At 74.1% G+C, this 189,059-nt stretch carries 159 protein-coding genes and 1 rRNA gene (1 of these 160 running past the window's edge); 107 read left to right on the forward strand and 53 right to left on the reverse strand.

Annotated elements, in window-relative coordinates:
- From AC1Q5D_RS02035 to AC1Q5D_RS02045, 3 genes are all read right to left on the reverse strand, one after another.
- A protein-coding gene (locus AC1Q5D_RS02035; RefSeq protein WP_481736890.1) for an anti-sigma factor crosses the window boundary here: on the reverse strand, window positions 1-335 show its 5' portion. Its footprint begins 211 nt before the window's first position; only the first 335 of its 546 coding nucleotides appear in the window; its start codon is at window positions 333-335; the stop codon falls past the left edge of the window.
- A gap of 66 nt (window positions 336-401) precedes the next feature.
- Complete coding sequence (locus AC1Q5D_RS02040) at window positions 402-890, reverse strand: tRNA (cytidine(34)-2'-O)-methyltransferase (RefSeq protein ID WP_481736891.1); 489 nt, start codon at window positions 888-890, stop codon at window positions 402-404.
- Window positions 891-943: 53 nt separating this feature from the next.
- Entirely contained in the window at window positions 944-1,873 is a 930-nt protein-coding gene (locus AC1Q5D_RS02045; protein WP_481736892.1) for a J domain-containing protein, read from the reverse strand.
- 368 nt (window positions 1,874-2,241) lie between these two features.
- Here AC1Q5D_RS02045 and AC1Q5D_RS02050 point away from each other — a divergent pair, with 368 nt between their 5' ends.
- Window positions 2,242-4,530: an HNH endonuclease signature motif containing protein gene (locus AC1Q5D_RS02050; RefSeq protein ID WP_481736893.1), complete on the forward strand. Its 2,289-nt coding sequence runs from the start codon at window positions 2,242-2,244 to the stop codon at window positions 4,528-4,530.
- Window positions 4,531-4,635: 105 nt separating this feature from the next.
- Here the strand turns inward: AC1Q5D_RS02050 and AC1Q5D_RS02055 are convergent, their stop codons facing one another.
- The gene (locus AC1Q5D_RS02055; protein WP_481736894.1) at window positions 4,636-5,391 is read right to left on the reverse strand and encodes a pyrimidine reductase family protein; all 756 of its coding nucleotides are present in this window, start codon (window positions 5,389-5,391) and stop codon (window positions 4,636-4,638) included.
- A gap of 9 nt (window positions 5,392-5,400) precedes the next feature.
- Entirely contained in the window at window positions 5,401-6,363 is a 963-nt protein-coding gene (folP, locus tag AC1Q5D_RS02060) for a dihydropteroate synthase (protein WP_481737054.1), read from the reverse strand.
- An 81-nt stretch (window positions 6,364-6,444) separates the two neighbouring features.
- On the opposite strand from folP, the gene AC1Q5D_RS02065 reads away from it, so the two are divergent.
- Genes AC1Q5D_RS02065 through AC1Q5D_RS02090 form a run of 6 tightly spaced genes read left to right on the forward strand, consistent with a single transcriptional unit; the run spans window position 6,445 to window position 12,262 of the window.
- Window positions 6,445-7,299 (forward strand): hypothetical protein, encoded by an 855-nt coding sequence (locus AC1Q5D_RS02065; RefSeq protein ID WP_481736895.1) that lies wholly within the window; start codon window positions 6,445-6,447, stop codon window positions 7,297-7,299.
- A gap of 54 nt (window positions 7,300-7,353) precedes the next feature.
- Entirely contained in the window at window positions 7,354-8,607 is a 1,254-nt protein-coding gene (locus AC1Q5D_RS02070) for a cysteine desulfurase family protein (RefSeq protein WP_481736896.1), read from the forward strand.
- Window positions 8,604-9,722: a tRNA 2-thiouridine(34) synthase MnmA gene (gene mnmA / locus AC1Q5D_RS02075; RefSeq protein WP_481736897.1), complete on the forward strand. Its 1,119-nt coding sequence runs from the start codon at window positions 8,604-8,606 to the stop codon at window positions 9,720-9,722. Before AC1Q5D_RS02070 ends, mnmA begins: the two co-directional genes overlap by 4 nt.
- Window positions 9,719-10,753: a CPBP family intramembrane glutamic endopeptidase gene (locus AC1Q5D_RS02080; protein ID WP_481736898.1), complete on the forward strand. Its 1,035-nt coding sequence runs from the start codon at window positions 9,719-9,721 to the stop codon at window positions 10,751-10,753. The genes mnmA and AC1Q5D_RS02080 overlap by 4 nt, the downstream gene beginning before the upstream one ends.
- Before the next feature lie 22 nt (window positions 10,754-10,775).
- Window positions 10,776-11,162, forward strand: a complete 387-nt coding sequence (locus tag AC1Q5D_RS02085; RefSeq protein ID WP_481736899.1) for a chorismate mutase — start codon at window positions 10,776-10,778, stop codon at window positions 11,160-11,162.
- 56 nt (window positions 11,163-11,218) lie between these two features.
- Complete coding sequence (locus AC1Q5D_RS02090) at window positions 11,219-12,262, forward strand: uroporphyrinogen decarboxylase/cobalamine-independent methonine synthase family protein (protein WP_481736900.1); 1,044 nt, start codon at window positions 11,219-11,221, stop codon at window positions 12,260-12,262.
- Between the two features lie 5 nt (window positions 12,263-12,267).
- On the opposite strand, the gene AC1Q5D_RS02095 is transcribed toward AC1Q5D_RS02090, so the two are convergent.
- From AC1Q5D_RS02095 to AC1Q5D_RS02115, 5 genes are read right to left on the reverse strand one after another with little or no spacing between them, the layout of a single operon-like run.
- Window positions 12,268-13,560, reverse strand: a complete 1,293-nt coding sequence (locus AC1Q5D_RS02095; protein WP_481736901.1) for a DUF58 domain-containing protein — start codon at window positions 13,558-13,560, stop codon at window positions 12,268-12,270.
- 6 nt (window positions 13,561-13,566) lie between these two features.
- Window positions 13,567-14,538 carry an AAA family ATPase gene (locus AC1Q5D_RS02100; protein WP_481736902.1) on the reverse strand — a complete coding sequence of 324 codons (972 nt, stop codon included), beginning with the start codon at window positions 14,536-14,538 and terminating at the stop codon, window positions 13,567-13,569.
- Complete coding sequence (locus tag AC1Q5D_RS02105; RefSeq protein WP_481736903.1) at window positions 14,535-15,710, reverse strand: DUF4350 domain-containing protein; 1,176 nt, start codon at window positions 15,708-15,710, stop codon at window positions 14,535-14,537. The genes AC1Q5D_RS02100 and AC1Q5D_RS02105 overlap by 4 nt, the downstream gene beginning before the upstream one ends.
- Window positions 15,707-16,381: a DUF4129 domain-containing protein gene (locus AC1Q5D_RS02110; RefSeq protein WP_481736904.1), complete on the reverse strand. Its 675-nt coding sequence runs from the start codon at window positions 16,379-16,381 to the stop codon at window positions 15,707-15,709. The genes AC1Q5D_RS02105 and AC1Q5D_RS02110 overlap by 4 nt, the downstream gene beginning before the upstream one ends.
- The gene (locus tag AC1Q5D_RS02115; RefSeq protein WP_481736905.1) at window positions 16,378-17,553 is read right to left on the reverse strand and encodes a DUF7847 domain-containing protein; all 1,176 of its coding nucleotides are present in this window, start codon (window positions 17,551-17,553) and stop codon (window positions 16,378-16,380) included. Before AC1Q5D_RS02115 ends, AC1Q5D_RS02110 begins: the two co-directional genes overlap by 4 nt.
- A 170-nt stretch (window positions 17,554-17,723) precedes the next feature.
- Between AC1Q5D_RS02115 and mtrA the strand changes: the two genes are divergently transcribed.
- From mtrA to secA, 7 genes are all read left to right on the forward strand, one after another.
- A complete protein-coding gene (gene mtrA / locus AC1Q5D_RS02120) occupies window positions 17,724-18,401 on the forward strand; it encodes an MtrAB system response regulator MtrA (protein ID WP_481736906.1) in 678 nt (225 codons plus the stop codon).
- A gap of 8 nt (window positions 18,402-18,409) precedes the next feature.
- On the forward strand, window positions 18,410-20,164 hold the full coding sequence (mtrB, locus tag AC1Q5D_RS02125; protein WP_481736907.1) for an MtrAB system histidine kinase MtrB: 1,755 nt from the start codon (window positions 18,410-18,412) through the stop codon (window positions 20,162-20,164).
- A complete protein-coding gene (locus AC1Q5D_RS02130) occupies window positions 20,157-21,872 on the forward strand; it encodes an LpqB family beta-propeller domain-containing protein (RefSeq protein WP_481736908.1) in 1,716 nt (571 codons plus the stop codon). Before mtrB ends, AC1Q5D_RS02130 begins: the two co-directional genes overlap by 8 nt.
- Before the next feature lie 63 nt (window positions 21,873-21,935).
- Window positions 21,936-22,868, forward strand: coding sequence for a ComF family protein (locus AC1Q5D_RS02135; protein WP_481736909.1), 933 nt, complete (start codon window positions 21,936-21,938; stop codon window positions 22,866-22,868).
- A gap of 127 nt (window positions 22,869-22,995) precedes the next feature.
- Entirely contained in the window at window positions 22,996-23,670 is a 675-nt protein-coding gene (gene hpf / locus AC1Q5D_RS02140) for a ribosome hibernation-promoting factor, HPF/YfiA family (protein ID WP_481736910.1), read from the forward strand.
- Window positions 23,671-23,688: 18 nt separating this feature from the next.
- Window positions 23,689-24,891 (forward strand): winged helix-turn-helix domain-containing protein, encoded by a 1,203-nt coding sequence (locus tag AC1Q5D_RS02145; protein WP_481736911.1) that lies wholly within the window; start codon window positions 23,689-23,691, stop codon window positions 24,889-24,891.
- 95 nt (window positions 24,892-24,986) lie between these two features.
- Entirely contained in the window at window positions 24,987-27,713 is a 2,727-nt protein-coding gene (secA, locus tag AC1Q5D_RS02150) for a preprotein translocase subunit SecA (RefSeq protein ID WP_481736912.1), read from the forward strand.
- Window positions 27,714-27,720: 7 nt separating this feature from the next.
- Here the strand turns inward: secA and AC1Q5D_RS02155 are convergent, their stop codons facing one another.
- Both AC1Q5D_RS02155 and AC1Q5D_RS02160 read right to left on the reverse strand, forming a co-directional pair.
- Complete coding sequence (locus tag AC1Q5D_RS02155) at window positions 27,721-28,140, reverse strand: Rv3235 family protein (RefSeq protein WP_481736913.1); 420 nt, start codon at window positions 28,138-28,140, stop codon at window positions 27,721-27,723.
- Between the two features lie 386 nt (window positions 28,141-28,526).
- Window positions 28,527-29,444: a LysM peptidoglycan-binding domain-containing protein gene (locus AC1Q5D_RS02160; protein WP_481736914.1), complete on the reverse strand. Its 918-nt coding sequence runs from the start codon at window positions 29,442-29,444 to the stop codon at window positions 28,527-28,529.
- A gap of 102 nt (window positions 29,445-29,546) precedes the next feature.
- Between AC1Q5D_RS02160 and AC1Q5D_RS02165 the strand changes: the two genes are divergently transcribed.
- The 5 genes from AC1Q5D_RS02165 to AC1Q5D_RS02185 all read left to right on the forward strand — a co-directional run bounded on the left by AC1Q5D_RS02165 (window position 29,547) and on the right by AC1Q5D_RS02185 (window position 38,482).
- Window positions 29,547-30,092: a hypothetical protein gene (locus tag AC1Q5D_RS02165; RefSeq protein ID WP_481736915.1), complete on the forward strand. Its 546-nt coding sequence runs from the start codon at window positions 29,547-29,549 to the stop codon at window positions 30,090-30,092.
- A 115-nt stretch (window positions 30,093-30,207) separates the two neighbouring features.
- Window positions 30,208-30,855: a CpaB family protein gene (locus AC1Q5D_RS02170; protein ID WP_481736916.1), complete on the forward strand. Its 648-nt coding sequence runs from the start codon at window positions 30,208-30,210 to the stop codon at window positions 30,853-30,855.
- Complete coding sequence (locus tag AC1Q5D_RS02175; RefSeq protein WP_481736917.1) at window positions 30,852-32,105, forward strand: CpaE/TadZ family protein; 1,254 nt, start codon at window positions 30,852-30,854, stop codon at window positions 32,103-32,105. Before AC1Q5D_RS02170 ends, AC1Q5D_RS02175 begins: the two co-directional genes overlap by 4 nt.
- An 88-nt stretch (window positions 32,106-32,193) precedes the next feature.
- Entirely contained in the window at window positions 32,194-37,011 is a 4,818-nt protein-coding gene (locus AC1Q5D_RS02180) for an NAD-glutamate dehydrogenase (protein WP_481736918.1), read from the forward strand.
- A gap of 1 nt (window position 37,012) precedes the next feature.
- Entirely contained in the window at window positions 37,013-38,482 is a 1,470-nt protein-coding gene (locus tag AC1Q5D_RS02185; RefSeq protein WP_481736919.1) for a sensor histidine kinase, read from the forward strand.
- Window positions 38,483-38,590: 108 nt separating this feature from the next.
- Here AC1Q5D_RS02185 and AC1Q5D_RS02190 read toward each other — a convergent pair whose 3' ends face one another.
- Window positions 38,591-40,132 carry a LysM peptidoglycan-binding domain-containing protein gene (locus AC1Q5D_RS02190; RefSeq protein ID WP_481736920.1) on the reverse strand — a complete coding sequence of 514 codons (1,542 nt, stop codon included), beginning with the start codon at window positions 40,130-40,132 and terminating at the stop codon, window positions 38,591-38,593.
- A 264-nt stretch (window positions 40,133-40,396) separates the two neighbouring features.
- On the opposite strand from AC1Q5D_RS02190, the gene AC1Q5D_RS02195 reads away from it, so the two are divergent.
- The gene (locus tag AC1Q5D_RS02195) at window positions 40,397-40,750 is read left to right on the forward strand and encodes an Rv2175c family DNA-binding protein (RefSeq protein ID WP_481736921.1); all 354 of its coding nucleotides are present in this window, start codon (window positions 40,397-40,399) and stop codon (window positions 40,748-40,750) included.
- A gap of 16 nt (window positions 40,751-40,766) precedes the next feature.
- On the opposite strand, the gene AC1Q5D_RS02200 is transcribed toward AC1Q5D_RS02195, so the two are convergent.
- Window positions 40,767-41,849, reverse strand: a complete 1,083-nt coding sequence (locus AC1Q5D_RS02200) for a polyprenyl synthetase family protein (RefSeq protein ID WP_481736922.1) — start codon at window positions 41,847-41,849, stop codon at window positions 40,767-40,769.
- A gap of 83 nt (window positions 41,850-41,932) precedes the next feature.
- Here AC1Q5D_RS02200 and dinB point away from each other — a divergent pair, with 83 nt between their 5' ends.
- The 25 genes from dinB (at window position 41,933) to nrdR (ending at window position 70,159) form a co-directional block, all read left to right on the forward strand.
- The gene (dinB, locus tag AC1Q5D_RS02205; RefSeq protein WP_481736923.1) at window positions 41,933-43,129 is read left to right on the forward strand and encodes a DNA polymerase IV; all 1,197 of its coding nucleotides are present in this window, start codon (window positions 41,933-41,935) and stop codon (window positions 43,127-43,129) included.
- Window positions 43,130-43,286: 157 nt separating this feature from the next.
- Window positions 43,287-43,652 (forward strand): DUF3040 domain-containing protein, encoded by a 366-nt coding sequence (locus tag AC1Q5D_RS02210; protein WP_481736924.1) that lies wholly within the window; start codon window positions 43,287-43,289, stop codon window positions 43,650-43,652.
- Between the two features lie 325 nt (window positions 43,653-43,977).
- Window positions 43,978-44,409 (forward strand): division/cell wall cluster transcriptional repressor MraZ, encoded by a 432-nt coding sequence (gene mraZ / locus AC1Q5D_RS02215; RefSeq protein WP_481736925.1) that lies wholly within the window; start codon window positions 43,978-43,980, stop codon window positions 44,407-44,409.
- 161 nt (window positions 44,410-44,570) lie between these two features.
- A complete protein-coding gene (rsmH, locus tag AC1Q5D_RS02220; RefSeq protein WP_481736926.1) occupies window positions 44,571-45,569 on the forward strand; it encodes a 16S rRNA (cytosine(1402)-N(4))-methyltransferase RsmH in 999 nt (332 codons plus the stop codon).
- Complete coding sequence (gene ftsL, locus AC1Q5D_RS02225; protein WP_481736927.1) at window positions 45,566-46,306, forward strand: cell division protein FtsL; 741 nt, start codon at window positions 45,566-45,568, stop codon at window positions 46,304-46,306. Before rsmH ends, ftsL begins: the two co-directional genes overlap by 4 nt.
- A gap of 60 nt (window positions 46,307-46,366) precedes the next feature.
- Window positions 46,367-48,205 carry a peptidoglycan D,D-transpeptidase FtsI family protein gene (locus AC1Q5D_RS02230; protein WP_481736928.1) on the forward strand — a complete coding sequence of 613 codons (1,839 nt, stop codon included), beginning with the start codon at window positions 46,367-46,369 and terminating at the stop codon, window positions 48,203-48,205.
- On the forward strand, window positions 48,202-49,791 hold the full coding sequence (locus AC1Q5D_RS02235) for a UDP-N-acetylmuramoyl-L-alanyl-D-glutamate--2,6-diaminopimelate ligase (protein WP_481736929.1): 1,590 nt from the start codon (window positions 48,202-48,204) through the stop codon (window positions 49,789-49,791). The genes AC1Q5D_RS02230 and AC1Q5D_RS02235 overlap by 4 nt, the downstream gene beginning before the upstream one ends.
- Window positions 49,788-51,233: a UDP-N-acetylmuramoyl-tripeptide--D-alanyl-D-alanine ligase gene (locus tag AC1Q5D_RS02240; RefSeq protein WP_481736930.1), complete on the forward strand. Its 1,446-nt coding sequence runs from the start codon at window positions 49,788-49,790 to the stop codon at window positions 51,231-51,233. Before AC1Q5D_RS02235 ends, AC1Q5D_RS02240 begins: the two co-directional genes overlap by 4 nt.
- Window positions 51,230-52,336: a phospho-N-acetylmuramoyl-pentapeptide-transferase gene (gene mraY / locus AC1Q5D_RS02245; protein ID WP_481736931.1), complete on the forward strand. Its 1,107-nt coding sequence runs from the start codon at window positions 51,230-51,232 to the stop codon at window positions 52,334-52,336. Before AC1Q5D_RS02240 ends, mraY begins: the two co-directional genes overlap by 4 nt.
- Window positions 52,318-53,883: a UDP-N-acetylmuramoyl-L-alanine--D-glutamate ligase gene (murD, locus tag AC1Q5D_RS02250; RefSeq protein ID WP_481736932.1), complete on the forward strand. Its 1,566-nt coding sequence runs from the start codon at window positions 52,318-52,320 to the stop codon at window positions 53,881-53,883. The genes mraY and murD overlap by 19 nt, the downstream gene beginning before the upstream one ends.
- Before the next feature lie 8 nt (window positions 53,884-53,891).
- Entirely contained in the window at window positions 53,892-55,115 is a 1,224-nt protein-coding gene (gene ftsW, locus AC1Q5D_RS02255) for a putative lipid II flippase FtsW (protein ID WP_481736933.1), read from the forward strand.
- Between the two features lie 11 nt (window positions 55,116-55,126).
- On the forward strand, window positions 55,127-56,242 hold the full coding sequence (gene murG, locus AC1Q5D_RS02260; protein WP_481736934.1) for an undecaprenyldiphospho-muramoylpentapeptide beta-N-acetylglucosaminyltransferase: 1,116 nt from the start codon (window positions 55,127-55,129) through the stop codon (window positions 56,240-56,242).
- Between the two features lie 4 nt (window positions 56,243-56,246).
- Window positions 56,247-57,641, forward strand: coding sequence for a UDP-N-acetylmuramate--L-alanine ligase (gene murC / locus AC1Q5D_RS02265; protein WP_481736935.1), 1,395 nt, complete (start codon window positions 56,247-56,249; stop codon window positions 57,639-57,641).
- Window positions 57,638-58,384, forward strand: coding sequence for a cell division protein FtsQ/DivIB (locus tag AC1Q5D_RS02270; RefSeq protein ID WP_481736936.1), 747 nt, complete (start codon window positions 57,638-57,640; stop codon window positions 58,382-58,384). The genes murC and AC1Q5D_RS02270 overlap by 4 nt, the downstream gene beginning before the upstream one ends.
- A 174-nt stretch (window positions 58,385-58,558) precedes the next feature.
- A complete protein-coding gene (gene ftsZ, locus AC1Q5D_RS02275) occupies window positions 58,559-59,815 on the forward strand; it encodes a cell division protein FtsZ (RefSeq protein WP_481736937.1) in 1,257 nt (418 codons plus the stop codon).
- A gap of 10 nt (window positions 59,816-59,825) precedes the next feature.
- Window positions 59,826-60,536: a purine nucleoside phosphorylase YfiH/LACC1 family protein gene (locus AC1Q5D_RS02280; RefSeq protein WP_481736938.1), complete on the forward strand. Its 711-nt coding sequence runs from the start codon at window positions 59,826-59,828 to the stop codon at window positions 60,534-60,536.
- On the forward strand, window positions 60,533-61,294 hold the full coding sequence (locus tag AC1Q5D_RS02285) for a YggS family pyridoxal phosphate-dependent enzyme (protein ID WP_481736939.1): 762 nt from the start codon (window positions 60,533-60,535) through the stop codon (window positions 61,292-61,294). Before AC1Q5D_RS02280 ends, AC1Q5D_RS02285 begins: the two co-directional genes overlap by 4 nt.
- Window positions 61,295-61,361: 67 nt before the next feature.
- Window positions 61,362-61,874, forward strand: a complete 513-nt coding sequence (locus AC1Q5D_RS02290; protein ID WP_481736940.1) for a cell division protein SepF — start codon at window positions 61,362-61,364, stop codon at window positions 61,872-61,874.
- 12 nt (window positions 61,875-61,886) lie between these two features.
- Window positions 61,887-62,177 carry a YggT family protein gene (locus tag AC1Q5D_RS02295; RefSeq protein WP_481736941.1) on the forward strand — a complete coding sequence of 97 codons (291 nt, stop codon included), beginning with the start codon at window positions 61,887-61,889 and terminating at the stop codon, window positions 62,175-62,177.
- 152 nt (window positions 62,178-62,329) lie between these two features.
- Window positions 62,330-63,067, forward strand: a complete 738-nt coding sequence (locus AC1Q5D_RS02300; RefSeq protein WP_481736942.1) for a DivIVA domain-containing protein — start codon at window positions 62,330-62,332, stop codon at window positions 63,065-63,067.
- 85 nt (window positions 63,068-63,152) lie between these two features.
- The gene (lspA, locus tag AC1Q5D_RS02305; RefSeq protein ID WP_481736943.1) at window positions 63,153-63,740 is read left to right on the forward strand and encodes a signal peptidase II; all 588 of its coding nucleotides are present in this window, start codon (window positions 63,153-63,155) and stop codon (window positions 63,738-63,740) included.
- Window positions 63,737-64,660, forward strand: a complete 924-nt coding sequence (locus tag AC1Q5D_RS02310; protein ID WP_481736944.1) for an RluA family pseudouridine synthase — start codon at window positions 63,737-63,739, stop codon at window positions 64,658-64,660. Before lspA ends, AC1Q5D_RS02310 begins: the two co-directional genes overlap by 4 nt.
- A gap of 48 nt (window positions 64,661-64,708) precedes the next feature.
- Window positions 64,709-68,269 carry a DNA polymerase III subunit alpha gene (dnaE, locus tag AC1Q5D_RS02315; RefSeq protein WP_481736945.1) on the forward strand — a complete coding sequence of 1,187 codons (3,561 nt, stop codon included), beginning with the start codon at window positions 64,709-64,711 and terminating at the stop codon, window positions 68,267-68,269.
- A 35-nt stretch (window positions 68,270-68,304) separates the two neighbouring features.
- The gene (gene hisD, locus AC1Q5D_RS02320; protein ID WP_481736946.1) at window positions 68,305-69,669 is read left to right on the forward strand and encodes a histidinol dehydrogenase; all 1,365 of its coding nucleotides are present in this window, start codon (window positions 68,305-68,307) and stop codon (window positions 69,667-69,669) included.
- 1 nt (window position 69,670) lies between these two features.
- Window positions 69,671-70,159 (forward strand): transcriptional regulator NrdR, encoded by a 489-nt coding sequence (nrdR, locus tag AC1Q5D_RS02325; protein WP_481736947.1) that lies wholly within the window; start codon window positions 69,671-69,673, stop codon window positions 70,157-70,159.
- 27 nt (window positions 70,160-70,186) lie between these two features.
- Here the strand turns inward: nrdR and ppgK are convergent, their stop codons facing one another.
- Together ppgK and map are read right to left on the reverse strand one after the other, a co-directional pair.
- Window positions 70,187-70,996, reverse strand: coding sequence for a polyphosphate--glucose phosphotransferase (gene ppgK, locus AC1Q5D_RS02330; protein WP_481736948.1), 810 nt, complete (start codon window positions 70,994-70,996; stop codon window positions 70,187-70,189).
- 22 nt (window positions 70,997-71,018) lie between these two features.
- Entirely contained in the window at window positions 71,019-71,894 is an 876-nt protein-coding gene (gene map / locus AC1Q5D_RS02335) for a type I methionyl aminopeptidase (protein WP_481736949.1), read from the reverse strand.
- Between the two features lie 75 nt (window positions 71,895-71,969).
- Between map and AC1Q5D_RS02340 the strand changes: the two genes are divergently transcribed.
- Window positions 71,970-72,149, forward strand: coding sequence for an SPOR domain-containing protein (locus AC1Q5D_RS02340; RefSeq protein ID WP_481736950.1), 180 nt, complete (start codon window positions 71,970-71,972; stop codon window positions 72,147-72,149).
- An 18-nt stretch (window positions 72,150-72,167) separates the two neighbouring features.
- Here AC1Q5D_RS02340 and panB read toward each other — a convergent pair whose 3' ends face one another.
- A complete protein-coding gene (gene panB / locus AC1Q5D_RS02345) occupies window positions 72,168-73,004 on the reverse strand; it encodes a 3-methyl-2-oxobutanoate hydroxymethyltransferase (protein ID WP_481736951.1) in 837 nt (278 codons plus the stop codon).
- A gap of 103 nt (window positions 73,005-73,107) precedes the next feature.
- Between panB and glnA (AC1Q5D_RS02350) the strand changes: the two genes are divergently transcribed.
- From glnA (AC1Q5D_RS02350) to AC1Q5D_RS02360, 3 genes are read left to right on the forward strand one after another with little or no spacing between them, the layout of a single operon-like run.
- Complete coding sequence (gene glnA / locus AC1Q5D_RS02350) at window positions 73,108-74,448, forward strand: type I glutamate--ammonia ligase (protein ID WP_481736952.1); 1,341 nt, start codon at window positions 73,108-73,110, stop codon at window positions 74,446-74,448.
- An 8-nt stretch (window positions 74,449-74,456) separates the two neighbouring features.
- Window positions 74,457-77,486: a bifunctional [glutamine synthetase] adenylyltransferase/[glutamine synthetase]-adenylyl-L-tyrosine phosphorylase gene (locus AC1Q5D_RS02355; protein WP_481736953.1), complete on the forward strand. Its 3,030-nt coding sequence runs from the start codon at window positions 74,457-74,459 to the stop codon at window positions 77,484-77,486.
- 15 nt (window positions 77,487-77,501) lie between these two features.
- Window positions 77,502-77,825: a cupin domain-containing protein gene (locus AC1Q5D_RS02360; protein WP_481736954.1), complete on the forward strand. Its 324-nt coding sequence runs from the start codon at window positions 77,502-77,504 to the stop codon at window positions 77,823-77,825.
- A gap of 68 nt (window positions 77,826-77,893) precedes the next feature.
- Here the strand turns inward: AC1Q5D_RS02360 and glnA (AC1Q5D_RS02365) are convergent, their stop codons facing one another.
- Complete coding sequence (gene glnA, locus AC1Q5D_RS02365; RefSeq protein WP_481736955.1) at window positions 77,894-79,318, reverse strand: type I glutamate--ammonia ligase; 1,425 nt, start codon at window positions 79,316-79,318, stop codon at window positions 77,894-77,896.
- A 208-nt stretch (window positions 79,319-79,526) separates the two neighbouring features.
- On the opposite strand from glnA (AC1Q5D_RS02365), the gene AC1Q5D_RS02370 reads away from it, so the two are divergent.
- Window positions 79,527-79,961, forward strand: coding sequence for an RDD family protein (locus AC1Q5D_RS02370; RefSeq protein ID WP_481736956.1), 435 nt, complete (start codon window positions 79,527-79,529; stop codon window positions 79,959-79,961).
- Between the two features lie 135 nt (window positions 79,962-80,096).
- On the opposite strand, the gene AC1Q5D_RS02375 is transcribed toward AC1Q5D_RS02370, so the two are convergent.
- From AC1Q5D_RS02375 to lipB, 3 genes are read right to left on the reverse strand one after another with little or no spacing between them, the layout of a single operon-like run.
- Window positions 80,097-80,858, reverse strand: coding sequence for a DUF4191 domain-containing protein (locus AC1Q5D_RS02375; RefSeq protein ID WP_481736957.1), 762 nt, complete (start codon window positions 80,856-80,858; stop codon window positions 80,097-80,099).
- Between the two features lie 28 nt (window positions 80,859-80,886).
- Window positions 80,887-81,894, reverse strand: coding sequence for a lipoyl synthase (lipA, locus tag AC1Q5D_RS02380; protein WP_481736958.1), 1,008 nt, complete (start codon window positions 81,892-81,894; stop codon window positions 80,887-80,889).
- Window positions 81,891-82,571, reverse strand: a complete 681-nt coding sequence (gene lipB / locus AC1Q5D_RS02385) for a lipoyl(octanoyl) transferase LipB (protein WP_481736959.1) — start codon at window positions 82,569-82,571, stop codon at window positions 81,891-81,893. Before lipB ends, lipA begins: the two co-directional genes overlap by 4 nt.
- 95 nt (window positions 82,572-82,666) lie before the next feature.
- Between lipB and AC1Q5D_RS02390 the strand changes: the two genes are divergently transcribed.
- Together AC1Q5D_RS02390 and AC1Q5D_RS02395 are read left to right on the forward strand one after the other, a co-directional pair.
- A complete protein-coding gene (locus AC1Q5D_RS02390) occupies window positions 82,667-84,259 on the forward strand; it encodes a serine/threonine-protein kinase (protein WP_481736960.1) in 1,593 nt (530 codons plus the stop codon).
- Entirely contained in the window at window positions 84,256-87,870 is a 3,615-nt protein-coding gene (locus AC1Q5D_RS02395) for a S41 family peptidase (protein WP_481736961.1), read from the forward strand. Before AC1Q5D_RS02390 ends, AC1Q5D_RS02395 begins: the two co-directional genes overlap by 4 nt.
- 92 nt (window positions 87,871-87,962) lie before the next feature.
- Here the strand turns inward: AC1Q5D_RS02395 and AC1Q5D_RS02400 are convergent, their stop codons facing one another.
- The 5 genes from AC1Q5D_RS02400 to AC1Q5D_RS02420 form a co-directional block, all read right to left on the reverse strand.
- Complete coding sequence (locus AC1Q5D_RS02400) at window positions 87,963-88,400, reverse strand: OsmC family protein (RefSeq protein WP_481736962.1); 438 nt, start codon at window positions 88,398-88,400, stop codon at window positions 87,963-87,965.
- Window positions 88,401-88,528: 128 nt separating this feature from the next.
- Window positions 88,529-88,879: a hypothetical protein gene (locus AC1Q5D_RS02405; RefSeq protein ID WP_481736963.1), complete on the reverse strand. Its 351-nt coding sequence runs from the start codon at window positions 88,877-88,879 to the stop codon at window positions 88,529-88,531.
- 155 nt (window positions 88,880-89,034) lie between these two features.
- Window positions 89,035-90,768 carry a 2-oxoglutarate dehydrogenase, E2 component, dihydrolipoamide succinyltransferase gene (sucB, locus tag AC1Q5D_RS02410; RefSeq protein WP_481736964.1) on the reverse strand — a complete coding sequence of 578 codons (1,734 nt, stop codon included), beginning with the start codon at window positions 90,766-90,768 and terminating at the stop codon, window positions 89,035-89,037.
- 149 nt (window positions 90,769-90,917) lie between these two features.
- A complete protein-coding gene (lpdA, locus tag AC1Q5D_RS02415; RefSeq protein ID WP_481736965.1) occupies window positions 90,918-92,297 on the reverse strand; it encodes a dihydrolipoyl dehydrogenase in 1,380 nt (459 codons plus the stop codon).
- Between the two features lie 225 nt (window positions 92,298-92,522).
- A complete protein-coding gene (locus AC1Q5D_RS02420) occupies window positions 92,523-94,034 on the reverse strand; it encodes a leucyl aminopeptidase (RefSeq protein ID WP_481736966.1) in 1,512 nt (503 codons plus the stop codon).
- 191 nt (window positions 94,035-94,225) lie between these two features.
- Here AC1Q5D_RS02420 and AC1Q5D_RS02425 point away from each other — a divergent pair, with 191 nt between their 5' ends.
- From AC1Q5D_RS02425 to AC1Q5D_RS02440, 4 genes are all read left to right on the forward strand, one after another.
- Window positions 94,226-95,158, forward strand: coding sequence for a proteasome assembly chaperone family protein (locus tag AC1Q5D_RS02425; RefSeq protein ID WP_481736967.1), 933 nt, complete (start codon window positions 94,226-94,228; stop codon window positions 95,156-95,158).
- Window positions 95,155-96,483: an MFS transporter gene (locus tag AC1Q5D_RS02430; protein WP_481736968.1), complete on the forward strand. Its 1,329-nt coding sequence runs from the start codon at window positions 95,155-95,157 to the stop codon at window positions 96,481-96,483. The genes AC1Q5D_RS02425 and AC1Q5D_RS02430 overlap by 4 nt, the downstream gene beginning before the upstream one ends.
- A 139-nt stretch (window positions 96,484-96,622) precedes the next feature.
- On the forward strand, window positions 96,623-97,810 hold the full coding sequence (locus AC1Q5D_RS02435; protein ID WP_481736969.1) for a DUF4192 family protein: 1,188 nt from the start codon (window positions 96,623-96,625) through the stop codon (window positions 97,808-97,810).
- Between the two features lie 217 nt (window positions 97,811-98,027).
- Window positions 98,028-99,323 carry an RNA polymerase sigma factor gene (locus AC1Q5D_RS02440; RefSeq protein ID WP_481736970.1) on the forward strand — a complete coding sequence of 432 codons (1,296 nt, stop codon included), beginning with the start codon at window positions 98,028-98,030 and terminating at the stop codon, window positions 99,321-99,323.
- A gap of 235 nt (window positions 99,324-99,558) precedes the next feature.
- On the opposite strand, the gene AC1Q5D_RS02445 is transcribed toward AC1Q5D_RS02440, so the two are convergent.
- The gene (locus tag AC1Q5D_RS02445; RefSeq protein WP_481736971.1) at window positions 99,559-99,819 is read right to left on the reverse strand and encodes a DUF7455 domain-containing protein; all 261 of its coding nucleotides are present in this window, start codon (window positions 99,817-99,819) and stop codon (window positions 99,559-99,561) included.
- Window positions 99,820-100,007: 188 nt separating this feature from the next.
- On the opposite strand from AC1Q5D_RS02445, the gene AC1Q5D_RS02450 reads away from it, so the two are divergent.
- Window positions 100,008-102,113 (forward strand): DNA gyrase/topoisomerase IV subunit B, encoded by a 2,106-nt coding sequence (locus AC1Q5D_RS02450; RefSeq protein WP_481736972.1) that lies wholly within the window; start codon window positions 100,008-100,010, stop codon window positions 102,111-102,113.
- A gap of 58 nt (window positions 102,114-102,171) precedes the next feature.
- Here the strand turns inward: AC1Q5D_RS02450 and AC1Q5D_RS02455 are convergent, their stop codons facing one another.
- Together AC1Q5D_RS02455 and AC1Q5D_RS02460 are read right to left on the reverse strand one after the other, a co-directional pair.
- The gene (locus tag AC1Q5D_RS02455; RefSeq protein ID WP_481736973.1) at window positions 102,172-103,212 is read right to left on the reverse strand and encodes a M56 family metallopeptidase; all 1,041 of its coding nucleotides are present in this window, start codon (window positions 103,210-103,212) and stop codon (window positions 102,172-102,174) included.
- A 19-nt stretch (window positions 103,213-103,231) separates the two neighbouring features.
- A complete protein-coding gene (locus tag AC1Q5D_RS02460; RefSeq protein WP_481736974.1) occupies window positions 103,232-103,603 on the reverse strand; it encodes a BlaI/MecI/CopY family transcriptional regulator in 372 nt (123 codons plus the stop codon).
- A 171-nt stretch (window positions 103,604-103,774) separates the two neighbouring features.
- Here AC1Q5D_RS02460 and AC1Q5D_RS02465 point away from each other — a divergent pair, with 171 nt between their 5' ends.
- From AC1Q5D_RS02465 to cydC, 3 genes are read left to right on the forward strand one after another with little or no spacing between them, the layout of a single operon-like run.
- Window positions 103,775-105,367 (forward strand): cytochrome ubiquinol oxidase subunit I, encoded by a 1,593-nt coding sequence (locus AC1Q5D_RS02465; RefSeq protein ID WP_481736975.1) that lies wholly within the window; start codon window positions 103,775-103,777, stop codon window positions 105,365-105,367.
- Between the two features lie 23 nt (window positions 105,368-105,390).
- Window positions 105,391-106,419 (forward strand): cytochrome d ubiquinol oxidase subunit II, encoded by a 1,029-nt coding sequence (gene cydB, locus AC1Q5D_RS02470; RefSeq protein ID WP_481736976.1) that lies wholly within the window; start codon window positions 105,391-105,393, stop codon window positions 106,417-106,419.
- The gene (gene cydC / locus AC1Q5D_RS02475) at window positions 106,419-109,946 is read left to right on the forward strand and encodes a thiol reductant ABC exporter subunit CydC (RefSeq protein WP_481736977.1); all 3,528 of its coding nucleotides are present in this window, start codon (window positions 106,419-106,421) and stop codon (window positions 109,944-109,946) included. The genes cydB and cydC overlap by 1 nt, the downstream gene beginning before the upstream one ends.
- Here cydC and AC1Q5D_RS02480 read toward each other — a convergent pair.
- Window positions 109,943-112,585, reverse strand: coding sequence for a DNA gyrase/topoisomerase IV subunit A (locus AC1Q5D_RS02480; protein ID WP_481736978.1), 2,643 nt, complete (start codon window positions 112,583-112,585; stop codon window positions 109,943-109,945). The genes cydC and AC1Q5D_RS02480 overlap by 4 nt on opposite strands.
- A 45-nt stretch (window positions 112,586-112,630) precedes the next feature.
- Between AC1Q5D_RS02480 and AC1Q5D_RS02485 the strand changes: the two genes are divergently transcribed.
- The 3 genes from AC1Q5D_RS02485 to AC1Q5D_RS02495 are packed head-to-tail and all read left to right on the forward strand — an operon-like array spanning window position 112,631 to window position 117,208.
- Complete coding sequence (locus AC1Q5D_RS02485) at window positions 112,631-115,324, forward strand: bifunctional acetate--CoA ligase family protein/GNAT family N-acetyltransferase (protein ID WP_481736979.1); 2,694 nt, start codon at window positions 112,631-112,633, stop codon at window positions 115,322-115,324.
- A gap of 22 nt (window positions 115,325-115,346) precedes the next feature.
- Window positions 115,347-116,009: a DUF5998 family protein gene (locus AC1Q5D_RS02490; protein ID WP_481736980.1), complete on the forward strand. Its 663-nt coding sequence runs from the start codon at window positions 115,347-115,349 to the stop codon at window positions 116,007-116,009.
- 41 nt (window positions 116,010-116,050) lie between these two features.
- Window positions 116,051-117,208 carry an alkaline phosphatase family protein gene (locus AC1Q5D_RS02495; protein WP_481736981.1) on the forward strand — a complete coding sequence of 386 codons (1,158 nt, stop codon included), beginning with the start codon at window positions 116,051-116,053 and terminating at the stop codon, window positions 117,206-117,208.
- 11 nt (window positions 117,209-117,219) lie between these two features.
- Here the strand turns inward: AC1Q5D_RS02495 and sepH are convergent, their stop codons facing one another.
- Complete coding sequence (gene sepH, locus AC1Q5D_RS02500) at window positions 117,220-118,377, reverse strand: septation protein SepH (protein WP_481736982.1); 1,158 nt, start codon at window positions 118,375-118,377, stop codon at window positions 117,220-117,222.
- 274 nt (window positions 118,378-118,651) lie between these two features.
- Here sepH and AC1Q5D_RS02505 point away from each other — a divergent pair, with 274 nt between their 5' ends.
- Window positions 118,652-118,951: a DUF4193 domain-containing protein gene (locus tag AC1Q5D_RS02505; protein WP_481736983.1), complete on the forward strand. Its 300-nt coding sequence runs from the start codon at window positions 118,652-118,654 to the stop codon at window positions 118,949-118,951.
- 106 nt (window positions 118,952-119,057) lie between these two features.
- Here AC1Q5D_RS02505 and AC1Q5D_RS02510 read toward each other — a convergent pair whose 3' ends face one another.
- The gene (locus tag AC1Q5D_RS02510) at window positions 119,058-119,537 is read right to left on the reverse strand and encodes a DUF3093 domain-containing protein (RefSeq protein WP_481736984.1); all 480 of its coding nucleotides are present in this window, start codon (window positions 119,535-119,537) and stop codon (window positions 119,058-119,060) included.
- A gap of 103 nt (window positions 119,538-119,640) precedes the next feature.
- On the opposite strand from AC1Q5D_RS02510, the gene dut reads away from it, so the two are divergent.
- From dut to AC1Q5D_RS02530, 4 genes are read left to right on the forward strand one after another with little or no spacing between them, the layout of a single operon-like run.
- On the forward strand, window positions 119,641-120,126 hold the full coding sequence (dut, locus tag AC1Q5D_RS02515) for a dUTP diphosphatase (protein ID WP_481736985.1): 486 nt from the start codon (window positions 119,641-119,643) through the stop codon (window positions 120,124-120,126).
- Window positions 120,127-120,164: 38 nt separating this feature from the next.
- On the forward strand, window positions 120,165-120,902 hold the full coding sequence (locus AC1Q5D_RS02520; RefSeq protein ID WP_481736986.1) for a DUF3710 domain-containing protein: 738 nt from the start codon (window positions 120,165-120,167) through the stop codon (window positions 120,900-120,902).
- Complete coding sequence (locus tag AC1Q5D_RS02525; protein WP_481736987.1) at window positions 120,895-121,278, forward strand: single stranded DNA-binding domain-containing protein; 384 nt, start codon at window positions 120,895-120,897, stop codon at window positions 121,276-121,278. Before AC1Q5D_RS02520 ends, AC1Q5D_RS02525 begins: the two co-directional genes overlap by 8 nt.
- Window positions 121,275-121,964, forward strand: a complete 690-nt coding sequence (locus tag AC1Q5D_RS02530; RefSeq protein ID WP_481736988.1) for a DUF3159 domain-containing protein — start codon at window positions 121,275-121,277, stop codon at window positions 121,962-121,964. Before AC1Q5D_RS02525 ends, AC1Q5D_RS02530 begins: the two co-directional genes overlap by 4 nt.
- 7 nt (window positions 121,965-121,971) lie before the next feature.
- Here AC1Q5D_RS02530 and AC1Q5D_RS02535 read toward each other — a convergent pair whose 3' ends face one another.
- Entirely contained in the window at window positions 121,972-122,637 is a 666-nt protein-coding gene (locus tag AC1Q5D_RS02535; protein ID WP_481736989.1) for a potassium channel family protein, read from the reverse strand.
- Window positions 122,634-123,320 carry a potassium channel family protein gene (locus tag AC1Q5D_RS02540; protein ID WP_481736990.1) on the reverse strand — a complete coding sequence of 229 codons (687 nt, stop codon included), beginning with the start codon at window positions 123,318-123,320 and terminating at the stop codon, window positions 122,634-122,636. Before AC1Q5D_RS02540 ends, AC1Q5D_RS02535 begins: the two co-directional genes overlap by 4 nt.
- Window positions 123,321-123,451: 131 nt before the next feature.
- On the opposite strand from AC1Q5D_RS02540, the gene AC1Q5D_RS02545 reads away from it, so the two are divergent.
- Together AC1Q5D_RS02545 and AC1Q5D_RS02550 are read left to right on the forward strand one after the other, a co-directional pair.
- Window positions 123,452-125,449, forward strand: a complete 1,998-nt coding sequence (locus AC1Q5D_RS02545; RefSeq protein WP_481736991.1) for an APC family permease — start codon at window positions 123,452-123,454, stop codon at window positions 125,447-125,449.
- Window positions 125,446-126,795 (forward strand): class I SAM-dependent RNA methyltransferase, encoded by a 1,350-nt coding sequence (locus AC1Q5D_RS02550; protein WP_481736992.1) that lies wholly within the window; start codon window positions 125,446-125,448, stop codon window positions 126,793-126,795. The genes AC1Q5D_RS02545 and AC1Q5D_RS02550 overlap by 4 nt, the downstream gene beginning before the upstream one ends.
- Window positions 126,796-126,824: 29 nt before the next feature.
- Here AC1Q5D_RS02550 and AC1Q5D_RS02555 read toward each other — a convergent pair whose 3' ends face one another.
- Window positions 126,825-127,307 (reverse strand): MarR family winged helix-turn-helix transcriptional regulator, encoded by a 483-nt coding sequence (locus AC1Q5D_RS02555; RefSeq protein WP_481736993.1) that lies wholly within the window; start codon window positions 127,305-127,307, stop codon window positions 126,825-126,827.
- A gap of 287 nt (window positions 127,308-127,594) precedes the next feature.
- Here AC1Q5D_RS02555 and acnA point away from each other — a divergent pair, with 287 nt between their 5' ends.
- The gene (acnA, locus tag AC1Q5D_RS02560; RefSeq protein WP_481736994.1) at window positions 127,595-130,300 is read left to right on the forward strand and encodes an aconitate hydratase AcnA; all 2,706 of its coding nucleotides are present in this window, start codon (window positions 127,595-127,597) and stop codon (window positions 130,298-130,300) included.
- 102 nt (window positions 130,301-130,402) lie between these two features.
- Here the strand turns inward: acnA and AC1Q5D_RS02565 are convergent, their stop codons facing one another.
- The 3 genes from AC1Q5D_RS02565 to AC1Q5D_RS02575 are packed head-to-tail and all read right to left on the reverse strand — an operon-like array spanning window position 130,403 to window position 133,123.
- Entirely contained in the window at window positions 130,403-131,329 is a 927-nt protein-coding gene (locus tag AC1Q5D_RS02565) for a MetQ/NlpA family ABC transporter substrate-binding protein (RefSeq protein ID WP_481736995.1), read from the reverse strand.
- A 34-nt stretch (window positions 131,330-131,363) separates the two neighbouring features.
- The gene (locus AC1Q5D_RS02570) at window positions 131,364-132,083 is read right to left on the reverse strand and encodes a methionine ABC transporter permease (RefSeq protein ID WP_481736996.1); all 720 of its coding nucleotides are present in this window, start codon (window positions 132,081-132,083) and stop codon (window positions 131,364-131,366) included.
- Window positions 132,074-133,123: a methionine ABC transporter ATP-binding protein gene (locus AC1Q5D_RS02575; RefSeq protein WP_481736997.1), complete on the reverse strand. Its 1,050-nt coding sequence runs from the start codon at window positions 133,121-133,123 to the stop codon at window positions 132,074-132,076. The genes AC1Q5D_RS02570 and AC1Q5D_RS02575 overlap by 10 nt, the downstream gene beginning before the upstream one ends.
- A 349-nt stretch (window positions 133,124-133,472) precedes the next feature.
- Here AC1Q5D_RS02575 and dxs point away from each other — a divergent pair, with 349 nt between their 5' ends.
- From dxs to AC1Q5D_RS02590, 3 genes are all read left to right on the forward strand, one after another.
- On the forward strand, window positions 133,473-135,521 hold the full coding sequence (dxs, locus tag AC1Q5D_RS02580; protein ID WP_481736998.1) for a 1-deoxy-D-xylulose-5-phosphate synthase: 2,049 nt from the start codon (window positions 133,473-133,475) through the stop codon (window positions 135,519-135,521).
- The gene (locus AC1Q5D_RS02585) at window positions 135,521-136,132 is read left to right on the forward strand and encodes a DUF402 domain-containing protein (RefSeq protein ID WP_481736999.1); all 612 of its coding nucleotides are present in this window, start codon (window positions 135,521-135,523) and stop codon (window positions 136,130-136,132) included. The genes dxs and AC1Q5D_RS02585 overlap by 1 nt, the downstream gene beginning before the upstream one ends.
- A gap of 82 nt (window positions 136,133-136,214) precedes the next feature.
- On the forward strand, window positions 136,215-136,790 hold the full coding sequence (locus AC1Q5D_RS02590) for a hypothetical protein (protein ID WP_481737000.1): 576 nt from the start codon (window positions 136,215-136,217) through the stop codon (window positions 136,788-136,790).
- Window positions 136,791-136,902: 112 nt separating this feature from the next.
- Here AC1Q5D_RS02590 and argG read toward each other — a convergent pair whose 3' ends face one another.
- Window positions 136,903-138,324 carry an argininosuccinate synthase gene (argG, locus tag AC1Q5D_RS02595; protein ID WP_481737001.1) on the reverse strand — a complete coding sequence of 474 codons (1,422 nt, stop codon included), beginning with the start codon at window positions 138,322-138,324 and terminating at the stop codon, window positions 136,903-136,905.
- Between the two features lie 122 nt (window positions 138,325-138,446).
- Between argG and AC1Q5D_RS02600 the strand changes: the two genes are divergently transcribed.
- The 5 genes from AC1Q5D_RS02600 to AC1Q5D_RS02620 all read left to right on the forward strand — a co-directional run bounded on the left by AC1Q5D_RS02600 (window position 138,447) and on the right by AC1Q5D_RS02620 (window position 143,656).
- A complete protein-coding gene (locus tag AC1Q5D_RS02600; RefSeq protein ID WP_481737002.1) occupies window positions 138,447-139,427 on the forward strand; it encodes an aldo/keto reductase in 981 nt (326 codons plus the stop codon).
- 34 nt (window positions 139,428-139,461) lie between these two features.
- Window positions 139,462-140,526 carry a nucleoside hydrolase gene (locus tag AC1Q5D_RS02605; RefSeq protein ID WP_481737003.1) on the forward strand — a complete coding sequence of 355 codons (1,065 nt, stop codon included), beginning with the start codon at window positions 139,462-139,464 and terminating at the stop codon, window positions 140,524-140,526.
- 72 nt (window positions 140,527-140,598) lie between these two features.
- Window positions 140,599-141,396: an ECF transporter S component gene (locus tag AC1Q5D_RS02610; protein ID WP_481737004.1), complete on the forward strand. Its 798-nt coding sequence runs from the start codon at window positions 140,599-140,601 to the stop codon at window positions 141,394-141,396.
- 11 nt (window positions 141,397-141,407) lie between these two features.
- Entirely contained in the window at window positions 141,408-142,184 is a 777-nt protein-coding gene (locus tag AC1Q5D_RS02615) for a CbiQ family ECF transporter T component (protein ID WP_481737005.1), read from the forward strand.
- Window positions 142,181-143,656 (forward strand): ATP-binding cassette domain-containing protein, encoded by a 1,476-nt coding sequence (locus AC1Q5D_RS02620; protein ID WP_481737006.1) that lies wholly within the window; start codon window positions 142,181-142,183, stop codon window positions 143,654-143,656. Before AC1Q5D_RS02615 ends, AC1Q5D_RS02620 begins: the two co-directional genes overlap by 4 nt.
- On the opposite strand, the gene AC1Q5D_RS02625 is transcribed toward AC1Q5D_RS02620, so the two are convergent.
- The 4 genes from AC1Q5D_RS02625 to lexA form a co-directional block, all read right to left on the reverse strand.
- A complete protein-coding gene (locus AC1Q5D_RS02625) occupies window positions 143,647-144,126 on the reverse strand; it encodes a Rieske (2Fe-2S) protein (protein ID WP_481737007.1) in 480 nt (159 codons plus the stop codon). The genes AC1Q5D_RS02620 and AC1Q5D_RS02625 overlap by 10 nt on opposite strands.
- A 45-nt stretch (window positions 144,127-144,171) precedes the next feature.
- Window positions 144,172-144,600: a QcrA and Rieske domain-containing protein gene (locus AC1Q5D_RS02630; RefSeq protein WP_481737008.1), complete on the reverse strand. Its 429-nt coding sequence runs from the start codon at window positions 144,598-144,600 to the stop codon at window positions 144,172-144,174.
- Between the two features lie 102 nt (window positions 144,601-144,702).
- The gene (locus AC1Q5D_RS02635; protein WP_481737009.1) at window positions 144,703-146,844 is read right to left on the reverse strand and encodes a 3-hydroxyacyl-CoA dehydrogenase NAD-binding domain-containing protein; all 2,142 of its coding nucleotides are present in this window, start codon (window positions 146,842-146,844) and stop codon (window positions 144,703-144,705) included.
- A 116-nt stretch (window positions 146,845-146,960) separates the two neighbouring features.
- Window positions 146,961-147,683 (reverse strand): transcriptional repressor LexA, encoded by a 723-nt coding sequence (lexA, locus tag AC1Q5D_RS02640; RefSeq protein WP_481737010.1) that lies wholly within the window; start codon window positions 147,681-147,683, stop codon window positions 146,961-146,963.
- A 269-nt stretch (window positions 147,684-147,952) separates the two neighbouring features.
- On the opposite strand from lexA, the gene AC1Q5D_RS02645 reads away from it, so the two are divergent.
- From AC1Q5D_RS02645 to AC1Q5D_RS02675, 7 genes are all read left to right on the forward strand, one after another.
- Entirely contained in the window at window positions 147,953-148,336 is a 384-nt protein-coding gene (locus tag AC1Q5D_RS02645) for a LysM peptidoglycan-binding domain-containing protein (RefSeq protein WP_481737011.1), read from the forward strand.
- 88 nt (window positions 148,337-148,424) lie between these two features.
- Window positions 148,425-149,540, forward strand: a complete 1,116-nt coding sequence (locus AC1Q5D_RS02650) for a histidinol-phosphate transaminase (RefSeq protein ID WP_481737012.1) — start codon at window positions 148,425-148,427, stop codon at window positions 149,538-149,540.
- A 41-nt stretch (window positions 149,541-149,581) separates the two neighbouring features.
- Window positions 149,582-150,202 carry an imidazoleglycerol-phosphate dehydratase HisB gene (hisB, locus tag AC1Q5D_RS02655; RefSeq protein ID WP_481737013.1) on the forward strand — a complete coding sequence of 207 codons (621 nt, stop codon included), beginning with the start codon at window positions 149,582-149,584 and terminating at the stop codon, window positions 150,200-150,202.
- Window positions 150,203-150,838, forward strand: coding sequence for an imidazole glycerol phosphate synthase subunit HisH (hisH, locus tag AC1Q5D_RS02660; protein ID WP_481737014.1), 636 nt, complete (start codon window positions 150,203-150,205; stop codon window positions 150,836-150,838).
- Complete coding sequence (locus tag AC1Q5D_RS02665; RefSeq protein WP_481737015.1) at window positions 150,838-150,987, forward strand: hypothetical protein; 150 nt, start codon at window positions 150,838-150,840, stop codon at window positions 150,985-150,987. The genes hisH and AC1Q5D_RS02665 overlap by 1 nt, the downstream gene beginning before the upstream one ends.
- A 34-nt stretch (window positions 150,988-151,021) precedes the next feature.
- The gene (gene priA / locus AC1Q5D_RS02670) at window positions 151,022-151,765 is read left to right on the forward strand and encodes a bifunctional 1-(5-phosphoribosyl)-5-((5-phosphoribosylamino)methylideneamino)imidazole-4-carboxamide isomerase/phosphoribosylanthranilate isomerase PriA (RefSeq protein ID WP_481737016.1); all 744 of its coding nucleotides are present in this window, start codon (window positions 151,022-151,024) and stop codon (window positions 151,763-151,765) included.
- Between the two features lie 14 nt (window positions 151,766-151,779).
- Window positions 151,780-152,658 carry an SseB family protein gene (locus AC1Q5D_RS02675; RefSeq protein ID WP_481737017.1) on the forward strand — a complete coding sequence of 293 codons (879 nt, stop codon included), beginning with the start codon at window positions 151,780-151,782 and terminating at the stop codon, window positions 152,656-152,658.
- A 109-nt stretch (window positions 152,659-152,767) separates the two neighbouring features.
- Here the strand turns inward: AC1Q5D_RS02675 and AC1Q5D_RS02680 are convergent, their stop codons facing one another.
- Window positions 152,768-153,130, reverse strand: coding sequence for a DUF1844 domain-containing protein (locus tag AC1Q5D_RS02680; protein ID WP_481737018.1), 363 nt, complete (start codon window positions 153,128-153,130; stop codon window positions 152,768-152,770).
- Between the two features lie 318 nt (window positions 153,131-153,448).
- On the opposite strand from AC1Q5D_RS02680, the gene infC reads away from it, so the two are divergent.
- The 6 genes from infC (at window position 153,449) to AC1Q5D_RS02710 (ending at window position 158,068) form a co-directional block, all read left to right on the forward strand.
- Window positions 153,449-154,456 carry a translation initiation factor IF-3 gene (infC, locus tag AC1Q5D_RS02685; protein ID WP_481737019.1) on the forward strand — a complete coding sequence of 336 codons (1,008 nt, stop codon included), beginning with the start codon at window positions 153,449-153,451 and terminating at the stop codon, window positions 154,454-154,456.
- Window positions 154,457-154,577: 121 nt separating this feature from the next.
- The gene (rpmI, locus tag AC1Q5D_RS02690) at window positions 154,578-154,772 is read left to right on the forward strand and encodes a 50S ribosomal protein L35 (protein ID WP_481737020.1); all 195 of its coding nucleotides are present in this window, start codon (window positions 154,578-154,580) and stop codon (window positions 154,770-154,772) included.
- 83 nt (window positions 154,773-154,855) lie between these two features.
- Complete coding sequence (rplT, locus tag AC1Q5D_RS02695; protein ID WP_481737021.1) at window positions 154,856-155,524, forward strand: 50S ribosomal protein L20, sunset domain variant; 669 nt, start codon at window positions 154,856-154,858, stop codon at window positions 155,522-155,524.
- Between the two features lie 100 nt (window positions 155,525-155,624).
- Window positions 155,625-156,551 carry a TrmH family RNA methyltransferase gene (locus AC1Q5D_RS02700; RefSeq protein ID WP_481737022.1) on the forward strand — a complete coding sequence of 309 codons (927 nt, stop codon included), beginning with the start codon at window positions 155,625-155,627 and terminating at the stop codon, window positions 156,549-156,551.
- A gap of 102 nt (window positions 156,552-156,653) precedes the next feature.
- A complete protein-coding gene (locus tag AC1Q5D_RS02705; protein ID WP_481737023.1) occupies window positions 156,654-157,619 on the forward strand; it encodes a cation diffusion facilitator family transporter in 966 nt (321 codons plus the stop codon).
- On the forward strand, window positions 157,616-158,068 hold the full coding sequence (locus AC1Q5D_RS02710) for a (deoxy)nucleoside triphosphate pyrophosphohydrolase (RefSeq protein ID WP_481737024.1): 453 nt from the start codon (window positions 157,616-157,618) through the stop codon (window positions 158,066-158,068). Before AC1Q5D_RS02705 ends, AC1Q5D_RS02710 begins: the two co-directional genes overlap by 4 nt.
- On the opposite strand, the gene AC1Q5D_RS02715 is transcribed toward AC1Q5D_RS02710, so the two are convergent.
- Entirely contained in the window at window positions 158,065-159,213 is a 1,149-nt protein-coding gene (locus tag AC1Q5D_RS02715; protein ID WP_481737025.1) for an Rv2578c family radical SAM protein, read from the reverse strand. The two genes, AC1Q5D_RS02710 and AC1Q5D_RS02715, sit on opposite strands and share 4 nt — an antisense overlap.
- 90 nt (window positions 159,214-159,303) lie before the next feature.
- On the reverse strand, window positions 159,304-159,732 hold the full coding sequence (locus AC1Q5D_RS02720; RefSeq protein ID WP_481737026.1) for an eCIS core domain-containing protein: 429 nt from the start codon (window positions 159,730-159,732) through the stop codon (window positions 159,304-159,306).
- A 216-nt stretch (window positions 159,733-159,948) separates the two neighbouring features.
- Between AC1Q5D_RS02720 and pheS the strand changes: the two genes are divergently transcribed.
- The 3 genes from pheS to AC1Q5D_RS02735 all read left to right on the forward strand — a co-directional run bounded on the left by pheS (window position 159,949) and on the right by AC1Q5D_RS02735 (window position 164,438).
- Window positions 159,949-161,037, forward strand: a complete 1,089-nt coding sequence (pheS, locus tag AC1Q5D_RS02725) for a phenylalanine--tRNA ligase subunit alpha (RefSeq protein ID WP_481737027.1) — start codon at window positions 159,949-159,951, stop codon at window positions 161,035-161,037.
- Window positions 161,038-161,040: 3 nt separating this feature from the next.
- The gene (gene pheT / locus AC1Q5D_RS02730) at window positions 161,041-163,584 is read left to right on the forward strand and encodes a phenylalanine--tRNA ligase subunit beta (RefSeq protein ID WP_481737028.1); all 2,544 of its coding nucleotides are present in this window, start codon (window positions 161,041-161,043) and stop codon (window positions 163,582-163,584) included.
- A 71-nt stretch (window positions 163,585-163,655) separates the two neighbouring features.
- Window positions 163,656-164,438: a 4'-phosphopantetheinyl transferase family protein gene (locus AC1Q5D_RS02735; protein WP_481737029.1), complete on the forward strand. Its 783-nt coding sequence runs from the start codon at window positions 163,656-163,658 to the stop codon at window positions 164,436-164,438.
- Here AC1Q5D_RS02735 and AC1Q5D_RS02740 read toward each other — a convergent pair.
- From AC1Q5D_RS02740 to AC1Q5D_RS02750, 3 genes are read right to left on the reverse strand one after another with little or no spacing between them, the layout of a single operon-like run.
- Window positions 164,435-165,835 carry a M1 family metallopeptidase gene (locus AC1Q5D_RS02740; protein ID WP_481737030.1) on the reverse strand — a complete coding sequence of 467 codons (1,401 nt, stop codon included), beginning with the start codon at window positions 165,833-165,835 and terminating at the stop codon, window positions 164,435-164,437. The two genes, AC1Q5D_RS02735 and AC1Q5D_RS02740, sit on opposite strands and share 4 nt — an antisense overlap.
- Window positions 165,832-169,695 (reverse strand): Pls/PosA family non-ribosomal peptide synthetase, encoded by a 3,864-nt coding sequence (locus tag AC1Q5D_RS02745; RefSeq protein WP_481737031.1) that lies wholly within the window; start codon window positions 169,693-169,695, stop codon window positions 165,832-165,834. Before AC1Q5D_RS02745 ends, AC1Q5D_RS02740 begins: the two co-directional genes overlap by 4 nt.
- Window positions 169,696-170,676 (reverse strand): quinone oxidoreductase family protein, encoded by a 981-nt coding sequence (locus AC1Q5D_RS02750; RefSeq protein ID WP_481737055.1) that lies wholly within the window; start codon window positions 170,674-170,676, stop codon window positions 169,696-169,698.
- Window positions 170,677-170,811: 135 nt separating this feature from the next.
- Here AC1Q5D_RS02750 and argC point away from each other — a divergent pair, with 135 nt between their 5' ends.
- From argC to AC1Q5D_RS02780, 6 genes are read left to right on the forward strand one after another with little or no spacing between them, the layout of a single operon-like run.
- The gene (gene argC / locus AC1Q5D_RS02755) at window positions 170,812-171,843 is read left to right on the forward strand and encodes an N-acetyl-gamma-glutamyl-phosphate reductase (protein WP_481737032.1); all 1,032 of its coding nucleotides are present in this window, start codon (window positions 170,812-170,814) and stop codon (window positions 171,841-171,843) included.
- Window positions 171,840-173,009, forward strand: a complete 1,170-nt coding sequence (gene argJ / locus AC1Q5D_RS02760; RefSeq protein ID WP_481737033.1) for a bifunctional glutamate N-acetyltransferase/amino-acid acetyltransferase ArgJ — start codon at window positions 171,840-171,842, stop codon at window positions 173,007-173,009. The genes argC and argJ overlap by 4 nt, the downstream gene beginning before the upstream one ends.
- 14 nt (window positions 173,010-173,023) lie before the next feature.
- Window positions 173,024-173,944: an acetylglutamate kinase gene (argB, locus tag AC1Q5D_RS02765; protein ID WP_481737034.1), complete on the forward strand. Its 921-nt coding sequence runs from the start codon at window positions 173,024-173,026 to the stop codon at window positions 173,942-173,944.
- A 14-nt stretch (window positions 173,945-173,958) separates the two neighbouring features.
- Window positions 173,959-175,212 (forward strand): acetylornithine transaminase, encoded by a 1,254-nt coding sequence (locus AC1Q5D_RS02770; RefSeq protein WP_481737056.1) that lies wholly within the window; start codon window positions 173,959-173,961, stop codon window positions 175,210-175,212.
- The gene (gene argF / locus AC1Q5D_RS02775) at window positions 175,209-176,174 is read left to right on the forward strand and encodes an ornithine carbamoyltransferase (RefSeq protein ID WP_481737035.1); all 966 of its coding nucleotides are present in this window, start codon (window positions 175,209-175,211) and stop codon (window positions 176,172-176,174) included. The genes AC1Q5D_RS02770 and argF overlap by 4 nt, the downstream gene beginning before the upstream one ends.
- Window positions 176,171-176,686, forward strand: a complete 516-nt coding sequence (locus tag AC1Q5D_RS02780) for an arginine repressor (RefSeq protein WP_481737036.1) — start codon at window positions 176,171-176,173, stop codon at window positions 176,684-176,686. The genes argF and AC1Q5D_RS02780 overlap by 4 nt, the downstream gene beginning before the upstream one ends.
- 12 nt (window positions 176,687-176,698) lie before the next feature.
- Here the strand turns inward: AC1Q5D_RS02780 and AC1Q5D_RS02785 are convergent, their stop codons facing one another.
- The gene (locus tag AC1Q5D_RS02785) at window positions 176,699-177,223 is read right to left on the reverse strand and encodes an O-acetyl-ADP-ribose deacetylase (protein ID WP_481737037.1); all 525 of its coding nucleotides are present in this window, start codon (window positions 177,221-177,223) and stop codon (window positions 176,699-176,701) included.
- Complete coding sequence (locus AC1Q5D_RS02790; protein WP_481737038.1) at window positions 177,224-177,640, reverse strand: ankyrin repeat domain-containing protein; 417 nt, start codon at window positions 177,638-177,640, stop codon at window positions 177,224-177,226.
- 115 nt (window positions 177,641-177,755) lie between these two features.
- On the opposite strand from AC1Q5D_RS02790, the gene argH reads away from it, so the two are divergent.
- Together argH and AC1Q5D_RS02800 are read left to right on the forward strand one after the other, a co-directional pair.
- The gene (gene argH / locus AC1Q5D_RS02795) at window positions 177,756-179,177 is read left to right on the forward strand and encodes an argininosuccinate lyase (protein WP_481737039.1); all 1,422 of its coding nucleotides are present in this window, start codon (window positions 177,756-177,758) and stop codon (window positions 179,175-179,177) included.
- 30 nt (window positions 179,178-179,207) lie between these two features.
- A complete protein-coding gene (locus tag AC1Q5D_RS02800) occupies window positions 179,208-179,828 on the forward strand; it encodes a DNA-3-methyladenine glycosylase (RefSeq protein ID WP_481737040.1) in 621 nt (206 codons plus the stop codon).
- 48 nt (window positions 179,829-179,876) lie between these two features.
- On the opposite strand, the gene AC1Q5D_RS02805 is transcribed toward AC1Q5D_RS02800, so the two are convergent.
- Window positions 179,877-180,644, reverse strand: coding sequence for a hypothetical protein (locus AC1Q5D_RS02805; RefSeq protein WP_481737041.1), 768 nt, complete (start codon window positions 180,642-180,644; stop codon window positions 179,877-179,879).
- Window positions 180,645-182,495 carry a gamma-glutamylcyclotransferase gene (locus AC1Q5D_RS02810; RefSeq protein WP_481737042.1) on the reverse strand — a complete coding sequence of 617 codons (1,851 nt, stop codon included), beginning with the start codon at window positions 182,493-182,495 and terminating at the stop codon, window positions 180,645-180,647. It lies immediately after the preceding gene.
- 140 nt (window positions 182,496-182,635) lie between these two features.
- Between AC1Q5D_RS02810 and AC1Q5D_RS02815 the strand changes: the two genes are divergently transcribed.
- From AC1Q5D_RS02815 to AC1Q5D_RS02830, 4 genes are all read left to right on the forward strand, one after another.
- Window positions 182,636-183,178 carry an adenine phosphoribosyltransferase gene (locus tag AC1Q5D_RS02815; RefSeq protein WP_481737043.1) on the forward strand — a complete coding sequence of 181 codons (543 nt, stop codon included), beginning with the start codon at window positions 182,636-182,638 and terminating at the stop codon, window positions 183,176-183,178.
- A 34-nt stretch (window positions 183,179-183,212) separates the two neighbouring features.
- Window positions 183,213-185,516, forward strand: a complete 2,304-nt coding sequence (locus tag AC1Q5D_RS02820; RefSeq protein WP_481737044.1) for a HelD family protein — start codon at window positions 183,213-183,215, stop codon at window positions 185,514-185,516.
- A 62-nt stretch (window positions 185,517-185,578) separates the two neighbouring features.
- A complete protein-coding gene (gene tyrS, locus AC1Q5D_RS02825; protein ID WP_481737045.1) occupies window positions 185,579-186,898 on the forward strand; it encodes a tyrosine--tRNA ligase in 1,320 nt (439 codons plus the stop codon).
- A 549-nt stretch (window positions 186,899-187,447) separates the two neighbouring features.
- Window positions 187,448-188,970 (forward strand): 16S ribosomal RNA (locus tag AC1Q5D_RS02830).
- Window positions 188,971-189,059 lie beyond the last annotated feature (89 nt).

Below are 189,059 nucleotides of genomic sequence, written 5' to 3' on the forward strand. Positions count from 1 at the left end.
TCGGGGGCGGGCGGCAGCCCCTCCAGCGTCACGGCGCCGGCGTCGGCCGACGGGGACACGGCGACCGTGGCGGTTCCGCCGTCGGCCAGCTCCGTCGTGCGTTCGGCGCGGTCGGCGGCGTCCTCGACCTTGCCGATGTCGTCGCTGGGCCAGAAGAGGGAGGCGAGCCCGATCACCGCGGCGAGGACGACGGCGGCGGCCACGGCCGGGATCAGCCAGCGGCGCCCGGTCGGCCGTGCCTGGCCCGGCGACTCCGCGGACGCGTCGCGGACGAGGTCGAGTCCGAAGTCGTCGTCGGCGCCGTCGTGCGGATCGGAATGGCGGTGGGGGCTCATGATCACTTCCTCGGGGTGCGGGCGCCTCCAGCGTACGGGAGGGGGCTGTGCGGCGGTTGTGTACGGTCAGGGGGCGGGCGGGGAGCCCTTCGGCGCCGAGCCGGCGAAGCCGTGCTGCCGCCAGGCTTCGAAGACCGCGATGGACGCGGAGTTGGCGAGGTTCAGGGAGCGGCGCCCGGCTTGCATGGGCAGGCGGACGCGGGCCGTGACGCGGGGGTCCGACTTCGCCTCGTCGGACAGCCCGACCGATTCGCGCCCGAACATCAGGACGTCCCCGGGTTCGTACGCGATGTCCGTGTAGAGGCTTTCGCCGTCGGACGTGAACGCGAACACCCGGGCGGGCATCAGCGCCGCCCAGGCGGCGTCGCGGTCGGGGTGGACGGTGACGACGGCGAGGTCGTGGTAGTCCAGGCCGGCGCGGCGCAGGTGGGCGTCGTCGAAGTTGAAGCCGAGCGGCTCGACCAGGTGCAGCTCCGCGCCGGTGATGGCGGCCAGGCGGATGGCGTTGCCCGTGTTGCCGGGGATCTCCGGGGAGTCGAACAGGATGCGGAACACGGAGACCATCCTAGTCGGCGTGGGGTCGGGGGATGGGGCGGCGCGCGCCCGGGTCAGTACATTCCGCCGAGCAGCCGCCCGAGCAGGGGGACGTCGACAATGTTCGGCGCGGGCCCGGTGCCCAGAAACAGCTTCAGCTCCCGGACCAGGTTGATGGCGTTGACGACGTTCACTGGCGCGGACGAGGACGGTTCGGCCCCGCGGGCGTAGTCGATCACCGGCTCGTGCAGGCTCCCGTCCGGGGAGTGGATCACGGTCCAGCCGGTCACGTTGACCTCCGGGAACAGGTCCTGCATGCCGCGGACGGCGGGGGCCAGCCGCGGGGGCTGGATGGGCTTGCCGTCGCGGCGCAGCACGTCCCCGTCCCACCGGTAGACGCCCTTGGGCAGCAGCATCGAGTCGACCAGGGCCAGCCGGTATCCCGCCAGCACGGCGTGGTCCAGGAAGCCGCGGTCGACGGGCGAGTGCAGGCCGTTGACGAGCCGGGCGGCCGGCAGGACGTCCAGGATGTGGCCGGCGATCAGTTGGACGGTCCTGGCTTCGCGCGCCAGCCGGGCCTGGGCCGTGAAGAGGCCGCGCTTGCGCGGGGCGCCATGGATCCGTTGCCCCGCCGTCGCCCGGTCCAGGACCGGCACCGAGCCCTCCTCGAAGGGCGGGATGTAGCGGGGAGGATCCGTCGCCCGGGGCCGGCGCTCGCCGGGGCGGACGCGGAAGTCCTCGGCGGAGGCACGGCGCGCGGTGGCCCCGTCGTCGTCCGACCTGCGGTAGGCGGAGGTGCCGCCGTAGCTGCGGTCGTAGGCGGCCCGCGCGGCGGGATCGGACAGGGTCTCGTACGCGAGGTGGACGAGACGGAAGCGCGAGGCGTCGCCGCCGTGGTCGGGGTGCGTGGCGCGCGCGGCGCGGCGGTACGCCGCCTTGATCTCGGCCGGGCCGGCGCTTCGTGGCACGCCGAGCACCTCGTAGTGGGTCTGCTCCTGCGCCACGTACGCCCTTCCTCGTGTTTGGTGTCCCGCCGAACGGTCGCTCCCCGGGACTGCTCCCCCCGCAGCGGCCCCGGGCCCGCGCCTGCCGGGACAGGGGCCGCACCCGGACTGCCCCCACCGGAATCAACGCGGGGGCGTGGACGCGCGTTCCCCGGGCCGCGCATTCGGCCCGGGCTCGGCTGGCGGGGTGCCGGTCAAGCCCACCGATCCTATCGCCGACGGCGGTCGCGGTGCTGGCGGCGGGAGCGCCGCCTGCCCCAGGTGTCCCGGTCCTCCGCACCCGAGAGACGTTGCTGTGTTCGATGGTAGTTATCCCCATTCGCAGTGGTGTTCCCAAAATGTCGGGGGGAACGGGGAGAATCGGAGGCATGGGACAGGGACACGAGGTCGTGCGGATCCAGGGCTGGGAGCTGGTGCGGTTGGGCTCCCCGGTCTCGGCCGAGGCACGGCTGGAGTGGGCCGAGGCCTTGCGCCGGTGGGCCCAGTCCGAGTTCAACGAGGCCCTGGTGGGAGTGCGGGCCGCGGGGGAGGAGCGGGCCGAGGAGCTGCTGGCCTCGGATGTGCTGCCGAGTGAGGGGATGGTCCGCTCCCGCGCGTCGGGCAAGGTCTTGACCTACGGCGGGGAGCAGTCGGCGGCCCAGGTCGTGGCGCAGGTGGTCCAGGTCTCCCCGGACAGCGCGATCAGGCTGATGCGCGAGGTGTGCGCGGCCCTCTCGGACTGCCCGGAGGTGAACGCCGAGCTGGCCGCGGGGCGGTTGGGGATCGGGCACGCCCAAACGATCATGGCCCACGTGCGCCGGATCGAGCCCCGGCCCGTGGTCGTGGATCCGGACGCGGGTCTGGACCCCGTGGAGGTCGAAGTGTCCAAGGCCGCGGCGGCCGCCCGGGAGGGCGCGGACGTGGCGGCGGCGCGGAACCGGCTGGGGCGGGCGCTGTTGGCCTTCGCGTCCGGGAAGGCGCCCGGGCAGACGGCCGGCAAGGCCCGGGAGTTGCTCGAGCGCTACGATCCCGAGTCCTTCGGCAAGCGCAAGGACAAGGCCGTCAAGGACCGGTTCATCGCGTTCAGCCCGGCAGGGAACGGGATGTCGCGGTTCGAGGGGCTGCTCGAGTCCGGCAAGGCTGCCGCGATCGCCCGCAAGCTCGACGCCCACGCCGAGGCGCTGCTGAAGCACCCCACGGATGAGGACGACGACCGCGGCGACCATGGCGAGGGCGCAAGTGAGACGGGCGCTGGCGACGGTCCGGCCGACGCCACGGGTTCCGGCCCCGGGACCGGCGGGACCGGCGGAGATGACGGGTGCACCGGCGGAGAGGCCGGGTGCGTGGAATCGCGGACGAAGGCGCAGATCCGGGTGGACGTATTCACGGACACGCTGCTGGCCGGGGCGCACGGTTCGGGGCTGGGTGGGATCCGGCCCGAGGTGCTGATCACGATCCCGTCCACCGTCCTGCCCGGCACCCCGGGCAACCACACGAGCCAAGGCCCCTATGCCGCGGACCCCCAGGCCGCCGACAGGGACCAGAGCGACAGTCCCTCCGACGGGGATCAGAGCGCCGGTCCCGCCGCCGGCGGCGCGGAGGGCGAGGGGTCGCGGGATTGGCTGCCGGCGGTGGAGCTGGTGCCCGGGGCGGCCTTGCCGCAGGTCGAGGGGTTCGGCGCCGTCGGAATGGACGAGGCGGCGGCGTTCATGGACGCGGCCTCCTGCTGGACCCGCATGGTGGTGGACCCGGTCCGGCAGGAGGTGCTGGCCATGGGCCGGCGCTCGTACCGGCCGAACCGGGCCCAGCGCCGGGCGGTGCGCCTGCGCCACCCGGTCTGTTCGAATCCGGGGTGCACGCGGCGGGCGGCCGAGCCGGACCATGCCGTCGAGTGGCAACACGGCGGCGCGACGGACCTGGCCAACCTCGAGGGCCTGTGCAAACGGTGCCACCGGCTGAAGTCCGTGGGCCTGCTCGAGACCGAGCTGCACCCCGACGGATCGGTCACGGTGACCACGATCCTGGGCACCAGCGCGACCGGGACCCCGGCCCCGCTGTGGGACACCGGTCCCGCGGAGGACCCTGCCGGACCGGGGAGGCCCTATCCGCGCGGTTCCGAGGACCTCCCCGGCGCCCGCTGTGAACCGCTCGAGCTGTCCCCAACCCTGGTCGAGGCCCTGATGCCCGAGCCGCCCGGGGAGGAGCCGGAGCCGTTCGCCGAGGGGCTGCCGCCCGACCCCGGGCCCGACCTGGAGTCCACGGCCGCGGCGTCCGACGCCTGGCTGGCACGCCTGCCCGTTGGCGCCGACGGACGCGTGGAGCCCCCGACCGACTGGGACGACGCGGACGATGCCCACGCCCTGCCGGGGACGGCGGTGCCGGGGGAGGAGCCGCCGCCGCGCGGGCTGTCGTTCGTGGAGGAGTGGGCGGCAGAGGCGGCCCTGTCCGAGGACTACGCTCCCGACTCGCCGCCCGCGGGGCCCGGTCGGGCACGGCGCGGGCGCGGCCGCAGGCGGCCGAGGCCCCCGCGTCTGGGGACCCGCGGCCCCCGTCCCAGCATCCCGCCGACGGCCGCGCCCAGCGGCAGCGGTCCCGCTGTCCGGGAGTCGGGGCGTCCGCGCCCGTGGACGGCCGTCGGGCAGGAACCGTACGACCCCAACGACATCCCGCCGTTCTGAACGGCCCCCGCCCACGGAGGAACGGCGAGGGGTGGCGGAGGGGCCTGGAGGGATGGCGGACCGGCGTGGCGTCCGGGCCCTCGGGGACAGTGGCGCGCGGCCGCGTCAGCCCCCGCTGGATCCGTTGCGGCGGTAGTCGAGGAAGAGCGCGCCCTCGGACTCGAGCAGGAGGTTGAGGCGCATCTGCCGCAGTTCGTGTTCGTGCTCGCCTGTGGCGATCCGGATCGAGTTCCCGCCCGCCAGCAGGGGGGAGACGGACAGGCACAGGGAATCGACCGCGTCGGCGTCCTGGAAGGTCGCGAACAAGGTGGGCCCGCCCTCCGAGTGGATGACCCGATGGCCGCGCTGGGCCAGTTCCCCGACCGCGGCGGCCGGTTCGACCACCGACTCGCCACACACCACGATGTCCGCATGGGGAGCCAGCGCCTCGCGCCGGCTCTCCGGCGCGTCCGCCGATGTCAGGAGGACCGGCCGGACGGGCGCCTTCCGGATGAAGGCGCCGCCGGGGTCGATGTCCAAGGCACCGGAGACCACGGCGACCCCCGGGTGCTCCGCCATCCGGTGCTCCCTCCGCCAGACCCGGTCCGCGTCTCCGACCAGGGGGCCGTCGTAGCCCTCTGCCCGGACGGTGCCGGCCCCGACCAGCACGACATCCGCGTGGCGCCGGAGCAGCATGAACAGGCGCTTGTCGGCCTCCGTGCCGAGGTCGCCCGAGACGCCGCCGTGCGTTGCGGCGCCGTCGGCCGTGGTGACGAAGTTGAACCTGACCCAGGGGCGGTCGCCCGACGGCGGCGCGTAGAGCCGCAGCAGGTCCTCGTCGTCGAGGTCCTCGGCGGCAGCGGGCAGCAGTTGGCGGATCACGTTCTCCTCCTAGGCCGGATCGGCGGGCAGGGCATCGACGGCCACCGCGGGGAGCGCGGTCCGTTCCGGGTGGGCGGGCGCGTTGACCTCGCCCATGTTGTGCTCCAGGCGTGCCGGCTCGCGCCAGCCCATGGCGGCCTCGAGCAGCCGCACGGCGGACCAGGCCTCGGGGACGTTGTGCATCCTGACGATCCGGGCCCCGTTCATGATGCACATCGTGGCCGCCGCCAGGGACCCGGCCGTGCGCTCGCGCTTGGGCAAGTCCAGGGTCTCGCCGATGAAGTCCTTGTTCGAGACCGCTGCCAGCGACGGGTAGCCCAGCGCCGCGATCTCGTCGAACCGCCGTGTCAGCTCCAGCGTGTGCAGCGTGTTCTTGTTCAGGTCGTGGCCCGGGTCGACGATGATCTTCTCCGCCGGGACGCCGAGGCCACGGGCCAGCCGCACGCGGTCGACCAGGTACTCGGCCACGTCCGCGACGACGTCGACGTACTGGGGCCGGGGGAACACGGTGCGGGGTGCCGCCCGCGAGTGCGTGACGACGAGGTGCACCCCGTGCCGTGCGACCACCCGCCCCAGCTCGGGGTCGCTCAATCCCGTCGTGTCGTTGACGACGTCGGCACCGGCCAGGATGGCGGCCTCGGCCACGTCGGGCAGGAACGTGTCCGCGGAAACGATCGCGTCGGTCCGCGCGCGCACCGCCTCGATCACGGGGACCACGCGCTCGGCCTCGGCCTCCCACGGGACGGCCGGCCCGGGCGCGAACGGAACCCCGCCGATGTCCAGCCAGTCCGCTCCGGCGTCGACCGCGCGCAGGCACGCGTCCACCGCGGCCTGGAACCCGTAGGTCGCCCCGCCGTCGTAGAAGCTGTCCGGCGTGCGGTTGATGATGGCCATGAGCAGGACCTGCCGCGAGAAGTCGACGGTGCGGTGCCCAAACCGGTGCACCGGATGCGACAGCTGGGGGAGGTACATGGTCACGGGGGACTCCTTCCGGCGGTATCACCATTCATACCAGTAACGCCCGTCCCGCCGGGGTGGCCGTAGGGTGGTGGCATGGCACTGCAATTCGCCGGGCCGGAGCCCGGCCGATGGATGACCGACGCCCTGGCCGGGCCGCTGTCCGACCCCGAGACCGCGCGGACCGCAGCCGGCCAGGTGCCGCCCGGGTTCGAGGCCTGCGCGCGCGTCTTCCACCCGGCCCTCGACCCCGAGGGACGGACCGTGCGGTGGGCCGACGCCGCCGCCGCACAGGGGACGCGCCTCCACGCCGAGGCCCAGTTCGCCTCCATCTCCGGCCTCGACGAATCCGGCATGCCGTGGCACGAGGACGCGTGGGAGGGCGACCCGCCGGACTCCCACGGCCTGCCGCAACCGGACCTGGCGGCCCTGGCCCGGATCCTCGCCGCACACACGGGCACCCCGGACCGGATCCACCTGGCCCTCTGGGACGGCTACGCCTTCATCCACGGAGGAGACGCCGTCGAGCTCCTCGGGGAGGCCGGCGCCGGCGACGCGGACGCCGAAGCGCTGCGCGAGCTCCGGGAGGAGGCCAAGAGGCCGGCCTTCGGCCCGGAGGTCCTGAACGCCGAGCGGCTGGGGCTCGGACCCTCCGGCCACCGCTCCTACTACGTGTTCTCCGGCACCAGCGAGGACCTGGCCCACCCCCTGTGGAAGCGGGGCGGCGCCTCCGAGGAGCGGCAGGCCCCGAACCTGGCGTGGCCCGCCGACCGCGCCTGGTTCCTGTCGACGGAGCTCTACGAGGACAGCACCCTCGTCGGCGGCAGCGCGGAACTCGTCCGCGCCATCACGGGCAGCCCGGACCTCGAGGCCCGCGCCGTGTCCCTGGAAGCCCGGCTGGACGCCGACGGCGACCGCATCAATCCGCGGCCCTCCCCTCCGGGCGCCTGACCGGCCGGAACACTGCCGGACCGGTCCGCGCCGCCGGCCGGTAGAATGGTGGAGATGCCCGCGAACACCCCCGTCTACGTGGACCACGCGGCGACCACGCCGATCGCGGCGCCCGCGCTCGACGCCCTGGTCCGCGAGCTGCCCCTGACCGGAAACCCGTCCTCGCTGCACGGGGCGGGCCGCCGTGCCCACCGCACCGTCGAGGAGGCCCGCGAGCGCCTCGCCGCCGCCGCGGGCGCCCACCCCACCGAGGTCGTCCTGACGTCCGGCGGCACCGAGGCGGACAACCTCGCCGTCAAGGGGCTCTACTGGGCCCGGACGGCGCAGGACCCCGCCCGCCGGCGCATCCTGGTCCCCGCCATCGAGCACCACGCCGTCCTCGACACGGTCGAGTGGCTCGCCGTCCACGAGGGCGCCGAGCCCGAGTGGCTGCCCGTCGACCCGACGGGCCGGCTCGACCCCGAGACCGTCCGCGCCGCCATCGAGCGGGACCCGGGCACCGTGGCGCTGGTCGCCTGCATGTGGGCCAACAACGAGGTCGGCACCGTCCAACCCGTGGCCAGGATCGCCGCCGTCGCGGCCGGGCACGGCATCCCCACCCACTCCGACGCCGTCCAGGCGTTCGGCGCGGTCCCCGTCGACTTCGCCGCCTCCGGCCTGGCGACCATGGCCGTCAGCGGGCACAAGCTCGGCGGGCCCGTCGGCATCGGCGCGCTGTTCGTGCGCCGCGACACGGCGCCCGTCCCCGTCCTGCACGGCGGGGGGCACGAGCGCGGGCTGCGCTCCGGCACCCTCAACGCCCCCGCCGCCGCGGCGTTCGCCGCGGCCGCCGAGGCCGCCGTCGCCCACCTGCCCGGGGAGGCGGCCCGCCTGGCGGGGCTGCGCGACGCGCTCGTCGCCGGGATCCGCGCGGCCGTCCCCGAGGCGCGCCTGTCCGGCCCCGAGCCCGGGGAGGACGACGGCGGCGCCCCCACGCGGCTGCCCGGCAACGCCCACTTCACGTTCCCGGGGTGCGAGGGCGACTCCCTGCTGTTCGTCCTGGACATGCTCGGCGTCCAGTCCTCGACGGGCTCCGCCTGCACGGCCGGGGTCCCGCGCCCCAGCCACGTCCTGCTCGCCATGGGCTACACGGAGGACGAGGCCCGCGGCGCCCAGCGCTTCACGCTCGGCCACCCGTCCACGGCCGCCGACGTCGAGGCCGTGGTCGCCGCCGTGCCCGAGGCCTACGCCCGCGCCCTGAAGGCGGGCATGGCCGGGCGGCCCACGTCCATCGGCACCGCATCCACATCAACGGAGGGAAGAGCATGAGGGTCCTGGCGGCCATGAGCGGCGGCGTCGATTCCGCCGTCGCGGCGGCGCGCGCCGTCGAGGCCGGGCACGACGTCGTCGGCGTCCACCTGGCGCTGAACCGCATGCCCGGCACGCTGCGCACCGGCAGCCGCGGCTGCTGCACCGTCGAGGACTCCAACGACGCCTGGCGCGCGTGCGACGTCCTCGGCATCCCGTACTACGTCTGGGACTTCTCCGAGCGGTTCAAGGAGGACGTCGTCGACGACTTCATCGCCGAGTACGAGGCCGGCCGCACCCCCAACCCGTGCATGCGCTGCAACGAGAAGATCAAGTTCGCGGCCCTGCTCGAGAAGGCCCTCGCCCTGGGCTTCGACGCGGTGTGCACGGGGCACTACGCGAAGGTGGTCGAGGACGCCGACGGCAACCGCGAGCTCCACCGCGCCGCCGACTGGGCCAAGGACCAGTCGTACGTGCTCGGCGTGCTGACCCACGAGCAGCTGCGCCACGCGATCTTCCCCCTCGCCGACACCCCCTCGAAGGCCGAGGTCCGGGCCGAGGCCGAACGGCGGGGCCTGTCCGTGGCCAACAAGCCGGACAGCCACGACATCTGCTTCATCCCCGACGGCGACACGCGCGGCTGGCTGGCCGAGCGGATCGACATGGAGGACGGGGCGATCGTGGACCACGAGGGCCGCGACGTCGGCACGCATCCGGGCGCCAACGCGTTCACGGTCGGCCAGCGCAAGGGACTGAAGATCGGCCATCCCGCCCCGGACGGCAAGCCGCGCTTCGTCCTGGAGATCCGACCCAAGGAGAACAAGGTCGTCGTCGGCCCCCGCGAACTGCTCGCCGTCGACCGGCTCACCGGCATCCGCACGAGCTGGGCCGGGGAGCCGCTGCCGGCCGCCATGGCGGGCGAGGACTTCCCGTGCACCGTCCAGGTCCGCGCCCACGCCGACCCCGTGCCGGCGACCGCCCGGGTGGCTGACGGCGGGCTCGTCGTCGACCTCGCCGAGCCGCTGCGCGGCGTGGCCCCGGGCCAGACCATGGTGCTCTACTCCGGCACGCGCGTGCTCGGCCAGGCCACGATCGACACGGCGCGCAGCCGCGACTGGGACCCCGCGTCCGTATGAGTGGGACGCGCCGCCGCACCGTCGCCGTCGGCGCGTTCATCCTCATCGCCTACGGGCTCGCCTGGCTCATCGCCCTGCCGCTGTGGCTCGGCGACGGCCTCGCCGACCCCTGGTTCCCGGCCTACGCGCTCGCGACCATGGCCACCCCGGCGGTGGCCGCGCTCGCCGTCACCCGCTGGGTCGAGCGTCCCGCGCGCGGCGCGGGGGAGTCCGACGGCGGCGCGTCCGACGCGGGGATGGCCGCCGGCGACCCCCGGGGCCGCGGCATCGCCCGCCGCCTCGGCCTGGTTCCGCTCCGTCCCTTCGGCCCGCTGGCGGCGTTCCTCGGCGCGGCCCTCCTGCTGCCGGTGCTGCTGGTCGTCGGCGGCCTGCTCATCGGCGCCCTGGCCGGCGTCTACCCGGCCGACTTCGCCGGGCTTTCCGCGTACCGCGCCGTGCTCGAGCGCCAGACCGCGCAGCTCGGCGTCGAGCTGCCGGCCATCCCGACGGCAGGGCTCATCGCCGCCCAGGCCCTCAACATCCTGCTGGGCGCCCTCGTCAACACGGTGCCGGCCCTGGGCGAGGAGCTGGGTTGGCGCGGCTGGCTGGTGCCCCGGCTGCGTCCCCTGGGGACCCTGCCGATGGTCCTGGTCTCCGGGGTGGCCTGGGGGCTCTGGCACGCGCCGCTGGTCCTGCTCGGCTACAACTACGGCCAGATTCCGGGGTGGCTCGCCCTGGCCGCCATGTGCGCGATGACCACGGTGTTCGGCGCCGTGTTCGCGTGGCTGCGCGAGGCCTCCGCCAGCGTCTGGCCGGCCGCGCTGGCGCACGGGGCGCTCAACGCGTGCGCCGGCCTGGCCCTGTTCTTCGCCGCGCCCGGCCCACTGCACCCGCTGCACGTCGCCCCCCTCGGCTGGACCGGCTGGATCCTGCCCGCCCTGCTCGCGGTGGCCCTCTACGCGGCGGGGCGCGGACTGCGCCGCAGTCCGGCGCCCCCCGGGGCCCGCCGCGGCCCCTCCGTAACAGACGGCGGGCACGGCCGCCTCCACTAGGGGCTTCAATAGACTGGTCGGCATGAGCGAGCCGAGCCAGCCCCCGACCGCGCCCGACTACGACCCCGAAGCCAGCTCGCTGTCGGGCCACGTGGACCCGGCCGTCATGGCGGAGCTGCTCTCCGTCCGCGGAAGCATCGACAACATCGACGCGACGCTGGTCTACCTGCTCGCCGAACGCTTCAAGTGCACCCAGCGCGTGGGCCACCTCAAGGCGGCCCACCGCCTGCCGCCCGCCGATCCGGGGCGCGAGGCGGCCCAGATCGAACGGCTGCGCCGCCTCGCCGAGGACGCCCAGCTGGACCCGGCGTTCGCCGAGAAGTTCCTGAACTTCATCATCAGCGAGGTCATCCGCCACCACCAGGCGATCTCCGAGACCCACACCGCGAACGGGGGCGAAGCGTCCTGACCGCCGCACCCTCCCGCCCCCGGGACGGGTCCGTCCGCGCCACGGCGCACGGGCCCATGCCGGGCACGGACCCCCTCGAGGCCACGCACGTGCTCCGCGGCGAGCTGGGCTCCCCGCACCTGCCCCCGCTCGCGCAGCTGCCCGCCCGTGGCGTCGGCTCCGACGCCCTCGGCCGCACGGCGGCCATGCTCGAGGAGCTGTACGTCGACGCGGTCCCGCACGGGTGGCGGCTCGCCGACCGGCCCGGCCGGGACCACCGCCGCGCCGCGTCCGCCCTCGCGACGGACCTGGGCGTCACGGCGGACGCCATTGGCGCCGAGGAGTCGCCCGGGACCGAACTGAAGCTCCAGCTGCGCGGGCCGTTGTCGCTGGCCGCGGGCCTCTGGCTGCGCAACGGGGAACGCGCCCTCTCCGACGCCGGCGCGCGCCGGGACCTCGCGGAGTCCCTCGCGGCCGGGGCCGCCCGGCACGTGGCCGATGCCCGCCGCGCCACCACGCTCGGGGACGTCACGGTCGCCGTGGAGGAGCCCGACCTGGCCGCCGTCCTGGCCGGACAGGTCCCCACCGCCAGCGGCTACCGCACGCTGCGCTCCGTGCCCCGGCACGAGGCGACCCAAGCGTGGCGCGCGCTCGCCGAGGCGCTCCGCGCGGCCGGGGCGGCCGCCGTCGTGCTCCTGCCGGGCACCGCGGCGCTGCCGGACCCCGCGGACGACGCGCGCGGCCGCCGCCCCGCCCGCGTCCCGGGGTGTGTGCGCGAGGTCTTCGACGACGCCGTCGCGGCCGGGTTCGACGGCGTGGGCGTGCCCACCGCCGCGCTCGACATCGCCGGCTGGGAGCGGTGCGCCGCCCTCGTCGAGCAGGACCGCCAGCTGTGGCTGGGGGTCCTCGAGTCCGACCGCGAGCCGCCCGGCACCGTCGCCGCCGTCGAATCGCTCCTGCGTCCCTGGCGCCAGCTCGGTCTGACCGGCGCCGACCTCGGGGCCCTGACCCTGCTGCCGCGCGACGGCTTCGACGACGCCGCCCCGGCCACGGCCCGCGCCGTGCTGGGCCGGCTCACGGACGCGGCCTCCGCCCTGAACGAGGTCCGCGCGGAGGCCTGAGCCCGCTACAGCCGCCCGGTCGCCTTCAGCCGGATGTACGTGTCCGCCAAGGCCGGCGGCAGCTCGAGCGGAGTCTCGTCGACGACCTCCACGCCCATCGAGCGCAGCTGCTCCTTGAGGGCGTCGCGGCGCTGCAGCGACCGCTCCGCGGCGGCCGCGCGGTAGACCGCGGCCGCGTCCGCCAGGTCGTGGCGGCGCGCGTCCAGGGCCGGATCCCGCACCGCGGCCAGCACGACCACGTGGCGGGCCGCCAGCTCCGGCAGGACCGGCAGCAGCCCCTCCTCCACGGCGCCCGAGTCCAGGGCCGTCAGCAGCACCACGAGCGAGCGCTGGCGGCTGATCGCGTGCACCTGCCCGGGCACCTTGGACCAGTCCGCCTCGATCAGCTCCGGCTCCAGCGCCGCCATCGACTCCACCAGGGAGGCCAGCAGGCTGCCCTTGGCCACGGACTCGACCCGCGCCCGCACGCGCCGGTCGAACGCGATGAAATCCACCCGGTCGCCGCCCCGCTCCGCCAGGACGGCCAGCAGCAGGGCGGCCTCCATGCCGGTGTCCAGGCGTGGCTCGTCGCCGATCCGGGCCGCCGACGTGCGCGAGGTGTCCAGGACGACGACCACGCGGCGGTCCCGCTCCGGCCGCCACGTGCGCACCACCGTATGCTGGCGGCGGGCCGTCGCCCGCCAGTCGATCGAGCGGACGTCGTCGCCGCGCACGTAGTCGCGCAGCGAGTCGAATTCCGTGCCGGCGCCGCGGACCTGGACCGCCGTGCGCCCGTCCAGTTCGCGCAGCCGCTGCAGTTTCGAGGGCAGGTGCCGCTTGGCGTGGAACGGGGGCAGCACGCGCACCACGCCCGGCGCGGGGCGGGTCAACTGGCGGTGCGCCAGACCCAGCGGCCCCGTGCTGCGCACCGTCGCGTGGTGCACGTGCACGGCCCCGCGCCGGCGGGGGACCAGCACCGTCCGGAACTCGCGCCGCTCGCCGGCCGGGACGTCGAGCCCGAACCGCGCGGTGCGGGCCCCGGCGGAGGGCTGCCAGCCCTCGCGGAGGCTGCCGCGGATCCGCCGCCCGGTGGGATTGCGGACCAGGAGCGCCGCCGTCGTCTCCTCGCCCAGCCGCACGGCGCGCGGCAGGCGCCGCTCGAGGACCAGCGGCCGCGGCGACGGCGCCGCCAGCGCGTCCCCCACGGCCAGCAGGGCCAGCACGCACGCCACGAGGGCCACCGTCCCGGCGGACGGGAACAGCACGACCGGCACCAGTCCGGCCGCGAACAGCCACGCGAAGCGCGGGGTCAGCGCCACGGCCGGCTACCGCGGGACCGGGACGGTCGCCAGGATCGACTGCAGCACGTGGTCCACGGACACCCCGTCCATCTGCGCCTCCGGCCGCAGGGCCACCCGGTGGCGCAGGCACGGCAGGGTGAGGACCTTGACGTCGTCGGGCGCCACGAAGTCCCGGCCGGAGAGCCATGCCCACGCCCGGGAGGCGTTCAGCAGCGCCGTCGCCCCGCGCGGCGAGACGCCCAGCTGGAAGCTCGGCGCCGCCCGCGTGGCCCGCACGATGTCGACGATGTAGCCGGCGACCTCGTCCGAGATCATCACGCGGGCCACGTCCGCCCGGGCCGCGGCCAGGTCCGCGGCCGTCGCCACGGCCCGCACGCCGGCCGCGCCCAGGTCCCGCGGGTCGAACCCGGCGCCGTGCCGGCGCAGGATCTCGATCTCGTCGTCCCGGGCCGGCAGGTCCAGCGTCAGCTTGAGCAGGAACCGGTCCAGCTGGGCCTCCGGCAGGGGGTAGGTGCCCTCGTACTCGACCGGGTTCTGGGTCGCGGCGACGATGAAGGGCTCGGGCAGCGGCCGGGTCACCCCGTCCGCGCTGACCTGGCGCTCCTCCATCGCCTCCAGCAGCGACGCCTGGGTCTTCGGCGGCGTGCGGTTGATCTCGTCCGCCAGCAGGATGTTCGTGAAGACCGGGCCCTCGCGGAAGCTGAACGACGCGGTGTTCTGGTCGTAGACGAGCGAGCCCGTCACGTCGCCGGGCATCAGGTCCGGCGTGAACTGGACCCGCTTCGTGTCCAGGTCCAGCGCGGCGGAGAGCGTGCGCACCAGCAGCGTCTTGGCGACGCCGGGCACGCCCTCGAGCAGCACGTGGCCGCGCGAGAGCAGCGCGATGAGCAGGCCGGTGACCGTGGGCTCCTGTCCGACGACGGCCTTCGCCACCTCGGCGCGGACGTTGAGCAGCGCCTGCCGCGCGGCGGTGGTCTCTGCGGTGTGCTGGTTCACGGGATTCCGATCTCCTTCTCGAGGGTGTGCAGGTCGTTGGCCCACGCGACGAGCGCGGCCTCCGTCCGGATCCCGGACGCGTCGAACATCCGCGCCAGCTCCCGCCCGGGCCGGGACGAGGAGCGGGCCAGGGTGGCCACGACGGCGGACGCCGAGGCGCCCGGGCCGAGGCGCAGGTGGGCGGCGATGCGGGACAGCGACGCCGACCGCAGGGCCGCGGCCGCGGCCGCCGTGTCGCCGGAGGCCTGGTAGAGCCGCGCACGCCCCTCCGCGGTTTCGGCGGCCGGCACGATGACGGGCAGCGGCTCGACGACGAGCGGGCCGTCCCGCCGGGCCCGCCACAGGACGGCGACGAGCCCGGTCAGCAGCGCCCACCCGACCGCCGGGCCGAACCAGTCCGGCAGCAGCTCCAGCGGCGAGCCGGGCACGGCGGACGGGACGAGGTCCGCCGTGGTCGGCTGGTACCACACCAGGGTCGGCTCCGCGCCGAGGGACCAGAGGGCCAGGGCGGGGTGGCCGGCGTCGAGCACGGACCCGTTGGCGAGCATCGCCGCGTTGCCCAGCACCGTCGTTGTGCCCTCCACGGCGTAGCCGTACGCCTGGCCTCCCGCCGTGCGGTAGGGGTAGCAGCCGGTCTCGGCGCGGTAGATGTGCCCGCCGGAGGCTGCGGTCGTCGCCTCCGCGGCGACCGGTGCCGGGCAGGCCGCGTCGAGGCGCGCTGGCGCGCCCTCGGGGGCGACGCCGGCGGGCCGGACGGCGTCCGTGAACGCGCGCAGCTGCGCGAAGCCGGGTTCCACGAGGACCGTGCGGCCACCCGTTCCGGCCAGGCGCTCCAACTGGCCGCTCCCGAGGATCGACGTCGGGTCGTGCAGCAGCAGCGTCGCCCGGCCGGCGCCGGCCGCGGCCACGGCGTCGTCCAGCCGCTCGGCGACGACGACGCGGACGCCCTGGCGCTCCAGGACGCGCACCACCGCCTGGGCGCCCTCCGGGGCGGGGTTCGCCGGCCCCAGCGGGCGGGAGTCGCGGTCGCCGGCCAGGGCCGTGACCGCCAGCGCCCCCAGCGCGACGGCGGCGGCGAGCCACACCCAGAAGCGGGACGCGCGCCAGCGCCGGCGGACGGCCCGGGAGGCCGGCTCCGCCGTCGCGACCGGCTGGACCCTTTCGGCCCTCACCGCGGCACCGCCCAACCGGCCGCGGCGGCTCCCTCGCCCGCGGGCGCCGCCGCAGCGAGTTCCGCGTCGAGTGCGGCCATCCGGCGCGCGTCGTCGCCCGAGGCCGCGTGGTGGCCGTAGTGGACCGCGTTGAAGAGCCTGGCCGCCGCGTCCAGGGCGTCGGCGTGGTCCGGGAACGCCGCCGCCAGCGCGTAGGCGGCCTCGAACGCGGTCCGGCCGGGCTGCTCGTCCAGGAGCGTACGCTCCTCCGCCGACCGGACGAGGGCGCGGAAGCGTCCGAGCGAGGCCTCCGCCCAGTCCCCGGCGGCCGCGGCGGCCTCGGCCCGGCGGCGGTAGTCCGCGGACGAGATGCCGGTCTCCAGCCCGACCGGGGGACGCTCGGGGGCGGGGTGGCGGCGGAGTAGCCGGCGGCGGGCCACCCAGGCGAGCGCGGCGGCCGCGGCCAGGCCAGCCAGGACCAGGACGGCCGTGCCCAGGTTCGGGTGGATGGCCTCCAACCCGGCCAGCCACTCGAGGAACGCGTCGCGCACGTCGCGCAGGAACGCCAGCACGGGGCTGGGCAGAGCCTGCGCGTACTCGCCGCGCGCCAGCTCGCGGGCCAGCTCGCCGCGGGCCTCGTCGGCGGACGGCTCGTAGGCGGACGCCGGCGGGGCGGCGGGGCGCGGGGTCACTGCGGCCGGTGCCCCGGCGCCGGGAGGCCGGGAATGCCGGTGTCCGCCCCGAAGTCGGCCTCGGACAGCAGGACGAGGTCGAAGCCCTCCCGCCGGATCCGCAGGTCCAGGTAGAGCAGGCCGGAGACGCAGCAGAAATAGGCGTACGCGATGCCCCCGATGAGCGCGGCGAACGCCGTCAGCCCCATGGACAGGTTCACCAGCAGGTGGGTGAGCCCCTCCGGGTCGGAGGGGTCGACGAGGCCCCCGGCGAGGCCCAGGGCGAAGGAGAGGGGCGTCGTCGCCACGTTCACCGCGAAGCCGACGATCACGTACGTCAGCAGCAGGATCCCGAAGACGCGCCACCAGCTGCCTCCGGTCAGGCGCCACGAGCGGCCGAGGCCGGCGAACGCGCCGACGCCCTCGGCGACCATGGCGTGCGCGGCCAGGGACAGGCGGACCACGAAGAACAGGGCGGCGATCCCGACCGCGGCCGTGCCGGCCAGGCCGAGGGTGACGCCGACGACGGCGTCGCCGGTGGCGATGGCCGCGATGACGATCACGACGTCGAGGACCAGGACGACCAGGGTCGCCGCGATCCAGAGCAGGCCCAGCCCCAGCAGTGCGCCGAGGCGGGGGCGGGCCAGGGCCAGCCCCTCGCCGAAGCGGGTGGGGCGGGCGACGGCGGCGCGCAGGACGGGCACCGTCACGGCGCCCTGGACGAAGGCCACGGCGGCCGAGGAGAGCAGCGTCGCACCCAAGACGCCCCCGACGAACAGCAGCAGCGACCCGCCGAACTCCTCCAGTTCGGGCTCCACGCCGGCCATGGCCTCGGGGGAGAAGAGGACCCCCATGAACGGCGCGCTGGCCAGGGCCATGACCACGCCGAGTGCGACCTGGACCAGCACGGACAGCCCGAGCGTGGCCCCGGCGTTGCGGCGGACTGTCTGGAAGCCGCCGTCGAGGAGCGCGCCGAGGCCGAGCGGGCGAAGCGGCACGGTGCCCGGCTTGCGCGGCGGAACGTAGCCGGCTCCGGGGCGTCCCGCCCCCGGCGGGCCCCAGCCGGCCTGCGGCGCGGGCTGGCCCGGGGCGGGCGGCTGCTGCCAGCCCTGCGGCGGCTGGTGCCACCCCCGGGACTGCGGCCCGGGCCACGTTTCCGATGGCGGATGCCAGCCGCCCGACGAATCGCTCATGGAACTCGTTCCCCCCTTGTCGTCCTGCTGGGTCCAGCCTATGCGGTCGGACCGCGAAACCGGGGCGTGGCATGGGCGCGGCCGGGCCGCGGGAGGCCGCCCGGAACGTATAGTGGTGGGGGAGGAGATTCGAAGGGGGTCCGGCCCCCGCGCGCCGTGAGAGGGGTTCCATGAAGGCACGCGTACTGGTGGTCGACGACGACGAGGCACTGGCCGAGATGATCGGCATTGTGCTGCGCAACGACGACTTCGAACCGGTGTTCGTCCACGACGGAGCCCAGGCCCTGGACATGTTCCGCACCGTGAAGCCGGATCTGGTCCTGCTGGACCTGATGCTGCCCGGCATGGACGGCATCGAGGTGTGCCGCCACATCCGGGCCGAGGCCGACGTGCCCATCGTGATGCTCACGGCGAAGTCCGACACCGCCGACGTGGTGCGCGGCCTCGAGTCCGGCGCCGACGACTACGTCCCCAAGCCCTTCAAGCCCGCCGAGCTGATCGCCCGCGTCCGGGCCCGGCTGCGTCCGGGGGAGAAGCACGCCCCCGAGACCCTCAAGGTCGCCGACCTGACCATCGACGTCGCCGGCCACTCCGTGAGCCGGGGCAACGAGAAGATCGCTTTGACCCCCCTCGAGTTCGACCTGCTGGTTGCCCTGGCCCGCAAGCCGTGGCAGGTGTTCAGCCGCGAACTGCTGCTCGAGCAGGTCTGGGGCTACCGCCACGCCGCCGACACGCGGCTGGTCAACGTGCACGTGCAGCGCCTGCGCTCGAAGGTTGAGCGCGACCCCGAGAACCCCGAGGTGGTCCTCACCGTCCGCGGTGTCGGCTACAAGGCGGGGCAGGGCTGAGCGGCACCATGTCCGGGCTGGGCGGAACCGGGGCCGCCCTCGCCGCACGCCTGCGGGGACCGGCCCGCACCGTGGTCCGCTGGTGGGAGCGCTTCTGGGGCCTCTGGCGGAGGTCGCTGCAGCTGCGCACCACCGTCACCACGATGGCGCTGTCCGCCATCGCGTTGGCGGCCACGGGCCTGTTCCTGTCGCAGCAGATCGCCGAGGGGCTGTTCGACGAGCGGTTCCGTCAGGTGGAGAGCGAATCCGTCCGCGGCCTCAACCAGGCCAAGTCCACGTTCGAGTCCGCCGCCACCACCGACCGCTCCAGCACCGTGGCCTTCGTCAACGACTCCCTCAAGCTGCTCCAGGGCGACGGCGCCACCGTCCAGCGCGACTTCGTGCTCACGCCCCTGCCCAGCTCCGAGAACATCTACGTCACCAACACGGCCAGCGGCGGGCTCACCACGAGCGTGATCCCGTCCGGGCTGTCCAACGCGGTCCGCGAGGGGACCGGCATCTACTGGCAGTCCATCGCCTACCCGAAGGTCGACGGCGACGTGCCCGGCCTCGCGTTCGGCACCCGCGTCTCGCTGCCGCCCGGCCGCGAGTACGGCCTCTACCTCGTCTACGACCTGTCCTCGGTCCAGCAGTCCCTCGACTTCATCCAGGGCGTCATGGGGCTGGGCGGACTCGTCCTGCTCGCCGTGATGGGCGCCATCGCGTGGTGGACCACCCGACTCGTGGTCAGGCCCGTGTCCCACGCCGCCCAGGCGTCCGAGCGGCTCGCCGAGGGCCACCTGCACGAGCGCATGACCGTCCGCGGCGAGGACGAGATCGCCCGGCTGGGCACGTCCTTCAACCGGATGGCCGCCAACCTCCAGGACCAGATCACGCAGCTGGCCACGCTGTCGCAGATGCAGCAGCGGTTCGTCTCCGACGTCTCCCACGAGCTGCGCACGCCCCTGACCACCGTCCGGATGGCCGCCGAGGTCCTCCACGACGCCCGTGAGGAGTTCGACCCCATCAACCGGCGCTCCGCCGAGCTGCTCTACAACCAGGTGGAGCGGTTCCAGAACCTGCTGAACGACCTGCTGGAGATCTCCCGCTTCGACGCCGGCGTCGCCGCCCTCGACGTCGAGGCGGCGGACCTCACCGCCGTCGTGCGCCGGGTCGTCGAGACCGCGGGCCCGCACGCGCGGACCGCCGGCATCGAGCTGCGCGTCCACGCGCCCGACGAGCCGTGCCGCGTCGACATGGACCCGCGGCGGATCGAGCGCGTCGTGCGCAACCTCGTGATGAACGCGGTCGAGCACGGCGAGGGCCGCCCCATCGACATCACCGTCGGCGGCGATGAGCACGCCGTCGCCGTCACCGTCCGCGACCACGGGATCGGCATGACGCCCCAGGACGCGGCCCGGGTCTTCGACAGGTTCTGGCGCGCCGACCCCGCGCGTGCGCGCACGACGGGCGGCAGCGGCCTGGGCCTGTCCATCGCGACCGAGGACACCCGCCTGCACGGCGGCTGGCTCCAGGCCTGGGGCGAAAAGGGCAACGGCGCGTGCTTCCGCCTGACCCTGCCCCGCCGGGCCGGGGAACCGTTGGGGGCCTCCCCGCTGCCGTTGGCGGGCTCCCGGGCGCTGCCCGCCGCCGGCGCCCCCGCGGCCCTGGACACCGCCGTCGCCCCGCCCCCGCAGGCCGCCCCGCCCCAGGACGCCGCGCCGGCCCCGGCGGCGGCGCAGGGAGGCGCCACCGACCCGGGGGAGGGGGACCGCGATGCGTAGCCGCACCCTGGCCCGCCGCCTCGCCCTGCTGCTGGCCGCGCTCCTGGTCCTCGCCGTCTCCGGTTGCGCCTCCCTGCCCATCGCCGGCCCCGTGGGCACGAGCGCCCCCGAGGCGTCCGGCGACAACGAGTTCGACTACGCCTTCAGCCCGCCGGGGCCCGAGGAGGGCGCGACGCCGCGGCAGATCATCGAGGGCTTCCTCCTGGCCGGGATCGCCCCGCAGGACGACTACAACACCGCCCGCGAATACCTGACCCCCGAATTGGCCCGCGAGTGGCAGGCGACCAGCCGCACGCTCGTCTACGACTCCGAGCCCAACGTCGTCGGCAACACCGGGGAGGGCCGCTACACCGTGGAGCTCGCGGTCACGGCATCCATCGACGGACACGGCATCATGAGCCGGAAGGGGGAACCGCAGACCGAGTCGATCCCGCTGACGCTCGAGCGGGTCGAGAACGAGTGGCGGATCGCCTCCGTGCCCGACGGCACGATCGTCGAGCAGGGCAACTTCGACGTCCTGTTCTCCGCCTACCCTTTGTACTTCTACGACTCCACGTACGCGTACGGGGTCCCGGACTACCGCTGGTACGCCAGCCGGCCCGGCCTGGCCGCCACCGTGGTCGAGTCGATGCTCGCCGGCCCCGCCCCGTACCTGCGCAACGCCGTGTTCAGCGCGTTCCCGGAGGGGGCCGGCCTGTCCCGCCCGGCCGTGCCCGTCGACGACCGGCACGCCACCGTGGACCTCGAGGAGTCCACGTTCATCGACGCCACGGAACTCGCCCGCCAGCGGATGCTGCAGCAGCTGCGCCTGACCCTGAACGGGGTCTCCGACATCGACACCGTCACCATGACCGTCAACCAGCGGCCCGTCAGCCTCGGCACCGTCTCGCCCGACTTCGAGCAGGCGCAGATCGACCCGGGCGTGCCCAACACGCAGATCGCCATCAACGAGGCGGACCAACTCGTGTACTACCAGGGCGACGGCGTCGTCCCCGTCGGCGGGGTGCCCGACGTGTCCCACCTGCGGCCCAGCGCCCCGGCGATGGCCCCCGGGGGCAACCGGCTCGCGTTCCTGAGCGGGAACCGGGGACGGCTCTTCGGCGTCGGGGAGCGGGGCGAGGTCACGCAGCTCGCCTCGGGCCGGGCCCTGACCCGTCCGAGCATCGACCTGCACGGATGGACGTGGACCGCCACCGGGGGCGGCAGCACCCGCATCGCCTCCATCCCCGCGGACGGGGCCGGCTTCGGAGACGCGCGCGAGGTCGACGCGGGGTGGATGGCGGACGCCAGGGTCGAGTCGCTGCGGATCTCGCGCGACGGCGCCCGCGCGGCCGTCGTGGCCCGGGTCGGGGACGAGGCCGGCCTCTACATCACCGGCGTCATCCGCGACAGCGACGGCACGCCCCGCGGCTTCACGGATCCGCTGCGCCTGCCCGCGACGGTGGACGTCGGCCAAGCCGACTGGGCCTCGTCGAGCGCCGTGATCGCCATGCGCCCCGACGACGCGATGCCCGTGCGGGCCGAACGGATCGGGCTCGACGGCTCCAGCGAGGTGTTCCAGCCGCTGTTGGGGATGACCGGCCTGTCCGCCGGTCCCGGCGAGGGGCACACGGTCTACGCCGAGACGCCGGAGGGCGTCTACTCCAGGGTCTCCAACCTGTGGCGCCTCCAGGAGGGGCACGCGCACGACCTTGCCTATCCCGGCTGACCGGTTGTCCACCGCCCGGGCGGCGCCCGCCCACCGGCCCATCCGATCAGGCAGGATCGGAGGATGAACGACGGCGGAGCGGCCCGGGACGGCAGCTCCCGGGACGGCGCGGCCCGGGCGGGCCGGCCCCCGGCGCGCACGGACCGGCGTCCCCGTGCCGCCGCCCTGGCCGACCGGTGGGTGCACGGAACGGCGGGCCGGGCCGCGGTCCGCGTGCTCGGCGCCGCCGCAGCGCTGCTCGCGCCGACCGACTGCGTGGCCTGCGGGACCCCCGACGCGGTCCTGTGCCCGGGCTGCCGCGCGGCCGTCCGCGCGTCGACCCTGCGCCCCTTCGCCGCCGAGGACGGCGCGGAGTCGCTGCCCCTGGCCGGACGGGGGGATTCGCCGCTGCCGGTCGTGGCGGCGGGCGTGTACCGCGGCGGGCTGGCGGCGGCGGTGCTCGCCTTCAAGGACCGGGGCCGGACCACGCTGGCGTCCGTCCTCGGGCCGGCGCTCGCCGGGGCGTTGCGGGCGGCCGCGGACCAGGTCGTCGCCGGTGCGGTGCCGGTCCCGGTGTCGGCTGGGCGCGCCGTGCCGCTGGTCTTCGTTCCGGTCCCCAGCCGTGGCGCGGCCCTGCGGCGGCGCGGCTATTCCCCGGTCGGGGTCCTGCTGGATTGGGTCGGGCGCCGGGGGCTGCTGCCGCCGGGGACGGAGGTGCTGCCCGCCCTGCGGCACGCCGGCGGCACCGCCGCCGGACCCCAGAAGGGCCGTGGCCGCCGCGCGCGCGGGGCCCTCCGTGGATCCCTGGCCCCGGCCGCCCCGGTCCCTGCAGGCGCGTTGTGCCTGGTCGTCGACGACGTCCTGACCACGGGCGCCACGCTCGCCGAGGCGCACCGGTGCCTCACGGCGGCGGGCGCCCGGGTCGCCGGAGCCGTCGTCGTCGCGGCGGCCCGCCCGCCGCACGACGCAGACGAATTCCGCCAGAGGAGAACGGGAAATCCGGGGGAGGGGGGTTGAATCCGCGGCCGGGCGGATTACGGTGGAGTATGGGCACCTCGCAAGAGGATCAGAACCCCATCTTCAGCGGCTGGAAGGAGGAGCTCCTTCGGCCGCTGTTGTGTCACCTGAGCAGTGGGAGGACACCATGGAGATGAAGATCACCGGACGCAACCTGGAGGTTTCGGACAGGTTCCGGGAGTACGCGGACGAGAAGGCCGCCAAGATCGAGCAACTCGCCTCGAAGATCCAGCGGCTGGATGTCAAGGTCACCAAGGAGCCCAACGCGCGCCAGACCGACACCCAGCTGACGGTGGAGATCAGCGTCGTGGGGCGCGGCCCCGCGATCCGGGCGGAGGCCAAGGCGGCGGACAAGTTTGCGGCGTTCGATATCGCCTTCTCCAAGCTCCTCGAGCGGCTGCGCCGGGCGCGCGACCGGCGCAAGGTCCACCATGGGCGCCAGACCCCGACCGCGGTCTTCCAGGCCACGTCGTCGCTGCCGCCGGCCGACGGGCACGTCCCCCTGCACGAGTCCGTGGCCGCCGCGGCCCCCGAGGAAGCCGCCGCAGCGGACGCCGAGAGCCCGGTCGAGATCCGCCGGAAGGTCTTCCCGGCGGCGTCGATGAGCGTCACGGACGCCGTCGACCGCATGGAGCTCGTCGGGCACCCGTTCTACCTGTTCGTGGACGAGTCCACGGGCAAGGCCTCCGTCGTCTACCGGCGCAAGGGCTGGTCGTACGGCATCATCTCGCTCGACGAGGAGTGTGACGGCGAAACCGTCGAGACCGTCGCCTACCGCGACAGCCAGCACGCGCCCGCCTAGGCCGCGTTGCCACCCCGCATGGCCCTGGAGCAGGCCCGGCGCACCGCGCTGGCCGCCCAGGGCCTCGCGGCGCCCCGGCCCGCGGGCCCGGCCGGGACCCGACGCCTCCGCGCCGCGTTCGAGCGGCTGCACCTGCTGCAGATCGACTCCGTGAACGTCCTGGCCCGCGCCCACTACCTGCCCCTGTACTCGCGGCTGGGCCCCTACGACCGCGCGGCCCTCGACGGGCTCGCCTCCCGGGCGCCGCGGCGCATGGTCGAGTACTGGGCCCACGAGGCCTGCTTCGTCCGGCCCGAGCTGTTCGACGACCTGCGCGTCTGGCAGCGGCGGCGGTGGGTCGGCGGGGGCGAGGCGGAGCGGCTGCTGGGCGGGGACGGCCCGGCCCCCGGCATCCTCGACCTGCTGGAGTCCTCCCGCCCCCTCACGGCCCGGCAGGTGCAGGAGCGGCTCGGACACGAGCCGGTCGCCGACCGCAGCGACTGGGGGTGGAACTGGTCGGCGACCAAGCGGACCCTCGAGGTGCTGTTCGAGCGGGGGCTCGTCGGCGTTGCCGGGCGGACCGCGCAGTTCGAGCGCCGGTACACGCCGGTCCGGCGCGTGCTGCCGGGCGGGGAGCCCGGCGAACCGCCCCCGCCGGAGGAGGCCCTGGACCGACTGGTCGCCGCTGCCGCCGAGGCCTTGGGCGTCGCGACCGTGGGCAGCCTCGCCGAGTACTTCCGGCTGCCCGTCCGGGACACGGCACGGTCCGCCGACCGGCTGGTCGCGGCCGGGACGCTCGCCCCCGTGGACGTCGAGGGGCTGGGAGGGCATCTGGTCCACCGGACGGCCACCCGGCCCCGCGCCGCCGTCGCCACGGCGCTGCTGGGACCGTTCGACCCGCTGGTCTTCGACCGGGCGCGCCTCGAGCGGCTGTTCGGGTTCCGCTACCGGCTCGAGATCTACACGCCGGCCGAGCGCCGGACCCACGGTTACTACGTGCTGCCCTTCCTGCTGCGCGGCCGGTTCGCCGCGCGCGTCGACCTCAAGGCGGACCGGTCCGGTTCCCGGCTCGTGGTCCGGGCGGCCCACGCCGAGCCCGCGGCTCCGGACGACGCGGCGGACGCCCTGGCCGCAGAGCTGCACCTGCTCGCCGGCTGGCTGGGCCTCGGCGACATCGCCGTCGAGTCCGGGGCCCGCTCCGGCGGGAACGGTTTCGCGGGGCGGCTGGCCGCGGCGGTGTGACCGTTCTCCCGGCCGGGAACCGCCCGCCGGGCCCGGACGTGACTCACGTAGACTGACACCGCCACAGACCACGAGCATCAGATCGGGAGCTCCACGTGCCCTCACTGCTAGAACGCGTCCTGCGCACCGGCGACAAGAAGATCCTCAAGCGCCTGCGCGGCTATGCCGACGCGGTGAACCTGCTCGAGGAGGAGTTCCGGGGGCTCTCGGACGCCGAGCTGAAGGCCGAGACCGCGACGCTGCGCGAGCGCCACGAGGCCGGCGAGGCCCTCGAGGCCCTCCTGCCGGAGGCGTTCGCCGCCGTGCGCGAGGCCGCCGACCGCACGCTCGGCATGCGGCACTTCGACGTCCAGGTCATGGGCGGGGCGGCCCTGCACCTCGGGAACATCGCTGAGATGAAGACCGGCGAGGGCAAGACGCTCGTGGCCACGCTTCCCGCGTACCTCAACGCCCTCACGGGCCGCGGCGTCCACGTCGTGACCACGAACGACTTCCTGGCCCAGTACCAGTCCGAACTCATGGGCCGCGTGTTCCGGTTCCTGGGCCTCGAGACGGGGTGCATCCTGGCCAACATGGACCCCGCCGCGCGGCGCCGGCAGTACGCCGCGGACATCACCTACGGCACGAACAACGAATTCGGGTTCGACTACCTGCGCGACAACATGGCGTGGTCCCGCGACGAGCTGGTGCAGCGCGGCCACTACTTCGCCATCGTCGACGAGGTCGACTCCATCCTCATCGACGAGGCCCGGACCCCCCTGATCATCTCGGGCCAGGCCAGCGGGGACGTCAACCGTTGGTACTCCGAGTTCGCGCGGCTCGTGCGGCGGCTCGAGCCCGGCGCCGACTACGAGGTCGACGAGAAGAAGCGCACCGTCGGGGTGCTCGAGTCCGGGATCGACAAGGTCGAGGACTACCTGGGCATCCACAACCTCTACGAGGCGTCCAACACGCCGCTGATCGGCTTCCTGAACAACGCCATCAAGGCCAAGGAGCTGTTCAAGAAGGACAAGGACTACGTCGTCATCAACGGCGAGGTGCTCATCGTCGACGAGCACACCGGCCGCACCCTCGCGGGCCGCCGCTACAACGAGGGCATGCACCAGGCGATCGAGGCCAAGGAAGGCGTCGAGATCAAGGCCGAGAACCAGACCATGGCCACGGTGACGCTGCAGAACTACTTCCGCCTGTACGAGAAGCTCTCCGGCATGACCGGCACCGCTCAGACCGAGGCCGCCGAGTTCATGGGGACCTACCAGCTCGGCGTCGTGGAGATCCCGACCAACAAGCCGATGCAGCGCAAGGACCAGTCGGACCTGATCTACAAGAACGAGATCGCCAAGTTCGACGCCGTCGTCGAGGACATCGTCGAGCGCCACGCGGCCGGCCAGCCCGTGCTCGTCGGCACCACCAGCGTCGAGAAGAGCGAGTACCTCTCCCGCAAGCTCGCGAAGGAGGGCGTCAGGCACGAGGTGCTCAACGCGAAGCAGCACGCGCGCGAGGCGGCCGTCGTCGCCCAGGCCGGCAAGAAGGGCGCCGTGACGGTCGCGACGAACATGGCGGGCCGCGGCACCGACATCATGCTCGGCGGCAACGTCGAGTTCCTGGCCGTCGCCGAGATGGAGCGGCGCGGATTGGACCCGCAGCGGGACTCCGAGGAGTACGAGCGCGTGTGGGACTCCGTGGTGGAGGCGGCGAAGAAGCAGGCGGCCGCCGAGGCCGACGAGGTCCGTGACCTCGGTGGCCTGTACGTCCTGGGCACGGAGCGCCACGAGTCCCGCCGCATCGACAACCAGCTCCGCGGCCGTTCGGGCCGCCAGGGCGATCCGGGGGAGTCCCGCTTCTACCTGTCGATGACGGACGAGCTGATGCGCCGCTTCAACGCGAACGCGGCCCAGCGGATCATGAACAACCCATCCATGCCGGACGACATGGCCCTCGAGTCCAAGCTGGTCTCGAAGGCCATTGAGACCGCGCAGGCGCAGGTCGAGGCGACCAACGCCGAACAGCGCAAGAACGTCCTGAAGTACGACGACGTGCTCAACCGGCAGCGCGAGGCCATCTACGGCGACCGGCGCCGGATCCTCGAGGGCGACGACCTCCATGAGAAGGTGCAGCACTTCCTGGAGGACGCCATCGGGGCGATGGTCGCCGAGGCGACCGGCGAGGGGCACGGCGACGACTGGAACCTCGACTCCCTCTGGGCGAACCTGAAGCAGCTCTACCCGGTGTCGCTGACCGTCGACGAGGTCATCGAGGAGGCGGGCGGCCGGGGCCGGCTCACCTCGGAGTTCCTCCGCGAGGAGCTGGTCTCCGACGCCCGGGTCCAGTACGAGGCCCGCGAGGAGCAGATCGGCTCGCCGAACATGCGCGAGCTCGAGCGCCGGGTGGTTCTGAGCGTCGTCGGACGGAAGTGGCAGGAACACCTCTACGAGATGGACTACCTCAAGGACGGCATCGGACTGCGGGCGATGGCCCAGCGCGATCCGCTGGTCGAGTACCAGCGCGAGGGCTACACCATGTTCCAGACGATGATGGAGTCCATCCGCGAGGAGAGCGTGGGACTGCTCTTCCACGTGAAGGTCGAGACACAGGCCGCGCCGGCCCCCGTGACCCTGCCCGGCGCCGTGGACGGGCGCTCGGCGACCCTGGCGCCCACGCTTTCGACGCCGGGCCTCGACGCCCCCGCGCGTCCTGCCCAGCTGCGCTACACGGCACCCACCGAGGACGGACACGCCAGCACGCGCACCGAGCGCACGGGCGAGGGCGAGGCCCAGGGCAACCGGGCCGAGCGCAGGGGCAAGAAGGCCAAGCGCCAGTAGCCCCGGCTCACCCGAGCTCCAGGGCGCACACGCGCCACTGCCCGCGGCGGCGCTCCACCCGGAGCGCCGCCGCGCGCACGCGTGCCCGACCCGCCAGAACGAGACTCACCTCGAACGCGCCCTCCCCGACGCGGCACGCGCGGGCGCGCCGGATCGCCGTGGTGCGGTAGGTGGCCAGGGCGGCACCGCCCAGCGCGGCGTGGGTCAGCTCGATGCGCCGGTGCAGCTTGTCGTACGTGTCCGGGTCCAGCCAGCGGGCCAGCTGGTGCACCGGCCTGACGCCGGCGAGCGCCTCGAACACCGCGAGTCCGACGGCGCCGCACACGCGCAGGGCGGCCGCCTGCTCCTCGCGTCCCCCGCGCCCGCGCCCGCCGTCGCCGGGCCCTGCGGATCCGCCTCCGGAGTCGCCGCGACCGGACCCGTCCACGGCCCGTCCCGGGACGTCGGTCCCGCCCCGGCCCCGTCGGCGCCCAGGTTCCGGTTCGGCGGGAAGCGCATGCCGCAGCAGGCCGGCGTCCGCGAAACGCCGGACACCCGGATTGGGCGGAGCCAGGGGGACCGCGGTCACCACCGTCCCCTCCGCGGCGGGGTCGCCGGTGGATCCCGCCCGTACGGCCGCCCCACTGGACTGGGCGTCCGTGCCCCTGGGCTCGGCGGCTCCCGCTCCTGGAGCCGGCGTGGCCCCCGCGGTTTCGGCCGGGGCGCCCTGGCCGTGGGACGCCGGCGTCGCGTGCTGTTCCATGGGTTCCTCCCCCTGGGGCGCGTGCCCCGATCGATGGGTCCGCTGCGCGGGCCCCTGCTGGTGCGAGCTGTTCACCGTGGTCCGGGCCGGACCAGAACGGTTCCGACGGCGAGGTGGTTCGGGTCCGGCCCGATGGCGGCCTTGTTGGCCGCGTACCAGCGCGGCCATTCCCGGGCGATGGCCGCCTCGGACGCGCCTGTGCCGAGGCTTCGCGCGGCCAGTCCCCAGAGAGTGTCGCCGTCCGCGACCACCACCTCCCGGTCCGTGGCCTCCCGGACCCCTCCGCCGAGGACACGGTCCATCGGGGCGGCCGGGCGCTCCGGCCGCCAGGCGGGCGTCGGCGCACCGCCCTCACGGGACGCCCCGGCCCCCGGTGCGGCGGCCACGGGGACGGCTGTCGTCGGGACGGCGCCGGGTCCCGGTCCGCCGGGGACGGCGTCAGGCGCTCCGGCCGCAGCCCGGCCGGCGCCGAGCCCCGGTCCGGGCCCTCCGGCTGGCCGCGCCGCCCGCCCGGCCCCGACGGTCGGCCAGTCGGGGAGTGGTGTCATGGCCTGTGGCGTGTCCGCGGGCCAGGCCGCAGGCGGAGCGGCTGCCACGGCGGGAAGTGGGCGCGACTGCTGCGCCGGCTCCGCCGTCGGCACGGGGGCGGCGAGCGCCGCGGGGGCCAGCGCGACCTGCGTCCCCACCACGGCCGCGGCCAGGCGCCGCATCGTCGCGGGACTCAGCCGGGCCACCCGGGCCGCCGCCGCGGTGCGTCCCGCGCGAGCCAGCAGGGCCGCGGCGAGAGCGCTCGCGGCCCCCAGGAGCCACCAGACCAACACCGCCAGGCCGACGAGGGCGAGACCGGCTCCCGCGGCCCGCTCGGTGTCCCAGCCCCCGGAGCCCGGGGCGGCGAGGGCGAGGCCGTTGCCGGCCAGGACCAGTCCGAGGGCCGCCGCCACGAGGACGCTCAGCGCGTCGTGGGACCGGCGTTGCGTGGGTGCCGTCATGCCAGGCTCCTTTTGATGCTGTTTGATGTCATTTGATGTCGTTCTTTGCAGCATGCTTGCACCTGGCGTCGGGCCTGTCTAGATCCCGTCTAGGCTGTGGGCATGAGATGGGACGCCCTGTTCGCGGACCTCGAGGCCCAACTGGCGGCCGAGGGGAGGCGCGACCGCATCGCCGAGATCCAGGAGATGGTTCGGGTCGAACGCGCGCAGGTGCCACTCGCCTCGCGGCTGGCCGGCCACGTCGGGGCGGACCTGGCGGTCACGCTCGCCGGCGGCCTGCGGCTGCACGGCGCCTTGCGCCACGTCGGCCGGGGTTGGATCTCGCTGGCCGCCGGCCCCGTCGAGTACGTCGTCCCTGATGCGGCGCTGCGGGCGGTCGAGGGGCCCGGGGCGAGGGCGACGCCGGAGCCGGCTGGCGCCGGTGCCGTGACGCTGCGTCAGGCGCTCCGCGCCCTCGCGCGGGACCGGGCCCGTGTCGTCGTGCACGGGACCGAGGGGCGCACGGCGTGTACGGGCACCCTCGACCAGGTGGGGGCCGACTACCTCCAGGTCGCGGCCCACGGCCGGGACGAGTACAGGCGCGCGGGCGCCGTCAGCGCCGTCGTCCTGGTGCCCCTCGCGGCGGTGGCGGCGGTCCAGCGCGACTGATCCGGTTTTCCACAATCCGCAGGTCATGGACTTGGCCCGGCGACGATTCCACCCATACTGTGGAATCCGCGCCGGAGCCGGTCCCGGCGACCGCGCGGGAGAACGGGGGACAACGGTGGCGGAAGCTGAACCGCGGGAGCTGCGCAGGCTGCGCAAGCCCGGCTGGAAGGACCCACGGCTGGTGGTCGGCGTGCTGCTGGTGCTGGCCTCCGTCACGGGGGTCGTCGCCCTCGTCGCCGGTCTCGACCGGACGGAGCCGGCGTACGTCGCCCGGGAGGACATCCCACTCGGAGCCGCCGTGACGGCCGACCGGCTTACCGCGGTCGACGTCCGGCTCGATGGCGTGGACGCCGGGTACCTCTCGCCCGAGGCCGGGGTGCGGGACGGCCTCAAGGCCAACACCCTGATCAAGGCGGGCGAGCTGGTGCCGCTCCGGGCGCTGGCCCCCATCGATGCCCCCAGCCGCAAGCCCGTCTCCCTCGAACTGCGGCAGGCCCTGCCGCAATCGGTCGCGGTCGGAGGCCGCGTCGACGTGTGGGCGGCGGCCCGCGAGGAGGGCGGCAACGCGTATGGCGAGCCGCGCCTGCTGCTGCCGGCGGCCGAGGTCTCGGCCCTGCGGCCGATCGACTCGGGCTTCGCCGGGACGACGGGCACCGTGCTTGAGGTCCTCGTCGAGGACGCGGCCCTGCCCGGCCTGCTGGGCGCCCTGGCCAACGAGTCGCGCCTGACCGTCGTCCACAACCCGAGCGGCGCGGCGCCGTGACGGTCGCCGTCGTGGTCTGGGGCGCCGCGGGGTCCCTCGTCGAGGACCTGGAACGGCTGCGGGGGGCCGTCACCGTCGTGCGCCAGTGCTCCGACCTGTCGGAGGTGTCCGCGCTCGCGGAGTCGGGCCTGGCCGACGCGGCCCTCCTGGCCGGGCCCCCGAACGACGTCGACGCCGCCTTCGCCGACGCGTTGCTGGCCCGCGGCATCGCCTGCGTCGTCCTGACGGGGGACGCCGGGGAGCTGGACCGGCTCGCGGCACTCGGCGTGGCCACCGAATCGCCGGACGCGGACGCCCGGGCGGTGTCCGACCTGCTCGAACTCGTCGCCGCAACCGGCCGCACCCGCGCCGTGGCGCCCCGGCCTCCGGCCGGGCCCGAGGGCGACGCGTCGCCCCCGGGACGCATCGTTGCGGTGTGGGGTCCCGCCGGGGCCCCGGGGCGGACCACGGTGGCCGTCAACCTCGCCGCCGAGTCCGCGCTCGCCGGCCGGCGGACCGTGCTCGTCGATGCGGACACCTACGGCGCGAGCGTCGCCGTCCACCTGGGCCTGCTCGACGAGTCGGCCGGGCTGGCCCACCTGTGCAGGCTCTCGGACCAGGGGCTCCTCGACGGGCCCGCCTTCGAGCGCGCCTGTCCGCCCGTCGCCGTCGCGGGCGCCCGGATGAGGATCGCGACCGGGCTGCCCCGCGCGCACCGGTGGCCCGAGGTGCGCGGGGAGGCGCTCGGGCGCGTCCTCCGCTTCGCCACGGCGCACGCGGACCTCGTCGTGGTGGACACGGCGACCCCGCTGGAGACCGACGAGGACCTGACCTTCGACACCTCCGCGCCGCAGCGCAACGCGGCCGCCCTGGCGGCCCTGCACTCGGCCGACGAGGTCCTCGCCGTCGGGGCGGCGGACAGCGTCGGCGTGCCGCGCCTGGTCCGCGCCGTCGAGGAGCTGGCCGAGGCGGTCCCGGAGGCCGCGGTCCGCGTCGTCCTGAACAAGGTGCGGGCCTCGGCAGTGGGGAGCTCGCCACGCCGGCAGCTGCGCGAGAGCTGGCAGCGCTTCGGCCCGGGACCGGCGCTGGACGCTTTCCTGCCGTGGGAGCCGGCCGCCGCCGACGCCGCGCTCCTCGCCGGCAGCGCCCTCGCCGAATCCGCGCCGGGCAGCGCCCTGCGCGCCGCGATCGCGGCCTTGGCGGGGCAGCGGATCGAGCGCCGCAGGGCCCCGTGGCGCGGACTCCGTGTGGCGGATGTGACGCAGTCGTGAGGCTTCGTTAGGCTGGGACGGGTTAGGCCGCAATGGAGCGGTCAATTCTCGTCACTGGAGGCGTACTTTGAAGTCGTCGGCGTCTGGCGTGTCGGAGCGATTCATCGCGGACACGCTCACCCCGTCATTTGTGGAGACCTACTACAGCCACCTCGCCCCCGAGGACGCTGCGGACTACGACCGGGAGACGCTGGAGCGGCGCGCCGCCGCACATTTAGCGGCCGGCTTCCGTCGCAGCCGGGGCGAGGCGGCCGTCGACGTCGTCGTCGACGGCGGAGCGACCGTGGTGTACGCGGTCACCGACGACATGCCCTTCCTCGTGGACTCCGTCACGGCGGAGATCGTGCGCCAGCGCCACGCCATCAGCCAGGTCATCCACCCGATTCTCATCGCCCGCCGCGCCGGCGACGGGGAGTTGACCGACCTCCAGGCCGTCCCGACCCACGCGCCCATCTCCAGCGGCGACACGGCCGCGCTGCCCAGCCTCGCCCGGTTCATCCAGGCCGACGGGCACACGGCCATCGAGTCCTGGATCGCGATCGAGATCGCCGGCACCGCCAGCGCCGAGCGCCAGGCGGAACTCGCCTCGGGCCTGCGGAAGGTCCTGGCCGACGTCCGCGTCGCCGTCGAGGACTGGCAGCCCATGCGCGAGAAGGCGCTGGACGTCGCCGAGCGGCTCGCGAACGTTGCCCACCCCGAGGGCATCCCCGACCTGCAGCCCGCGATGGAGCTGCTGCGCTGGCTCGATGACGGCAACTTCACCTTCCTCGGCTACCGCGAGTACGACCTGGCGACCGAGGGCGGCGAGGACGTCCTGCGGGTCCGCCCCGGCAGCGGACTGGGCCTGCTCCGCGGGGGCGACACCGGCGAGCCGCAGCGCCTGACGCCGTCCGGCCGCGCGAAGGCCCGCGAGCGCAGGGCCCTCGTGCTGACGAAGGCGAACTCCCGGTCCACGGTGCACCGCCCCGTCTATCTGGACTACATAGGGGTCAAGAGCTTCGACCCGCAGGGCAACGTCAACGGGGAGCGCCGCTTCATCGGGCTGTTCGCCTCCAGCGCGTACACCCGCTCGGTGCGCAGCATCCCGCTGTTGCGCGGCAAGGTCGACGCCGTGATGCACGCGTCCGGGTACGCCCCGGATTCGCACTCCGGCAAGGACCTCCTGAGCATCCTGGAGTCCTACCCGCGCGACGAGCTGTTCCAGATCGGCGCCGACGAGCTCCTGGAGACGGTCCTCAGCATCCAGCGCCTGCAGGAGCGCCGGCGCACCCGGCTCTTCCTGCGCGAGGACGTCTACGGGCGCTTCATGTCCGCCATGGTCTTCCTGCCCCGCGACCGGTACACGACCGCCGTCCGGCGCCGGATCGAGGACGAGCTCGACCGCGCGTTCAACCCGGAGTCCAAGGACTTCGTGGTCCACATGTCGGAGTCGGCGCTCGTCCGCCTGTTCTACCGAATCCGCCTGCCGCGCGGCGCCGGGGTCCCCGAGGTGGACCGCGCCGACCTGGAGCGGCGCCTCGTCGACGCCGTCCGCTCTTGGGCGGAGGGCATCGACCAGGTCGTCCACGAGCGGGTCGCCGGCGACGGCGCCGCCCAGGTCTCGCGGCTCTGGGGCGAGGCGTTCCCGCCCGCGTACCGGGTCGCGTTCGAGATCGAGGACGCGATGGAGGACATCGACCGGTTCTCCCTCTACGACGATCCGGGCTTCCGCGGTCCGGTCGTCCGCGTGGACGCGTCCGTGCCCGCCTCGGACGTCCGCGAGCAGCACGCGAGCGACGCCCGGCTGAAGCTGTACCTGACGGAGCCGGCCTCCCTGAGCAACATCCTCCCGGTCCTCGCGCACCTGGGTCTGGAGGTCGTCGACGAGCGCCCCTTCGCGATCACCCGCGGCGACGGCAAGGAATTCCACCTCTACGACCTCGGGCTGCGCTACCCGGCGGGGGTCGACCCGGAGGCCACCAGCGAGCTGCTGGCCGAGGCGTACCGGGCGGTCGCTCAGGGCCGGGCGGAGTCCGACGGCTTCAACCGGCTGATCCTCGCGGAGGGGCTGGACTGGACGCGCGTCTCGGTGCTGCGCGCCTACGCCAAGTACCTGCGGCAGATCGGGATCGGCAACTCGTACGGCTTCATCGGCGACGCGCTCCAGGCCAACGCCGCAGTGACCCGCGCGCTGCTGGCGCTCTTCGAGGGGACCTTCGACCCCCGGCTGAGCGCCGACCGGCGCGAAGCCGCGACGGCGGAGGCCCGCGAGGCGCTGGCCGCCGCGCTGGAGAACGTCCCCACGCTCGATGCGGACCGCTTGCTGCGCCGCTTCGCGAACGCGATCGAGGCGACGCTGCGCACGAACTACTTCCAGGGCGGGGAGCACCTGTCCTTCAAGATCGCCCCGACCGCCGTGGAGGGCGCCCCCTTCCCCCGTCCCAAGTACGAGATCTGGGTCCACTCGCCCCGGGTCGAGGGGACGCACCTGCGCTTCGGCGAGGTGGCCCGCGGCGGGCTCCGCTGGTCGGACCGCCGGGAGGACTTCCGGACCGAGGTCCTTGGCCTGGTCAAGGCGCAGATGGTCAAGAACGCGGTCATCGTGCCGACCGGCGCCAAGGGCGGCTTCTACGCCAAGCGGCTTCCCGACCCCGCCGTCGACCGCGGGGCGTGGATGGAGGAGGGCAAGGCGGCGTACCGGATCTTCATCCGGGCGCTGCTGGACATCACCGACAACCTGGTGGTCGACGGCGACGAGCAGCGCGTCGAGCCACCGCGCGACGTCGTGCGCCTCGACGGGGACGACACCTACCTCGTCGTGGCGGCGGACAAGGGCACCGCCAGCTTCTCCGACATCGCGAACGACATCTCCCTGGAGGTCGGCCACTGGCTCGGGGACGCGTTCGCGTCCGGCGGCTCCGTCGGCTACGACCACAAGGCCATGGGCATCACGGCCCGGGGGGCGTGGGAATCGGTCAAGCGGCACTTCATGGAGCTGGGCGTCGACTGCCAGAACCAGGACTTCACCGCGGTGGGCATCGGCGACATGAGCGGCGACGTCTTCGGCAACGGCATGCTGCGCTCGCGCCACACCCGCCTCGTGGCGGCCTTCGACCACCGGCACATCTTCCTCGACCCGGATCCGGACCCCGAGGCGTCCTTCGCGGAGCGCGAGCGCCTTTTCGGGCTGCCGCGCTCCAGCTGGGACGACTACGACCGTTCGCTCATCAGCGCCGGCGGCGGCATCCATCCGCGCAGCGCCAAGTCCGTGGAGATCTCGGGGCCGGTGCGCGAGGTGCTGGGCCTGCCCGAGGAGACCACGCGCCTGTCGCCGCCGGAGCTGCTGCGGGCGATCCTCACCGCGCCTGTCGACCTGCTCTACAACGGCGGCATCGGCACCTACGTCAAGTCGGCCGCCGAATCGCACGCCGACGTCGGGGACCGCGCGAACGACGCCATCCGGGTCGACGGCGGCCAGCTGCGCGCCCGCATCGTCGGCGAGGGCGGCAACCTGGGCATGACCCAGCTGGGCCGCATCGAGGCCGCGCTGGCCGGGACGATCCTCAACACGGACGCCATCGACAACTCCGCCGGCGTCGACTGCTCCGACCACGAGGTCAACATCAAGATCCTCGTCGACCGGATGGTGGCCGCGGGCCGGCTCGACGCCGCGGAGCGCACCGGCTTCCTGCATTCCATGACGGACGAGGTGGCCCGGCTGGTCCTGCAGACGAACATCGACCAGAACGTGATGCTGCTCGTCGACCGGCAGCGGCTCTCCGAGTGGAACCCGAGCTTCGAGCGGCTGATGCAGTGGCTCGAGGAGACCGCGGACCTGGACCGGGACCTCGAGTTCCTGCCCGGCACCGCCGAGCTCAAGAAGCGCGTCGAGGCCGGGGAGGCGCTCACCTCCCCGGAGTTGTCGGTGCTCGCGGCCTACGCCAAGATCCAGCTGGCCTCGGCGCTGGCGGACTCGGACCTCGCCGACGACCCCTACTTCGCGGGGACCCTCAGGGACTACTTCCCGTCCCAGATCGTCGAGCGGTTCGGCGACGACGTCCAGACCCACCCGCTGCGCCGGGAGATCATCTGCACGGTGGTCGCCAACGACATGGTCAACGTCGGCGGCATCACGTACGCGTTCCGCGTGATCGAGGAGACCGGGGCCAGCGAGGCCTCCGTCGCGCGGGCCTTCGTGGCCCTGCGCGAGATCTACGGGCTCGACGCCTACATGGCCGCCGTCAAGGACCTTCCCGCGGACTTCCCCACGGACCAGTGGGCGCGGATGCTGCTCGACATGCGCCGCCTGCTGGACCGCGCGACGCGCTGGTACGTCGGCAATGTCGACCGCCGCGCCGGAGTCCAGGCGGAGATCGACCGCTTCGGCCCCACGGTGCGCGGGCTGCGGGACGACCTCGCCTCCCTGCTGCGCGGCCAGGACCTCGAACGCGCGTCCGCCTGGTGCGAGGAGGCGCTGGAGCGGGGCACGCCGCGGCCTCTGGCCGAGAGGTGGTCGCAGCAGTTCGAGAGCTTCGCGCTGCTGGACGTGGTCAACACCGCGGAGAAGACCGGCCGCGACGCGCGCGAGGTCGCCGCGCAGTACTACACGGTCTTCGACCGCTACGGGATCGACGGGCTGCTCGAGCGCATCACCACGCTGCCGCGGCTGGACCGTTGGCAGGCCCTTGCCCGGGCCGCGATGCGCGACGACCTGTATGCGACCGCGGTCGAAATCACGCTCGCCGTCCTCGACTCCGGCGCCGATCCCGGGGATCCGGTGGCGGCCCTGGACGAGTGGGAGCGCGCCAACGAGGAGAGCCTCCAGCGCGCCCGGACCATGTTCAACGAGGTCAACCGCCTCGAGCGCGACGACATGGCGTCCCTGTCCGTGGCCCTGCGCCTGCTGCGGTCGATCGTGCGGCGGTAGCGTGGCGACATTCACCGACCCCGTCCGGGAGTTCGCGGACTTCCGGGCGGGGGACGAGGAGTGGCTGCACCTGCTCGTCGGGGACTGGCAGCTCGTCGCGGACCTGGCCTTCGCCGACGTCGTCCTGTGGCACCCGACGCAGGACGGCACGTACGTCGCGCTGGCGCACGTGCGGCCCTCGACGGCGCAGACCGTGTTCCAGACCGACTTCGTCGGCGAACGGATCCGGCGGGACCTCAAGCCGCTCGTCGAGGCGGCCTGGCGTTCGCAACGGATCGAGCGGGCCGACGAGGACCACTGGACCAACGAGTCCGCCATGCGCATCGAGGCGGTCCCCATGGTGCGCAACGGCAGGACCCTCGCGGTCCTGACGTGCCACACGGACCTCACCCGGTCCCGGGTCCAGTCCCGGCTCGAGCAGACCTACCGCCAGTGCGCGGACGACCTGCTCCGCATGGGCACCCAGGGCCTGTGGCCCGACTTCGCGACCCCCGCCGGCTCCCGGCGGGGCGCGCCGCGCGTCGGCGACGGACTGATCAGGCTCGACGCCCAGGGCACGGTCCGGTACGCGAGCCCCAACGGCGTCTCGGCGTACCGGCGGCTCGGCGGCGCCGACACCCTGGAGGGGCGGTCCCTCGCGGAGGTCACCACGGGGCTGCTCAGCCGGGGCCGCCGCATGGTCGACGAGACGCTGCCGCTCGTCGTCACCGGCAAGATGCCCTGGCGGACCGAGGTGGAGGCCGGGGGAGTGGTGCTCTCGCTGCGGGCCATTCCCCTGCGCGACGGAACCACCAGGTACGGCGCGCTGGTGCTGTGCCGCGACGTGACGGAGCTGCGCCGCCGCGAAAAGGAGCTCGTGTCCAAGGACGCGACCATCCGGGAGATCCACCACCGGGTCAAGAACAACCTCCAGACCGTGGCCTCGCTCCTGCGGATCCAGTCCCGGCGCATGCGCAGCGAGGAGGGGAGGCTCGGGCTCGAGCAGGCGATGCGGCGCGTCGCCACGATCGCCCTCGTGCACGAGACGCTGTCGCAGGGCCTGACCCAGAGCGTGGACTTCGACGAGCTGATTTCCCGCCAGTTCCGGCTCGCGGCCGAGGTCGCGTCGCCTGGCCAGGTGGTGCGCACGGAACTCGCGGGGTCGTTCGGGGACCTGCCGAGCGAGTTGGCCACGCCCCTGTCCCTGGTCGTCAACGAGCTCGTCTCCAACGCCGTCGAGCACGGCCTGGGCGAGCGGGACGGGACCGTCGAGCTCGGCGCCGAATGGCGCACCGCGGACGGCGGTGGGCGCCGGCTGCGCGTGACCGTGTCCGACGACGGCGCCGGCCTGCCGCCCGAGCCGCGCACCGAGGGGCTGGGCCTGCAGATCGTCCGGACGTTGGTCACCAGCGAGCTCTCCGGGACCATCGAGTGGCTGCCCCGCCCCGGTGGCGGCACCCGCGTGGTCCTCGACCTGCCCGTCGCCGGCTGAACGACGGCGCCGCGGGCGGAGCACCCGCCGGGCCCGCGCCCGCGGGGCCCGGAACGACGACGGGGCCGGGTCCGCACTGCGGACCCGGCCCCGTGGCGGTCTCGGGGTCTAGGCGAAGCGCGCCATGTGCGCCTTGACGGAGGCGACGTAGCGGCGCGTGTCCGGGTACATGCCGTTCCTCCGGACCGAACCCTGGCCCTGGTAGTAGGAGGCGATGGCCCCGTCGACGGTGTGGCTGCTGCTGCGCAGCGCGCGGATGATCGCGACGCCGGCCGTGGCGTTGTCGTACGGGTCCAGCAGGTTCAGTTCGCGCCCGACCAGCTGCGAGGCCCATTCGCCCGAGGACGGGATGACCTGCATGGCGCCGATCGCGTTGGCCGGGGACACGGCGGCCTGGTTGAACCCCGACTCCTGGTACGCGTGGGCCAGGGCCAGCGCCGGGTCGACGCCCATGGCGCGGGCCGTGGACGCGATGATCGACTGCATTTCAGAGCGGCCCGGGAGGTTCCGCGAGAGCAGCTCGTACTTGTTGTCGTTGGCCGAGCGGACGGTGTCGTCCGGGTACCGGTAGTGCAGGAACGAGTTCGGCACCAGCTGGGGGCGCGACGAGGACGTTGCGGAGACCGACGCGCCGCCGGAGAGCTTGAGCTTCTGGCCGGGGTGGATGGTGGAGCTTGCGGAGAGGCCGTTGGCCTTGAGGACGGTGCTGAGTCCGACGCCGTGGCGGGCCGCGATGGCGGAGACGGTGTCGCCGGCGCGGACGGTCACGGTCTTGGCCGAGGCGGAGGTGGCCCGCGCGGTCCCGGCGGAGCGTGCGGCGCTGGAGCCGGAGAGCTTGAGCTTCTGGCCGGGGCGGATGGTGTCGCTGGAGGAGAGGCCGTTGGCGCGCAGGACCTGGCCGACGGAGAGGCCGTGGCGGGCCGCGATGTGGGAGACGGTGTCGCCGGCGCGGACGGTCACGGTCTTGGCCGAGGCGGAGGTGGCCCGCGCGGTCCCGGCGGAGCGGGCCGTGCCGGCGGAGCGTGCGGCGCTGGAGCCGGAGAGCTTGAGCTTCTGGCCGGGGTGGATCGTGGAGCTTGCGGAGAGGCCGTTGGCCTTGAGGACGGTGCTGAGTCCGACGCCGTGGCGGGCCGCGATGGCGGAGACGGTGTCGCCGGCGCGGACGGTCACGGTCTTGGCCGAGGCGGAGGTGGCTCGCGCGTTCCCGGCGGAGCGGGCGGCGCTGGAGCCGGAGAGCTTGAGCTTCTGGCCGGGGCGGATGGTGGAGCTTGCGGAGAGGCCGTTGGCGCGCAGGACCTGGCCGACGGAGAGGCCGTGGCGGGCCGCGATGTGGGAGACGGTGTCGCCGGCGCGGACGGTCACGGTGCGGGGAGCGGCGGCGACGGTCACGTGGGAGGGGATCGCCGAGGCCACGAGGTGGGCGGCGATCCGCTGCTGGGCCGCGGCGACGTTGGCCTGGGTGGCGAGCTTGGGCGCGAGCCCGCTGGCGGGCGCGGCGGCCGGCGCGGCGGCGGCGGGGGCCGCCGTTCCGAGGCCGGTGAGGGCGATGGCTGGAATGGCGGCTGCGGCGACGGCGCCCGCGATGCGGGGGCGGGCGGCGGAGGGTGCCGAACCGAACGAACGCACGCGGTCTGGGCGATGCTGGGTCATGGTGGGATCCTCAATCGTTAGCCGGCAGCCACCCCCGGCCCGCGCCTCCGGGTACACGGTGCGCGGCGTTGGCGGCAACCGCAAGCCACCGGCGGCCGGACCAGGCAGGGTCCGCTGTTCCCCCTGTGACTTGTGTTGCAAGTGTGACTCGAGTGAATCTACACCATGCCTCCGTGACACAAAAACCCCTGCGACCGGGGCGGCACGGTGTTGGCCTCGTGTTTTCCTCGGGTTCCCCGTCGCGCGTGTGGCAGTCTGGTTCCCGTGAACACACTTGAAGAGCTCGTGGGCGAGTGGCTGACCCTTCCCGACCTGGCCGAAGCGCTGGACATCCCGCTGCGGCGTGCCCACGCCCTCGTGGACGAGGGTTCGCTGGTGGCCGTGCGCATCGGCGAGCGGAACGTCAGGGCCGTCCCGGCCGCGTTCGTGCGGGACGGCGCCGTCATCGACAGCCTCAAGGGGACCATCAGCGTCCTGCGCGACGCCGGCTTCGGGGACGAGGAGCTCGTGGCCTGGCTCTTCACGGCCGACGAGTCCCTTCCCGGAACGCCGATGGAGGCCCTGCGCGGAGGCCGGAAGACGGAAGTCCGCCGGCGGGCGCAGTCCCTGGCCTGGTAGCCCGCCGGTTGTCGGGCTAGGAGGAGCGCGAGATCGCCGCCGTCCCCAGGCCGTGGAGTGCGGACCGGACGTCGGCGGCGATCGGCAGGGCCTCCAGCGCGGCGAACCCCCGCGCGGACAGCTCCGCGATGGCCCTCTCCGTGGCCTCCAGCGCACCCGCCTCCCGGATCACGTCGCGCATTCGCGCGACCTCCGCGTCCGCGAGGTCGTCGGCCCCGAGGCGCTCCGCGATGAAGTCCCGGTCGCCAGGCCCGGACAGGCGCAGGGCGTGGGCGATGAGCTCGGTGCGCTTGCCCTCGCGCAGGTCGTCGCCGGCCGGCTTGCCCGTGGTCTCGGGGTCTCCGAACACGCCGAGGACGTCGTCGCGGAGCTGGAACGCCTCGCCCAGCGGAAGCGCGAACGCAGAGTAGCCGGCCAGCAGCTCCTCCCCGGCGCCGGCCAGCGCGCCCCCGAGCAGCAGCGGGTTCTCGACCGAGTACTTGGCCGACTTGAACCGCAACACGGTCCGGGCCCGTTCCACCGCGCCCTCGTCGCCATGGTCGAAGCCGGCGGACTCCTCCAACACGTCCAGGTACTGGCCCGCCATCACCTCCGTGCGCATGCGGTCGAACACGGCGCGGGCCCGGGGCCGCTCCGGGCGGATCGACGCGAAGACCCGCTCGCTGTAGGAGAGGGCCAGGTCGCCGGCCAGGATGGCGGCCGCCTCGCCGAAGCGGTCCCCGTCGCGCCGCCAGCCCCGCTCGGCGTGCAGGGCCGCGAAGCGGCGGTGGACGGCCGGCATTCCCCGGCGCGTGGCCGAGCGGTCGATGACGTCGTCGTGGACCAGCGCGGCCGCCTGGAACAGCTCCAGGGCGACCCCGGCGACGACGGCGGCGTCGTCGTCCGCGGAGCCGCCGGCGCCCCGGAACCCCCAGTGGGCGAACAGCGCGCGCATGCGCTTGCCGCCGCGGGTCAGGTCCCGCAGGCTCGCCACGAGCTCGACGGCGTGCGGCGAGATCCCGCGCACCTCCCCGGCCTGCCCGTCCAGGAACGCCGCAAGGCGCTCGTTGACGCGGTCGACGAAGTCCGGCGGGGACACCGGGGCGGGGTGGGGCGACATGGCCGTCCTTGGGTCGGGGGATGCGGTCCGGGCTTCCACTCTAGCCGCGCGGTCCACGGGCTCGCCGCCCTTAGGATGGAGCCATGAGTGTGGCGGGCGCTCCCCGGACGGTGCTCCATGTCGACATGGACGCCTTCTTCGTCTCCGTCGAGCTGCTCCGCCGGCCCGACCTGGCCGGGCGCCAGGTCATCGTCGGGCACCCGGGGGAGCGGTCCGTGGTCCTCTCCGCCTCCTACGAGTGCCGGTCGCTCGGAGTGCGCTCGGCCATGCCCATGTCCCAGGCGATGCGCCTGGCCCCGCGCGCCACCGTCCTCGAGCCGACCCAGGCGGACTACCGGCGCTACTCGGGACTCGTGATGGACATCTTCCGCGACACGACACCCCTGGTCGAGCAGGTCAGCGTCGACGAGGCCTTCCTCGACGTCACGGGGAGCCTGCGGCGGCTCGGCGAGCCCCTGGCCATCGGCACGATGCTCCGCCGCCGGGTCCGCGACGAGCTGGGCCTCCCCGCCAGCGTGGGGATCGCCCGGAACAAGTTCGTCGCGAAGCTGGCCTCGACCCACGCCAAGCCCGACGGCCTCCTGCTCATCGCCCCCGGCGACACCGAGGCGTTCCTCCATTCGCTGCCGGTCACCGCCCTCTGGGGCGTGGGGGCCAAGACGGCGGCCGTGCTGGCCCGGGCCGGGATCTCCCAGGTCGCCGAGCTGGCCCACACGCCGCCGGCGACGCTGGAGCGGCTCCTGGGGGCCCACGGCCTGCACCTGCATGCCCTGTCGTGGGGCCGGGACGAGCGGCCGGTGGAGCCCGTGCGGGAGGAGAAGAGCATCGGCGCCGAGGAGACGTTCGCCCGGGACACCTCGGACGCTGCCCTGCTCGAGCGGGAGCTGCTGCGCCTGGCGCACCGCGTCGCCGAGCGGCTGCGGTCGGCCGGGCGGTCGGCCGGCACCGTCGCGCTCAAGCTGCGCTACGCGGACTTCACGACGCTCTCCCGCAGCCGGCGCCTGCCCCAGCCGACCGATTCGGGCGCCGCCGTCGCCGCGGCCGCCGTCGGTCTCCTGCGCGGGCTCGGACCGCTCCGCCAGCCGGTGCGCCTGGTGGGCGTGCGCGGCGAACAGCTGTCCGCAGCCGCCGGGGGCCTGCAGCTGAGCATCGAGCGCAGCGACGCGAACTGGCGCGGAGCCGAGGAGGCCATGGACCGCGTCCGCACCCGTTTCCCGGGCGCGGCCGTGCGCCCTGCGACGCTCATGGAGCGCGGGGGAGACGACGCCGACGGCGGATGACGGCTCGACTACCAACCGGCCCGCCGGCAGGACTATCCTTGAGGGACAGCGACGGCGCCCGGCCGCCGGAACAAGCGCGGCGGTCCGGACGTTGTGAACTGGTAGTGGGGCGTGCGGACCGGCACAGGCCCCGGATCGAGGGAACGGGGGAAGGGACATGCCGCTTTCCGAACACGAACAGCGACTGCTCGAGCAGCTGGAGAAGCAGCTGCACGAGGACCACCGTTTCGCGTCGTCGATGAAGTCCAGCACCTCGCCGGGCGGTTGGTCCACGCGCAACATCGCCATTGGCGTGCTGGCCGGCGTCGTCGGCATCGTGGTGCTCCTGCTCGGGATCTCCAGCCAGCTGACCGTGGTCGGAGTCCTCGGCTTCGCCCTGATGTGCGCCGGCGTCTACATCGCCGTCTCCAAGGTCGGCCTCGGCCGCCTGGGCCGCGGAGGCCGGGGCGGGGAGCGCAAGAAGGGCTCCTTCATGGCCGACCTCGAATCGAAGTGGGACCAGCGCCGCCGCGACGAGCAGTAGCCGGGGCCGCGGGGAGGGGCGCGACCGGGCCCCCACTTTCCCCCACCGGAGCCCCGCGACGCCCCCCACGGGACAGGATCCGCCCTCCAGGCGGGTCCTTTCGTCGTTTAAGGCCCCACCGAGCCACCCCGGCGCCCCTCCGGCCCTCCACTTCCCCCCACCGCGCCACACGCCCGACGTGGCGCGGTTTTTCGCGCCCGAAGCCGACGCGCAGGAGGGTGTTTCGCGTTGACAGTGGGGGGAAGTGGAGTAAAGTGGGGGACAGCAGAGGGCAGTGGAGGCGAAGGGGTGAGGGCGGCTCCTCCGAACCGAGAAGGCGGTGCGCATGTTCCTGGGAACATACACACCGCGTCTCGATGAGAAGGGGCGGTTGATCCTCCCGGCCAAATTCCGCGAAGAACTGGCGAACGGGCTGGTGCTGACGCGGGGCCAGGAGCGGTGCGTCTACGTCTTCAGCCAGCGGGAGTTCGAACGGGTCCACGAGCAGTTGCGCGAGGCCCCGTTGTCCTCCCGGCAGGCGCGGGACTACATCCGCGTGTTCCTCTCGGGGGCCTCCGACGAGGTGCCCGACAAGCAGGGGCGGGTCACCATCCCGTCCCCGCTGCGGACGTACGCCGGACTGGACCGGGAGGTCACCGTCATCGGCGCGGGAACGCGGGCGGAAATCTGGGACACCGGGGCCTGGAACGCGTACCTGGAGGAGAAGGAAACCGCCTTCTCCGAAACCGACGAGGAGATCCTGCCGGGTCTCTTCTAGCGGCGGAAGCCGCAGGGTTTGGGCGAGCTCTCCAGCCGCCCGGCACGACCCTCCTGGCCCACCTTCCCCGGGGCCAGGCGGAGGGGTGCCGGAGCGGAGGGGGAGCTGGCCCCAACCCACGCAACGGACGCAAGCTGTGACACGCTGAAAGGGGAGCGGCGATGGGCCACCCGGACACACCGCGCAACCCCTGGGAGCGGCACGTCCCCGTGCTGCTCGAACGTTGCGTCGGGCTCATGCGACCGGCGATCCAGGCAGGGATCGCCGAGCGCGGACGGGCCGTCGTTGTCGACTGCACGCTCGGCATGGGCGGGCACTCCGAGGCGGTGCTGCGCGAGTTCCCCGAGGTCCACCTCGTCGGCCTCGACCGCGACCAGCAGGCGCTCGAGCTGGCCGGCCAGCGGCTGAAACCATACGCCGACCGCATCGACCTGGTCCACGCCACCTACGACGAGATCGCCGACGCTGTCGACGATCTCGGTCTGTCCGGGGCCGATGCGGTGCTCTTCGACCTGGGGGTCTCCTCCCTCCAGCTCGACGAGGCCGGACGCGGCTTCGCCTACTCCTACGACGCCCCGCTCGATATGCGCATGGACACCTCCGCCGGTCCCACGGCGGCCGACGTCGTCAACGGCTACCCCGAGGCCGAGCTCGTGCGCATCATCCGCGCGTACGGCGAGGAGAAGTTCGCCGGGCGCATCGCCTCCGCGATCGTCGCCGCCCGCACCGCGGCGCCGCTGCGCACCACGGGCGAGCTGGTCGAGGCCATCCGCTCCGTCGTGCCGGCCGCCGCCGCGCGGACGGGAGGCCACCCGGCCAAACGGACGTTCCAGGCCCTGCGTATCGAGGTCAACGGCGAGCTGGACGTCCTGGACCGCGCCGTGCCGGCCGCGATGGACTCCGTCGTCGTCGGCGGCCGCGTCGTCGCCATGAGCTACCACTCCCTGGAGGACAAGATCGTCAAGCGGCACTTCGCCGCGGCGTCGCGGTCCTCCGCGCCCCCCGGGTTCCCGGTCGAACTCGAGGAGCACAAGGCGCGCTTCCGCACCCTGGTCAAGGGCACGGAGAAGCCCACCGAGGCGGAATGCGCGGAGAACCCCAGGGCTGCGTCCGCGAAACTGCGGGCGGTCGAACGCACTCTCGAAAGGAGCCGAGCATGAGCAGCAGCAGGCCCGCGCGACCCCGCGTGCCCCGCGCGGCGGCCGCAGTCGACGGGGCGAACGCCCGCGTCCTCGCCCCGGCCCCGACCCCCCGGCCCGAGGCCGAGCCGCGGCGGCGCACCCCGCTCGCGGTCGTCCCGGCGGGTGCACGCCGGCCCCGCGTCCCGTTCGCCGTCTTCTGCTTCTCCGCCCTGCTCGCCGCCCTGGCCACGGTCCTGGTCCTGAACATCCAGGTCTCCACCGGCCAGTACGAACTCGTGCAGCTGCGCCAGCAGGAAACGGCCCTCGCCCAGGAGAACGAGGCGCTGACACAGCGCGCCCAATATCTCGAGGCTCCACAGATCCTGGCCTCCGAGGCGGCAGAATTGGGCATGGTCGTCCCGGGCTCCGTGGCCTCGATCGACCTCGACACCGGCAAGGTTTCGGGAACCGCCGGGGCGGCGACCAGCGAGGACGCCCCCAGCGCCCTCGTCGCACAGCCCGAGGCGCCGGCGGCGAAGCCGGCCGCGGCCGAGCAGAAGGCGGAGGCGCCCGAGGCCGACCGGCGGCAGGCCACCGCCTCCGGGGCCGGCCAGCAGCGCGCGGCGGAGGCCGGGCAGCCGGCGGGCGAACCGGCCGCCGGCGGGGGCCAGGCCTCCAACGCCGGCGGCGCGGCTGCCGGGCGGCCCGACTTCCAGGAGTCGGAGCTGAACGGCGGGACGATCCCGGCGCCCGAACAGCGGGCGGCCGGCGAGTAGACCGGACGGCCGGCGCCGTCCACCGCCCACCACCGAGACCGCGAGGCAAGGACAGGACGCATGGCGAGGAACAGCACGCAGTCGGCGGCGGCGCGCGGAGGCGCGGAGCCGCCCCGGCGACTCCGCGCGGGGCTCGTCATGCTCCTGGCGCTGCTGCTGGTCCTCGGGGGGCGGCTCTTCTACGTCCAGGGCCTCGACCCCGAGGCGGTCGCCCAGGAGGCGGTCGACAACCGCATCCGGGTCCAGACCGTCCTGCCCACCCGCGGCGACATCGTCGACTCCGAGGGCCGGACCCTGGCGACGACCGTCGAGCGGTTCGACCTGGTCATCAACCAGAAACTCGTCAAGGACGAGTTCAAGCGGCGCACGCCCGGCGGGGATCGGGAGACCGTCCGCATCGACCAGGCGGTCAAGCAGCTCGCGGGCGTGCTCGGACAGGACGAGGCCGAGGTCCGCGACGCGGTCCTGGGGAAGCCCGGTGCAGACAAGAAGGGCTACTCCGTGATCGCCTCCGGCGTGACGCCCGAGGTGAAAAAGGAGGCCGACAGGATCGGCATCCCGTGGCTGGCCAGCGAGCAGAAGATGGAGCGCAGCTACCCGCTGGGCCCCGTCGCCGGGCCCGTGCTCGGCTTCCTCAGCGCCGAGAACCTCGCCACGTCGGGGCTCGAGACCGGTGCGGAGGGCCTCGAGCTGGCGCACGAGGACAAGCTGCGCGGCACGCCCGGGAAGAAGACGTACGAGGTCGGCGCCGACGGCGTGCGCATCCCGATGGCCACCATGCAGGAGCAGGAGGCCGTCGACGGACGAAGCATCCGGCTGACCATCAACAGCGACATCCAGTGGGCCGCCCAGGAGGCGGTCAGGGCCAAGCAGGAGCAGTTCAACGCGCAGTGGGTCAACGCCGTCGTCATCGAGATGAAGACCGGCAAGATCCGCGCGCTGGCCGACTCCACGAGCGTCGACCCCAACCAGCCGGGCGAGACGCCCGCGGAGTTCCGCACCTCCACGACCGTGACGCAGGCGTTCGAGCCGGGTTCGACCGGCAAGCTCGCCACCTTCGCCGCGGCCCTGGAGGAGGGCGTCGTCGAGCCGACCGAGAAGTTCAAGGTCCCGCACTTCTACGAGGTCCAGAACGAGGTCATCAACGACTCCCTCGACCACGGGACGTACCCGATGACCGCGGCCGGCATCTTCGCGCGCTCCTACAACACGGGCACGGTCATGATCGGCGACCGCATGGACAACGGGACCCGCCACTCCTGGCTGGAGAAGTTCGGCATCGGCCAGCCCATCGACATCGGCCTGCCGCTGAACCAGGGCATCCTCGCCGATCCGGAGGCCTGGGACCGGCGCCAGCAGTTCACCACGATGTTCGGCCAGGGCTACACGCAGACCGCGCTGCACACGGCCAAGGTCTTCCAGGGGATCGGCAACCGCGGCCTCCAGGTGGAGCCGACCCTCATCGAGGCCTTCGTCGACGCCGACGGGACCGAGCGCCCGGTCGCGACGCCCGAGCCGAAGCGCGTCGTCTCCCGCGAGACCTCCGAGCAGATGCGGCGCATGATGGAGACCGTCGTCACCGACGGCACGGGCCAGGGGGCCGCGCTGGAGAGCTACCGCGTAGGCGGCAAGACCGGCACCGGACAGGCCGCGGGGCCCAACGGCGGATACGATGGGTACACCAGCTCCTTCGCCGGCATGGCCCCGATCGAGGACCCCCAGTACCTCGTCGTCGTGACCATGCACCGCCCCCAGGGCAACTGGAAAAGCTGGAGCGTCCTCGACACCTTCAAGCGGATCATGAGCCAGACCCTGAACACGTACAACGTCCCGCCCTCCAGCACCGAGCCGAACCCGTACAAGGTCTTCGTCGGCGAGAAGCAGAAGTACGCGTGGTGAGCAAGCCCTCGCCCCGCGACCTCGAGCGCGGCTTCCGTCCCCCCTCCGTGCCCGGGGCGCCCCTCGGCGCCCTGGTCGACGCCGCCGGGCCCGGTGCCCGGCTCGAGGGCGATCCGGCCGCGGCCGTCGGCGGCGTGGCCATGGACTCCCGGAGCGTCCTGCCCGGGGACCTGTACGCCGCCGTGCCCGGCGCGCGCAGCCACGGCGCCGACTTCGCCGCCCGGGCCGCGGCCGACGGCGCCGCCGCGCTGCTCAGCGACGACTCCGGCGCGGCGCGCTGCCGGGCCACCGGCCTGCCCGTGCTGCTCGTGCCCGACGTGCGCGCCGCCGTCGGGCCCCTCGCCGCGGCCGTCTACGGCACGGACCGGCGGATCCCCGAGCTGTTCGGCGTGACCGGGACCAACGGCAAGACGACGACGACGTACCTGGTCCGCTCGCTGCTGTCCGCGCTCGGGCGCACCAGCGGCCTGATCGGAACGATCGAGATCGCGGCCGGGGACGTCCCGGTGCCGAGCGTGCTGACGACCCCCGAGGCGCCCCAGCTGCACGGGCTGCTCGCGCGCATGCGCGACGCCGGCATCGGCGCGGCAGCCATGGAGGTCTCGTCCCACTCCATCGACTACCGGCGCATCGGCGGCCTCCGCTTCGGGACCGTCGGCTTCACCAACCTCACCCAGGACCACCTGGACCTCCACGGGACGATGGAGGAGTACTTCGCGACGAAGGCGCGGCTCTTCGCGGCCGGCCGCGCCGCCCGCGGCGTCGCGATCGCCGACGACGAGTGGGGGCGGCGGCTCGCCGCCGAGTCCGGCGTGCCGACGTGGACGCTGCGGACGACGGCGGAGCCCGGACCCGACGCGGACTGGCGCGTCGAGGACCTCGCCCCCGAGGGCCTGGGCCACCGGTTCACGCTCGCCGGCCCCGGCGGGGAGCGGCTGCGTGCGCGCATCGGCCTGCCGGGCCTCTTCAACGTCGCCAACGCCGCCCTGGCGACCGTCATGGTCCGCGCCTCGGGCGTGCCCGCCGACGCCCTGCAGCGTGCGCTGGACGCGGACGCCCTCACCGTGTCCGTCCCCGGCCGCATGCAGGTCGTCTCCACGCGGCCGGCCGCCGTCGTCGACTTCGCCCACAACCCGGACGCGCTCGCGCTGGCGCTCGACGCCGTCGCCCCGGCCACCGCGGCCGGCCGCACGATCGTCGTCTTCGGCGCCACGGGGGACCGGGACGCGACCAAGCGACCGGTCATGGGGGAGGTCGCCGCCCGACACGCCGACGTGGTCATCGTCACCGACGACGATCCGCACGGGGAGGAACCGGCGGGAATCCGGGCCTCGGTCCTGGCCGGCGCCCGCGCCGCCATCGCCGCCGGCGCCCGCGCCACCGACGCGCTGGAGTCGGCCCCGCGGGCCGCCGCCATCGCCCTGGCCGCCGGAATGGCCGGGCCCGAGGACACCATCCTCGTCGCCGGCCGGGGCCACGAAACCGTCCAGGAGATCGCCGGGGTCGACCACGCCCTCGACGACCGCGTGGAGCTCGCCCGCGCCCTCGCGGGCGCCGGACACGGAGTAGAGTCCATCAAGCCATGATTGAACTGAGCACAGCCGACATCGCAGCCATCACGGGCGGCCGGCCCACCGCGACAGCGGATCCCGGGGCCCGCATCGCCGGCGTCGCCACCGACTCCCGGGAGGCCGGCCCGGGGTGGCTCTTTGTCGCCAAACCCGGCGAGAAGACCGACGGGCACCTCCACATCGGCGACGCGCTGGGCGCGGGCGCCGTCCTCGCGCTGGCCGAGCGCGAGACGACCGACGCCTCCGGCGCGACGCACCCCGCGGTCATCGTCGACGACGCCGTCGAGGCCATGGGCCGGCTGGCGGCGCACGTGGTGCGGACGCTGCGGGCCGGGGGGCTGCGCGTCGTCGGCATCACCGGTTCCGCCGGCAAGACCACGACCAAGGACCTGCTCGCCGCGGTCCTCGCCACCGCGGGGCCCACGATCGCGCCCGTGGGCTCGTACAACGGCGAGGTCGGCGTCCCGCTGACCGTGTTCCGGGCGGACGCGTCCACCCGGTTCCTCGTCGTCGAGATGGGGGCCACGGGGATCGGCCACATCGACTACCTGGCCCGCATGGTGGAGCCCGAGGTCGGCGTCGTTCTCTGTGTCGGCAGCGCCCACGCCGGCGAGTTCGGCGGCGTGGAGAACATCGCCCGCGCCAAGGGCGAACTCGTCGAGGCCCTGCCCGCGAGCGGGACCGCGGTCCTGAACCTCGACGACCCGCGCGTCGCCGCGATGGCCGGGCGCACGGACGCGACCGTGCTCGGGTTCGGTACCGGCGGCGGCCCCGCCGTCGCCGCCGAGGGGCTCGAGACGGACGCCGCCGGCCACCCGCACCTGGTGCTCCGCTTCCCCGACGGCTCCCGGCACGAGGTCCGCAGCGGCCTCATCGGGCGCCACCACGCGGCCAACATCCTCGCCGCCGCGGCGGCCGCCTACGCGCTGGGCCTGGAGCCGGCGGCCATCGCGGCCACGCTCACCGGCCAGGGCCCGGCCAGCCGCTGGCGCATGGAGCGCACCGAACGCCCCGACGGGGTCAGCGTCATCAACGACGCCTACAACGCCAACCCCGAGTCCATGCGGGCGGCGCTGCGCACCCTCGCCGAGCTCGGGCTGCCCGGACCGGACGGGACCGCCCGCCGGACGTGGGCCGTGCTCGGGGAGATGCTCGAGCTCGGCGACGACTCGCTCGAGGAGCACGACACGCTCGGGCGCCTGGCCGTCCGGATGAACATCAAGAAGCTGCTCGTCGTCGGCCCCGGGGCCAAGCCGGCCTACAACGCCGCAGTGCTCGAGGGCAGCTGGGGCGAGGAGGCCGCGTACGCCGAGACCCCCGAGGAGGCCGAGCGCCTGCTGGCCGCCGGACTGCGCCCCGGGGACATCGTCCTGTTCAAGTCCTCCAACGGGGCCGGGCTGCGGCACCTGGGGGACCGGATCGCCCGTGCGGCCGCGGGAGAGGAGACCGCGCAGTGATCGCCCTGATCCTGGGCGCCGGCATGGCGCTCGTCATCACGCTCGCCGGCACGCCCGCGTTCATCCGGCTGCTGCGCGCACGCAGCTACGGCCAGTTCGTCCGCGACGACGGCCCCACGACGCACCACACCAAGCGCGGCACGCCCACCATGGGCGGCACCATGATCGTGCTCGCGGTGATCGTCGCGTACTTCGCCACCCACGGGATCGTCGGGCTGCTCTCCGACCGCGCCGCCGGCCCCACGGCCAGCGGGCTGATCCTGCTGTTCCTCATGGCGGGCATGGGACTGGTCGGGTTCCTCGACGACTTCATCAAGATCTCCAAGCAGCGCAGCCTCGGCCTGCGGGCCTGGCAGAAGATCGTGCTGCAGGCCGCCGTCGGCATCTCCTTCGCCGTGCTGGCCCTGCAGTTCCCCAACGCGCGGGGCCTGACGCCCGCCTCCACCAGCATCTCGTTCATCCGCGACACCGCCCTCGACCTCGCGTTCGCCGGCCCCATCGTCGGGGCGCTGCTGTTCGTCCTCTGGTCCAACCTGATCGTCACCGCCACGACGAACGGCGTGAACCTCACCGACGGCCTCGACGGGCTGGCCTCCGGCGCCGCGATCATGGTCTCCGGCGCGTACACGATCATGGGCATCTGGCAGTACAACCAGGCCTGCGGCTCCGCCCGGTCCATCGGCACGGTCTGCTACACGGTGCGCGACCCCATGGACCTGGCGCTGCTGGGCGCGATCCTCTCCGGCGCCCTCGTCGGGTTCCTGTGGTGGAACACGTCCCCGGCCCGGATCTTCATGGGCGACACCGGCTCGCTCGCGATCGGCGGCGCGATCGCCGGGTTCGCGATCCTCTCCCGCACCGAGCTGCTGCTCGTCGTGCTGGCCGGCCTGTTCGTGCTGATCTCGCTGTCCGTGATCATCCAGGTCGGGTTCTTCAAGCTCTCCGGCGGCAAGCGCGTGTTCCTCATGGCGCCCCTCCAGCACCACTTCGAACTCAAGGGCTGGGACGAGGTGACGGTCGTCGTGCGGTTCTGGATCATCGCCGGACTCTGCGTGGCCGCCGCGCTGGGCATCTTCTACGCCGAATGGGTGGTCGGCCTGTGAGTGCGCCCCTGGACGAACTGACCAGCTGGGACGCCGACTGGGCCGGGCTGCGCGTCGTCGTCGCCGGGCTGGGCCTGTCCGGCTTCTCCGCCGCCGACACGCTCGCCGAGCTCGGCGCCCGCGTGGTGCTCGTGGACGGCCGCGACACCGAGGAGAACCGCCAGCGCGCGGACACGCTGCGCATCGTCGGCGTCGCCGACGTGCTGCTCGGCGACGGGGCCGCCGACGCGCTGCCCGACGTCGACGGGTCCGCCCCGCAGCTCGTCGTCGCCTCGCCGGGCTGGAGCCCCCGGCAGCCCCTGCTCGCGGAGGCCGCCGCGCGCGGCGTGCCCGTCTGGGGCGACGTCGAACTCGCCTGGCGGGTGCGCGAGCGGGCCGGGCGCAAGACCGCCGAATGGCTGTGCATCACCGGGACCAACGGCAAGACGACCACCGTGGGCATGGCCGAGTCCATGCTCCGCGCGGCCGGGCTGCGCGCCATCGCCGCCGGGAACGTCGGGACCCCGATCCTGGACGCCGTCCGCGACCCGCAGGGCTACGACGCCATCGCCGTCGAGCTCTCCAGCTTCCAACTCCACTACACCCACACGGTCTCCCCGCTGGCGTCCGTCGTCCTCAACGTCGCGGAGGACCACGTCGACTGGCACGGTTCGCTCGCCGAGTACTACGCCGCGAAGGCGCGCATCTACGAGCGCACGCGCGTGGCCGCCGTGTACAACGCGGACCAGCGCGAAACCGAGCGCATGGTCGAGGAGGCCGACGTCGTGGAGGGCTGCCGGGCCATCGGGTTCACCACGAACGTCCCGGCGCGCAGCATGCTCGGCGTCGTCGAGGGGCTGCTCGTGGACCGGGCCTACATCGCGGAGCGGGCCACCTCGGCCGCCGAGCTCGCCGCCGTCGCCGACGTCGCGGAGGTCCCGGCGCGCCACACTGTGGCCAACGCCCTGGCGGCCGCCGCGCTCGTGCGGGCCTACGGGGTCGAGCCGGCCGCCGTGCGGCAGGGCCTGGCCGACTACGAGCCCGGCGGCCACCGCATCCAGGCCGTGGCCCGCCGCGACGACGTGCTGTGGATCAACGACTCCAAGGCCACCAACCCGCACGCGGCCGACGCGTCCCTGGCCGCGTTCTCCTCGGTCGTGTGGATCGCCGGGGGCCTGTCCAAGGGCGTCGACTACGGGGAGCTCGTCGCCGCGCACGCGCACCGGCTGCGCGCCGTGGTGCTCATCGGCACGGACAGCAGCGGGCTGCGCGAGGCAATGCGGCGACACGCGCCCGACGTGCCGGTGATCGAACCGGGGGTGCGGGACACTGGAGACGCAGCGGGCGCCGCAAGGGGCCCGGCCGTCATGGAGGGGGCCGTCGCCGCGGCCGGGGACGTGGCCCGGGCGGGGGACACCGTCCTCATGGCACCGGCCGCCGCCTCGATGGACCAGTTCGACTCCTACGCCGACCGCGGCAACGCCTTCATCGCGGCGGTCGCCCGCCGGATGGGCCAGGACCCCGCCGCCGAGACCACCACCGACCCGAACGCAGGCCAGCAGACCTAGGAGGCGCCGTGGCAGCCCCCACACGATCCCCCCGCGGTGGCACCGCGGCGGCCGGGGGCCGGCCACGCGGCCTGTCCAGGCTCTGGGCGCTCGTCGAGGGCGGGGGCCGCGGGACGACGTCCTACTACATGATCCTGGGCTCGTCCGTCGCGCTGACGCTCATCGGCCTGCTCATGGTCCTGTCCTCCTCGGCCGTGGAGGCCATTTCCAAGGAGACCTCGGGCTACGAGCTGTTCGCCAAGCAGGGCGTCTGGGCGCTGGCCGGATTCGCGCTCATGCTCGCGATGGCCCGGATGCCGGTGCGGCGGCTGCGGCGCCTGGCCTGGACGGGCTACGTGCTCGCCGTCGTGCTGCTGGCACTCGTCTTCACGCCCCTGGGCATCGAGGTCTACGGCAACCGCAACTGGATCGGCGTGGGCGGCTTCACCGCCCAGCCGTCCGAGGCGGCCAAGCTGGCCCTCGCCGTCTGGGCCGGGCACGTGCTCGCGACCAAGGCGCACCTGATGAACCGCACCTCCCACGTCATCGTGCCCGTGCTGTTCCCGCTCGGCTTCCTCGTCCTCGGCGCGGTCATGGCCGGCCGCGACCTCGGGACGGCGATCATCCTCGGCATGATCCTGGTCACCGCGCTCTTCCTCGCCGGTGCCCGGACCCGCCTCTTCGCCGTCGCCGCGGGCGCCGCCGCCATCGGCGCGGTCGCCATGATCGCGATCTCCGGAAACCGCATGACCCGCATCAGCGCGTGGCTGCGCCTGAACTGCGAGACCGAGCCCGGGGCCTGCTACCAGTCCACCCAGGGCCTGTACGCGCTCGCCTCGGGCGGCTGGTGGGGCGTCGGCCTGGGCCAGTCCCGCCAGAAATGGAACTACATCCCCGAGGCGGAGAACGACTTCATCTTCGCCATCATCGGCGAGGAGCTCGGGCTCCTCGGCACCACCGTGGTCGTCGCGCTGTTCGCCCTGCTCGCCGTCGCGATGTACCGGGTCGCCGCCCGCCACGACGACCGCTTCGTCCGCATCGCCACCGGCGGCATCATGGCCTGGGTGGTGGGCCAGGCCTTCATCAACATGGGCATGGTGACCGGACTGCTGCCCGTCGTCGGCGTCCCGCTCCCGTTCATCTCCTATGGCGGCTCCGCCCTGACCTTCACGCTCATGGCGGTCGGAGTCGTGCTGGGGTTCGCCCGCCAGGAAAACGTCCCCGACCAGGGCGCGGCCGCGCCCTCCGCGTAGAAGGAAACCCGATGACCCCAGGCCCCTCGATCGTGCTCGCCGGCGGAGGCACCACCGGCCACGTTGCCCCGCTGTTGGCCATGGCGGACGAGCTCGCCCGCCGGGTCCCCGGCGTCCGGCTCACCGCCGTCGGCACCGAGACCGGCCTGGAGACCCGGCTGGTCCCCGAGGCCGGGCTCCCGCTGCGCACGATCGGCCGGGTGCCCATGCCGCGGCGCCCGAACGCGGACCTCCTGCGCCTGCCGGGCCGCTTCGCGCGCGCCATCGGCGAAGCCGGCCGGATCCTCGACGAGGCCGGCGCCGACGCCGTCGTGGGGGTCGGCGGCTACGTCTGCACCCCCGTCTACCTGGCCGCCCGCCGCCGGCGCATCCCCGTCGTCGTCCACGAGGCCAACGCGCGCGCGGGGCTGGCCAACAAGGTGGGCGCGCGGTTCGCCGCGCGCGTCGCCACCGTCTTCGAGGGCACCGGGCTGCCCCGGGCCGAGGTCGTGGGCCTGCCGATGCGCCGCGGCATCGAGACCCTGGACCGCGCCGCGGCGCGGGCCGGCGCGCGTGCCGGGTTCGGCCTCGACCCCGACCTGCCCACGCTGGTCGTCACCGGGGGCTCCTCCGGGGCGGCGTCCATCAACGACACGGTCGCGGCGTGCGTGCCGGAGCTCGCGCGCGACGGCGGCGTCCAGGTCCTGCACGTCACCGGCCGGGGCAAGGCCGTCCTCGACGCCTCCGGCGTCCCGCTCGAGGCCCCGGGCTACCGGCAGGTCGAGTACGTCGACGGGATGGAGCGCGCGTACGCCGCGGCGGACCTCATCGTGGCCCGCTCCGGGGCCGGCACGGTCTGCGAACTCGCGGCCGTGGGGCTGCCCTCCATCCTCGTGCCGCTGCCCGTCGGCAACGGCGAGCAGCGCCGGAACGCCCAGCCGCTGGCCCGGGCCGGGGGAGCGGTGCTCGTGGACAACGCCGACTTCACGCCCGTCTGGTTCGCCGGTCACGTCCTGCCGCTGCTGCGCAACGCCCCGAAGCTCGCCCGGATGTCGGAGGCCGCCGCGCGGCTGGGCCACCCGGACGCGGCGGGCACCATGGCGCGGATGATCCTGTCCGCGGCGGGGCACGAGGGCGTGGGAAGCTAGGACCATGCACCAGATCCCCTCCCTGAGCAGCCTCGGCCGCGTCCACCTGCTGGGCATCGGCGGGGTCGGCGTCTCCGGCGTCGCCCGCCTCCTGCTGGCCCACGGGCTGGCCGTCTCCGGCACCGACGCCAAGGACCTGCCCGTCCTGCGCGAGCTCGCCGCGCTCGGCGCGCGCACCGCCGTCGGCTACGACGCCGCGAACCTGACCGACGCGGACACCGTCGTCGTCTCCTCCGTCATCCGGCCCGGCAACCCCGAGTACGACGAGGCCGTCCGGCGCGGGCTGCGGATCCTGCACCGGTCCGAGGCCCTCGCCGCCGCCATGGAGGGCCACCACGCGATCGCCGTCGCGGGCACGCACGGCAAGACGACGACGACGTCGCTGGCCGCCGTGATGCTCCGCCACGCCGGGGCCTCGCCGTCGTTCGCCGTCGGGGCCACCATCCCGCAGTTGGGCACCAACGCGGAACTGGGCTCCGGGCGCGTGTTCGTGGCCGAGGCGGACGAGTCCGACGCGTCGTTCCTCAACTACCGCCCGCATGCCGCGATCGTCACGAACGTCGAGGCCGACCACCTGGACCACTATGGGACGGCCGAGGCCGTCCACGACGCGTTCCGCCGCTTCGCCGCGCACCTGCCCGCCGACGGGCTGCTCGTGGCCTGCGCCGACGACCCCGGGGCCGCCGCCCTGGCCGCGCGCCTGCGCACCGAGCGGCCCGGCCTGCGGGTGCAGACCTACGGGTTCTCCGAGGGCGCCGACCGGCGCCTGACGGACGCGACCGAGACGGCCCGCGGCGCGGCCTGCACCCTGGAGTGGGGGAGCGGCGAGTCCGTCCGGCTGGAGCTCGCCGTGCCCGGGCGCCACAACCTGCTCAATGCGGCCGCCGCGTTCGGCGTCGGCCTGGACTGCGGGCTCGCCCCCGGGGACGCCGCCGCCGGCCTGGCCTCCTTCACGGGGGCGGCGCGCCGCTTCGAGTACCGCGGCGAGGCCGCCGGCGTGCGCGTGTACGACGACTACGCGCACCACCCGACCGAGGTGCTGGCCGCCCTGCGGGCCGCGCGCGGCGTCGCCGGGGACGGGCGCGTCCACGTCCTGTTCCAGCCGCACCTGTTCTCCCGCACCCGGGACTTCCACCGCGCCTTCGCCGACGCGCTCTCGCTGGCGGACACGGCGCTCGTCCTGGACGTCTACCCGGCCCGCGAGGAACCGATCCCCGGCGTGTCGAGCCGGCTGATCACTGACGCGCTGAACACCGCCGGCGGTCCCGCCGAGGCCGCCACGGCGCCGGCCGCCCTGGCCGCCGCGGCGACCGCGGGAGACATCGTCATGACCATCGGCGCCGGAGACGTCACGGCCCTGGGCGGGGACATCGTGGCCGCCCTGGGGGAGCGCGCGTGACCCAGACGGAGCCGCGCCACAACGTCGTCGAGCTGCCGGAGGCGCCCGCGCGGCGCACGCGCCGCCGCGTCCTGTGGTGGGCCGGGGGCGTCCTGGCCGCGATCGTCGTCCTGGTCTGCGTGCTGCTGTACTCGCCGCTGCTCGCCATCAAGACCATCGCCGTGGACGGCAACCGGCTGGCCCCGACCGCCGAGATCACCAGGTCCCTGCGCCCGCTGCTCGGGGTGCCGCTGCCGCAGGTCGGCCCGGCCCGGGTCGAGCGGCTGCTGGCGGACCAGCCGGCCATCGAGGCCGTCGTCGTCCAGGCGGAGACCCCCTCGACCCTGCACGTGCGCATCACCGAGCGCAACCCGGTCGCGGTCCTGAAGCGCGGCGGGACGTTCGCGCTCATCGACGGCGAGGGCCGCCGGCTGTCCACCCTCAAGAAGCGCGGCGACGCCAAGCTGCCACTGGTCGACGCCGCGGCCCTCGGGGGAGGGCAGGACGTCCTGGCCACCGTCACGGCCGTGCTGGACAGCCTGCCGCAGAGCGTCCTGTCCCGGCTGGAGAGCGCCGGGGCGAAGACCGTGGACTCCGTCGAGCTGAAGCTGACGGACGGGCGCAGCGTGCTGTGGGGCAACGCGGAGCGCAGCGCGGACAAGGCGGCCGTGCTCGAGGCCCTGCTCGGGGTCAAGCCGCCCGAGGGCCAGCCGGCACCGAAGACCATCGACGTGACGAGCCCCGACCAGCCCGTCACGCGGTGAGCGCCCGACGCAATGCGGCGACACGCGGCACCGGTCGTTGCATGGGTCCACGGCACCCAATAGCGTCATCACCAGTGGCAGTTACTTGACATAACACTAACCCTCAAGCTGAAGGTTAAGGTTAGTCGGTTGAAGCCTTCCAGACCCAGCAGCACATCGAACAAGGGACACAGCGTGGCAGCACCACAGAACTACCTGGCCGTCATCAAGGTCGTCGGCATCGGCGGCGGTGGCGTCAACGCCGTCAACCGGATGATCGAGGTCGGACTCCGCGGCGTGGAATTCATCGCGATCAACACCGACGCCCAGGCGCTGCTCATGAGCGACGCGGACGTCAAGCTCGATGTGGGCCGCGAGCTGACCCGCGGCCTCGGCGCCGGCGCGAACCCCGAGGTCGGCCGCCAGGCCGCCGAGGACCACGCCGAGGAGATCGAGGAGGTCCTGCGCGGGGCCGACATGGTCTTCGTGACCGCCGGCGAAGGAGGCGGCACCGGCACCGGCGGCGCGCCCGTCGTCGCCCGCATCGCCCGCTCGCTGGGGGCCCTGACCATCGGCGTCGTCACGCGCCCGTTCACGTTCGAGGGCCGGCGCCGCGCCAACTCCGCCGAGTCCGGCATCGACTCGCTGCGCGACGAGGTCGACACGCTGATCGTCATCCCGAACGACCGGCTGCTGTCCATCAGCGACCGCAACGTCTCCGTGCTCGACGCGTTCCGTTCCGCCGACCAGGTGCTGCTGTCCGGCGTCCAGGGCATCACCGACCTGATCACCACGCCAGGCCTGATCAACCTCGACTTCGCCGACGTGAAGTCCGTGATGCAGGGCGCCGGCTCGGCGCTCATGGGCATCGGATCGGCCCGCGGCGAGGACCGCGCCGTCAAGGCCGCCGAGCTGGCGATCGCGTCCCCGCTGCTGGAGGCCTCCATCGACGGCGCCCACGGCGTGCTGCTCTCCATCCAGGGCGGCTCGGACCTGGGGCTGTTCGAGATCAACGAGGCCGCGCGCCTGGTCCAGGAGGTCGCCCACCCGGAGGCCAACATCATCTTCGGCGCCGTGATCGACGACGCGCTGGGCGACGAGGCCCGCGTGACCGTGATCGCGGCCGGCTTCGACCAGGTCGACGTCACCTCCGCGCCCGCCGGCGGCCAGCAGTCCCGCCCGCAGGCCGCCCCCGCCCCGGCCGCCGTGCCGGGCACCGTCCCGGCGTCCGTGCCGGGCACGGTCCCGGCGGCGTCCGTCCCGGGCACCATGCCGCTCAAGCCCTCGCAGCAGGCCCCGCAGGCGTCCGCCTCGGCGCAGTCCGCGCCGGAGGCCGGCCAGCCCCGCCGCCAGGACGGGTTCGAGGAGCTGCCCGCCGTGGTCGAGCACGACGACCTCGGCGGCGGCGGCGGAAGCCACGACGACCTGGACGTCCCGGACTTCCTGAAGTAGGTCCGCGGCGGTGTTGACCCACGACGCGGCCGGGCTCGGCGTGCGGGTGGCCTTCACCGGCGTGGCCGAGGGGAACCTCGCGCTGCACGTCGGCGACGACCCCGCCGCCGTGGCCCGGCGGCGGGAGGCGCTCGAGGCGCGGCTCGGCGTCCCGGCCGGTGGGCTCAGGTTCATGGACCAGGTCCATTCGGCCACCGTCCACACGGTGGGCGGGGAGGACGACGGCGGCGCCCCGACCGCCGACGCCCTGGTGAGCCCCGATGGCCGCGAGGCCCTCGCCGTGATGGTCGCCGACTGCGTGCCCGTGGTGCTGGCCGCGCGGACACCCCGCGGCACCGCCACGGCCGTGGCCCACGCCGGCCGGCGAGGGCTCCTGGACGGGATCCTCGGGGCGACGCTGGACCGGCTCGAGGCCGCCGGCGGAACGGACGTGCGCGCCTGGATCGGTCCGGCCGTCTGCGGCGCGTGCTACGAGGTCCCGGAGGAGCTCGCCGCGGAGGCCGAGGCGCGGGTGCCGGGGATCCGGACCCGCACGCGCGCCGGCACGCCCGCGCTGGACCTCACCGGGGCCGCCGCGCGGCTGCTCGCCGACCGGGGCGCCGCCGTCGTGCCCTCCCCGGCCTGCACCCTCGAGGACCCGGACTACTACTCGCACCGCCGCGACCCCGCCTCCGGCCGGTTCGCGGGCGTGGTCCACCCGTGGACGGGGGACGCCGCATGAGCGCCCCGGACACCGGCAGGCGCGAGGACCTCGCCGTCCGGCTGGACGCCGTGCGCGCCCGCATCGAGGCCGCCACCGCGGCCGCGGGACGCGGCGACGCGCCCGAGCTGATCGTCGTCACGAAGTTCTTCCCCGCCTCCGACGTGGCCCTGCTGCACGGGCTCGGGGTCCGCGCCGTCGGCGAGAACCGCGACCAGGAGGCGGCCGCGAAGGCCGCCGACCTGGCCGGGCTGGACCTGGAGTGGCACTTCATCGGCCAGCTCCAGACGAACAAAGCCAAGTCCGTGGTCCGGTACGCCAGCCACGTCCACTCGGTCGACCGGCCGCAACTCGCCACGGCACTCGAGAAGGCCATGGTGCGCGAGGACGCCCGGCGCGCCGAGGCCGGCGACCCCGAGCGCCCCGCGCTGCGCTGCCTCGTGCAGGTCGACCTGCGGGACGACCCCGGTGCGGAGCCCGAGGCCGGGGTCGGCCGCGGCGGGACCGCCCCCGCGGACGTGCCCGCCCTCGCCGACGCCATCGCCGGCGCGTCGCGCCTGGAGCTGGCCGGTCTGATGGCCGTCGCCCCGCTCGGCGCGGACCCCGCCGCCGCGTTCGCCCGCCTCATGGACGTCGCCGCCCGGACGGCGGCCGCGCACCCCCGGGCCACCATGGTTTCCGCGGGCATGAGCGGGGACCTCGAGGCCGCCGTCGCCGCCGGCGCGACACACCTGCGTGTCGGTTCCGATGTGCTCGGTCCCCGTCCGGCGGTGCGGTAGCGTCGAAGTGGCGGAAGCCAGCGGACCCGTGGACCGGGCCGCGCACGAAACTCTGAAGGAGAAGACCATGGCTGGCGCACTGCGCAAGACAATGATCTACCTGGGTCTGGCCGACGGCGACGAGTACTACGAGGCCGAGACCTCCGAGGACGCCGCGGACAAGGACGTGCGCCGGCCCGAGCCTGCCCAGCAGGAGCGTCCGCAGCCCGCGGTCGTGCCGGACGAGCCGGAGACGGAGTACCGCGCGCCCGTCACCCCCATCAAGCGCGCGCCTTCTTCCAGGGACGAGGACTCTTCATTGCGGCAGATCACCACGGTGCACCCCCGCTCGTACAACGACGCCAAGACCATCGGCGAGAGCTTCCGCGACGGCATCCCGGTCATCATGAACGTGACGGACATGGGCGAGGGCGAGGCCAAGCGCCTCGTCGACTTCTCCGCCGGGCTCGCCTTCGGCCTGCACGGCAGCATCGAGCGGGTCACGAACAAGGTCTTCCTGCTCTCGCCGGCCTCCGTCGAGGTGCTGGGGGAGGACCGCAAGTCCTCCGAGGCCCAGACCTCCTTCTTCAACCAAAGCTAGGCCGCCACCCACGTGGAATTGCTCTGGGCACTCGTCCACATCGTCCTGACCGTCATCCAGGTCTTCCTGATGGTCAGGATCGTGTTCGACGTCGTGCAGATGTTCGCCCGGTCCTGGCGCCCGCGCGGCCTCGCGCTGATCGCCGCGAGCGCCACCTACCGGGTCACCGACCCGCCCATGCGCTGGATCCGCTCCAAGGTCAAGCCGGTCGACCTCGGTGGCGTCCGCCTCGACGTCGCGTTCCTCATCCTCTACTTCGCCGTCGTCATCGCGAAGATCATCGTCGAGGCCATCGCACGCTAGCCCGCCCGTGCGCGGACCGCGGTTCGTGCACGGAATCCAAAACGTTATAGTCTTGACGCAACGTGCGTGCCGCCTCCGGCGGGGCGCCGCGACCGGACCACCGCCCCGAACCGCGCGAGCGGACGGGGGAGAACCAATATCGAGGTGACCAGATGGCGCTCACGCCAGAAGATGTAGTCAACAAGCGCTTCCAGCCGACCAAGTTCCGCGAGGGCTACGACCAGGACGAGGTTGACGACTTCCTCGACGAGATCGTCGTCGAACTGCGCCGCCTCAACCAGGAGAACGAGGAGCTGCGCCGCCGCGTGGCCGAACTCCAGGGCGGGGACCCGGCCGACGCGGTGCCCGCACCCGTGGCCGCCGCACCCGCCACCGAGGCCGTTCCCACCGGCGGCGCCACCGCCAAGGCCGACGTCGAGAAGGACGCGGCGCAGGACGCCAAGGCCCCCGAGGCCGCCGTCGAGGAGAAGCCCGCCGAGGCCACCCCGGCTCCCGCCGCCGCGGCCCCCGCCGCTGCCGCTGCTCCTGCCGCTGCCGCCCCCGCCGCCGGCGGCGCGGGCCACTCCGGCACGGCCGAGTCCGCCGCCGGCGTGCTCGCCATGGCCCAGCGCCTGCACGACGAGTACGTCGGCGCCGGCGTCGAGCAGCGCGACAAGATCATCGCCGAGGCGCAGACCGAGGCCAAGGGCCTCGTCTCCGACGCCGAGGAGAAGAGCCGCAAGATCCTCTCCGCCCTCGAGCAGCAGAAGACCGTGCTCGAGCGCAAGGTGGACCAGCTGCGCGGCTTCGAGCGCGACTACCGCGCACGCCTGAAGACGTACATCGAGGGCCAGCTGCGCGACCTCGAGGCGAAGGGCTCCATGGAGGCGGAGACCGCAGGCAACGCCTAACCGCGCGGCGCCCGCGTTGGCGCCGCCATCCGCCGTCGGCGGCCGGGCCACCCGGCCGCCGACGGGCACGTTAAAGGGGAACACGATGCAGCAGCAGACTCCCGGGGCGCCCTCCGCGGCCTCGCGGCGCCGACTCGCCTGGCTGGCGGTCGCGGTCGCCGCCGTCGGCTACGGGCTGGACCAGCTGACGAAGTGGATCGTCGAGACCACCATGGAGCTCGGCGACAGCGTCCCGGTCATCCCGGGCCTGCTGCACTGGCAGTTCCACCTCAATCCGGGCGCCGCCTTCTCCATCGGCACGGACGTGACCTGGCTCTTCACGATCATCCAGGCCGGCGTGGTCCTCTACGTCGCGTACCTGTTGCGCAATGTCGCCTCGCGCGTCTGGGCGGTCTCCCTGGGCGCGCTGCTCGGGGGCGCCGCGGGCAACCTGACCGACCGGCTGTTCCGCGAGCCGGGCTTCGGGCTGGGCCACGTCGTCGACTTCATCGCCGTGCGCCACTTCGCGATCTTCAACGTCGCCGACTCCCTGGTCGTCTGTTCCATGGCCGTGATCTGCATCCTGATCTTCCGGGGCCTGCGCCTGGACGGGACGCGCGAGCGCGACGACGCCCGCGATTCCGCCAACGGCGATTCCGCCGGCGGCCCGGCGGCGGACGGGACGCGCCCTTGACCCGCCTGACGGCGGCGGAGGGGGACGCCGGGACCCGCCTCGACGCGTTCGTCGCCGCGGCCCTCGGCGTTCCCCGCGCGGCGGCCGCCGCCTGGTGCGCCGCGGGGCACGTGCGCGTCGGCGGGGCGGCCGCCGCGAAGTCCCGGCGGATCCGGCCCGGGGACGCCGTCGACGTCGACGCGCCCGAGACCGCCGACCCCCTCGAGGTAAGGAACGAACCCGTGGAAGACCTGCGCATCCTGGGCGAGGACCCCGACTACGTCGTCGTCGACAAGCCCGTCGGCGTCGCCGCGCACCCGTCCCCGGGCTGGGTGGGCCCCACCGTGGTCGGCGCCCTCGCGGCGGCCGGGTACCGGATCTCGACGTCGGGGGCGCCCGAGCGCCAGGGCATCGTGCACCGGCTCGACGTCGGCACGTCCGGCGCGATGGTGGTCGCCACCAGCGAGCGCGCGTACACGGCCCTGAAGCGGGCCTTCAAGGAGCGCACCCCGGAGAAGGTCTACCACGCCGTCGTCCAGGGGCTGCCGGATCCGCTGGAGGGCACCATCGACGCGCCCATCGGGCGCCATCCGGGCCACGACTGGAAGTTCGCCGTGCTCGAGGGCGGCCGCGACTCCGTGACCCACTACGAGACCCTCGAGGCCTTCGGCCGCGCCAGCCTCGTCGAGGTGCACCTGGAGACGGGCCGGACGCACCAGATCCGCGTCCACTTCGCGGCCCTGCGCCACCCGTGCGCCGGCGACCAGACGTACGGCGCGGACCCGCGCCTCGCGGCCGACCTGGGGCTGACCCGCCAGTGGCTGCACGCCCGCCGCCTGGGCTTCCCCCACCCGGTGAGCGGGGACTGGGTGGCGTACGAGAGCCCCTACCCGCGGGACCTGGAGCACGCGCTGGAGCTGCTGCGCGACGGCATGCCCTAGGCCGGGCACGTCCCGGACCCTCCCCGGCGGCGGGCCTAGAATGGAGCGGTGGCTGCCTCGACCGACTCCTTCGTCCACCTGCACGTGCACACCGAGTACTCGATGCTCGACGGGGCCGCGCGCCTCACCGACCTGTTCGCGGAGGCGGAGCGGCTCGGCATGACGGCCATGGCCACCACGGACCACGGCTACCTCTTCGGCGCGTTCGACTTCTGGAACAAGGCCACCCAGGCCGGGATCAAGCCGATCATCGGCGTGGAGGCCTACGTGGCCCCCGGCACGCACCGCACGGACAAGACCCGCGTGCGCTGGGGCGAGCAGGACCAGAAGCCCGACGACGTCTCCGGCGGCGGCGCGTACACGCACATGACGCTCCTCAGCTACAACAACCAGGGCATGCGCAACCTCTTCCGCGCGTCCTCGCTGGGGTCGCTGGACTCCGTGTTCGGCAAGTGGCCGCGCCTGGACCGGGAGCTCCTCGAGCAGTACGCCCCCGGCCTCATCGCGACCACGGGATGCCCGTCCGGGGAGATCCAGACCCGGCTGCGCCTGGGCCAGTACGACGAGGCCAAGCGCGCCGCGGGGGAGTACCAGGACCTGTTCGGCAAGGAGAACTACTTCTGCGAGCTCATGGACCACGGGCTCGACATCGAGCGGCGCGTCACGCAGGACCTGCTGCGGCTGTCCAAGGAGATGGACATCCCCCTCGTCGCGACCAACGACCTGCACTACACGCACGAGCACGACGCGAAGGCGCACGAGGCGCTGCTGGCGATCCAGTCCGGCTCCACCCTCCTGGAGCCCACCTACGACCAGGGCGGCTCCCGCTTCGCGTTCTCCGGGTCCGGCTACTACCTGAAGTCGCCGCAGGAGATGCGCCAGCTCTTCCGCGAGCTGCCCGAGGCGTGCGACAACACCCTGGCCATCGCGGAGCGCTGCGAGGTCTCCTTCAACACCGACGCGAACTTCATGCCGAAGTTCCCCTGCCCGCCCGGCGAGGACGAGACGTCGTGGCTGGTCAAGGAGGTCGACCGCGGCCTGCACTACCGCTACCCGGGCGGGATCCCCGACGACGTCCGCAAGCAGGCGGACTACGAGCTGGGCGTCATCACCCAGATGGGCTTCCCCGGCTACTTCCTGGTCGTCGCCGACTTCATCAACTGGTCCAAGGACCACGGGATCCGCGTGGGCCCCGGCCGCGGCTCCGGCGCCGGCTCGATGGTCGCGTACGCGCTGCGCATCACCGATCTGGACCCGCTGCGGCACGGCCTGATCTTCGAGCGCTTCCTCAACCCGGACCGCGTCTCCATGCCCGACTTCGACGTCGACTTCGACGACCGCCGCCGCCCGGAGGTCATCGAGTACGTGACCCGCAAGTACGGGGACGAGCGCGTGGCCATGATCGTCACGTACGGGACCATCAAGACCAAGCAGGCGCTCAAGGACTCCGCGCGCGTCATGGGCCACCCGTTCAGCATGGGGGAGACCCTCACCAAGGCGCTGCCGCCCGCCGTCATGGCCAAGGACATCCCGCTGGCCGACATCGAGAACCCGCAGGCCAAGCGGTACGGGGAGGCCGGGGAGTTCCGCGAGCTCGTCGCCAACGACCCCGAGGCCGCGAAGGTCTTCGAGACGGCCAAGGGCCTGGAGGGGCTGAAGCGCCAGTGGGGCGTCCACGCCGCCGGCGTGATCATGTCCTCGGAGCCGATCATCGACGTCGTGCCGATCATGCGCCGCTTCCAGGACGGGCAGGTCATCACGCAGTTCGACTACCCGACCTGCGAGGGCCTGGGCCTGATCAAGATGGACTTCCTGGGCCTGCGGAACCTGACGATCATCTCGGACGCCCTGGAGAACATCAAGGCCAACCGCGGCGTCGACCTGGACCTCGAGACGCTCGAGATCGACGACGCCGAGTCCTACAAGCTGCTCGCCCGTGGCGACACGCTCGGCGTGTTCCAGCTCGACGGCGGCCCCATGCGCTCGCTGCTGCGCCTGATGCGCCCGGACAACTTCGAGGACATCTCCGCCGTCATCGCCCTGTACCGGCCGGGCCCGATGGGCGCCAACTCGCACAACAACTACGCGCTGCGCAAGAACGGGCTCCAGGAGGTCACCCCGATCCACCCGGAGCTCGAGGAGCCGCTGCGGGAGATCCTGGACACGACGTACGGCCTGATCGTCTACCAGGAGCAGGTCATGGCCATCGCGCAGAAGGTCGCCGGGTTCACGCTCGGACAGGCCGACATCCTGCGCCGGGCCATGGGCAAGAAGAAGAAGTCGGAGCTGGACAAGCAGTACGCCGGCTTCCACCAGGGGATGGTGGACAGCGGGTTCTCCGAGGCCGCCATCAAGGCGCTCTGGGACATCCTGCTCCCGTTCTCTGACTACGCGTTCAACAAGGCCCACTCCGCCGCGTACGGGATGGTGTCCTACTGGACCGCCTACCTCAAGGCCCACTACCCGGCCGAGTACATGGCCGCGCTGCTGACCTCCGTCGGGGACGACAAGGACAAGTCGGCCATGTACCTCAACGAGTGCCGCCACATGGGCATCACGGTGCTGCCCCCGGACGTCAACGAGTCCGCGCTGAACTTCACGCCGGTCGGCGACGACATCCGCTTCGGCATGGGCGCGATCCGCAACGTCGGCTCCAACGCCGTGCACGCCGTCGTCGAGGCGCGGGGGGAGAAGGGCGCGTACACGTCCTTCGCGGACTTCCTGCAGAAGGTCCCGGCCGTGGTCTGCAACAAGCGCACCATCGAGTCCCTGATCAAGGCGGGCGCGTTCGACTCCATGGGCCAGCCGCGGCGGGCCCTGGCCATGGTGCACGAGGAGGCCGTGGACTCCGTCGTCGTCCTCAAGCGCAACGAGGCCGCGAACCAGTTCGACCTGTTCTCCGGGCTCGACGACGCCGACGCCGGGGCCGGGCTGTCCGTCACCGTGCCCGACCTGCCCGAGTGGGAAAAGAAGGACAAGCTCGCGTTCGAGCGCGAGATGCTGGGGCTCTACGTCTCCGACCACCCGCTGCAGGGGCTGGGCAGCCTGCTGGAGCAGCACGCCGACGCGCCGATCCCGCAGATCGTCTCCGAGGACGGGGCCGCCGACGGCCAGACCGTGAAGATCGCCGGCATGATCACGTCGCTGCAGCGGCGCATCGCCAAGAACAGCGGCAACCCCTACGCCCGCTGCGAGATCGAGGACCTCACCGGGTCCGTCGAGGTGATGTTCTTCGGCCAGGCGTACGGGCCCATCGCCTCCGTGCTCGCCGAGGACCTCATCGTCACCGTCAAGGGCCGGCTCCAGCGCCGCGACGACGGCGCCGTGTCGATCTCGGCCCAGGAGATGACGATCCCGGAGATCAGCGAGGACGGCCTCGCCGGCCCGGTGGTCATCAGCCTCCCGTCACACAAGGCGACCGAGGAGACCGTGGCCGCCATCGGCGACGTCCTGCGCGTCCACGGCGGCAACACCGAGGTGCGGATGAAGCTCGCCGGGACGCGGACGGTGCAGCTCATGCGGCTCGGGCCGGAGTTCCGCGTCAACCCGAACCCGGCGCTCTTCGGCGACCTGAAGGTCCTGCTCGGGCCCGCCTGCCTGGACGTGTAGCGCGGCGGCGCCCGGCGCCGTCGTAAGGTTAAGGGGTGACCTCCCAGCCCGCGGACAGCACCGCCTTCAACGACCTGCGCACCCTCGACCTGCGGGGGCGGCGGCTCGACCACGCCCTCCTGCGGGCCGAGCTGCCCCGCCCGGCCGCCACGGCGGAGACCGCGACGGCCGCCGTCGAGGGGATCATCCGCGCCGTCCGGGCGGACGGCTACGCGGCCCTCGCCGAGCTGGCCCTCCGGTTCGACGGCGTCGAGCAGACCCAGACGCGCGTGCCGCAGGAGGCGCTCGACGCCGCACTGGACGGCTTGGACCCGGCGGTGCGGGCGGGCCTGGAGGAGTCGATCGACCGCGCCCGGGCGTTCGCCGCCGACCAGATCCCGGCCGAGGCCACGACCGAGTTCGGGCACGGGGCCCGGGTCACGCAGCGCTGGGTGCCGGTGCGGCGCGTCGGGCTGTACGTGCCCGGCGGGCTGGCCGTCTACCCGAGCTCCGTGGTCATGAACGTGGTCCCCGCCCAGGCGGCCGGCGTGGCCTCCCTGGCGCTGGCGTCCCCGCCGCAGAAGGAGCACGGGGGCCTGCCGCACCCGACGATCCTCGCCGCCGCGAAGCTGCTCGGCATCACCGAGGTGCACGCCATGGGCGGCGCCCAGGCCATCGCGGCCCTCGCGTACGGCGTGCCCGCCACGGACGCCGCCGCGGCCCTCGAGCCGGTGGACGTCATCACCGGACCCGGGAACCTGTTCGTCGCCACGGCCAAGCGGCTCGTCAAAGGGGTCGTCGGCATCGACGCCGAGGCCGGCCCCACCGAGATCGCCATCCTCGCCGACTCCACCGCGGTCCCGTCCTACGTCGCCGCCGACATGGTCAGCCAGGCCGAGCACGACCCCCACGCGGCCGCCGTCCTCGTCACCGACTCGCCCGCCCTCGCGGGCGCCGTCCGCGCCGAGCTCGCGGCACAGGTCGCCGCGACCAAGCACAGCGCGCGCGTGGCCGAGGCACTGTCCGGGCCCCAGTCCGCCGTGATCCTGGTGGACACGCTCGACGACGGCATCCTGGTCTGCAACGCGTACGCGGCCGAGCACCTGGAGATCCACACAGCGGACGCGGCCGCCGTCGCGGGCCGGATCACCGCCGCCGGCGCCGTGTTCGTGGGCGCGCACAGCCCCGTCTCGCTCGGGGACTACTGCGCCGGGTCCAACCACGTCCTGCCCACCAGCGGCACGGCCGCGCACGCGTCGGGACTGAACGTGGCGACGTTCCTGAAGGCCATCCAGTTCATCGACTACCCGCGTGCCGCCCTCGAGGAGGTCGGGGGCCACGTCGTCGCCCTGGCCCGGGCCGAGGACCTGCCGGCCCACGCCGACGCCGTCCTGGCCCGCACCGCCGGGGAGCGGGCCTAGCATGCACTGCCCGTATTGCCGCAACGCGGACTCGCGAGTGGTCGACTCGCGGCTGGCCGACGACGGCTCCTCGATCCGGCGCCGGCGCCAGTGCTCCGCGTGCGGACGGCGGTTCAGCACGGTCGAGACCACGAGCCTGAGCGTCATCAAGCGCTCCGGCGTGGCCGAGCCGTTCAGCCGCGCGAAGGTGGTCAGCGGCGTGCGCAAGGCGTGCCAGGGGCGGCCGGTCACGGACGACGACCTCGCCGTGCTCGCCCAGGAGGTCGAGGAGGCCGTGCGCGCCTCCGGCGCCGCCGAAATCGATTCCCACCAGGTGGGGCTGGCGATCCTGGGGCCGCTGCAGAAGCTCGACCAGGTCGCGTACCTGCGCTTCGCCAGCGTCTACCAGGGGTTCGACTCGCTGGAGGACTTCGAGTCCGCCATTGAGAAGCTGCGCCGGGAGGCCCCGGCCGGTCCGGAGGGGCGCCAGCGCCCGCTCGGCGCCGAGTAGGCGCCGCGGCCCGGCCGGGCCCGGCCGCTAGGCGACGACGCCGAAGCGGACGCCCGCCTGGAGGGCGGCGCCGACGATGCCCGCGTTGTTCTTCAGCTGGGCCGGCACGATCGGCGTGCGCAGCCGCAGCCGCGGGAGGAAGTCCTCGCTGCGCTTGGAGATGCCCCCGCCGACGACGAACAGCGCGGGGGAGAAGAGGAACTCCACGTGGGAGAAGTAGCGCTGCAGGCGCTGCCCGTACTCCTCCCACCCCAGCTCCTCGCGCTCGCGCGCCGCGGCCGAGGCCTTCGTCTCCGCGTCGTGTCCGTCGAGCTCCAGGTGCCCGAGCTCCAGGTTCGGCACGAGCACCCCGTCGTGGACCAGGGCCGAGCCGATCCCGGTGCCCAGCGTGATCGTCAGGACCGAGCCCCGGGAGTCCCGGCCGGCGCCGTAGCGGGCCTCCGCCAGACCGGCCGCGTCGGCGTCGTTGATGACCTGGACGGGGCGGCCCAGCCGCTCCGTGAGCAGGGCGTCGACGTCCCGCTCGAGCCAGGACTTGTCCACGTTCGCGGCCGAGAGGGCCACGCCCTGGCGCACGATCCCGGGGTAGGTCACGCCCACGGGCGCGTCGGCCGGGGGAGCCTCCCCGCGCGGGCCGAGCTCGGCGACGATCTGTGCGATCGTCTCCGCGACCGCCTCCGGGGTCGACGGGCGCGGCGTGTCGATGCGGAAGCGGTCGCCGACCAGCTTGCCCTTCTTCAGGTCGACGATGCCGCCCTTGATGCCGGTCCCGCCGAAGTCGATGCCGATGGCGCTGCGCTTGGCCTTCTTCTGGGTCTTGGTCTCGTCCTGGGGCATGGCACTCCTTGGTGGCTGGAACCTAGGGCAGGGTGAGGATCTCGGCGCCGTCGTCGGTGACGAGCAGCGTGTGCTCGAACTGGGCGGTGCGGGTGCGGTCGCGGGTGACGGCCGTCCAGCCGTCGTCCCACAGGTCCCACTCGATGCCCCCCAGCGTCAGCATGGGCTCGATGGTGAACACCATGCCGGCCTCGATCTCGCGGCTGAAGGCCGGTGCGGCGTCGTAGTGCGGGATGACCAGGCCGGTGTGGAAGGCCTCGCCGACCCCGTGCCCGGTGAAGTCGCGGACGACGCCGTAACCGAAGCGCTTCGCGTAGGCGGAGATCGCCCGGCCGATGACGTTGATCTGGCGCCCGGGCATGACGGAGCGGATGGCGCGGTGCAGCGCCTCCCGGGTCCGCTCGACGAGCAGGCGGGACTCCTCGTCGACGTCGCCGGCCAGGAACGTGGCGTTGGTGTCCCCGTGGACGCCGCCGAGGAACGCGGTGATGTCGATGTTGACGATGTCCCCGTCCCGGATGACGGTGCTGTCCGGGATGCCGTGGCAGATGACCTCGTTGATCGAGGCGCACAGCGACTTCGTGAAGCCGCGGTAGCCCAGCGTGGACGGGTACGCGCCGTGGTCCAGCAGGAACTCGTGGCCGATCCGGTCCAGTTCGTCGGTGGTGGTGCCGGGGACGACGGCGGCGCCCACTTCCTGCAGCGCCCGGGCGGCGAGCCGGGACGCCGCCCGGATGCGCTCGATGGTCTCCGCGTCCTTGACCTCGGAGCCGGTGAACTTCGCGGGGGCTGGCTTGTCCACGTACTCCGGGCGGGGAATGGAGGCGGGCACGGGGCGCCGGGGGGACTGGGTTCCGGGGACGAGCGTGCCCAGCGGGGCGGTGGAGGTTCGGGGCATGACCCGATCCTATCCCCCGAGCCCCGGCCCGGGAGTAGGGTGGTGGGACCGTGCACCACCGATGCGAGGAGCGAAATGAGCGAGACCGCCAGCGGGGACTACTGGTTCAACGTCGTCACGAAGCAGGTGGAGGTCGGGGCGCAGTCCGACTGGTCGCAGTTGCTGGGGCCCTATCCGACGCGCGCCGAGGCGGAGCACGCCCTCGAGAAGGTCGAGCGCCGCAACGAGGCCTGGGAGGACCAGGACGAGGAGTAGCCGCCGGCGCGGCGGGCGCTAGAAGGAGTGCTCGCCGGCCGGGAACGCGCCGGTGAGCACGTCGTCGCGGTAGGTGCGGACGGCGTCGCCGATCGTGGAACGCAGGTCCGCGTACCGCTTGACGAAGCGCGGCAGCCGGCCCTCCCGCAGGCCCAGCATGTCCTGCCAGACGAGCACCTGCCCGGTGGTGGCGTTGCCCGCCCCGATGCCGATGGTCGGCACCTGCAGGGCTTGGTCGACCCGGGCCGCGACGTCGGCCGGGACCATTTCCATGAGCACGCAGAACGCCCCGGCCTCCTCGAGGGCCAGCGCGTCGGCCAGCACGGCGTCGGCGGCGTCGCCGCGGCCCTGGACCCGGTAGCCGCCCAGCGCGTGCTCGCTCTGCGGGGTGAATCCGACGTGCGCCATGACGGGAATGCCGGCGGCGACCAGGGCCCGCACGTGCGGGACGAAGTGCCGGCCGCCCTCCATCTTGACGGCGTGGACGCCGGCCTCCTTCATGAGCCGCACCGAGGAGGCGACGGCCTGCTCGGGCGAGGACTCGTAGGAGCCGAACGGCAGGTCGCACACGACCAGGGCCCGCCGCGCGCCGGCGGCCGTGGACTTGGCGAAGACGATCATCTCGTCGAGCGTGATCGGCAGGGTCGTCCCGTAGCCCATGACGTTGTTGGCCGCGGAGTCGCCCACGAGGAGGGTCTCGACGCCCGCCTCGTCGAAGACGCCGGCCAGCTGTGCGTCGTAGCACGTGAGCATGGCGAAGCGGCTCCCTTCCGCCTTGCACCGGGCCAGGTGCCCGATGCGGATGCGGGTGGGGGAGCCGGAACCGTAGGCGGGCGTGGTCGCGTCGGCGCTCATGGCCTCAGCCTACTTCACGCCGCGCTGCGGAATCGGCGGGTAGAGTGGGGCCGATGGCGGCCGCCGGGCGGGCCGCCGGAGCCACCCCGCCGGAAGGAGCCGCATGGACCGCCAGCAGGAGTTCGTCCTCAGGACGATCGAGGAACGGGACGTGCGTTTCGTGCGGCTGTGGTTCACGGACGTCGTCGGTTCCCTGAAGTCCGTGGCCCTGGCGCCGGCCGAGGTCGAGGGCGCGTTCGAGGAGGGCCTGGGCTTCGACGGCTCCTCGATCGAGGGCCTGTCCCGCATCTACGAGTCGGACATGCTCCTGCAGCCGGACCCGTCCACGTTCCAGATCCTGCCGTGGCGCGGCGAGCGGGAGCCGACGTCGCGCATGTTCTGCGACATCCTCACGCCCGACGGCGCCGCCTCCCCGGCCGACCCGCGCAGCGTCCTCAAGCGCCAGCTCGAGGTGGCCGCGGACATGGGCTTCACCTGCTACACGCACCCGGAGATCGAGTTCTACCTGCTGGAGTCCGAGCGGCTCGGGGCGTCCGGGGAGCCGCAGCCGGTCGACTACGGCGGCTATTTCGACCACGTTACCGGGGGCGTCGCCCAGGACTTCCGGCGCAAGGCAGTGACCATGCTCGAGGCCGTGGGCATCTCCGTGGAGTTCAGCCACCACGAGAACGGGCCCGGCCAGAACGAGATCGACCTGCGCTACGCCGACGCGCTGCAGACCGCGGACAACATCATGACCTTCCGCACCGTGGTCAAGGAGGTGGCGATCCAGCAGGGCATCTACGCCACGTTCATGCCCAAGCCGTTCTCCGAGCACCCCGGCTCCGGCATGCACACGCACTTCTCCCTGTTCGAGGGGGACACGAACGCGTTCTTCGAGGCGGGCCAGGAGTACCAGCTCTCGCGCACCGCCCGTCAGTTCATCGCCGGGATCCTCCGGCACGCGCCCGAGTTCACGGCCGTGACCAACCAGTTCGTGAACTCCTACAAGCGCCTCTGGGGCGGGGGAGAGGCGCCCAGCCACCTGTCGTGGGGCCACAACAACCGCTCCGCCCTGGTGCGCGTGCCGCTGTACAAGCCGAACAAGGGCCAGTCCGCGCGCGTCGAGTACCGGGGCGTGGACTCGGCCGCCAACCCGTACCTGGCCTACGCCGTCGTCCTCGGGGCGGGCCTCAAGGGCATCCAGGAGGGCTACGACCTGCCCCCGGGCGCCGAGGAGGACGTCTGGAGCCTGACCGCGGCGGAGCGGCGGGCCCTGGGCCACGACCCGCTGCCCGGAAGCCTCCACGACGCGGTGCGGATCATGGAGGAGTCCGACCTGGTCGCGGGGATCCTCGGCGAGCAGGTGTTCGAGAACTTCCTGCGCAACAAGCGCGACGAGTGGAACGCGTACCGGCAGAACGTCAGCCCGTTCGAGCTCAACCGGTACCTGGGCATCCTCTAGGGCCCCGCGTGATCGCCACCCGCCGCCTGCTCTCCGCCGGCTTCGACGACGTCGAGCGGGCCCGGCGGTTCCTGGCCGCGCCCGAGTTGGAGGGGGTCGACGGCGACGGGCTCGTCGCCGGCCTCGCCGCCGCGGCCGACCCCGACCTGGCCCTGCTCTCGCTGGTCCGCCTCGCCGAGCGCCACCCCGCGGTGCGGGACCTCGCGGGGCGCGGCCCGGAGGCCCTGCCGCTGTTCCGGCTCCTCGGCGCGTCCGAGGCGCTCGGCGACTTCCTGCTGCGCCACCCGGAGCACCTCGGGCTGCTGGAGCGGGCGGCGCCCGCCGACGCGGCCCCGGTGGCCGCAGCGGAGCTGCGCCGGGCCCTGCTCGCCTCCGTCGGCGCGGACCCGGACCTCGCCCGTCCCGTCGCCGCGGACCACGGCCCCGAGGCCGTCGCGTCCCTGCGGACCGCCTACCGGGCCCGGCTCGCCGACCTCGCCGTCCGCGACCTGTGCGCGCCGGACCCGGCGGCGGTCCTGCCCGCCGTCGCGGCCGAGCTCGCCGACCTCGCCGGCGCGGCCCTGGAGGCGGGACTCGCCGTCGCCCGCTCCGAGGCGGGGGAGCGGCACGGGGCCGACGCCGTCGCCCCCGTCCGGCTCGCCGTCATCGCCATGGGCAAGTGCGGCGCGCGCGAACTGAACTACATCTCCGACGTCGACGTCGTCTACGTCCACGCGGCCGACGACGGCACCGACCCCGACACGGCCGCCGCGGTCGCCGCCGACCTCGCTGCGGGCATCGCCCGCGCCCTGTCCTCGCCGGGCCGGGAGCCGGCGCTGTGGGAGGTGGACGCGAACCTGCGCCCCGAGGGCCGGGACGGCGCGCTGTCGCGCACGCTGGACTCCCACAGCGCCTACTACGCCAAATGGGCGCGGAGCTGGGAGTTCCAGGCGCTGCTGAAGGCGAGGTTCGCGGCCGGGGACGCGGAGCTGGGCCGCGCGTACGAGGAGGTGGTGGACCCGCTGGTCTGGGCGTCCTCGGAGCGCGAGGGCTTTGTGGACTCCGTGCAGGGGATGCGCCGGCGGGTCACCGAGAACATCCCCGCGCGGGAGCTGCCCCGGCAGCTGAAACTCGGGCCCGGGGGGCTGCGGGACGTGGAGTTCGCCGTGCAGCTGCTCCAGCTCGTCCACGGGCGGGCGGACCCGTCGCTGCGCGTGCGGGACACCGTCGGGGCCATCGCCGCGCTCAGCGACGCCGGGTACATCGGGCGCAAGGACGCCGCGGCGCTCGACGGCGCCTACCGGGACCTGCGCGTGCTCGAGCACCGCATCCAGCTCGTGCACCTGCGCCGCACCCACCTGATGCCGGAGAAGGAGGCGGAGCGGCGCGTCCTGGCCCGTGCCGCGGCCGGGCCCGGGGACCTGGCGGGGCGCACGGCGGAGTCGCTCGCCGAGCGCTGGCAGGCCACCAAGCGCGAGGTCGCCCGCCTGCACCAGCGCATCTTCTACCGCCCCCTGCTGGCGACGGCGGCCAACCTCAGTACGGACGAGGTGCGCCTGTCCCCGGAGGCCGCCCAGGCGCGGCTGAAGGCGCTGGGCTACCTGGACCCCAAGCAGGCCATGCGCCACATCGAGTCCCTCACCTCGGGAGTCAAGCGACGGGCCGCCCTGCAGCGGCAGCTGCTCCCCGTGTTGCTGGGCTGGCTGGCCGACGGCGTGGACCCGGACGCGGGGCTGGTCGGCTTCCGTCGCCTCAGCGAGGCGCTGGGGGAGTCGCCGTGGTTCCTGCGCATGCTCCGGGACTCGCCGGCGGGGGCGGAGCGGCTGTGCCACGTGCTCTCGGGCAGCCGCCTCGTGACGGACCTGTTGGAGGTCTCGCCGGAGTCCGCCGCGTGGCTGGGAACGGACAAGGAACTCGCCCCGCGCGGATTCGACGCGCTGTGGGCCGAGTCGGAGGCGAAGCTGCGGCGCCACGACGACCCGGCCGCGGCCATGCGCCTGATCCGGCTGAACCGGCGCCGGGAGATCCTGCGCACCGCCCTGGCCGACTCGGCCGGCCTGCTCGACGTCGACGGGATCGGCGCGGCCCTCTCCGACGCGGACCGGGCGACGGTCCTGGCCGCGCTGCGGGTCGCCGAGTACGCGGAGGGCGCCGGTGCCGGGCGGCTCACGGACGTGCTCGTGGTCGCCATGGGCCGCCAGGGCGGGCGGGAGATCGGCTACGGCTCCGACGCAGACGTCCTGTACGTGCACAAGCCCCGCGACGGGGCGGACCCGCAGGCCGCCCAGGAGCAGGCGCAGCGCATCGTCACGGCCCTCGCGAAGCTGCTCACCCAGCCCCTCGCGCCGGCCGTGCGCGCCGAGCCGAAGCTCGTCCTGGACGCCGACCTGCGCCCGGAAGGCAAGCGGGGACCGCTCGTGCGCAGCCTCGATTCGTTCCGCGAGTACTACGAGCGCTGGGTGGAGACCTGGGAGCGGCAGGCGCTGCTGCGGGCCGCGCCGATGGCTGGCAGCGACGCCCTGGCCGACGAGTTCATGGCGCTGGTCGACGGCGTGCGCTACGGGCGGGGCCTGACGGAGCGCGAGGCGGTCGACGTCCGGCGGATCAAGGCCCGGGTCGAGTCCGAGCGGCTGCCGCGGGGGGCGGACCCGGCCCGGCACGTCAAGCTCGGCCGCGGCGGCCTGAGCGACGTCGAGTGGCTGGTCCAGCTGCTGCAGCTGCGCCACGCCGGGGAGGTCGCGGGACTGCGGACCACCTCGACGCGCCCGGCGTTGCGCGCGCTGGCCGCGGCCGGCCTGCTGCCGGGGGAGGACGCGGAACTGCTGGACGAGGCGTGGACGTTCGCCACGCGCGTGCGCAGCGCCACGACGGCGTGCACCGGCCGCCCCTCGGACGTGTTGCCCGGACATTGGCGGGACCTGGAGGCCGTGGCGCGGTGGTGCGGGTATCCTGCCCACCACGGGGCGGTGCTCGAGGAGGACTACCGCCGGGCCGCGCGCCGCGCGCGGCAGGTGTTCGAGCGGCACTTCTACGGTGCCGCGGACCACGACTGGGAGTAGGGGGACACTATGCATGTGACCAAGGCCGAACTCGACGAGCTCGCCCGGCAGCACCTGGCGAAGGCCGAGGGGGACGCACACGGGCGCAGCGCCGCGGCCGTCCTGCACGACGGCCGGCTGCGCCACACCATCATCGCCATGCGGGCCGGGGGAGTGCTGGGCGACCACACGAAGCCCGAGTCCGCGACGCTGCTCGTCCTCCAGGGGGCCATCACCGTCCGGTGGGACGGCGGCGAACAGCGGGTCGAGCACGGCGGGCTGTTCGTGCTGCCCGACGCGCTGCACGGCGTCACCGCGGACGAACCGTCCGCGTTCGTGCTGACCACCGTGGCCGGGTAGCCGGGACGCACGCACGAGGGGAGGCCCACCGCGCGCGGTGGGCCTCCCCTCGTGGTCTGCGGCGTGGGCTAGCAGCCGTAGTAGAGCTCGAACTCGTACGGGTTCGGGCGCAGGGACAGCGGCTTGATCTCGTTCTCGCGCTTGAACTCGATCCAGGTGCGGATCAGGTCCTCGGTGAACACGTCGCCGGCGAGCAGGAACTCGTAGTCCTCCTCGAGGGCCAGCAGGGCCTCCTCGAGGGAGCCCGGGGCCTTCTGGATGTCCTTGGCCTCCTCGGCCGGCAGCTCGTAGAGGTCCTTGTCGATCGGCTCGGCCGGCTCGATGCGGTTGCGGATGCCGTCCAGGCCGGCCATCAGCTGGGCCGCGAACGCCAGGTACGGGTTGGCGGACGCGTCCGGCGCGCGGAACTCGATGCGCTTGGCCTTCGGGTTCGAGCCCGTGATCGGGATGCGGATGCCCGCCGAGCGGTTGCCCTGCGAGTACACCATGTTCACCGGGGCCTCGAAGCCCTTCACGAGGCGCTTGTAGGAGTTCACGGTGGGGTTCGTGAACGCCAGGACGGCGGAGGCGTGCTTGAGCAGGCCGCCGATGTACCAGCGGGCCGTGTCGGACAGGCCGGCGTAGCCCTTCTCGTCGTAGAACAGCGGCACGCCGTCCTGCCACAGCGACTGGTGGCAGTGCATGCCGGAGCCGTTGTCGCCGAAGATCGGCTTGGGCATGAACGTGGCGGACTTGCCCCAGGCGTCGGCGACGTTCTTGACGATGTACTTGAACTTCAGGATGTCGTCGGCCGAGTGCACCAGGGTGTTGAACTTGTAGTTGATCTCCGCCTGGCCGGCCGCGCCCACCTCGTGGTGGCTGCGCTCGACCTCGAGGCCGGCGGCGTCCAGCTCGAGGCAGATCGCGTCGCGCAGGTCGGCCTGCTTGTCGGTCGGGGAGACCGGGAAGTAGCCGCCCTTGAACGGGGTCTTGTAGCCCTGGTTGCCGCCCTCCTCCTTGCGGCCCGTGTTCCACGGGGCCTCGATGGAGTCGACCTTGTAGAAGGAGCCCTGCGGCTTCGACTCGTACTGGACGTTGTCGAAGATGAAGAACTCCGCCTCCGGGGCGAAGAACGCGGTGTCCGCGATGCCGGTGGACGCGAGGTAGGCCTCGGCGCGCTCGGCGACGCCGCGCGGGTCGCGGTGGTACGGGTCGCCCGTGCGCGGGTTGACGATGGAGAAGTTGAACGCCAGGGTCTTCTCGACGCGGAACGGGTCGATGAAGCCGGTCGTCACGTCCGGCAGCAGCTGCATGTCCGAGTCGGCGATGCCCTGGAAGCCGCGGATGGACGAGCCGTCGAAGAGCTGGCCGTTCTCGAAGAAGTCCGCATCGACGGTCTTGGCCGGGATGTTGAAGTGCTGCTGCACGCCCGGGAGGTCGGTGAATCGGATGTCGACGAACTTCACGTCTTCATCGGCGATGTACTTGAGGACTTCGTCCGAGTTCTTGAACATCTTCAGTTGCTCCTGAATGAGGTGGCGCCCGGCGCCAGCGTGGGCGTCCGGACCGGACGGCTTTCCGCCCGTTGTCGCCACCCAGCCTAGCCCCCGGGGGTTAACCGGCCGTCACGCAATTGTTTCCCCCGTGTAACACGGCCGATACCGGGAGTGGTCCCCGCCACGCCGGGCCGCCGACCGGCCGGGGCGCCGATACCCTAGAGGGGTGGAACGCAAGGATTTCGGCTCCTGGCTCGAGGGCCCGCCCCAACTCAACGGCCAGCAGTGGCCGGGCCAGCGGCTGGGGCGCCCCGCCGACGGCCCCGGCAGCATCGCACGGTTCGGCCGGCGCCTCGGGGCACTGGTCATCGACTGGGGCCTGGCCATGCTGGTCTCCGGCCTGTTCTTCGGCGGGGACGGCTTCGCGAACCTGGCCGTGTTCGCCGGCACGCAGCTGCTCTTCGTCGGGGTCACGGGGCACTCGATCGGCCACCGCGCCCTCGGCATGCAGGTCCAGGGCATGGACGGCCGGGCGGCGACGCCGCTCGCCGTCGCCCTCCGCACGGCCCTGCTCCTGCTCGTGGTCCCGCCGCTGTTGGCCGACGCGGACCAGCGCGGCCTGCACGACCGCGTGGCCAAGACCGTCCTCGTGCGCATCTAGCGGGGCCCGCCCGCGCCCTGCGCCGTCGACGGCGTCGACGGCGGAGCCGCCGCGGTCCGGAACGCCGACGCCGCCCCGGACGCCGGAGAGGCCCGGACCCCTCGGGGTCCGGGCCTCTTGCGTGGTCCGTGCGGCTTAGCGCCCGCGCATGGCGCGGCGGTCGGGGCGGGCCCGCATCGGGTCAATGCCCTTCGGGATCGGCGGCTTGGCGCTGCCGAGCGTGCTGATGCGCTTGTCGACCGCGTGCACCTCCTGGCGCGTGATGGCCTTGGGGAGCTTCTTCATCGTCTTCGCCACCTCGGCGAGGGGGGTCTGGCCCTCCTGGCTGCCCGCGTTGACGACGTGGATCGGCACGTTGGGCAGCACGCGGCCGAGCCGGCGGCGCTCGGCCTCGACCAGCTGCCGGACGCGGCCGGTCGGGCCCTCGGTGACGAGGACGACGCCCGGGCGGCCGATCGCCAGGAACACGAGGTCCTGCGTGCGCGGGCTGATCGCGACTGGCTGCTCCTTGAGGATCCAGCCGCGGCGCAGGACGCTCATGGCCGCGCCGGAGGCGCCCTGGCGGCCCTCCAGCTGTGCGAACGCCGCCTTCTCGGCCCGGCGGGACATGATGAAGACGGCGGCGAGGAGGCCCAGCGGGATCGCCACGAGCAGCATGGTGATCCAGTTGTTGACCAGGAGGCCCACGAGCAGGCCGACGGCCAGGACGCCCAGGAACGCCAGCAGCATCAGCCACACGACGCTGGGGTCGTGGCGGCGGGTCATCTGGAAGACCTGGCCGAGCTGCTTCAGCCGGCCGGGCTCCTTGGTGGCCTTCTCGGCCTTGGGCTTGCGGGAGAACAGGCCCCTCTTCGGGGATCCGGCGTCCTGCGCGGGGTTATCGGTGGTCTTGGCCATAGTGACTCCAGTCTACCGCCAGCGCCGGTCAGCGCGCCGCCTGCAGGAGGGTGGCCGCCTCCTGCCGGGTGCTGCCCGACTCCTCGATGTGCGACAGCTCCTCGGGGATCGTCAGGCCCTTCTTGCGCATGGCGCCGGCCCAGAGGCGGCCGGCGCGGTAGGAGGAGCGCACGAGCGGCCCGCTCATGACGCCCAGGAAGCCCAGCTCCTCGGCCTCCTCGGAGAGCTCGACGAACTCCTGCGGCTTGACCCAGCGCTCGACCGGGTGGTGCCGCTCCGTCGGGCGCAGGTACTGCGTGATGGTGAGCAGGTCGCAGCCGGCCTCGTGGAGGTCGCGCATCGCCTCGGAGATCTCCTCGCGGGTCTCGCCCATGCCCAGGATCAGGTTCGACTTGGTGATCATGCCCCGGTCGCGGCCGTGGGTGATCACGGCCAGGGAGCGCTCGTAGCGGAACGCCGGGCGGATCGACTTGAAGAGGCGCGGGACGGTCTCGACGTTGTGCGCGAAGACCTCGGGCGCGGAGTCGCAGATCGCGTCCAGGTACTCCGGCTTGCCGGAGAAGTCCGGGATCAGCAGCTCGACGCCGGTGCCGGGGTTCATCCGGTGGATCTGGCGGACGGTCTCCGCGTAGAGCCACGTGCCCTCGTCCTCCAGGTCGTCGCGGGCGACGCCGGTGACGGTCGCGTAGCGCAGGTCCATCTTCTTGACGCTCATCGCGACCTTGAACGGCTCGGCGCGGTCCAGTGCCGCGGGCTTGCCGGTGTCGATCTGGCAGAAGTCGCAGCGGCGGGTGCACTCGGAGCCGCCGATGAGGAACGTGGCCTCGCGGTCCTCCCAGCACTCGAAGATGTTGGGGCAGCCGGCCTCCTCGCAGACCGTGTGCAGGCCCTCCGTCTTGACCTGCTTCTTCAGCTCGACGTATTCGGGGCCGATGTTGACCTTGGCCTTGATCCAGTCGGGCTTGCGCTCGACGGGGGTGGCGGCGTTGCGCTGCTCGATGCGCAGCATGCGGCGTCCTTCGGGGGCGACGCTCATGACAGGACTCCTTCGGGTGCCTCGGTGGGGGCCTTGAGTGCGGGGGGGAGGATGGCCTCGAGTTCCGCCTGGACGCGGTCGACCACGTCGGCGGGGGTGACCGTGCGGCCGGACTCCAGGGAGATCGTGGTGACCCCGGCGTCGGTGATGCCGCAGGGGACGATCTGCTGGTACGGGGCCAGGTCGTGGGAGCAGTTCAGCGCGAACCCGTGCATGGTCACGCCGTGGTCCACGCGGATGCCGATGGCGGCGATCTTCCGGTCGGGCGCGAGTCCCTCGCCCTCGACCCAGACGCCGGAGCGGCCCTTGATCCGGGTGCCCTTGATGCCGTACTCGGCGACCACGCGGATCAGCACCTCCTCGAGGCGCTCCACGTAGTCGCGGATGCCGGCCCGGCTGACGAGCTCGACGATCGGGTAGCCCACGAGCTGGCCCGGCCCGTGCCAGGTCAGCTTGCCGCCCCGGTCGACGTCGATGACCGGCGTGCCGTCCTGCGGCAGGTCTTCGGGTTCGGTGCGCTTCCCGGCCGTGTAGACGGCCGCGTGCTCGAGGAGGAGCACCTCGGGGCCGCGGGATCCGGCCGCGACCTCCGCGTGAATGGTCCGCTGCAGCTCCCAGGCCTCCATGTAGTCCACGAAGTCCGGGGCGAGGCCCAGCCGTTGGAAGTTCAAGGTCATGCGTTCCAGCGTACGCCGCCGCCCCGCGAGGCCCGAAACCCGAGACCCTGTGGATAACCCCGGTTCCGCGGCGCCGCGTCCGGTAGAACGGTGGCATGGACTCCGCGCAGCCGCACGAATCCCCGGGCACCGGGGCGGACCCCGCCCTTCCGCGTGCGGCCGGGCTGCGCGTGGAGCGGCTGGTCGGCCGGGGCGGCACCGGCAGCGTGTACGTCGCCACCGACCTCGCGGCCGGCGGGCGCCTGGCCCTGAAGACCGGTGCCGGTGGCGGAGCGGAGCCGCTCGCGCGGGAGGTCGACGTGCTGCGCGCGATCGAGCACCCGCACCTGGTCAGGGTCCACGGCACGGTCGAGACGACGGCCGGTCCGGCCGTCGCGATGGACTTCCTGCCGGGCGGATCCCTCGCCGACGTCGTGGCCGCCCGCGGACCCATCCGGCTCGGGGAGTGCGTGACCGTGGTCGCCCCCATCGCGCAGGCGCTCGCCCACCTCCACTCCGCTGGGGCCGTGCACGGGGACGTCGCGCCGGGGAACATCCTCTTCTCGGCGTCCGGGCGGCCCCAGCTGGCGGACTTCGGGTTGGCCGGGCTCGTGGGCGACCCCGGGCCGGAGGGCGGAACGCCGGGGTTCCGCGCGCCGGAGCCGAACGACCCGCGCCGCCTCAACCCGGCGGGGGACGTGTTCTCCCTGGCGGCCGTGGCCTGGTTCGCCCTCACCGGGCGGACCCCCGCGCCCACGCGCGTGCGTCCGCCGCTCGGCACCCTCGTGGAGCGCATCCCCGACGACTTCGCCCGCCTCCTCGAGGAGTGCCTCGACGAGGACCCCTCCGCCCGTCCCGCGGCGGCCGACCTCGCGGTCCGGGTCTTCTGCGGGGCCGCGCCCGAACCGGTCTCCCTCGTCGAGTCCGTCCATCCCGACGCGCTGGAGGACATGGTGACCCGGACGGGGCCGGCGGCGGCCCGGGGCCCGCTGCGCCGCCTGGCCTCGGCCCTCCCCGGGCGCGGCCGGGCCTGGGCGGCGGGCGCCGCCGTCGTGCTGCTCGCGGCGACCGTGGCGGTGGGGGCGCGCCTCCTGGGGCAGGACGCGGCCGCGGTCCCGCCCGCGGCACCCGACGCCGGCGCCGGCACGGCCCCCGCGGCCGGCGACCCCGGCGGGACCCAGAGCCGCACGTCCGGCAGGGCCCCGGCCCCGGTGCCGTCCCCGGGAGCCACCGATCCGGGCGCCACCGAGCCGGGCCCAGAGGGCCCGTCGGGGTGGGGCGCCATCGCCGTTCCGGGGCAGCCGGCCCGGGCCGCCGTCGCCCTCGCCTCCCGGCGGGACGCGCTCCTGTCCGCCGCGGACCCGGCCGGGCTGGGGGCGGTGCACGCGCCCGGGGGAACGTCGGCCCGCGCCGACGCGCGGACCCTCGAGCGCCTGCGGGACGGCGGGATGCGCTACCGGGGGCTGGAGACGGAGCTCGGGGACGTGGAGGTGCGCTCGAGCGCCACCGGCCGGGCGGCCGTTGCCGCCACGAGCACCATCGCCCCCTACCGGGTCGTCGACGCCGCAGGGGAAACGGTCGAGACCGTCCGGGCGCCGACCGTCCAGCGCATCGTCCTGGAGCTGCGCCGCGTCGACGGCGAGTGGCGGATCGAGCGCGTGCGGGACGGCCGGGGCACCGCGGAGCCGCTCGGTAGGATCGGGGAATGACGTCCACGAGCTACCTGCGCCATCCCGCCCTGCACCACGACCTCCTCGCGTTCGTCGCCGAGGACGACGTCTGGCTCGCCCCCGTCGCCGGCGGACGGGCCTGGCGCCTCTCCGCCGCCGGACGGCCCATCAGCCACCCGCGGTTCTCGCCCGACGGGACGCACCTGGCGTGGACCACCGAGGTCGACGGCGGCATGGAGGCGGTCGCCGCCCGGGTCGACGGCGGCGGATACCGCCAGCTCACCCGATGGGGCCAGCCGAACACGCGGGTGCGCGGGTTCACGCCCGCCGGCGAGGTCGTCGTCGTCAGCGCCCACGGGCAGGGCGACACGCGGCTGACGTGGGCGCGCGCCGTTCCCCTGGACGGCGGCCCGGCGCGGCTGCTGCCCTACGGACCCGTGAACACGCTGGCCTGGGGCCAATCCGTCGGCGACGACCGGCCACTGGTGCTCGGCACCGCCCTCAGCCGCGAGCCCGCGCACTGGAAGCGCTACCGCGGCGGCACCGCCGGCAAGCTGTGGATCGACCGCGACGGCGGGGGAGGGTTCACGCGCCTCCTGCCCGACCTCGACACGAACCTGGCGGACCCCACCTGGGTCGGCCGCCGCATCGCGTTCCTCTCCGACCACGAGGGGTACGGCAACGTCTACTCGGTCGCGCCCGACGGCACGGACCTGCGCCGCCACACCGACCACGACCGTTTCTACGCCCGGCACCTGTCCTCGGACGGGGACCGGCTGGTGTACCAGCACGCGGGCGACCTCCTGCTGCTCGAGTCCCTCGAGGCGGAGCCCCGGCCCGTCCCCGTCACGCTGGCCTCCGCGGGGCAGGCCCGCCGCCCGCGCCGGCTGGACGCGTCAGCCCACCTGGCCGACACGGTGCCCGACGCGACGGGCGCCGCGAGCGTCGTCGAGACCCACGGGACGCTGCACCTCCTGCTCCACCGGCGGGGGCCCGCCCGCGCCATCGCCGCCGAGGCCGGCGTCCGCGCCCGGCTCGGCCGCCCGGTCGGGACCGACCGGGTCGCCTACCTGGCGGACCGCGGCGGGGAGGAGGCACTGTTCATCGCCCCCCTCGATGCCACTCCCGCCCCGCCCGCCGGCGGGGGCCCCGGCGCCGGGTCCGACGGCACGGCGCCCGACGGCGCGGAGCAGCCGGGAGCCGACGCCCCGGACCGCGGCACCGACCGGCCCCGGGGCGAGGGCCCCGCCGCCTCCGAAGCCGGGGGCCAGGACGACGGGGACGGGGAGGCCATCGTCCTGCCGCAGCCCGTCAGCGCGGCCCGGGTCACCGGCCCCGTGGAAGGCGGGGACGACCGGGGCGGCCGCCCCGGCGGCGCGACGCCCGGGGACTCCACGCCCGACGGCGGCGCCGCGGCAGGCGAGTCCGGCGACGGCACGGTCGACGGGGCCACGCCACCCACGGACGCGCCCGACACCGGCACGGCCGAGGGCGGCGACGCCACCGGCACGGTCCGCCGGGACCTGCCGGGTTCGGGGCGCGTCCGCAGCCTCGAGGCCAGCCCGGACGGAGCCTGGGTCGCGATCGGCACCGAATACGGCGAGGCCCACCTGTTGGAGACGGCCACCGGCCGGACCACCGACCTCGGACGGAGCCGCCACGGGGCCATCGACGGCTTCGCGTTCTCCCCGGACTCCGCGTGGGTGGCCTGGGCCGAACCCGTCGCGGCGTTCGCCGGGCGCACCCGCATCCTCCTGGCCCCGACCGCCGGTGGCGACGCCATCGAGGTGACCGACGGGCGCTTCGCCGACCACTCGCCGTCGTTCACGGCGGACGGCCTGCACCTGGCGTTCCTGTCCGAGCGCAGCTTCGATCCCGTCTACGACACGCACGGCTTCGACCTCGCGTTCCCCGCGTCGACCAAGCCCTTCCTGGTGCCGCTGGACTCCGAGACGCCCAGTCCGTTCGGTCCCGCCCCGTACCGGCCGGAGGACCCCTCCGGCACCGGGCCGGACCGCGACCCGAAGCAGGCGCCCGCCACCAGCGTGGATGCCGAGGGCATCGGGCAGCGGCTCGTCGCCGTGCCCGTCCCGCAGGGCCGCTACACGCGACTGACCGCGGTGCCCGGGGCGCTCCTGTGGCTCGCCGACGACTCGACGGGTGTCCTCGGCGACGGGCGCGCCCCCGACGAGCGGGAGCCCGCGTTGCGCCTCGAGCGCTTCGACCTCGCCGAGCGCGCCGCGCAGACCCTCGTCGACGCGCTCGCCGACTACCGGGCCAGCGGAGACGGGACCCGCCTCGTCTACCGGCACGAGGGCACCGTGCGCAGCGTTCCCGCCGACAAGAAGGTCGACGACGGCGACCCGGCCTCCCACGCCGTGGACCTGGACCGGATCCGCGTGGACCTCGACCCCGTCGCCGTCTGGGGCCAGGCGTTCGACGAGGCCTGGCGGCTGCAGCGGGACTTCTACTGGGACGCCGGGATGGCCGGCGTGGACTGGGAGGGCGTGCGCGCGGCGTACCGGCCGCTCGTCGGGAGGCTCGGCGGCCACGACGACCTCGTGGACCTGCTGTGGGAGATGCAGGGCGAGCTCGGCACCTCCCACGCCTACGTGACGCCCCGGCCCGTGGAGCCGGAGGCCGGGCGGCAGGGGCACCTGGGGGCCGACCTGGTCCTCCGGGACGGCCTGTGGCGGGTCGCGGCCGTCCTGCCCGGCGAATCGTCCGACCCGCAGGCCGCGTCCCCCCTGGCGGCGCCCGGCGCCGCCGTGCGCGAGGGCGACGCGATCCTGGCGGTCGACGGCGTCGCCGTCCCGCGCGCGGGCGGCCCCGAGGCGCTGCTGGGCGGCGCGGCCGGCCGCACGGTGGAACTCACGGTGCAGGACGGGCCGCGGGGCCGGGAGGGACGGGTGCGGCGCGTCGCCGTCGTGCCTGTCCGCGACGAGCAGCGGCTGCGCTACCAGGCCTGGGTCGCCTCCAACCGGCGCACCGTCCGGGAAGCCTCCGGCGGCGCGTTCGGCTACCTGCACGTCCCGGACATGATGGCGAACGGCTGGGCCCAGCTGCACCGCGACCTGGACACCGAGACGGAGCGCGACGCGCTGGTGGTGGACGTGCGCCGCAATCGGGGCGGGCACACGTCGCAACTGGTGGCCGAGCTCATCGGCCGCCGCGTCCTGTCCTGGAGCGTGGCGCGCGAGCTGCGCACCGGGACCTACCCGGCCAACGCCCCGCGCGGCCCGATCGTCGTGCTCACGGACGAGTGGGCGGGCTCCGACGGGGACATCATCACGCAGGTGGCCAAGATGCGGGCCATCGGGCCGGTGGTCGGCGTGCGGACCTGGGGCGGCGTCGTCGGCATCGACATGCTCTTCACCCTGGCTGACGGCACCGGAGTCACCCAGCCCCGCTACGCCACCTGGTTCACCGGCGGGACCGGGCTCGGCGTCGAGAACCGGGGCGTCGAGCCGGACATCGAGGTGGTGTTCCCGCCGCACGCCCACGCGGCGGGGGAGGACCCGCAGCTGGAGCACGCCGTCGGGATCCTCCAGGAGATGCTGCGCGAGATCCCCACCCAGCGCCCCCCGGAGTCCGTCGAACGGGACTTCTCCGCGGGAACGCTGCCGCCCCGCCCCCAGGACCGGACGTAGGGGCGGGCACGGAAACGGCGGCGGGGGAGAGGGGGGAAAGGAAACGGCTCCCCCCCCTGGCCCCACCGGTTCCCCGCCGCCGTCGTGCCGGCTCAGGAGCCCAGCGTGGCCTTGAGCGTGATGCTCGGGACGGACGCGAGCGCCTTGGACACGGGGCAGCCGTCCTTCGCCGCCTCGGCCGACTTCTGGAAGGTCTCCTCGTCGATCCCGGGGACCGTGGCCGAGAGCGTCAGCCGGATGGCGGAGATCCGCGGGCCGTCGGACGTGTCGAAGTCGACCTCGGCCCGGGTCTCGAGCCGCTCGGGAGGGAAGCCCGCCTCCTTGAGGATGTTGCTGAGCGCCATCGAGTAGCAGGAGGTGTGCGCCGCGGCGATGAGCTCCTCGGGGCTCGTCTTGCCGACGGTGTCCTCGGCGCGCGCCTTCCAGGTCACTTCATACGTGCCGAGCCCCGAGGTCTCGAGCGTCGTCTGGCCGCTGCCGGTGGATAGGTCGCCGCTCCAGACGGTGCTGGCCGAACGCGTGGTGGCCATGTGGTCCTCCCTTCGTCGTGTCCCGGCGGACGCCGCCGGACGGGACCATCGTAGGGACGGGGCGCGGGGAAGCAACAGGCCGCCGGAAGACACCCGTGGGTGCCCGCCGGCGGCCTGCGGCGCGGGAACTAGCTCCAGAGGGTCGCGACGGCGATGTTGATCAGCGCCAGCCCGCCCACGGCATGGGCCAGGCCCGTGGGGACCTCCTGGCCCTTCTTGACCTTGGAACGGCCGATCCAGGCGGCGACCAGGATGGCGATGGCGATGACGGCCTTCACGGCGACCCACGCGTTGTTCATGGAGCCCCCGCCCATCTCCACGAGCCCGACCATCGCCAGGCCGGTGATCACCTGGGTCCATGCACCGATGAACTGCCACAACCCCACCGTCGGGGTCTTGAAGCGGGCCAGCCAGCCGCCGAAGATCGCGGCCGCGCCGAGGATGTGCAGGAAGAGCAGGATCATGGAGACAACAGTCATGCCCCCAGCATAGGCCGTTTCGACACGCCGTCGAAAAGTCCCGGGAGCGGGCCGGCCCGGGCCCGGGGCCGGGCGGGCGGGCCGGTCCGGGGCCCGTGAACGCGCAAGGGCCGCCGCCCCCCGTGGGGGGGCGGCGGCCCTTGCGAAGCCGGGGCCTAGAGACCGAGGTCGGCCTCGAAGGCGCCATCCTCCAGCCGCTTGCGCAGCGTCATGAGGAAGCGGCCGGCGTCCGCGCCGTCGACCAGCCGGTGGTCGTACGTCAGGGACAGGTACATCATGTGGCGGATGGCGATCGTGTCGTCGCCCTCGGCGTTGGTCACCACGACCGGGCGCTTGACGATCGCGCCCGTGCCCAGGATCGCGACCTGCGGCTGGTTGATGATCGGGGTGTCGAACAGCGCGCCCACCGAACCGATGTTGGTGATGGAGAACGTGCCGCCGGACAGCTCGTCCGGGCCGATCTTGCCGCTGCGGGTGCGGGAGGCGACGTCGGCGATCCGCCCGGCCAGCCCGGCCAGGTTGAGGTCGCCGGCGTTCTGGATCACCGGAACCAGCAGGCCCTTCTCGGTGTCCACCGCGATCGCCAGGTGCTCGGCGTCGTGGTACGTGATCTGCTGCTGGTCCTCGTCGTACTCCCCGTTCAGCTTCGGGTGCTGCTTCAGCGCCTCGGCCACGGCCTTGGCGATGAACGGAAGGTAGGTCAGCTTCGTGCCGTTGACGGCCTCGAAGTTGGCCTTGGCCGCGTTGCGCAGCTTGGCGATGCGCGTGACATCGACCTCGTGGACCTGCGTCAGCTGGGTCGAGATATCCAGCGACTCGCGCATGCGGCGGGCGATGACCTGGCGGATGCGCGGGGCCTTCTCCTGGGTGCCGCGGAGGCTGGAGGGCTTGACCGCCGGGGCGGCCTGCGGGCTCTGCGTCGGCTGCCCGGAGGCGGCCGGGGCGGCCTGCTGCTGCTTCTGCTGCTCGATGGCGGCTTCGACGTCCTGCTTGCGGATGCGGCCGCCGACCCCCGTGCCCTTGACCGTCGACAGGTCGACGTCGTTCTTGGACGCCAGACGGCGCACCAGCGGGGTCACGTAGCCGTCGCCTCCACCGGCCTGCTCCTCCTGCTGGGGAGCGGCCTGCTTCGGCGCCTCCTCCTTGGGGGCCTCCTGCTTCGGGGCTTCCTCCTTGGGGGCCTCCTGCTTGGGGGCTTCCTCCTGGGGGGCCTCCTGCTTCGGCTCCTCGGCCTTCGGGGCGGCCGCGCCGCTCCCCACGATGGCAAGCACGGAACCGACCTCGGCCGTCTCGTCCTCGCCCACGCGGATTTCCTGCAGCGTGCCGGCGACCGGCGACGGGATCTCGGTGTCGACCTTGTCGGTGGAGACCTCGAGCAGCGGCTCGTCGACGGCGACCTCGTCGCCGACCTGCTTCAGCCACCGCGTGACGGTGCCCTCGGTGACGGACTCGCCCAGCGCGGGCAGCGTCACCTCCTGGCCCTCGCCGGAGCCCCCACCCTGCTGCGGCTCGTCGGCCTCATCGCGGGGCTGCTCTGCCGGCTCCTCCTGGGCCGGCTGCTCCTCCTGCTGCGGCTCCTCGGCAGCGGGCTCTTCGGCCGCCGGCTCCTCCTGGGCGGACTCCCCGCCGGCGTCGGAATCGCCGGAGCCGGAACCGTCCCCGATGCGCACCAGCGGCGCACCCACGTCGGCGGTCTCGTCCTCGGCCACGAGGATCTCCTCGACGACGCCGGCGACGGGCGAGGGAACCTCGGTGTCGACCTTGTCGGTCGAGACCTCCACCAGCGGCTCGTCGACCTCGACGCGGTCGCCGACCTGCTTGAGCCAGCGCGTCACGGTACCTTCGGTGACGCTCTCCCCGAGGGCGGGCAAGTTCACGGTTTCAGACATTTCGTCCCCGTTCTCCTTTTAAAAAGCATTTCGTTCTGTCTTGGCGGCCGGCGGCGCGAGGGAAGCGGCCAAGTGAGGCGTTGGGTCGAGCTTAGACCACCCGCGTCCGCCGCCCTTGGCCGGCGGATGCGGGGGGCTCGCCCCGTCGGCTAGCCGTGGAGCGGCTTGCCCGCGAGGGCCAGGGCGGCCTCGCCCAGGGACTCGTTCTGCGTGGGGTGCGCGTGGATGAGCTGCGCGACGTCCTCCGGGTAGGCCTCCCAGTTGACGATGAGCTGGGCCTCGCCGACCTGCTCGCCGATGCGGCCGCCGATCCCGTGGACGCCCACGATGGGGCCGTCCTTGACGCGGACCATCTTGATGATGCCGCTGGTGCCCAGGATCGAGGACTTGCCGTTGCCGGCCAGGTTGTATTCCTGGACCTGGACCTGGTCCTCGCCGAACTTCTCCTTGGCCTTCGGCTCCGTGTAGCCCACGGACGCGATCTCCGGCTCGCAGAAGGTCACCTTCGGGATGTTGATGTCCTCGACGACGACCGGGTTCTGGCCGGCGATCTCCTCGGCGACGAAGATGCCGTGCTGGTAGCCGCGGTGGGCCAGCTGCAGGCCGGGGACGATGTCGCCGATCGCGTAGATGTTGCCGACGCCCGTGTGCAGGCGCTCGTTGGTGATGACGAAGCCGCGGTCGACCGTCACGCCCTGCTCCTCGAAGCCCAGGCCCTCCGTGACCGGGCCGCGCCCGACGGCCACGAGCACCATGTCGGCCTCGAACACCTTGCCGTCGGCCAGCGTGACCTTCGCGCCGTTCTCGTCCTGCTCGACCTTGTCGAAGAAGACGCCCGTGTTGGACTTGATGCCGCGCTTCTTGAAGGCCCGCTCGAGGCTCTTGATGATGGCCGGGTCCTCGTTCGGGACCAGGCTCGGCAGGCCCTCGACGATGGTGACGTCGACGCCGAACGACTTCCAGACGGAGGCGAACTCGACGCCGATGACGCCGCCGCCGAGCACGATCGCGGACTCCGGCAGCGAGTCCATGTTCAGGGCCTCGGTGGAGGTCAGGACGCGGCCGCCGATCTCGATGCCGAGGGTCTTCGAGGTCGATCCCGTGGCCAGGATGATGTTCTTGCCCTTGTACTGCGTGCCGTCGACGTCGACGGTGTCCTGGCCGACGAGGCGTCCGTTGCCCTCGATGACCGTGACCTTCTTCATCTTCAGCAGGCCGGAGAGTCCCTTGAACTTCCCGGCGACCACACCGTCCTTGTACGCGCGCACCTTCGCCATGTCGATGGACTCGAGCGTGGAGTTGATGCCGTACTTGGCGCCCTCGCGCGCGTTCTCCGCCAGCTCGGCCGAGTGCAGGTACGCCTTGGTCGGAATGCAGCCCGTGTGCAGGCAGGTGCCCCCCAGCTTGGCCTTCTCGACCAGGCCGACCGTGAAGCCCAGCTGCACCGCGCGCAGGGCCGCGGAGTAGCCGGCGCTGCCGCCGCCGAGAATGAGGACGTCGAATTCTTGCGTTGCTGCCGATTCGGCCACGTGAACGCTCCCTCGTAGATGTGGTCCCCGCGGTACGGGAACCTGGGTAGGTGCGGACGCCAGGGGGCTTGCCTGCCGCCGTTCCGGTGATCTGTCGAGAGACACCCTATCCGCACACCACAGGGGGTTCCACACCGAGCGACCGGCGCGCCGGAACCGCGTGACGCACCCCGCGGACGCCTGCGCGGCCGGTCACACCGGCCGCCCCAAGGGTGGACGGGCCGGCTAGGCGCGCGCGTTCGCCTCGGCGAACGCGACGAGCGTGCGCACGCCGGCCCCGGTCCCGTCCTTGGGCGTGTAGCCGTAGGGGGAGCCGTCGTTGAACGCGGGGCCCGCGATGTCGATGTGCGCCCACGGCACGCGCGCGGCCCCCTCGCCGACGAACTCGGCCAGGAACGCCGCCGCGGTCATCATGCCGCCGTGGCGTTCGCCGATGTTCGCCAGGTCCGCCACGGTCGAGTCCAAGGTGGCACGCAGCTCCTCGGGCAGGGGCATCGGCCACGCGGGTTCGCCCGCCTCGCCGGCCGCGGCGACCAGCGCGTCGCGGACGTCGTCGTCGCCCATGATGCCCGCCGTGCGCTTGCCGAGCGCGACCATCTGGGCGCCGGTGAGGGTGGCGATGTCCACGACCGCGTCCGGGGCCTCGGCCGTGGCCGCGACGAGGCCGTCGGCCAGCACCAGGCGGCCCTCGGCGTCCGTGTTGAGCACCTCGACCGTCTTGCCCCCGTGGATGGTGATGACGTCGCCCGGCCGGGTCGCCCGGCTCCCGGGCATGTTCTCCGCCAGGCACAGCCAGCCGGTCACGCGCAGGGGCAGTCCCAGCTCGGCGGCGGCGAGGACGGTGTGCAGGACCGCGGCGGCGCCGGCCATGTCCGACTTCATGTGGTGCATGTTCGCGCCCGGCTTGAGCGAGATGCCGCCGGTGTCGAACGTGATGCCCTTGCCGACGAGGGCGACGTGGCGGGAGGCCTTGCCGGGCGCGTACTCGACCTTGACCAGGCGCGGGGGACGCGCCGACCCGCCGCCGACGCCCAGCAGGCCCCCGAAGCCCTCCCGGGCCAGGCGCTTCTCGTCCAGGACGGTCACCTTCACCGGCAGCTGCTGGGCCGCCTGGCGGGCGGCCTCGGCGAACGAGTCCGGGTAGAGCTCGTTGGGGGCGGTGTTGACGAGGTCGCGTGCCGCGCGGACGGCCCGCCCGACGACGGCGGCGCGCTTCAGCGCCGCCGGCAGGTCCCGTTCCGTCGAGGCCGCCGTCGCGATGACCGCCTCCGTCAGCGGGCCGCGCTCGGGCGGCGTCGAGCGGTGGAGCGCGAAGGAATAGGCGCCCAGCGCCGCCCCCTCGGCGACGGCCGCGGCCGCGGCGACCGTGTCCGCGGGCAGTGCGAACAGCACCCGGGACAGCCCCGCCAGCTGGCGCGCGGCGGACCCGGCGGCGCGGCGGAGGGCCTCCGTGCCCGGCTCGCCGTCGACCTTGCCCAGGCCGACCAGCACCAGCACGCGCGCCTTCGTCCCCTCGGGGGCGGGCAGGCGGCGCACCTCGTCGGGGGCCCCGGTGACGCCGAGTCCCGGCAGGGACTCGGCGAGCGCCGCCGAGTCAGCGGCCGGGAGGGTGGCGCCCAGCAGGCGCGGCCCGTCCGCGCCGTCGCCCGCCGCCACGCCGACGACGAGGGCGTCGGCGGGCACCTTGCGGAGGTCGGGGGAGACGGCGGAGAGCTTCAGTTCGCGGGCGTGGGTCACAGTCGGTCCTTAATGCGCCGGGTCCGGCGCGTCGCGGTGGCGGTCGTTCCGTCGCCTCGATCGTAGCCCCGGTCACGGCGGGGCGGGCCGTGGCCCGATAGAATGGCCGGAACCGTTCCGCGGCCGTCCACGGCCCCGCGCCACCCGCCCGGAGCGTCCCGCCACGCACACCCCGGGAGGAGAGCAGCACCGTGTCTGATCCGATGTCCCTCGTGAGGCTCAACGACGAGGTGATCGACGGCGTCCGCCTCCAGGGGCTGGGGCTGGTCGTCGCCCTGACGGGGCATGCGGACGCCGGACAGGCCGTCGCCCAGACCGCCGCGGAGCTGCTGGCCACGCTGGAGCACGAGACCGTCGCCAGCTTCGACGCCGACCTGCTGCTGGACTACCGCAGCCGGCGGCCCGCGATCTCCTTCCGTGGCGACCGCTTCGCCGACTACCGCCCGCCCCGGATCGAGCTGCACCGGCTGACGGACGGGCTGGGCCGGGACTTCCTGCTGCTGACCGGGCCGGAGCCGGACTTCCTGTGGGAGCGCTTCAGCGCCGCCGTCGTCCGGCTGGCCGCCGCCCTCAACGTGCGGCTGGCCGTCTCCGTGGGCGGGGTGCCGCTGCCGGTGCCGCACACGCGGCGGTTCGGGGTGACGGCGCACGGGAACCGGCCGGACCTCATCGAGGGCATCTCCACCTGGGCGCCGACCGCGGACCTCCCGGCCGGGCTCGCCCAGGTCATCGAGCTGCGCCTCGCGGAGGCCGGACGGGACGCCGTCGGCTACTCGCTGCACGTCCCGCACTACCTCGCCGACGCCGAGTACCCGCAGGCCGCCGTCGCCGCGCTCGAGTTCATCGGCGCGGCGCTGGGCCTGGGCCTGCCCACCGACCGCCTGCGCGAGCAGGCCCGCGAGGTCGAGGGGCAGATCGCCGAGCAGGTCGCCCAGTCCCCTGACATCCAGCGGATGGTGGACGGCTTCGAGCGCCGCTTCGACGAGCAGGTGCCCGAGTCCTCGCGCCGCTCCCTGCTCGTCGCCCCGGGCGACGAGCTGCCCGACGGCGAGGACTTGGCGTCCGCCGCCGAGGCGTTCCTGTCCTCGCGGGCCGGCGAGCCGGGCCAGGACGAGGGCAGGTGAGCCCCGGGCCGCGGGAGCTCGATTCCGGCCGCGCCTGGCTGGTCTGGGGCACCGCGGTCTTCGCGTACCTCGTGGCCGTCACGCAGCGCACGAGCTTCGGCGTGGCCGGCCTGCAGGCCACCGAGCGCTTCGACGCCACCGCGTCGATCCTGGCCACGTTCAGCGTCGTCCAACTCGTCGTCTATGCGGGGCTGCAGGTTCCGGTGGGCGTCCTGGTCGACCGCTTCGGCCCGCGGTTCATGATCACGGGCGGGGCGGTCCTCATGCTCGCCGGGCAGGCCCTGCTCGCCGTGGCCGAGACCGTGCCGGCGGGGCTGGCCGGGCGGCTGTTCGTGGGCGCGGGCGACGCGATGACGTTCGTGTGCGTCATCCGCCTGCTGCCCAATTGGTTCACGGGGCCGCGCGTGCCGATGCTGACCCAGCTGACCGGGATGGTCGGCCAGCTGGGACAGCTGCTGTCGCTGGTCCCGTTCGCCGCCGTCCTCCAGTTGGCCGGCTGGACGACGGCGTTCGGCCTGTTGGCGGCGCTCGCGGCCGTCGCCGGGGCACTGGCCCTGGCCGTCGTCCGGGACCAGCCGCGCGCGGCGGGCCCGGCCGCGCCCGGCCCGCGCCCGCGGACCGCCGCGATGCTCGCGGCGGCCTGGCGGGAGCCAGGGACCAGGCTCGGGTTCTGGACGCACTTCGCGACGCAGTTCTGCGCGAACGTGTTCCTGCTTTCGTGGGGCTACCCGTTCCTCGTCTCCGGCCAGGGACTGGACCCCGCGGTCGCGTCCGGCCTCATGTCCATCTTCGTGCCCGTCGCCCTGGTCTGCGGGCCGTTCTTCGGCCGGGCCGTCGCCCGGCATCCGCTGCGCCGCTCCTCGATGGCCTTCGCGATCCTGGCCGGCGTCGGGGTGGCCTGGGCCGCGGTGCTGCTGTGGCCGGGGCCGGCGCCGCTGTGGCTGCTCGTCGCCCTCATCGTGCTGATCGGCATCGGCGGCCCCGGATCCATGATCGGCTTCGACTTCGCGCGCACCTTCAACCCGGCCCACGTCACGGGAACCGCCACCGGGATCGTCAACGTCGGCGGGTTCCTGGCCGCGCTCATCAGCGTGTACGCGATCGGGGCGATCCTGGACCTGCTGCACCTGGCGTCGGGCGGCGCCGCCGAGCTCTACCACCTGGACGCGTTCCGGGTGGCGCTGGCGTTCCAGTTCATCCCGCTGGCCGTCGGCTGGGTCGGGATCCTGCGTTGGCGGAGGCGGGCCCGCGCAGCCCTCGCGGAGCGGGGCGTGATCGTTCCGCCGTGGCGCGAGGCGATCGCCCGGCGGCGCAGGGCCCGCTAACCGCGACCGGACCGCGGGCCTGACGGAGGGCCGCCGCGGTGGGGCCACCGGCCCTCCACACCCCACCGCGTCGGCGGCGCCGTCCACACTCCGGCGCCCCCGCACCCGCCGCCGCCGGCCTCGGGAGGAGGCTGGGGCCATGTCCAGCGAAACGCGAAACATCACCGTCCGAGACACTGCCGGGACCCTGGCCGTCGCCGACCACCTGCTCGGGTTCCGCCCGCGCGAGAGCCTCGCGCTGTTGCTGTTGTGCGGCACCCGCGTCGCGGCCGCCCTGCGAGTCGACCTGCCCCGGCCGGGGTCCAGCGACTTCGCCCAGTGGGCGCTGGCGCAGCGGGTGGCGGAGTACGCCACCACGGACGCGGTGGCCACCGGCGCGCTCCTGGTCGTGTACTCGGGGGAGCTGGACGGCGGTCCCGGCAGCGGCGGCGACGCGTGTCCGCCGTTCGACCCCGGCGCCGCCCTTCCGCACGCGGCCCTGGTCGGGGCGACCGGGGCGCTGCTGGAACGGCGGGGGATCATGGTGCCCGAGGCGCTGCTCGTCGGGACCCACCGCTGGCGCTCCTATGTCTGCACGGACCCCTGCTGCCCGGTCGAGGGCACGCCACTGGACGGGGTCGCCCTGTCGGAGGCGAACCTCGAGTTCGTCCTCGCGGGCAGCAGCCCTGTGGACCGGCCGTGGGACGGGTCGACGCCCAGGGAGTGGCCGGGCCTGCCCGCCGTGCGCGAGGCCGTGCGGCTGCGGCAGGGCTTCACGGCGGGGGCGGGTCCGCTGGCCGACGCGGTCCGGCCCTGGTTCCGGGTGCTGGCCGAGTCCCCGGGGCCGGCGCTGGACAGGCTCCGCGGCGACCCGGTCGGCTGCGGCCGGCTCCTCGCCGCCCTGCACCACCCGACTGCGGTGCGGCTGGTCGCCTATTGCGCCGCCGACGGCCCCGTCCGGGCGGAGGCCGCCCTGCGCGGAGGCGGCGCCATCGCGGTCGCACGGCTCACCGGGACCTCGGCCGACCGCCCCGACTGGGACCGGGTCGGCCGCCTGTGGGAGCTCGGGCGGGGGCTGCTGGCCGCCGCCGCGGGGCCCGACCGGGACGCGCTGCTGGTCCTGCTGGCCTGGGTCGAGTGGGCGCGGGGACGCGGGACCGCCGCGGATGCGCTGCTCGCCGCCGCCGGCGCGGGCGCCTCGGATCCGGCGGGGCTGGCGGGCGCCCTGCGCCTGGGGCTGGACCACGGGCTGCTTCCGGTGTGGGCGCGCTCCCCGCGGACCGCCTGGCGGGGCGAGCCGGACGGCGCCGGCGTGCCCCGCCGGGGAGCGCCCGGCGGCAAAGCGTGAGACACTGGTAGCCGCAGACCCGGTCGGGTCCGTGGCCGTTGGCCCCCCGGGGCCTTGGTTCCGCATCCCTGGATGCGGGAACAATCGGCCGCCCGCAGGCGTTCACCGTGTGGACCTTGTTGGGCGGTCCGCCCCTGTGGCGGACACGGACTTGACAGGGTCATAGTGGTGTTGCCCACCGGGCGGTGCCGCGCCCGAACCGTCAGAAAGGTAATTCGTGCCCGCTTCCGAGACCCCCTCACAGGCCGCGACCGGCAAGAGCGTTGCCGAAGGCGACGAGGAGCTGACGCCGCAGCAGAAGGCCGCGCGCACGCGTGCCCGCAACAAGGCCGCGGGCGCCGCCAAGCCGGCGGCCAAGGCCGCCGGCCGTTCCGCCAAGTCCGTGAAACAGGCCGGCCCCGCCGAGGCGCCGGAGGGCGACGAGGAGGAGGCACCGCTCGAGGACGCGGAGCCGCCCGCCGACCTGTCGGCCGAGGACGAGGCCGACGCGGCCACGGAGCCCGCCGGCGCCACCAAGCCCGGCGGCAAGGACGAGAGCCGCGGCTTCGTCATCAGCGCGGACGACGACGACGCGCCCCAGCAGCAGGTCCTCGTGGCCGGTGCCACGGCGGACCCCGTCAAGGACTACCTGAAGCAGATCGGCAAGGTCGCGCTGCTCAACGCCGAGCAGGAGGTGGACCTGGCCCTGCGCATCGAGGCGGGCCTGTACGCCGGCGAGAAGCTCGCCAAGGACGACGGGTCCATGGACCAGCGCCTGCGCTGGGACCTGGAGCAGATCGTCCACGACGGCAAGATGGCCAAGAACCACCTCCTCGAGGCCAACCTGCGCCTCGTCGTGTCCCTGGCCAAGCGCTACACCGGCCGCGGCATGCTGTTCCTGGACCTGATCCAGGAGGGCAACCTCGGCCTCATCCGCGCCGTCGAGAAGTTCGACTACACCAAGGGCTTCAAGTTCTCCACGTACGCCACGTGGTGGATCCGCCAGGCCATCACCCGTGCGATGGCGGACCAGGCCCGCACGATCCGCATCCCCGTGCACATGGTCGAGGTCATCAACAAGCTGGCCCGCGTCCAGCGCCAGATGCTCCAGGACCTGGGCCGCGAGCCCACCCCGGAGGAGCTGGCCAAGGAACTCGACATGACCCCCGAGAAGGTCGTCGAGGTCCAGAAGTACGGCCGCGAGCCCATCTCGCTGCACACGCCGCTGGGCGAGGACGGCGACTCCGAGTTCGGCGACCTCATCGAGGACTCGGAGGCGGTCGTGCCCGCCGACGCGGTCAGCTTCACGCTCCTGCAAGAGCAGCTGCACTCGGTGCTCGACACGCTCTCCGAGCGCGAGGCCGGCGTCGTCGCCATGCGCTTCGGGCTCACCGACGGACAGCCGAAGACTTTAGACGAAATCGGCAAGGTCTACGGCGTCACGCGCGAGCGCATCCGCCAGATCGAATCCAAGACGATGTCCAAGCTGCGCCACCCGTCCCGGTCGCAGGTCCTCCGGGACTACCTGGACTAGGCGCGAGCCCCGTGGGGCCGGGACCGGCGGCGCCGCAGGTCCCGGCCCCACGTGTGTCCGGGCCCCTGTCGTCCGGCCCGGACACGGCTGACGCCCGCGGCCGGGACGCCGGGCAGCCCGGGCGGGGTCCGCCCGGGCCGCTGCGACGAGGCGCCGGGGACGCCGAAGGACGGGCCGCGGCGCCTGCCGCGACCCGCCCTGGGGTCACCTGGCCCGCGCTGGCGGGCCCGTGGTGCTAGTCCTCGTCGGCCGCGAAGGCCGGCTTCTCGTGGAGTCGGTTGGTCTCGTCCTGCCACTCCACCGTCTGCGGGCGCAGGGTCGGCTCCACGGCGCGGGCGTGGTGGCCGCAGAAGAGGAGCTCCCCGCCCGAGGTCGCCAGGACCGCGCGGACGTACGCCTGAGCGCCGCACCGGTCGCAACGGTCCAGTCCGGTGAGCGGTCGGGTGGCCACTGATGATGCCGTCATGACGACCTCCTTCGTTAGCTGTTGCTCCATACAACCAGCTTCGGGGTCCGGTTCATCGCATTTTCCGCCCGCTTTCGCTCACCGCGTAGCCCGTGCCGGTCACGATCGAGTCTCCATCCGGTGACGGGGGCCGGTTCCGGCGCGGGATCCCGCCATTCGGGCCCCCGGGGGACTACCGTGGGAGGGTTCCGTGTCCCCGGTGAAGGAGTGCAGCAAGAGTGGCACCGAGTTCCGAATACAACGCCCGGCACCTGTCCGTGCTCGAGGGACTCGAGGCCGTCCGCAAGCGCCCGGGCATGTACATCGGCTCGACCGACTCCCGCGGGCTGATGCACTGCCTCTGGGAGATCATCGACAACTCGGTGGACGAGGCCCTCGCCGGGCATGGCCAGAACATCACGGTCGTCCTGCACGCGGACGGCTCCGTCGAGGTCGGCGACGACGGACGCGGCGTGCCCGTCGACACGGAACCGCGCACCGGCCTGACCGGCGTGGAGGTCGTCTTCACGAAGCTGCACGCCGGCGGCAAGTTCGGGGGCGGCTCCTACACCGCCTCGGGCGGCCTGCACGGCGTGGGCGCCAGCGTCGTCAACGCCCTGTCCGCGCGGCTCGACGTCGAGGTGGACCGCGGCGGCAAGACGTACCGGATGCAGTTCCGCCGCGGCGAGCCCGGACGCTTCACCGACTCCGGCAAGGCCAAGCCGGACGCGAAGTTCACGCCCTTCGTGGAGGACTCCCAGCTCGACGTCGTCGGCAAGGCCAAGCGCGGGGTCACCGGCACCCGGATCCGCTACTGGGCCGACCGGCAGATCTTCACGCCCGACGCCCGGTTCTCCTACGAGGAGCTCGAGGCGCGCGTCCGCCAGACCTCGTTCCTGGTCCCCGGGCTGCGGATCGTCCTGCGCGACGAGCGGCGCCTGCCCGGCACCCCGGGCGAGGACGGGCCCGTCGAGGAGGTCTTCCAGCACGACGGCGGGATCTCCGAGTTCGCCGACTACCTCTCCAGTGACTCCTCCGTCACCGACATCTGGCGCGTCCAGGGCAGCGGGACGTTCAAGGAGTCCGTGCCCGTGCTGGACGAGCGGGGCCGCAGCCAGATCCAGGAGGTCGAACGGCGCTGCGAGGTCGACATCGCCCTGCGCTGGGGCATCGGGTACGAGACGACCATGCGCAGCTTCGTGAACATCATCGCCACCCCCAAGGGCGGCACGCACCAGACCGGCTTCGAGCAGGCGCTTCTGAAGACGTTCCGCAAGGTCGTCGAGGCCAACGCGCGCCGCCTCAAGGCGGGCAACGACAAGATCGAGAAGGACGACGTCATGGCGGGGCTGACCGCCGTGCTCACCGTGCGCCTGGCCGAGCCCCAGTTCGAGGGCCAGACCAAGGAGGTCCTCGGGACCTCCGCGGTGCGCCAGATCGTCTCCCGCGTGGTGGAGAAGGAGCTCACCGCCCGGCTGAACGCCACGGCCCGCGCCGACAAGGCCCAGGCCAATCAGCTGCTGGAGAAGGTCGTCTCCGAGATGAAGTCGCGCATCTCCGCGCGCCTGCACAAGGAGACCCAGCGCCGCAAGAGCGCGCTGGAGACCTCGTCCCTGCCCACGAAGCTCGCGGACTGCCGGAGCACCGACGTCGAGCGCTCCGAGCTGTTCATCGTCGAGGGGGACAGCGCCCTGGGCACGGCGAAGCTGGCCCGCTCGTCCGACTTCCAGGCGCTGCTGCCGATCCGCGGCAAGATCCTGAACGTGCAGAAGGCCTCGGTGGGGGACATGCTCTCCAACGCCGAGTGCGCGGCCCTGATCCAGGTCGTCGGTGCCGGATCGGGCCGCAGCTTCGACCTGTCCGCCGCCCGCTACGGCAAGGTGATCCTCATGACGGACGCCGATGTCGACGGCGCGCACATCCGCACCCTGCTGCTGACGCTGTTCTTCCGCTACATGCGCCCCATGGTCGAGCAGGGGCGCGTCTTCGCGGCCGTCCCGCCGCTGCACCGGGTCGAGGTGGTCATGCCGGGCGCCAGGGCCAACGAGATGGTCTACACGTACTCCGAGGCCGAGCTGCACCGCGTGCTGGCGGACCTCGAGCGCCGGGGCCGCAAGTACAAGGAGCCGATCCAGCGCTACAAGGGCCTCGGCGAGATGGACGCGGAGCAGCTTGCGGAGACGACCATGGACCCGCGGCACCGCACGCTGCGGCGCGTCAACATCGAGGACGCCGAGCGCGCCGAGCGCGTCTTCGACCTGCTCATGGGCAGCGACGTGGCCCCCCGCAAGGAATTCATCGTCTCCGGCGCCCAGCGCCTGGACATGGAGCAGATCGACGTCTGACCCCCGGGCGGACGCAGCCGGAGAGGCCGGCCGCGCTCAGCCATCAGGCCGGTCGCGCTCAGCCGGTGAGGCCGGGCGCGACCAGCAGGACGGTCGGCACCAGGATCAGCAGGGCGGCGGCCGCGCCCACCGAGGCGCGGGCCGCCGGCGGCAGGACCGGCGCCGGCGCGAGCAGGCGCCGGATGCGGCGGGACGACAGCTCCTCGGTGGGGGCGGCCCCGACCGGGGTCGTCCACCCGGGCCCGGCGCCCGGGATGCCCATGGCCGGGGCGCCCGCCGCGGGGCCGGCCTCCCCCGGGGACCGGTCGGCCGGATCCGCCGCCCCCTGGGGGGAGAGCCCCCCGGCGGGGGCGGCGCCGGCCACGGTGACGAGGGCGCGCAACAGCACGGGGGCTTCGACCTCGCGCAGGGCCACGTCGTCGGCCAGCATCTCCACCAGCTCGTGGACGGCGACGCGGGCCAGCCGCGACGTGGGCAGCCAGGGCAGGGCCTGGTGCCAGGACTCGAACGCGAGGACGAGCAGGTCGTGCCGCTGGTCCAGGTGGGCTCGCTCGTGGGCGACGACGGCGCGCAGCTCCCGGGGCCCGAGGCTGTCGAGCAGGCCGCGGGAGACCACGGTCAGTGGCGCGGCCAGGCCGGGGAGGCAGTAGGCGACCGGGATCTCGTGCTGCAGGACGACGGTGCCCGGCTGCGTGGGGGAGGGGTCCGAGAGCAGGGCCAGCAGGCGCCGGTGCCTGGCGCGCTGGCGCGAGACCCGGTACGCCGCGAGCAGCAGCGTGAAGACCAGGTGCGAGCCCAGCAGCAGCGCCGTGCTCAACGCGAAGATGTGCACCGGCCCGAGCGCCGGCGCCCCGGGCGCGCCGGCGAGCAGGCGCCAGAGCCCGCCGAGGGCGTCCAGCAGGTTGTCGCCGAGTGGATCCAGCCCCCAGGCGAGCATCGCCCCGATCATCGACAGCCCGCCGGCGAGGGCGATCGCCTGCCAGAGGACCATCGCCGTGAACGGGGCCCGGGCCGTCCACCGCGCCTTGGACAGGGCGACGGGGGCCGGCCAGGCGAGCACGATGGCCAGCCCGGCGAGGAGGTAGGAGGCGACGAACACCGGCCGGGGCGGCGGGGCGCTAGGCCGATTCGCCGTTGAGGATGCGGCGCAGGGCGGCGGCCTCGTCCGGCGAGATGCCGCCGATGAAGCGCGCCAGGACGGCCTCGCGGTCCATGACGGAGCCCAGGGCCTCGTTCATCAGCTCGACGGTGTGCTCCTCGCGGGAGGTCACCGCCCGGTAGCGGTGCGGGCGGGTGTCGCGCTCGCGCGTGACCAGCTGCTTCTTCTCCAGCCGGGCGAGCACGGTCAGCACGGTGGTCACGGCCAGTTCCTTGCCGTCCTCGCCCTCCGCGTGGGAGAGCCGGTCGCGCAGCTCGTTCGCCGTCACGGCGTCGGCGCTATCCCACAGCAGGTCCATGACCGAGCGTTCGAGTTCGCCGAGTGTGGCCACACCAGTTCCTTCTCTGTACTTGCGGCCGGGCGCTCCCGCCCGGCGGATGACACCAATGTAGCGCGAATCGCGGAAGATTTCTACGCTCAGTAGAACGCTGTTATTCTACCGGGCGTAGAACTCTTTTCTACCTTTCGTAGAAGAGTACCTGCCGACCCAGGAGCCGCCCCCATGGATCCCCTCGACATCGCCCGCTGGCAATTCGGAATCACGACGGTCTACCACTTCCTCATGGTGCCCCTGACGATCGGCCTGGGGCTGGTCGTCGCCACCCTGCAGAGCATGTGGCACCGGACCGGGAGGCCCGAGTACCTGCGGATGGTGAAGTTCTGGGGCAAGCTCTTCCTGATCAACTTCGTCATGGGCGTGGCCACCGGCCTGGTCCAGGAGTTCCAGTTCGGGATGGCCTGGAGCGAGTACAGCCGGTTCGTGGGCGACGTCTTCGGCGCGCCCCTGGCGCTCGAGGCCCTGCTGGCGTTCTTCGTCGAGTCCACGTTCCTGGGGCTGTGGATCTTCGGCTGGGGCCGCCTGCCCAAGCCCATCCACCTCGCCTGCATCTGGGCCGCCACGCTCGCCTCCGTCCTCAGCGCCTACTTCATCCTCGTCGCGAACTCCTGGATGCAGCACCCCGTGGGCGTGGAGATGGTGGACGGGCGGCCCGTCATGGTCGACGCCTGGGCGGTCTTCACCAACGACACCGCGCTCGTGACGTTCCCGCACACGCTCTTCGGCTCGCTCGCCGTCGCCGGCGGCTTCCTGTTGGGCATCGCCTGGTTCCACCTCTACCGCCGCCGCGCCGAGGGCATCGACACCGTCGACGCCGCGGGCCGCGTCGTCGTGGGCACCGACCCGCGCCACCCCGCGGCCCGCGACGCCACGGACCACGCCGTGTGGATCCGCTCTCTGCGCCTCGGCGCCGCCGTCGCCGTCGTCTCCTTCGCGGGCGTCGCCCTCAGCGGCCACGCCCAGGCGCAGCTGATGTTCGAGCAGCAGCCGATGAAGATGGCGGCCGCCGAGGCCGCATGCCACGACGGCACCGGCTTCTCCGTGCTCACCATCGGGGACGTCTCCACCGAGGGGGCGACGACGTGCGACGACGTCGTCGCCGTCTTCGAGATCCCCGGCCTGCTCTCCTTCCTGGCCAACGACGACTTCACCACCGAGGTGAAGGGCGTGAACACGCTGCTGCCCGAGTACCGGGAGAAGTACGGCACGCACCTGCCCGACGACCCGATGTACGGCGACCGCGCCGGCCAGGAGATCAACTACCTGCCGCTCATGGAGGTCACCTACTGGGGCTTCCGCCTGATGATCACGTTCGGCGGCCTCGCCGCCGCGGCGGCCGCCGCCGCCCTCTGGATCGCCCGCAAGGGCACCGTGCCGAACAACCGCTGGCTCTCCCGGCTGGCCGTCCTGGGCATCCTCGCGCCCTTCGGCGCGAACGCGGCCGGCTGGGTCTTCACCGAAATGGGCCGGCAGCCGTTCGTGGTCGCCCCCAACCCCTCGTTCGACGGCGCCGTCGACCAGGTCTTCATGTTCACCGCGGCCGCCGTCTCCCCGGGCGTGTCCGTCGGGGAGCTGCTCTTCTCGCTCGTCGCCCTGACCACCGTCTACGCCGTGCTGCTCGTCATCGAGGTGCGCATGCTCGTGCGCTACGTCCGCGGGGGCGTCGCCTCCGCCATGCCCGAGCTCCACGACGACGGCGGCGCGGACGGCCCGCCGGGCGGGGACCGGGACGACGACGTCCTGGCCTTCGCCTACTGACCGGACCCGAACAGGAGCAACACATGGATTTCCTCCCCACCCTCTGGTTCGCCGTGATCGCGTTCTTCTGGGCCGGCTACCTCCTGCTCGAGGGCTTCGACCTCGGCGTCGGGATGCTCATGCGCGCCTTCGCCCGGACCGAGTCCGAGCGCCGGGTCCTGCTCAACACCATCGGACCCGTCTGGGACGGCAACGAGGTCTGGCTGATCACCGCCGGCGCGGCGACGTTCGCCGCGTTCCCGGACTGGTACGCGTCCCTGTTCTCCGCCCTGTACCTGCCGCTCGTGTTCGTGCTGCTCGCGCTCATCCTGCGCGCCGTGGCCTTCGAATACCGGGGCAAGGCGCACCGGTCCCGCAGCCGGGCCGCGTGGGACTGGTGCATCGCGCTCGGCTCCCTGGTGGCGGCGTTCGGCGTGGGGGCGCTGCTGGCGCTGACCACGACCGGGCTGCCGCTGAACGCGAACGGCGACCGCGTCGGCGGCCCGTGGTCCTGGTTCTCCGGGTACGCGGTGCTCGGCGGGCTCGCCGTCGTCGCGTTCAGCCTCGTCCACGCGCTCGCGTTCGTGGGCCTGAAGACCGACGGGGGCATCCGGGAGCGGGCCGGCCGGGCCCTGCGCCGCTGGGGCTGGCTCGGGCTCGTGCCCCTGGCCGCGTGGGTGCTGGTCGTGGGCCTGCGCAGCGGCAACGCCGCCTCCTGGTTGCTGACCGCGGTGGCCGTCGCCGGGGCGCTCGCGGGCACGGGTGCGGCGTGGGCGCGCCGCGAGCGCCGCGCGTTCGCCGGCAGCGCGGTGTTCGTCCTGGCGGGCACGGCCGCGGTCTTCACCGCCGCCTACCCGGTCGTGCTTCCCTCCACCCTGGACCCGGCCTTCGACCTGACCGTCGCGAACGCGTCCGTGGCCCCCTACACGCTGGGCTTCATGAGCGTCATCGCCGCGTTCGGGGTGCCCCTCGTGGTGCTGTACCAGGGGTGGACCTACTGGGTGTTCCGGCGCAGGCTCTCCGAACAGCACATCCCCGCGCCGCACGCCGTGGTTCCCGTGGTGGGACGCTGATGCGCGCGGCCCGTGGGGCGGGCCCCGCCGGCCTCGCCGGACGCGGCGCCCTGGGCGGACTCGCCGCCCTGGCGGCCCTGAAGGCCGCGTCGCTCGTCGCGCTCGCCTGGGCCCTGTCGGCGGGCATCGCCGGGCTGGCGGCCGGCCGCGCCCCGGAGCCGTGGCTGCTCGCCCTTGGGGCCGGCGGGGCCGCCGGCCGCGCCGCCGCGGCGTGGGCGACGCAGGTCCTCGCCCGCCGCGCCGCCGAGGGGACCAAGGAGGAGCTCCGTGCGGCCCTGGTCCGGCGCCACCTCGACGCGGGAGGCCCGGAGTCCGACCCGGCCGGCGCCGCCCTGGCCAGCCGTGGCCTGGACGGCCTCGACCGGTACTTCTCCGACTACCTGCCGGCGCTCGCCGCCACCGCCGTCGTGCCCCCGCTGCTGCTGGCGGCCATCCTGGGCGCGGACTGGGTCTCGACGGCCACCCTCGCCGCCACCCTGCCGCTGGTGCCCGTGTTCATGGTCCTCATCGGCAAGCACACCGCCGGGCGGGTGGAGGCCGCGGCCGCGGGCCTGGACCGCGTGAGCCGGCACCTGGCCGAGCTCGCGTCCGGGCTGCCGGTGCTGGTCGGCCTCCGCCGGGCCGCCGCCCAGCGCCGCGCCCTCGCGGAGGCCTCCGAGCGGTACCGCGACACGACGATGGGCACGCTGCGGACCGCGTTCCTCTCGGCCTTCGCGCTGGAGCTGATCTCGACCCTGTCCGTCGCCGTCGTGGCCGTCTTCATCGGCGTGCGCCTGGTGCACGGGGAGATGGGGCTGCAGGAGGGCCTGCTCGCGCTGATCCTCGCCCCGGAGTGCTTCCTGCCGCTGCGCGACGTCGGGTCCGCCCACCACGCCAGCGAGGACGGGCTCCACGCCCTCGGCCGCGCCCGGGACGTGCTCGGGGCCCCCGCGCCGCCCCGGTGGGGCGGCGGCGCCCCCGCGGACCGGGCCGGACTGCGCGTGCGCGGGCTGCGCGTCGTGCGCGGGAACCGGGCCGCGGTCGGGCCCGTGGACCTGGACGCCCCGGCCGGAAGCCTGACCGTCCTGGACGGGCCCAGCGGCTGCGGCAAATCCACCGTGCTCGCCGCCCTGGCGGGCACGCTGCGCGCGGGGGAGGACGTGCGCCTCGAGGGGACGGTCGAGGGCCTGCCGGCCCGCGTGCTGTGGCTGTCCCAGCATCCGCGCTTCACGGAAGCCACCGCGGCGGAGGAGGTCCTGTGGCACGCCACGGGAGACTCCCCGGCCGCCGGTGGCGGCCCGGCGGGCGGGCCCCGCCCACCCGGCGGGCCCGGCGGGGCCCGGGGCGCGGGCGCCCCGGTGGACGCCGCCCGGGCCCTCGAGGCCGCGGGCGCGGGCCACCTGGCCGGCACGGCGCTGCGCGACTGCAGCCCCGGCGAACTGCGCCGCGTCGGCCTCGCGCGCGTGCTGGCCCGCCTCGACGCCCTGCGGGCCGCCGATCCCGGCGCCGCCGTCCTGGTCCTGCTCGACGAGCCGACGGCCCACCTGGACCCCGCCTCGGCCGAGGCCGTCCGCGGCGCCGTCGCCTCCCTCCGCGGCCGGGCGACCGTCCTCGCCGCCAGCCACGACCCGCTCCTGGCCGGGGCGGCCGACCGCGTCCACGTGTGGGCCGGGGCCCCCGGCGGCGCGGACGCCTCCCCGCCCGGGGCGCTCCCCGCGGAGCCGGCCGGTGCCGGCCCGGCCCGCGCGGTGTCCGCCGCGGCCGGCACCGGGCGCACGGCAGCGGGCGCCGCCGCCGGCCCCGGACCGGCCGGCGTGGAGGTGGCCGGCGTGGGGGCGGCCGCCGCCGGGCACGGCGGCGACGGACCGGTCCCGGCCGCGGCGTGGCTGCGCTGGGCCGGCCGCCTGCCCCTGCGCTCGGGCCGCTTCGCCGCGGGCGTCGGGCTCGGGGCCCTCGCCGTCCTGTCCGGGGCCGCGCTCTCGGCGCTGTCCGGGTGGCTGATCGTCCGCGCCGCCGAGCAGCCGCCCATCCTGCACCTGCTGGTCGCCTTCGTCGGCGTGCGGTTCTTCGGGCTGGGCCGGTCCGCGCTGCGCTACCTCGAGCGCCTGGCCACCCACGACGCGGTCCTGGGCTGGGCCACCCGCCTGCGGACCGACCTGTGGGACGCCCTGTCCTCCAGCGTCGCGCACTGGGGCCGGCTGACCCGCGGCGGGGGAGCGCTCGGGACGCTCGTCGCGGAGGTGGACGAGCTGCGCGACGCGCTGCCCCGGGCCCTGGTGCCGCTCCCGGCGGCCCTGCTGGCCGCGCTCGGCCTCCTCGCGACCATCGGCCTGGCGGCGCCGCCGGCCCTGCCCGTGGCGGCCGCCGCGGCCGTCGGGGCGCTCGTGCTGCTGCCGGCCGCCGTCCTCGCCGCCGAACGGCGCGCCCTCGCCGCCGCGGCGACCCACCGGGCGGCCGTCGCCGAGCGGACCGCGGCCCTGTACGCGGCCGCCCCCGACCTCTCCGCCAACGGGCTGGCCCCGGCCGCGGCCCGGCGGTTCCACACCGGCGACCTCGCCGGCGCCGGCGACCTGCGCCGCGCCGCGTTCGCCGCGGGACTCGGCCAGTCCGGGGCGGTGCTGCTCGCCTCCCTCGGCGCGCTCGGCTCCCTGGCCGCGGCCTCCGCCGCCGGGCTGGACGCCAAGCCCACGGCCCTGGCAGTGTTCGTCTGCCTGGCCCTGGCCGAGGCGTTCGGCCAGTACGCGGACGGCGTGCGCCACCTGCCCGTCGTCGCGCGCCTGATGCGGCGCACCATGCCGCGGCTGGACACGGACCCGACCGTCGCCCCCGCGCGGGCGGGCCACGCGTTGCCGGGCACCGTCGACGCCGTCGCCGCCACGGCGCTGGCCGCCACCTACCCGGGCGCGCCCCGCCCGGTCTTCGCGGGGCTCGACGGCGGCGCCCGGCCCGGCCGCGTCTGGACCGTGAGCGGGCCCTCGGGCTCCGGCAAAACCACGCTCCTGGCCGTGCTGCTGGGCTTCCTCGCCCCGTCGGCGGGCACGGCCGCCTACCGTTGCGCGGGCGGGTGGGCCGACCCCTACGCGGGCCGCGGCGAGGTCCTCGACGGGGTGGCCTGGTGCCCGCAGGAGGCGTTCCTGTTCGACTCCACGCTCGAGGGGAACCTCGCCCTGGGCCGGACCGGGCGGGACCGGCCCGCGCGCGGCGAGCTCGAGGGCGCCCTGCGCGCCGTCGGGCTGGGCCCCTGGTTCGACGCGTTGCCGGACGGGCTGGCCACGCGGGTCGGCCCCGGCGGACACCGGCTCTCCGGCGGACAGCGCCAGCGCGTGGCCGTGGCCCGCGCCCTGGTCGCGGGGGCCGGGGTCGTTCTGCTCGACGAGCCGACGGCCCACCTCGGGCAGGACGAGGGGAGGGGCCTCGTCGCTGACCTGCGCGCGGCGCTCGGCGGCACCGCCGTCGTCCTCGTCACCCACGACGCGCAGCTGGCCGCGGCCGGCGACACGCACACGCGCCTCGGGCGCGCGCCCGCGCCGGTGGCGGCCCGGGCCTAGTCGGGGTCGACGGTCACGACGCCCGAGTCGGCGAACGGGAGCGTGTCCTCCTCGGGCGCCGCCAGGGGCGCGCGGCGCTCCGGCTCCGGCAGGCCGGACGCGCCGGCGGAGCCGGTGCCGGAACCAGCCGGCCCGGTCCCGGCATCCGCGGCCTCGGCCGCCACGCGGTCAGGCGTCCCGCCGAGCAGCTCGATCCGCTGCGTCAGCGGCACCCCGGACCCGTCGCGCCGGCCGTGCTCGGTGGGCACGGTGCGGGCGACGCCGGCCTGGGAGGACGCCCGGGCGGGCCCGTGGCCGGCCCACGCCAGCGCGAGGCGGTCCTCGCCCTTGAGGAACCGGTGCGCCCGGACGCCGCCGGTGGCGCGGCCCTTCGCCGGATACTCGGACAGCGGGGTGACCTTGATCGTGCCGGCGCCGGTGCCCGGCAGCTCGCCGTCCCCGGTGGCGATGGTGACGACGACGGCGTCGTCGTCGTCCGGCCGCGCCGCCCCGAAGAAGACCACCCGGTCGCCGGCCCCGAGCTTCATGCCGGCCATGCCCCCGGCCGTGCGGCCCTGCGGGCGCACGGCCGAGGCGGGGAAGCGCAGCAGCTGGGCCTGGGCGGAGACGAACAGCAGGGCCGCGTCGTCGGCGGCGACGGCCGCGCCGACCACCGCGTCGTCGCCCTTGAGCGTGATGACCTCGAACTCGTCGCGGTTGAGCGGGTACTCGGGCTGGACCCGCTTGACGACGCCGGCGGCCGTGCCGAGGGCCACGACGGCGTCCAGCGGCACCAGCGCCACGAGCGTCTCCTTCGCGGCCAGCGGGGCGAACTCGGCCGCTGCGGCGCCCTGCCCGAGCCCGGCGAGCCCCTCGCCCGGGGCGAGCGCCGGCATGTCGACGACCTGCAGGCGAAGCATCCGCCCGGCGGACGTGACGGCCCCGACCTCGCCGCGCGCGGTGGCCGCGACGACCGAGGTGGGGACGTCGTGCTTGGCGCGGCGGTCCGGGACCACGACGTCGCGGGAGGCGGTGCGGCCCAGCTGCCCGGTGGCCGAGAGCAGCACCCAGCACGGCTCGTCCTTGATCTCCAGCGAGAGGGGCGCCTTCGCGCCCCGGCCCTCCGGCTCGGGCATGACCGTGCCCTTGAGGGGCGCGTCCTTGGCGGTCTTGAGCAGGACCGTCCGGCGGGGGGTCGCGAACCGCTCCGCGACGTCGGCCAACTCGTCGGAGACCACCTGGCGCAGCAGGGCCTCGTCGGCCAGGATCGCCTCGAGGCGCTCGATCTCCGCCTTGAGCTCGTCGCGCTCGGCCTCGAGCTCGATGCGGGAGTAGCGGGTCAACTGGCGCAGGCGCAGCTCGAGGATGTGGCTGGCCTGGACCTCGGTCAGGTCGAACACCTGCATGAGGCGCGTGCGGGCCGCGGCGGCCTCGTCGGAGCTGCGCACGATCTGGATGACCTCGTCGATGTCCACGATCGCGATGAGCAGGCCCTCGACCAGGTGCAGCCGGTCCTTCTTCTTGCCCAGCCGGTGGCTGGTGCGGCGCCGCACGACGTCGGTGCGGTGGTCCAGGTAGACGCGCAGCAGGTCCGGCAGGCCCAGCGTGCGGGGCTGGCCGTCGACGAGCGCGACGTTGTTGATCCCGAAGGAGTCCTCCATCGGCGTGAGCTTGTACAGCTGCTGCAGGACGGCGTTCGGGTTGAAGCCGTTCTTCAGCTCGATGACCAGGCGCATGCCCTTGGTCCGGTCCGTGAGGTCGATGACGTCCGAGACGCCCTGCAGCTTCTTGGCCTGCACGGCGTCCTTGATCTTCTCGATCACCTTCTCCGGCCCGACGCCGTAGGGGAGTTCCGTGACCACCAGGCCCGAGCGGCGCGCGCTGATCTTCTCCAGCTCGACCTTGGCGCGGGTCTTGAACGAGCCGCGCCCGGTCGCGTAGGCGTCCCGGATCCCGTCCAGGCCGACGACGATGCCGCCGCCGGGCAGGTCCGGGCCGGGGATGAAGCCCATCAGGTCGTCGAGCGTCGCGTCCGGGTTCTCCAGCAGGTGCCGGGCGCCGGCGACGACCTCGCCGAGGTTGTGCGGGGCCATGTTCGTGGCCATGCCGACCGCGATGCCGGTCGTGCCGTTGACCAGCAGGTTCGGGAACGCCGCCGGCAGGACCGCGGGCTGCTGGAGCTGGTTGTCGTAGTTCGGGACGAAGTCGACCGTGTCCTCGTCCAGGAAGTCGGTCATGGCCACGGCCGGCGCGGCCATGCGGGCCTCCGTGTAGCGGGGGGCGGCCGGGCCGTCGTCCAGGGAGCCGAAGTTGCCGTGGCCGTCGATCAGCGGCAGGCGCAGCGAGAACGACTGGGCCAGGCGGACCATCGCGTCGTAGATGGCGGCGTCGCCGTGCGGGTGCAGCTTGCCCATGACCTCGCCGACGACGCGGGCGCTCTTGACGTGGCCCTTGTCCGGGCGCAGGCCCATCTGCGTCATCATGTACAGGATCCGGCGCTGGACCGGCTTCAGCCCGTCGCGCGCGTCCGGCAGGGCCCGCGAGTAGATGACCGAGTACGCGTACTCGAGGAACGACCCCTCCATCTCGGAGGTCACGTCGATGTCGACGATGTGCTCCTCGAAGTCGTCCGGGAGGGTGGGGGTCTGCCGTCGGGCCATGGGTGTCGGGGTCCTCTTCCGTGGGGTCTGCCGTACGCTAAGCCTATGGCGGACCTGCTGGAAAACACGGAATATCCCGCCCACTGGGAAGCCGATGTCGTGCTGCGCGACGGATCGACCGCGCACCTGCGGCCCATCGGGCGGGCCGACGCCGAGGCCCTCCAGCGCTTCCACTCGCTGCAGTCCGAGTCCTCCATCTACCTGCGCTTCTTCACCTACAAGTCCAAGCTCACCGACCGCGAGCTCGAGCGGTTCACCCGGGTGGACCACGCCGACCGCGTGGCGCTGGTCGTGCTGCGCGGGGGCAACATCATCGGCGTGGGCCGCTACGACCGCCTCGACGACCCCGCCGAGGCCGAGGTCGCGTTCAACATCGCCGACGCCCTGCAGGGCCACGGGGTCGGTTCCATCCTGCTCGAGCACCTCGCCGCGGCCGCCCGGGAGAACGGGATCGAGCGCTTCAGCGCCGAGGTGCTGCCCGAGAACCGGAAGATGCTCACCGTGTTCGCGGAGGCCGGCTACGAGGTCAAGCGGCGGTTCGACGACGGCGTCGTGATGCTCGAGTTCCCGATCGACCCCACCGAGCGGTCCCGGGCCGTCATGGAGTCCCGGGAACACCGCGCCGAGGCCCGCAGCCTGGCCGAGCTCCTCGCGCCGGAGTCCGTCGCGGTCGTCGGCGCCGGCCGGGACCCGGGAGGGATGGGCCACCGGCTCCTGCGCCACCTGCTCGACGGCGGCTTCACCGGCCCCCTGTACTGCGTCAACCGGGAGGCCGGGGAGGTCGCGGGCCTGCCGGCCCACGCGTCGATCGAGGACGTGCCCGGCGACGTCGAACTCGCCGTCGTCGCCGTCCCGGAGGCGGAGCTCGAGGCCGTCGTCGCCGCGTGCGGCGCCAAGGGGGTCAAGGGGGTGCTCGTGGCCACGGCGCTGGCCGGCGGCGACGTCGCCGCCCGGCAGCGCCGGCTGGTGCTGCAGGCCCGCAGCCTGGGCATGCGCGTCATCGGGCCCGCGTCCGTGGGCCTGGTCAACACGGACCCGGCCGTCTCGCTGAACGCGTCGCTGTCCCCGGTGCCTCCGGGCCGCGGCGGGCTCGGCCTGTTCAGCCAGTCCGGCGCGATCGGCGCCATGCTCGCGGCGACCGCCATGCGCCGCGGGGTCGGCGTCTCCTCCGTCGTCTCCGCCGGCAACCGGGCCGACGTCTCCGGCAACGACGCCATGCAGTATTGGGAGGACGACCCGGCGACCTCCGCCGTCGGGCTCTACCTCGAGTCCTTCGGCAACCCCCGCAAGTTCTCGCGGATCGCCCGCCGGCTCTCCCGGACCAAGCCCGTGATCGTGGCGAAGTCCGAGGGCATGGGCCTGCGCCTGCCGCCGGGGCACGCGGTGCGCACCACCCAGGCCCCCCGCGGGGCCGTTGACGCGATGCTGCGCCAGTCGGGCGTCATCCGCGTGACCACCAACGAGGCCCTGATGGACGTCGCGCAGATCGTCGCGACCCAGCCCCTGCCGGCGGGCAACGGCCTCGCCGTCGTCTCCAACTCGCCGGCCATCGCCGCGGTCATCGCGGACAACGCGGCGGAGGACGGGCTGGACGTCGCCGTCGTCGACGACGCGATCCCCGCCGACGGCGCCCCGGAGGAGGCCCGCGCACGGGCCGCGGCCGCACTGGAGGCGGCGCTGGCCCACGACGGCGTGCACGCCGCCATCGTCGCCCTGTTGCAGCCGCGCGACGCCCGCCCGACCGAGCTCGCGGCGGCGCTGCGCGACGCGGGGGAGCGGGTCGGCAAGCCGGTCGTCGTCTCCTTCCCCGGCATCGTCGACGCGCGCCCCGACGAGGAGGGCGTCATCGCGGCCGACGGGTTCGACGGCGGACGCCAGCGCGCCCTCCCGGCGTTCCCCAGCCCCGGCCGGGCAGTCCAGGCGCTGGCGGCCGTCGTCCGCTACGCGGCCTGGCGGGGCCGGGACTTCGGGCACGTGCCCGAGGTCGCCGGGCTGGACCGGGACCGCGCCGAGGACCTCGTCGAGGCGCACCTCCGCCGGGTGCCGGGCACGGACCTCCTGCGGCTCGAGCCCGCCGAGGCGGCCGAGCTGCTGGCCTGCTACGGCATCCGGGTGCTCGAGTCCGTCCCGTTCGCCACGGCGGACGAGGCGGCGGCCGCGGCGCACCGCCTCGGCTGGCCGGTGGCGCTGAAGGCCACGGACGAGAACCTGCGGCACCGCCTCGACCTCGGCGGGGTGCGGCTGAACATCTACGACGAGGTCTCCCTGCGCGGCAACATCGAGCACATGCGCCAGATGCTCCGCCCGTACGGGGCCGACGACCTCGAGATCCAGGCCATGGCCCCCTCCGGGCAGGGGTGCCTGGTCCGCGCGCTGGAGGATCCGCTCCTCGGGCCGCTGCTCTCGTTCGGCCTGGCCGGGGACGCCGTGAACCTGCTGGACGACTGGGGGCACGCGATCCCGCCGCTGACGACGACGGACCTGGCGGAGCTCGTGCGCTCCACGCGGACGTCGCGGAAGCTGTTCGGGTACCAGGGGCTGCCGGCCGTCGACGTGCGCAGCCTGGAGGACCTGCTGCACCGGGTCGCGACGCTCAAGGACGACCACCCGGGCGTCGCGATCGTCGAACTGAACCCCGTGCTCGCCGCCGTCGACGGCGTCACGGTGCTCTCCGCCGACGTCCGGCTCGGCAACGCCCGGCAGCGCACGGACAGCGCCCGCCGCGCCATGTCGAGGTAGGGGCCCGGCTACACTGGCGGGTATGGTCCCTCCCCCCACGCCCGCCGGCCGTGCCCTGCGCCATTCGCTCGAGCGCGCGGGCTTCTATCCGCGTCTGGTGGCCGACGCCATCGACGACACGCTCGACGGCGGCGAGCCGCTGGGCCACATGGTCCACGTCGAGACGCACATCGAGCACAACGAGGTGCACCGCCACGTGACCGCGCTCGTGCTCACGGCGGACGCCCTCGTCGTGGTGCACGTGGACGACCAGCAGCTCGAGGAGTTCGGCCAGCAGGCCACCGCGCAGGTCTCCACGGAGACCGTCCCGCTGGCGCGCATCGACTCCGTCGTCGTCGGGGCCGTCTACGGGCAGCCCCAGGACTACAAGCCCAGCGACTCCGTCCGCGAGCTGACGCTCGGCATCGCCTGGTCCGGCGGCCAGCGGCTCGACCTGACCCCGGCCGAGTGCGCGGACCCGTCCTGCGACGCGGACCACGGCTACACGGGGACCACCCAGCGCGAGGACATCCTGCTGCGCATCAGCGCCGGCGCCGACGGCGTCCAGGCCGTCGACGACGCCCGCGAATTCGCGCGCGCCCTGCGCCGGCTCGTCAACTCGGCGACCCAGCCGCAGCGCCCGTCCGGCGAGCCCCGTCCCGTCCGCGGCCCCGCCCGCTTCGTGCGCGGACACCACTCGTCCTAGCCCCGAACACCGCCCCCGGCCCCGCACGGTTCAGGAGGACCATGGCCCACCCGCCGCTGCCCGCCGCCCCCCGCTACGGATCCACCAGCGTCGCCGAGGTCTTCCCCAGCGCGGCCGCCGCCCTCGGCGTCCCCGGGTTCGCCAACACGCTGGGCCTGCCGGCGGCGCGCCGCGTGTGCGTGGTCCTCTGCGACGGCCTCGGGGAACGCCTGCTGCGGGCCCGCGCCGGCCACGCGCCGTTCCTGCGCCAGGCCCTGCGGAGCGGCGCAGCGACGCTCGATGCGGCGTTCCCCAGCACGACGGCGGCGTCCCTGGCGTCCGTGGGCACCGGGCTGCCGCCCGGGCGCCACGGGATCGTCGGCTACGACGCCGTCGACCCGGTCCGCCGGCGCACCGTCAACCAGCTCGGCGGGTGGCCCGAGGACCTGGACCCGCTCGCCTGGCAGCCGGAACCGACCGTCTTCGAGTCCGCCGCCGGGCACGCCGAGGTGCACACCGTCAGCCTGCCGCAGTTCGCGGACAGCTCGCTGACGGCCGCGGCCCTGCGCGGCACGCGGTTCACGGCCGCGTCGACGCCGCAGGCCCGGGTCCGCGCCGCCCACGAGCTGCTTCGCGGCGGGGACCGGGTCCTGATGTACGCGTACTGGAACGAGCTGGACAAGGCGGGGCACCGCTTCGGGGCCGGTTCCGTGGAGTGGACGGAGGCGCTGGAGGAGTTCGACTCCGCCATGCGCTCCCTGGCGGCCCGCGTGCCGGCCGGGACGCTGCTCCTGCTGACCGCCGACCACGGCATGGTCGATGTCCCCGTCGAGGGGCGGATCGACTACGCGCTGGAGCCGGAGCTCGTGGACGGCGTCGAGCTCACGGCGGGGGAGCCGCGGGCGGTGCAGCTGCACCTTCCGGCGGGTGCCACGCCCGGCGACGCCGACCGCCTGGCCGGCGCCTGGAAGGCCCGCCACGGCGACACGGCCTGGGTGCTGACCCGGGACGAGGCCGCCGCCCACGGGCTGTTCGGCCCCGTCGTCGACGACCGGGTCGCCGCACGCATCGGGGACGTGCTGGTGCTGGCCCGCGGGCCGGTGGCGTTCCTCGACGGGCGCCGCGTCCCGCCGGCGGCGTTCGCGATGGTCGGCCAGCACGGCTCGCTCACCCCGGCCGAGACCGAGGTTCCGCTGGTGGTCCTGGCGGCGCCGGACTGAGGCCCGCCGGGTCAGTCGTGCTTGCGCCCGAAGACGATCTCGTCCCAGCTGGGGACGGAGGAGCGCTTCTGCTTCTTCTTCGGGGCGGCCTGCCCGGCGTCCCCGGCGTCGTCCTGCGCGTCCTCGTCCGCCGCCGCGTCGGGCTCCGCTCCGGGCTCCGCGCCGGGGCGCAGCGGGCGCAGCCTCGGCACGACCGTGAACTCGCTGGTCTCGGCGGACACGCCGTCCGCGAGCTCCGGCACGCCGTCCTCGTCGTCCTGGTCCGGGGCGAAGCCGAGGCGGCGCGCCTCCGCCTCGTCGACGAAGTCCTCGTCGCGCGGGTGCGCCGCGGGGATCTCGCCGCGGGAGAGCATCAGGGCCAGCGCGTCGTCGCCGTCCGCGTCGTCCCCGAGCCGCTGTCCGCGCCGGGCGCGCAGCATGTCGAGGAACTCCTCGTTGTCGAACTCGCTGCCCGGGCGCTCCTCGGGGGCCTCCTCCTCGGCCTCGACGTCGAAGGGGTGGTCCGCGACGGCGGACAGCCGCCGCCCGGCCACGGGGGTGTCCATCGGCTCGATCTCGCTGAGCACCTGGGCCCAGCGGTTCGTGTTCTGCAGGGCCTTGCGGGACGGGTGGAACAGCCAGCGGGCCGGGGGCTCCTCACCGATGTTCGTGCGGGAGTCGCCGGCGGGGGGCTCGAAGGACGCCGAGATCTCCCAGGCCCCGTCGCTCCGGCGCCAGGCGTCCCACTCGACGTCCCCGGCGTCGACGCCGAACGCGCCGACCCGGTGGGCCACCATCTCCCCGAGGGACGCGGGCTCGCCGCCGAACGCGCTGCGGTACGCGTCGTGCGGCTGGGGCCCGCTGACCTCGACCCGGCGGGCCTGCTCGGCGACGTAGTCCCGCTCGGCCCGGACGGGGCCCTCGTAGCGCAGGATGCTCTCCATGGGCATGCCGGACTCCTCGGCCACCTGCTCCGCGGTCGCCCCGGAGCGGATACGCGCCTGGATCTCCCGCGGCGTCAGCGGGGCGGGCGCCTGGCCGGAGGCCATGGCGGCCGGCCGGCCGATGGGCCGGGCGACGGCGGCGCGGAGGGCTTCGTCGATCGGCAGGCTGAAGCTGGAGCCGTCCTCGCCGCTGAGCAGCAGGTGGCCGCCGTCCTCGTGGACACCCACAAGCCTGAGTTGCCGCATGAAATTCCTCCAGAGAGTGGCATGTTCTGCACAGAACCTTGCCATCGAACCCCCGCGAAACACCGGATTTGCGCGGGTGTGGCGCGCCACCGCGGGCCTCCCGGGGCGCCCGGCGCGGGGCCGGGGAGGCCGCGTTCACGCGGAGTTGGCAATTTCGGCCCCCATGGTGAACAATCTGTGCGTCACGGGCACAAATACGCCTGTTGCGGCGTTGTACGCCGGGGGACATGGGCGCCCTTTAATGAAGCTACCACCGGAGCGTGATTGAGAGACTATGGCGACCGACTACGATGCGCCGCGCAAGAGCGACGACGACGTCAGCGAGGACTCCCTCGAGGAACTGAAGGGCCGTCGCTCGGACAAGCAGTCCGCCGTCGTTGACGAGGACGAGGCGGAGGCCGCGGACAGTTTCGAGCTGCCCGGCGCCGACCTGTCCGGCGAGGAGCTCCTCGTGCGGGTGCTGCCCGCCCAGTCGGACGAGTTCACCTGCGCCTCCTGCTTCCTGGTGCGCCACCGTTCGCAGGTGGCCAAGGAGAAGGATGGACTGTTCTACTGCAAGGACTGCGAAGGCTAGACGGTCCGGCGGCCCGCAGCGGGCCCCGGGCGGTGGGCCCGTCGGCGCGAGCCGGCGGGCCCTTTGCCGTCCCGGGCGACGCCGAGCCGGCGCGCCGCGGCCCCGCCTAGCGGCCGGTGGGCCGGGCGGCCTCGATGGCGCGCACGAACTCCTCGGGCCGGCGCGTCGAGGCCAGCCAGTACGGCGTCGCGTCCAGCTCGTCGGTGATCTCGATCCGCACGACCGGGTCGATCCAGCCGCGCAGGCACATGAACGCCGTGCCGTTCAGGCCGGGGCCGCGCTCGTGTGTGGCGTCCTCGCCGCGGTGGGCCGAGACCGCGCCCACGTGCCGCCGCTCGATGACGGCCCGCCCGACCCGCACCGTGGCGGCGTCGACCTGCAGGAGGGGCGTGTTCACCAGCAGGGCCACCGCCAGGCCGACGGTGGCCACGACGCCGGCGACGATCCCGGCCACCACCGACACCGGCGTGAACGCGACCGCGGCGGTGCCGCCCAGCCCCAGCACCACCAGCCAGATCCACCACGCCGGCCAGAGGCGTTCGCGGAACACGGGGGCGGGGGGCGCGGGGGCCGGGGAGTCAGACATGCCCCCAGCCTATAAGTTCCGCGCGGCACACTCCGTCGCCGCGGGGGCCGCGGTGCCGCTACAGTGAAGACGACCTGACCCCCTTCGGAAAGACCACGGCCCCATGACCGAGGAACCCCAGCCCACCGTCGAGGTCCAGCTGCGCATGCTGGACGACGAGCTGCCGCCGCCGTCGTACGCGCACCCCGGCGACGCGGGGGCGGACCTGTGCACGCGCGAGGACTTCGTCCTGGAGCCGGGCGAGCGGCGGCTGGTGCCGACCGGCGTCTCGATCGCCCTGCCGCACGGGTACGTGGCGCTCGTCCACCCGCGCTCGGGCCTGGCCGCCCGGCGGGGCATCACGGTCGTCAACGCGCCCGGCACCGTCGACGCCGGATACCGCGGCGAGATCGCCGTGACGCTGCTGAACACCGACCGGGAGCAGGCCGCGGCGTTCTCCCGCGGTGACCGGATCGCCCAGCTGGTCATCCAGCGCGTCGAGACCGCGCGCTTCGCCCCCGTGGCCGAACTGCCGGACTCCGTGCGTGGGGCCGGCGGCTTCGGCTCGACCGGGGGATTCGACGCCGCCGCGACGGCCACCGCCCCGTAGCCCACCGACCACGGCCCGCCCGCGGGCCAGGAGACGCCATGATCTTCAAGCGCAACAAGAACCGGGCCGCGAGCCCGGACGCCCCCGCCCCGGACGCCGCGCCGGACGCGGCGGACGCCCCGGACGACGACGTGGCGCCCGTCCCGCCGCCGCAGGGGCCCTACGACGCGGAGCTGGCCCCGGACACGGCGGGCCACGTCGACCTCGGCGCGCTGCTGGTCGAACCCGTCGACGGGATGGCGCTGCGCCTCGAGGTCGAGGACCGCACCCAGCGCGTCATCGCCGCGGCGCTCGAGCTCGACGGCTCGCGCGTGCAGCTGCAGGTCTTCGCCGCACCCAAGTCCGAGTCCCTCTGGCCCGGGATCTCCGGCCAGATCGAAAAGAGCATCAAGGACCAGAAGGGCACCGTCCAGCGCGTCCCCGGCCGCTTCGGCGAGGAGCTCATCGCCAAGGTCCCCTCCCAGGGCGCCGACGGGCAGCCGGGGTTCATGGTGGCGCGCTTCATCGGCGTCGACGGCCCCCGCTGGTTCCTGCGCGCCGTCGTCGGCGGCCCGGCGACGCTGGACCGCTCCGCCGCCGAGCGCATCGAGGAGCGCATCGCGCGCCTGGTCGTCGTGCGCGGCGACAAGCCCATGCCGCCCGCCGAGCTGCTGCCCCTGACCATGCCGGAGGGGGCCACGGCCCGTCCCGACGGACCGGCCGACGGCGGCGCGCCCGAGCGGCCGGAGGCCCCCCGGCCGCCCGAACGCGGCCCGGAGATCACCGAAATTGGCTGACGCCGGAACCGTGGCGGCCTGCCCGAGCCTCCGGGACCTGCCCCACCGCGGCCGGGCGCAGGCCGAGGGCTACGTCGAGGACATCCAGGTGCCCCCGGCCGGGGACGCGCCGGTGTTCACCGCGAACCTGGTCGACGCCCCGGCGCCGCCCGGCGGACGCAGGGCGCCCGCGCCGCGCGTGCGGCTGGTCTGGAACGGCCAGCGCCGGGTCCCCGGGATCGGGGCCGGCACCCGGCTGCGGTTCGAGGGCATGGTCTCCGAGCTCGACGGCGTCCCGACCGTCTTCAACCCCCGCTACGAGATCCTGCCCGCGCCCCTCGGCCCGGACGCGGGGCCCACGGCGGCGCGGGAGCACCGAAGGGTCCCCGCCCGATGAGCGGGACGACGCCGGACCCCGAGCACGAGCGGATCGCCCGCGGCATGGCCTCCAACGCGGGCATCCACCGCACGGCCTCCGGGCAGGTCGACGTGCTGGCCACGATGGGCGGCTGGCGCGGCCTGGCCGAGAGCGTGCTGCCCGGCCTGGTCTTCCTGGTGGTCTTCACCGCCAGCCAGCAGCTCAACCCCGCCCTGGTCGCGTCCCTGGCCGTGGCCGCCGTGTTCACGGTCGTGCGCCTGGCCCAGCGGACCCCCCTGACCCAGGCGCTCGCGGGCCTGGCGGGCGTCGCCATCTGCGCGCTCGTGGCCCGGGGGACCGGGCAGGCCAAGGACTACTACGTCGTCGGCTTCTACACGAACGCCGCGTACGCGGCGGCGCTCGCGGCCTCCGTGGCCGTGCGCTGGCCCCTGATCGGGCTCGTGTTCGGGTTCATCCGCGGCGAGGGGACCGCGTGGCGCGCGGACGCCGTCCGGCGCCGCGCGTACGCTTGGGCGACCTGGGTCATGGTGGGGGTGTTCGCGGCGCGGCTGGCCGTGCAGCTGCCGCTCTACTTCGCCGACAACGTCCCCGCGCTGGGGGCCGCGCGGCTGGTCATGGGCCTGCCGCTTTACGCCATGGGCCTGTTCGTCGCGTGGGGCATCACCCGGCCGCGGGCGGCCCCGCCCGGGCCGGCGGCCCGCTGAGGACCGGCTAGGCGCCGGCGCCGCGCAGGACGGAGCGCAGCTCCTCCTCGCGGTCGACGGCGGCGATGAGGAAGAGCTCGTCCCCGGCCTCCACGACGTCGTCCACGCTCGGCGGGATCGGGACCTCGTCGCGCAGGATCGCGACCACCGTGCAGTCGGCCGGCCACTCGACCTCGCCCAGCGTCCGCCCGATCATCCACGCGTCGTGCGGCACCGTGAACCCGACCATCGACGCGGACCCCGTCCGCAGCGTCAGCAGGCGCACGACGTCGCCGACCTCGACGGCCTCCTCGACGAGCGCCGTCATCAGGCGCGGCGTGCTGACGGCGACGTCCACGCCCCAGGCGTCGTCGAACATCCAGTCGTTCTTGGGGTTGTTGACGCGGCCCACCGTGCGGCCGACGCCGAACTCGCTCTTGGCGAGCAGGGACACGACCAGGTTGACCTTGTCGTCGCCGGTCGCGGAGACGACGACGTCGGCCTCCTCGAGCCCGGCCGCCTTGAGCGTGGTGAGCTCGCAGGCGTCGCCGAAGAGCCAGCGGGCGCCCTCGATCCCGCTGCGCGCCGCGACCTCGGGCTTCTCGTCGACCACGAGCACGTCGTGCCCGTGCGCGACGAGCTCCTTGGCGATGGAGGAGCCGACGCTGCCGGCCCCCGCGATGACCACCTTCACTGTTCGCCCTCCGCACCGGCCGCGCGCGGCGGCCTCGACAGGATCCGGTCCACCTCGGCCTCGGCGTCCACGCGCATCATGGCGTGCAGGATGTCCCCCTGCTGCAGCCGGGCCCCCGGGCCGGGGAGGGTGCCCTCCCCGAACCGCGTCAGGTACGCGATCCGGATCCCGGCGGCGGCCTCGATGTCGGCCAGCGCGTGTCCGTACCACTCGGCGTGGACGGCGACCTCGGCGAGCATCAGGCGCCCCGACGCCTCCCGGTAGTCCCCGGCAACGCCCTGTTCCGGCAGGATCCGGCGCAGCACCTGGTCCGCGCTCCAGCGCACCGCCGCGACCGTGGGGATGCCCAGCCGCTGGTAGATCTCCGCCCGGCCCGGGTCGTAGATGCGCGCCACGACGTGGGGCACGTGGTAGGTCTCGCGCGCGACGCGCGTGGCCAGGATGTTCGAGTTGTCGCCGCTGGAGACGGCGGCGAACGCGTAGGCGTTGGAGATGTCGGCGCGCTCGAGCGTGTCCCGGTCGAAGCCCACCCCGGTGATCCGGGCGCCGCCGAAGCCCGCGTCGAGGCGCCGGAACGCGCGCTCGTCCTGGTCGATCACGGCGACCGTGTGCCCGGCCCCGTCCAGCGTGTGCGCCAGGGACACGCCCACGCGTCCGCAGCCCATGATGACAAAGTGCGCCACGCGTTGGTTCCCTTTCGGTCCGGTCCGGGCCCGGCGCCACCGGGCCCTGCAGTTGCCTGCGCCCAGTCTCGCACGGATCGGCGGGGCGGGCCGGAATGGCCCCGGCGTGGCCCCGGCGGTAGCTTTGGGGGGTGCTGACGTTTCTCGACGCGCTCAAGCGCATCCTCGTGGGCCGGCCGTTCCGGACCGACCTGCTCAAGCAGGAGCCGATGAACCGCCGGCAGGCGCTGCCGGTCCTGTCCACCAACGCGCTGTCCTCCGTCGCCTACGCCCCGGACGAGGTGCTGCTGACCCTGGCCATCGCCGGGGTCGCCGCGATCCACCTCTCGCCCTGGGTGGGCGTGGCGGTCATGGCGGTCATGGCCGTGCTGATCGCCTCCTACCGGCAGTCCGTCCGCGCCTACCCGTCGGGCCGCGGCGACTACGAGATCGCCTCCGTGAACCTGGGGCCGCGCGCCGGCACGACGGTGGCCGCCGCGCTGCTCGTGGACTTCACGCTCACGGTCGCGGTGTCCATGTCCTCCGCCGCGCACTACCTCATCGCCGCCGTCCCCGCCCTCGCGGGCCGGCACGCCGCGATCGCCGCCGTCGGCGTCGTCCTGCTGGCCCTGCTCAACCTGCGCGGGCTGGCGCGCTCGCGCCGGCTCAACGCCGTCCCCACGCTGGTGTTCGTCGCCGCGGTGCTGGCCATGATCGCGGCCGGTTCCGTCGCCGCCGCGCTCGGGGTCCTCGGCCAGGCGCCCAGCGCCCGGTTCCAGATCGTCCCCGAGGCCGGGTTCGAGTCCGGCCTGGTCGGCGTGTTCGGGGCCCTGCTGGTGCTGCGCGCGTTCTCCACCGGGTCCGCGGCCCTGACCGGCGTCGAGGGACCGATCAGCAACGTGCACGCGCTGGCCGCGCCCCGGGCCCGCAACGCCGGATCCATCCTCCTCTGGCTGGGCGTCGTGGCCGCGGCCCTGACCCTGGGCACGATGTTCCTGGCCTCCGCGACCGGCGTGCACGTCGTCGAGGACCCGCGCGCCAACCTGACCCTCGACGGCGGCCCGATCCCGGCCGAGTACGTGCAGCACCCCGTGCTCGGGCAGCTGGCCCAAGCGATCTTCGGGCTCGGCAGCGCCGGGTTCTTCGTGATCGTCCTGGCGACCGTCGCGGTCCTGCTCGCGGCCGGCCACGCGGCGTTCAGCTCCTTCCCGAACCTGGCCTCCGCGCTCGCGACGGACGGGTACCTGCCGCGCCAGCTGCGCACCCGCGGGGACCGGCTCGGCTTCAGCAACGGCATCATCGCGCTGGCCGTGGCCGCGCTGGCCCTCGTCGTGCTCTTCGACGCGCACCTGGCCAGCCTCATCCAGCTCTACGTCGTGGGCGTGTTCGTCTCCTTCACGCTCAGCCAACTGGGCATGGTCCGGCACTGGACCCTGCAGCTGGCCCAGACCCCGGCCCGCAGGGTGCGCGCCCGCATCCACCGTTCGCGGCTGCTGAACCTCGTCGGGCTCGTGCTCACCGCGCTGGTGCTCGTCGTCGTCATCGTCACCCGGTTCATCCACGGCGCGTGGCTGGCCGCCATCGGCATCGCGGTCCTGTACCTGGCCATGTACTCGATCAACCGGCACTACGAGGCCGTCGACCGCGAGCTTGCGATCGACGAGGCCGGGGCGTCCAAGGCGCTGCCGGCCCGCGTGCACGCGCTGATCCTCGTCTCCACGCTGCGCAAGCCCGTCCTGCGCGCCGTCGCGTTCGCCCGGGCCGGCCGCCCGTCCAAGCTCGACGCGCTGATCGTCGACACGGACGCCGAGAAGACCGAGCGGACCGTGGAGGCCTGGGAGCGGCTCGGCATCCCCGTGCCGCTGACGGTGCTGGCCTCGCCCTACCGGGAGACCGCGGCGCCCATCATCGACCACATCAAGCGGATCAAGGCCGACGCCCCGCGCGACCTCGTCGTCGTCTACATCCCGGAGTACGTGGTCGGGCGCTGGTGGGAGCAGCTCGTGCACAACCAGACCGCCCTGCGGATCAAGGCCCGGCTGCACTTCGTGCCCGGCGTCGTCGTCGCCAGCGTCCCGTGGCAGCTCTCCGAGTCCACGCACGGGCGCGCCCTGTTCGAACACCACCACGATGCGGGGGAGAACCAGTGACCGCCACCCAGGACCCGGTGCTGCGCATCGGCAACACCGCCCACGGGGGACACTTCGTCGCCCGGCACGAGGGACGGGTCGTGTTCGTCCGCCACGCCCTGCCCGGGGAGCTCGTGCGCGTCCGGCTGACCGACGCCGGGGATGGGGCCCGCTTCTGGCGCGGCGACGCCGTCGAGGTCCTCGAGCCGGCGGCCGGGCGCGTGCCGCACTTCTGGGCCGCCGCCGACGCGCCCTCCGCGTGGGCGGCGGGCGGCCCGCCGGTCGGCGGCGCCGAGTTCGGCCACGCCGACCTGGCCACCCAGCGCGCCCTGAAGTCCGCCGTCTTCACGGAGCAGCTGCAGCGGCTGGCCGGCCTGGACGCCTCCGCCGCGGCCGGTTTCCGCGGCGTCGAGGCCCCCGCCGGGGAACGCCAGGACGGCCTGGGCTGGCGCACGCGCGCGGCCTTCGCCGTCGACGCCTCCGGCCGGCTGGCCATGCACGCGCACCGCTCCACGGAGCTCGTTCCGGTGGACGCCATGCCGCTGGCCGCCGGCGGCATCGCCGGGCTGGGGCTGTGGGACCTCCCGCTGGACGGGATCGAGCGCGTCGAGGTGGCCGCCCCCGCCAACGGGTCGGCCCCGCTGGTGCTGTTCGTCGAGGCGGAGGGGGCCGACGGCGCCGCCGCCCGCGCGGCCGCCCGCCTCCCCGGGGGCACGTCCGCGGGGCTGCTCACGCAGACCGGCGGGGCCGCGTCCGACGGTAGCGGAACCCTGGAGCGGCTGCGCGGCCGGACCTGGGTCGCCGAGACCGCGGCGGGCCACGAATACCGGGTCACCGGCGAGGGGTTCTGGCAGATCCACCGGCTCGCCCCGGACGCGCTCACGGACGCCGTGCTGTCCGTCCTGGACCCCCGGCCGGGGCAGTGGATTGCGGACCTGTACGCCGGGGCCGGGCTGTTCTCGGCCCCGCTGGCCGACGCCGTGGGGGAGACGGGCCTGGTCCTGTCGATCGAGGGCGCCCCCGGCACGCACAAGGACGCGCGCCGGAACCTGCATTCCGCGCCGCAGGCCTCCGTCGTCCGCGGCAGGGTCGAGCGGGCGCTGCCGCGCGAGCTCGCGGGCCGGGGCGGGCGGCTCGACGGCGTGGTGCTCGACCCGCCGCGCACCGGGGCCGGACGCGGGACGGTCGCGGCGATCGCCAGGTCCCGGCCGGCGCGAATCGCCTACGTCTCCTGCGACCCGGCGTCGTTCGCGCGCGACGTCGCCGACTTCGCCCGCCACGGGTACCGGCTCGAGGGCGTGCGCGTGCTGGACCTGTACCCGCACACGCACCACATGGAGACCGTCGGGGCGCTCGTCCCGGCGTAGGCCGCGGGCGGGCCGGGGCGGGGCCGGGATCAGCCCTCGATGCGGGCCAGGAGCTCCCGGAGCCGGTCCACGAGCGGCTGCCGGTCCCCGTCCGGGAGGGCGTCGAGCAGGTCGCGCTCGATGCGCATCAGCTCGATGAAGGCCGCCTCGATGCGCTTGCGCCCCTCCGGGCGGAGCACGACGTTGACGACGCGGGCGTCGTCGGCGTGCGCGGAGCGGGCCACGAGGCCGCGGGCAACGAGCCGGTCGATGCGGTTGGTCATCGTCCCGGACGTCACCAGGTTCTCCTTGGACAGCTGTCCGGCGGTCAGCGCGCCGGAGGGGCTGCGGCGGATGGCGGAGAGGACGTCGAACTCCCACAGCTGCAGCTCGTGGGCCGCCAGCACGCCGCGGCGCAGCCCGTCGAAGCGCTGGGCCAGGCGGGAGACGCGGCTGAAGACGCCGAGGGGTTCGACGTCCAGCGACGGCATGGCCTGGCGCCAGCCGGCGATGATTTCGTCTACGGGGTCCATGGGGGCGTCGATCCTTCGGAGGGGACTGGGTAAGGCAACACTATCTTGACATCAAGATACCCGGGAAGTAGCGTCGAGATAAATCTTGACATCAAGAGAGTTGGGTGGCGCGGGGGCCGCCGGGGCGGGTCGCACCGCCTTCCGGAGCCGGTTCACGGGGAGCGCCGCAGGACTAGACTGGCGCTAGCTCTGCGCAATCCCACCGCACCACCCATCCGGTGAAGCGCGCCGACAGGCGGGCCGCCGGATGGGCACCACGATGAAATTCCGGCGAGAGGAGTCCCACTGTGAGCAACGTGGACAGCTTCGGGGCCAAGGGCGTTCTGGACGTCAATGGCAACGAATACGAAATTTTCCGGCTGAACGCCGTCGAAGGGTCCGAGAGCCTTCCCTATAGCCTCAAGGTCCTGCTGGAGAACCTGCTGCGGACGGAGGACGGCGCCAACATCACGGGCGACCACATCCGCGCGCTCGCCGGCTGGGACGAGAAGGCCCAGCCGAACACGGAGATCCAGTTCACGCCGGCCCGCGTGATCATGCAGGACTTCACCGGCGTCCCCTGCGTCGTCGACCTGGCTACCATGCGCGAGGCCGTCAAGGACCTCGGCGGCGACGCCACCCGCGTCAACCCGCTGGCGCCGGCCGAGATGGTCATCGACCACTCCGTGCAGATCGACGCCTTCGGCAACGCCGGCGCCCTCGAGCGCAACATGGAGATCGAGTACCAGCGCAACGGCGAGCGGTACCAGTTCCTGCGCTGGGGCCAGACCGCCTTCGACGACTTCAAGGTCGTCCCCCCGGGCACCGGCATCGTCCACCAGGTCAACATCGAGTACCTGGCCCGCACCGTCATGACCCGCGAGGTCGACGGCAAGGTCCGCGCCTACCCGGACACCTGCGTCGGCACCGACTCCCACACGACCATGGTCAACGGCCTGGGCGTGCTCGGCTGGGGCGTCGGCGGCATCGAGGCCGAGGCCGCCATGCTCGGCCAGCCGGTCTCCATGCTGATCCCGCGCGTCGTGGGCTTCAAGCTCTCCGGCTCCATCCCGGCCGGCGCCACCGCGACCGACGTCGTGCTGACCATCACCGAGATGCTGCGCAAGCACGGCGTGGTCGGCAAGTTCGTCGAGTTCTACGGCGAGGGCGTCGCGCAGGTGCCGCTGGCCAACCGCGCCACCATCGGCAACATGAGCCCCGAGTTCGGCTCCACGGCGGCCATGTTCCCGATCGACGACGTGACCCTGGACTACCTGCGCCTGACCGGGCGCTCCGAGGAGAACGTCGCCCTTGTGGAGGCGTACACCAAGGAGCAGGGCCTCTGGCACGACCCGAGCCGCGAGCTGCGCTTCTCCGAGTACCTCGAGCTCGACCTGTCCACGGTCGTGCCGTCCATCGCCGGCCCGAAGCGCCCGCAGGACCGCATCCAGCTCACGGACGCCAAGGAGCAGTTCCGCAAGGACATCCACAACTACGCCGCCGGCGACGACGACGCGCTGAACGTGGGCCGCCCGTCCAAGTCGGTCGACGTCAAGATGGCCGACGGGCGCGAGTTCGCGATCGACCACGGCATCGTCTCGATCGCCTCGATCACGTCCTGCACCAACACGTCCAACCCGTCCGTGATGCTGGCCGCCGCGCTGCTGGCCCGCAACGCGGTCGAGAAGGGCCTCGTCTCCAAGCCGTGGGTCAAGACGTCCGTCGCCCCGGGCTCGAAGGTCGTCACCGACTACTACGAGAAGTCCGGCCTGACCCCGTACCTGGAGAAGCTCGGCTTCTACATCGTCGGCTACGGCTGCGCGACCTGCATCGGCAACTCCGGGCCGCTGGAGCCGGAGATCTCCGAGGCCGTCCAGGCCAACGACCTCTCCGTCACCTCCGTGCTGTCCGGCAACCGCAACTTCGAGGGCCGCATCAACCCGGACGTGAAGATGAACTACCTGGCGTCCCCGCCGCTGGTCATCGCCTACGCCCTGGCCGGGTCCATGGACTTCGACTTCGAGAAGGACGCGCTGGGCCAGGACGAGGCCGGCAACGACGTCTTCCTGCGCGACATCTGGCCGTCCCCGACCGAGGTCGAGGACACGATCGCCAAGTCCATCGACAGCGACATGTTCGCCAAGGGCTACGAGGGCGTGTTCGACGGCGACGACCGCTGGCGCGCCCTGGACACCCCGGCCGGCGACACGTTCGCCTGGGCGGAGGACTCCACCTACGTGCGCAAGCCCCCGTACTTCGAGGGCATGCAGGCCGAGCCGGCCCCGGTCGCCGACATCGACGGCGCCCGCGTCCTGCTCAAGCTGGGCGACTCGGTCACCACGGACCACATCTCCCCGGCGGGCTCCTTCAAGTCCGACACCCCGGCCGGCCAGTACCTGCTGGCCAACGGCGTGGACCGCAAGGACTTCAACTCCTACGGCTCCCGCCGCGGCAACCACGAGGTGATGATCCGCGGCACGTTCGCGAACATCCGCATCAAGAACCAGCTCCTGGACGGCGTCGAGGGCGGCTTCACCCGCGACTTCACCCAAGACGGCGCCCCGCAGGCGTGGGTCTACGACGCGGCGCAGAACTACCAGGCCGCCGGCACCCCGCTGGTCGTCATCGCCGGCAAGGAGTACGGCACCGGCTCGTCCCGCGACTGGGCCGCCAAGGGCACCGCGCTGCTGGGCGTCAAGGCCGTCGTCGCCGAGAGCTACGAGCGCATCCACCGCTCCAACCTCATCGGCATGGGCGTGCTGCCGCTGCAGTTCCCGGAGGGCGAGACGGCCGAGACCCTCGGCCTGACCGGCACCGAGACCTACGCGGTCGAGGGCATCACCGCCCTGAACAACGGCTCCACCCCCGACACGGTGAAGGTCACCGCGACCGCCGAGGACGGCTCCACCAAGTCCTTCGACGCCGTGGTGCGCATCGACACCCCGGGCGAGGCCGACTACTACCGCAACGGCGGCATCCTGCAGTACGTGCTGCGCCAGATCTCGGGCAAGTAGCCGAGACACCCGAAGGGGCGGCGCACCGGTTCACGAACCGGTGCGCCGCCCCTTCGGCGTTGGTTGGCTGCGGCGTCGGGCAGGCGCGCCGCCCGACGCGGCCTACCCGTCGATCGGCAGCAGCAGCCCCTTGACGGCGGGGTCCGTGCGCAGGAACTCCTGCACGGCCGGGTCCTGGAACGCGCGGACGAGGTTGCGCACGTTCTCCTCGTCCCGGTAGTCGCTGCCGATGGTCAGCTGCCCGGCGAACTCGTCCGGGGCCGGCGGGGCGTAGATCTGCTGCTCGAGCGGGACCTTCGCCGAGACGTAGTACTCGGTGTACCCGACGGCGGCGTCCAGGTCCGGCAGCGCCCGGGACTGCGCGGCGAAGTCCAGCAGCCGGAACTCGAGGCCCTTCGGGTTCTCTGCGATGTCCTCGGTGGTGGCCTCCCACTTGTTGACGCCCTCGCGCAGCGTGATCAGGCCAGCGCGCTCGAGCAGCCACAGCCCCTGGGCCTCGTTGGCGGGGTCCGAGTAGAGGGAGACGACGGCGCCGTCGGGCAGCTCCTCGATGGAGTCGTACTTGGCGCTCCAGATGCCGAAGCCCCAGCGGAACACCGGCGTGGCGGCCTCCAGGCTGAAGTCCGGGTTGGCCTCCAGGACCTGGCCGAGCCAGAGCTTGTGCTGGTAGACGGTGCCGGCGACCTCGCCCTCGGAGACGGCGCGGTTCAGGGTCGTGGAGTCGGCGAGCCCGCGGAACTCGACGTCGATGCCGTACTTCGGGGCGACCTCCTCGGCGACGAACTCGACCAGCGCCTGCTCGGCGTGGTTGCCCTCGGCGGTGACCACGGCCAGCGTCGCGCCGGGGATGGAGTTGGGCGAGTCGGTGCCGGCGTTGGCCTGGACGGTGACGACGGCGGCGACCGCGGCCGCGACGGCGGCCCCGCCCACGGCCCAGGGCCAGCGGCGCCGGCGGCGGAGGGTGAAGCCGTGGCCGTCTCCGGGCGGCGTGGCGGGCGGGGTCGCGGCCGGCTGGGTGGTGGTGGACATGGGGGTTCCTTCCGAGGGTGTGGGTGGGGGGAGGCTAGGCGGCGAGGGCGACGGCGCGGCGCCGGCGCCGCTGGGGCGTCGTCGCGCGGACCAGGGTGTCACCGGTGAGCTGGACGGCGGTCACGAGGAGCACGAGCATCAGGACGGTGGCGAGCATGACGGTCTGGTCGAAGCGCTGGTAGCCGTACGTGACGGCGACGTAGCCGACGCCGCCGGCCCCGATGGTGCCGGCGATGGCCGAGTACTCGATCATGGCGATCGTGTTGATGGTCAGCCCGCCGAGCAGCGCGGGGACGGCCTCGCCGAGCTGGGCGGTGGCGATGACCTGCAGCCGGGAGCCGCCGCTGGCGCGGGCGGCCTGGGTGAGGTCGGAGGGCACGTCGCGCAGGCAGTTCTCCACGAGCCGGGCGAAGAACGGGATCCCGGCCAGGGTCATGGGCACGACGGCGGCGGCGATGCCGATGTTCGTCCCGGTGACCCAGCGGGTGAACGGGACGACGGCCGTCATCAGGACCAGGAACGGCAGGGACCGCCCGAGGTTCACGACCCAGCCCAGCGCGACGTGCGCGGCGGGCCGCTCGAACAGCCCGCCCGGGGCCATGTTGTGCAGGGCCACGCCGACGGGCAGGCCGATCAGGACCACGAGCGCCATGACGATGCCGACCATGGCCAGCGTCTCGCCCAGGGCGGGCAGCAGCAGCGCGGGCAGCTCGGGGATGGGGGTGTCCGCGAGCGCGGGCAGGGTCACGCCCATTGCAGGGCCTCCTGGGTGGTCTCGGGGGCGGTGGGGGCGGCGGCGGAGCCGGCGGCGGGGGCCGGCGGCGGCGTCCCGCGCAGCCCGTGTTTGGCGAGGGCGGCGTGGACGTCCGCGTCGGAGCGGGTGCGGACGCCGACCATGGCCCGGCCGGTGGTGCTGCCGGCGACGGACTGGATGCTCGCGGAGAGCAGGGCGACGGGCTCGCCGAGCTCCGCCGAGACGGACTGCAGCCAGTCCCCGGGGACGGCCGTCGAGTCGAACACGACCTCCCACGGGCGCGCGCCCGGCGCCGCGGCGGCGGCGGGAAGGTGGGGCTGCAGGGCCCGGCCCAGGGCCGAATGGTGGTCGGTGAGCAGGTCCACGAGGCGTCCCTGCTCCACGATCCGGCCGCGGTCCAGCTGCGCCACGCTGTCCGCGACCTGCAGGACCGTGTCCATCTCGTGGGTGATGAACACGATCGCCAGGCCCAGGTCGTCGCGCAGCCCGCGCAGCAGCGACACCACGGAGCGCGTGGTCTCGGGGTCGAGCCCGCTGGTGGCCTCGTCCGCGAGCAGCACCGACGGGCGCAGGGCTAGGGCCCGGGCGATGCCCACGCGCTGGCGCTGGCCGCCGGAGAGCTCGTGCGGGTAGTGCTGCGCCCGGTGCGACAGGCCGACGCGCTCGAGGAGCTCCCCGACGCGGGCCCGGCGTTCGGCGGGCGTGACGCCGAGGTAACGCAGCGGCAGCGCGACGTTCTCGGCCGCGGTCCGCCGGGAGAGCAGGCTGGCGGACTGGAAGACGGTGCCGATCCGGCGCCGGGCGGCGCGCAGCCGGGCCTCGGACAGGCCGCTGAGCTCCTCGCCGTTGACGATGACGGAGCCGGACGTCGGCCGCTCCAACAGGCTCACGCAGTGCGCGAGCGTGGACTTGCCGGCGCCCGAGGGGCCGACGACGGCGAGGATCTCGCCCTGGGCGACCTCGGCGTTGAGCCGGTCCAGGACCGTCGTCGCCCCGGGCCCGTGCCCGTAGGTCTTGGTCAGGTTCTTGAGGGTGATCATGGGTGCCTTCGGTGGCGCCGGGATGGACGAGGTCCCCGCCGCGGCGCCCGGCGGGTTGCACCATCGTGGGCGGCGCGGCCGCCGTCCCGCCACGGCGGCGACGCCGTTGGCAACGCGGCGCCACGCGGCGTCACACAACGGCCCGCCGGCGGGGCCCCTGCCCGGCCGGGGCGCGTCGCACTGGCCCTGGCGGCGTCACAGGGCGACGCGCGGCGTCACGAACGTGCGCGGGCGGGGTGCGGCGTGCATGGGTGCGGGCCACGAACACGGCACGTCGCCACGAATCGCGGCCGCGCCCGGCCCGGCGGTAGCATGGAGCGATCGCGCCCGCCAGCGAAAGGAACCACCTGTGGGACTGCTCGAGACCATCCGCGGGCCGCGCGACCTGGGGCCGCTCAGCATGGTCCAGCTGCGCGGGCTGGCCGCTGAGATCCGCGCGTTCCTGATCGACAACGTCTCGCGCACCGGAGGGCACCTCGGACCGAACCTCGGCGTCGTCGAGCTGACGCTGGCCCTGCACCGCGTCTTCGACTCCCCGCGCGACTCCCTCGTCTTCGACACCGGCCACCAGTCCTATGTGCACAAGCTCGTCACGGGCCGGCAGGACTTCGCCACGCTCCGCCAGGAGGGAGGCCTCGCCGGCTACCCCTCGCGGGCCGAGTCCGAGCACGACATCGTCGAGTCCTCGCACGCCTCCAGCTCCCTGTCCTGGGCCGACGGCATCTCGCGGGCGCGGGTGCTGGCGGGGGAGGGGGACCGCTACACGGTGGCCGTCGTCGGCGACGGGGCGCTGACCGGCGGCATGGCGTGGGAGGCCGTGAACAACATCGCCGCGGACAAGGACCGCCGCGTCGTGATCGTCGTCAACGACAACGGGCGGTCGTACGCCCCGACCATCGGCGGGCTCGCCGACCAGCTGGCCGGCCTGCGCCGCAAGACCCTGGACCGGGTGCGCACGCACCGGGCCTACGAGGACACCCTCGACTGGTGGAAGGGCCGCCTGCAGCAGGGCGGGACCGTGGGCCGCTTCGCGTACAAGAGCCTGCACGCCACGAAGAAGGGCATCAAGGACTGGTGGGCGCCGCAGGGCCTGTTCGAGGACCTGGGCATGAAGTACATCGGCCCCATCGACGGGCACGACCTCCCCGCGCTTGAGCAGGCGCTGCAGCAGGCGCGCAGCTACGCCGGGCCCGTGATCGTGCACGCGCTGACCGAGAAGGGCCGCGGCTATCCGCCCGCCCGCGCGCACGAGGCGGACCAGTTCCACGCCGTCGGCGTCATCGACCCCGAGACGGGCGAGCCCGTCGAACGGCCCAACGCGCAGTCCTGGACGTCCGTGTTCGGGCAGGAGATCGCCCGGATCGCCGACGAACGGACGGACATCGTGGGGATCACCGGCGCCATGCTGATCCCGGTCGGCCTGCAGGAGATGGCCCGGCGCCACCCCGGGCGCGTCGTCGACGTCGGAATCGCCGAGCAGCACGCCCTGGCCAGCGCGGCCGGCATGGCGTACGGCGGCCTGCACCCGGTGGTCGCCCTCTACGCGACGTTCCTGAACCGGGCCTACGACCAGTTGCTGATGGACGTGGCCCTGCACAAGGCCGGCGTCACGGTCGTCCTGGACCGGGCCGGGGTGACCGGCCCGGACGGGCCCAGCCACCACGGGATGTGGGACATGGCGCTGCTCCAGTCGGTGCCGGGGCTGCACCTGGCCGCGCCGCGCGACGCGGTCCGGCTGCGCGAGGAGCTGCGCGAGGCCGTGGCCGTCTCCGACGCGCCCACCGTGCTGCGCTTCTCCAAGGGCAGCGTCGGCGCCGAGCTGGAGGCCATCGAACGGCTGCACGACGGCGTGGACGTCCTTGCCGTCCACCGGGGGGAGCGGGCCGACGGCGGCGCCGCGGCCCCGGGCGCGCCCGGCGGGCCCTCCGTCGTCGACGGGGACGGCGACGGCCGGGCCGACGGGCGGGACGTGCTCGTCGTCGCCGTCGGGTCCATGGCCCAGCTGGGACTGGACGTCGCCCGGCGGCTGGAGGCCCAGGGCATCAGCTCCACCGTCGTGGACCCGCGCTGGGTGCTGCCCGTGCCGCGCTCGATCCTCGGGATGGCCGCGAGCCACCGGATCGTCGTGTGCCTCGAGGACGGCGTCAAGGCCGGCGGAGTCGGCTCGCGCATCCGCCAGGAGATGCGCGCGGCCGGCGTCGACACCGCCCTGAACGAGGTGGGCCTGCCGGTCGAGTTCCTCGAGCACGGCTCCCGCAACCAGGTGCTCGCCCGCGTCGGCCTCACCGCGCAGCGCATCGCCCAGGACACGGTCGAGCAGGTGCTCGGGACCCGGGTCCCGTTCGCCCGGCCGCTGCCCGGCTCCGACCTGCCGACCGGCCAGGTGCCGCGGCTGTGATGCCCGACGGGCTCGCCGACGGCCACGGCGACGGCCTCGCCGGCGCGCCGGCGGGCGCCCGCCCGGGCGACCTCGTGGTCGCGCGGGCGTGGAAGTACGACGGCGGCGGCCACTGGGTGGTGCCCGGCCGCTACCTCGGGGCCGACGCGCACGGGGACTGGGTTTTCCAGCCGGCCGGCAGCCTCGTTGCCCGTCCCGGCTGGGGGTTCCTGGCCGAGGCGGACGCGGTGTGCCTGTTCCCGCGCGGGGGCGCGCCCTGGATCGCGACCTTCCACGACCCCGGCCACCCGAGCGGGGTCTCCGTCTACGTCGACGTCTCGATCGGGACCGGCTGGCGCACGCTCCAGCCGGCCGGGTGGGAGGTGCACAGCATCGACATGGACCTGGACGTGGTCCGCTCCGGAGCCCGCGGCACCTTCCTCGACGACGAGGACGAGTTCGACGAGCACGCGGCCGCGTTCGGCTACCCCGATCCGCTGCAGGAGCGGCTCCGCTCCGCGGCCGACGCCCTCGTGGCCGACGTGTCCGCGGGGCGTGCCCCCTTCGACGGGCCGACGGCCGCCGCGCGGTTCGCGGCGGGGCGCGCCCTGTCCGCCGGCCGTCCCGGCTGACGCTCCCCGCCGCCCGGGACCCCCGGCCGGCACGGCCCCCGGGCCGGCCGCTCCCCAGACCCACGACCCACAGGAGGCCCCCTTGGCCATTGTCCGCATGTACCGCAGCGCCGGAGACGGCGCGCTCGAATTCCGAGAGGCCTGGTTCCAGGAGTACGCCGACGCGCCGGGCCGCGGCGAGTTCGTCGTCAACCACGGCACCGTGGGCCGGCTGTCGAAGACCGCCACGGAGCGCGACGTCGACACCGCCGAGGGCGAGTCCCTGCTCGACGCGTTCGCGGCCCAGGGCGCGGAGGACGGCTACGCCGAGATCGCCCCGGAGGAGCAGCACTGGGTGATCGCGCAGTACGCGTTGAAGACCCCGGACGGGACCGCGCGCGACGAGCACCTGCGCACCCGCGCCACGGAGACGCTGGCCGCGCACCTCGCCTGGCGCGGCCTGGGCACCGTCGAGTCCTCCGACTTCGCGCCGCACAAGCTGAACATCCGCATGCTCTCCCCGGCCCCCAAGGCCGCGGCCGCCGCCGTCGTCTCCTGCCTGCGCGACGCGAAGCTGGACTTCACGAAGCTCGCCGTCGCCACCGCCCCGCACGGCGAGCCGGACGCGCTGCGGCAGCGGCATCCGATGCCGTCCAAGGGGCGCTTCACCCTCGACTGAGCCGGCGCGCCGGCCCCGGCCAGGCGCGCCGGCCGGAACCGCCCGGGACGCCGCAGGCCCGGCACCCCTCGCGGGGTGCCGGGCCTGCTCAGTGCCGCGGACGGGCCGGGCGCTAGTCCGTGCCGGCGTCGAAGGCCGCCGACTCCATGGCGCGGTCCGCCGCGGCGTCGGCCGCGTCGTTGCCGCCGGTGATGGCCTCGGCCCCGCCGGACTCGAGGGCGCCGACGAGCTCCGCCGTCGCGCCGCCGACCAGGCCCTGGGTCGCGTACTGCTCGAGGCGCGTGCGGGAATCCGCGATGTCCAGGTTGCGCATGGTCAACTGCCCGATGCGGTCGACGGGACCGAACGCGGCGTCGCCGACGCGCTCCATCGACAGCTTCTCCGGGTGGTAGCTCAGCGACGGGCCGGCCGTGTCCAGGATCGTGTAGTCCTCGCCGCGGCGCAGGCGCAGCGTCACCGTGCCGGTCACGGCGGAGCCGACCCAGCGCTGGATGGACTCGCGCAGCATCAGGGCCTGCGGGTCGAGCCAGCGGCCCTCGTACATCAGGCGGCCCAGGCGGCGGCCCTCGGCGTGGTAGTTCGCGACCGTGTCCTCGTTGTGGATCGCGTTGAGGAGGCGCTCGTAGGCGATGAACAGCAGGGCCATGCCCGGCGCCTCGTAGATGCCGCGGGACTTCGCCTCGATGATGCGGTTCTCGATCTGGTCGCTCATGCCCAGACCGTGGCGGCCTCCGATGGCGTTGGCCTCGTTGACCAGGGCGACGGCGTCGGCGAAGCGGGTGCCGTTGATCGAGACCGGGCGGCCGGCCTCGAAGCCGATCGTGACGTCCTCGGTGGGGATCTCGACGGACTCGTCCCAGAACCGCACGCCCATGATCGGCTCGACGGTCTCCAGGGAGGTGTCCAGCAGCTCGAGGGTCTTGGCCTCGTGCGTGGCGCCCCAGATGTTCGCGTCCGTCGAGTAGGCCTTCTCGGCGGAGTCGCGGTAGGGGAAGCCGTGCTCGGTGAGCCACTCGCTCATCTCCTGGCGGCCCCCGAGCTCGGAGACGAACGCCGGGTCCAGCCACGGCTTGTAGATGCGCAGCTTCGGGTTGGCCATCAGGCCGTACCGGTAGAAGCGCTCGATGTCGTTGCCCTTGTACGTGGAGCCGTCGCCCCACACGTCCACGCCGTCCTCGCGCATGGCGCGGACCAGCAGGGTGCCGGTCACGGCCCGGCCGAGCGGGGTGGTGTTGAAGTAGGAGCGGCCGGCGGAGCGGATGTGGAAGGCGCCGCAGGCCAGCGCGACGAGGCCCTCCTCGACGAGGGCGGGCTTGCAGTCCACCAGCCGGGAGGCCTCCGCGCCGTACTCCAGCGCCCGGCCCGGGACGGCGTCGATGTCCGGCTCGTCGTACTGGCCGAGGTCGCCGGTGTAGGTGTAGGGGACCGCGCCCTTGTCGCGCATCCACGCGACGGCTACGGACGTGTCGAGGCCGCCGGAGAACGCGATCCCGACGCGCTCGCCCACGGGCAGGGAGGTGAGGACTTTAGACATGGTTACGATGCTAGTGACCCGGGGTGTCCCGCGCCATTCCGGGCCCCGGCATTGCGGCCGCTCCGGCCCGCGTGTCGCGGGAAACACACCGGTCCGCGCCCCCCCCGACCCGAAAGGCCACCATGGCACCGACCCTGAACCACCTCGGAGATTCCGGCCTGGTCGTCTCCGCCGTCGGCCTCGGCTGCAACAACCTGGGCCGCGCCGGCACGGCGACCGAGTCCCAGGCCGGCACCGACGCCGTCGTCCACGCCGCCCTCGACGCGGGCATCACGCTCTTCGACACGGCGGACACCTACGGCGCGACGCCCGGGCTGAGCGAGGAACGGCTCGGCAAGGCGCTGGGCCGACGCCGCGACGAGGTGGTGCTGGCCACGAAGTTCGGGATGGACATGCGCGGGGCCAACGGCAACGACTTCGGGGCGCGCGGCTCCCGCCGGTACATCGTCCGCGCGGCCGAGGCGTCGCTGCGCCGGCTCGGGACCGACCACATCGACCTCTACCAGTTCCACACTCCGGACCCCGGCACCCCGATCGACGAGACCCTCGCCGCCCTCGACGACCTCGTCCGGGCCGGCAAGGTCCGCTACCTCGGCCACTCCAACCGGGCCGGCTGGCAGATCGCCGAGGCCGAGTTCACGGCCCGGCAGCTGGGCACGGAGCGGTTCGTCTCCGCCCAGAACCACTACAACCTGCTCGACCGCCGCGCGGAGCTCGAGGTCCTGCCCGCCGCCTCCGCGTACGGCCTGGGCGTGCTGCCCTACTTCCCGCTCGCCAACGGCCTGCTCACCGGCAAGTACTCCGGCGGCGAGGCCCCCGAGGGCAGCCGGCTGACCCACTCGCGGCAGAACCTGCTCCGGGACGCCGACTACGGCCAGCTGCGCGAGTTCGGCGCGTTCGCCCGGGACCGCGGCCTGACGGAGCTGCAGGTCGCGTTCTCGTGGCTGGCGTCGCGCCCGCAGGTCTCCTCCGTCATCGCCGGCGCCACCCGCCCCGAGCAGGTGCGCCAAAACGCGGAGGCCGCCGGCTGGGCGCCCACGCCCGACGACGAGGCCGCGCTGGAGTCGATCTTCCCGCCCGCGCCGAAGGTCGCGCTGTTCTAGTGGGCGCGCTCGGGGGACGGGCGGGGGACCGCTGATGGGCCGGACGGACGGCGATGCCGTGCGGCTGCTCGTCGACAACGACACCGGGATCGACGACGCGCTCGCCCTGGCGTACCTGCTCTCCCGCCCCGAGGTGCGGATCGAGGCCGTCACGTGCGCGCCCGGCAACGCGACCGTGTGGCAGGTGGCCCGGAACAACCTGGCGCTGCTGGAGCTGTGCGGCGCGGCCGAGGTGCCGGTCGCGCTCGGTGCCGCGGCGCCGCTGCGGATCCCCCTGGAGACGACGCCGGAGACCCACGGGCCGCAGGGGCTCGGCTACGCGGAACTGCCCGCGCCCGCCCGGGCCGCCGAGGCGGAGGCCGCCGCGGACCTGTGGGTCCGCACGGTGCGCGCCCACCCCGGCCGCATCACGGCGCTGGCCACCGGGCCGCTGACCAACCTCGCGCACGCCGTGCGCCTGGACCCCGAGCTGCCCCGCCTGCTGCGCGGCACCGTGATCATGGGCGGCTCCTACTTCCACCAGGGCAACACGACGCCCACCGCCGAGTGGAACACGCACGTCGACCCCGACGCCGCCGCGGAGGTGTTCGCCGCGTACGAGGGTCTGCCGGAGGAGTCGCTGCCGGTCGTGTGCGCGCTGGAGACGACCGAGCGGATCGAACTGCGGCCGCACCACGTCGACGCGCTGGCGCGCGGGGCGGGGGAGCGCGGGGGCGAGTGGATCTCCCCGGACGACCCGGAGGGGACCCGCAGCCGTGCCGCCAACCCGCTCGTGCGGACCCTGTCCGACGCGTTGCGCTTCTACTTCGAGTTCCACCGCGCCTACGGCCAGGGCTACATCGCCCACGTGCACGACCTCTTCGCCGCGACCGTCGCCGTCGGCCGCGCCCGGTACCGGACCCGCCCCGCACACGTGCACGTGCAGACCGGCGCCGGGCCCCTGGCCGGAACGACCACGGCCGATTTCCGTGGCCTGTGGGGCCGCGAGCCGAACGCCCGGATCGTGGACTGGAACGACCCCCCGGCCGTGTTCGGCGAGGCCCTCGGATCCATCGCCGCCCTGGCCCGCCGCATCGAGGAGCGCGGGCCGCTGCGCTAGACTGTGCGACCGGGTCGAGGTGACATAGGCCCTCCGTTCCGACCGTTCCTGCTGCCGAAACCGGGTCCGCCTATGTCCACGCCTGCCCTCCCGTCCGCCGTTCCCGCCCGCGCCCGCCTCCTGGCCGCCGCCGGCGTCGCGTGCATCGCCGCGACCTACGCCGCCCTCGTGCTCACCCAGCCGACCGTCGCGGCCGAGGGCCTCGGCAGCGGGCCCGCCCTGCTCGCGTTCGGCGGGTACCTCGCCGGGGCCCTGCTCCTGCTCGCCGGCACCCTGCCGACCCTGCCGGCGCCGACCCTGGCCCTGGTCCCCGTCGGGATCGTCCTGAATATCCTGCTGGGCCAGTTCGTCGGCAGCACGCTCGTGCCCCTCTACCTCGATTCGATCGGGACGGTGCTCATCGGCCTGCTCGCGGGCCGCTCCGCCGGCGCGGCCACGGGCGTGCTGGGAACCCTGGTCTGGTCCCTGTTCAACCCGACCGTCCTGCCGTTCGCCGCCGGCGCGGCCATCGTCGGGCTCCTGGCCGGCACCGCGGCGCCCCTGGTGCTGCGCCGCACGTGGACCGCCCCCGTGGCGGGCTTCGCGACCGGCATCGTCGCCGGGATCGTCTCCGCGCCCGTCGCCGCGTTCGTCTACGGCGGGACGTCCGGCGCCGCGACCGGGGCGATCGTCGCGGCGTTCCGCGCCATGGGCGATTCCCTGCTGGCCTCCGTCACGAAGCAGGCCCTGATCTCCGACCCGGCGGACAAGGCCGTCGCGTTCCTCGCCGCCGCCCTGCTGGTCGCCGCCCTGCCCCGGCGCGTCAGGCTCCGCCACCCGCTGCCGCGCCGCGCCGCCGAGCGCGCGGACCGGGCGGCCGCCACCCGGTGACGGCGGCGCCGGTGCGCGGGGAAGACCCCGCCGCGGGACCGGGGCGCCCGCGCGGCCCGGCCCCGGCGCCCCGGCGCCTGCACCCCCTGACCGGGCTGGCGTTCGCGGCCGCCGCGGCCGCCGTCGTTCTGGCCTGGCCCCACCCGGCCGTGTGGGCTGCCGCGGTGGCGGGCGCGCTCGCGCTCGCGGCCCGGCGGGCCCTGGCCGGGCGGCTGGCCGCGACGGGCGCCGTCGTCCTGGCGCCGCTGTGGGCCTCGCAGCTGGCCATCCACGCCCTGTTCGACACGCGCGGAACGCACGTGCTCGCGGCCGCCGGGCCCCTGCGCGTCACGGCGGAGGGGCTGGGCGCGGCCGGCTGGTACGGGACCCGCGCCGCCGCCGTCGCCGCGTGCCTGCTGCTGTTCGTGCTCACCGTGGACCGCCACGACCTGGTACGCGCCCTCGACCGGCCCGGCGTGCCCGCCCAGCTCGCCTACGCCGTGGCGGCGACCCTGGCCCTGCTGCCGGCGCTCGCCGACCGCCGGCGGGCGATCGCCGAGGCCCAGGCCGTGCGGGGCGCCGCGGGCGGCCCGTTCGCGGCCGCCCTGCGGCAGGCCGTCCCGCTGGTCGTCTCCGCGCTGCAGGACGCCGGCGACCGCGGCACCCAGCTGCAGCTGCGCGGGTTCCCCGGCGGGACGGACCGCACGGCCTACCGGAGCGTCCCCGCGCGCCCGTGGGAGCGGCCGGCGGCGCTCGGCGCCCTGGGGGCCGCGGCCCTGGCCTGCGCCGCCGCCGCGGTTCCGGCGTGAGCGCGCCCCGCGGCGGGCTGGCCCTGCGCGTCGACTGGTACCGCCATCCCGGCCAGGCCCGGCCCGCCCTCAAGGGGGTCGACGTCACCGTCGCGCCCGGCGGGCTCACGCTCGTGCTCGGCGGTTCCGGCAGCGGCAAGTCGACGCTGGCCGGCATTGCCGCCGGCGTGCTGCCCGCCCACGCCGGCGGCCGGATGTCCGGGACGGTCCGGGCGGGGGGCCTCACCGTGGCGCACGCGGGCGGGCCGGACGCCGCGGGTGCCGGCTCCGCGGCGCCGGGCCTGACCGCGTGGGCGCGGCACGTCGCGCTGGTGCCCCAGCGGGCGCGGACGCAACTCTCGCACGTGCGCCCGACGGTCGAGGAGGAGCTTGCCTTCGGGCTCGAGAACCGGGGCATGGACCGCCCGCGGATGCGGGCGCGGGTGGAGGAGACGGCCGCCCGGCTCGGCGTGGGCCACCTGCTCCGGCGCGACCCGCTGCGCCTCTCCGGCGGGGAAGAGCGGCTCGTGGCGATCGGCTGCGCGCTGGCGGTGGACCCCTCCGTCCTGGTGCTCGACGAGCCGACGGCCGGGCTCGACGCCGCCGCGTCCGCGCGGGTGGAGGCCGCCGTGGCGCGCGTGCGCGGCGCGGGCACCGGCGTGCTGCTGCTCGCCCACGAGGCGGGGCCGCTGGGCGCCGCCGCGACGGCGACCGTGCGGCTCGGGGCGGCCGACGCCGTGGAGGCGGACGCGGCCGATGGCGTCGGCGCGGCGGGCGGCGCGGGGCCCGGCGGCGGCGCGCCGACTGGCCGCCCCCGTCCCGCCGCCGCCGGGGCGCGGGAGCTGCTCGCCTTCCGTGGGGTGGCCTTCGGCGGGGCGCCGGCGTCGGGCCTGGTCCTGACCGTGCGGGCGGGCGAGCGCGTGGCCCTGACGGGCCCGAACGGCGCGGGCAAGAGCACGCTCCTGCGGGCCGCCGTCGGGCTCGAACGCCCCACGGCCGGGAGCGTGCACGTCGCGGGGCTGGACGCGGCGGCGGTGGGGACGCGGAGGCTGGCGCGGTGCGCGGCCCTGGTCTTCCAGGACCCCGACGTGCAGCTGTTCGCGCGGACGGTCCGCGCGGAGGTGGCGTTCGGCCTGCGCGGCCGGGACTCCGGCCGGGCCGTGCAGGCGGCCCTGGAGGAGTGCCAGCTCGCGGGGGCCGCGGACGAGCACCCCCTCGAACTGCCCGCGACCGGGCGCAGGCTCGTCGCCGTGGCCGCCGCCCTGGCCGCGCGGCCGCGGGTCCTGCTCCTCGACGAGCCGACCGCCGGCATGGACGCCGCCGGCCGCGGCGTGTTGGACCGGGCCCTGGCGCGCGCGGCGGCCCGGGGCGCGGCGGTGCTGGTCGCCACCCACGACGCCGGCCTGGCCGCCGGCTGCGATCGGCGCGCTGGCCTGGTCCCCGGCGCCGTCCCCGGGCTGGACGCCGGCCGGCCCGGGCGCCGCTACGGGTAGAGCAGGACGTCGCCGCCGTCGATCTCGGCCGCGAACCGCCCGAGCGCGCCGCGGGCGGGTCCGGCGACGGCCCGGCCGTCGGCCGGGTCGAAGTACGAGCCGTGGCAGGGGCAGTGGAAACGGGTGCCGTCCTGCGGATCGGCGGGGCCGACGGCGCAGCCCTGGTGCGTGCACACCGCCGTGTAGGCGAGTACGGTGCCGGCGTCGGGCCGGTGGAGGAGGAAGCCGCGCTCCGCGGCGGCGCCGTCCGCGTCCGGGACCGTCGCCGTCACGCCGAGGGACGAGCCCACGGGCAGGTCCGCGGCAGCGGCGACGCGCACCGGTTTCCCGTGCGGCGCGGGGACCGCGGACGGGCTGTTGTCCGGCGCCTGCGAGGAGCCGTCCCCGCAGGCGGCCAAGGTCACGGCCGCACCGGAGGCGACGGCGGCGAGGACGGTGCGGCGGCAGGCGGAAACGGGCAGGCTGGTCACCGGGGCATTCTCCCACGGCCCGGGGCGGGCCGTGGAAACGACGCCTCAGGATTCCAGGTAGATCATGACCCGGTCGCCGTCGATCTCGGCCGCATACGCGGGGAGCGGGTCCTTGGCGGGCCCCGCCTGCCGGCTGCCGTCCGTGAAGGAGAATTCCGAGCCGTGGCACGGGCACTGGAAGTTCCCGTCGCCGATCCCAACCTGGCAGCCCTGGTGCGTGCACACCGCGGTGTAGGCGAGGACCGTCGACTCGTCGGGACGGTGGAGCAGGTAGTTGTTGCCCTGCACGTTGACCGATGCCGAGGAGCCCACGGGCAGGTCCTCGGTCGTGGTCGCCTGCGTGGGCTCGCCCACCGGCTCGGGCGGGCCCTCCGGGGCGTCGCTGCCGCACGCGGTGAGTGCTCCGGCCGCACCGACCGCGAGGGTTCCGCCGAGGAAGACGCGTCGGGTTGCGCGGAGTCCGGTCTCGTTCATGGCGCCATTGTCGCACCGGGCGACGCCGATGGGGAGGGGCGACCGGCGCCGTTTACCGCGGCGCGGGCCGCCCCTAGGATGCCGCCGCGTGCTTCTGCTCGCCTAGACCCGTGCCGCTGCGTGGAATTGGTGGCCGAGGACGCGTTCGGAGGCTCCGGTGCGGTCCAGGTACGGGGTGATGCCGCCGAGGTGCAGCGGCCAGCCGGCGCCGAGGATCATGCACAGGTCCACGTCCTGCGGCGCGGCCACGACCCCGTCCGCCAGGAGTAGGCCGATCTCCTCCGCCAAGGCATCCTGGGTGCGCCGCAGCAGCGCGTCCGCGGAGACCGGGGAGGACCCGAACCGCATCAGGTCCAGGGTCGACCGCGGGATGGCTCGGCCCCCGCCGTCGTCCTCCCACAGCTGCCCGACGCCGTGGTCGACCAGGGCCTGCAGGTTCGCGGAGACGGGGTAGCGGTCGCCGAAGGCGGCGTGCAGGGACCCCTGGACGTGCTGCGCGACGGGCAGACCGACCATGGCGAGCAACGTGAACGGGCTCATCGGCAGGCCCATCGGGCGCAGGGCGGAGTCGGCCACCTCGGCGGGCGTGCCGGCGTCGAAGGCGGCCACGACCTCGGACAGGAGCCTCAGCAGGACCCGGTTCACGACGAAGGCCGGCGCGTCCCGGACCAGGACCGCGGTCTTGCCGAGCCGCGCAGCCGTCGCGAAGGCCGTGGCGACGGCCGAGTCCCGTGTCGCCGTGGTCCGGACGATCTCGACGAGCGGCATCACGGCCACGGGGTTGAAGAAGTGGAACCCGACGAGCCGTTCGGGGTGGGCCAGGCCCTCCGCCATCGCCGCGACCGAGAGCGAGGACGTGTTGGTCGCCAGCACGCAGTCGGGGGAGACGTGCCGCTCGACGTCCGCGAACACCCGGCGCTTGGCCCCGAGGTCCTCGAACACGGCCTCGATGACCCAGTCGCACCCCGCGAAATCGGCCAGGTCGGTCGTCCCCGTCACCAGCCCGGCGACGCGCGTGGCCTCGTCCTGGGACAGGCGGCCCTTCGCCGCCAGTCGTTCGGCCTCCCCGCGGATGCGGGACAGGCCGGCCTCGACCCGCCCGCTGTCGAGGTCCGTGATCACCACGGGCACGTCCAGCCGGCGGGCGAAGAGCAGGGCGAACTGGGTGGCCATCAGCCCGGCGCCGACGATCCCGATCCTCGTGACCGGAAGCGGAGGGGAGTCCGGCACGCCGGCCGGGCGCTTGGCCCGTTTCTGCAGCAGTTCCAGCAGCGCGTAGACGGAGTCGCGGAACTGGTCGGACGCGATGAGCTCGTCCAGTGCGTCGCACTGCTGGTCCGCGGATTCCGCTGGGGTCGCGGTCGCCGCCGCGGCGAACAGCGTCGCGAGCCGGTGCGGTGCGGGGGCGGCCGGGCCGGCCTTCGCCTCGGCGAGCGACCGGGCGTCGGCCGCGGCACGCTCCCAGCGGGCGGCGACCGCGGGGTCGCCCGGATCCACCGCGTGGGGGCGGGCGACGGCGGCGTCCCCGCCCAGGACCCGGTCGGCCCAGGCCAGCGACGCGTCCAGGAACCCCTCTGCGTCCATCAGGGCGTCCGCCATGCCGAGCTGGTGGGCGGCGGCGCCATCGAGGGTGCGGTTGTTGTTGAGCGCGTTCTCCAGCATCACGGCCACCGCCGCTTCGGGGCCCACCAGGCGCGGGAGCCGGTAGACGCCGCCCCAGCCGGGGACCAGGCCGAGATGGGCCTCCGGCAGGCCGAGGCCCCGCGCGGAGCCGCTGACCGTGCGGTACGTGCAGGCCAGGGCGAGCTCCAGGCCGCCCCCGAGGGCCGTTCCGTTCACGAAGGCGAAAGTGGGGACTCCGAGGTCCGCGAGCAGGTCGTACGCCGCGTGGCCCAGCTCGGCCATCCTCCGCCCGTGTTCCGCTCCCCGCAGGCCCTGGACGATCGACAGGTCCGCGCCGGCGACGAAGACGCCGTCGACGCCGACCACGGCCAGGGCGTCGATCTCCCCGGCGGCGGCGCGTTCGGCCTGGGCCGCCAGTTCACGGCCGAGCTCGACGAGCGTGCGCGGGCCGAGCGTGGCGGGCCGGCGCGGACCCAGGCCGTTGTCCAGCGTCAGCAGGGCCAGGCGCCGTCCGGAGGCGAGGGGCCGGTCCTCCACCGTGGTGCGGGTGACAGCCTCGTCGGGCGCCAGCGCGGTCAGGTCGGCGAAGCGGTCGAAGGCGAATGCGGTGTGGGCGGGCACGGGCTGCTCCTGGGGTTCCGGATGTGGTCCGCACCATACGCTACTGGCGGGTAACTTTCTCCGCAAGCACCGCTTCTCTTCGCGGGGCTTCGCTGCGGCTCCGGGCGCCTGGCGCGCTACAGGGAGCGCAGGACCGACACGACCTTGCCCATGACCGTCGCGTGGTCGCCGAGGATGGGTTCGTACTGCCGGTTCTGGGGAAGCAGCCAGGTGTGCCCGTCCCGCTGCCGGAACGTCTTGACGGTGGCCTCGTCGTCGAGCAGTGCGGCGACGATGTCTCCGTTCTCCGCCGTGCTCTGCCGGCGCACGACGACCCAGTCGCCGTCGCAGATCGCAGCGTCCACCATGGAGTCGCCGCTGACCTTCAGCATGAACAGCTCGCCGTGGCCCACCAGCTGGCGGGGGAGTGCGACGACGTCCTCGACGCTTTGGTCCGCCAGGATCGGGCCGCCGGCCGCGATGCGGCCCACGAGGGGCACCATGGCCGAGTCGGAGGCGGAGGCGATCTCGGAGACGTGCATCCCGTTCAGGGCCGACACGTCGCCGCCCTGTTCCGGGGCGTCCTCCGCGCCCGGGGCGTTCAGGGTGAGGGGCAGGAGGATCTCCAGCGCGCGCGGGCGCCGGGGGTCGCGGCGGATGTAGCCGAGCTTCTCGAGCTGGCCCAGCTGGTGCGTCACGCTCGACAGGCTGGCGAGCCCCACCATGTCCCCGATCTCACGCATCGACGGCGGGTACCCGTTGGCCGCCACCGAGCGCTGGATGGTCTCGAGGATCTTGCGTTGGCGCAGCGTCAGGCTCTTCGGGGCGCCCTTCCGCGTGGGGGTTCCGGGTGTGCTCATGCCGTCCGCCGTTCTCTCCGCCGGCCTGCCCGGCCGGCCCCAACTTGTCGGTGGCCGCTGGTGGGGTGTCGCCCATGGACCGTTGCTCCCACGCTATCCCAGCCCAAGAGGCGATTCAAAGGTTTATTCGAACGTGTCTCGACATCCATCGAGCATCGGTGCTACAACTGAACCCAGCAGTTTTCGAAAAGATGTTCGAAGCCCTGATTTCGAATGTTTCGAACAGCAGGACCGCCGGCCCGGCCGGCGCCAATCGGAAAGGCAAGACCATGGCACAGATCGCCATCGCGGCCCCTGTCTCCCTGGGGATGCACTCCGTTCGCACGCCACTGCCCGCCGCCCCTGGACCGCTGCGCCTGACCCGGCGCGGCCGGCTCCTGCTCATCGGCCTACCCGTCATGCTCGGGGCCGCCGCCCTGATGCTCGTGCTCGGCGCCTTCACGGCTCCCGTCGTCGCAGGCTCGGGGGCGCCGGCGCCCGTCCAGGCGACCACCGTTCCTGTCGCCGAGGGCGATTCGCTGTGGTCGATCGCCGCGGAGGTGGCGCCGGAGCGCGAGCCGCGCGCCGTCATCGCCGAGATCGCCGAACTCAACAACCTGAGCGGCTCCGCCCTCGTCCCCGGCCAGGAGCTGCTGGTCCCCGTCGGATCCTGACCGGCGGCGCCCGCGAATGTTACCCGGGCCCGCCGCCAAGGCGCGTCCGGATTCGGGGCCAGACGGCGCCGGTGCCTAGAATCGAGCGGTGAGTGAGCAGCTAGAACGTCTCTCCCGTCTCCCCCTCCGCGACAACCTGCGGGGGCTGGAGCCCTACGGCGCCCCGCAGCTGGACGTGCCGATCCAGCTGAACGTCAACGAGAACACGCACCCGCTTCCGCCCCAGGTCCGCAGGGCCATTGCGGAGGAGGTCGAGCTCGCGGCCGGCGGCCTCAACCGGTATCCGGACCGCGAGTTCAGCGAACTCCGGCAGCGGCTCGCCGACTATCTCGGCCACGGCCTGGGCCCAGCGAACATCTGGGCGGCCAACGGCTCCAACGAGGTGCTCCAGCAGATCCTCCAGGCCTTCGGGGGCCCGGGGCGCAGCCTGCTCTCGTTCCCCCCGACGTACTCCATGTACCCGCTGCTGGCCAGCGGAACCGACACCCGGTACATCGCCGGGCGGCGGGCCGGGGACTTCGGCCTCAGCGCATCCGACGCGGCGGCCCAGGTGGCAGAACACGCGCCGAACGTCGTCTTCCTCTGCTCCCCGAACAACCCCACGGGCACGGCACTCGGCCTCGATGTCGTGGACGCCGTCTACGCCGCCGGGGAGGCGAGCAACGCGGTCGTCGTGGTCGACGAGGCCTACGCGGAGTTCGCCAAGAACGGCACGCCGTCGGCCCTGACCCTGCTGCCCGGGCGCGAGCGGCTCGTCGTGTCGCGCACCATGAGCAAGGCATTCGCACTCGCCGGCGCGCGCCTGGGCTACCTCGCCGCCGCGCCGGAGATCGCCGACGCCCTGCGGCTGGTCCGGCTGCCGTACCACCTCTCCGCGGTCACGCAGGCCACGGCCAACGCGGCCCTGCGCCACGTCGACGCGCTCCTGGCGAACGTCGAGGACATCAAGATGCAGCGCGACCGCATTGTCGACGAGCTCAAGCGCCTCGGACTCGAGCCCGCCGAGAGCGACTCGAACTTCGTCTTCTTCGGCGGCCTCGAGAACCCGCAGGCCATCTGGCAGGGGCTGCTCGAGCGCGGCGTCATCGTCCGCGACGTCGGCATCCACGGACACCTGCGGGTCACCGCGGGGACCGAGGCGGAGACCTCGGCGTTTCTCGAGGGCCTCGGGGAGCTGCTCGGCGCGGACCGGGCCCGCCGGTAGACTGGTGGGGCCCGCACGGGCCCCGAAACCCAAAGGAAGCAATGCCTGCAGAACTGATCAGCGGCCGCCGGGCCCGCATGGAGCGGGTCACAAGCGAGTCGAGCGTCTACGTCGAGCTGGACCTGGACGGCACCGGCACCTCGGAGATCGGCACCACCGTGCCGTTCTACGACCACATGCTCACGGCGCTGTCCAAGCACTCCCTGATCGACCTGACCGTCCGGGCCTCCGGCGACACCAACATCGACGTCCACCACACGGTGGAGGACGTCGCGATCGCGCTGGGCGAGGCGCTGCGGACCGCGCTCGGCAACAAGGCGGGGATCCGCCGGTTCGGCCAGGCGGCCGTGCCGCTGGACGAGGCCCTGGCCAGCGCCGTCGTCGACATCTCCGGCCGGCCCTACCTCGTCCACGGCGGCGAGCCCGCGGGCCAGGAGTACCACTTGATCGGCGGCCACTTCACCGGGTCGCTGACGCGCCACGTGTTCGAGGCCCTGACCCTGCACGCGCAGATTTGCCTGCACATGCAGGTCGTGTCCGGCCGCGATCCGCACCACATCGTCGAGGCGCAGTTCAAGGCCTTCGCCCGGGCGCTCCGGGAGGCCGTCGAACCGGATCCGCGCACCGGCGGGGCGATCCCGTCCACGAAGGGCGCGCTCTAGGTGGCCGGGCGGAAGGTCACCGTCCTCGACTACGGGTCCGGGAACGTCCGGTCGGCGGTCCGGGCGCTCGAGCGCGTCGGCGCCGACGTCACGCTCAGCGCCGACCCCGCCGCCGTCGCGGGCGCGGACGGACTCGTCGTCCCGGGCGTGGGCGCCTTCGCCGCGGTCATGGAGGCACTGAGGGACTCCGGCGCGGTCCGGCACATCGGCCGGCGGATCGCGGGCGGTCGCCCGGTGTTGGGCATCTGCGTCGGCCACCAGGTCATGTTCGAGGAGGGCGTCGAGCACGGAGTCCGGACCCAGGGCCTGGGGGAGTGGCCGGGCAGCGTTGAGCTGCTCGACGCCCCCGTGGTCCCGCACATGGGTTGGAACACGGTCGAGGCCCCCGAGGACAGCCGCCTCTTCGAGGGCATCCGGGACGAGCGTTTCTACTTCGTCCACTCCTACGCCGTCCAGCGCTGGGACTTCGAGGTCGGCCAGCCGAAGATGCGCCCGCCGGCGGTCACCTGGGCCCGGCACGGGGCGCGCTTCATCGCCGCCGTCGAGAACGGCCCCCTCAGCGCCGTGCAGTTCCACCCCGAGAAGTCCGGCGACGCCGGCGCCGCGCTGCTGCGCAACTGGCTCGGCACCCTCTGATGTACAGCATCCTGCTGATGGCCCTGGCGGGGCTGCTCGCCGGCGGCGCCATCTCGCTGCGCCAGCAGAAGGCCCACCGCTCCTGGACTATCGCCTGCTGGGTCCTGGCGGGCCTGGCCCTGTTGGCCGCATACGTCCTGACCCTCTGACCACCACCGAAGACCCGAACGCGAAAGGGCGCCCATGGCCACCGAAGATACCCCCGTGCTCGAACTGCTCCCCGCCGTCGACGTCGCCGACGGACAGGCCGTGCGCCTGGTCCAGGGCGAGGCCGGCAGCGAGACCGGCTACGGCGACCCGCTCGAGGCCGCCCTGGCGTGGCAGGAGGCCGGGGCCGAGTGGGTGCACCTCGTGGACCTCGATGCTGCGTTCGGCCGGGGCCAGAACACGGAGGTCCTCCGCCGCGTCTCCGACGAGCTCTCCATCCGCGTCGAGCTCTCCGGCGGGATCCGCGACGACGCGTCGCTCGAGCGCGCCCTGGAGTTCGGCGCGGCCCGCGTGAACCTGGGCACCGCGGCCCTGGAGAACCCGGAGTGGACGGCCCGGGCCATCGAGCGCCACGGCGACGCGATCGCGGTCGGCCTCGACGTGCGCGGCACGACGCTGGCCGCCCGCGGCTGGACGCAGGAGGGCGGCGACCTCTGGGAGGTCCTGGCCCGGCTCGAGGACGCCGGCTGCGCCCGCTACGTCGTCACGGACGTGACGAAGGACGGCACCTTGAGCGGGCCGAACACGGAGCTCCTGCGCCAGATGTGCGAGCGGACGGACAAGCCGGTCGTCGCCTCCGGGGGCATCTCGAGCCTGGACGACCTGCGCGCGCTGCGCCAGCTCGTGCCCCTCGGCGTCGAGGGCGCCATCGTCGGCAAGGCCCTGTACGCCGGGCGGTTCACCCTGCCGGAGGCCCTCGACGTCGCCGGTCGGCGCTAACGGGTCGCGGGCCCATGGCTGAGGGAGACGGGTCCGGCCCCCACGGCCGGCGCCACCTGCCGGGGCACATCGCCGCCGCACTCGAGCGGGCCGGGTCGGCCGCGGACTCCGCCGGACAGGCGTGGCAGGGGCGGGACCTCGCCGGGGAGGGCAACCCGCTGCACCGCTTCGACGGCGACGACGGCGCCGCCCACCCCGCCTACGAGGCCGCCATCGCGGCTCTCCGTTCCGGGAACGGGTCCGAGGAGGACGTGCACGCTGCCCTGGCGGAGGCGAGGGTCTTCGTTCCCGTGGTCGCCACGCTCGCCGAGGGCGGCCTGGGGGAGCACGGCTTCGCCGAGGACAAGGAGGCGGACATGGCGCTCGTGACGATCAAGGCCCCGGACGGCCGCCCCGCCCTGCCCGTCTTCACCACGGCGGAGCGGCTGCGCGGCTGGCACCCGGAGGCGCGCCCGGTCGCCGTCTACGCCCCCCGCGCCGCGCTGTCCGCGGTGTCGGAGGGGGCGCAGCTGCTGGTCGTGGACCCGAGCGCGGAGACGATCTTCGTCCTGCGCCGCCCCGCGGTCTGGGCGCTGGCCCAGCAGCGCGCCTGGGTGCCGTCCTACAAGGACCCGTCGCACCTCGGGCTGATCCAGCGGCTCGCCGACGCGGAGCCGGACATTGCCAGGGTCACCGCCGGCCCCGGCCGCGGAGTGGCCTCCCGCACCGCGGACGGACTCGTGCTGGCCGGAGGGGGCGCCGGGCCCGAGTTGCGCCTGGAGGTCGCGTTCAGGCCGGGAACGGCGCCCGACGCCGCGCGTGCCGCGGTCGGCCGGCTGCAGCGCGGACTGTCGGCGGACCGGGCCTTCGCCGAGGCCGTCGATTCGCTGGACATCGGCCTGGCCGCGGCCTGACCCGCGTGCGCGGCCGGTGCCGGCGGCGCCGCGTGGCCCGGCGAACGCGAAAGGGCCGCCCGGTGCCGGGCGGCCCTGGTGGGTCCGGGGCGGGAACCGCCCGCGGCGCCTAGTTCACCGGTCCGGTGAACTTCTCGCCCGGCCCCTGGCCGGGCGCGTCGGGCAGCAGCGAGGCCTCGCGGAAGGCCAGCTGCAGCGACCGCAGGCCGTCGCGCAGCGGCGCGGCGTGCTGGCTGCCGATTTCGGGGGCCCCGGCGGTCACGAGGCCCGCGAGGGCCGTGATCAGCTTGCGGGCCTCGTCGAGGTCCTTGAGTTCCTCGGCGTTCTGGCCCTCCGCGAGGCCGCACTTGACGGCGGCGGCGCTCATCAGGTGGACGGCCGCCGTCGTGATGATCTCGACGGCGGGGACCTCGGCGATGTCGCGCGCGTGGTCGGCGGGGGTGGTGTCCGGATTCGGTTCGGCAGTGCTCATGATGCTAAGCTTTCCACAGACCGACCGGTTTCCCGCATCCGGTGGTGCCCCGTGGGAAGTGATTCCCGGCACCACGCGCAGGGAACCGGGGCGCAAGTGGAGGCCTTCTCCCACCCGCAGTGGCCGCTCAGGCCGCCGGGTCGTTCGGTGGCACGGATGCCCATCCGTGCCGGATGGTACGCCGTCCGCCGAATCCTCGAGGCCTCCGCCTGCTCCGCAGCCGGGGGCCTTCCCCGTATGTGGAGGCTTCGACACCGACGACAGCAGGAGTGACACATCAGCGATCCACGCATTAACGAGCGAATCCGCGTCCCCGAGGTGCGGCTGGTCGGACCCAACGGCGAACAGGTGGGCATTGTGCGCATCGAGGACGCGTTGCGTCTGGCCACGGAGTCCGACCTCGATCTCGTGGAGGTTGCGCCGACGGCAAAGCCTCCCGTGTGCAAGTTGATGGACTTCGGCAAGTTCAAGTACGAAGCCGCCGTGAAGGCGCGCGAGGCCCGGAAGAACCAGACGAACACGGTTCTGAAGGAAATCCGCTTCCGCCTCAAGATCGACAAGCACGATTACGAGACGAAGAAGGGCCACGCCCTGCGCTTCCTGGCGGCGGGCGACAAGGTCAAGGCGATGATCCAGTTCCGCGGCCGCGAACAGCAGCGCCCGGAGATGGGCATCCGCCTGCTGAACAAGTTCGCGGAGGATGTCGCCGAGGTCGGGCTCATCGAATCGACGCCGCGCATCGACGGACGCAACATGGTCATGGTCGTCGGCCCGTTGAAGAACAAGGCCGAGGCCAAGGCCGAGGCCCGCCGCCAGGCGCAGCGCGAGAACGACCGCGCCAAGTCTGCGGCCGCCAAGGAGCGCGTCGACACCTCCGGCGACCAGCCGGAGATGACGCAGTCCATGGCGGAGGGACTCTCCCCGGAGGCCCAGGCCAAGCTGGCCCAGGCGCAGGAGGCGGCCGAGGCCGCCGAGCGCGCGTCGGCGGCCCAGGAAGCTCCCGCCGAGACGGCCGCGTCCGAGCCTCAGGCCGAGGCTCCCGCCGAGGAGCGGGCCCAGGTCGAGGCTCCCGCCGAGGAGCAGCCCCAGGCTGAGGCTCCCGCCGAGGCGCAGGCGCCCGTGGAACAGGCTCCGGCCAAGCCCGCGGCGGCCAAGCCCGCGGCGGCGAAGCCGGCGGGCCGTCCCGCACCGGCGCCGAAGCCGGCCGCCAAGCCGACGCCCGCCCCGGGCGCGGCCAAGCCGGCGCCCACCCCGGGTGCCGTCAAGCCGGGCCCGAAGCCCGGGGCCCCGAAGCCAGGGCCGCGGAAGCCGGGGCCGTCCGCCTAGCGACGCCCGGCGCGTGCCCGAACAGGGCACCGACCCACCCACCACGGGCTCCCGGAACCGGGAGGCCCGACCGATCCCCGGCCCCCTGAGGGCGCGGGAGCACGTAAGGAGAACGGCGGACATGCCGAAGTTCAAGACCCACAGCGGGGCCAAGAAGCGCTTCAAGCTCACCGGTTCCGGCAAGCTCAAGCGCCAGCAGGCGAACCGCCGCCACTACCTGGAGCACAAGCCGACGACCCTGACCCGTCGTCTGGCCGCCGACCGCATCGTGTCCAAGGCCGACACGAAGACGATCAAGCGGATGCTGGGCCTCTAGGCCCCGTCGGTTCCCCACCCCACCAAGACACCAGCCCCGGACCCGCCGCGCGGGCCCCCGGGCAGATTTAAAGGAGTACACACGTGGCACGTGTGAAGCGGGCAGTTAACGCCCACAAGAAGCGCCGGGTCGTCCTCGAGCGGGCCTCCGGTTACCGCGGCCAGCGTTCGCGCCTGTACCGCAAGGCCAAGGAGCAGCTGCTCCACTCGTTCGTCTACAGCTACGGCGACCGCCGCAAGCGCAAGGGCGACTTCCGCCGCCTGTGGATCCAGCGCATCAACGCCGCGGCCCGGGCCAACGGCCTGACCTACAACCGCCTCATCCAGGGCCTCAAGGCCGCCGGCGTCGAGGTTGACCGCCGCATGCTCGCCGAGCTGGCCGTCAGCGACGCCACGGCCTTCGCCGCGCTGGTTTCCGTCGCCCAGGGCGCCCTGCCCGCCGACGTCAACGCCCCCGCCGCCGCCAAGCCGGCCGCTGCCGCCGCCGCGCCGAAGTCCGCCCCTGCCGCCGCGGCCCCCGCCTCCGGCGAGGCCAAGGCCGAGCTGTCCGGCGCCGTCAAGGCCGTCGACGGCGAGGCTGCCCCGGAGGGCTACTCCATCAAGGGCAACCAGTCGAAGAAGTACCACGTCCCGGGCTCCACCTGGTACGAGCAGACCACGCCGGAGTACTGGTTCGACACGGTCGAGTCGGCCAAGGCCGCGGGCTTCGAGCCCGCCGGCGGCGAGGCCCGCCAGCAGATCAAGAACGCCTAGTTCCGCTGCTCCCACGCCTGTCAGGGGCGGAACCCGCACGGGTTCCGCCCCTGGTCCCTTTAACCGGGGCCACGGCTCGCCGGACAGTAGGCTGGTACCCATGACCACCGCCCCGTTCCACGGACCTCCCATGGCCAACCCGCGGGCAGACCGCGTCCGCAATGTCGCGCGTCTGGCCACGCGCGCGGGCCGGGAACGCCAGGGCACGTTCCTGGCGGAGGGGCCGCAGGCCGTGAGGGAGGCGCTCCGCGCCCACCGGACCGAGATCGCCGCCGGCCGGCCGGGGCGCGTCGTGGAAGTCTTCGCGAGCCCCGAGGCACTGCGGCGCCATCCGGACTTCGCTGACCCCGCCGACCGGATCCCGTTGCGGCAGGCGACCGACGAGGTGCTCGCCGCTTTGAGCGATACGGTCACCCCGCAGGGCATAGTCGCCGTCTGCCGGGTCGTCACGGAGCCGCTGGATTCCATCCTCGCGGCGCGGCCGCGCCTTCTGGCCGTGTTGTGCCGGGTGCAGGACCCCGGCAACGCGGGGACGATCCTGCGCGCCGCCGACGCGGCCGGGGCCGACGCCGTCATCGCCACGGCGGGCAGCGTCGACCTGCACAATCCCAAGGCGGTGCGGTCCACCGCCGGGTCCCTGTTCCACCTGCCGCTGGCGGTCGGCGTCGGCCTCGGGGAGCTGAGCGCGGGCCTGCGCGGTGCCGGCGTCTCGGTCCTGGCCGCGGACGGCTACGGCGACCGCGACCTCGACGAGCTCCAGGACGCCAGCGCGGCGCGCCGGCTCGGCGGCGCGGCCGGCCCCGGGGGCGACGGCGGTGCCGGCGGCGGGCCGGCCCTGGAGGCGCCGACGGCCTGGCTGTTCGGCAACGAGGCCCAGGGGCTGTCGGACGAGGAGCTGGCCGCCGCCGACCACCGGGTGGCCGTACCGCTCTACGGCGTCGCGGAGTCCCTCAATGTCGGCACCGCCGCCACGGTGTGCCTCTACGCGTCCGCCAGGGCGCAGCGCCGCGCCGCTGCGGAAGGGTAGCGGCGGCGCCCCCGGTCCGGCTGGGGCCGGGGCCGCAGTCGTTGTAGCGTGGGATCGCACCGGTCAGCGTGCCCACGGCACCCGAACGAAGGCGGTATCCACATGGCGGCATCCGGCGGTACCAAGGCGGTCGTCGCGGCCCTGGTGGCCAACCTCACGATTGCCCTGTTTAAGTTCGTCGCGTGGATCGTCACGCAGTCGTCGTCGATGCTGGCCGAGGCCATCCACTCGGTCGCGGACTCGGGGAACCAGGTCCTGCTGCTCGTCGGCGGCAAGGCCGCCAAGAAGCAGGCAAGCCCGATGCACCCCTTCGGGTACGGCCGTGAACGGTACATCTACTCGTTCATCGTCTCGATCGTGCTCTTCAGTGTCGGCGGCCTGTTCGCCCTGTACGAGGCGTACCACAAGGCCCAGGACCCGCACGGGATCGAAGGCCAGTGGTGGTGGGTGCCGCTCGCCGTCCTGATCGGCGCCATCATCGCCGAGAGCTTCTCCTTCCGGACCGCCATCGTCGAATCCAACCGCATCCGCGACGGCAAGTCCTGGACCGAATTCGTCCGCCACGCGAAGTCCCCCGAACTGCCGGTCATCCTGCTCGAGGACCTCGGGGCGCTCCTCGGGCTCATCTTCGCGCTGATCGGCGTCTCGCTGACCCTGCTGACCGGCAACGGTCTCTGGGACGCTGCGGGCACCGCCATGATCGGCGTGCTGCTCGTCTGCATTGCCGTCGTGCTTGCCCTGGAGACCCGGTCGCTGCTGCTGGGCGAGTCCGCGACGAAGGAGAACGTGCGCAGCATCGAGGAGGCCATCCAGGCGGACGGCACCCGCATCATCCACCTGAAGACCCTGCACGTCGGCCCGGAGGAGCTGCTCGTCGCCGCGAAGATCTCGGTGGGGGCGTCGGAAACGGGCGCCGCGATCGCGCAGGCGATCAACGACACGGAGCAGCGCATCCGTTCGGCCGTCCCCATCGCCCGGATCATCTACCTCGAACCGGACCTGTACCGCGCCGGCTCGGTCGACGCGGACGCGGTCCCCGGAACGCCCGCCGCGGATCCGGCCCCGTGACCCGCCGCCAGATCGTCGGCGCGGCGATCGTCGATTCGTTGGCCGCGCCCACCCGCCTGCTCGCCGCGCGGCGCACGCGCCCCGAGGCATTGGCCGGACTGTGGGAGTTCCCCGGCGGAAAGGTCGAGCCCGGGGAGGAGTGCGCCGAGGCCCTCCGGCGGGAGCTGCACGAGGAGCTCGGGGTCGGCGTCGAGTTGGGCGACGAGCTCGAGGGGCCCGGCCCGGACGGGTGGCCGTTGGCCGCCGGGAACGCGATGCGCGTGTGGTGGGCCGCCGTCTTGACCGGCGTCCCGGCGCCCCTGCAGGACCACGACCAGCTGCGGTGGGTGGAGATCGGGGCCCCCGAATTGTTCGGCCTCGAGTGGATCCCCGCCGATCTTCCCATCGTGGAGGCCCTGCGCGACCGGTCCGTGGGCGCGGCCGGGCGGTCGGCCGGCGCGGGGGCCTAGAACAGCGCGGGCTGGGCGGGTCGGGCGTCGACCGGGTCCACCCGCTGTGGTCCCGGTCCTTCCGAAGTGCCCGTCGACGGGCGCCGGAATCCGCCGCCGCCGGCCGCGAGCCCGTGGCGGCGCCGGGCCGCGGCGACCTCGCCGGAAAGCCAGGCCCTGTACGCCGGGTCCGCGTGCGTTCCGCCCCGGTAGAGCCGCCGGTAGCGCCCGACGAGGCCGGGGCGCTCGCGGGCAAGCCACGCCATGAACCATTCACGGGCGCCCGGGCGCAGGTGCAGCGGGCCCGCCGTGACGGTGGAGGCGCCGGCGTCCGCAAGGCGGCTGAACAGGGTGTCCAAGGCTTCCGGGGAGTCGGTGAGCCAGGGCAGGATCGGCATCGCCATGACGCCGCAGTCGATTCCGGCCGCGGCCAGCCGTTCGAGCAGCCGCAGACGGGCCGTCGGAGATGGCGTCCCCGGCTCTAGGGAGGCGCTGAGCGCGTCGTCGACCATCGCGATCGACAGGCCCACCCCGACGGGGACGTCGCGGGCCGCCCCGGCCAGCAGGGCGGCGTCGCGGCCGAGGAGAGTGCCCTTGGTCAGGATCGAGAACGGGGTGCCGGAGCCGGCGAGGGCCCGGATGATTCCCGGCATGAGGCCGTAGCGGCCCTCCGCCCTTTGGTAGGGGTCGGTGTTCGTCCCCAGCGCCACGTGTTCGCGCGGCCAGGACGACCGGGAGAGTTCCGCGTGGAGCACCTCCGCCACGTTGAGCTTGACCACGACCTGGCTGTCGAAGTCCCGTCCCGCGTCAAGGTCCAAATAGGTGTGGGTCTTGCGCGCGAAGCAGTACACGCACGCGTGCGAGCAGCCGCGGTACGGGTTCACGGTGTACCTGAACGGCATGTTGGATGCAGGGGGCACCTTGTTGAGGGCGCTCTTGGCCAGCACCTCGTGGAACACCATGCCCGCGAAGGCCGGGGTCGTGACCGTGCGGACCGCGCCGGCGAGGACGCCCGGAAGGACCTGGTCGTCCGCAGGGGGACTGCCAGGCTCGGTGCCGTGGCCGCGCGTGCCGGCGTCGGGGGTGTGCGGAGGCGGGGCGCTGGGGGAGCGCCCCGCCTCCGGCGGCCCGGCCTGCGGCCGGACCCGCTGAGCTTCCCATCTCACGCGATTAGTAGAACACATCTTCGAAGTGGGGTCCAGAAGCATGTTCGAATGGGGTGGCGGCCCGGGCGCGCCTCCGCGCCGGACGCCAGATCAGCGGCGCCCGCGGGGGCGGCGCACGGGCCGCTCGGTGTACCCGCCCGCGGCGAGGCCCGCGGCCCGCTCGAACGGGTTGCGCGAGGCGGGATCGCCGGTCCGCAGCCAGGACCAGGCCGCAGCGAGCCCGTAGAGCGGCAGGAACGGCAACCCGAGGCACCAGGCGTACTGCGCGGCGTGCCCCGCCTCGTGGCCCAGCAGCGCGGGACGGGACTCCGGGGCCGGGACGACCGGCCGGAAGAAGACGACGCTACCGACCGTGAATGCCGCCGCGCGGGGCAAACGGGGCCCATACCCGAGAGCGAGGTACAGGCGCCGCGGACCGCTGCGGATCCGGCACCCGGCGATCCGAGCCAGGGCGAGGCCGAGCGGCGTCGTGAGATTGGCCCAGTTCGCGGCCGCACGGAGCCGGTCGGCGTGTCCCATGCGGCCACCGTACCGCCGCACTGCGCTCGCGGCGGGCCCCTCGGCGACTAGCGTCCAGTCGCCTCCCACCGCTCGCTGCGCTCGCGGCGGGTCCCTCGGCGACTAGCGTCCAGTCGCCTCCCACCGCTCGCTGCGCTCGCGGCGGGCCCCTCGGCGACTAGACTTGGGCGGGAACCAGACCAAGGACCTAGAGACCGAAAAGGGCCGTACACACCCATGTCACATCCGTCGTCGCCCCCCGCGGGCGTCCAGGACCCGGAGGCCGGGGCCGTGCCCCACCCCACCGACGCCGAGGCCGTCGACGCCGCCGTCGCCGCCGCCCTGGAAGCCTTCGCCTCCGCCAGCAATCTCGACGAGCTCAAGACCGCGCGCCTGGCGCACACGGGGGAGAGGTCCCCGCTGAGCCTGGCCAACCGCGCGATCGGCGGGCTCGACAAGTCGGAGAAGGCCGCGGCCGGCAAGCTCGTGGGCGCCTCCCGCGGACGCGTCAACAAGGCCCTCGCGCAGCGCACCGCCGTCCTCGAGGAGGAGCACGCCGCCCGGATCCTCGTCGAGGAGTCGGTCGATGTCACCGCCGCGCCGCGCCGCCGCCGCTCCGGGGCCCGCCACCCGCTGTCGGTCCTCCAGGAGCGCGTGAGCGACATCTTCGTCGCCATGGGCTGGGAGATCGCCGAGGGCCCCGAGGTCGAGTCCGAGTGGTACAACTTCGACGCCCTGAACTTCGCGCCCGACCACCCGGCGCGCGACCTGCAGGACACGTTCTTCGTCGACCCGCCCGAGGCCCACCTCGTGCTGCGCACCCACACGTCCCCCGTGCAGGTGCGCTCCCTCCTGGACCGCGACCTGCCGGTGTACGTCCTGTGCCCGGGGCGCACGTTCCGCACGGACGAGGTCGACGCCACCCACACCCCGGTCTTCCACCAGTTTGAGGGCCTGGCCGTGGACAAGGGCCTGACCATGGCCGACCTCCGGGGCACGCTGGAGCACTTCGCCCGGCAGATGTTCGGCGACGAGGCCTCCATCCGCCTGCGCCCGAACTACTTCCCGTTCACCGAACCGAGCGCCGAGCTGGACATCTGGCACCCCGGCGCCAAGGGCGGGCCCCGCTGGATCGAGTGGGGCGGCTGCGGCATGGTCCACCCGAACGTGCTGCGCGCCGCCGGCGTCGACCCGGACGTCTACTCCGGGTTCGCGTTCGGCATGGGCGTCGAGCGCACGCTCATGTTCCGCAACGAGGTCCCCGACATGCGCGACATGATCGAGGGCGACATCCGCTTCAGCCAGCACTTCGGGATGGAGATCTAGACCATGCGTATTCCGCTTTCCTGGCTGCGCGAGTACGCGCAGGTCCCCGCCGGCGCCACCGCCGAGGACGTCATGGCCGACCTGGTCAAGGTCGGACTCGAGGAGGAGGACGTCCACCGCCCCGCGGACGAGCTGACCGGCCCGGTCGTCGTCGGGCAGGTCCTCTCCGTCGTCAAGGAGCCGCAGAGCAACGGCAAGACCATCAACTGGTGCCAGGTGCGCGTCGTGCCCGAGGGCGCGGAGCAGACGCTCACCGGCGAGGGGATCGACCCCTCCGGCGTCCAGGGCATCATCTGCGGCGCCCACAACTTCGCCGAGGGGGACAAGGTCGTCGTCACCCTCCCCGGCGCCGTGCTGCCGGGGGACTTCCGGATCAGCCCGCGCAAGACCTACGGCCACGTCTCGGCCGGGATGATCGCCTCCGCCCGCGAGCTGGGCATCGGCGAGGACCACGACGGCATCATCGTCCTGTCCCGGCTGGGACTCGACCCCGAGGTCGGCGCGGATGCTCTCGAGCTGCTCGGCCTGGACGACGAGGCCGCGGAGATCAACGTCACGCCGGACCGGGGCTACTGCTTCTCCATCCGTGGCGTCGCCCGCGAGTACTCGCACGCGACCGGCACGCCGTACTCCGACCCGGCCGCCGGGATCGCCGTCGACGCGGCCACCGGCCCGGGGCACCCCGTCGCCATCGACGATCCCGAGGGCATCCACGGCAAGCCCGGGTGCACCCGCTTCGTCGCCCGCACCGTCCGCGGCATCGACCCCACGCGCCCGACCCCGCCGTGGATGGCGGCGCGGCTGCGGCTGGCCGGCATGCGCTCGATCTCGCTGCCCGTCGACGTCTCCAACTACGTCATGCTCGAGCTGGGCCAGCCGCTGCACTTCTACGACCTGGACCGCCTCGCGGGCGGCATCACCGTCCGGCGCGCCCGCGCGGGGGAGACCCTGCGCACCCTCGACGACAAGGAGCGCACCCTCCACCCCGAGGACCTGCTCATCACGGACGAGTCGGGCCCGATCGGCATCGCCGGCGTCATGGGCGGCGGCTCGACCGAGGTCTCCGACGCCACCGTGAACATCCTGGTCGAGTCCGCCCGCTTCGAGGAGGTCACGATCGCCCGCTCCCGGCGCCGGCACAAGCTGCCCTCCGAGGCCTCCAAGCGCTACGAGCGCGGCGTGGATTGGGAGATCGCCGACGAGGCCGCCCAGCGCGCGGTCGACCTGCTCGTCGAGCTGGCCGGCGGCACGCCCGACTCGACGGCGACGGACGCCGGCACGCGCCCCGAGGCCGTCGTCGTCGACCTGCCCGAGGGCTACGCCTCGGCCCGCGTCGGCGTCGACTACACGCCGGAGCAGGTGGCCGGCAGCCTCGAAATGCTCGGTGCCCGCGTCCAGACGGCCGACGGCGGGCTGCGCGTCACCCCGCCGAGCTGGCGCCCGGACCTAACGACCCCGGACGAGCTGACCGAGGAGATCGCCCGGCTCGTGGGCTACGACCTCATCCCCTCGACCCTGCCGGTCGCGCCCCCGGGCCGCGGCCTGACCCGAGCGCAGCAGCAGCGGCGCCGCCTCCTGCAGGCGTTCGCCGACGCCGGCTACACCGAGACGCTGAGCTACCCGTTCGTCTCCGCCGACCAGAACCGGGCCTTCGGCAGCCCGGACGCCGGGGCCGAGGCCCCGGCCGTCCGGCTGGCCAACGCGCTGCAGTCCGAGTTCTCGCTGCTGCGCCGCTCGGTCCTGCCGGGCCTGCTCGAGACGCTGCGCCGCAACCACTCCCGCGGCTTCCGGGACCTGGCCCTCTACGAGGCCGGACTCGTGTTCCTGCCCGGCGACCGGCTCGGCAGCCGCGCGCTCCCGCCGCTGGGCGAGCACCCCGGCGAGGAGACCCTGGACGAGCTGGACGCCGGCATCCCCGCGCAGCCGCTGCACCTGGCGGCCGTGCTCTCCGGCCACGACTCCGGCCCCGGCGCCGGCCATGCGCCGCGGGCGTGGGACTGGGCCGACGCCATCGACGCGGCCCTGCTGGCCGGGGACGTCCTCGGGGTCGAGCTCGTCGTCGCCCAGGGGGCGCACCAGGCGTTCCACCCCGGGCGCACCGCCGAGCTGCGCCTGCGCAGCGGCGAGACGGTGGGCTACGCCGGCGAGCTGCACCCGAAGCTGCTCGAGGAGCGGGACCTCCCGGCCCGCACGGCCGCCATGGAGCTCGACGCGGACGCCCTGTTCGCGGCCGCGGCCGACGTCATCGTCGCCCGCCCGGTCTCCACGTTCCCGGCCGCCACGCAGGACGTCGCCCTCGTCGTCGACGCGGACACGGTGGCCGCCGAGGTGCTGGACGCCCTGCGCGAGGGGGCCGGGGAGCTGCTCGAGGACGTCGCCCTGTTCGACGACTACCGCGGCACGGGCATCCCCGAGGGCAAGAAGTCGCTCGCGTTCGGGCTGCGCTTCCGGGCCGCCGACCGCACCCTGACCGCCGACGAGGCCTCCGCGGCCCGCGAGTCCGCCGTGGCCCTGGCGGCCGAGCGGCACGGCGCCGCGCAGCGGTAGCCGAGGTGGCCACGACGGGCGCGCCCTCCGCACGGGGGCGCGCCCGTCGTCGCGCCAGGGGAGGGAAGCGCGTGGAAACCACCGGGGGCGCGGCCACCGTCCGCCTGCTGTCGGCGCCGCTCGCGGACGCCGACGGCCTGCCCGTGCGCGGGTCCGGGCCCGCTGAAGCGGAGCGGGCCGCCGCGTACGCGCCCGGGGGGCCGCGCCGGCGCTTCGCGGCCGGGCGCCTGCTGGTGCGGGAACTCGCCGCCGGGCTGCTCGACGAGGACCCGGCGCGCCTCGGCCTGGCCCACGCGTGCCCGCGCTGCGGCCCGGGCGCGCACGGCGTCCCGGCCCTGCTCCGGGACGGGCTGCCGCTGCCGGTCGCGCTGTCCTACACCCGCGCCGGCGCGCACGTCCTCGTCGCCCTCGGGCCCGCCGGGGCCGGACTGGGCGTGGACGCCGCCGCAGCGGGGGAGGCCGCCTTCGGCGGCTCCGCGGGTCCCATGGACGACGGCGGGCCCGCGGGTCCCGGCCGGCGCGCCGCGGACGACGGCGGCGCCGGGAGCGCCCTGGACCGGCTGGCCCTGAACCGCCACGAGGCGGCGTGGGTCGCCGGGCACGCCCCAGCCGGACGCTCACTGGCCCGGGCGCGCCTGTGGACCGCCAAGGAGGCCCTCGCGAAGGCGGCCGGCACCGGGATCGCCACCGGCTTCCCCGACGTCCTCGGCCGGGGCGGGCGGCCGCGGCATCCGCGGCGTCGGCTGTGGTGGCCGTCCGCCGCGGAGACCGGGCTTCCCGAGGGCGCGGTCGCCGCCGTCGCGCTGCTCGGTTCCCGGGAAGGCGGACCGGTGCCGCCGCGCCACCGCGGCTAGGGGGCCGGCGGCAGCTCCGGCAGGGCCGTCTCGTACAGCCACGGCCGCAGGAACCCCGCGGCCGCAAACCCCTCGGGACCGCGCGCGTCCAGGTGGGCCGCGAACGCCCCGGTGTCGACGAGGCCGTGGCGGTGGGCCGCGGTCCAGTCGCGCAGGGCCCCGAAGAAGGCGCGGTCCCCCCAGGCCAGGCGCAGGGCGTGCAGGGCCAGGGCCCCGCGCTTGTAGACGCGGTCGTCGAACATGTCCGCGGCGCCGGGGTCCCCGACGGCGAGGTCCTGCGGGAGGGAGCGCAGGCGCTGCCAGGCGGCGCGGGCCCGCGCGTCGGCGCTGTCGCCGCCGGAGGCCTCGGACCAGATCCACTCCGCATAGCAGGCGAAGCCCTCGTGGAGCCAGATGTCGCGCCACGTCGCGGCCGTCAGGGAGTTGCCGAACCACTGGTGGGCCAGCTCGTGGGCGACGAGCCGCTGCTGCTCCCATCCCGGGCGCAGGTGGTTGTCCCCGAGGATCGACAGCCCGTGCGCCTCGAGCGGGATCTCCAGGTCGTCCGGGGTGACGACGACGGTGTAGGCGCCGAACGGGTACGGCCCGAACGCCTCGGCGAACGCGGCGAGCATGGCCGGCTGGTCGGCCAGGGCGCGCAGGGCCGCGTCCCGGCGGGCGGCGACGACCGCCACCTGCTGCGGCACCTGCGGCCCGGGCCCCGCGGCGTGCCGCGCCGTCTTCGCGGCGTCCGCGGCCGGCCCGGGCAAGTCCGCCAGGACGTACCGGCCGATCTGCAGCGTCGCCAGGTAGGGGGCCATGGGCTCCTCGACGGCGTACTCCCAGGTCTCGCGGCTGGAGGACCGGGAGTGCCCCGTGAGCCGGCCGTTGCACACCGGCCGGTACCCGGCGTCGGTCGCGATCCGGACCGCGAACGTGGCCTTGCGGCTGGGGTGGTCGTTGCAGGGGAACCACGTGGACGCGCCGTTCGGCTGGCCCGCGACCAGGACGCCGTCCTCGAGCTCCTCCCAGCCGACCTCGCCCCACGCCCCGTGCCGGGGGCCGGGGCTGCCGGAGTAGCGGACCTCGAGCGTGAACTCGGCGCCGGCGGGGACCGGGCGGGCCGGCTCGATGGCCAGCCGGTGCCCCCGGTGGCGGAAGCGGGCGGCCTTCCTGCCGTCGACGGCGACCTTGTCCGCCGACAGGCCGGCCAGGTCGAGTTCGATCCGCTCCAGCGGCGCGGCGCCGGCGCGGCAGCGCAGGCGGGCGCGGCCGGCCAGCCGGTTGCCGGCGAGCTTGCACTCCAGGTCCAGCTCGTAGTGGTCGACGGCGAAGGCGCCGCTGCCGGAGTCGGTCACGTACGGATCCGGCGAGCCGGCCGCCTCGGCGGCCGCGGGGGCGGAATGGGGTGCGCTCATGGGTTGGGGCCGCTCCATGGGGTCACGGGGTTGCCCATCCACCGGGTGGAGGGCGGGACGGTTTCGCCGCGCATGACCAGCGACGCCGGCCCGACCGTGGATCCGGGCGCGAGCCGGGCGGCGGGGAGGACGACCCCGTGGGGGCCGAGCGTGGCGCCCGCGGCGAGCTCCACCGTATCAATGGCCATGATGCGGTCGTGGAACAGGTGCGTCTGCACGACGCAGCCGCGGTTGACGGTGCTGGCGTCGCCGAGGGAGACCAGGTCCGCCTCGGGCAGCCAGTAGCTCTCGCACCAGACCCCGTGCCCGATCCGTGCTCCGAGCGCCCGCAGGAACCAGACCAGCGCGGGCGTGCCGGACGCGTTGCGGGCGAACCAGGGCGCGCACACCATCTCGATGAACGTGTCGACGACCTCGTTGCGCCAGATGAACGAGCTCCACAGCGGGTGCTCGCCGGGCCGGATGGGCCCCACGAGCAGCCACTTGGCGGCGACGGCGGCGCCCGCGGCGACCGCTCCGGCGGCGAGCAGGGCGGCTCCGCTGGCGACGGCGGCGAGCCAGTATCCCGCGGCCCCGGCGAGCCAGTCCAGGGCGGCGAGGAGCAGGACCGCGATCGCCACGGTGACGGCGACCGGGACGAACCGGCACGCCTCCCAGAGGGCGCGCGCGACCTTCAGCCGGGCGGGCGGGTTGAACGTGCGCCCGTCCTCGGCGTCGACGGCGGTGCGGCGCAGCCGCACGGGCGGGCTCCCGAGCCACGAGGAGCCGGCCTTGGCCTTCGGCGGCGTCGCGGAGAGGACGGCGACGAGCCCGTTCTTCGGCACCCGGCGGCCGGCGCCGGCGATCCCGGAGTTGCCGAGGAAGGCCCGCTTGCCGACCTTCGCCGGGGCGACGTGCATCCAGCCCCCGCCGAGCTCGTAGGAGGCCACCATGGTGTCGTCGGCGAGGAACGCCCCGGAGGCGATGGTGGTCATCTTCGGCACGAGCAGGACGGTCGAGGCCTCGACGTTGCGCCCCACCTTGGCGCCGAGCAGGCGCAGCCACACGGGGGTGAAGAGGCTGGCGTAGAGGGGGAAGAGCAGGTCGCGGGCCGTGTCCAGCAGCCGCTCCGTGGCCCAGACCTGCCAGCCGACGCGCCCGCGCACGGGGTGCCAGCCCGCGGTGAGCCCCACGCCGAGCAGGCGGACGGGGACGAGGATGAGCAGCATCGTCGCGGCGAACCACGCGGCCGCGGCCACCGGGGTCCAGGCCAGCAGCTGGGGCAGCGCGGACGCCAGCGTGGCCTGTCCCCGGGCCGCGGCGGCGAGGACGGCGACCGGGGCGAGCGCCCCGAGGAAGGGCACGACCGAGAGCGCGGCGGAGGCCAGCGCGAAGCCCAGGGCGGACAGCGCCCCGCCGCGGGCGCGCTCCTCGGGCCAGGCGGGCCGGGCCTTGCCGGTGCGCTCGGCGGGCGAGCCCGCGATGTGGGAACGCTCGCGGGTGGCGCCCTGGACGGCCGAGCCGGCGGCGACCACCGAGCCGGCGCCCACGTGGGAGCCGGGCATCAGGGTGCTGCGCGCGCCGACGCTTGCGCCGGCCCCGACGGAGACGTGGCCGATGTGCACCGTGTCGCCGTCGATCCAGTACCCGGAGAGGTCCACCTCGGGTTCGACCGACGCCCCGCGGCCGATGCTGAGCATGCCCGTCACCGGCGGCACGGAGTGCAGCGTCGCGTCGGGGCCGATCCGCGCGCCCAGGGCCCGCGCGTACAGCGGGACCCACGGCGCGCTGGCCAGGGAGACCGGGTCGACCAGGTCGCTGATGTGCTGGGCGAGCCACAGGCGCAGGTGGACGCGGCCGGAGCGCGGGTAGGCTCCGGGCTCCAGGCCGCGCAGCAGCAGGCGCGCCGAGGCGACGGACAGTGCCATCCGCCCGGCGGGACTGCCGAAGACCAGCCAGACCGCGGCCACCCACCACCAGGAGACCGTCGGGGCGCCCGTGAGGACCCCGGCGGCGGCCAGCACGTTGTTCAGGGCCATCAGGTACGACAGCCAGCGCAGCCCGACGAGGACGAAGAGGGGCACCCCCAGCAGCGTCTGGGTCCACTGCGTCCCGCGGCGGGTCCGGGAGACGTCGCGTTGCTCGACCGGCTCGGCGGCCCCCTCCGCCGCGTCGAGGAACTCGGCCAGCGCGCCCAGGCGCGGCCGGGCGTAGAGGTCCCCGACGGTCAGGCCGGGGTGGCGGGTCCGCAGCGCGGAGACCAGTTGGGCGGCGGAGAGCGAGCCGCCGCCGCTGGCGAAGAAGTCGGCGTCCGGCCCGGCGGGCGGGGTCCCCAGGACCGCCGCCCACTGCTCGGCGATCCAACCGGCCGCGCCGTCGAGGGCAGCCGCGGCGCCGCCGTCGCCCGCCGCGCCCGGCAGGGGCCAGGGCAGCGCGTTGCGGTCGACCTTGCCGCTGGTCTTGGTGGGGAGCGTGTCGACGACGGCGAGCAGCGGCACGAGCGCCGCCGGGAGCGTGCCGGCCAGGACGTCCCGCGCGGCGCCGGTGTCGTAGCCGTCCTCCGCCGCCAGGTAGCCGACGAGGACCTGGTTGCCTGCTGCGGTCGTCTTCACGGCCGCGGCGGCGCCGGCCACGCCGGGCAGCGCCTGCAGGGCCGCGTCGATCTCGCCCAGCTCGATGCGCCGGCCGCCCAGCTTGACCTGCTCGTCGGCGCGGCCGACGAACAGCAGCCCGGCCGCGTCGTTGACGACGAGGTCGCCCGAGCGGTAGGCGCGCTCCCAGCCGAGCGTCGGCATGGGCGCGTACTTCTCCGCGTCCTTGGCCGCGTCCAGGTAGCGGGCCAGGCCGACGCCGCCGATGATCAGCTCGCCGGTGCCGCCCTCCGCGACCGGGATCCCGGAGGCGTCGACGACGGCGAGGTCCCACCCGTCCAGGGGCAGGCCGATGCGGACCGGGCCCTCGCCCGTCAGCGGGGCCGCGCAGGCGACGACGGTGGCCTCGGTGGGCCCGTACGTGTTCCACACCTCGCGGCCCGGCACGGCCAGGCGGGCGGCCAGCTCGGGCGGGCACGCCTCCCCGCCGAAGATCAGCAGGCGCACGTTCTCGAGGGCCTCGGCCGGCCAGAGGGCCGCGAGCGTGGGCACGGTGGAGACGGCGGTGACGCCGCGGGTGACCAGCCACGGGCCGAGGTCCATGCCCGAGCGGACCAGCGCGCGGGGCGCCGGCACCAGGCAGGCTCCGTGCCGCCAGGCGAGCCACATCTCCTCGCAGGAGGCGTCGAACGCGACGGACAGCCCGGCCAGGACGCGGTCGCCCGGCCCCAGCGGGTCGCGGGACAGGAAGATCCGGGCCTCGGCGTCGACGAACGCCGCCGCCGAGCGGTGGGTCACGGCGACGCCCTTCGGCGTCCCCGTCGAGCCGGACGTGAAGATGATCCACGCGTCGTCGCCCAACCCCGGGTTCCGGGGCGACGGGAACGGCCGCGGCAGCCCCGGGGAGGCGTCGACCGCGCCGCCGGCCGTGAGGACGCCGGCCACGGCGGCCTCGCCGAACACCGTGCGGGCGCGCTCGTCGGGATCGTCGGCGTCGACGGGGACGTAGGCCGCGCCGACCGCGAGGATGGCCAGGATGCCGATGTAGAGGTCCCGGTGGCCGGACGGGATCCGCACGCCGATCCGGTGCCCGGCCCCGAGCCCGGCGGCGTGCAGCTCGCGGGCCTTGGCGTGCACGGCCGCGACGAGCTCGGCGTAGGTCAGCGTGGCCTCGCCGTCGTCCAGGGCCGGGGCGTCCGGGTGGGTCTGCGCCGTGGCGTAGACGACGTCCATGAGGGTCCTCGGGGCCGGCGACCGGTCCGCCCCGGGGAACTGGGGTTCGTGCGCCATCTACTTCGCGGCGCCCTCGGGGAGCAGAACCAGTTTGCCGGTGGTGGCGCGGGATTCGAGGTCCGCGTGGGCGCGGGAGCCGTCGGCCAGCGGGTAGGTCCCGCCGATACGCACGTCCAGGGTGCCGTCCGCGGCGAGGGCGAACACCTCGCCGCCGCGCCACTGGCGCTCGCGGGCGTCGACGAGGAAGTCGGCGAGCTTGGGGCGGGTGACGGTCAGCGAGCCGTGGGCGTTCAGCCGCTGCAGGTCGAACGGCGGCACCTGCCCGGACGCCCCGCCGAACAGGACGAGCGTGCCGCGGCGGCGCAGGGCCCGCAGCGAGCCCTCGAACGTGTCCTTGCCGATCCCGTCGTAGACGACGTCCACGCCGCGCCCGCCCGTGGCCTCGGCGACCGCCGCGGCGACGTCGGCGTAGCCGACGACGTGGTCGGCGCCGGCCGCCCGGGCCAGCTGGGCCTTCTCGGGGGTCGACGTCGTGGTGATCACCGTGGCGCCCTTGAGCTTGAGCAGCTGGGTCAGCAGCAGGCCCACCCCGCCGGCGCCGGCGTACGTGAGGACCGTGTCGCCCGGGCGGACGCGGTAGCTGTCGTTCACGAGGTAGTGCGCCGTGCAGCCCTGCAGCGGCAGGCCGCCGGCGACCTCGTCCGACACGGCGTCGGGGACGCGGATGGCGCGGTCGGCGTCGAGCACCGTGTAGTCCGCGTAGGCGCCCACGGCCTCCGCCGTCGCCACGCGGTCGCCGGGGGCGAAGCCCTCGACCCCGGGCCCCGTCTCCTCGACGGTGCCCGCGCACTCGGTCCCCGGGACGAACGGGTACTCCACGGGGTACACGCCCGCGCGCTGGTAGGTCTCGATGAAGTTCACGCCGACGGCGGCGACGCGCACCAGCAGTTGGCCCGGGCCCGGCGCGGGACGGGGGACCTCGGCGTACTCGAGGACCTCGGGGCCGCCGGCGCGGGCGGCCTGCAGGACGTGCGGCATGGGATTGACCTCCTGGTCGGCGGGGTGCCTTCTCACCGGCCACCTTAACGGCCCCCGGTGAACGCGGGGCGGCGACCCGCGCAACGCGATGAATAAGTATTAGTCACATTGCATAACCCGTCGTAGAGTGGGTCCATGAGCATCTCTGTAGCGGTATCCGGCGCGAGCGGGTACGCCGGCGGCGAGGTCCTGCGCCTGCTGGCCCGCCACCCCGACGTCACCATCGGCGCCATCACGGCCCACAGCAACGCGGGACAGCGGCTCGGTGCCCTGCAGCCGCACCTGCACTCGCTGGCCGACCGGGTCCTGGTCGACACGACGGTGGAGCACCTGGCCGGGCACGACGTGGTCTTCCTCGCGCTGCCGCACGGCGCCAGCGCCGAGATCGCGGCCCAGCTGCCCGCCGAGACCCTCGTCATCGACGCCGGCGCCGACCACCGGCTGGAGTCCACCGAGGCGTGGGAGAAGTTCTACGGGTCCGCCCACGCCGGCACCTGGCCGTATGGGCTCCCGGAACTGCCCGGCGCCCGCGCCCGGCTGGCCGGGGCCCGCCGCATCGCCGTGCCCGGCTGCTACCCGACCAGCGCGCAGCTGGCGCTCGTGCCCGGCTTCGCCGCGGGCCTGCTCGAGCCGCGCGACGTCGTCATCGTCGCCGCCTCCGGCACGTCGGGCGCCGGCAAGGCCGCCAAGCCGCACCTGCTCGGCTCCGAGACGATGGGCGGGATGTCGCCCTACGGGGTCGGCGGCATGCACCGCCACACGCCGGAGATGGAGCAGGGGTTCTCGCGCGCCGCCGGGGAGTCCGTCACCGTGTCCTTCACGCCCACGCTGGCCCCCATGCCGCGGGGCATCCTCACCACCGCCACGGCCAGGCCCCGCCCCGGGACCACGGCCGCGCAGCTGCGGGCCGCGTGGGAGGAGGCGTACGCCGGGGAGCGGTTCGTGCACCTGCTGCCCGAGGGCCAGTGGCCGCACACCAAGGACGTGCTCGGTTCGAACCACGTCGTGATGCAGCTGGCCCTCGACGAGCACGCGGGCCGCGTCGTCGTCGTCGCCGCCGTCGACAACCTCACCAAGGGCACGGCCGGCGGCGCCGTGCAGTCCATGAACATCGCCCTGGGCCTGGACGAGTCCACCGGCCTCGACCTGGAGGGAACCGCCCCGTGACCACGACCTCGCCGCTCGGCGTCACCGCCCCCGCCGGCTTCACCGCCGCCGGCACGACCGCCGGCCTGAAGGCCTCCGGGAAGTCCGACATGGCCTTGGTCGTCAACGCCGGGCCCCTCAAGCACGCCGCCGCCGTCTTCACGTCGAACCGCGTGGCGGCCGCGCCCGTGCACTGGTCGCGGCAGGCCGTCTCCGACGGCCGCGCCGACGCCGTCGTCCTCAACTCCGGCGGCGCCAACGCGTGCACCGGGCCGCAGGGCTTCCAGAACACGCACGCCACCGCGGAGAAGACCGCGGCGGTCCTCGGCGTCTCCGCCGCGGACGTGCTCGTCTGCTCCACGGGCCTCATCGGCGAGCAGCTGCCCATGGACAAGCTGCTGCCGGGGGTCGACGCGCTCGCCGGGGCGCTGGCGGCCGACGGCGGCGCCGCCGCGGCCGAGGCGATCATGACCACCGACACCGTGCCCAAGCAGGCCGGGTTCGCCGGCACGGGCTACGCGATCGGGGGCATGGCCAAGGGGGCCGGCATGCTCGCCCCGGGCCTGGCCACCATGCTCGTCGTGCTGACCACGGACGCCGCCGTCGAGCCGGCCGCGCTGGACGGCGCGCTGCGCGCCGCCACCCGCGTCAGCTTCGACCGCGCCGACTCGGACGGGTGCATGTCCACCAACGACACGGTCGTGCTGATGGCCTCCGGCGCGTCCGGCACCGCGCCCGACCCCGACGAGTTCGCCCGCGGCCTGGTCCAGGTCTGCACGGACCTGGCGCTCCAGTTGATCCGCGACGCCGAGGGCGCCTCCCACGACATCTCCATCCGCGTGCACCGCGCGGCCACGGAGGCCGACGCGGAGGAGGTCGGCCGCGCCGTCGCCCGCTCCAACCTGTTCAAGACCGCGATCTTCGGCAAGGACCCCAACTGGGGCCGCGTCCTGTCGGCCGTCGGCACGACGCGGGCGGCGTTCGAGCCGGACCGGCTGAACGTCTCCATCAACGGCGTGCAGGTGTGCCGGGCCGGCGGGGTGGGGGAGGACCGCTCCCTGGTCTCGCTCGAGGAGCGGGACGTGCTCGTGGAGATCGACCTCGACGCCGGCGCCGCGGAGGCGACGATCTGGACCAACGACCTGACGCACGACTACGTGCACGAGAACTCGGCGTACAGCAGCTGAGCCGGAGGACGGGCATGAGCGACACCCAGACGGCGTCCATGGTGGACGCCCAGCGCAAGGCGGAGGCCCTCATCGAGGCCCTCCCGTGGATCCAGCGCTTCGCCGGGACCACGATGGTCATCAAGTACGGCGGCAACGCCATGGTCAACGACGACCTGCGGCGCGCGTTCGCCGAGGACATCGTCTTCCTGCACCACGCCGGGATCCACCCCGTCGTCGTGCACGGGGGAGGCCCCCAGATCAACGCCATGCTCACGCGGCTCGGCATCGAGTCCGAGTTCCGCGGCGGCCTGCGCGTGACCACCCCCGAGGCCATGGACGTCGTGCGCATGGTCCTCACCGGGCAGGTGCAGCGCGAGCTGGTCGGCCTGATCAACTCCCACGGCCCCTACGCCGTCGGGCTTTCCGGAGAGGACGGCGCCCTGCTGCGCGCCGTGCGCACCGGCACCGTCGTCGACGGCGAACCCGTGGACCTCGGCCTCGTCGGCGAGGTCACCGGCGTCGCGCCCGAGCAGATCCTGGACCTGGTCTCCGCCGGGCGGATCCCGGTGATTTCGACCGTCGCCCCCGAGGTGGGGGAGGACGGCGACCCGACCGGCCAGGTGCTCAACGTCAACGCCGACACCGCCGCGGCCGCCCTGGCGGCCTCGCTCGGGGCGTCGAAGCTCGTCATCCTCACGGACGTGGAGGGCCTGTACGCGAACTGGCCCGACCGCTCGTCCCTGGTCAGCTCGCTCACCGCCGCCGAGCTGCGGGAGATGCTGCCGCGGCTGGAGTCGGGGATGATCCCGAAGATGAAGGCCTGCCTCAAGGCGGTCGACGAGGGCGTCGACCGCGCCCACATCGTCGACGGCCGCCAGCCACACTCGATGCTGCTGGAGGTCTTCACCTCTGCCGGCGTCGGCACCCAGGTCGTCCCGGAGGAGAAGAAGTGACCGATTCCGCACCGCTGGCCGCCGAACTCGACGCCGAGCTGTCCCCGCTGGCCGGGCTCCACGGCCCGGAGCTGCTCGAGCGCTACAACCAGTCCCTCATGGGCGTCTTCGGCACGCCCCAGCGGGTGCTCGTCCGCGGCTCCGGCGCCACCGTCTGGGACGCCGACGGAAACGAGTACCTCGACCTGCTCGGCGGCATCGCCGTCAACGCCCTGGGCCACGCGCACCCGCTCCTGACGAGCGTCGTCACCTCCCAGCTGGCGACCCTGGGGCACGTGTCCAACTTCTTCACGAGCCCCACGCAGATCGCGCTGGCCGAGAGGCTCCTGGCCCTGACCTCGGCGCCGGCCGGCTCGCGCGTCTTCTTCGCCAACTCCGGCACCGAGGCCAACGAGGCCGCGTTCAAGCTGGCCCGCCGCAATGCGGGCACCCCCGAACGCCCCCGCACGCGGATCGTCGCGCTGGAGAACGCGTTCCACGGCCGGTCCATGGGCGCCCTGGCGCTGACGTGGAAGCAGGCCTACCGGGAGCCGTTCGAGCCGCTGCCCGGCGGCGTCGAGTGGGTGCCGGCCGGGGACGCCGACGCGCTGCGCGCCGCAGTCGACGACACCGTCGCCGCGGTCTTCATCGAACCCATCCAGGGCGAGGCCGGCGTGAAGGCGCACCCGGACGGGTACCTGGCGGCCGCCCGGGAGATCACCCGGGCCGCCGGGGCGCTGCTCGTGGTCGACGAGGTGCAGACCGGCATCGGCCGCACCGGGCGCTGGTTCGCTTCCGAGGGCGTGGTGCCGGACGCCATGACGCTGGCCAAGGGCCTGGGCGGGGGCTTCCCCATCGGCGCGCTCCTGACGTTCGGTCCCGAGACGTCGGGCCTGCTCGGCGCCGGCCAGCACGGCACGACGTTCGGGGGCAACCCCGTGGCCACGGCCGCCGCCCTCGCCACGCTGCACGCCATCGAGGCCCAGGGCCTGCTCGCCCACGCCGCGCGCGCCGGCCGCCACGTCGCGGCCTCGCTCGAGGCCCTGGACTTCGTCACCGAGGTCCGGGCCCACGGCCTGCTCGTCGGCTTCGACCTCGCGCAGGACGTCGCCCCCGCGGCCGTCGCCGCCGCGCTCGACGCCGGCTTCATCGTCAACGCGCCCGGCCCCGGCACGCTCCGCCTGGCCCCGCCGCTGATCGTCACCACCGGGCAGCTGGACGCCTTCACGGCCGCGCTGCCTGCCATCTACGCCACCGCACTCGAGACCCACCGGAAGCAGGAGAAGTGACCGAGAACCAGACCGTGAGGCACTTCCTCGTCGACACCGACCTCAGCCCCGCCGAGCAGGCCGAGGTCCTGGACCTGGCCGCGGCGATGAAGGCCGACCGCTACGGCGCCAAGCCGCTGGCCGGCCCGCAGACCGTAGCCGTGTTCTTCGACAAGACCTCGACCCGCACCCGCGTCTCCTTCGCCGCGGGCATCGCGGATCTCGGCGGCAACGCGCTGATCGTGAACCCGGGGGAGTCGCAGCTGGGGCACAAGGAGTCCATCCCCGACTCCGCCCGGGTGCTGGGGCGCATGGTCTCCGCCGTCGTCTGGCGCACCTACGCCCAGGCGGGCCTCGAGGAGATGGCCGAGCACGCCGGAGTCCCGGTCGTGAACGCCCTCTCCGACGACTACCACCCCTGCCAGCTGCTGGCCGACCTGCTCACCGTGCGCGAGCACAAGGGCCGGCTCGCCGGCCTGGCCATGGCCTACCTCGGCGACGCCGCCAACAACATGGCCAACTCCTACCTGCTGGCCGGTGCCACCGCCGGGATGCACGTGCGGATCGCCGGGCCGGAGGGGTTCCTGCCGGACGCGGCCGTCGTCGAGGCGGCGCAGGCCCGGGCGGCCGAGACCGGCGGGTCCGTGCTCGTGACCACCGACGCGGCCGAGGCGCTCGCCGGCGCCGACGTCGTCGCCACGGACACGTGGGTCTCGATGGGCCAGGAGGACGAGAAGGAGGAGCGGCTGGGGCTCTTCCGCGACTACGCGGTGACGGGCGAGGCGATGGCGCGCGCCGCCGACGGCGCGATCGTGCTCCACTGCCTGCCCGCCTACCGCGGCTACGAGATCGCCGCGGACGTCATCGACGGCCCCCAGTCGGTGGTGTGGGACGAGGCCGAGAACCGGCTCCACGCCCAGAAGGCGCTGCTGGCCTGGCTCCTGGAGCGATCCGGCCGCGCGGCCGGCGCCGTCCGGCCGTGAGCCAGCCGGCCGGCGGGCAGCCCTCCACGAAGACGGCGCGGCAGGCCCGGATCAAGTCGATCCTCGCGGCCGAGTCGGTGCGCTCGCAGGCCGAGCTCGCCGCGCGGCTCGCGGACGCGGGACTGCAGGTCACCCAGGCGACGCTGTCCCGGGACCTCGTCGAGCTGGGCGCCGTGCGCGTGCGCGGGGCGGACGGTTCGCTGGTCTACGCGGTGCGCTCGGAGGGCGGGGACCCGACCCCGCGCCCCGGCCTGGGCCGCGAGGTGCTCGACGCCCGGCTGGCGAAGATGTGCGCCGAGCAGCTGGTGACGGCCGAGGCGTCGGGCAACCTCGTGGTGCTGCGCACCCCGCCCGGCGCCGCGAACCTGCTGGCCCTGGCGATCGACCACTCCGTCCTGCCCGACGTGCTCGGCACGATCGCGGGGGACGACACGGTCCTGCTCGTGGCGCGGGACCCGAACGGCGGGCGCGACGTCGCGGCCCGCTTCCTGGCGCTCGCGGATCCGCAGTAGCGCGGCGGGGCGCTATGCCCCGAATTCGGCCCGGAAGGCGTGCTCGGCCTCGGCGTTGAAGAGGACGAAGCGCACCTCGGCGAGGGTGGGGGCCGGATGCGCCGCGCGGAAGGAGGCGACGGCCTCGGCCGCGCAGCGGGCCGACTCCGCGGCGGTCCAGCCGTAGACGCCGGCGCCGATGGCCGGGAACGCGACGCTGGCGGCGCCCAGGCGCTCCGCCTCGGCCAGGCTGTTCGCGTAGCATTCGCGCAGCACGGCCGCGTCCGTCTGGCCGGCGTGCCGGTTCGGTCCGACCGTGTGCACCACCCAGCGGGCCGGCAGGTCCCCGGCGCCCGTCGCGACGGCCCGGCCCGGGGGCAGGCCGTCCGGCAGGCTCGCCGCCCGCAGCTCCCGGCACTGCCGCAGCAGCGCGGGGCCGGCCGCGGCGTGGATGGCGCCGTCCACCCCGCCGCCGCCCAGCAGGGACCGGTTCGCCGCGTTGACGACCGCGTCGACCCGCTGCGTGGTGATGTCCCCGCGGACGACCGCGACGTCCACCTAGAGGTACTCCTCGATGAGGGCGCGCATCTCCGGCAGCCCGAACATCTCCGTCACCGCCAGGGCGTTCTGGGCCCCGGCCCGCGGGTCCGCGCCCTGGCCGAGCAGGAACCGGGCGAGGTCCGGGTTCTGCCGGAACACGGCGCAGGTGAGCGGCCCCTGGCCCTTGTCGTTGAGCTTGTTGACGTCCGCGCCGCGCTCGACGAGGCCGCGCGCCAGGTCGGTGTGGCCGTTGTAGGCGGCCAGGATCAGGAGCGTGTCGCCCTTGTGGTCGGCGAGGTTGGTGGGCAGCCCCTGCCCGATCAGGGCGAAGAGCTTCTCCGCCTGCCCCTCGCGCGCCATGTCGAACGTCGAGTGGAGGAACGCAAGCTCCTCGTCCGTCAGCTCCGGCGTCCCGCCGGTCGGTTCGGTCGTCATGCCCACAGGCTACCGGCCCGGTCCCCGGCGCCCCAGCGGTCGTGAATACATCTGTAGGATTGCGAATAAATATGTACGTCCGGGCGCTGCGGCGCCGCAGCGGGAAGGCAGGACCATGGCCGAGCACCACGGAACCAACGAGGGAGCCCTCTGGGGCGGCCGCTTCGCCGGCGGCCCGGCGGACGCGCTGGCCGCGCTGAGCAAGTCCACGCACTTCGACTGGCGGCTCGCCCGCTACGACATCGCCGGCTCGCGCGCCCATGCCCGCGTCCTGCACCGCGCGGGGCTGCTTGACGACGGCGAGCTCGACGGGATGCTGGAGGCCCTGGACCGCCTCGAGGAGGACGTCGTCTCTGGCGCGTACACGGCGGCGGAGGGCGACGAGGACGTCCACGGCTCGCTCGAGCGCGGCCTCATCGAGCGCGCGGGGCCCGCCCTCGGCGGCAAGCTGCGCGCCGGGCGCTCCCGCAACGACCAGATCGCGACGCTCGGCCGGATGTTCCTCCGCGACCACGCGCGCATCATCGCCCGCGGCGTCCTGGACACCGTCGACGCGCTCGTCGGCCAGGCCGAGGCCCACCCCGACGCGCCCATGCCCGGCCGCACCCACCTGCAGCACGCGCAGCCGGTGCTGCTGTCCCACCACCTCCTTGCGCACGCGTGGCCGCTCCTGCGCGACGTGCAGCGCCTGGCCGACTGGGACCGCCGCGCCGCCGTCTCGCCCTACGGGTCCGGCGCGCTCGCCGGCTCGTCGCTGGGCCTGGACCCGAACGCGGTGGCCACGGACCTGGGCTTCGACTCGGCCGTCTGGAACTCGATCGACGGCACCGCCGCCCGCGACGTCTTCGCGGAGTTCGCCTGGGTCGCCGCGATGATCGGCGTGGACCTGTCCCGCATCAGCGAGGAGGTCATCTTCTGGGCCACCAAGGAGGCGTCCTTCGTCACCCTGCACGACTCCTACTCCACCGGCAGCTCGATCATGCCGCAGAAGAAGAACCCGGACGTCGCGGAGCTGGCGCGCGGCAAGGCCGGCCGCCTGATCGGCGACCTGACGGGCCTGCTGGCCACGCTCAAGGGCCTGCCGCTGGCGTACAACCGGGACCTGCAGGAGGACAAGGAGCCGGTCTTCGACGCCGCCGACACGCTCGAGGTGCTGCTGCCGGCCGTCTCCGGGATGGTCGCGACGCTGGTGTTCCACACCGACCGCATGGCCGACCTGGCGCCGCAGGGCTTCGCGCTGGCGACCGACATCGCCGAATGGCTGGTCCGCCAGGGCGTGCCGTTCCGCGAGGCGCACGAGCTCTCCGGGGAGGCCGTGCGCGTCGCCGAGTCCCGCGGGGTCGAGCTGTGGGACCTCACGGACGAGGAGTACGCGGGGATCTCCCCGCACCTGACCCCGGCCGTGCGCGAGGTCCTCTCCACGCAGGGCTCGCTCGCCTCGCGCAACGCCCAGGGCGGGACGGCCCCCGAGGCCGTCGCGCGCCAACTCGACGCACTGAAGGCGCAGCTGGCCGACGCCCGCGACTACGCCGGCTGAGCCCCGGCCCGCGGGCGGTAGCCTGTGGGCATGAGCGACGACGGACCCGACGGGCTGCGCCGGTTCCTGGCCCGGCCCGCGGCCGAGGTGGCCCCGGCCCTGCTCGGGTGGAGGATCCGGCGCACGAGCGCCGAGGGCACCGTCGTCGTCGAGCTGACGGAGGTCGAGGCCTACATGGGCCCCGACGACCCCGCCAGCCACGCCTACCGGGGCCCCACCGCCCGCAACACCGTCACGTTCGGGCCGCCCGGGCACCTGTACACCTACCTGTCCTACGGCATCCACTGGTGCTGCAACGTCGTCACCGGCTCGGACGGCCACGCCTCCGCGGTGCTGCTGCGGGCAGGCCGCGTCGTGGAGGGCGCGGACCTGGCCCGCCGGCGGCGCGGCGAACGGGTTGCCGAGCGCGGGCTCGCCCGCGGGCCCGGGTGCCTGGGCCAGGCCCTGGGTCTCGGCCGCGCGGACAACGGCGCCGACCTGCTGGACGGCTCGGCCGTCCGGCTCGAGCCGGGCCCGCCGGTTCCCGCGCACCGCGTCGCCGTCGGCCACCGAGTCGGCGTGACCCAGGCCCACGACGTGCCGTGGCGGTTCTGGCTCTCCGGCGACCCCACCGTCAGCGGCTACAAGCGCAGCCCGCGCATCCGCGGCTAGCGGCGCGGTCCCGCGGCGGCCCCGCCCCGGAACATCCCGGGGCCGGGCCTAGTAGCGCCACGCCCAGCCGCCGTCGCCCTCGGGGTCGTAGACCACGGAGCCGTGCGCGTGGGGCGTGTCCAGCACGATCCGCCCGGTGACCCGCTGGCCGGGGTTCACGAAGGCGGGCGCCAGCTCGTCGTCGGCGAAGCACGCCCAGGCGGCCGCCGAGGTGGCGTCCCGGCCGACGTCGCCGTCCGCCCCGACGGTGTGGAAGGCCTCGGCGACGAGGGGCATGAACAGGCCGTCCCGGCCACGCTGGGCCACCGAGGCCGCGACGTCCGCCGCGAGTTCCGCCTCCACGTCGAGGACCAGGAACGTGGAGCGTTCCGGCGTGGAGGTGCCCCCGCCGCGGGCCGGGCACGAGTCGGCGGTCTGCGCGCGCACGACGGTGAACCGGAACACGGTCCGCCCGGCCCCATCGACCAGGCCGGCCGCCTCGCCGGGCTCCTTCGCGATGTCGTTGCGCTCGTCCGCGGCGACGCTCCCGCCGGTGTCCGGGTGGCGCGTCGCCACCGGCTCCGGCGCGTCCACGGGGGCCCTGGAGCGGACGACGCCGGTCTCCGGGGCCGGCTCCGTGCCGGAGCCGGACGGCGCGGAGGCCGACGGGGCGGACGCGGACGGCCCGGACCCGGGGGAGGACGCCGGCGCGGGTGCCGGACCGTCGGCACCGCCGTCGGCCGTGCAGCCGGCCAGGATCAGGGCGCCGCACAGGGCGCCGCACACTGCGGCGGCGCCGGGGGAGCGTCGCCGGGCGGGACGGTGCGCCGGCGCCATCTAGTACCGCGCCAGGTAGTCGCCGCTGGTGACGCGGATGCCGGAGTTGCGCAGGTAGGAGGCCATCTTGTCGCCCGCAACGTAGGAGTAGGTCTCGCGGCCGTACGTGTCGCTCACCACCGTGCGCACGTAGTGCTGGTCCGCCGCCGGCTCGCTCTCGTCGTAGCGCTCGTACGCGTCGATCCGGGACAGGGTCGTGCCGTAGTCGGCCTTGCGCACGGTCATCGCCTCGGCGACGACGCTGCGCCAGCCGCGCCAGGTGGGGACCATGTAGGACAGCCAGGTCCGGTCGGGCTGGAGGTAGAGGTCGTTGTAGGGGACGCGGACGCGCTGTTCGCGCAGGGTCTTGCCCGCCAGGTACGTGGAGTACGCGGACTGGCCGTTCCGCAGCGTGCCGTAGACGCCCAGCGGGTAGTAGCCGGTCGTCGTCAGGACCGAATGCGGGAGCCAGCCGAGGCCGCGGGGCGTGCCGACGCGGATCCAGCCGTTGTGCGCGTAGTGGTAGTCCACCCGCGTCCAGGGGCCGACGTAGCCGATCGACGAGTAGCCGGTCCCGGGGCCGCTGCGGGCGTAGTAGCCCCGCTCCGTCCAGCGCGTGTACGTCGGCGTCGTCCGGGTGGACAGGTCGCGGTCGCGGACCCAGCCGGTCCGCGAGCCGGTCCGCACCTTGACCCACTCCCCGGCGTCGTGCATGAGCTGGACCTGCGTGTTCTTCCCGAGCATGAACGCCAGGCCGCCGCCGCCGTCCCACTCCCGTACGGCCCCGGCCGGCGCGCGCGTGAACCGGTAGACGGCGTCCACCGTGGAGGTCGACAGCCGGCTGGCCGGGACCCAGCCGACCACGGTTCCCGAGCGGGCCTTCACCCACCAGCCGGAGGAGTTGAGGTACTCAACGGGGCGGTTGTGGTCGAGCCGGTCCAGGACGGCGGCGTACGCGGAGGTGTCGGCGCGCAGGGCAGCGCTGGTGCTGGAGGCGTAGCGCAGCGCCTGCGCCGGGCGCTCGCCGACGACGCGGTAGGCGGGCACCCACCCGATGTGGGTGTGCGAGCGGACCTTCGCCCACGTCCCCGAGACGTTGAGCAGCTCCACGGGCGTGCGCCGGTCCAGCGACCACACCTGCGTGGACGCGCTGGTCGGCTCGGAGTACTGCCCGGACGCGTAGGCCATGTACCGCAGCAGCATGGGCGGCCACTCGGCCGACAGCCGCGAGGTGGAGACCCACCCCGTCGTCGTCCCGGCCGCGATGCGGGACCAGTCGCCCGAGGTCTCGAGGAGGTCGACGGCGGTGCGCGCGTCCAGCCGGACCGGCGTGCCGGCGCCGCCGTCGGCTCGGAGCTCCGGGTAGGCGTCCGTGTAAGTGGTCAGGTAGCGGCGCTCGACCGCCTCGGCGGTCGCCGAGGCCTCGGCCGTGCCCGCGGTCCCGGCCGTCGCGGGAGGTGCGGGCGTTTCCGCCGGCTCTTCGGGCTCCGTGGCGGCGGGGGACGACGCCGGCGCCCCGGATCCGGTGGCGGCCGGGGACGACACCGGCCCCGATCCCGTGGGGGTGGGGGACGGTGTGGGGGACACGGTCTCCGGCAGCGGGGAGGACGGTCCGGCCGGGGCCGGGGATCCGTCGGTCGCAGGGCTCTCCGGGGCCCCGCCCGTGGGGGAGGCGCCGCCGTCGGCCGGTGCGTCCGGGACGGCCGAGGCCGTCGCCGCGTCCACGGCGGCGGTGGACGCGGCTCCGCCGCCGGAAGCGTCCGCAGGCAGCGCGCCAGCGGGCGGCGCGGCAGCGGAGGCGAGCAGCGCGGCCACGGCGGCAGCCGTGGCCCAGCGGCGGACGGTGGCGCGCGGCGGTCCGGATTCGTTCATGTCTCCCCCTCATGACGGTGCAGGCGCACGGTACAAAGCCTACCCCCGGGACCGGCGGTGGGGGGAGCGGCCCCTGACGCGGCCGGACGGATCGGCCGCCCCCGGCGCCCGCGGGCCGACGCGGGGACTAGGCTGGAACGGTGCCCGAAGCCGAAACCACAGTGCAGCTGCTCGAGCGCCTCTGCGCCCGGGTCCCCGACTATCCCGCCCCGGGAGTCGTGTTCCGCGACCTGACGCCCGTCTTCGCGGACCCCGTGGGCCTGCGCCGGATCGTCGACGACGTCATCGCGCCCTTCGCGGGGACGTTCGACACGATCGCCGGGCTCGAGGCCCGCGGCTTCGTGCTCGCCGCCGCCGGCGCCTACGCGGCCGGCACGGGCATGGTGACGATCCGCAAGCGCGGCAAGCTCCCGCGGCCCGTGCATTCCGAGGACTACGTGCTGGAGTACGGTTCCGCCACCCTCGAACTGCACCGGGACGACCTGGAACCGGGCACCCGGGTCCTCGTCCTGGACGACGTCCTGGCCACCGGCGGCACCGTTGGCGCCGCCGCCAGGCTGATCGAACGGGCCGGCTGCACCGTCGCCGGCGTCGGCGTCGTCCAGGAGCTCGTCCCCCTGGGCGGCCGCGCCCGCCTGGCCGGCCACCGCGTCCATGCCCTGCAACAGCTCGGGGACGAGTAGACTGGTCTGTCCCCGACACGCCGAGGAACCACGCATGCCACACCCTGCGCACACCGACCCCGAGCTTGACCGCGAACGCGGCTACGTCGCCGGCCTGTACCGCCGGCTCGACGAGCTGCGGGCCGAGAAGACCGAGCAGCTGGCCCGCGTGCGCCGCGGCGGTGCCGTCGGGTCGCTGCAGAACCAGTCCGAGCGCGACGCGTTCGCCACCCTCTACGAGGACCGGCTGGCCCAGCTGGATGCCGTCGAGGAGCGCCTGGTGTTCGGCCGGCTGGACCTGGACGAGGACAGCCGGCCCCGCCGCACCGCCTCCATCGATGCGGACGACCGGGTCCGGTACATCGGGCGCATCGGGCTCACCGACGAGGAACAGACCCGCCTGATGATCGACTGGCGCGCCCCCGAGGCCGGCGCCTTCTACCAGGCCACGGCCTTCGACCGCCACGGCGTGCGCCGCCGCCGGCACCTGATCCTGAGGGGCCGGAACGTGGTGGCCCTCGAGGACGACGTGCTCGACACCGAGATGCTGGCCGACGGCGGGCACCACCAGGGCGAGGGCGCCCTGCTGGCGGCCCTGAGGTCCAAGCGCACCGGCCGCATGTCCGACATCGTCTCCACCATCCAAGCGGAGCAGGACCGGATCATCCGGTCCCCGCTGCCGGGGGTCCTCGTGGTCCAGGGCGGCCCGGGGACCGGCAAGACCGCCGTCGCGCTCCACCGCGCCGCCTACCTGCTCTACGAGCACCGGGACCGGCTGAAGAACGCGGGCGTGCTCCTCGTGGGGCCCTCGCCGTCGTTCATGCGCTACATCGAACGCGTCCTGCCCTCCTTGGGCGAAACCGGCGTCGTCATGGCGAGCCTGGGCGAGCTCTTCCCCGGCGTCCGCGCCCTGCCCGAGACCGACCGGGAGGCCGCGCGCCTGAAGGGGGGCCTCGACATGGCGCGGGTGGTGGCGCGCGCCGTCGCCAACCGCCAGCGCCTGCCCCGCGGCAACCGCACGGTCGTGGTCGAGGGGACCCCGCTGACGCTGACCCCGAAGCAGGTGCGCCGCGCGCGGGACAAGGCGCGCGCCACGCGGAAGCCGCACAACGAGGCCCGTGCCACGTTCGCCAAGATCCTGGTCCGGGAGCTCGCCGACCAGCTCCAGGAGAAGCTCGAGGAGTCCTCGGGCGGCGGGAACACCGCAGACCGGGCGTACCTCGTCGAGGACGTGCGGACCTCCCGCGACGTGCGCATCGCCGTGAACCTGTGCTGGATGCCGCTGACGCCCCAGAGGCTGGTCGACGAGCTGCTGTCGCGGCCGGAGCACCTCGCGGCCGCCGCGCCCGAGCTGACCGCCCGGGAGCTCAAGGCGCTCCTGCGCCCGGCGGGCACGCCCTGGACCGAGTCGGACGTGCCGCTGCTGGACGAGGCCGCCGAACTGCTCGGCGCGTTCGATGCGGCGGGGGGCCGCGAGCAGGCCGAGCGGGACGCACAGCACCAGCGCGACCTGGCCAACGCCGAGCAGGCCCTGCGCAACGTCGACGCCACGCTGCGCGAGATCGGCATCGACGGCATGGTCGAGGCGGAGGACCTGGCCGGGCTGAACCAGGTGCGCCCGGACCGGATGGGGGCCGCGGACCGGGCGTCCCAGGACCGGACCTGGGCGTTCGGCCACGTCGTGGTCGACGAGGCCCAGGAGCTCTCCCCGATGCAGTGGCGCGTGCTGATGCGGCGCTGCCCCATCAAGTCCTTCACCGTGGTCGGCGACATTGCCCAGGCGAGCTCCGCCGCGGGCGCGCGCAGCTGGGACGCGGCCATGGAGCCGTTCGTCGGCCCGCGGTTCCGCCTCGAGGAGCTGACCGTCAACTACCGCACGCCCACACAGATCGCCGAGGCCGCGGCGCGCGTCGCCCAGGCCGCGGGGCTGTCCGTCTCCATGCCCAAGGCCGTCCGGGAGGGGGAGTGGCCCCCGGTCATCGAGACGGCCGGAGCGGGCGGGACCGTGGAGCGGATGCTCGAGCTCCTCCCGCGCGAGGTGGAGCTGGCCGAGGGCGGCCTCGTCGCCGTCGTGGCGCCGCGCGCGCTCCTGGGCGAGGCACTCGCCGGTGCCCGGGGCGCGTACGGAGCGCGGGCCGGCGGCGGATCCGGGGGCATCGACCAGGACATCGTGGTGACGTCCGCGACCGAGGCGAAGGGGCTCGAGTTCGACTGCGTCGTGCTGCTCGAGCCGTCCCTGCTTGTCGAGGAGGCCGGCGGCGGCGTCGGGGACCTGTACGTCGCCATGACCCGGGCCACCCAGCGCCTCGTCGTCGTGGCCCAGGGCCCGCTGCCCGAGGGGCTCGCGCCGGGGGAGTAGGGCGGAACCGCGGGGCGGTGCGCCGCGCCGCCGGCCCGGCGGCAACTGCTAGCTTTAAGGGCGTGTCATTGAACGAGCAGAACCCCGCGCTGGCTGGGCAGAGCAACGATCCGTCCTTCGAGAACATCTGGCAGGAGCTGAAGTGGCGCGGCCTCGTGCACGTGTCCACCGACGAGACCGAGCTGGAAAAGGCCCTGGCCGGGGAACCGCTCACCTATTACTGCGGGTTCGACCCGACGGCTCCGTCCCTGCACCTGGGCAACCTCGTCCAGCTGCTGAACATGCGGCGGCTGCAGCTCGCCGGGCACAAGCCCCTGGGGCTGGTCGGCGGCTCGACCGGGCTCATCGGCGACCCGCGGCAGACCGCCGAGCGCGTGCTCAACACCCGGGAGACCGTGGCCGAGTGGGTGGGCCGGCTCGAGGGCCAGGTGTCGCGCTTCCTGTCCTTCGAGGGCGAGAACGCGGCCCGCATGGTGAACAACCTCGACTGGACCGCCCCGATGAGCGCGATCGACTTCCTGCGCGAGGTGGGCAAGCACTTCCGCGTCGGGACGATGATCAAGAAGGAGACGGTCGCGGCCCGGCTGAATTCCGACGAGGGCATCAGCTACACGGAGTTCAGCTACCAGATCCTCCAGGGCATGGACTACCTCCAGCTCTACCGCGACTACGGGTGCGTCCTGCAGACCGGCGGCTCCGACCAGTGGGGCAACCTCACCAGCGGCACGGACATGATCCGCAAGGTCGAGGGCAAGCACGTCCACGCCTACGGCACCCCGCTGATCACCAACTCCGACGGAACCAAGTTCGGCAAGAGCGAGGGCAACGCCATCTGGCTCGATGCCGAGATGTGCTCGCCGTACGCCTTCTACCAGTTCTGGCTCAACACCGCGGACGCGGACGTCGTCGACCGCCTGAAGGTCTTCACGTTCAAGACCCGCGAGGAGATCGAAGCGCTGGCGGCCGAGGTCGCCGAGCGCCCGTTCGCCCGGGCCGCCCAGCGCGCCCTGGCCTACGACGTGACCTCGCTGGTGCACGGCAGCGACGCGACCGACAAGGTGATCGCGGCGTCCGCCGCGCTGTTCGGGCAGGGGTCGCTCGACGGGCTCGACGAGGCCACGCTGAAAGCGGCAACGGCCGAGCTCCCGGGCGCCAGGGTCGCCGCGGAGGGCCTGGGGGTCGTGGACGTGCTGGTTGCCACCGGCCTGTCCGACTCGAAGTCCGCGGCCCGCCGCACCGTCTCCGAGGGCGGCGCGTACGTCAACAACCGCAAGGTCGCTGACGCCGACGAGTCCATCGACGCCGGCGAACTCCTCCATGGCCGGTACGCGCTCCTGCGCCGCGGAAAGCGGAACCTGGCGCTGGTCGAACTGGACTCCTGACGGGTCCCGCGGACCCTGCCCGAGGCGGGGGATCCGCGGGAATCCGGGCGACACGCCCGGGCAACGAGGCCGATTTTGCGGCCCGTGCCCGGGCGTGTATTGTTTTCTGAGTCGCCGCCGCTGGAAAGCGGACGGAGGCGGGGAAACCCGCCGAGGGCGGCCATTCCCCTTCGAAGACAACCGGAGAATCCGGGCGGTGAAACACGTCCAGAGACTGGTTTCGGAGGCCGGGGAGTGGGGTCCGAACCCGGTGCAGATCACATAAAACGGATTTGACACCGAGAAAAAGACCGAATAAATTAGAAAAGTCGCCGCGAGAGAAAGCGATAAAAACCCGAAGAGATTCGGGTATCGCCGGAAACACGAGTGACCTGTTGTTTGAGAACTCAATAGTGTGCCATGTTTGTTGACACCGGTTTTTTGATTGGTGAATTGCCTGGTTGGCCGCACCCCCGTGTGGTTGGCTGGGTTTTTTGCCGGGATTTTTTGCTTGGTGCGGTGGCTGTGGGGTTGTTTTCCCGATCCTGTGGTTGCCGTGTCCGTTTGTTTTTTACGGAGAGTTTGATCCTGGCTCAGGATGAACGCTGGCGGCGTGCTTAACACATGCAAGTCGAACGATGATGCCCAGCTTGCTGGGTGGATTAGTGGCGAACGGGTGAGTAACACGTGAGCAACCTGCCCCCGACTCTGGGATAAGCCCGGGAAACTGGGTCTAATACCGGATACGACCATTGGCCGCATGGCCTGGTGGTGGAAAGATTTATTGGTTGGGGATGGGCTCGCGGCCTATCAGCTTGTTGGTGGGGTAATGGCCCACCAAGGCGACGACGGGTAGCCGGCCTGAGAGGGTGACCGGCCACACTGGGACTGAGACACGGCCCAGACTCCTACGGGAGGCAGCAGTGGGGAATATTGCACAATGGGCGCAAGCCTGATGCAGCGACGCCGCGTGGGGGATGACGGCCTTCGGGTTGTAAACCCCTTTCAGTAGGGAAGAAGCGCAAGTGACGGTACCTGCAGAAGAAGCGCCGGCTAACTACGTGCCAGCAGCCGCGGTAATACGTAGGGCGCGAGCGTTATCCGGAATTATTGGGCGTAAAGAGCTCGTAGGCGGTTTGTCGCGTCTGCCGTGAAAGTCCGGGGCTCAACTCCGGATCTGCGGTGGGTACGGGCAGACTTGAGTGCTGTAGGGGAGACTGGAATTCCTGGTGTAGCGGTGAAATGCGCAGATATCAGGAGGAACACCGATGGCGAAGGCAGGTCTCTGGGCAGTAACTGACGCTGAGGAGCGAAAGCATGGGGAGCGAACAGGATTAGATACCCTGGTAGTCCATGCCGTAAACGTTGGGCACTAGGTGTGGGGGGCATTCCACGTCCTCCGCGCCGTAGCTAACGCATTAAGTGCCCCGCCTGGGGAGTACGGCCGCAAGGCTAAAACTCAAAGGAATTGACGGGGGCCCGCACAAGCGGCGGAGCATGCGGATTAATTCGATGCAACGCGAAGAACCTTACCAAGGCTTGACATGGGCCGGACCGGGCGAGAGATCGTCCTTCCCTTCGGGGCCGGTTCACAGGTGGTGCATGGTTGTCGTCAGCTCGTGTCGTGAGATGTTGGGTTAAGTCCCGCAACGAGCGCAACCCTCGTTCCATGTTGCCAGCGGGTTATGCCGGGGACTCATGGGAGACTGCCGGGGTCAACTCGGAGGAAGGTGGGGACGACGTCAAATCATCATGCCCCTTATGTCTTGGGCTTCACGCATGCTACAATGGCCGGTACAATGGGTTGCGATACTGTGAGGTGGAGCCAATCCCAAAAAGCCGGTCTCAGTTCGGATTGGGGTCTGCAACTCGACCCCATGAAGTCGGAGTCGCTAGTAATCGCAGATCAGCAACGCTGCGGTGAATACGTTCCCGGGCCTTGTACACACCGCCCGTCAAGTCACGAAAGTTGGTAACACCCGAAGCCGGTGGCCCAACCCTTTGGGGGGGAGCCGTCGAAGGTGGGACCGGCGATTGGGACTAAGTCGTAACAAGGTAGCCGTACCGGAAGGTGCGGCTGGATCACCTCCTTTCTAAGGAGCAGCTCGGCATGGCCTTCCGCACCGCGTGGTGTTGGGGGGCTTGTCCAGTGTTTGCCCGTTGCGGCGGCCAGTGTCCGCCG

This window comes from Arthrobacter paludis, assembly GCF_056782315.1.

Bases quoted from the DNA above. Each gene is read 5' to 3' on its own strand.
- AC1Q5D_RS02050 (WP_481736893.1), top strand. From the start codon at position 2,242: ATGGGACAGGGACACGAGGTCGTGCGGATCCAGGGCTGGGAGCTGGTG.
- folP (WP_481737054.1), bottom strand. From the start codon at position 6,363: ATGTACCTCCCCCAGCTGTCGCATCCGGTGCACCGGTTTGGGCACCGC.
- AC1Q5D_RS02065 (WP_481736895.1), top strand. From the start codon at position 6,445: ATGGCACTGCAATTCGCCGGGCCGGAGCCCGGCCGATGGATGACCGAC.
- AC1Q5D_RS02070 (WP_481736896.1), top strand. From the start codon at position 7,354: ATGCCCGCGAACACCCCCGTCTACGTGGACCACGCGGCGACCACGCCG.
- mnmA (WP_481736897.1), top strand. From the start codon at position 8,604: ATGAGGGTCCTGGCGGCCATGAGCGGCGGCGTCGATTCCGCCGTCGCG.
- AC1Q5D_RS02080 (WP_481736898.1), top strand. From the start codon at position 9,719: ATGAGTGGGACGCGCCGCCGCACCGTCGCCGTCGGCGCGTTCATCCTC.
- AC1Q5D_RS02085 (WP_481736899.1), top strand. From the start codon at position 10,776: ATGAGCGAGCCGAGCCAGCCCCCGACCGCGCCCGACTACGACCCCGAA.
- AC1Q5D_RS02090 (WP_481736900.1), top strand. From the start codon at position 11,219: ATGCCGGGCACGGACCCCCTCGAGGCCACGCACGTGCTCCGCGGCGAG.
- AC1Q5D_RS02115 (WP_481736905.1), bottom strand. From the start codon at position 17,553: ATGAGCGATTCGTCGGGCGGCTGGCATCCGCCATCGGAAACGTGGCCC.
- mtrA (WP_481736906.1), top strand. From the start codon at position 17,724: ATGAAGGCACGCGTACTGGTGGTCGACGACGACGAGGCACTGGCCGAG.
- mtrB (WP_481736907.1), top strand. From the start codon at position 18,410: ATGTCCGGGCTGGGCGGAACCGGGGCCGCCCTCGCCGCACGCCTGCGG.
- AC1Q5D_RS02130 (WP_481736908.1), top strand. From the start codon at position 20,157: ATGCGTAGCCGCACCCTGGCCCGCCGCCTCGCCCTGCTGCTGGCCGCG.
- AC1Q5D_RS02135 (WP_481736909.1), top strand. From the start codon at position 21,936: ATGAACGACGGCGGAGCGGCCCGGGACGGCAGCTCCCGGGACGGCGCG.
- hpf (WP_481736910.1), top strand. From the start codon at position 22,996: ATGGAGATGAAGATCACCGGACGCAACCTGGAGGTTTCGGACAGGTTC.
- AC1Q5D_RS02145 (WP_481736911.1), top strand. From the start codon at position 23,689: ATGGCCCTGGAGCAGGCCCGGCGCACCGCGCTGGCCGCCCAGGGCCTC.
- AC1Q5D_RS02160 (WP_481736914.1), bottom strand. From the start codon at position 29,444: ATGACGGCACCCACGCAACGCCGGTCCCACGACGCGCTGAGCGTCCTC.
- AC1Q5D_RS02165 (WP_481736915.1), top strand. From the start codon at position 29,547: ATGAGATGGGACGCCCTGTTCGCGGACCTCGAGGCCCAACTGGCGGCC.
- AC1Q5D_RS02190 (WP_481736920.1), bottom strand. From the start codon at position 40,132: ATGACCCAGCATCGCCCAGACCGCGTGCGTTCGTTCGGTTCGGCACCC.
- AC1Q5D_RS02200 (WP_481736922.1), bottom strand. From the start codon at position 41,849: ATGTCGCCCCACCCCGCCCCGGTGTCCCCGCCGGACTTCGTCGACCGC.
- dinB (WP_481736923.1), top strand. From the start codon at position 41,933: ATGAGTGTGGCGGGCGCTCCCCGGACGGTGCTCCATGTCGACATGGAC.
- AC1Q5D_RS02210 (WP_481736924.1), top strand. From the start codon at position 43,287: ATGCCGCTTTCCGAACACGAACAGCGACTGCTCGAGCAGCTGGAGAAG.
- mraZ (WP_481736925.1), top strand. From the start codon at position 43,978: ATGTTCCTGGGAACATACACACCGCGTCTCGATGAGAAGGGGCGGTTG.
- rsmH (WP_481736926.1), top strand. From the start codon at position 44,571: ATGGGCCACCCGGACACACCGCGCAACCCCTGGGAGCGGCACGTCCCC.
- ftsL (WP_481736927.1), top strand. From the start codon at position 45,566: ATGAGCAGCAGCAGGCCCGCGCGACCCCGCGTGCCCCGCGCGGCGGCC.
- AC1Q5D_RS02230 (WP_481736928.1), top strand. From the start codon at position 46,367: ATGGCGAGGAACAGCACGCAGTCGGCGGCGGCGCGCGGAGGCGCGGAG.
- AC1Q5D_RS02240 (WP_481736930.1), top strand. From the start codon at position 49,788: ATGATTGAACTGAGCACAGCCGACATCGCAGCCATCACGGGCGGCCGG.
- murD (WP_481736932.1), top strand. From the start codon at position 52,318: ATGGGTGGTCGGCCTGTGAGTGCGCCCCTGGACGAACTGACCAGCTGG.
- murG (WP_481736934.1), top strand. From the start codon at position 55,127: ATGACCCCAGGCCCCTCGATCGTGCTCGCCGGCGGAGGCACCACCGGC.
- murC (WP_481736935.1), top strand. From the start codon at position 56,247: ATGCACCAGATCCCCTCCCTGAGCAGCCTCGGCCGCGTCCACCTGCTG.
- AC1Q5D_RS02285 (WP_481736939.1), top strand. From the start codon at position 60,533: ATGAGCGCCCCGGACACCGGCAGGCGCGAGGACCTCGCCGTCCGGCTG.
- AC1Q5D_RS02290 (WP_481736940.1), top strand. From the start codon at position 61,362: ATGGCTGGCGCACTGCGCAAGACAATGATCTACCTGGGTCTGGCCGAC.
- AC1Q5D_RS02300 (WP_481736942.1), top strand. From the start codon at position 62,330: ATGGCGCTCACGCCAGAAGATGTAGTCAACAAGCGCTTCCAGCCGACC.
- lspA (WP_481736943.1), top strand. From the start codon at position 63,153: ATGCAGCAGCAGACTCCCGGGGCGCCCTCCGCGGCCTCGCGGCGCCGA.
- nrdR (WP_481736947.1), top strand. From the start codon at position 69,671: ATGCACTGCCCGTATTGCCGCAACGCGGACTCGCGAGTGGTCGACTCG.
- ppgK (WP_481736948.1), bottom strand. From the start codon at position 70,996: ATGCCCCAGGACGAGACCAAGACCCAGAAGAAGGCCAAGCGCAGCGCC.
- map (WP_481736949.1), bottom strand. From the start codon at position 71,894: ATGCCCCGAACCTCCACCGCCCCGCTGGGCACGCTCGTCCCCGGAACC.
- AC1Q5D_RS02340 (WP_481736950.1), top strand. From the start codon at position 71,970: ATGAGCGAGACCGCCAGCGGGGACTACTGGTTCAACGTCGTCACGAAG.
- panB (WP_481736951.1), bottom strand. From the start codon at position 73,004: ATGAGCGCCGACGCGACCACGCCCGCCTACGGTTCCGGCTCCCCCACC.
- glnA (WP_481736952.1), top strand. From the start codon at position 73,108: ATGGACCGCCAGCAGGAGTTCGTCCTCAGGACGATCGAGGAACGGGAC.
- glnA (WP_481736955.1), bottom strand. From the start codon at position 79,318: ATGTTCAAGAACTCGGACGAAGTCCTCAAGTACATCGCCGATGAAGAC.
- AC1Q5D_RS02375 (WP_481736957.1), bottom strand. From the start codon at position 80,858: ATGGCCAAGACCACCGATAACCCCGCGCAGGACGCCGGATCCCCGAAG.
- lipA (WP_481736958.1), bottom strand. From the start codon at position 81,894: ATGAGCGTCGCCCCCGAAGGACGCCGCATGCTGCGCATCGAGCAGCGC.
- lipB (WP_481736959.1), bottom strand. From the start codon at position 82,571: ATGACCTTGAACTTCCAACGGCTGGGCCTCGCCCCGGACTTCGTGGAC.
- AC1Q5D_RS02390 (WP_481736960.1), top strand. From the start codon at position 82,667: ATGGACTCCGCGCAGCCGCACGAATCCCCGGGCACCGGGGCGGACCCC.
- AC1Q5D_RS02395 (WP_481736961.1), top strand. From the start codon at position 84,256: ATGACGTCCACGAGCTACCTGCGCCATCCCGCCCTGCACCACGACCTC.
- AC1Q5D_RS02400 (WP_481736962.1), bottom strand. From the start codon at position 88,400: ATGGCCACCACGCGTTCGGCCAGCACCGTCTGGAGCGGCGACCTATCC.
- AC1Q5D_RS02405 (WP_481736963.1), bottom strand. From the start codon at position 88,879: ATGACTGTTGTCTCCATGATCCTGCTCTTCCTGCACATCCTCGGCGCG.
- sucB (WP_481736964.1), bottom strand. From the start codon at position 90,768: ATGTCTGAAACCGTGAACTTGCCCGCCCTCGGGGAGAGCGTCACCGAA.
- AC1Q5D_RS02435 (WP_481736969.1), top strand. From the start codon at position 96,623: ATGTCCAGCGAAACGCGAAACATCACCGTCCGAGACACTGCCGGGACC.
- AC1Q5D_RS02445 (WP_481736971.1), bottom strand. From the start codon at position 99,819: ATGGAGCAACAGCTAACGAAGGAGGTCGTCATGACGGCATCATCAGTG.
- AC1Q5D_RS02465 (WP_481736975.1), top strand. From the start codon at position 103,775: ATGGATCCCCTCGACATCGCCCGCTGGCAATTCGGAATCACGACGGTC.
- cydB (WP_481736976.1), top strand. From the start codon at position 105,391: ATGGATTTCCTCCCCACCCTCTGGTTCGCCGTGATCGCGTTCTTCTGG.
- cydC (WP_481736977.1), top strand. From the start codon at position 106,419: ATGCGCGCGGCCCGTGGGGCGGGCCCCGCCGGCCTCGCCGGACGCGGC.
- AC1Q5D_RS02480 (WP_481736978.1), bottom strand. From the start codon at position 112,585: ATGGCCCGACGGCAGACCCCCACCCTCCCGGACGACTTCGAGGAGCAC.
- AC1Q5D_RS02485 (WP_481736979.1), top strand. From the start codon at position 112,631: ATGGCGGACCTGCTGGAAAACACGGAATATCCCGCCCACTGGGAAGCC.
- AC1Q5D_RS02490 (WP_481736980.1), top strand. From the start codon at position 115,347: ATGGTCCCTCCCCCCACGCCCGCCGGCCGTGCCCTGCGCCATTCGCTC.
- AC1Q5D_RS02495 (WP_481736981.1), top strand. From the start codon at position 116,051: ATGGCCCACCCGCCGCTGCCCGCCGCCCCCCGCTACGGATCCACCAGC.
- sepH (WP_481736982.1), bottom strand. From the start codon at position 118,377: ATGCGGCAACTCAGGCTTGTGGGTGTCCACGAGGACGGCGGCCACCTG.
- AC1Q5D_RS02505 (WP_481736983.1), top strand. From the start codon at position 118,652: ATGGCGACCGACTACGATGCGCCGCGCAAGAGCGACGACGACGTCAGC.
- AC1Q5D_RS02510 (WP_481736984.1), bottom strand. From the start codon at position 119,537: ATGTCTGACTCCCCGGCCCCCGCGCCCCCCGCCCCCGTGTTCCGCGAA.
- dut (WP_481736985.1), top strand. From the start codon at position 119,641: ATGACCGAGGAACCCCAGCCCACCGTCGAGGTCCAGCTGCGCATGCTG.
- AC1Q5D_RS02520 (WP_481736986.1), top strand. From the start codon at position 120,165: ATGATCTTCAAGCGCAACAAGAACCGGGCCGCGAGCCCGGACGCCCCC.
- AC1Q5D_RS02530 (WP_481736988.1), top strand. From the start codon at position 121,275: ATGAGCGGGACGACGCCGGACCCCGAGCACGAGCGGATCGCCCGCGGC.
- AC1Q5D_RS02555 (WP_481736993.1), bottom strand. From the start codon at position 127,307: ATGGACCCCGTAGACGAAATCATCGCCGGCTGGCGCCAGGCCATGCCG.
- AC1Q5D_RS02565 (WP_481736995.1), bottom strand. From the start codon at position 131,329: ATGTCCACCACCACCCAGCCGGCCGCGACCCCGCCCGCCACGCCGCCC.
- AC1Q5D_RS02570 (WP_481736996.1), bottom strand. From the start codon at position 132,083: ATGGGCGTGACCCTGCCCGCGCTCGCGGACACCCCCATCCCCGAGCTG.
- AC1Q5D_RS02575 (WP_481736997.1), bottom strand. From the start codon at position 133,123: ATGATCACCCTCAAGAACCTGACCAAGACCTACGGGCACGGGCCCGGG.
- AC1Q5D_RS02585 (WP_481736999.1), top strand. From the start codon at position 135,521: ATGCCCGACGGGCTCGCCGACGGCCACGGCGACGGCCTCGCCGGCGCG.
- argG (WP_481737001.1), bottom strand. From the start codon at position 138,324: ATGTCTAAAGTCCTCACCTCCCTGCCCGTGGGCGAGCGCGTCGGGATC.
- AC1Q5D_RS02600 (WP_481737002.1), top strand. From the start codon at position 138,447: ATGGCACCGACCCTGAACCACCTCGGAGATTCCGGCCTGGTCGTCTCC.
- AC1Q5D_RS02605 (WP_481737003.1), top strand. From the start codon at position 139,462: ATGGGCCGGACGGACGGCGATGCCGTGCGGCTGCTCGTCGACAACGAC.
- AC1Q5D_RS02610 (WP_481737004.1), top strand. From the start codon at position 140,599: ATGTCCACGCCTGCCCTCCCGTCCGCCGTTCCCGCCCGCGCCCGCCTC.
- AC1Q5D_RS02630 (WP_481737008.1), bottom strand. From the start codon at position 144,600: ATGAACGAGACCGGACTCCGCGCAACCCGACGCGTCTTCCTCGGCGGA.
- lexA (WP_481737010.1), bottom strand. From the start codon at position 147,683: ATGAGCACACCCGGAACCCCCACGCGGAAGGGCGCCCCGAAGAGCCTG.
- AC1Q5D_RS02645 (WP_481737011.1), top strand. From the start codon at position 147,953: ATGGCACAGATCGCCATCGCGGCCCCTGTCTCCCTGGGGATGCACTCC.
- hisB (WP_481737013.1), top strand. From the start codon at position 149,582: ATGCCTGCAGAACTGATCAGCGGCCGCCGGGCCCGCATGGAGCGGGTC.
- AC1Q5D_RS02665 (WP_481737015.1), top strand. From the start codon at position 150,838: ATGTACAGCATCCTGCTGATGGCCCTGGCGGGGCTGCTCGCCGGCGGC.
- priA (WP_481737016.1), top strand. From the start codon at position 151,022: ATGGCCACCGAAGATACCCCCGTGCTCGAACTGCTCCCCGCCGTCGAC.
- AC1Q5D_RS02675 (WP_481737017.1), top strand. From the start codon at position 151,780: ATGGCTGAGGGAGACGGGTCCGGCCCCCACGGCCGGCGCCACCTGCCG.
- AC1Q5D_RS02680 (WP_481737018.1), bottom strand. From the start codon at position 153,130: ATGAGCACTGCCGAACCGAATCCGGACACCACCCCCGCCGACCACGCG.
- rpmI (WP_481737020.1), top strand. From the start codon at position 154,578: ATGCCGAAGTTCAAGACCCACAGCGGGGCCAAGAAGCGCTTCAAGCTC.
- AC1Q5D_RS02700 (WP_481737022.1), top strand. From the start codon at position 155,625: ATGACCACCGCCCCGTTCCACGGACCTCCCATGGCCAACCCGCGGGCA.
- AC1Q5D_RS02705 (WP_481737023.1), top strand. From the start codon at position 156,654: ATGGCGGCATCCGGCGGTACCAAGGCGGTCGTCGCGGCCCTGGTGGCC.
- AC1Q5D_RS02720 (WP_481737026.1), bottom strand. From the start codon at position 159,732: ATGGGACACGCCGACCGGCTCCGTGCGGCCGCGAACTGGGCCAATCTC.
- pheS (WP_481737027.1), top strand. From the start codon at position 159,949: ATGTCACATCCGTCGTCGCCCCCCGCGGGCGTCCAGGACCCGGAGGCC.
- pheT (WP_481737028.1), top strand. From the start codon at position 161,041: ATGCGTATTCCGCTTTCCTGGCTGCGCGAGTACGCGCAGGTCCCCGCC.
- AC1Q5D_RS02740 (WP_481737030.1), bottom strand. From the start codon at position 165,835: ATGAGCGCACCCCATTCCGCCCCCGCGGCCGCCGAGGCGGCCGGCTCG.
- AC1Q5D_RS02745 (WP_481737031.1), bottom strand. From the start codon at position 169,695: ATGGCGCACGAACCCCAGTTCCCCGGGGCGGACCGGTCGCCGGCCCCG.
- AC1Q5D_RS02750 (WP_481737055.1), bottom strand. From the start codon at position 170,676: ATGCCGCACGTCCTGCAGGCCGCCCGCGCCGGCGGCCCCGAGGTCCTC.
- argC (WP_481737032.1), top strand. From the start codon at position 170,812: ATGAGCATCTCTGTAGCGGTATCCGGCGCGAGCGGGTACGCCGGCGGC.
- argB (WP_481737034.1), top strand. From the start codon at position 173,024: ATGAGCGACACCCAGACGGCGTCCATGGTGGACGCCCAGCGCAAGGCG.
- AC1Q5D_RS02790 (WP_481737038.1), bottom strand. From the start codon at position 177,640: ATGACGACCGAACCGACCGGCGGGACGCCGGAGCTGACGGACGAGGAG.
- argH (WP_481737039.1), top strand. From the start codon at position 177,756: ATGGCCGAGCACCACGGAACCAACGAGGGAGCCCTCTGGGGCGGCCGC.
- AC1Q5D_RS02800 (WP_481737040.1), top strand. From the start codon at position 179,208: ATGAGCGACGACGGACCCGACGGGCTGCGCCGGTTCCTGGCCCGGCCC.
- AC1Q5D_RS02805 (WP_481737041.1), bottom strand. From the start codon at position 180,644: ATGGCGCCGGCGCACCGTCCCGCCCGGCGACGCTCCCCCGGCGCCGCC.
- AC1Q5D_RS02810 (WP_481737042.1), bottom strand. From the start codon at position 182,495: ATGAACGAATCCGGACCGCCGCGCGCCACCGTCCGCCGCTGGGCCACG.
- AC1Q5D_RS02820 (WP_481737044.1), top strand. From the start codon at position 183,213: ATGCCACACCCTGCGCACACCGACCCCGAGCTTGACCGCGAACGCGGC.